Consider the following 225414-nt stretch of genomic DNA (forward strand, 5'->3'; position numbering starts at 1 on the left):
GCCCCTCCCCCGTCGACCCGAACCAGTGCGGCACCCGTGTGTCGAACTCGGCGGCTTCCCCCGCGTTCAGCACGATGTCGTGATCGCCCAGGACCATCCTCAGCCGCCCCGACATCACATACAGCCACTCGTAGCCCTCATGGGTCCGCGGCTCCACCGGCTCCACCTCCTCCTGCGGCACCAGCACCTTGAAGGCCTGCAGGCCGCCGGGCTGGCGCGTCAGCGGCCAGTACGTGCGTCCATGCCTCCTGATCGGCTCGGCCCGCACCCGGGGATCGCGCACCGCGGGCGCGCCCACCAGCTCGTCGAGCGCCACCTCGTGCGCCCGCGCGATCGGCAGCAGCAGCTCCAGGCTGGGCTTGCGCAGCCCGGACTCCAGCCGGGACAGCGTGCTCACCGAGATGCCGGTCGCCTCGGAGAGCCCGGCCAGCGTGGCGCCCCGCTCCTTGCGGATCCGCCGCAGCCGCGGACCGACCTCCGCGAGCACCTCGTCCATGTCGTCGTCACTCATGGAGTCCATTGCAGTTTCGGCAAACGCGTTTGTCAATGTGGCAGTGGTGGCGCGACCGTCTCCATGGAGGTGGTCACCATGACCGAGACATACGAAGTGGTCGTCATCGGCGGCGGTACGGCGGGCCTGTCCGCCGCTCTCGTCCTGGGCCGGGCCCGGCGCCGCACGCTGGTGGTCGACGCGGGCGAGCCACGCAACGCGCCCGCCGCGCACATGCAGGGCTATCTGTCCCGCGACGGCATGTCCCCCGCCGAGTTCCTGGCGACCGGCCGCGAGGAGATCGCGCGGTACGGAGTCGAACTGGTCCGGGACACGGCCGTGGACGTCACCAAGGGCGAGGACTTCGCGGTCGAACTCGCGAGCGGACGGACGGTGCGCGCCCGCCGTCTCGTCGTCACCACCGGCCTCAAGGACGAGCTGCCGGACGTCTCCGGCGTCGCCGAGCGGTTCGGACGCGATGTGCTGCACTGCCCGTACTGCCATGGCTGGGAGGTGCGCGACCAGGCCTTCGGGGTGCTGGCGACCAGCCCGATGAGCGTGCACCAGGCCCTGATGGTCTCCCAGTGGTCCAAGGACGTGACCTTCTTCCTGCACGAGGTCGCCGAGGACGACCTGTCGGACGACGACCTGCGCAGGCTGGCCGCGGCCGGCGTGCACGTCGTCCCGGGCGAGGTCGCGGCACTGGTCGTCGAGGAGGACCGGCTGACCGGTGTGCGGCTCGCGGACGGTTCGACCTACGACCGTCAGGCCCTGTTCGTCGCGCCGCGCGCGGTCCCGCAGACCGGGCTGCTGGAGAAGCTGGGCGCCGAGATGAACGAGACCCCCTTCGGCTCCTATCCCGTGGTCGACTGGACGGGGCTGACGACCGTGCCGGGCGTGTGGGCCGCGGGCAACGCGATGGGGTTCGGCGAGCAGGTCGTGAACGCGGCGAGCGGCGGCTACCGTGCGGGCGCCACGATCAACGGGGAGCTGCTCTTCGCGGACCTCGACGCAACGCCCTGAGGGGCGCGGGGAACTGCGCGACCAGCCACGACGCACCGGCAGACAATCGACAGCCGTTCGTCCGGGTGAAGACCGGCGGAGCCCGTTGCACCATGGCTGCATGCTGCTGACCCGGCTGGCCCAGGTGTCCCGGGAGGTCGCCGCCACCTCGGCGCGGTCCCGGAAGATCGCGCTGCTCGCGGAGCTGTTCCGGGACGCGGAGGCGGACGACGTGCCGATCGTGATCCCGTATCTGGCGGGAAGGCTGCCCCAGGGGCGGCTCGGCGTCGGCTGGAAGGTGCTGAGCCGGCCGGTCTCCCCGGCCGCCGAGCCGACCCTGAGTGTGCGCGAGGTGGACGCCCTGCTCAGCGAGCTGGGCAAGGTGTCCGGGCCCGGTTCGCAGGCGGAACGGACCCGGCTGGTGGGCGAGTTGATGGGCGCGGCCACCGAGGACGAGCAGCGGTTCCTGCTCGGGCTGCTCACCGGTGAGGTACGGCAGGGCGCGCTGGACGCGGTGGCGGTCGAGGGCCTCGCGGTGGCGACCGGGGCGCCGTCGGCGGACGTACGGCGGGCGGTGATGCTCGCCGGGTCCCTCCAGACCGTCGCCCAGGCGCTGCTCGCGGACGGCCCGGCGTCGCTGGACCGCTTCCGGCTCACCGTCGGCCGCCCGGTCCTGCCGATGCTGGCGCACAGCGCGTCCTCGGTGGCCGAGGCGGTCGACAAGCTCGGCGCGTGCGCGGTCGAGGAGAAGCTCGACGGCATCCGCGTCCAGGTGCACCGGGACGGCGACACCGTGCGCGTCTACACCCGCACCCTCGACGACATCACCGACCGGCTGCCCGAACTGACCTCGGCGGCCCTGGAGTTGAACGGCGAGCGCTTCATCCTGGACGGCGAGGTGATCTCCTTCGGCGCGGACGGACGACCCCGTTCGTTCCAGGAGACCGCCGGGCGCGTCGGCTCCCGCGTGGACGTGGCGACGGCGGCCAAGGAGGTCCCCGTCTCCCCCGTCTTCTTCGACGCGCTGTCCGTCGGCGACCGCGACCTGCTCGACCTGCCGTTCGCCGAGCGGCACGCGGAGCTGGCCCGGCTGGTGCCCGAGCCGATGCGGGTCCGCCGCACGCTCGTCGACGGACCCGACGACATCGACGCGGCGGACGCCTTCCTCGCCGAGACCCTGAAGCGCGGCCACGAGGGAATCGTCGCCAAGGCCCTCGACGCCTCCTACAGCGCGGGCCGACGTGGCGCGTCCTGGCTGAAGGTCAAGCCGGTGCACACGCTCGACCTCGTCGTGCTGGCCGCCGAGTGGGGCCACGGCCGCCGCACCGGCAAGCTCTCCAACCTCCACCTGGGCGCGCGCAATCCCGACGGCTCCCTCGCCATGCTCGGCAAGACCTTCAAGGGCCTCACGGACGCCATGCTCACCTGGCAGACCGAGCGCCTCCAGGAGCTGGCCGTAGAGGACAACGGCTGGGTCGTCACCGTACGCCCGGAACTCGTAGTCGAGATCGCCTACGACGGTCTGCAGAAGTCCACCCGCTACCCGGCCGGCGTCACCCTCCGTTTCGCCCGCGTGGTCCGCTACCGCGAGGACAAGCGGCCGGAGGACGCGGACACGGTGGAGACGCTGCTGGCCGCACATCCCGAGGTGACGCCGTGAGGACGAGCGCCGGCCTGCTGTTGTTCCGGCACACGGACCAGGGCGTGGAGGTGTTGCTCGGGCATATGGGCGGCCCGTTCTTCGCGCGCCGTGACGCCGGGGCGTGGACCGTGCCCAAGGGCGAGTACGAACCCGACGAGCCCGCCTGGGACGCCGCCCGCCGTGAGTTCCAGGAGGAGCTGGGGCTGCCGCCGCCGGACGGCGAGGCGATCGACCTCGGCGAGGTCCGGCAGACAGGCGGCAAGATCGTCACCGTATGGGCGGTGGAGGCCGACCTCGACCCGGCTGCCGTCGTCCCCGGCACCTTCCGGATGGAGTGGCCGCCGAGATCCGGGCAGACGCAGGAGTTCCCCGAACTGGACCGGGTGGAGTGGTTCGGGCTCGACCGCGCCCGGGCCGTGATCGTGAAGGCTCAGTCCGCGTTTCTCGACCGGCTGGCGGAGCACTCGGGCTGAACAGCGGCCTACGCGTTGCGGTCCCCAGCGCCGCGCGGGAAGGTCGAACCAAAGCCGCCCTCAGGAGGTCAGCCATGCCCATCGCGACGGTGAACCCGGCGAACGGCGAGACGCTCAAGACGTACGAGGCCATGGGCGCCGAAGAACTGGAACGCAGGCTCCAGCTCGCCGAGGCCACGTTCCGTACCTATCGGGCCACCGGCTTCGCCGAGCGCGCCCTGCTGCTGCGCCGGGCCGCCGATCTCCTCGAGGAGGACCAGCAGGACATCGGCCGCGTCATGACCACCGAGATGGGCAAGCCGGTCAAGCAGGCCCGCGCGGAGGCCGCGAAGTGCGCCAAGGCGATGCGCTGGTACGCCGACCACACGGCCGAGCTCCTCGCCGACGAGGAACCCGCCGACGCCGACGTGCGGGACTCCGGCGCCTCCCGCGTCCTCGTCCGCTACCGGCCGCTGGGCCCGGTGCTCGCGGTCATGCCGTGGAACTTCCCGCTCTGGCAGGTCATCCGCTTCGCCGCGCCCGCGCTGATGGCGGGCAACGTCGGCCTCCTCAAACACGCCTCGAACGTCCCGCAGACCGCCCTCTACCTGGAGGACCTGTTCCACCGCGCCGGCTTCCCCGAGGGCTGCTTCCAGACCCTGCTCATCGGCTCCGGCGCGGTCGAGGAGATCCTGCGCGACGAGCGTGTCCGGGCGGCCACCCTCACCGGCAGCGAGCCCGCCGGCCGCGCGGTCGCGTCCGTCGCGGGGGAGATGGTGAAGAAGACGGTGCTGGAGCTGGGCGGCAGCGACCCGTACATCGTCATGCCCTCCGCCGACGTCGACCGGGCCGCCCAAGTCGCCGTCACCGCACGGGTGCAGAACAACGGCCAGTCCTGCATCGCCGCCAAGCGGTTCATCGTGCACGCCGATGTGTACGACGCGTTCGCCGAGCGGTTCGTCGCCGGCATGCGGGCGCTCACGGTCGGTGACCCGCTGGAGGAGGAGACCGAGGTCGGGCCGCTGGCCAGCGAGCAGGGCCGGGCGGACCTGGAGGAACTGGTGGACGACGCGGTGCGCAGCGGGGCGGCCGTGCTGTGCGGCGGCGAACGTCCCGGACAGGCCGGCTGGTGGTACCCGCCGACCGTCCTCACCGGCATCACCCGCGAGATGCGGATCCACCGCGAGGAGGCGTTCGGGCCGGTGGCCACGGTGTATCGCGCGGGTGACCTGGACGAGGCGGTGCTCATCGCCAACGACTCGTCGTTCGGGCTGAGTTCCAACGTCTGGACGCGCGACGGGGCCGAGGTCGACCGGTTCGTACGGGACCTGGAGGCGGGCGGCGTGTACGTCAACGGGATGACGGCGTCCCACCCGGCGTTCCCGTTCGGCGGAGTGAAGCGGTCCGGGTACGGGCGTGAGCTGTCCGGGCACGGAATCCGCGAGTTCTGCAACATCACGACCGTATGGCACGGAGCGTGAGGGTTCCGCGGCTACGATCCCCTTTGTGAACCGCGAAGTGACTCTGCCTCTGATCGTCGACGACCGCGGGACCTTGCAGGTGGCTGCCGCCGATGTCAGCAAGTTGTTGCGGACGGTGGGTGCGCGATGGCTGCACCTTGTCGAGGCCGGGCAGGAGGAGCTGGACGAGGACACGGTGGCGGCGCTGACGATCGAGCTGGCCAAGCTGGCCGACCGTATCGATGTCGCCTGTATCGCGCACAGCAGCGGGGGCACGCCGTAGGCGTTGGGCAAATCCAGTGATCCCCGATTTGGAGTAGTCCGGCGCGAGATAGTCGCCCCGTCGGGTGATCGTGAATGCACAACCTTCTGACCGGGGGGCGCAGGCCTTCCGGAAGGCGAAAGCAGGCACGGTTCATGGCGACTTTGTGCAGACCCTCGGTGTCCGTTCCAGAGCACGTGATCACGATGGAGGAGACGCTGGAGCTGGCTCGCTCCCGCCACTCCGACCACCCTCAACTGCCGCTGGCCCTCCGGCTGATCGAGAACACCGGCGTACGCACCCGGCACATCGTGCAGCCGATCGAGGAGACCCTGAAGCACCCCGGCTTCGAGCACCGCAACAAGGTCTACGAGGCCGAGGCGAAGGCCCGGGTCCCCGCGGTCGTACAGCGGGCCCTCGACGACGCGGAGCTGCTCACCACCGACATCGACGTGATCATCTATGTGTCGTGCACGGGCTTCATGATGCCCTCGCTCACGGCCTGGCTGATCAACGAGATGGACTTCGACAGCACCACCCGCCAGATCCCCATAGCCCAGCTGGGCTGCGCGGCCGGCGGGGCGGCGATCAACCGGGCGCACGACTTCTGCACGGCCTACCCCGAGGCCAACGCGCTCATCGTGGCCTGCGAGTTCTGCTCGCTGTGCTACCAGCCCACCGACCTCGGCGTCGGCTCGCTGCTGTCCAACGGCCTGTTCGGCGACGGCATCGCCGCCGCGGCGGTCCGCGGGCGCGGGGGCGAGGGGATCACGCTGGAGCGCAACGGGTCGTACCTGATCCCCAAGACCGAAGAGTGGATCATGTACGACGTCCGGGCCACCGGATTCCACTTCCTGCTGGACAAGCGGGTGCCGGCCACCATGGAGCCGCTCGCCCCGGCCCTGCAGGACCTCGCGGGCATGCACGGCTGGGACGCCGCCGACCTGGACTTCTACATAGTCCATGCGGGCGGGCCCCGAATACTCGACGACCTCAGCAAGTTTCTGCAGGTCGACCCGCACGCGTTCCGGTTCAGCCGGTCGACGCTCACCGAGTACGGCAACATCGCCAGCGCCGTCGTCCTGGACGCGCTGCGCCGGCTGTTCGAGGAGGGCGGCGCCGAACACAAGGCGCGCGGGCTCCTCGCCGGGTTCGGTCCCGGCATCACCGCCGAGATGGCCCTGGGCCGCTGGCACCGCAACTGACGAGACGACGTGAGATGACCGAAGAGACGATCACCGAGACCCTTCCCCCGTCCGGCACTGGCCGGCGCTCGACCTGTCGGGCGTGGACTTCGACCCCGTCCTCGGCCAGCTGATGGAAGAGGGCCCGGTCACCCGGATCCAGCTGCCCAACGGCGAGGGCTGGGCCTGGCTGGTCACCCGCTACGACGACGTACGCATGGTGACCAACGACCCCCGGTTCAGCCGCGAGGCCGTCATGGACCGGCAGGTCACCCGGCTCGCCCCGCACTTCATCCCGGCCCGCGGCGCCGTCGGCTTCCTGGACCCGCCGGACCACACCCGGCTGCGCCGCTCGGTGGCCGCCGCGTTCACCGCGAAGGGCGTGGAGCGGGTACGGGAGAAGTCGCGCCGCATGCTGGACGAGCTGGTCGACGAACTCCTCCAGGACGGCCCGCCCGCCGACCTCACCGAGACGGTGCTCAGCCCCTTCCCCATCGCCGTGATCTGCGAGCTGATGGGCGTCCCGGCCGCCGACCGGCACGGCATGCACACCTGGACCCAGCTCATCCTGTCCTCCTCGCACGGCGCCGACGTCAGCGAGAAGGCCAAGAACGAGATGGGCGCCTACTTCGCCGACCTCATCGGCATGCGCGAGGGCAGCACCGGCGAGGACGTCACCTCCCTGCTCGGCGCGGCCGTCGGCAAGGGCGAGGTGACGCTGGAGGAGGCCGTCGGGCTCGCGGTGCTCCTCCAGATCGGCGGCGAGGCGGTCACCAACAACAGCGGGCAGATGTTCTACATCCTGCTGACCCGCCCCGACCTCGCCGCCCGGCTGCGCGCCGAGCCGGAGATCCGCCCCCAGGCCATCGACGAGCTGCTGCGCTACATCCCGCACCGCAACGCCGTCGGGCTGTCCCGGATCGCGATGGAGGACGTCGGCATCAAGGGCGTACGGATCCGGGCGGGCGACGCGATCTACGTGTCGTACCTCGCCGCCAACCGCGACCCGGACGTCTTCCCGCAGCCGGAGATGATCGACTTCTCCCGCGACCCCAACCCCCACGTCTCCTTCGGCTTCGGCCCGCACTACTGCCCCGGCGGCATGCTGGCCCGGCTGGAGTCCGAGCTCCTCGTCGACGCGCTCCTCGACCGGGTGCCGGGACTGAAACTCGCCGTGCCGCCCCGGGAAGTGCCCTTCAAGAAGGGCGCGTTGATCCGTGGGCCCGAGGCCCTGCCGGTCACGTGGTGAGACGCCGATGACGGCGACGGAGGGGCTCCTCGTACCACCGGGCCACGGCCGGGTCGTCCAGACACCGGCCCAGCACGTGACCTTCAAGGTGACCGGCACGCACTCCCGGACGGCCTCCACCTTCGAGGTGCTCGTCCCTCCGGGCTTCGACGTCGGCGCCCATGTGCACACGCGCAGCGAGGAGTTGTTCTACGTCCTGGAAGGCGAGCTGGACGTCCTCGCCTTCGAGCCGCGTATCCGCACCCCCGACAACTGGCAGAAGTGGGAGTCGAGTTCGGGCAGCAGGGTGGTTCGGGCGACCCCGGGCACGGTCATCGTCGTCCCGCCCGGCTGCCCGCACGCCTTCGCCAACCCGACGGACACCCAGGCCAAGATGTTCTTCCAGGCGTCCCCGCCACCGGATCACGAGCGGTATTTCGAGGAGTTGCTGGAGATCCTGGGGAGCGGGGGTCCGCCGGATCATGCGGCGATCGAGGAGTTGCGGAGACGGTACGACATTGAGCAACTGACTCCACTCCGGCACAGGTGACTGACCTCAGGGGCGCGGGGAACTGCGCGACCAGCCCCCACAACCCGCAGCCGCGCAACTACCGAATGGACATCCCCGAAAGCGTCCGGGCAATCACCAGCCGCTGAATCTCACTGGTCCCCTCGAAAATCGTGTAGATCGCCGAATCCCGGTGCATCCGCTCCACCGGATACTCCCGCGTGTACCCGTTCCCACCCAGGATCTGGATCGCCTGGGCGGTCACCTTCTTCGCCGTCTCGCTCGCGAACAGCTTGGACATCGAGCCCTCGGCCGCCGTGAACGGCTTCCCGTTGACCGCCATCCAGGACGCACGCCAGACCAGCAGACGGGCCGCGTCGATGGACGTCCGCATGTCCGCGATCTCGAACGCCACACCCTGGTTGTCGATGATCGGGCGCCCGAACTGCTCACGGGTCGTGGCGTAGTCGAGGGCCACCTCGTACGCGGCACGGGCGGTACCCACCGCCATGGCGCCCACCGCCGGGCGGCTCGCTTCGAACGTGGCCATCGCCGCGTTCCTGACCCGCTCACCGCCGGAGGCCTTGGCACGGGCGAGGCGCTCGTCCAGCTTCGCCTTGCCACCGAGCAGGCAGGAGCCGGGAATCCGCACGTTGTCCAGGACGACCTCGGCGGTGTGCGAGGCGCGGATGCCGTGCTTCTTGAACTTCTGGCCCTGGGACAGGCCAGGAGTGTTCGGCGGGACGATGAAGGAGGCGTGGCCCTTGGAGCCGAGGTCCGGGTCGACGACGGCGACGACGACATGGACGTTGGCAATGCCGCCGTTGGTCGCCCAGGTCTTCGTGCCGTTGAGCACCCACTCGTCCTTGGCCTCGTCGTACACGGCACGCGTCCGCATGGAGGCCACATCGGAGCCGGCGTCGGGCTCGGAGGAGCAGAACGCGGCGACCTTGACATCGTTGGCATCGCCGTACATCTGGGGAATCCAGGTGCCGATCTGTTCCTCGGTGCCGTTGGCGAGGACGCCGACTGCGGCGAGGCCCGTGCCGACGATGGACAGGGCGATGCCCGCGTCGCCCCAGAACAGCTCCTCCATGGCCATGGGGATGCCGAGGCCGGTGGGGTCGAAGTACTGCTGGGCGTAGAAGTCCAGGGAGTAGATGCCGACCTTGGCGGCCTCCTGGATGACAGGCCAGGGAGTCTCCTCACGCTCGTCCCATTCGGCGGCTGCGGGACGGATGACGTCGGCGGCGAAACCGTGCAGCCAGTCCCGGACCTCCTTCTGTTCGTCGTTGAGCTCCATGGTGAACTCGGCCATGTCCCCTCCAGCAGCACGCACTATCCTGTTACTTGCGGTAACAAACAGTCTGTTACCGACCGGTAGGAAAAGTCAACTCCTGACGACGGCTCGGCCGCCAGTTCGATGTCAGGAACGTAATGAGTGTTAGTTTGCGCAGGCGTCACCGATCGAGCAGGGGGAGATCACATGGACACCACACAGCGGACCGATCAGCAGCGCTCCGCCGACCGCCGGCGGCGTGAGCTGCTGGAGGCCGCGGACAGAGTGGTGCTGCGCGACGGCCCGCAGGCCTCGATGAACGCGATCGCGGCGGAAGCGGGCATCACGAAGCCGATCCTCTACCGGCACTTCGGTGACAAGGGCGGACTTTACGCAGCCCTTGCCAAGCGGCACACCGATGCGCTGCTGGATTCCCTGCGGGCCGCGTTGGACGCCCCCGCGGACCGGCGGGAGCGGGTCGAGGCCACGCTCGACACGTATCTCGCGGCGATCGAGGCACGTCCTCAGGTGTACCGGTTCCTGATGCATCCGTCCGAGGGGTCGGTGAGTGACCACGGGTTCGATGTCGGCGTTCAGTCGGGGCCGCTGCTGCGGCGGATGGGCGAGGAGTTGGCCCAGGTCATCGAGGACCGGCTGGATCTCGGGCCGGGGAGCCAGCAGTTGGCTCGGGTGTGGGGGCATGGGATCGTCGGGATGATGCATGCGGCCGGGGATTGGTGGCTGGGGGAACGGCCGTGTTCTCGGGCCGAGTTGGTGCGGAGTCTGGCCGACCTGTTGTGGGGACGACTGGCTGCCGCCGGCGACAAGGTGGGGGGTCCGGGGTTCTGACGGTTGTCTGCTGTCTGCGGGTCGTGGGGGCTGGTCGCGCAGTTCCCCGCGCCCCTCAGGTGGGAACAGTCCCCCTGACCCAAGAAGCTCGCGTTACCTGTCGCATCAGTCGCCTGTAGCGCCAGCCCGTCAAGTGGTCCGCGTACACCCTCCCCTCCAGGTGGTCGCACTCGTGCTGCAGGCACCGTGCGAAGAAGCCCGTGCCATGAACCGTGATCGGCTCTCCCGTCATCGTGAAGCCCTCGACCACCGCATGGTCGTACCGCTCCGTCCCCGCCTCCAGGCCCGGTAGGGAGAGGCAGCCCTCCGGGCCGCGGATCACGACTCCGTCGGCCTCGACAAGGCGGGGGTTCACCACGTGGCCGAGGTGGCGTACGTCCTCGTCGTCCGGGCAGTCGTAGACGAACACCCGCAAGGGCTCACCGATCTGATTCGCTGCCAGGCCGACTCCCTGGGCCGCGTACATCGTCGCGAACAGGTCTTCGACGAGGGCCGTGAGGGCCGGACCGAAGTCGGTCACCTCGCGGCACCGCTCATGCAGCAGCGGCGCACCGAGCAGGGTGAGGGGCCGGACGCGCCCGTGCGCGCCCGGAATGGAGCCGTTTCGCATGGCCGCAAGGGTACGGCGATTCGGGAGTGCGAATGGATCTCGATAGGCTGACCACCACCACGTTGCCGTCAGGCAGAGGCGCGGCGCGTACGCAAGGAGGATCGAGAACTGATGGCAGGCAACTCGGACCCGCTCACGCCGCGGGCCAAGCTGGCCGTGACCGCGGGCAAGGCGGTCGCGGCGGCGTCGCGTGCCGCGGGGCGCGGGAGCGGTTCGGTGATCGGTGGCCGCGTGGCACTCAAGCTCGACCCCGACCTCCTCGCCCGGCTCGCCCAGAACCTGGATGTGATCCTGGTGTCGGCGACCAACGGCAAGACCACGACGACCCGGCTGATCGCCGAGGCCCTGCGCGCCGCGGGCCCGGTCGTCTCGAACGCGCTCGGAGCCAACATGCCCGCCGGCATCACCTCCGCGCTGGCCGGTGGGTCCGACGCGCGGTACGGCGTGATCGAGGTCGACGAGAAGTACCTCGCCGGGGTGGCCCGGGACACCGACCCGAAGTGCATCGCCCTGCTCAACCTCTCCCGCGACCAGCTCGATCGCGCCGCCGAGACCCGGATGCTCGCCGAGAACTGGCGGGAGGGGCTCGCGGGCTCCAAGGCCGTGGTCGTCGCCAACGCCGACGACCCGCTCGTGGTGTGGGCCGCCTCCTCCTCCCCCAACGTGATCTGGGTCGCCGCCGGCCAGATGTGGAAGGACGACGCCTGGTCCTGCCCGTCCTGCGGTGGCGTGATGCAGCGGCCGGGCGACGACTGGTTCTGCGGTGAGTGCGGTTTCCGGCGGCCCACGCCGAGCTGGGCGCTGTCGGGCGACCACGTGCTCGACCCGCACGGCTCGGCCTGGCCCATTCACCTTCAGCTGCCCGGCCGGGCCAACAAGGCCAACGCCGCCTCGTCGGCCGCCGTCGCCGCCGTGTTCGGGGTGCCGCCGCAGGTCGCGCTGGAGCGGATGTACCAGGTGCAGGCCGTGGCCGGGCGCTATGACGTGGTGCAGTTCATGGAGCGCGATCTGCGGCTGCTCCTCGCGAAGAACCCGGCCGGCTGGCTGGAGACGTTCTCGCTCATCGACCCACCGCCCACCCCGGTGATCCTCTCCGTGAACGCGCGCGGCGCCGACGGCACCGACACCTCCTGGCTGTGGGACGTCGACTACACGCGGCTGACCGGGCACCCGATCTGCGTCATCGGCGACCGCAGGCTGGACCTCGCGGTACGTCTGGAGGTCGCGAACCAGCACTTCCAGGTCTGCGAGAACCTCGACGAGGCCGTGCAGCTGAGCCCGCCCGGCCGGATCGAGGTCATCGCCAACTACACCGCCTTCCAGGACCTGCGCCGCCGCGTCGGCAACTGACACACAGGGGACTTTTGTGAGCGACAACAGCCTGCGGGTCGTCTGGATCTATCCCGACCTGCTCAGCACATACGGTGACCAGGGCAACGTCCTGGTCGTGGAGCGCCGGGCCCGGCAGCGCGGCCTCGACGTGGCCCGCCTGGACGTCCGCAGCGACCAGCCGATCCCGACGTCCGGCGACATCTATCTGATCGGCGGCGGCGAGGACCGGCCGCAGCGGCTCGCGGCCGAGCGGCTGCGGCGGGACGGCGGACTGCAGCGCGCCGTCGGCAACGGCGCGATCGTGTTCTCGGTGTGCGCGGGCTACCAGATCCTCGGCCACGAGTTCATCAACGACCTCGGCCGGCGCGAGCCCGGTCTCGGGCTGCTGGATGTGGTGTCCGCGCGCGGTGAGGGCGAGCGGTGCGTCGGCGACGTGCTCGGGGACATCGACCCGCGCCTCGGGCTGCCGCAGCTGACCGGCTTCGAGAACCACCAGGGCATCACTCACCTCGGCCCCACCGCCCGCCCCCTCGCCCAGGTGAAGCTCGGCAAGGGCAACGGCACGGGAGACGGTACGGAAGGCGCGTACAACGACACGGTGTTCGGTACCTACATGCACGGTCCGGTGCTGGCCCGTAACCCGCTCATCGCCGACCTGCTGCTGAAGCTGGCGCTGGACGTGAACGCGCTGCCGCCGACCGACGACCGGTGGTACGAGGCGCTGCGGGGCGAGCGCATCTCGGCGGCACAGCAGCCTGCCTGAGCTGCCTGTACACCTGGGCTCCAGCCAGGCTTTACCAGCCCGTCTGACGCTGTGTCCGCACAGGTGAGCGGGGTCGTCCAGCAGGCGGACGCACGGTTCGGCCCCGCCCCTTCCTCCCGCTAGGGTGGCGGGGATCGAGCCGGACAACGTGGTCCGGTCCCCGGCCCACGTTGAGAAGGTATTTCGGGCTATGCGCATTGGTGTCCTCACGTCCGGCGGCGACTGCCCCGGCCTGAACGCCGTCATCCGGTCCGTCGTGCACCGTGCCGTCGCCGACCACGGCGACGAGGTCATCGGTTTCCGGGACGGCTGGAAGGGCCTCCTGGAGTGCGACTACCTCAAGCTCGACCTCGACGCGGTGGGCGGCATCCTCGCTCGCGGCGGCACGATCCTCGGTTCCTCCCGCGTCCAGCCGTCCCATCTGCGGGACGGTGTGGAGCGGGCGAAGGGCCATGTCGCGGAGCTCGGTCTCGACGCGATCATCCCGATCGGCGGCGAGGGCACGCTGAAGGCCGCCCGGCTGATGTCGGACAGCGGCCTGCCCATCGTCGGCGTGCCCAAGACCATCGACAACGACATCGCGGTCACCAACGTCACCTTCGGCTTCGACACGGCCGTGGGCGTGGCGACCGAGGCGCTGGACCGCCTCAAGACCACCGCCGAGTCCCACCAGCGTGTGCTCGTGGTCGAGGTCATGGGGCGCAATACCGGCTGGATCGCACTGCACTCCGGCATGGCGGCCGGCGCCCACGCCATCGTCGTACCGGAACGGCCTTTCGACATCGAGGAGTTGGCCGCGGTCGTCGGGGAGCGGTTCCAGGCCGGGAAGCGGTTCGCGATCGTCGTGGCGGCGGAAGGGGCCAAGCCGAAGCCGGGTTCCATGGCCTTCGACGAGGGCGGCAAGGACATCTACGGCCATGAGCGCTTCGCCGGGATCGCCCGTCAGCTGTCGATCGAGCTGGAGGAGCGGCTGGGGAAGGAAGCCCGGCCGGTGATTCTCGGGCATGTGCAGCGTGGGGGGACGCCGACCGCGTACGACCGTGTCCTTGCGACGCGGTTCGGGTGGCATGCGGTGGAGGCCGTGCACCGTGGGGAGTTCGGGAAGATGACGGCGCTTCGTGGGACCGACATTGTGATGGTGTCGCTGGCGGAGGCCGTCGAGAGGCTGAAGACGGTTCCCGCGGAACGATACGAAGAAGCAGAATGCGTGCTTTAGCTCAGATAGTGGCGAACTGAAGAGTCTGCCCCCGGCCGCAGCCGCGGCCGGGGGCAGTTCTAGTCTGTGTGCGGACAGACTTGCACAACCCCCACGAATCAGGAGCCGCCGGAATGGATCACAGCGGGCACGGCATGACCATGGATCTGCCGCCGTTCACGCTGGGGCGGGGTCTTCAGTGGTCGGCCAACCCGTTCTTCCTCGTCGCCTGTCTGGTGGGGCTCGCGCTGTACGCGTACGGCGTCGTGCGGCTGCGGCGGCGCGGTGACAGCTGGCCGGTGGGGCGGACGATCTCGTATGTCGTCGGTGTGCTGACCATCGCGCTCGTGATGTGCACGAAGCTGAACGACTACGGCATGGTGATGTTCAGTGTGCACATGGTGCAGCACATGGTGATCAGCATGCTGTCGCCGATCCTGATCCTGCTCGGCGCCCCGATCACGCTCGCGCTGCGGGTGCTGCCCGTCGCCGGCAAGGGGCGCAAGGGGCCGCGCGAGCTGCTGCTGGCGCTGCTGCACAGCCGGTACATGCAGCTCATCACGCATCCGGCCTTCACCATTCCGCTGTTCATCGCGAGCCTGTACGCGCTGTACTTCACGCCGCTCTTCGACTTCCTGATGGGGTCCAAGACGGGGCACATCACGATGATGGTGCACTTCCTCGCCGTGGGGGTCGTCTTCTTCTGGCCGATCATCGGCGTAGACCCGGGACCGCACCGGCCCGGCTATCTGATGCGGATGCTGGAGCTGTTCGCGGGCATGCCGTTCCACGCGTTCTTCGGTATCGCGTTGATGATGGCGTCCACGCCGATGGTCGAGACGTTCAAGAACCCGCCCGCCTCCCTCGCCATCGACGCACTCTCCGACCAGAACGCGGCCGGCGGGATCGCCTGGGCGTTCAGTGAGATCCCGTCGGTGCTGGTGCTGCTCGCGTTGTTGTTCCAGTGGCACAGCAGTGAGCAGCGGCAGGCGCGACGCAAGGACCGGGCGGCCGACCGGGACGGCGACAAGGAACTCGAGGCGTACAACGCCTATTTGGCCTCATTGGACGCACGGGGACACTGACCGGCTCACACCAGTTCTGCTGCGTCACGACACTCTCGTGAAGAACCACGACTACAAGAAGGGAAAGGCCGTCCCCGGCACCCGTTCGAACGCTGTTCGAGCCGTGGACGCTGCTTGGATTCACCCGACTGGCCGCCGACGTCACGCTGACCGGGGCGCGCACCGAGTCGGATGCGGCGTGCGCGCGGGATGTGCCGCCGCGGGACCACGCCTTCGATCCGTCGGTGTATCTGGCGGGGTCGTGGACGAGCGCGGGGGCATGGAAATCGGGAACGCATTTCGTCGTGTGCACCGTGCGGAGGCAGAACGGGGGCACCATGGAGGGGGACGAACCATGAGGAGGGTGTTGCGATGCCCGGTTCTTCGGACGGATCGACCAAGGCGATGGGGGTGCTCACGGTCGGCGGACTGGTCGTGGTGACCGCCTACACGGTGGCGCTCGGCAGCAGTGGCTGGCTGTGGTTCGGCTGGGTCGTGCTGGGGCTGATCACCCTCGGAATGATCGTCACCAAGAGCACGTGAGCGTCAGGGGCGGGTCAGCCGACTCGCGGAGTGCACGCCCGGCTGGTACTTCGGCAGCCGGGCGGTGACCTTCATGCCCGCTCCCACGGCGGTCTCGATGACGAGGCCGTAGTCGTCTCCGTACACCTGGCGGAGCCGGTCGTCGACGTTGGACAGGCCGATGCCGCCCGACGGGCTGGCCTCGCCGGCGAGGATGCGACGCAGGGCGACGGGGTCCATTCCGGCGCCGTCGTCCTCGATGACGACCAGTGCCTCGGCTCCGGCGTCCTGTGCGGTGATGCTGATGTGGCACTTGCCCGCGGACGCCGCCTTGCCTTCGAGCCCGTGCTTCACGGCGTTCTCGACGAGCGGCTGGAGGCACAGGAAGGGCAGGGCGACCGGCAGCACCTCCGGGGCGATCTGGAGGGTGACGGAGAGGCGGTCGCCGAAGCGTGCCCGGACGAGCGCCAAGTAGTGGTCGATGGCGTGGAGTTCGTCGGCGAGGGTGGTGAAGTCGCCGTGCCTGCGGAACGAGTAGCGGGTGAAGTCGGCGAATTCCAGGAGCAGTTCGCGGGCGCGCTCGGGGTCGGTGCGGACGAACGAGGCGATCACCGCGAGCGAGTTGAAGATGAAGTGGGGGGATATCTGGGCGCGCAGGGCCTTGATCTCGGCCTCGATGAGGCGGGTGCGGGACTGGTCCAGGTCGGCCAGCTCCAGCTGGACGGAGACCCAGCGGGCGACCTCACCGGCGGCGCGCACGAGCACCGCCGATTCGCGGGGCGCGCAGGCGACGAGCGCTCCGTGCACCCGGTCGTCGACGGTGAGCGGGGTGACGACGGCCCAGCGGACCGGGCAGTCGGGCGTCTCGCAGGTCAGCGGAAAGGCCTCGCCCCGACCCGACTCCAGGGGGCCGGCGAGACGGTCCATGATCTCTGTCCGGTGGTGGCCGCCCACCCCGTCCCAGACCAGGACCTCCTTCTGGTCCGTCAGGCACAGCGCATCCGTGCCGAGCAGCGTGCGCAGTCTGCGGGCCGACTTGCGGGCGGTCTCCTCGGTCAGGCCCGCGCGCAGCGGGGGCGCGGCGAGGGAGGCGGTGTGCAGGGTCTCGAACGTGGCGTGCTCGACCGGGGTGCCGAGGCCGACGAGGCTCTCGGGCCGTGCGGTGCGGCGGCCGAGCCAGAATCCGGCGGCCAGCAGCGGGAGGATCGCCACACACAGGCCGGCGATGAATCCGCTCATGCGCTCAGCTCCGCTGGAAGGGCCGCTATACACCGTCGACCGGCCGCGGCGCCGTCGTGGCTGGTCGCTCCCCCAAGTTCTCGGCTTCGCTCGAACCCGGGGGGACCCCCATCGCGGCGGTAGCCGCATATTTGATGCAGTCCCGCGCCCCTTCGGGGCACTGCCGAACCGCTCATGCCTTCACCTCCGTGCGCAGCTCCTCCGGCAGATGAAACCGGGCCAGGATCGCCGCCGTCCCCGCCGGTACGCGACTCGCCGTGGCCAGGGACACCAGCGCCATGGTGAGGAAGCCCAGCGGAACCGACCAGATGGCGGGCCAGGCGAGCAGGGCGTGGAAGGCGCCGCTGCCCGGGAAGCCCGCCATGGTCGCGGCGACGGCGACGAGTGCGGAGCCGCCGCCCACCAGCATCCCGGCGGCGGCACCGGGCGGGGTGAGCCGCCGCCACCAGATCCCGAGCACGAGCAGCGGGCAGAACGACGACGCGGACACGGCGAAGGCCAGCCCGACGGCGTCGGCGACCGGCAGGCCGCCCACCAGGACGCTGGCGGCCACGGGTACGGCCATCGCGAGGACCGTACCGAGCCTGAAGTGCCGTACGCCGCGCGACGGGAGCACGTCCTGGGTGAGCACGCCCGCCACGGCCATCGTCAGTCCCGACGCCGTCGACAGGAACGCGGCGAAGGCTCCCCCGGCGACCAGCGCGCCGAGCAGGTCGCCGCCGAGGCCGCCGATCATGCGGTCGGGCAGGAGCAGTACGGCGGCGTCCGCGTCGCCGGTGAGGGTGAGTTCGGGGGCGTACAGGCGGCCCAGGGCGCCGTAGACCGGAGGCAGCAGGTAGAACGCGCCGATCAGGCCCAGGACGGCGACGGTGGTGCGGCGGGCGGCGACGCCGTGCGGGCTGGTGTAGAAGCGGACGACGACGTGCGGCAGGCCCATGGTGCCGAGGAAAGTGGCGAGGATCAGTCCGTACGTCGCGTACAGCGGGCGTTCGCCGCGGCTCTCGGCCTGCGAGGGTGACAGGCTGCCGTCGCCGACGCGGTCGGCCTCGGGGACGGGGGCGCCCTTGTCGAAGGTCAGCCGGGTGCCGGCGTCGATGTGGTGGGTGCCGGCGGGGAGCCGCAGTGCGGTGTCCTCGTGGGCGCGGCCGTCGACGGTGCCGCTCACCGTGACCGTCAGCGGCGTGTCCAGCTTCATGTCGAGGCTGTCGTCGACGCGGACCACGCGCTGCTCGCGAAAGGTGGCCGGTTCCTCGAACGCGCGGGTCGGTGATCCGTCGCCCTGCCAGGCGAGGACCAGGAAGAGCGCGGGGACCAGCAGGGCGGTGAGCTTGAGCCAGTACTGGAAGGCCTGCACGAAGGTGATGCTGCGCATGCCGCCGGCGGCGACCGTGGCGACCACGACGACCGCGACGATCAGCCCGCCGAGGTAGTCCGGTGCGCCGGTGAGGACGGTCAACGTCAGCCCGGCCCCCTGGAGCTGCGGCAGCAGGTAGAGCCAGCCGACGCCGACGACGAAGGCGCCCGCGAGCCGCCGTACCGCCTGGGAGGCGAGGCGGGCCTCGGCGAAGTCGGGCAGCGTGTAGGCGCCGGAGCGGCGCAGCGGGGCGGCGACGAAGATCAGCAGCACCAGATAGCCCGCCGTGTAGCCGACGGGGTACCAGAGCATGTCGGGGCCCTGGACCAGGACCAGGCCCGCGATGCCCAGGAAGGAGGCGGCGGAGAGGTACTCGCCGCTGATGGCGGCCGCGTTGAGGCGGGGGCCGACGGTGCGGGAGGCGACGTAGAAGTCGGAGGTGGTGCGGGAGATGCGCAGGCCGAACGCGCCGACGAGGACCGTCGCGAGGACGACGAGGGCGACGGCGGGGACGGCGTAGCTGGAGTTCATCGGTCCGCGGTTTCAGCGGTCTTCGACGAGGCGTACGAAGTCCCGCTCGTTGCGTTCGGCACGCCGCACGTACCAGCGGGCGAGCAGGACGAGGGGGGCGTAGATGCCGAAGCCGAGGACGGCCCATTCCACGCCGTGGGCGTGCGGCATGGTCGCGAAGAGCAGGGGCAGCGGGCCGACGAGCAGGCCGAGGACGGCGAACACGGCGAGGGCGGCGCGCAGCTGGGTGCGCATCAGGGAGCGGACGTAGGTGTGGCCGAGGGTGGTCTGCTCGTCGATCTCGGTGCGGGGGCGGTAGTAGCCGGAGACGCGGCGGGCCCGGCGGGGCGGACCGGTGACGACGACGCGGCGGTCGGCGGGGTTCTGGGGCACCGTCAGGGCCTCCTCATCAGCAGGTCCCGCAGCTCGCGGGTGTGGCGCCGGCTGACCTGGAGTTCCTCGGAGCCGACCACGACGCTCACGGTGCCGGCGTCCAGCCGGAGTTCGCCGATGTGGCGCAGGGCGACGAGATGGCGGCGGTGGATGCGGACAAAGCCGCGGGAGCGCCAGCGCTCCTCCAGGGTGGACAGCGGGATGCGTACGAGGTGACTGCCCTTGTCGGTGTGCAGCCGGGCGTAGTCGCCCTGGGCCTCGACGTGGGTGATGTCCTCGACGGCGACGAATCGGGTCACGCCGCCGAGCTCGACGGGTATGTGGTCGGGGTCGGGTTCGTGCACGGGTATGTGCGGGGCGCTGTCCCGCAGCTCGGCGGCGCGGCGGACCGCCTCGGCCAGCCGTTCCTTGCGGACGGGCTTGAGCACGTAGTCGACGGCCTTGAGGTCGAAGGCCTGCACGGCGAAGTCCTCGTGGGCGGTGACGAACACGACGAGCGGCGGCTTGGCGAAGCCGGTGAGCAGCCGGGCCAGGTCGAGTCCGTCGAGGCCGGGCATGTTGATGTCGAGGAAGACGACGTCGATGGCCTCGGGGCCGTGCGGGCCCGATTCCAGGGCCCGGTTGATGCGGCGCAGCGCCTCGGTGGCGTCGCTCGCGCCCTCGGCGGTGCCGATCCGGGGATCCGCGTTCAGGAGGTAGAGCAACTCCTCCAGCGAGGGTCGTTCGTCGTCGACGGCGAGGGCGCGCAGCATGAACCCGGAGTCTAGGAGCAATTCGTACGCTTGCGCACGTGCTCGGGGGGACGTTTCCGCTGGATACAGTGCGGCCATGAACAGCAGGGCCGATTCCTTCGACGACCTCGACCGGAAGATCATCACCGCGCTGATGGCCAACGCGAGAACCAGTTTCGCCGAGATCGGGACGGCTGTCGGACTGTCCGCCACGGCCGTCAAGCGGCGGGTGGACCGGCTGCGGGAGACGGGGGTGATCACCGGGTTCACGGCGACGGTGCAGCCGGCGGCGCTGGGCTGGCGCACGGAGGCGTATGTGGAGGTGTACTGCGAGGGGGCGGCGCCGCCGCGGCGGCTTGCGGAGGTGGTGCGCAACCATCCGGAGATCACGGCGGCGATGACGGTGACCGGCGGCGCGGACGCGCTGCTGCATGTGCGGGCGCGGGACGTGGAGCACTTCGAGGAGGTGCTGGAGCGGATCCGTGCGGAGCCGTTCATCCGGAAGACGATCAGCGTGATGGTGCTGTCCCATCTGATCCCGGAGAGTCCGGAGGCGGGCGCAAGCCAGCCCGCACCCGAGGGCGCATGAGACGTGCGCTCAGCATCGCAAAAACGCAGCATTCCTGCGCAGACACGCAAGCCTTGTTGCTTGTCGGGCGTATCGGTCACTTCCTACCGTGGAGTCAACCCCAGTCGACACCCCAGGAAGCGGAGGAACCCCTCTGTGTCCGAAAGCCGTGTGCCGCGCCGGCGGCGCTTCCTCGTCTGTGAACCCAGACATTTCGCCGTGCAGTACGCGATCAACCCCTGGATGCATCCCGACGTCCGCGTCGACGTCGATCTGGCCCAGGAGCAGTGGCAGTCCCTGATCAGCACCTACCGGGCCCACGGGCACACCGTCGACACCGTGGAGCCGGTCCCCGGTCTCCCGGACATGGTGTTCGCCGCGAACTCGGCGGTCGTCGTGGACGGCCGCGTCTTCGGCTCGCTCTTCCACGCACCGCAGCGGCGCCCCGAGTCCACGCACTACGACATGTGGTTCAAGGCGGCGGGCTTCGCCGTCCACCGCCCGGAGTCGGTCTGCGAGGGCGAGGGGGACCTGGTCTGGACGGGCCGGTACGTCCTGGCCGGCACCGGGTTCCGGACGACGCGGGAGGCGCATCGCGAGGTGCAGGAGTTCTTCGGGCACCCGGTGATCAGCCTGACGCTGGTCGACCCGTACTTCTACCACCTGGACACGGCGCTGTTCGTCCTCGACGAGGACACCGTCGTGTACTACCCGGAGGCGTTCTCGCCGGGCAGCCGCGAGGTCCTCGCCCGGCTGTACCCGGACGCCGTGCTCGCGACCCGCGACGACGCGATGGCGTTCGGGCTGAACTCCGTGTCCGACGGACGCCATGTCTTCATCGCGCCCCAGGCCGAGTCCCTCGCCGCCCGGCTGGACGACCACGGCTATGTTCCCGTCCCCGTCGACCTCTCCGAGTTCCAGAAGGCCGGCGGTGGCATCAAGTGCTGCACCCAGGAGGTCCGCCCATGACAGCGCCTGCCCGCACCCGTTCCTCCGCCGACCTGATCCGCGCCGAAGAGCCGGTCCTCGCGCACAACTACCACCCCCTGCCCGTGGTGGTCGCCCGCGCCGAGGGCACCTGGGTGGAGGACGTCGAGGGCCGCCGCTACCTCGACATGCTGGCCGGCTACTCGGCCCTCAACTTCGGCCACCGCCACCCCGCCCTGATCGAGGCCGCCCACGCCCAGCTCGACCGGCTGACGCTGACCTCGCGCGCCTTCCACAACGACAAGCTCGCCGAGTTCGCCGAACGGCTCGCCGCACTCACCGGCCTGGACATGGTGCTGCCGATGAACACGGGCGCCGAGGCCGTGGAGAGCGGCATCAAGGTGGCCCGCAAATGGGCGTACGACGTGAAGGGCGTCCCCGCCGACCGGGCGACGATCGTGGTCGCGGCGGAGAACTTCCACGGCCGTACGACGACCATCGTCAGCTTCTCCACCGACGAGACCGCCCGCACCGGCTTCGGCCCCTTCACGCCGGGCTTCCGGATCGTGCCGTACAACGACCTGGCCGCGCTGGAGGCGGCGGTCGACGAGACGACGGCGGCGGTGCTGATCGAGCCGATCCAGGGGGAGGCCGGGGTGATCATCCCGGACGCCGGCTATCTGGCCGGCGTCCGCGAGCTGACCCGCCGCAAGGGCTGCCTGTTCATCGCGGACGAGATCCAGTCGGGACTGGGCCGCACGGGCCGGACGCTCGCCGTCGAGCACGAGTCGGTGCTCCCCGACGTACTGCTGCTCGGCAAGGCGCTCGGCGGCGGCATCGTGCCGGTGTCGGCGGTGGTCGCGCGCCGGGAGGTGCTGGGTGTGCTGCGGCCCGGCGAGCACGGGTCGACGTTCGGCGGCAACCCCCTGGCGGCGGCGGTGGGCACGGCGGTCGTCGAGCTGCTGGAGACGGGTGAGTTCCAGCAGCGGGCGGCCGAACTGGGCACGGTGCTGCGGGACGGGCTGTCCGCGCTGGTCGGCAAGGGCGTCGTCGGTTTCCGCTCGCGCGGGCTGTGGGCGGGCGTCGATGTCGACCCGGCCCTCGGCAGCGGGCGCGAGGTCAGCGAACGCCTCATGCGGGAGGGCATCCTGGTCAAGGACACCCATGGCTCGACGATCCGCCTCGCCCCGCCCCTCACCATCACCGCCGAGGAACTCACCCAGGCTCTGGTGGCGCTGGAGAAGGTACTGAGGGCCTGATCGGGGGTGGCAGGGCGCGCGGCACCGGTCCGTACGCGCCCTGCCACCCGGTCACCGCACCTCCCATGCCCCGGTCCGTCCCGAAGGGTGAAGATGGGGACAAGAGGTGGTAGACCACTCTCAGCGACAGAGAGGTCGGCCGTGGGCACATTTGAGGAGCACGACCTTGCCCGGCCACGGTTCGACGTGGCCGATGCCGCGCCCCTGCTGCTCGACGCACAGGGCGTGGTGACCGGCTGGACCGACGAGGCCAGGCGGCTGCTGGGCCACGCGGCCTCCGAGGTGATCGGGACGAGCGTGGCCGACCTGCTGTCCGCCGAGGACGCGGAGCGGATGCCGGGCATCGCCGAGCGGTGCCGCAGGGACGGCGGCTGGGCGGGGCTGCTGACGGTCCGGCGCGGCGGCGGACAGCAGGTCAGGCTCATGGTGCGGATCACCGGCGCGGAGGAGCCCGGGAGCCGCACGCGGTGGCTGGTGCTGCTCTCGGAGCTGGCCGGGGCGCCCGGCTGGGACATGAGCCGCTCGGTGCTGGAGCAGATCGCCGACCGGTCGCCGGTCGGCATCGCCATCGTCGACACCAACCTGCGCTTCGTGTGGTCCAACGCGGCCCTGGAGCAGTACGGCGGCGGACCGCCCGTACACCGGCTCGGACTGCGTCTCGCGGACATCCAGCCGGGCCTGGACGCCGACGGCATAGAGGCGCAGATGCGGCACGTGCTGGAGACCGGTGAGCCGGTGGTCGGATACGAGCACGTGGGCCAGGTGCAGTCCGCGCCGCACCGCGAGACGGCACACGTCCTGTCGTTCACCCGGCTGCACGACGACCGGGGCCGTCCGATGGGCGTGTACTACACCGTCGTCGACATCACCGAGCGGCACCGTGCCCGGCAGCGGCTGGCGCTGCTGGACCGGGCCGGCGAGCACATCGGCCGCAGCCTGGACATCATGCGGACCGCGCAGGAGCTGGCGGACGTGGCCGTCCCGGACTTCGCGGACTTCGTCACCGTGGACCTGCTGGAACCGGTGCTGCGGGGAGCGGAGCTGACGCCGGGGCCGATCGGCGACCTGGACCATGTGCCGCTGTGCCGGGCCGGTCAGCAGTCGGTGCACAAGAACGTCCCCGAGGCGGTCGTTCCTGTCGGCTCCGTGGCCGCCTACGTCGCCGGGTCGCCCCCGGTCCGTTCGCTCAGCACCGGCCTGTCCTGGCGCGAGGAGCGGCTCGACCCGCTCGCCCGGGAGTGGGCCACGGACATCCCGGGCGGCCGGGAGGCGACCTTTCTGGAGCTGGGGCTGCACAGCGTCGTGATCGTGCCGATCCGGGCGCGGGGCACCACCCTGGGCGTCACCACGTTCTTCCGGCGCCACCGCCAGGAGCCGTTCGACGAGGACGACCTCGCCCTGGCCGAGGATCTCGTCTCGCGGGCGGCCGTCTGTGTGGACAACGCCCGGCGCTACACCCGCGAGCGCGACGCGGCGCTGGTGCTGCAGCGCAGTCTGCTTCCGCACCGGCTGCCCGAGCAGGACGCGGTGGAGGTGGCCGCCTGCTACCGCCCGGCCGACGAGCTGACCGGCCTCGGCGGCGACTGGTACGACGTCGTCCCGCTCTCCGGTGCCCGTGTCGCCCTCGTGGTGGGCGAGGTGCCCGGGCACGGCATCGACGCGGCCGCCGCCATGGGACGGCTGCGGACCGCCGTACGGACGCTCGCCGCGCTGGATCTGCCGCCCGCGGAGGTGCTGGCCCACCTCGACGACCTGGCCGCCCGGTCGGCGCGCGAGGAAGGCGTCGCGCCGGACTCCGGAGAGGCGAGCACCGTGGGCTCCGGGTGCGTGTACGTGGTGTACGACCCCGTGGACGGGCAGTGCGCCATGGCCGCGGCCGGGCATCCCGCGCCCGCCGTGATCCTGCCCGACGGCTCCGTGACGTTCGTCGACCTTCCGCAGGGGCCGCCGCTCGGTGCGGGCGGACCGCCCTTCGAGGCGGTCGAGCTGGCGCTGGCCGAGGGCAGCACGCTCGCGCTGCACACCGACGGACTGCTGGCGCGCGGGGACGACTGGGCCGCGGACGCGAGCCGGGACCGGCTGCGCCGGGCGCTGGAGGAGCGCGCGTCCTCACTCGACCTGCGCTGCCGGACCGTGGTCGACGCGCTGTCCCCGGAACGCCCGCACGACGACGTGGCCCTGCTGATGGCCCGTACCCGGCTGCTGGGCGCCGACCAGGTCGCGGACTGGGACCTGCCCATGGATCCGGCGATCGTCGCCGAAGCCCGCAAGGCCGCGGCCCGGCAGCTGACGGACTGGGGCCTGGAGGAGCTGGCCTTCACCACGGAACTGGTCGTCAGCGAGCTGGTCACCAACGCCATCCGGCACTCCGCCGGACCCGTGCGGCTGCGGCTGATCAGGGAGCGCGCCCTGGTCTGCGAGGTCTTCGACGGCGGCGCCACCGCGCCCCATCTGCGTCATCCCCGCACGACGGACGAAGGCGGGCGCGGGCTGCTGCTGGTCTCCCAGTTCACCCAGCACTGGGGCACCCGGTTCGTGCCCGAGGGGAAGATCATCTGGGCCGAGCAGTCCCTGACGGATCCGCAATGAGCCACGAACCCTGGTTTATATCGTGCGAAACTGGGGTGAACCGGCGGTGAGGCGGCAGCCATGAAGGACGCGGCGATCGACTACGAGGCGGTCTTCAAGGGCCTGCCCGGAATGATCGCGCTGCTCACCCCCGAGCTGGTGTACGCGGACGTCAACGAGGACTTCCTGCGCATCTCCGGGCGCAAACGCGAGCAGGTGGTGGGGCGCTACATCTTCGACGTCTTCCCCGAGAACCCCGACAACCCGGCGTCGAAGGGCATGCACAATGTGCAGACCTCCATGCGTCGGGTGGTGGCCACGGGCGAGCGCGACGCCATGGCACTGCAGCGGTACGACGTCGAATCCCCCGAGCGCCCCGGGCAGTGGGAGGAGCGCTACTGGAGCCCGGTGAACGCGCCGGTGTTCGGACCGGACGGCAAAGTGGTGCTGGTGGTGCACCGGGTCGAGGAGGTCACCGAGCTCATCCGGGCTCGCGGCGGCCCCAGCGGGGGCCGCGCCCGGGTGCTGGAGGCCGAGCTGTACACGCGCGCCCGTGAACTGCAGGAACTCAACGACCGGCTGCGCCGGGCCCACGCCCGCGAGCGCGAGGTCGCGCTCGCCCTCCAGGAGGCGATGCTCCCGGCCCGCCGCCAGGTCGGCGACCAGCGCGCCGCGGTCCGCTACCGGCCGGCCGCCGGCGCCCTGAACGTGTGCGGGGACTGGTACGACCTGGTCGACCTGGTGGGCGGCAACCGCATCGGCGTCTCCGTGGGCGACGTGGTCGGCCACGGCCTGGGGGCCGCCGGTGTCATGGGCCAACTGCGCAGCGCACTCACCGCCACCTCGCGCGTCGCCGACGGACCCGCGCAGGCCCTGGACGTCCTGGGCCGCTACGCCCATGTGGTCGACGGCGCCGAATCGGCCACCGCGGTCACCACGTTCATCGACTTCGACGCCCACACCATCACCTACAGCAGCGCCGGGCACCTCCCGCCCGCGCTGCTGCACCCCGACGGCCGCGTGGAGTTCCTCGACCGGGCCACCGATCCCCCGCTGGACGCCCGCCCTAGCCCGATCCCCAGACCAGAGGCCTGCACCACCTTCACCGAGGGCGCGACGCTCGTGCTGTACACGGACGGCCTGATCGAACGCCGCCGCGAGGACATCGACACCGGCCTGACCCGCCTCGCCGAATCACTCGGCCGCCATCTGGGGGCCGACCCCGAGACCCTCGCCGACGCCGTCCTGCTGGAACTGCTGCCGCCGGGAGGTGCCACCGACGACACGGCGCTGATCGTCGTACGGCTGTGATGGCTCGGAGCCGTACGACGATCCGCTCCGGTTTCAGCAGGGCGGGATGACCTGGCTCCAGTCCGCGAACTTGCCCGTCGTCAGGTAGTGGTCGTTGACGTAACCGCCCGGCAGGGCTCCGCCGGTGTCGGCGAAGAACCAGTACCGGTTGCCGGTCCCGTCGGCGTCGACCGCGCCCGTGGTCCAGCAGTGCACGATCAACTCGTCGCCGTTGTGGCCCCGGTAGGACGAGCTGCGCCCGTGATCGTAGTTCGGTTCGTTGTACATGCCGAGGAACGATCCCGGGTCGATGCCGGTCACCCGGGCGCACCAGCTCTCGGGGTCACCGCCGATGTCGCAGTGGTAGAGCCCCTGCTCGGGCGGCGGGGTGGAACCCGCGCACTCCGGCACGCCCGGAATCCATGCGGGGCCACGCAGATAGACGTTGCTGATCCAGCCGTGCTGGACGGGCAGATACGACCAGACGTCGTTGGTGACACCGCCGTCCGTCACCGACTCGGCATGCTTCTGGCACTGGGCGTAGACGGTGGTGGGACCGGGGAACCGGTGGGTGATCCCGGCGTCGGTCGTCGGGGCCGTGCGCACGTTGACATCGGTCGCCCACATCTCGACCGGGGTGGTGCCGGGCGGCACTTCCGGCTCGGGCGGCGGGTGGACGATGTTCCGCTGGGCGACCGCGGCGGCCACGGCACGTTCGGCGATCTCGCCCGCGACGCGTTTCCCCTGCTCGTTCTGCCACACGATCCTGGGGTTCCCGTTGGGGCGGGCGTTGTCCCGGTAGGCGAGGTGCGGCGGGTTGGTCGTGCCGTCGTCGATGCTCAGGCCGAACTCGGCCAGCCAGTTGCCCGTGCCCGGACGTCCCGGCTTGTTGCACACGAGGTCGTCGACGCGGCAGACGTCGAAGTACCGCCCGTCGCCGAAGAGCCCGGCGAACACCGACGGCACCGACACCCGCTGCATCAGTCCGCCACGGTCGATGGTGGTCGTGACCGGCCGGTAGTTGGCGTCGAGGGTGAGCATGTTCCCGCTCTGCGCCATGGAGGTCTGGCCGTTGTGCCGGGCCGCGTCTCCGATGGTGATGGCCGCACCCACCGAGTCCGAGCGGCGCTGGTCCCCGGCGACGGCCGGGTTGGCGAGGGCGTTCTTGACCACCTGACCACCCTGCGAGTACCCGATCAGCACCAGCGTCGGGCGGCTCGGGCAGTCGGAGTAGAACTCGATCTCACGGACCAGTTCGTCGCGGCCCTTCCACATCGAGTCCCAGTAGTCGTCGGGCCCCGGGTTGTCGCCCAGGAAGGGCGGCCACGGCAGGTCCCAGTCGATCGCCGACGCGGGATAGGGCAGATTGCGCGCGGTGATGTCGCTGTCCGGCACTCCCTGCTCGTTGAGCGCCGCGTTCACCGCCCTGACGTAGGTGTCGTTCACTCCGATGGATCCGTAGGGCAGACCCGGCTTCACGGACTCGGCCGTGCCGTAGGCATTGATGATCACCCACGGCTTGTCGCAGTTCATTGCCGGTTGGGGCGGCGGCGGCAGCGCGGACGCGCGGTCGGCGCCGGCGAGTTGAGCCGTCGAGAACAGTCCGGCCAGCAGTGCGAGGACGGCCGTCCATATCGCCCGGCGGCGTGGCGCGTGATTTCTCCCTGGTCCTGCGGCGTATCTCATGCGTTGTTCCCCCTGGTTCGGCCCGGCGCAGCGCACAGGGCTCAAACAGTCAATCGCAAGGACAGCCGTCACATTCGCATCGGCGGACGCGAAGCTCAAACACTTCCATGTGGTTCGAAATGTCGCACCGCCGCGTCATCGCGCGTCGAGTAACCGTAAGCCCAATGCGGTTGCCGCGTGGAGGACGTATTTGCCGGCGCGTTGGCTGTCCACCAGCCCGCCGGCCCGCAGGACGCCGATCTGGTAACTCACGCTGGCCGGCGCGATACCGATCGCTTCGGCGACCTCGGAGCTGGTACGGCCGTCCCGCCGGGCGACATCGGCCAGGATGGCGGCCCGAGTGCGGCCGAGCAGGCGCACGACACCCTCCCCGGTGGCCCGGGCGACGTCCAACGGGGCCTTCGCAACGGGGTAGACGAGCACCGGAGGCAGAGCGGGATCGGCCAGGGCGGTGGGCCGGCGCCAGCAGAAGAAGGATGGGACGAGGAGCAGACCGCGGCCTTCGAGGCGGAGGTCGCGCCGTACGGGGTAGTCGACCTCCAGGACGGGGGCGTTCCAACGGGCCAGTGGATACAGGCCGTTGAGCAGTGCCTGGGTGCCCCCGTCCAGGAGGGTGCGGGTGCGCAGGTCGATGTCATTGCCGACGACCGCTCGGATGTGGAACCAGTGCGGCTGGAGCACGGCGCCGAAGTACGCATCCAGTGCGTGGGTCAGCGCGGCCAGCCCCTCGTCCCCCGGCCTGCCCAGCTCCACGGTCCAGTTCGGCAGGACCCGGCTCTCGCCGAGCCGGGTCAGCTCACGTACGATCCGCCGACGCGGGGTGCCACGCACCAGGTCGAGTGCGTCGGACAGCTCCCCTCCGGTGGCCGGGGGTGTGAGGAAATCGGGAATGTATCCGACGCTGGGGACCAGCGTCCGTAACGGCTGCAGCGCCGCCCCCAGAACCCGGTCCACCTCCATTCTGGCGTGCACCGAGCGACGCCAGTGGCCGAATTCCAGCGGCCCCTGACCTGTTTTCAGGCGACACACACTGCAGATCAGCTCCCACAGCGGATCCGGTCTGCGCAGAATTCGAATATTCTGCAGGTCATGGGGGGTGAAATGAATGCGGAGCATTACATCCTCTTCGGCTCGCGGGCATCGTCCGGATGCTGGTACGTCCCTAGTTGTTCCAGAGCCGCAGAAGGGGCCGGACGGTTCCGGCCGGTGCCGCCTGCCTCTACACTGACAGCCCACGACGTGCCGGTTGACCTGCTAGAACACGGCGGTTGAGCCGAACCACCGGAGTGAGGAGCCACCCCTTGTTCTACTACGTGCTCAAGTACGTGTTGCTGGGTCCGTTGCTGAGACTGGTCTTCCGCCCCCGGATCGAGGGACTCGAGCACATTCCCGCGACCGGCCCCGCCATCGTCGCCGGCAACCATCTGTCCTTCTCGGACCACTTCCTGATGCCCGCGATCCTCAAGCGGCGCATCACCTTCCTGGCGAAGGCCGAGTACTTCACCGGCCCCGGTCTCAAGGGCCGTCTGATCGCGACCTTCTTCCGCAGTGCCGGGCAGATCCCGGTCGACCGCTCCGGCAAGGAGGCGGGCCAGGCCGCGATCCGCGAGGGGCTCGGCGTGCTGAGCAAGGACGAACTGCTCGGCATCTACCCCGAGGGCACCCGCTCGCACGACGGCCGCCTCTACAAGGGCAAGGTCGGCGTGGCGGTGATGGCGCTCAAGGCCCAGGTACCCGTCATCCCCTGCGCGATGATCGGCACCTTCGAGGCCCAGCCGCCGGGCCGGAAGATCCCGAAGATCCACCCGGTCGTGATCCGCTTCGGCAAGCCCCTCGACTTCTCCCGCTACGCCGGCATGGAGAACGAGAAGGCGATCCTGCGCGCCATCACCGACGAGATCATGTACGCGATCCTCAAGCTCTCGGAGCAGGAGTACGTCGACCAGTACGCGGCCGTCGTCAAGGCCGAGCAGGCCGCGGCGGGCGCGGCGAAGGAGCGCCGGTTCCCGCGGCTGCCGCTGGGCTGAACTCTGCTGTCGGCATAAGCTTTTCCGAAGCGGATCTCGTCGCCCGTACGGTCGCCGTATGAGACGTGCTGTGGTGCTCGGAGCGACAGGACAGATCGGACGGCCCGCGGTGGGCGCGCTGGCCCGGGACGGCTGGGAGGTGACCGCCGTCTCGCGGAGCGGCGGGCGGGACGAGGGCTGGCCCGAGGGGGTGCGCGTCGCGCGGGCCGACCGGGCGGACGACGCGGCCCTGGCCGCCGTGGTCGGCGACGGCTGTGACGTGCTGGTGGACATGGTCGCCTACGGGACCGAGCACGCACGGCAGTTGACCTCGCTCGCCGGTCGCGTCGGCTCGGCCGTGGTGATCTCCAGCCTGTCGGTGTACGAGGACGACAAGGGCCGGAACTTCGACACACAGGACGAGCCCGACGGCTTCCCCGAATATCCGGTGCCGCTCACGGAGGAGCAGCGCACGATCCGGCCCGGCGACGCCTCGTACAGCACCCGCAAGGCCGCGCTGGAGCGTGAACTCCTTGCTGCCGGAGACCAGTTGCCGACGACTCTGCTGCGCGCGGGCGCGATCCACGGGCCGCGCAGCCCGCTGCCGCGCGAGCTGTACTTCGTGAAGCGGAACCTCGACGGCCGACGCAGGCGTGTGGTCGCGCACGGCGGCAAGAGCCTGTTTCATCCGTCGGCCGCGCGCAACATCGCGGAGCTGGTGCGGCTGGCGGCGGCCCGGCCTGGCTCCCGCGCCCTCAACGCCTGCGATCCCGAGCCGCCGACGGTGGCGGAGATCGGCGATGCGGTCGACGCGGTCATGGGGGTCGAAACCGAGACGGTCCTGCTGGACGGGCCGGAACCCTCACCGTCCGTGGGCCGCTCCCCCTGGTCGGTGCCGCTGCCGGTGGTGTGCGACATGTCGGCGGCGGAACGGGAGTTGGGCTACCGCCCGGTGGTGTCGTACGCCGGGAGCCTGCCGGAGACGGTCGACTGGCTCACCCGCCGGGTGTCCGAGGAGGACTGGCAGGAGGCGTTCCCGCTCCTCGCGCAGGTCTACCCCGAACTGTTCGACTACGCGGCGGAGGACGCCTGGCTGGGCGCGTGAACAAGGGACGGCCGGAGACTCCGGCCGCCCCTCATCTCGTACGACTTTTTACGGCTTGGGCGTGGCGTGCGGTGCGCAGGTCACGTCGGCGCCGTCCAGCTTGCCGGTGAGCAGGTAGGTGTCCACCCGCTCGTTGATGCACGGGTTGACCAGGCTGGTCACGCCGTGGGAGCCCGCGTCCTTCTCGGTGATCAGGCGGGAGCCCTTGAAGCGCTTGTGCAGTTCGACGGCTCCCCCGTACGGGGTGGCCGCGTCACGCGTGGACTGCACGATCAGCACGCCCGGCAGACCCTTGCCGGTCTTCACGTTCACCGGGGTCTGCTGCTTGACCGGCCAGGTGGCGCACGGCAGGTTCATCCACGCGTTGGACCAGGTCAGGAACGGGTGGTTCGCGTGCAGCCGAGCGTTGTCGCGGTCCCACTTCTTCCAGCTGGTGGGCCACTTGGCGTCGGTGCACTCGACGGCCGTGTAGACGGCGTTGCCGTTCTCCGAGGCGGCATTGCCCGCGGTGTCCGACAGGTCGGGTGCGGCCGCGTCGACGAGCGCCTGGGTGTCGCCCGCGAAGTACTTGCTGAACACCGTGGCGACCGGCACCCACGAGGAGTCGTAGTACGGAGCGCCCTGGAAGAAGCCGATCAGCTCGGCCGGTCCGACGACCCCGCCGATGGGGTTCTTCTTGGCCGTGGCACGCAGTTCGAGCCACTTCGCCTGGACGGCTTCGCGGGTGGTGCCGAGGTGGAAGGTGGCGTCGTTCGCGGCGACCCAGTCCTGCCAGTCCTGCCAGCGCGTCTCGAAGGCGACGTCCTGGTCGAGGTTGGACTCGTACCAGATCTTCTCCCGCGACGGGTTGACGACGCTGTCGACGACCATCCGGCGGACATGGCCCGGGAACATGGTGCCGTAGACCGCGCCGAGGTAGGTGCCGTAGGAGACGCCGAGGAAGTTGAGCTTCTTCTCGCCGAGCGCGGCCCGGATCACGTCCAGGTCGCGTGCGGTGTTCGGCGTGGTCATGTGCGGCAGCATCTCGCCGCTGCGCTCGTAGCAGCCCTCGGCGTACTCGCGGGCCAGCTTGCGCTGGGCGAGCTTGTCGGCCTCGGAGTCCGGCACCGGGTCCAGCTTGGGCGCCTTCACGAACTCCTGCGGGTCGGCGCAGGAGATGGGCGCCGACTTGCCGACGCCGCGCGGGTCGAAGCCCACGAAGTCGTACGCCTTGGAGGTGTTGACCCACAGCGGGCTCTTGGTGGTGACCCGGCGCGGGAAGCGCAGGCCGGAACCGCCGGGGCCGCCGGGGTTGTAGAGGAGCGCACCCTGGCGCTCCGCCTTGGTGCCCGTGTTGCCGATGCGGTCGACGGCGAGCTTGATCTGCTTGCCGAACGGCTTGGCGTAGTCGAGCGGGACGGTGACCCAGCCGCACTGGATGGGCTTCTCCAGTCCCCAGTCAGCCGGGCAGTCCTGCCAGTCGATCCCGGCCTTCGCGGCGCGTGCGGCGGCCACCGACACGCCATGGTCCTCGCGGTCCTGCCCGTACCGGCTGGTCGCGCCGGCGGTGGGCGCCGCTACAGCACCCGCTATCAGGGTCGCCGTGACCAGCACTCCGGCCGAACCGAGCGCCGCAACCCGGCTTTTTGGTCTCATATCCCTCAAGTGGGACCTCCCCGTACGTCGTGGTGATGAGTACGGGGATCCTCTCGGCTGTGTGATCCCTGAGAACAGGGTTGACGGGCGTTCTTTGCCAATCCGATAAGCGGATTACGCCGTTCGCTGGCCGGAACCCTCTCCGAGAACCACCAGCGCCTCGTCCAGCACCCGGCGCAGCCGCAGCGCGTCCGGCGCGACGGCCGTGACCAGCGCGGCGGGCCCGGCGAGCGGCGTCACGGCAGCCGTGTCCCCGACGACCCGAGCCACCGCGGGCTCGGCCGCGAACTCCGGTCGTACGACGACCAGTTGTCCCACGGCCCGATGCCCTCCGAGGACGGCGGGCCCGTCCCAGCCGCCCGGCGCCCCGGGCCCGCACGCCAGCTCCTGGTCGAGGACGGTCCGTCCCGCGATCCGCACAGTGAGACGGCTGGTGAGCCTTCCGGGTTCCTCACCGACGCGACCGAGTACCTGTTCTTCGCGCAGCACGAGCCGGGCGCTCGCACCGAGGTCGACCTGTGTGCCGACATACAGATCGCTGCCGCCCGCTGAGATCAACTGCTCGGGCAGCCAGCGCAGTTCACCTCCGTCGGCGACGGAGAGCCGCACGTCGTAGCGCGCCTCGCCCTTCGTCTGCCCGGGCAGCGCGATGGTCGCCGCGGCCGACCCGACCCTCAACCGGGCCCCTTCGGCCACGTCCGCGACCACCGTGAAGTGGTCCCCGCCGAGCGGCCCGCTCATCGCGCCGACGAGCATGACATGCGCCTGGGGGCCACTCCCCCGCGTACGCCGCAGGGCGATCGGCCCCTCGCCCTCCAGCACCGGCAGAGCCGTACCGCCGCGTCCGTCCTCCCGGGCGCCGATCCTCGCGGTGGCCCGCACACCGGTCACGGTCACGCCCTCCACGAAACCAGCTGCGCCCGCACCCACCCGGCGACGTCCGCCACGCCGGCCTCGCTCCTCAACGACTGGAACACGACGGGCAGTTCGGCCCGCTGCGCCTTGGCATCGGCCGCCATCCGCGCCAGGTCAGAGCCGACGTACGGTGCCAGGTCGGTCTTGTTCACGACCAGCAGATCGGCGGTGGTGACGCCGGGTCCCCCCTTCCTCGGAATGTCGTCCCCTCCGGCGACATCGATCACGAAGATCTGCGCGTCGACGAGCCCCTTGGAGAAGGTGGCGGTGAGGTTGTCCCCACCGGATTCGACGAGGATCAGATCGAGCGGCCCGACCTCGTCCTCCAGATCCTCGACGGCTTCCAGATTCGCGGAAATGTCGTCCCGGATCGCGGTGTGCGGACAGGCCCCCGTCTCCACAGCGGTGATCCGCTCCGGCGGCAACACTGCCTCCTTGAGCAGGAACTCAGCGTCCTCGCGCGTGTAGATGTCGTTGGTGACCACGGCAAGGGACAGTTCGTCACGCAGGGCACGACAGAGCGCGGCGACGGTGGCGGTCTTCCCGGATCCGACGGGTCCGCCGAGTCCGATACGGAGGGCACGACGGGAGCCGTCGGGGCGGTGGGCGTCGGCGCTCAGGGCGGAAACGCCCTCGTGAGAGTGGTCAAGATGCATAGAGGCGGCTCCAATGACTAACCAGCCCGTCCGGCGTTTGAGGACGAGGCCGTTCAGGCCGATACGGGGCCTGGGGGCGCAGCCCCCAGGGATGGGACGGGTAGGGGCGGCGGGGGCGAAAGAAACTCAGGACGCAAACAGCCGTACAGCCCAAGCCGCATGCACCTCCGCCCCGATCTCCAGCAACGGAGCCGAACCCGCGGGCAACACCCCGACCCCCTCGTCGACCACTCGCCGAGCCGCCTCCACCGCCCGATCCGCAACCAGGTCCATCTCAGGCGCCAACCGCGCCAGAACCCCCGTCGCATCGAACGGATCAAGACTCAACAACCGCACCGTCGCCGAAGCAGCCCCGCTCACACACTCGTACACCGAGCAGTACGCCGCATCCACAGCCCCCAACCCGGCAGCCCGCGCCGCAAGCCCCAGAACCACCGGCTGATGCGCCCCCTTGGGGAACTCCCGTGCCAGCGCGTCGAGTTCAGAAGACGGCCACGTCGCCCGAGCGGCCCGCATCAACTGCCGCCCCAGCTTCCGCGCGGCAACACGCAACGCCTCGGACGGTGTACGCGCATCCGCCGCCGCATCCAGCGACACCGGATCGACCCCCACCGCGGCAGCAGCCGCCAGCGCCCCCGACACCAGCCCCGCCGTATGCAACCGCCCCCGGCAGAAGGCCTCCAGACTCGCCGCCCCGGTGACCCGCCCGGCCTTGACCGCGGCCTCGGCCCCACCGGAGTGCGCATGCCCCCCGGCGGGAAAACGGCCGTCGGCCAGAACGAGTAGCGCTGCCCTGGACATCGGACCCGGCCTCAGAAGAGGAAGTAACGCTGGGCCATGGGCAGTTCGGCGGCGGCGGTCGCCTCGACCAGCTCCCCGTCGATGTGCACGGCGAAGCTGTCGGGGTCGACCTGCACCCGCGGCCGTGCGTCGTTCTCCCGCATGTCGGCCTTGGTCACGGCACGCGTCGACGCGATGGCGACGAACGTCTTCCCGAGCTGGAGCCGGTCCGGCAGCCCGTCCTCGATCGCCAACGGCGCGACGAAGTTGACCGAGTTGGACGCCGGCGCCCGCCCGATCGCACCGAACATCGGCCTCGGAAGGATCGGCTGCGGGGTCGGAATGGAGGCGTTCGCGTCACCCATCTGCGCGTACGCGATCTGCCCGCCCTTGATGACGAGCTGCGGCTTGACGCCGAAGAACGCGGGCTCCCACAGCACGAGGTCGGCGAGCTTGCCGGTCTCGACGGAACCGATCTCGCCCGCCAGGCCCTGCGCGAGCGCCGGGTTGATCGTGTACTTGGCGACATAGCGACGTACTCGACGATTGTCCGCGCGCCCGTCACCCGGCAGGACACCCCGTCGCCGCTTCATCACGTGCGCCGTCTGCCAGGTCCGCATGATGACCTCGCCGACCCGGCCCATGGCCTGGGAGTCCGAGGAGATGATCGAGATGGCGCCCAGGTCGTGCAGGATGTCCTCGGCGCCGATCGTGGACGGCCGGATCCGGGACTCGGCGAAGGCCAGGTCCTCCGGCACGGCCGCGTTCAGGTGGTGGCACACCATCAGCATGTCGAGGTGTTCCTCGGCGGTGTTCACCGTGAACGGCCGCGTCGGATTCGTCGAGCTCGGCAGCACATGCGGCTCGGAGACCACGGTCATGATGTCGGGCGCGTGCCCGCCGCCCGCGCCCTCGGTGTGGTACGCGTGGATGCCGCGTCCGGCGATCGCGGCGAGGGTGTCGCCCACGAACCCGGCCTCGTTCAAGGTGTCCGTGTGGATGGCGACCTGGATACCCGTCTGATCCGCCACCGTCAGCGAGGCGTCGATGACGGCCGGAGTGGACCCCCAGTCCTCATGCAGCTTCAGACCCAGCGCTCCACCACGGATCTGCGACAGCATCGCCTCGTGGGAGACGGTGTTGCCCTTGCCCAGCAGACCGAAGTTGACGGGGTAGGCCTCCATCGCCTCCAGCATCCGGGCCAGATGCCAGGGGCCGGGGGTGACCGTGGTCGCCTTGGAGCCCTCGGCCGGGCCCGTGCCGCCGCCGATCAGCGTGGTGATGCCGGAGGACAGCGCCTCGTCGGCGATCTGCGGGCAGATGAAGTGGACGTGCGCGTCGATGGCACCGGCCGTCACGATCCGCCCGTTGCCCGCGATGACCTCGGTCTCGGGGCCGATGACGAGGTCGGGGTGCACCCCGTCCATGGTGTCGGGGTTGCCTGCCTTGCCGATGCCGGTGATCCGGCCGTCGCGGATGCCGATGTCGGCCTTGACGATCCCCCAGTGGTCGACCACCACGGCACCCGTGATGACCGTGTCCGGGGTGCCGTCTGCGCGCGTAGCACGCGACTGGCCCATGGACTCGCGGATGACCTTGCCACCGCCGAACACCGCCTCGTCACCGGCGAGTCCGGGCCCGCCACTGCGGTCCTCCTCGATCTCGATCAGCAGATCGGTGTCGGCCAGCCGGATCCGGTCGCCGGTGGTCGGGCCGAACAGGTCGGCGTACGCGGCACGCGAGATCTCAGGCATCGAGGGCACCTCCGGTCTCCCCGCGCAGCCCGGGCACGACACGGGCGCCGGTGAGGGGGACGAGTTCGACGTCGACGGGGATGCCGGGCTCGAACCGTACGGCCGTACCGGCGGCAATGTTGAGCCGCTTGCCGCGGGCGGCGGCGCGGTCGAAGTCCAGACCGGGGTTGGCCTCGGCGAAGTGGTAGTGGGAGCCGACCTGGACGGGCCGGTCGGCGGCGTTGAGGACGGTCAGACTGGTGACCTCGCGGCCCTCGTTGTACACAACGGGCTCGTCCGCGAACAGGATCTCGCCAGGGATCATCGGCTCACTCCGGGATTCTTCGGCGCTCCGGGATTCATCGGCCGGCCCCTCAGACGATCGGGTCATGGACGGTGACGAGCTTGGTGCCGTCCGGGAAGGTCGCCTCGACCTGGACGTCGTGGATCATCTCGGGGATGCCTTCCATGACGTCGTCCCGGGTGAGCAGCTTGCGTCCGGAGGACATGAGCTCGGCGACCGTACGCCCGTCACGGGCGCCCTCGAGGATGTGCGCGGTGATGAGGGCGACCGCCTCGGGGTGGTTGAGCCTGAGGCCGCGGGCCCGGCGCTTCTCGGCCACGTCGGCCGCCACGTGGATGAGCAGCCTCTCCTGCTCGTGCGGGGTCAGTTGCACGTCCCACCTCTCATCCTCGCTCCGGACCGTGCGGGGTCCGGTTGCCGCGGCCACGGGGCAAAGTGCCTGGTGGCGTGGATGAGCAGGCTAGTTGGAAGGAGTTTCAGGCACGTTGTCACAAGTTTCGGGCACGTTAACCGGACTGTGATCCATCAGACCTCGGGCTGCGGATCCCGTGCGCCCATCAACGCCCGCAGGCCGCGCTGGAGGACTTCTACGGGGGCTGGACCGAACATCGTCTGCTGGGCGATGAACCCCTGCACGGCGGCGATCATGGTCCGCGCGACATCATCCGCGGGCACGTCCCTCGGCATCATCCCGGCGTCCTGGTATGCCTCGACAATCCGCCCCCAGGCCACGCGAATCGCCCCGAACCCCTTGAGCATGACGGCGGCCAGATCCTTGTTGCGCAGTGATTCCGCCCAGACCTGAATGATCAGCCGCGGGAACACCGGCTCGCCGTCGACGGTCAGGTGGGCCCGCGCACCATAGGTCCGGCCCAGCACCGAGCCGATCAGGACGTCCGGCGGCGGGGGCGGGGCCTGCTCGGCGGCGGCCTCGAAGGACATGCGCACCTCCCCGAGCACTTCGGTGAAGATCGCGGTGATCAGCTCGTCCTTCCCGCTGAAATAGCGGTACACCGCGCCGGCCGAGAGATCCGCCTCCTTCAGCACATCCTGCATGGACGTGGCGTGGAAGCCGTTGCGGGCGAAGCAGCGGGCGGCGCCGTCCAGGATCTGGCGGCGGCGGGCGTCGAGGTGTGCCTGGGATACGCGGGCCATGCACCAAAAGTAAAACGAACATTCCTTCTTGACAAGACGCGGCATCCGCAAGACGGTGGTGACAGAGCAAAAACGAACGATCCTTCTTTTTAAACTCACACCTCGCCGATCCGAGGGGAAACCCATGTCCACCGTCACCGCTGCACCCGCCGGCGACACCGCGTCAGCCCCGTCGCACACCCGCCGCCTGATCGCGATCCTCGTGCTCGTCCCGGTCGTCTCGGCCCTGGCGCTGTGGGCCTTCGCCTGGCCCGCCGCCCGCAGCGCGCCGCACGACCTGCCGCTCGGCGTGGCCGGGCCCGCCGCCGCGACGACGCAGGTGGAGGAGCGACTGGCACAGCGGGAGGGCGCGTTCGACGTCCATCGCTACGCCGACGAGGCCGCCGCCCGGGACGCCATCGAGGACCGGACCGTATACGGCGCGATCGTCGTCACCCCCGAAGGCCCCGCACTGCTGACCTCCACGGCCGCGAGCCCGGTCGTCTCGCAACTCCTGCAGCAGGCGTCCGCCGACATGAACCCGGTCAGGACGGTCGACGTCGTGGCCGCCCCCGAGAACGATCCACGCGGCGCGGCCCTCAACGCGAGCGTGCTGCCGCTCGCGCTGGCCGGTATCGCGGCCGGCGCGGTGGTGACCCTCCTCGGGCTGCGCGGACTGCGCGCCGTGGCCGCACTGATCGGCGCCGCCGCCCTGGTCGGCATCGCGGCGACCGCGATCGCGGACAGCTGGCTGAACGTCCTGACCGGTGACTGGTGGGCGGAGGCCGGCTCGCTCGGCCTGGCCACCCTGGCCGTGAGCGGCGCCGTCGCCGGACTCGCCGCGCTCATCGGTCTCGCCGGAACAGGGCTCGCCGCCGGTGTGGTGATGCTGTTCGGCAACCCGTGGTCCGGGGCGGCCTCGGCGCCGCAGATGCTGCCGGAGCCCGCAGGGACGATCGGCCAGTGGCTGCCGCCCGGCGCGGGGACGACCCTGCTGCGCTCGGTGTCGTTCTTCGACGGCGCGGCGGCGACCGGGCCCGCGCTGACGCTGACCTGGTGGGCGACGCTGGGCCTGGGCGCCGTACTGCTCGGGAATGCGCTCAACGGGCGGCCGCGGAAGGAGGCGCCGACGGCCACGCGGGAGCTTTCGCGGGTCGGCTGACCGGCGTCCGCACAAGCACAAGCCGGCCCCGTCGGCCGCACAACGAGCCTGCCGTGTACCCCCAGGTGCACGGCAGGCTCGTGCTATCCCTGATCGGCCCCGCGATGCTCCGCGGCGATGCCGAACCGCTGCCGTTCGCGGGGAGCCGAGGCGAGTTCGCGGACGGTGGAGACCGAGCTGATCACCTGCTCGTCCGCGGGCTCCTGGAGCTGCTCGAGTCGTTCGAGGTCGGCGGCGGAGACAAGGGCGACGAGGGGCTTGCCGTGCCGCGTCACGACGACGCGCTCACCGCCGTACACCACCTTGTTGATCAGGTCGGCGAGCTCAGCCCTGGCTTGCGTCACCGGAATCTCGTAGGCCATGCCACCCAGCTTACGGTGACCCCCTCACGCTCGTTCCGTACATCCTGTACATTTTTTACAGAGACAGCTCTGCCGAGGAGGGGTTCGTCATGACCCGACCGTCCGCCCGCCATGTCCTGCCCGAGTTCACGGAGCGCACCAGCTTCGGGAAGAAGACGATGGACCCGTACTCGAAGCTGCTGGAGGAGCGGATCGTCTTTCTCGGCACCCCGATCGACGACACCTCGGCGAACGACGTGATGGCGCAGTTCATGCACCTCGAGTACCAGGACCCCGACCGGGACATCTCGCTCTACATCAACTCCCCCGGCGGCTCCTTCAGCGCGATGTCGGCGATCTACGACACGCTGCAGTACGTCACCTGCGACGTGGAGACGATCTGCCTGGGCCAGGCGGGCGCGTCCGCCGCCGCGCTGCTGGCCGCGGGCACACCGGGCAAGCGGTTCGCGCTGCCGGGCGCGCGCATGGTGATCCATCAGCCAGGGCTGCCCGAGCCGATCGAGGGACAGGCCACCGACCTCGCCATCCACGCCGAGGAGTTGATGCGGATCAGGGCCCGCCTGGAGGAGATGCTCGTACGGCACACCGGGCGCACGCGCGAGCAGGTGAGCGCGGACATCGAGCGGGACAAGATCCTCACCGCGCAGCAGGCCCTGACCTACGGGCTGGTGGACCGGATCATCCCGAGCCGCAGGTCCACCATGGCTCCGCCCACGGGGAGGTGACCGCCGGTGCTCCCACCCGAACTCCCGCCGCTGCCCGCTCTCACGCGCGCGGAGGGTGAGTTGATCGACCGTTACCTCGATGTGGTCGACCTGCTGGGCCGGATCAACCCGGCACACCACGGGGACACCTACCGCGGACTGCGCGCCGCCCAGGCGTTGGTGTCCAAGGCGACCGAGCTGCGCGACGCACTGGCGCTGATGCACCAGCGGGGCGAGACCGAGCTGCACGCCCCGACGCTCACGCGGGCGCTGCGCGTGCTGGACGGTGAGCGCCGGACGGCGCGCGTCATCGTGCCGCCGCGCTCCGACAGTTGACGCACAGTTGACGCACCCCGCCTCCGGTCCGGGGGGTTCGCCACCGCGGCGAGACGTCCGGAGCGGAGCTCAAACGGACCAAATGACGTACCCCTGTTCGGAGTAGATGTTTGTCGTTTTTTGGGATCGCCGGGGTTGCGCAACCCGCTTGCCTCCGGGGCGGATGAGAGGTTTTCGCGCTGGTCCGGGGGTCCGCGGGGCCCTCGGCATCCACCCGAACACAGGGGTGTCCACCCGAACGGGTGAGTGGTGAGTAACACCACAAATCCCCGATTCCATTGGGTTTTTCGCTCACCCGTGAGTGAAGATCCCTGTCTGACGACAAGCCCCCGCCACAGCGGCGGGGCGGTCCGGGCGGACGCCGAGTCCTGCCGCCGCCCGGATGACCGGTCGACAGAAGTGGATCGGCAGGAGTGGAGGACCCAAGCACGACGGGTCGCCGGAACGGTCACGCCATGACCGGGCCGAGCAGCCCTTGGGGTGAAGCCGCGTCAGCGGCCGGGCAACTTCGCCAGCCCGAATCCGACAGGTCATCCTTCACAGGCGGCTGACGAAGGGTTGCGCATGACTGCGCTCAATCGTGTCCCGTCGCTGATGGCCCGAGCCGGTACGGCCTCGGCCCTCACCCTGGCCGCCGTGGGCGGCTCCGTCGTGGCGCCGGGTCTCTCCTCGGAGGCCGCGGCCGCGACTCCGGCGACGAAGGCGCTCCAGGTCGCGGCTTCCAAGAAGGGCTCGCCGTACAAGTACGGCGCCACGGGGCCGCGCCGGTTCGACTGCTCGGGGCTGACGCTGTACTCGTACAAGAAGGCGGGCAAGAGCCTGCCGCGGACGGCGGCTCAGCAGTACAACAAGACCCGCCACATCTCCGCCAAGAGCCGCAAGGCCGGAGACCTGGTGTTCTTCCACTCGGGCTCGAACGTGTACCACGTCGGCATCTACGCCGGGAAGGGAAAGATCTGGCACTCCCCGAAGACCGGGGACGTCGTGAGGCTGCAGAAGATCTGGACCAAGAGCGTCTGGTACGGCCGCGTCAAGTGACCTGAGCGACGCGGTGGCGGCGCCCTGACGCGCCGCCACCGCGTCATCCCAGCGGTTCGAGAACGAGCACCACACCAAGGCCGTCACCGCGGCCGGCGGCGCCGCGATGTCCCTCAGCTGCGGGCAGTCGTGCAGCTCTTGAGGCAGGACCTCGAGCTCACGCACACCTACGAGCCCGCCCAGCTGCCCCGCTGCGGTGCACGCCCCGGTCGTCCGCCGGAGCGACGAGACCGCACCCGCCGCGGACGTCTTCCGGGCCCTGCCGCGCCCCGTTCGGGCGGGCCCGACACACGTGATCTCTAAGGGTCCTGCTGTACCGCCGTCGTCGTCACGGGCCGCGCCGGTACCGTCCACGGCAGTTGGACGGAGATCGTCTTGCCGCCCTCCCGGGTGGGCCGGATTCTCAGCTTGCCGCCGAACTCTGCAGTCAGCCAGCGGATGATCACAAGCCCGCGGCCGTTGTCCTGCTGGACGGCCGCGGGCAGACGTTTGGGAAACCGCGGATGGCTGTCGGTGACGCCGATGCGCAGCTGTTCGTCACGGTCGAGTTCGATGTCCACCGTGAAGGTGGGTGACTGCCCGAACGTGTGCTGTACGGCGTTGGTGGCGAGCTCGGAGACGATGAGGCGGATGGTGTCGGCCAGTTCCGTGTCAGCCGGCAGTCCCCATTCCGCCAGGGTGCCGACCACGTAGGTGCGGGCGGCGGAGACCGAGGCGGGATCGCTCGGCAGAGTGACGGATGCTTCCAGATGGTCTGCCATGGCGACGTCGTCCCTTTCCCACGGGACCGCAGTCCGACACGGAGCGGAGGGTTCGAGTACGGTCCCGGACTGGTGCTTCGTCGCCAGACTGCCATCACCGGGCCGGTCACGGGTGCGATCCACCAAGATATGCATATATCTGTCGCTCGAAGCGGTGAACTCTGCGACGGCAGACCGTATTTGGGCGGCCCGGAAGGAGTAAGGAGGAGCCCATGCAGCACGGTCCCGCGGTACGCCGCCGAAAACTGGGCGCCGAATTGCGCACGCTGCGCACCGGCGCCGGGCTCACGAGCGGCGAGGCGGCCCGGCTCGTGGGCTGGCACCAGTCCAAGGTGAGCCGCATCGAGACCGGCGCGAGCGGGGTGAAACCGGCCGATGTGCGGTTACTCCTGGACGCCTACGGAGTGGCGGATCCTCAACTGCGGGAGTTACTCCTGGTGTTGGCGGGACAGGACGACAGTGCCGGGCGGCACCACTGGTGGCATGCGTATCGGGGCGTGCTGCCGCCGACGTACCGGGATTTCATCAGCCTGGAATCCCAGGCCAGCGCGATGCGCACGCTGGAGACCTCCGTCGTTCCGGGGCTGTTGCAGACGCCGGAGTACGCGCGGGCGGTGACCCGGGCCGCGGTGGGCGGACTGGACGAGGACGCCGGGGACCGGCTGGATGCGCTGGTGGAAGTGCGCCTGGCCAGGCAGGACGTGCTGCGCTCGCGGCCGCCCCTGGTGCTGAGCGCGGTGCTCGACGAGGCGGTGCTGCACCGGGAGATCGGCGGGCCGGACGTCATGGCACGGCAGCTGGAGCGGCTGATCGAGGCGGCGCGCTACCCCCAAGTGCGGCTTCAGGTCCTGCCGTTCGCGGCCGGTGCCCACATCGGCATCACCGGGCCTTTCGTTATCTTCTCATTTTCGAGCACTTCTGATCTGGATGTGGTTGTTCTGGACCACTTGACGAGTAGCCTCTACCTCGAGCGGAAAGAAGACCTCCGGGCCTACACCGAGGCCTTCAACACCCTTCAGTTCCACGCCCTTTCGCCCGAGGACTCGTTGGACTACATCGCCGGGATAGGTGCCGGCGTGTAAGGAGGCACCATGTCTGCACTGCCTCGGAACGTGACTTCCAGTACTCAACTGCACGGTGTGCAATGGCTGCGCAGCAGCTACAGCACCGGAGCGAACAACTGCGTCGAGACGGCCCGGCCGCTTTCCGGCCCCGGGGCCGGGCTGCTGGCCGTACGCGACTCCAAGGACCCGGCCGGACCCGCGCTGCTCTTCTCCCCCGAGAGCTGGGCGGGATTCACGGCCGCGTTACGGTGATCGCCCGCACCTCGCGACCCCTCTGCATCAGTTCGCGCGACGCACGGCCATGTCACGCCGACTCATGGTCGCGTCTCGCCGATCACTCCCACAGCACGCTCGATCTGCTCCTCGGAGAGGTCCGCGCGGGCGGTGAGCCTCAGCCGTGAGATGCCGTCGGGCACGGAAGGAGGACGGAAGCAGCCCACGGCGAGACCTGCCGTACGGCACTCGGCCGCCCACCGCACGGCACCCTCCGGGGACGGCGCGCGCACGGAGACGACCGCGGCGTCCGGACGTACCGCTTCCAGACCCGCGGCGGTCAGGCGTGTGTGGAGTTCGCGTGCCACCGCACGCGCCCGCGCCGCCCGCTCCGGCTCGCGGCGCAGCAGCCTGAGCGCCGCCAGGGCCGCTCCCGCCGCGGCGGGGGCCAGGCCCGTGTCGAAGATGAACGTGCGGGCCGCGTTGACCAAGTGCTCGATGACCCGGGCGGGTCCGAGGACGGCGCCGCCCTGGCTGCCGAGCGACTTGGACAGCGTGACCGTCACCACGACATCGTCGGCGCCCGCGAGTCCCGCGCCGTGCGGGGCGCCGCGCCCGCCGTCGCCGAGGACGCCGAGACCGTGGGCGTCGTCGACGACCAGACCGGTGCCGTGCTCCCGGCATGCCGTCGCCAGCTCGGTCAGCGGGGCGGCGTCGCCGTCGACCGAGAAGACCGTGTTGGACACGGCGACGGCGGGCCCCTCATGCGTCCGGAGTGCCTTGCGTACGGCGTCCGGGTCGGCGTGTGCGACGACCTGGGTGGTGCCGCGGGCCAGCCGGCAGCCGTCGATCAGCGAGGCGTGGTTGCCGGCGTCGGAGACGATCAGTGAGCCGTGCGGGGCCAGCGCGGTGACCGCGGCGAGGTTGGCCGCGTAGCCGGAGGAGAACACCAGGGCCGCCTCGAAGCCGCAGAAGTCCGCCAGCTCGCGTTCCAGTTCGGCGTGGAGCGCGGTCGTGCCGGTGACCAGCCGGGAGCCGGTGGCGCCGCCGCCCCAGGTGCGGGCCGCGGAGGTGGCCCCCTCGACGACCTCGGGGTGGCGGGCCAGGCCCAGGTAGTCGTTGCTCGCGAGGTCGAGCAGCGGCGAGTCGGCGGGGCGGGGGCGCAGGGTCCGTACCAGTCCGGCGCGGCGGCGCAGCTCCGCCTGTTCGTCGATCCAGCCGAACGCCATGACTCCTCCGGGGCTTTTGTAGGCAGTGCACAGACACTAGTCGCACGACCAGCCGCCCAGGATGTGGCAATACCCACACCTTGAACCGCCTCTGTTGTCCGATCTCTCCTTGGCCCGGGGCGGTTCCGTAGGACAGGATCGGACCTCATGGACCTGCTGAACACGCTGGTGGACAAGGGGCTTCGGCGCGAGCTGCCGACCCGCGAGGAAGCACTGGCCGTCCTCGCCACCTCCGACGACGACCTGCTCGATGTGGTGGCCGCGGCCGGCAAGGTACGCCGGCACTGGTTCGGCCGACGGGTGAAACTCAACTACCTCGTCAACCTCAAGTCCGGCCTGTGCCCGGAGGACTGCTCCTACTGCTCCCAGCGGCTGGGCTCCACGACCGGGATCCTGAAGTACAGCTGGCTGGGGCCCGACGAGGCCTCCCAGGCAGCGGCGGCCGGGCTGGCCGGGGGCGCCAAGCGGGTCTGTCTGGTGGCGTCCGGACGCGGTCCCACCGACCGTGACGTGGACCGGGTCGCGGGCACCATCAAGGCGATCAAGGAACAGAACGAGGGCGTCGAGGTGTGCGCCTGCCTCGGTCTGCTCTCCGACGGCCAGGCCGAGCGGCTGCGCGAGGCCGGCGCGGACGCCTACAACCACAACCTCAACACCTCCGAGGCGACGTACGGCGACATCACCACCACCCACACCTACGCCGACCGCGTCGACACCGTGCAGAAGGCGCACGCGGCCGGGCTGTCCGCCTGCTCGGGCCTGATCGCCGGCATGGGCGAGTCGGACGAGGACCTGGTGGACGTCGTCTACTCGCTGCGTGAGCTGGACCCGGACTCGGTTCCGGTCAACTTCCTGATCCCGGTCGAGGGCACCCCGCTCGCCAAGGAGTGGCACCTCACCCCGCAGCGCTGTCTGCGCATTCTCGCGATGGTGCGGTTCGTCTGCCCGGACGTCGAGGTGCGGATCGCGGGCGGCCGTGAGGTCCATCTGCGCACGATGCAGCCTCTTGCCCTGCACCTGGCCAACTCGATCTTCCTCGGCGACTATCTGACCACCGAGGGCCAGGCGGGCCAGGCGGACCTGGAGATGATCGCGGACGCCGGGTTCGAGGTGGAGGGCACGGATCAGGTGACGCTGCCGGAGCACCGGGCGGCCGGCGGGTGCCACGAGGGCGGCGGAGCATGCGGTTCCGCACCTCAGGCCTCCACACCTCAGGACTCCACACCTCAGGCCTCCACATCCCAGATCAACGAGGCCCGTACGGACCTCGTCGCCGTACGCCGCCGGGGCGCCGGAACGGACCTCGCGCCCAATGCCTGACCTGACCGTCCCCGAGCTGCTGGAACTCGACAGGCGGCACGTCTGGCATCCGTACGGGCCCATGCCGGGCTTGGTGGAGCCGCTCGTCGTGGAGTCGGCGAGCGGGGTCCGGCTGAAACTCGCGGACGACGCGGGCGAGTTGATCGACGGCATGTCGTCCTGGTGGTCGGCGATCCACGGCTACCACCACCCCGTGCTCGACGAGGCCGCGCGCGAGCAGCTCGGCAGGATGAGCCATGTGATGTTCGGCGGGCTCACCCACGAGCCCGCCGTACGGCTCGCGAAGCACCTTGTCGACATGTCACCCAACGGCCTGGAGCATGTCTTCCTCACCGACTCCGGTTCGGTGTCGGTCGAGGTGGCGGCCAAGATGTGCCTCCAGTACTGGCGTTCGCTGGGCCGCCCGGCGAAGCAGCGCCTGCTGACCTGGCGCGGCGGCTATCACGGCGACACCTGGCAGCCGATGTCGGTGTGCGATCCCGAGGGGGGGATGCATGACCTGTGGACAGGCGTGCTCCCACGCCAGGTGTTCGCCGACGCGCCGCCGACGGAGTACGACGAGGCGTACGCCGATCACCTGCGCGCGCTGATCGAGCGGCACGCCGACGACCTGGCCGCGGTGATCGTCGAGCCGGTCGTGCAGGGCGCGGGCGGAATGCGGTTCCACTCCCCCGCGTATCTGCGGGTGCTGCGTGAGGCGTGCGACGCGTACGGCGTGCTGCTGGTGTTCGACGAGATCGCGACCGGGTTCGGGCGGACGGGCGCGCTGTTCGCGGCGGAGCACGCGGCGGTGACGCCCGATGTGATGTGCGTCGGCAAGGCTCTGACCGGCGGCTATATGACGATGGCCGCCACCCTGTGCACATCCCGGGTGGCCGAGGGCATCTCGCGCGGCGAGGTGCCGGTGCTGGCGCACGGCCCGACGTTCATGGGCAATCCGCTGGCCGCGTCGGTGGCCTGCGCCTCGATCGAGCTGCTGCTCGGCCAGGACTGGCTCGCGGAGGTGAAGCGGATCGAGGCGGGACTGCGGGAGGGGCTGGCCGAGGCCGCGGCGCTCCCGGGTGTTCGCGATGTCCGCGTCCTCGGTGCCATCGGGGTCGTCCAGCTCGACCACGCGGTGGACATGAGGGCGGCCACGGCGGCGGCCGTGCGCGAGGGCGTGTGGCTGCGGCCGTTCCGCGACCTCGTCTACACGATGCCGCCGTATGTCACGGGCGACACGGACGTCGCACGGATCGCGCGCGCGGTGTGCGCGGCGGCGCGGGAGGGATGACATGCCGGTCCTGGTGATCACGGGCACGGGCACGGAGGTCGGCAAGACCGTCGCGACAGCCGCCGTCGCCGCCGCAGCGCTCGCGGCCGGGCGGTCGGTGGCCGTCCTGAAGGCCGCGCAGACGGGCGTACGACCGGACGAGCGCGGGGACGCCGACGAGGTCGCGCGGCTCGCGGGTGCCGTGACGGCGGTCGAACTCGCCCGGTATCCGGACCCGTTGGCGCCGGCGACGGCCGCGCAACGCGCCGGATGCGCTCCGGTCCACCCGCACGACATCGCCGAGGCCGCCGCCAAGCTGGCCGCCGAGCACGATCTGGTGCTGGTGGAGGGAGCGGGCGGGCTCCTCGTACGGTTCGACCCGGCGGGCGGCACACTGGCGGACGCGGCACGGCTGCTGGCGGCGCCGGTACTGGTCGTGGCCTCAGCCGGCCTGGGCACGCTCAACACGACGGAGCTGACAGCACGTGAAATCCGCTCCCGCCAGCTGGACTTGGCAGGAATCGTGATCGGCAGCTGGCCCAAGGCGCCCGATCTGGCGTCCCGTTGCAATCTCGCGGACCTGCCGATCGTCGCCGACGCCCCGCTGCTCGGCGCGCTCCCCGCCGGGGCCGCCGCGCTCGAACCCGCCGACTTCCGTGCGGCGGCGCCCACTTGGCTGGCACCGCGGCTGGAGGGCATGTGGGACGCGGAGGCGTTCCGGGTACGGGAAGCGCCCCGATAGGGGCGCGGGGGCTGTGTCAATTTGCGGCTCCGCCGCGATGGGGCCCCCGCTCGAGCAAATTCGAGAGTGGGGGAGCAACCAGCTCCCGCCACTACCTCAAGAACCTCGGCGGAACGGCGTACGTCGACGACTTCGTCTCGGTCGCCGGCAGCTCCTTCCTGACCTCGCTCAACTCCGGTGACGGGACGCCGGGCAGTGCGTCGTACCCAGTTACTGGTCCACACGACCCGCGAACGGCCGGGGGTGCGCGGGGCGCGTCCGGGGGACAATCGCGGTAGGCCACTCCATCCGCTCAGGAGGTCGCCATGCCGCAACGGCCCGCCACCGGCTCCGGCAAGGTGTCACGGGATCCCGTGCACCACCCGCTGTTCGCCCGGTACTACGCCCGTATCAGCGTCGCCGCCGAGTCACGCATGGGCATGGGCGCCGTGCGCGACCGCATGCTGTCCGGGCTGTCCGGGCGGGTGATCGAGATCGGGGCGGGCAACGGCCTGAACTTCGCGCACTATCCGAGCGCGGTCTCGGAGGTCGTCGCCATCGAACCGGAGCGCCTGCTGCGGCAGTTGGCGGTGGAGTCCGCGCTGCGGGCCGAGGTGCCGGTGGATGTGGTGCCGGGTGCGGCGGAGGCGTTGCCGGTCAAGAGCGAGGCCTTCGACGCGGTGGTGCTGTCGCTGGTGCTGTGCAGTGTGCGGGACGTCTCGCGGGCGCTCGGCGAGGTGCGGCGGGTGCTGCGGCCCGGCGGTGCCGTGCGGTTCTTCGAGCACGGCAGGGGCGGCGGCCGGGTGATGCGCTTCACCCAGCGCGCGCTGGACAGCACGGTGTGGCCGCGGCTGAACGGGGGCTGCCATGTGGCCCGGGACCCGATCGCCGGACTGCGGGCCGCCGGGTTCGAACTCGGCCCGTACCGGCGGGTGCTGATGCCGGAGAACGGGCCGACGTTGCCGACCTCGTACTGCGTCCTGGGCACGGCGTGGCGGCCTACGGTCGACTCATAGGCTCCACTGCCGCAGTTCCTGCGCGATGTCGTGCACCGTGGCCTGACCGCTCTTGACCAGCCGGGCCAGGTCGCGGACCTGCTCCGGGGAGGTGACGACCTTCAGGCCGCTGGCGACGAGGTAGGCGTACGCGACCGCGGAGGCGAACAGGGCGTTGGAACGCTCCAGCGCGGGCACGTGGATCAGCAGTTGCAGCAGCGAGGCGGCTCGGGCCTGAGGGGTGTCGTAGACAGGGACGTCGAATATCTCGGCCTCATGGCGTGCGACGGCGGCGACGAGCGCGCCCCAGTCGGTGACCTGGGGGTCTCCGGGAGTGTTCTGTTCGGCGAGCATGAGCAGCCAGGCGAGGTCGATTCTGAGATGGCTCAACGGATCAGCGGCGACCTTCGCGTGTGCCTTCACGGTCCGAGCCGAACTCTTCGGCGAACACGGACTCGTACTGCTTCATGAAGTCGGCGGCGGCCTCCACGAAGGTGTGGCCGACCTCCCCGGTGTCCTGTCTGACCAGCTCTTCGATGTAGCGGTTGACGCTCATGCCGCGGGCCAGGGCGCGTTCGCGAGCCGCGCGGGCGGTGCCTTCGTCCACGCGTACGTTCAGCTGGGTCTTCGCCATGCCTCAAAGCTAGCGCCGAAATGCTAGCGGCGGCAAGGGCTCATCCCCAAGGGCTCATCCCATGGGTGGAGACCGACCGGGACCCAACAGGACCCAAGGGGGATACCGAGTGTGCGCCGGATCACATTACGCTCGGCCCTGACAAGGACGTCGCGATGTCCCGAATCGAGGAGGCAGCCTTGTCCGCTTCTGCTGTGGAGCAGGCCTCGGCCGACGGGTTCGCGGCCCGCGCCCGCGGTCTGACCAAGGCGTACGGCTCGGGCGAGACGACGGTGCTCGCCCTCGACTCGGTGGACGTGGACATCACGCGCGGCCGGTTCACGGCGGTGATGGGGCCGTCGGGCTCCGGGAAGTCCACGCTGATGCACTGTCTGGCGGGGCTGGACACCGTCTCGGCGGGCCAGGTGTGGCTCGGCGACACCGAGATCACGGGGCTCAGGGAGCGGGAGCTGACCCGGCTGCGGCGGGACCGGATCGGGTTCATGTTCCAGTCGTTCAACCTCATCCCGACGCTGAACGCGGCCGAGAACATCACGCTGCCCATGGACATCGCCGGCAAGAAGCCCGACGAGAAGTGGCTGGACCAGGTCATCGACACACTCGGGCTGCGGGACCGGCTGAGCCACCGGCCGTCGCAGCTGTCCGGCGGCCAGCAGCAGCGCGTCGCCTGTGCCCGCGCGCTCGCCTCCCGCCCCGAGCTGATCTTCGCCGACGAACCGACCGGCAACCTCGACTCACGGTCCGGGCTTGAGGTGCTCGGCTTTCTGCGCGACGCGGTCGACAACCTCGGGCAGACGGTCGTCATGGTCACCCACGATCCGGGCGCCGCCGCCCACTCCGACCTGGTGCTGTTCCTCGGTGACGGACGGATCGTCGACGAGATGGAGCGGCCGACGGCGGAGGCGGTCCTGGAACGGATGAAGCGGTTCGACGTGATCCGCAGTCAGTACGACGACGCCACGCCCTCGCAGGAGGACTGACCCCGTGCTCAAGGCGACGCTCCGGAGCTTTCTCGCCCACAAGGGACGGCTGCTGCTGTCCGCGCTGGCCGTGATCCTGTCCGTGGCGTTCGTCGCGGGCAGCCTGATCTTCTCGGACACCGTCAGCCGTACCTTCGACCGGCTCTTCGCCTCGACCGCGGCCGACGTCACCGTCAGCCCGAAGGAGAACCTCGACGAAGCACTGCCCTCCGGCTTCACCCCCACCCTGCCCGCCTCGCTGGTGGACCGCGCGGCCCGGGTCGAGGGGGCCGAGTCGGCCCGTCTGGACGTGGACGTGGCGGGCATCACCGTCGCCGACGAGGACAACGAGTCGGTGGGCCCCACCACCGGCGCCCCGACGATCGGCACCATCTGGAACCCGACCGACCGCAGCCCCGTCGAGCTGACCTCCGGTCACGCCCCCGAGGGGCCGAGCCAGGTCCTGCTCGACGCGGACACCGCCGACAGCAAGGACGTGGCGATCGGGGACACGCTCACCGTGATCGCCGCGCCCGGCTCCTTCAAGGCCGAGGTCGTCGGCATCGCCACGTTCACCACCACCAACCCCGGTGCCGCGCTGGTCTTCTTCGACACCGAGACCGCGCAGACCAAGCTGCTGGGCGACCCGGACGCCGGCACCAGCATCTCCGTGGACGCCGCGGACGGCGTCAGCGACCCGCAGCTCAAGCAGCGCGTGGCCGCCGCGCTGGGCGCGGACACCTTCGACTTCCGGACCGCCGACGAGCAGGCCGAGTCGGACGTCGAGCAGCTGGGCGGCTTCCTCGACGTCATCAAGTACGTGATGCTCGGCTTCGCCGGGATCGCCGTCCTGGTCGGTGTGTTCCTGATCGTCAACACCTTCTCGATGCTGATCGCCCAGCGCACCCGCGAACTGGGGCTGCTGCGCGCGCTCGGCGCGGACCGCCGCCAGGTGCGCCGCTCGGTCCTCACCGAAGCGCTGCTGCTCGGCCTCGTCGGCTCCACGCTCGGCCTGGCCACCGGCATCGGGCTCGCCGTCGGGCTCATCGAGCTGATGAGCCTGCTCGGCATGAACATCAGGTCCGCCGACATGGTCATCGGCGTGGCGACACCCGTCTCGGCGTACGTCGTCGGCCTCGGCGTCACCTTCGTGGCGGCGTATCTCCCGGCCCGGCGAGCGGCGGGTGTGTCGCCGATGGCGGCGCTCGCGGACGCCGAGATCGCCGACGTGGGAAAGCCGCTGCGGGTGCGCGCTGTGGTGGGCGCGGTCGTCGGGGCGCTGGGCGCGGCGGCGCTGGTGGGCTGTGCCACGGCGACGCAGACGTCGTCGGCGGCCTCCCTGCTCGGCCTCGGCGTGGTCCTGACGCTCATCGCGACGGTCATCGCGGGCCCACTGCTGGTGCGCCCGGTGATCCGGGTCCTCGGCGGAGCCTTCCCCGCACTGTTCGGTTCGGTCGGCCGGATGAGCCAGCGCAACGCCCTGCGCAACCCCCGCCGTACCGGCGCGACCGCGGCGGCCCTGATGGTCGGGCTGGCGCTGGTCGGCGGGATGTCGGTGGCGAGCGCCTCGATGACCAAGTCGTTCGACGAGCAGATCGACAAGACGCTGGGCGCCGACTTCGTCGTACAGAACAGCAATTTCGTGCCCTTCCCCGAGGAGGTCACCAAGCGGGTGGAGGCGACGGACGGCGTCGGGCTCGTCGTGCGCTCACGGCTCACACCGGTGGCGGTGAGCCTCCCGGACGGGGACCGCGTCGAGACGACGGCCGGGGCGTACGATCCCCGGCTCGACGACGTCGCCAACATCACCTACGCGCAGGGCGACTCGGCGGCGGCGCTGGCCAAGGGGCGGATCGCCATGGACCGGGACTTCGCGCGGGACCACGGCGTGCGCGTCGGGAGCACGATCCCGGTCGAGTTCCAGGGCGGACGTACGGCCGATCTGACGGTGGGCGCGCTGACCGACCAGGACTCCGCCGACGGGTTCGGGACGCAGGGCGGGCTGTTCTTCGGCATGCGCACGATGGAGCGGTACGCGCCGGGCGGCCAGGACTCCGCGGTGTACGTGAACGCCTCCCCCGGCACGAGCACCGACGACCTGCGCACGAATCTGGAGGCGACCCTCGACCCGTATCCGCAGGTGGACGTCCGGGACATCGCCGACTACAAGGAGCTGGTCCACGACCAGATCGCGGTCCTGCTCTACCTCGTGTACGCGCTGCTCGGGCTCGCGATCATCATCGCGGTGCTCGGCGTGGTCAACACCCTTGCCCTGTCGGTCGTCGAGCGGACCCGGGAGATCGGCCTGCTGCGGGCCATCGGACTCGCCCGGCGCCAGCTGCGCCGCATGATCCGGCTGGAGTCGGTGGTGATCGCGGTGTTCGGCGCGGTCCTGGGACTCGCGCTGGGACTGGTGTGGGGCGTGTGCACCCAGCAGGTGCTGGCGCTGCAGGGCATGCAGGCGTTCGCGATCCCGTGGACCACGATCATCGCGGTGGTGATCGGCTCGGCGGTCGTGGGCGTGGTGGCGGCCCTGCTGCCCGCGTTGCGTGCATCCCGCATGAATGTGCTGGCGGCCATCGCGCACGAGTGATGGAATCGCGGCACGCACTCAAGTCGCTTTCAGCTGAGGAGAGTTCATGCCACGCCCGTTCCGCTTCGGTGTCAGTCTGATCACTCCTGCCCCCGCCGCCAAGTGGCGGGCCAAGTGCCGCCGGGCCGAGGAACTCGGCTACGACGTGATCCTGGTCCCGGACCACCTCGGAATGGTCGCGCCCTTCCCGGCGCTGGTCGCCGCCGCCGAAGCGACCGAGCGGCCGCGGCTCGGCACCTTCGTGCTCAACGCCGGGTTCTGGAACCCGACGCTGCTCGCACGCGAGGTGGCGACGACGAACGCGCTGACCGGCGGACGTCTCGAACTCGGGCTCGGCACCGGCTACGTACAGGCCGAGCACGAGGCTGCCGGGCTGCCGTACGGAACGCCACGCGCACGCGTGGACCATCTTCAGCACACGGTCGAGGAGTTGGACCGGCTGCTCGACGCGGACGAGCGGGTGCCGTTGATGATCGGCGGCAACGGCGACCGCATGATGCGCATGACCGCCGAGCACGCCGACATCGCGGCCTTCACGGCGGCGCGTGCGGTGCCCGGGAGCACGACGGGGCAGCTGCTGCCGATCTCTCCCGAGGAACTCGACGAGCGCATCGCCCTGTACCGGCGGCTGGCCGAGGGCCGCAAGGAGCCGGCCGAGCTGAATCTGCTGATCCAGATGGTGACCGTGACGGAGGACCGCGCGGAGGTCGTGCGGCCGTTGGCCGACCGGGTGCCGGACCTGACGCTGGAGCAGGCGCTCGACCTGCCGCTCGTCGTCGTCGGCACCCTGGAGGAGATCACCGCGCAGGTGCGGGCGCAGCGGGAGCGGTACGGGTTCTCGTACCTGACGGTCCTGGAGCCGTACATGGAGGCGTTCGCGCCGGTGATCGGGGCATTGCGGGGCGCGTAGCAGCCCGTCCGAACAGTGGAATGCCGCATGCCAACCGATGCGCCTGTGATGTGATCACGCCATGACTGAGCTGCGGATACGGGCCGCCGGGCCCGACGACCTCGACACCGTTCTGGCCTTCTGGAAGACGGCCGCCGAGGGCACGAGCATCAGCGACGACCGCAACGGCGTGGAGCGGCTGGTCGACCGTGATCCGGATGCGCTGATCATCGCCGAGCAGGGCGGCGATCTGGTGGGCACGGTGATCGCGGGATTCGACGGCTGGCGCTGCCATCTGTACCGGCTGGCCGTGCATCCGGACCGCCGCCGTCAGGGGATCGGTGCGGCGCTGCTGGCCGCCGCGGAGGAGCGGTTCGTGCGGCTCGGCGGGCGCCGTGGGGACGCGATGGTGCTGCAGCGCAACGAAACCGCCCACCATGCCTGGCGCGCGGCGGGGTACGCGCCTCAGGAGCAGTGGCGGCGCTGGATCAAGCCCTTCGGAGAGTAGGGGGCCGCCCGGCATCTTTGCTCGTCCTTTACCCTTGGAGACCACTTCGGTTCTCCTTCGGTTTCCACGGAAAGGTGTGAGCGTCCGCCCATGGGCGAGCCTCCCAGTAGACGACATCGCGCGATCCTCCCCGCTCTGCCCGATCATGGGACGGGGGTGACCCGATGACCGAAGTGCTCCTCCTCCTGGTGGCGATCCTGCTGTCGATGGCCTGCGGCGCCTTCGTCGCGGCGGAGTTCTCGCTCACCACGGTCGAACGCGGCGAACTCGAACGGGCCGTGGAGCGCGGCGAGCGGGGCGCCGCGGGGGCGTTGAAGGCCGTACGGAACCTGACCTTCCAGCTCTCCGGGGCGCAGCTCGGCATCACCGTCACCAATCTGGTCGTCGGCATGCTCGCCGAGCCGTCGATCGCCGCGCTGATCGCGGGCCCGCTGGAGTCGATGGGCATCTCGCGCTCCACCGCGTCCTCGATCGCCCTGGTGCTGGGTACGGCCCTGTCGACCGTAGTGCTGATGGTCGTCGGCGAGCTGGTGCCGAAGAACTGGGCGATCTCGTCGCCGCTGGCCGTGGCCAAGCGCGTCGGCAACGCGCAGCGCTGGTTCAGCGCCGCCTTCCGGCCCTTCATCGCGCACCTCAACAACACGGCGAACCGGATCGTGCGCCTCTTCGGCGTGGAGCCCGCCGAAGAACTGGCCTCCGCGCGCGGACCGCAGGAACTGGCGGCGCTCGCCCGGCACTCCGCCCGCGAAGGCGCACTGGAGGCCGACACCGCCGAGCTGTTCGTGCGGACCCTGAACCTCGCCGACCTGACCGCGGAGAACGTGATGACGCCCCGCGTGCAGGTCTTCGCCCTCGACGTCCAGGCGACCTGCGAGGACGTGGCGAACGCGACCCGGGCCACGGGCCTGTCCCGGTTCCCCGTCTTCCGCGGCAACCTCGACTCGGTCGTGGGCACCGCGCACATCAAGGACGTGCTGGCGGTGCCCGCGGAGCGCCGGGCGCGCGTGCGGGTCGCGGAACTCATGCGCGAGCCGCTGCTCGTGCCCGAGTCGCTGACCGTCGACCGGCTGCTGGACCGGCTGTCCGGCAAGCGCACGATGGCCGTCGTCATCGACGAGTACGGCGGTACGGCGGGCGTGGCCACGCTGGAGGACATCGTCGAGGAGGTCGTCGGCGAGGTGCGGGACGAGCACGACCCGCACGAGACGCCCGACCTGGCCGTCGCGGGCAGCGACGACGACGGACGCGCACAGTTCTCGGCGGACGGCGCCGCCCGCATGGACCAGCTCGCGCGCGTCGGACTGAGGGCGCCGGAGGGGCCGTACGAGACGCTGGCCGGTCTCGTGGCGCACGAGCTCGGCCGCATACCGGCCGTCGGTGACTGTGTCGAGGTCGTGGGCTGGCGACTCGACGTGGTCGACGCGTCGGGCCGCAGGGCGGCGCGCGTGCTGCTGCATGCGCCGCTGGACGACGTACGCGACGGGGAGGGCGAGCGATGACCGCCGTACAGCTTCTGATCGGTTTCGCGACCCTGGTCGTCAACGCCTTCTTCGTGGGCGCCGAGTTCGCGCTGATCTCGGTGCGCCGCAGCCAGATCGAGCCGCACGCCGAGCAGGGCGACCGGCGGGCCAAGAGCGTGCTGTGGGGTCTGGAGCATGTGTCCGCGCTGATGGCCGCGGCACAGCTCGGCATCACACTGTGCACGCTGGTCCTGGGTGTCGTCGCGGAGCCGGCGATCGAGCATCTGCTGGAGCCGGCGTTCCACGCGCTCGGTGTGCCGGAGGGTGCGGGGCATGTGGTGTCGTTCGCGATCGCGCTGGCCCTGGCGACATATCTGCACATGCTGCTCGGCGAGATGGTGCCGAAGAACATCGCGCTGGCCGAGCCGGTGCGCAGCGCGCTGGTCCTCGGACCGCCGCTGGTCGCCCTGTCGCGGACGCTGCGCCCGGTGATCTTCACGATCAACGCCTTCGCGAACGGCCTGCTGAAGCTGTTGCGCGTGGAGACCAAGGACGAGGTGACCGCGACCTTCTCGGACGCCGAGCTGGCCCGTCTGGTCCGGGACTCCGGCGAGGCCGGCCTCATCGACGAGCGGGCGCGGGAGCGGCTGCACGACGCCCTGGAACTGGGCCGACGGCCCGTGCACGACGTCGTGCTTCCGCTGGAACGCGTCGTCTACGCGCGCGTGGGCGTCACGCCCGAGCAGTTGGAGGGGCTGTCGGCCGAGTCCGGGTTCTCCCGCTTCCCGGTCGTGGACGAGGGGCGGCGCATCGTCGGGTATCTGCATGTGAAGGACGCACTGGACAAGATGCCGCGGGACCTGCCGTTCGAGGTCCGGGAGATGCGGTCCATCGCGCGCGTGCGGGCCGGCACACCGCTGGACGACGTGCTCACCGCGATGCGGCGCAGCCGTACGCATCTCGCCGCGGTGCTGGGCGACGACGGGCGGCTGGCAGGGCTGGTGACGATGGAGGACGTCCTGCGGGAGCTGTTCGGGCAGCGGACCTGACCCGTGTCCGGCGGAACAGGCCGACCGACCGACGGGTATGGAACCGGGATACCATCTCTGTCGCCATGCAGAAGAACCCCACTTTCACCAGCCTGGTCGCGGTCGGCGACTCGTTCACCGAGGGCATGTCGGACCTGCTGCCGGACGGCTCCTACCGGGGCTGGGCCGATCTCCTCGCCGGGCGGATGGCCGCCCGCGCGCCCGGTTTCCGGTACGCGAACCTCGCGGTGCGCGGCAAGCTGATCCGGCAGATCGTGAACGAGCAGGTGGACGTGGCGGTCGCCATGGAAGCCGACGTGATCACGCTGGTGGGCGGGCTCAACGACACACTCCGCCCCAAGTGCGACATGGGGCAGGTGCGCGGTCTCCTGGCGGAGGCCGTGGAACGGCTGGCGCCCGCCTGCAAGCAACTGGTGCTGATGCGCAGCCCCGGCCGTCAGGGCCCGGTCCTTGAACGGTTCCGGCCCCGCATGGAGGAGCTGTTCGTCTGCGTCGACGACCTCGCCGCACGGCACGGCGCGGTCGTCGTCGACCTGTACGGGGCCCCCTCGCTGGGCGACCCGCGCCTGTGGGACGTGGACCGGCTGCACCTGACGGCCGACGGGCACCGCCGGGTCGCGGAGGCGGTGTGGCAGGCGCTCGGCTACGAGTCCGAGGACACCGAGTGGCGCACCCCGCCGCCCGCCACCGCGCCGCCCGGGTGGGCTACGCGCCGGGTCGCCGACGCCCGATTCGCCAGGCAGCACCTGCTCCCGTGGATCGGCCGCCGGCTGACCGGCCGGTCCTCGGGCGACAATGTTTTTCCGTTGTCAGTCCCCAACTGGGATGATCCCGTATGTGCCGTGCACTGCCGTGAGATCGGCTGCTACTGGACCTGGGACGACCTCTGGCCGGACGGTCCACCCGCTGTGGCCCCGCATACGCATAGGGCGGTCGGCCCGTCGGAGCCGTGCGTCGTGTGCGCCACGCCAGCCCACTAGCCAACAGGCACCGCGCTGCGCACACGTCACTCCTCCTCGCGGGTCACGCGGGCGGCGGACACCCGTCAGCGCCGCCGTCTCTCAGGCGGCGAGCGCGGGTGGGACAAGGCGGTGAATTAGGGCCGTACGAGATTTCGCAGAAGATCGACGAACCGGCGGTCACCGATTTAGTCAAGCCGACCTAGCACGAGGAGCAGGACTGGTCTTGTCAACCTCCGGTTGACGCTTGTAGTGATAACGCCAGTTACCGCTACAAGCGTCAACCGTTGATTGACATCCAGGCGACCCTAAAAGCATCTAAATGAGGGCTTCCATGGCGTGAGCCCTGCGTCATCACCCTCCACCCGTTCCAGCGCCAGCGGCTGGCCAGGGCGCGGTCGCGCGTGCGATCGACCCTTGAGGGCACCACCCCCGTCAACCCGGGCTTGACGCTGGTAGCGGTAACTGGCGTTACCACTACTTCCGTCAACTGAAGGTTGACGCACGTTATCCCCGCACGGTCCCCGAATCACCCGTGTGGCTACTCCTCTGGTGGAGCGCTCACGGCCGCAAGCTCGATGCCGCGCACGCGGCGCAGCCAGCGGGCCAGGACGTACAGCCCCGCCCCGAGAATCCCGCACGGCTCCCAGACCTCCGTCACCAAAGCCGGGATCCCGCCGTCATCGACAATGTAGATCGCCTGCGCACCGACGATGGAGGCGATGAATCCGTTCGTACGTGAGTCCTGCGACAGCAGCCAGTCCACCGGGCGCCACAACGGGCGGACCAGATCACTCGCCCGCATCCGGATCGCCGCGATGAGAAATCCCAGGGCGAGCATCAACCGTTGCCACGAAGAGAGGAAGACGTCGCTATCAGGGTCACCGGCAAGGATGGCCGTCCATTCCTCACACAGATGGGAACGTTGCGGACCTGCGATCCACGTGGCCAGTGACACGGCCCGCCTTGCCCGGGGCCGCATCGTCTCCCATCCCCCAGCTCTGGCGTACTGGACGTCATGCAGCGCGAACTGGCCAGTCTTGTTATTCACCTTCGCCACGCCACGAAGGCGGGCGGTGAAGTTGAAGCACAAGACCGTCTGCGATGCGAGCGCACGGCTCCCTACTTCGATCGCCGTGTTCTGTACAAAGTGGAACTGCGATAGGTCGCCCCGCTGGTACCGGTGGGCGACCGAAAGCAGGCGGATCTGCTGGTCTCGGGGAAGATCCTCAAATGCGCGTTGCGCGTTGGGCATGATCGATACGTGGACGCGGTCGAAGTTCCGGGCGGGGACGTAACTGCTCTCTCGGCTCACGCGATACCGCCTGCGAGGCCAAACCGAGAACGCCGCGCGCGTCGCGCCTCCAGCGCAGCGCCTGCCTGCGCGCGACCTGTTCCGGTGAGTTCGTAATAGCGGCGGGCAGGACGGCCTGGATGCGGCTCGGTCTCGTCGTAGCTCGCCACCCAGCCGCGCTCCAACAGCCGATCCAGGATCGGGTACACGGTGCCGGAGCCGAGGTCTGCGTCGCGGCAGATGCTGAGCCCCCAAGCAGGGGCGTCGTCCGTCGCGGCCAGCAGCACCTCCAGCACGGCGATGGTCGGCTTTGTAAGCCTCGGAGCGGTCATGGCTCCATTAGAGCATGTGTCGAGTACGACAGACTGTCATTTCGGCGGAGACGATGGGAAGTTGGGCCGCAGCAGGGCCTACTCGACACGCTCGACCAGGGCGAACGACGTGCAGATGCGCCGGAAGCCGCCGTGGCCCGTCATGCCGGTGTGACGCATGCATTCGACGTCCACTGCCGCGTCGTCGGTCGAGGGGGTGGCCGTCCACTCGCACTTCAGGCACTCGGCCTCGAACGTCACGTCGGTGTCCGGGTGCTGGGTGATCCGGTGTCGCACGTAGCGCAGGATCGAGCGGGTCACCGTCGCCCCCTCGTACGGTGCGGGTGGTTCCGGATCTCCACGTCGGCGTCCGTCGCGGCTGACAGGTCGCCTCTGTCGCGTGCTTCCTGCCTCTGCTGGACCAATGCGGCGCACACGTCGCAGTTCGACGCCGGTTCCGGGGGCGCGATGGGTACGGCCAGGTGGACCGGCCCTGTCATGGTCGTCTGTTGCATGGACTACTCCCCGCCTGGATCTCGATTCGGACCCATCGTTGGGGCTACGTGCAACTCGGCCTAGCCGCTTTCCCGTTGCCGCAAAAGGTCGTTCCGGATGCCCTCCAAGTGGGTTCTCATGCCGTCGCCGTGAAGCGCCCCTTCGGCGAATCCGTCGAACTTGGCGACGTACAGAGCGACATCGCGAGGGTCGGTGACGATGACTTCCGCGTGCACAGTCTCCACGGTGACCGCGCGGTCGTCCCGGATGACGAAGGCGTGGTTGGGGATGTCATGCTTCGGCCCGGCCAGGGGCACCACGCGCACATCGATGTTGGGGTGGCGCGACAGAGAGATCAGCCGGTCCAACTGCCCGGCCATGACGAGTGGCGGCACGATCAGCCATCGCAGTACGGGCTCAGTGATCACGAACCTGAGTGTCTTGCTGATGTCGTAGAGAACCTCTTGCCGCTCCAGCCGTGCACTCACGGTCTCCCGAACCGTGGCCTCACTCAGGTCGTCGTGCCGGGACAGGATCGCCCGCATGTACTCCGGGGTCTGGAGCAAGCCGGGCACGAGAGCGGGCTGGAAGAGCCGCAGGAGGGTCATGCGGGTCTCTACGGCCTTGAGCTGCCTCTGCGCCTTATGGAGCCCCGCACGCTGGATGAGACGCCAAGCTGTGGTCTCCGTGGCGACGGCACGGGCCGCGTCCATGTACTCAGCTTTGACGTCGTCCGAGACGCCGATGGCTGTCAGGATGCGCTCGACGTCGTCCGCAGTGGGAGCGAGCTTGCCGGTCTCGATCTTGCTCAGCTTGCTGGCGGACATGACAGCGCTGCGGGCTACCGCCTTGGCTTCCTTGCCGGATGCCTGTCGCAGTACCCGCAGTGCTGCACCTAGCTCGGAACGGTTCACTCGGCGTGCTTGGCCCACCAGTCTCTGAACGGCTCGGCGTGCGCGAGGGCGGTATCCCGGTGGGCGACGAACTCTGGGCCTCGGTCGTCGGGCAGGACGTCGGCTCCGAGGAACTTGCCGTCGTCGCTGTAGTGCATTGGCGAGGCCGTCGTCGAGTCGAACAGCCAGAAGTCGCCGACCCCGTCCGGTAGGGGGTTGGGCCGGTCGGTCACGTCGAGGATGTAGAACTCCTCGCCGGCCGTTGCGTTGATGACGTACCCCCAGCCCAACTCGAAGCGCAGATACGGAGTTAGAGGCCGCGTCACAACGTGCACGCGGTACATGCGGCGCCCGGCCTCGGTGTGCGTGCGCACCTCTTCGAGCCAGTCGGCGTTGTAGTCGGCGGGCTTGTCCTGGCCGTCGAGGAAGGCCCGGTACGCGTCCACGCTCCCCGAGTTGCTGTAGTCGTCCAGGGTCTCCAGCCGGAACGCCTCGCGCTGGAACGTGTCGAAGAGGCCGCCGAGTGTCCTAGGCGTCGAGCTGGTCACCGAACGCCTTCCGGATCAGGTCCATCGGGATCTCGACGAGGGTCTCGTGCGCCGGGATGTTCAGCCCGTGGTCGGTCGGTGTCTCGCCCTGGACCAGGAGCGTGCCCCGGTCCGTCTGGTAGATGGTCGGGCAGTCCCTCTTGTCGCACGTCGTCGCCAGCATGGTCACCTTCACAAGCGTTCCCCTTCCCGTGGCAGTCGTCTGTCTCGACTGATCGTTCCGGCGCAGGTGCCAGTGGGGCAAGGGGTCCGAGTTTCCGGAACGGGAAAGCGGACAGTCCCCTCGACGCCTCTGCGGCGCCCCCGCAATCTGGTCGCACCTATACGGCCAATGCGGCTAACGTCCTGTCATGAACGATTCGCTCTCCATCGAGAGCTTCTTCCGGGGCGCCAAGAAGGCCGCCCACAAGGCCATGGACGACCATGGCCGCGCGGAGTATGACGAGTTCGCGCTGCACGCCGGAGTCGCCGTCGAGCGGCTCGCCAAGGCGGCGCTCACCTCGAAGAACCCGGTCTACATCGCCGAGCCCCGCAACGCCGACACGATGCTGTACCTCGGCGGACACCTCCAGATGGACCAGGACAAGGTCCGCACCGTCGGGGCCAAGGACGCCATCACCCTTCTCCGGAAGATCGGCGTTCTCGCGCCGAAGGACGACCAGCTCGAACTGCTGATCGCGATGCGGAACGGGGCGGCCCACGCCTCCACCGACAGCACCTTGGCCAAGGGAATGATCTCTCCGCTCGCGCGGACGATCGAGACGCTGCTCAACGATCTGGGCAAGACGCTGGACGCCTTCTGGGAGCGGTGGACGGATGCCGTGAAGGCCGCCGTGAACGAGCGGGAAGACCAGGTCTTCCGCGACGTCCGGCTCCGGATCACCCAGGCCCGGCACGCCTTCGAGGACCGTTTCGTGGGTCTCCCGGCGGAGGTGAAGGAGGGGGCCCTCAGGGCACCCCAGCCTCGCAATGAGGAGTGGTTCGTCCGGCCCACGGAGTACGTGAAGGACGGCATCATCGTCCTGAAGACCACCGGTGGCGAGTGCCCAGCCTGCGGCGGGCAGGGCCTCCTTACATGGGAGCCCGTCCAGCGAACGGCCACAGACACGCACTACTCCGCGAACGGTTTCGGCTGCTACCTGTGCACCTTCGAGGCGAGTGGTCCGGAGGAGATGTCCGTCCTCCGTAAGATCAACAGCAGCACGGGCGTGGTGACTGTATCCGTCACGCACGGACCGACCCTTCCATCTGAGGCGCTGAAGGCCCTGGACGAAAGCGAAGGCTGATTCACACCTCGAAGGCCCCGGCTCCCAGAGTCGGGCCCTATCGCATGGCCCAGAATCGCAGCACCCCCCGCTAAGAGGTCCCTTCGTTCAAACTCTCTTGTATGGATGCAGGGTTGGCGGCAGTGCTGGGTGCGTTGGCGGGGGCGGTTGCGACGACCGGGGCGGCGGTCGCCACCGGATGGGCGGCGCGCGAGCAGGCGAAGATCGCAGCGCGAGGCGAGCACCGTCGGCAGCGACGTGACGCACGGCAGGCCGTGTACGAGGAGTTCATCGAACTAACGGAGGTTCTGACAGACAGGGTCATCAAAATTTCCGATTTGTCTGCGCCAACGTTCGACCAGATTCATGCAGCAGAAGCGGATGTTTGGGCATCTTGGGAGGGTGTGAGAGGCGTATTCACAAAGGTCAGGCTAGCTGGACCCGATTACGTCTCTCAGGCGGCGGTCGAGGTGAGGAAGTCATGCACTTTGGTCGCAGTTAGAATGACTGCAGTCAAAAAGTGCTCCAGCCCTGACAGTCGCGACCCCGAGGAACTCGCGGGCGTAAAATGGGTTGCGCTTACTGAGTCTCTCACTCAGCTCATAGTGGAACACGGCGCCTTCATTGGGATCGCCCAGGTTGCTTTGGATGATGACGGAACCTCGAAGTAGTCTCGGTCGGCAGGAATTTTTGACGCGCAAAAAAACGCGGAAGAGGTCGGGTCGGGTCGGATTCAGAATGATCTTGGTGACCCCCTCCCCCTTCTACTCACTGACACACCCTCAGCCTTAAGGGGACGCCTTTGGCCTCAAGCAAATCCAAAACTCTTTACTCTTAATTGTTTTTCAATTTGATAAATGAATTTGATTGTTGATTTAACACTGAAGAACGCACGAAGAGGCAAACGTAACGAGTGGGTGATGGGGAGCAGGGGGAGAGGGGGGCGACGGACCCTCACCCCGAGGCCCACCCTCAGACCGAGGGGTAGCGCCCTTCGCCTGCTCCCGATGTCACACCGCCTCTGGCCAGCTCGCCCGGTCCCGGGCGATACGCCTCGCCTGTTCCGAGTGACGCACGGCCTGACCGGCTTTCACCCGGGCCTTCCTCAGCAACTGCTCCGCCTCGTCCAACTCCTCCCGTCGCTGGGTGAGTTCGCCTCGAAGCCGATCAAGGCGGGGGTGCGGTTTCGGTCGCCGCCCACTGTAAGCGGCCGCATACTGCGCCTCGGCGTCTTCATTGACAGCGGCCCGCACGGAGAGTTCGGCATCGGCCCACGCCTTCGACTTGGCCTCGTACTCCTCTTCCGCCTCGGCCTCCACCTTCTGAGCCTCGGCGATACGGGGCGCACACTCATCGATGACCTCTTGCTCGGCCTTGATAATGGGCTCTGGCGTCCGGGGCCTCGTTCGCATCCGCCACAGAGCGCCGCCGTTCACGCAGTACCAACCCGCGACCACTTCACGGCATCCGTATTCGCTGGTCGCGCCGTTGCAGTAGCTGCAGACAGCAGGAGTGCCGGCGTTGGCAACTGCCACCGTTTTCGAGGTAGTTCGACGTGCGGCCATGTCAGTGCTCCTCGGCCTCGGCCAGGTGGATGTTGATCGCACGGGTGATCGCGTCGATCAGATGCTGCGACTCCGGGATGCCCCTGTTCAAGATCACGTTCCGGAGGAGAGCTCTCGCATTCGAGTCGGCCAACTCCGGGAGGTCGGGGCCGACTCGGAGCAGTTCGCGCAACTCCTGTTGCTTCAACTCCGTATTGCTCGGGCTGCGACGCCTGTCATCGGTGTTGCTCATGGGCTGATCTCTTTCCGTATCTGGTCTTCGAATGCCGTGGCACCAGCTTCGTCCATCCCCGCGAGGTGAGCAGCCTCATGCCCGGTAATGAAGGCGGCCTCATCGGGACTGAGTTCGGCGTTGAGATGGATGACCGTCGGTTCCAGTGAAGGCCTGGTGAGGCCCTTTATCACGATCCCCGGCATCGAGAAGAAATCGGCGTGCTCTGGGCCGAACGCCTTGTCACCGAACCGGGTCCGGGTGCCGTAGTCCACCTCTTCGGTAAAAAAGCGGACCCGCACGGCGTCGGGATTCAAGCCCAGGCGCGGCGCATAGCGATGGACGGCTGCCCAGGCTGCGGCTTTGACCTCGATGTCGACCATGGACTCCGCGACAGTGCTGTAGCCGGAGCCGTGATCCCGCATGAAGCGATCTTTGGATTCGATCAGTTGGGCAAGGCACATCTCCGCGTCTAGGCGTCGCTTCATGTCTTCGAGTTCGAACTGCTGGAGCTGCGCCTTCGCGCTTTCGAGAATCGCCCGCTGCGTGTTCGCACTCTTTATGGCCAGCGTCCTCGTATTATCGTTCGCGCCGCGCAGAACGGGACTGACCTCAAACAGGCGCACCTTCTTAATGAACCTGACGCGCTGGCCATTGAACGTTCCGCGTTCGCTGTCGATCACGTCAAAACCCCAACTCCAACGCGCCAAAGGTCCAAGCTGCTTGAGCGTCTCGTAAGTGTCCCGACCCCCCGTAGTGTCGAAGAGCTTCGCCGTGAACGTCGCTCGCCCGGCGTCGGCGCTAACTACGCCCTTGCCAACGGGAAGTTGGTCTTCCCAACTCTTGTGGTTAAAAGCCGACATCGGCACTTCAACGCCGTGCGGGATAGCCCCGGGCAGTACCACGTCGCCGTCGCTGTCAACCTCGTTGAAGATGCTGAAGGCCGCCACTACATCTTTGCCGGTCGATTTAAGCTCGACGTCCGCTGGCGCGTATATCTTCCGCTGCATGTCAGTTAATCCTCCTCCCTCTTCCGGATTATGCGTTCCTTGTCGAAAAACCAGCGGCCGCCAACCTGGGTACCGCCCAGTTGAACCGCCTTCCGTGTCACCGAACGCGCTGTCACCCCAAGGATTTCGGCAACATCGGCCGCACCTATCAATTGTCGACCAGTGTCCGAGACCGGACGCATTCCTGACTTCCGCTGGACGAGTTCGTCGGCGATACGCCGTAGTTCCTGCCTCTGTGTCGGGTTCAGCTCTCGCGCAAATCGCGCCGGGTCATTGGACAGGGCGATCGTCACGGCGAAATGGACGAGGTTCGCCTCCGGTGATCCCGGAGGAAAGGCAGCGACCATCACCCCGACCACCGCCCGCTTTTGGTCTCAGGGCGTCCGGAACGGGCCCTGAAGCGCCAATAGCGGTCCTCTTGCACCTGAACGAAGCCGGGAAGCGACTGCGCCACGACCAGCTGGCCGGTGGCCTCGTCGACCACCAGAGGCTTCCCGTCTTCCGACCAGCGGATGACGGGGATGGATTTGATTTCGCCGTCGATGTTGTAGACGGCGTCATAGACAGGGGAGGTCATTGATCCTTTCCTTTCAGGTTAGGTGTAGGTGTTGTGATCGTTTTCAGTGCCCTGTGCGCTCCACCCCCCTTTCAGGGAGGGGTGGAAGCGTGCACCCTGGGTAAGCGTTCGGGCGTGCATGCCGTGCACCCAGGCATGGACCCTCTGACCTGGTCGTTCCTTGGCCGCCGTGCACATCCGTGCACCCCGGCGTGGACCTCGCAGAATGTAAGGAGCGTGCCGCCCCGGACCCCCTTACGTGCCGTTGGGGTAGTAGGTGTCTGGGCGCGAGGGTCCGTCGGTCTCGACCCGGCACAGCTGGCCGCCCTTGACGAGCCGGTCGAGTCGACGCCGGGCCTTCTCCTTTTCCGCCTTACTCGGGTTGTCCTTGTCGAAGACCCGCTGGGCGGCGATGCGCACGCTTAGCCCGGCCGTCCCCTGCAGGCGGGCGAGTGTCACCAGGTCCACCTCGTCGACGATCCGGGAGACCCCTCGGTCGTGATCGTGTTCGACGGTGAAGGGACCCACGGTGTCCTGAACTGGCTTCAGGTGCTTGAGGCGCACCACCGGGTCTCCGGGGTCACCGCACAGGAGGATCACCGAACCGGCGCCTCCGGTGAGGAATGCGCCGCCGTACACGTCCTCGATGCCCTCGGGCCTGCCGCCGCTGGCGCTTCGCTTCACCTGGTGGTGGTCTTCGACGACCTCGATGCCCTCAGCGATGGCGAGCTGGCGCGCACGGTTGTACCCGGCCGCGACCTCGTCCGAGGCGAGACCCACTGCCACGTCCTTGAGGGAGTCGACGAACACGGTGTCCGCTTCGGCCTCCCGGCACATCGCCACGAGGATCTCGGGCCGCTTCGCGAAGTCGTACGGTGGCGGCCCCTTGTGGACCGCCAGCCGCTCCCGGAGCACCGCCCGCTCGTCCGAGGAGAACTGCCGCGCGAGCGACCGGGCGATCTGCGAGGGACGGTCGCAGGCCAGGTACAGCACACGTTTCGCGCCCGCCTCTACCGGATAGCCGAGCACGGTATCTGTGAGCCCGAGCCTGCCGCGCAGCAGCTGACCCGACAGAGTCGTCTTCCCGACCCCATTGCCGCCGCAGATCATGCACGCCTGCCCTGCGGCCCAGAGGATGTCTGACCCCCGGCCCCAGATCGCCGGCTGAGTGTCGGGTAGGTCCAGGATGAACGCCGCCCCATCGATCGTCCGCGACGTCTGGCCGCAGGTGCCCTCCCGTGCCCGATCCGCTGCGATTAGCAGCGCCGTGTCGAAATCATCCAGGTACGCGGACTCGATCGAGGTGCGGACCTTGGCCTGGCCCTCCTCGGTGAGCGTCGCGGCATAGTCGGCCAGGAAGCTGACGACGCGGCTGTACGCCCGGGGATCGGTGAGGGCGTCGGTCAGCCTCGGCTTGCGGAACGGTGACGGCACCGTTTTTTGTACACTGGCTGTGTTCTGGTTGTTGTCGGGGCCGCTCTTGTCGGGGGCGGCCTCAGTGCTGTTATGCGGCATCGCGACCACCGCCGAGGAGCGCACGAAGCTGCGCGAGCTGGTCGGAGGTGGGAAGCGGTGCGGTGGAGACGAACTCCTGGATGTGCCGGGCGAGAACGGCGGCCTTCAACTCACGGCGGGTCTTCTCGGCGGCCTCGTTGTTGCCGCGACGGACGTAACCACCGAGCTGGCGCTTGAGCGTCTGGGGGCTGGGTGCAGACGTGGAAAAGGGCACCACGACATACCTCCGACGAACGGAGTTGCCGCAAGTGCCCCCTTGCGCTGATTGTGTCCGGGGAGGCGTACCACCCGGACGGGCTTGACCTCGAAGCTTAGGCCATAAGCTCACGATGTGTACAGCATGAGCGTCTGGGCCCTCCCCGACTGGCGTGCCGCGCGAAGCTTCGCCTTCAGCGCGGGCTCGTCGAGGGGCAGGTCGCCGTGTTCAGGGCAGCCCAGGGAACGGGGCACCACTCCGGGGAACCTACGGTCGCGAGCCGCCGAGTAGGTGACTATCTCGCCATTCGCGCCCACTTCGACCGTCGCGATGCGCTCGCCGCACTCCCCGCAGCGAATGCGGACCAGCGGCTTGCCCCGAGGGAGGCCACGTGCACCGACGATCCCGCGCAATTGGCGCTGACGCTCGACGGCTGCCCGGTATACAGCCCAGAGACGGGTCATGCCGCCACCTCCCACTCAATCCGCGCCCGACGACCACGGCGGCCAGGTCACCAGCTCAGCCAACAGGGAGATCATGCTCCCTGACCCAAACCAGCCGGTCCGCCACGTCCGGCGTGCGCCCCGCGCTGGGCGTACGCGTCACCCGCACCTCGCCCAGCAGCCCGGTCGACAGGACGATCCTCGCGACCTCACGGCGGGCCGATATGGGCGCATCCACCCACCAGTCCACGACGTTGTCGGCGGCCAGCGCATCGGCCAGGACGGGCGAGATCGTCAGCCTGCGCTCCTCGTCCTCCAGGCCGGAGATCTTCGCCTCCAGTGCCGAGACGCCCCGCGCCAGCACGCGCGCGTGCGCAGCGCTCTCGGGAGCCTGCGTCTCCATCTCCGCCAAGGCGGCACGGGTCTCGGCGAGATCGGCCCGCACCTTGGCAACCCGCTCGTCGCCGTCGGGAGCGGCCAGTTCGGCATAGATCTCCGGCCTGGCCAGGTATCCGAGAATCCTCGGGATCACCAGCGCGTCCACGTCTGCCTTGCAGACGAACACGTGGCTATTGCGGCAGATGTAGCTCTCCCGTCCCGACGTGAGATGGGCTCGGGTGACGGTCAGCGGGCCGGAGCACACGTTGCACTTGAGCGTCATCGACAGTTCGTACTTGGCGGCACCGTTGCGGGCGGTCCTGCGAGACGGGTCGCGCAGGATGCGCTGCACCGCCCAGAAACGCTCGGGCGGCACTATCGCCTCCCACGTGCCAGGCGTCGTGCTGGTCTGCCGAGTCTCCGGGTCGGTGTGGACACGGATACCGGCGTAGGCGGCCCTCATCGCCATGTTCCGCAGATGGTGACGGGTCAAGGGGCGGCCGGTGTTGAGATTGACCCAGCCGCGCCCAGCGAAGTCTCGCTCGATAGCGGCGAGGGCGTGCCCGGCCTCCAGCAGGCGGAACAGCTCCTTTGGCACGTACGACCGCTCCGCGTCTTCGACCCAGGTCTGCAAGGCGCGGATCTCCAGGTCGTACACCGGCTTCAGCCCGTAGGGGGCGAGACCGTGAGGACGACCCTTCGCGGCCTGGTTGGCGGTGGTGCGCCGGATGCGGGCCGATGACTTGTCGCTCTCGTACGCGGAGTCCACGGCGTCTTCGAGCAGACTGCGCCGGTCGCGGTGATTCTGGGGGTCGTACGTCCGGTGGTGCGAGGTGACGTGGATCACGACGCGCCGCTTCTCGCAGGTCTTGATCAGGGCATCCCACTCGCCCACGTCGCGGGAGCCACGGGAGGACTCCCACAAGACCAAGACCTGGGCTGCAAAGCGGCCGGTGCGAAGATCCGATACGAGGCGCGTGAAATCGTCACGTTCCCTCGTCTTGTAGCGGCTGGCGGAGCGGTCGGCATCCTCGTAGGGCTCGCACAGCTCCCAGCCGTTCGCGGAGGCGGCCTGGGCGTTGTCCTGGGCCTGCTCCTCGATACTGCTGCCACCCTGGTCCTTGCTGAGGCGACGGTACTCTCGCGCCCGCATGATGCTCATATGTCCAGTTAACACCATAGGTACGTCGTCCGGCGACGGCCTCCCGCCGAAGCGGCCCGAACTGCTGCCGTACGAGGGTCCGGCGACGTAGGCCTGGAGCGCCCGGGAGGCTGCCGGGCGCAGAGCCCTGTGAGGCGGCTGGGCGTGACACAGGTCTCGTAGGTTCCGCCGAACACAACCGCGGCGCTGGCCTGCAGGAACCGCCAGTAGAATCTGGACACGTGACTTCTGCTCCCGCCAAGCCCCGCATCCCGAACGTCCTCGCCGGACGCTACGCCTCCGCCGAGCTCGCCACGCTCTGGTCCCCCGAGCAGAAGGTGAAGCTGGAGCGTCAGCTCTGGCTCGCCGTGCTGCGGGCCCAGAAGGACCTCGGGATCGAGGTGCCGGACGCGGCGATCGCCGACTACGAGCGCGTCCTCGACACCGTCGACCTGGCCTCCATCGCCGAGCGTGAGAAGGTCACGCGGCACGATGTGAAGGCACGGATCGAGGAGTTCAACGACCTCGCCGGGCACGAGCACGTGCACAAGGGCATGACGTCCCGCGACCTCACCGAGAACGTCGAGCAGCTGCAGATCCGGCTCTCCCTGGAGCTGATGCGCGACCGTACGGTGGCCGTGCTGGCGCGCCTGGGCAAGCTGGCCGGCGAGTACGGCGAGCTGGTCATGGCCGGCCGCTCGCACAACGTCGCCGCGCAGGCCACGACGCTGGGCAAGCGGTTCGCCACGTCCACCGACGAGCTGCTCGTCGCGTACGGACGGGTCGAGGAGCTGCTCGGCCGTTATCCGCTGCGCGGCATCAAGGGCCCGGTCGGTACGGCGCAGGACATGCTGGACCTGCTGGGCGGGGACGGCGCCAAGCTGGCCGAGCTGGAGCAGCGGATCGCCGGGCACCTGGGCTTCTCGCAGGCCTTCACCTCGGTCGGCCAGGTGTACCCGCGCTCGCTGGACTACGAGGTCGTAACCGCGCTGGTGCAGCTGGCGGCGGCGCCGTCCTCGCTGGCGAAGACGATCCGGCTGATGGCCGGGCACGAGCTGGTGACCGAGGGCTTCAAGCCGGGCCAGGTCGGTTCGTCCGCGATGCCCCACAAGATGAACACGCGGTCGTGCGAGCGCGTCAACGGCCTGATGGTCATCCTGCGCGGCTACGCCTCGATGACCGGCGAGCTGGCGGGCGACCAGTGGAACGAGGGCGACGTGTCCTGCTCAGTGGTGCGCCGGGTCGCGCTGCCGGACGCGTTCTTCGCCTTGGACGGTCTGCTGGAGACGTTCCTGACCGTGCTGGACGAGTTCGGCGCGTTCCCGGCCGTGGTCGCCCGTGAGCTGGACCGCTACCTCCCCTTCCTCGCCACCACCAAGGTGCTGATGGGCGCGGTGCGGGCGGGCGTCGGCCGTGAGGTCGCGCACGAGGCGATCAAGGAGAACGCGGTGGCGTCGGCGCTGGCGATGCGCGAGCAGGGCGCCGAGCGCAACGAACTCCTCGACAAGCTCGCCGCGGACGATCGTATCCCGCTGAGCCGCGACCGGCTCGACGAGCTGATGGCCGACAAGCTGTCCTTCACCGGCGCCGCGGCCGACCAGGTCGCCGCTGTCGTAGGCCGTGTCGAAGAGATCGTGAAGCAGCGCCCGGAAGCCGCGGGCTACACCCCGGGAGCCATCCTCTGACGCGCTTCACCGCCGAAGAGCTGGAGGCCGCCCGCGACCGTCTCGTACCGGACGTGATCGCGGCCGGCCTGCGCGTCCTGTTCTGCGGCATCAACCCCGGTCTGATGACGGCGGCGACGGGCCATCACTTCGCCCGCCCCGGCAACCGTTTCTGGCCGGTGCTGCATCTGTCCGGGTTCACACCCCGGCTCATGAAACCGTCCGAGCAGGGCGAGTTGCTGTCCTACGGCCTCGGCATCACGAACGTCGTGGCGCGGGCCACGGCTCGGGCCGACGAGTTGAGCGCGGAGGAGTACCGCGCGGGCGGGCGGCTGCTGGCGACGAAGGTGGCTGAGGTACGGCCGCGCTGGCTGGCCGTGGTGGGCGTCACCGCCTACCGGGCGGCCTTCGACGACCGCAAGGCCCAAGTAGGTCCGCAGGAACGGCTGATCGGCGACACGCGGGTGTGGGTGCTGCCCAATCCGAGCGGGCTGAACGCGCACTGGACGGCCGGGACGATGGCGGAGGAGTTCGCGCGGTTGCGGGTGGTGGCGGAGGGTCAACAGATCACGGCCAGTCCAGGTCCGTGACGACGACGAACAGCTGAGGTTCATTCTCATCGTCCCGGTCGGCGACCGCCAACATGACCGTGCGCCCGGTGCCGGTCGCCTCCCACGTACGCACGTCCTGCGCGAGGGCGTTGAGCCATGTCCACGGCTCGGACAGGTCCTCACCTCGTGCGATGCGCTCGCCGAGCGTCACGGTCCCCGACCGCGACGGCTTTCCCCACCGCATGGTGAACTGGCCTGTCATCGCCGTCTCATAGGCGTAGCAGTCCTCCGGGCTTGGCCACTCTCCCGGCCCTAACCGGGCTATGAGGTAACCGGGCCCGCCCATGCCCTCCTCCGTCCTGCCGTGCTCCGCGGGAAACTCCCGGGTGCACAGCAGGTCGACGAGGGCCAGGTCCTTCACAATGTCCATGTGATCCAGTAAAGCGCCTCCCTCTGACAATTGGCGTGGCGTCAGACGACTCCTGGGTTCACGCGTCCCGACGTCGTACGCTCCACGCTCCCGCCACGACCACGGCGGCCGTCCACAGCGCGGTGACCACAAGGCCCGTCCACGGACCCGGCGTTCCGTCGTGCGTCTCGTACAGCACGATCTGCCCAGCCCTGTCGGGCAGGTAGTCGGTGAGCCCGCCGGCCGCGTCGCCGATCACGAAGGAGACGACGAGGACGAACGGGATCAGCAGCGACAGGGCGCCCACCCCGCTGCGCAGCAGGGCCGTGAGCCCGGCAGCGAGCAACGCCATGAGCGTGAGGTAGATTCCGGCGCCCACGACGCCCCGCACCTGCTCCCCCACCGTCAGCCCGCTCGCCGCCGGGCCCAGGCCCGCGCGCCCGGCGAGCAGGGCGGCGAACGCGGTCACCAGCCCCACGACCAGAGTCGATACGGCGACCACCATCAGCTTTCCCGCGAACCACCGCCCGCGCTGCGGCACCGCGGCGAGCGACAGCCGGAGTCCACCCCCGTGGAACTCCGACGACACCGCCATGGCCCCGAAAGAAATGGCGGCGATCTGACCGGGCGCTACACCGGACAGCGCCATGAACAGCGGGTCGAACTCCGGGTCGGACGTGTCGGAGACGCCGGCGATGGCGGAGAAGAGCGTGGTCGCCGCGAACAGAGCCAGGAGGGTCCCGAGGAGCGAGCGGAGTGTACGGATCTTCAGCCACTCGGAGTGGAGTACGGGTGCGAACGACATCTCAGGCCTCCTGCGGCTGTGCGGTGAACTCGGTCTCCGAAGCGGTGAGATCGAGATAGGCCTGCTCCAACGTGCCTTCCTCCGTGCTCAGTTCGAGGATCGGTACGCCCGCGGCCGAGGTGAGGCGGCCGATGTCGTCCACGCGCGCGTGGGGCACCGTCCAGTGCCCGTCCTCGTGCTCCACGGCGTCGTGGCCGTGCCGGGCGAGGACGTCCTTGAGCGTGGTGGCGTCCGTCGTGCGGATCCGCACGCTGGGCTGCACGCGCGCGTGGATGAACTCCCGCATCGGGGTGTCGGCCAGCAGGCGGCCCCGGCCGAGGACCACGAGATGGTCGGCGAAGGAAGCGGTCTCGTTCATCAGATGGCTGGAGACCAGGACCGTGCGCCCCTCCCCCGCGAGCCGGCGCAGCAACCGGCGGATCCAGATGATGCCTTCGGGATCGAGACCGTTCGAGGGCTCGTCGAGCATGACGACCTCGGGGTCCCCGAGCAGCGCGGCGGCGATGCCCAGCCGCTGGCGCATCCCGAGGGAGTACGTCCTCACCCGGCGGCGCGCCACCGAGGCGAGCCCCGTTTCCTCCAGCACCTCGTCGACGCGGCTGGACGGGATGCGGTTGCTCGCCGCCAGAGTGCGCAGATGGTCACGGCCGGTACGGGAGCCGTGCGCGGCCTGCGCGTCGAGCAGGGCGCCCACGTGGCGCAGGGGTTCGCGGAAGGTGGCGTAGGCACGGCCGCCGACGGTGGCCGTCCCGGAGGTCGGCCGGTCGAGGCCGAGCACCAGGCGCATCGTGGTGGACTTTCCGGCTCCGTTGGGGCCGAGGAAGCCGGTGACGCGGCCGGGGAGGACGCGGAAGGTGAGGCGGTCCACGGCTCGCCGGGTGCCGAACTCCTTGGTGAGGGCTTGGACTTCGATGCTGGTCATGACAGGAGCCTGGCCGGTGGGGCGGGTGCGGGGCCTCCCCCGCGCGTGGAGATCGTCTCCCCCGGGCGGGGGAGGCTCGTTGTCAGTGGTGGCTGGCACGATGACGGAATGGTCCGCATTCTGCGCCCGTTCACTCGGGCGGTGACGTATACACGGTGGCTGCATCTGTTCATCGCCGTCGTGTGGCCGGCCATGTGGCTGTTCATCGAGAACGCGTGGTGGACCTGGGTCGGCGCAGGCGTGGCGCTGGCCTTCAGCGGACTCGTGCCAGCCATGCGTACCGTGGAGGGACTGCAGGCGAGGCTGCTGCTGACCGGTCACCGGCTGGACGGCAGAAGCATGGAGATCGTCGTCGCGCCGTCCGCCACATGGGGCGACCGCGGGCGGACCGTGGTGTGGCTGGAGGCACGGCTCTTGCTGGGCATTCTGGTGTCGATGCTCACGTTCCAACTCCCCATCGCCACCGTCAACTTGGTGAACCTGGCGCAAGGCGGGCAGCTGGCCCAGGGCTCATGGTTTCGATTCCCGGGCCAGCACTGGTGGTACGCGCTCCTCTCTCCCGTGCCGCTGATCCTGCTCGGCGCCCTTGTGGTCGGCTCGGGCGAGCTGATCACCCGGCTGGCTCTCCGCCTGCTCGGCCCCTCCCCCGCCGAACGCCTCGCCGCCCTCGAGGAACGCACCGACCAGCTGCTCGAACGCACCCGTATCGCCCGCGAGTTGCACGACTCGATCGGCCATGCCCTGACCGTCGCCGTCGTGCAGGCGGGTGCCGCGCGTGCGGCGGGCGACCCGGCCTTCACCGACCGTGCTCTGGACGCCATCGAGGAGACCGGCCGGGCCGCCCTGGAGGACCTGGAGCGTGTCCTCGGCGTTCTGCGCGAGTCGGAGCGGCCGGTGAGCAGCAGGCCGACCCTCACCGACGCCGACCGGCTGCTGGAGTCCGCGCGTGCCTCCGGGGCGAAGGTCGACGCCGAACTGACCGGCGCCGTGGACACGCTGCCGGGTCCGGTCTCCCGCGAGGGCTACCGCATCCTCCAGGAGTCGCTGACCAATGTGCTGCGGCACGCGGGCGCCGTTCCCGTCCGGGTCCGCATCGCCGTCGCGGACGGCACCCTCGGCCTGGAGGTCCGCAATCCGCTGACCGCCGACATACCCGGCCCGGGCCGGGGCAGCGGTCTGCGCGGCATACGCGAGCGCGCGGCGCTGCTCGGCGGAAGCGCACGGACCGGCCCGGACCGAGGTGACTGGCAGGTCCACGTCGAGCTGCCCCTGCGCTGATCTACGCTGGCGGGATGCCGGTCACCGTTCTCCTCGTCGACGACGAACCCCTTGTCCGCGCGGGTATGCGGGCCGTGCTGGAGGCGCAGCCCGACATCGAGGTGGTCGGCGAGGCGGCCGACGGGGCGGCGGTGATCCCGCTGGTGCGGCAGCTGCGGCCGGACGTGGTCGCCATGGACGTACGGATGCCGCTGCTGGACGGCATCGAGGCCACGCGCGCGGTGCTGCGGACGGTGGACGAGCCGCCGAAGATCATCGTGGTGACGACCTTCGAGAACGACGAGTACGTGTACGAGGCACTGCGGGCCGGTGCCGACGGGTTCCTGTTGAAGCGGGCCCGGCCCGCCGAGATCGTGCACGCGGTGCGGCTGGTCGCCGAGGGCGAGTCACTGCTGTTCCCGGCCTCGGTGCGGCAGCTCGCCGCCGAGTACGGCGACGACGGCGGGAACCGTGCGGCCCGCGCCGTGATGGAGCGGGCACAGCTGACCGAGCGGGAGGCCGAGGTGCTGCGGCTGATGGCCAGAGGGCTGTCGAACGCGGAGATCGCCGCCCGGCTCGTTGTCGGCACGGAGACGGTCAAGTCTCATGTCAGCGCCGTGCTGGCCAAGTTGGGGGCCCGCGATCGCACGCAGGCGGTGATCGCCGCGTACGAGTCGGGGTTCGTCGCGCCGGGGTGATCCCGCTTCTGCAACCGATCGGCACGGGCCGGGCACTCGCCGGGGCCCGGTGCGCCGAGTACGATCCCGCCAACACGCGCACGAGCTGGGAGGACGGACGTTGGGGCGGCTGACCGGCGGGGATCCATCGCTGCTGCGAAGGATCAATTCCGCGGTGGTGCTGCATGCGCTGCGCGCCACAGACTGCGCCACGCTGACCGAGATCACCCGGGTGACCGGGCTGTCCCGGCCGACGGTCGAGGGTGTCGTCGAGGGGCTCATCGAGGCCGGACTCGTCGTCGAGAAGGCCGCAGACGAGAGTGTCGCCCGGCGACAGGGGCGGCCGGCGCGGCGCTTCCGGTTCCGGGCCGAGGCCGGTCATCTGCTGGGCCTGGAGATCGGGCCGCACAGGGTCGCCGCGCTCCTCTCCGACCTCGACGGACGAGTGCTGGGCGCCATCGCCAAGGACGTCGACGAGACGGCTGCCGCGGACGAACGTCTGGAGCGGCTGCGAACCGCGGTCGCCGAACTGTTGCGCCGGGCCGGTGTCGCTCGCAACTCCCTGCGGGCCGTCGGCGTCGCCACGCCCGGCATCATCGAGGCGGAGGGCACCGTACGCCTGGGCACCGCGCTGCCCGAGTGGACGGGGCTGCACCTGGGCGAGCGGCTGAGCCGTTCCTTCAAGTGCCCGGTCCTGGTCGAGAACGACGCCAACGCCGCCGCGGTCGCCGAGCACTGGAAGGGCGCCGCCACCGAATCGGACGACGTCGTCTTCGTACTGGCCGGACTCAGCCCGGGCGCCGGGTCGCTGATCGGAGGACGGCTGCACCGCGGGTACGGCGGGGCGGCCGGTGAGATCGGCGCACTGCATCTGCTCGGCCGTGAGGTGACTCCGGAGACACTGCTGTCGACGACGGACGAGCCGCTGCATCCGCTGGACGAGCAGGCGGTGGCCGAGGTGTTCGTGCAGGCCCGCGAGGGCGACCAGCGGGCCCGCGCGGCCGTCGACCGCTTCATCCAGCGTCTCGTCCACGACGTGGCGGCGCTCGTCCTGGCCCTCGACCCCGAACTGGTCGTCATCGGCGGCTGGGCGGCCGGACTGGACGGCGTACTGGAGCCACTGCGGCGCGAGCTGGAGCGCTACTGTCTGCGGCCCCCGAAGGTGACGCTGTCCCTCCTCGGCGAGGCGGCCGTGACGACGGGCGCGCTGCGGCTCGCCCTCGACCATGTGGAGGAGCAGCTCTTCGCGGTGGAGGGCACGGTGACGGCACGCCGCTGACCCGCGCCGGGCCGAAAACGCGTCGCGCCCCGGAGAAGCTCCGGGGCGCGCTCACGGTGTCGCACTGCGATGTCGTACGAAGTTCTTCCGTCATACGGCCGGCAGGAGAGTCATCCGGCTCTCAGGAGGTCCGGCGCTGTCAGGAGGCCTGGCGTTCCGGCCCCTGGTGGATCTCCACGCCGCCCGAGTCGCCGAAGGTCAGCCGGCAGGTGTCCGCGCGGTACGTGGCGACGGAGAGCGCGGCGGTGCGGCCCCCGGCGTTGAAGCGGGTGGTGACGACGAGGACGGGCGATCCGGGGAGCCGGTCCAGCTGCTTGGCGTCGTCCGCGCGGGCCGAGCCCAGCTCGACCGCGCTCTCCTGGCCCTCCAGCTCCAGGCGCTGCAGCTCGCGCAGCACGGCACGCGCGCGTGCCGACCCCGACGGGGCGTCGATGGCGGAGAGGTCGGGCACCGCCGACTCCGAGACGTAGAGCAGCTCGGCGGCGACGGGCTGGCCGTTCGTCCTACGGGAGCGGCGCACCGTGTGCACCGGCTCCTGCGCGCCCGTCTCCAGGGCGGTCGCGACCGCCGCGGGCGGGACCTCGGTCGCGCAGTCGACGGGCTGCCAGGCGTCGCCGGCGGCGCCCGGCCAGGTGTGCTGCTCCGTGCCGAGGGCGACGCCGACGCGCGGCGGGGCGACCGTCGTACCGACGCCTCGGCGGCGCTGCAGCCTGCCTTCGAGTTCGAGCTGTTCCAGGGCCTGGCGGAGCGTGGCCCTGGCGACGCCGAAGCGGGCGGCGAGGTCGCGCTCGTTGGGCAGGATCTCGCCCACGGAGAACTCGGAGTCCAATGCCTCACTGAGCACGGTCTTGAGATGCCAGTACTTCGGTTCCGGCACCGATTCCAGCTGCGTGGTCCCCACCCTGTCCTCCGCAATCGCCGTGGTCCGGCGGCGTTTTAGCGCCCTTGTTTATTAAAGGTTGTTGCACTTATCTGCGACCATAGGGCGGCCCCCACCCTTGGTCAAGACCAATCAGGGCGGCTATCCGGCGAGCGACCGGAGCTTGTCGGGGTTGCGGATGATGTAGACGGACTGGATGCGCCCGTCCAGGATCTCCAGTTGGAGGACGCTGTCCGGCTTGTCTCCGGACATCAGCAGCACCGCGGGACCGCCGTTGACTTCCAGGAACCGGAAGGACAGGTCCGGAACGCCGCCGCCCTTGCCTGCCACACCGGCGATGAAGCGGCCCACCTTGTCGGCGGTCTCCAGCACGCGCACCGGTGCCTTGGCCTTGCCGCCGCTGTCGCCCACGAGGCGGACGTCCGGGGCGAGCAGGGACATGAGCCCTTCGATGTCCCCCTCCATCGAGGCGGCGAGGAAACGCTCGGTGAGATCACGGCGCTGGGCCGGGTCGACGTCGTAGCGCGGCCGTCGCTCCTCGACATGCTTGCGGGCGCGTCCGCCGAGTTGCCGTACCGCCGGCTCGCCGCGGTCGAGCATCGCGGCGATGTCGGCGTACGGGTAGCCGAACGCCTCCCTCAGGACGAAGACCGCCCGCTCCAGCGGCGACAGCGACTCCAGGACGACGAGGACGGCGAGGGAGACGGAGTCGGCGAGCACGGCCCGGTCCGCGGCGTCCGGCACGGTGTCCCCGAAGTCGGTGACGTACGGCTCCGGCAACCACGGGCCGACGTAGGTCTCGCCCCGCGCCTTGACCTGGCGCAGCCGGTCGATGGCGAGGCGGGTGGTGATGCGCACCAGATAGCCGCGCGGTTCGCGCACCTCACTCCGGTCTGCGCCGGACCAGCGCAGCCAGGCCTCCTGGACCACGTCCTCCGCGTCGGCCAGCCGCCCGAGCATGCGGTAGGCGACTCCCAGGAGAACGGGACGGTGCTCTTCGAAGACGTCGGTCTCGATGTCGGTGGTCACGCATTCCATCCCAACCGACACATCCGGAGCTGTCCAGGCGACAACTGTGGACCGCGGGGACCTCCGGGGGCTACCCGTCAGTAGCAACTGCTGACAAGCTGTCTATGAGCAGCCCGCCAGCGAGCCTCAGACGAGGAGCAGTTCATGTCGGCCACCGTCTCCTTCAAGGTCCCCTCCACCCGCGGCCCAAGGACCGTGACCCTCTCCTACGCGCGCGTAGGCACGGGCGAACCGCTGCTCCTGCTGCACGGCATCGGGCACCACCGGCAGGCCTGGGACCCGGTGGTGGACATCCTCGCGACCGAGCGCGAAGTGATCGCCGTCGATCTGCCCGGGTTCGGCGCGTCCCCGGCCCTTCCGGACGGCCTCGCGCACGACCTGCCCACGATGAACGCCGCGCTCGGCGCGCTGTGCGAGGCGCTGGAGGTCGAACGGCCGCATGTCGCGGGCAATTCGCTCGGCGGCCTGCTGGCCCTGGAACTCGGCCGCGAAAGGCTCGTACGGTCCGTGACCGCCCTGTCTCCGGCCGGGTTCTGGACACCGGCCGAACGACGCTACGCCTTCGGTGTCCTGCTGGGGATGCGGCAGTTCGCCACGCGGATGCCCCCGCCACTGGTCGAGCGGCTGTCCCGTTCGGCGGCCGGCCGTACGGTCCTGACGAGCACCATCTACGCACGCCCGGCCCGCCGTTCACCCGAGGCCGTGGTCGCCGAGACCCTCGCGCTGGCGAACGCCTCGGCCTTCTCCGAGACTCTCCGGGCCGGCTCCGACGTCCAGTGGACCGACGACATCCAGGGCATCCCGGTCACCGTGGCCTGGGGCTCCAGGGACCGGCTCCTCGTGCGCCGGCAGGGGATCCGGGCCAAGCAGATCATTCCGCGGGCCCGGCTGGTGCGGCTGCCCGGCTGCGGTCACGTCCCCATGAACGACGACCCGGCGCTGGTCGCCCGCGTGATCCTCGACGGCAGTCGCTGACCGGCGCCGGGCCAACGCGCCCGATCCGAGGGCGACTCCGGCACCGACGAGGGCACTGCCGACGGCCTGCACGGGCCCGTAGGAGCCCGTTCCGACGAGGGGCGCGGTGCCGGCTGCCGCGACCGGGATCAGGCCGGAGAACAGCGTCGCGCGCTCCACGCCGATCCGCTGCATGCCCATGTACCAGCACACGAATCCGATGACGGTGACGATCGCCGCCTGCCACAGCAGCGCGGCGGCCTCCGTGCCGTCGGGTCGCCGCAGCCATGCGCCGCCGTCCAGTAGGAGGCCGGCCGCCAGGGACTCGAGTGCGGCGACGCCGCACACCGTGGCGGACAGCAGCCGTGGGCCCAGGGGCCGCAGTACGGGCACGGCGAGCACCGCGAAACCGACCTCACCAGCGAGTGCGCACACCGAGAACGCGATTCCGGCGCCGTCCGTGCGTCCCCAGCCCTGGACCGTGAAGGCGCCGACGGCGACGAGCAACGCGCCGTACATGACGACGCGTTGGGGTCGCCGTCCGTCCAGGAGGGGCACGAGGACCGCCACCATCACCGGCGCGCAGCCGACGAAGACACCCGGAACGGCCGGTTCGGCGGTGCGCTCCGCCGCGATGACCGCCAGGTTGAAGCCGACCATGCCCACGCCCGCGAGCAGCGCGAGGCGGGCCCAGTGGCGGGGCGTGAGCGTCCGCAGTCGGGCCGTGGCGTCCCGGCCGGCCAGCGGGACGAGCAGCAGAAAGGCCAGGCCGTAGCGGAGGAACTGGCCGCCTGCGTACGGGTATTCACCGAGGACGCTGTTGGCGGTGAAGGACCCTCCTACGAGGACACAGGCGAGCGCGGCGAGCAGGGCTCCCCGTGTGGTGGTGGCGTTCATGGACACGACGCTAGGAATCGCGGCGGCCCGGTTTAAGGTCCACTTTCATGAGGCCATCGCAGACCAATCGGGGCGGGGAGCCGGCCGAGGCCAAGGGCGAGGTGCCGCGCTCGGGTGCCGGTCCGGGATCCCCGGCCTGGGAGCTGCTCCTGCCGGCCGCTTCCGCGCCGGCACGCGCGCGTGGGCGTTCCTTGCAGGCGGCGCTGCGGGAGGCGGTGCGGGCGGGCAGGCTCGCGCCGGGGACCCGGCTGCCGTCGAGCCGTGATCTGGCCGCCGACCTCGGGGTGTCGCGCGGGCTGATCACGGAGGCGTACGAGCAGCTGACCGCGGAGGGCTATCTGCGCAGCGGGCGGGGTGCGGGGACCTGGGTGGGCGGTGCCGTACGGGCGGCGCGGCCACGCGCGCGTGACCTCGCCCCGCGCCCACCGGGCGCCCGGGCCGACTTCGTGCCCGGGACGCCGGACCTGTCGCTGTTCCCGCGTGCCGCGTGGGCGGCGGCGCAGCGCGGTGTGCTGGCCGAGCTGCCGCACCACGACCTCGGCTATCCCGATCCGCGCGGCCTGCCCCGGCTGCGTACCGCGCTGGCCGAACTGCTCGCCCGCCGCCGCGGTGTGGTCGCGGACCCGGAGCGGATCCTGGTCGTCTCCGGCGTGGCCCAGGCGACGACGCTGCTCGGATTCGCACTGCACGCGCGCGGGATGACAGCCGTCGGCGTCGAGAACCCGGGCAGCCCGCAGCACGACGCCCTGTACGCCGCGGCCGGCGTCACCACCGTGCCGGTGCCCCTGGACGACGAAGGGCTGGCCATCGGCCCGCTGCGGGACACACGGGTACGGTCGGTCGTGGTGACGCCGGCGCACCAGTTCCCCACCGGGATCGCCTACTCCGCGCGTCGCCGGGCCGAACTGCTCGACTGGGCACGGTCCGTGGACGGCTTCGTCCTGGAGGACGACTACGACGGCGACTTCCGCTACGACCGCGCTCCCGTCGGTGCGCTCCAAGGACTCGACCCGGAACGCGTCGCCTACGCGGGGTCGGTCAGCAAGTCCCTCGCACCGGGGCTCCGGCTCGGCTGGCTGCTCGTACCGGAGGCGCTCGCCGACGAGGTGATCGAGCGCAAGCGCACCATGGATCTCGGCCATCCCACCCTCGACCAGGCGCTGTTCGCCCGGTTCGTGGAGCGCGGCGACTACGACCGTCAGCTGCGCCGCTGCCAGCGCGCGTACCGCGAGCGACGCGACACGCTGGTGGCCGCCCTGGAGGAACACTTCCCGGGCTCGGCGGTGTCCGGGATCGCGGCGGGCCTGCACGTCATCGCCACCCTCCCCCGCCGGTACGGACCCGAGAAACACTTCCTCGCGCGCGTGGCCGACGCCGGTGCCACGGTGCGCCCGGTGGAGGACTACGCACACGGGACGGCCGACGTCGGCGGCGGCAAGGACGTACGGCTGGTGCTGGGCTACGCCCACCTGTCACCGGCGCGGATCCGGGCGGGTGTACGGCTGATGGCGGAGGCCGTCGGGGCCTGACAGGGCGCGCCCCGCATGAGCGACCAGTCTGTTCCCTTGTTCCCGCGGCCGGTTGTTCACTTGCGGTTTGCGTGTGCGCAGCGGCGCACCAGTAGTTGTGGCATCGCACACTGACCGGATCCCGTCCCGGAGGCGCATCCATGTCACACCGTCCTTTCCCCGGCCGCCGCAGCGTCCTGCGCGGCTCCCTCGCCGCGTCTGCGGCCCTGACCCTGCCGCCCGCGCTCGGCGCGGCACCGGCCCTCGCGCTGTCCGGGCGTCCCAAGGCCGGCTGGGGCGTGCAGACGGGAGACGTGACCTGCGACTCCGGTCTGGTGTGGGTGCGTTCCGACCGTCCCGCGCGGATGATCGTCGAGGCGTCCGCGACCGAGTCGTTCCGCAACCCGCACAGATGGCACGGCCCGCTGCTCGGCGCCGGCACCGACTTCACCGGCACGACCCGGCTGCGGGGACTCCCGTCCGGCGAGCAGATCCACTACCGCGTGCTGCTGGCCGACCCCGACGACCCGCGCCGCACCGGCGAGCCGGTCACCGGCACCTTCCGTACGGCGTCCAACAAGCGGCGCGACGGCGTGCGGTTCGTCTGGTCCGGCGACCTGGCCGGGCAGGGCTGGGGCATCAACCCGGAGTTCGGGGGCTACCGGATCTACGACGCGATGGCGAAGCTCGACCCCGACTTCTTCATCTGCAGCGGTGACAACATCTACGCCGACGGCCCGATCACCGAGACCGTGGCCCTGCCCGACGGCAGCACCTGGCGGAACATCACCACCGAGGAGAAGTCCAAGGTGGCCGAGACGCTGGCGGAGTTCCGCGGCAACTTCCGCTACAACCTGCTGGACGAGAACCTGCGTGCCTTCAACGCCCAGGTCCCGTCCATCATCCAGTGGGACGACCACGAGGTCACCAACAACTGGTACCCGGGCGAGATCCTCACCGACACCCGGTACACCGAGAAGAACGTCGACGTGCTCGCCGCGCGCGCCCGGCAGGCGTTCTCGGAGTACTACCCGATCTCCACGCTGCGCCGCCCCGACGGCCGGGTCCACCGGGTCCAGCACCACGGCCCGCTGCTCGACGTCTTCGTCCTGGACATGCGCACCTACCGCAACGCCAACTCGCCGGACAACCAGACCACCGATCCGGTGGGCATCCTGGGCAGCGAGCAGTTGGAGTGGCTCAAGCGCGAGCTGTCCCGCTCCCGGGCGGTATGGAAGGTGATCGCCTCCGACATGCCGCTCGGCCTGGTCGTACCGGACACCGGCGACGGCAAGCCCAACATCGAGGCGGTCGCACAGGGCGACCCCGGCGCACCGCTCGGGCGTGAGCTGCAGATCGCCGAGCTGCTGCGGTTCATCAAGCACCGCCGGATCACGGGCACGGTGTGGCTGACCGCCGATGTGCACTACACCTCGGCCCAGCACTACCTGCCGTCCCGGGCCGCGTTCACCGACTTCGAGCCGTTCTGGGAGTTCGTCTCGGGCCCGCTCAACGCCGGTGCCTTCCCCGCGAACACGCTCGACAACACCTTCGGCCCGGACCGGGTGTTCCTCAAGGCGCCGACCACCGCGAACGTCTCCCCCGCCGGCGGCTACCAGTTCTTCGGCGAGGTCGACATCGACGGCCACAGCGGGGAACTGACGGTGCGGCTGCGCGAGTCGGACGGCACGGTCCTCTTCACGCAGGTGCTGCAGCCGGGACGCGTCGGCCAGTAGGTCCCGTAACCTCGTATCAGTGCCGCGTACCGGCGTCATCCCCTGGTGCGCGGCACTGACGTTCACAAAAGCGACAGAAGGCTGCTTTACCCGTCAGTCACAGTGCGTTCGTGATCACGCAACACCCTTCCTTCACAGTGGCTGCATGAGTCGAGACATATCTGATGTGACGCGTGCTCAGCACGGTCGTACGGTGCACCACTGGCGGCGGGACATCACGGCGGCGTTCCACACATGGTGGACACGACGCCACGGTCATGCCCCGCCGACGGGTGATACCAGCGCCCGGCCGCTCCCCACGGAGCAGGCCGGGGTCCGGGAGCGTGCCCTGTGGCGGATGCGGACGACGGTGAAGGACGAACCGGGGTCCCTGGCCGCGCTGTGCATCGCCCTCGCCGGGCAACAGGTCGACATCCTCAGCCTCCAGACGCATCCACTGGCCGAGGGCACGGTGGACGAGTTCCTGCTGCGGGCTCCCGGTGAACTCGCGGCGGACGACATCGCCCGGGCGATCACCCAGGCCGGGGGTACCGGCACGTGGATCGAGCGGGCCGACGCCCATGACCTGGTCGACGCGCCGACCCGGGTGCTCGGCCTCGCCACCCGCACCGCCCTCGACGCGGCGGAACTCCCGCTCGCGCTGCGCCAGTTGCTGGGCCGCTGCACCATCCGCTCACTCCCCGCAGCCCCGACCGGCGGCGGCCGGGTGTCCGAAGGCGTACCGGTGGAGGGGGCGTTGGAGGACACCGTGATGCGGCTGCGGGCACCGGAAGGCGGAGTGATCACCGTGGAGCGGCCATATCTGCCGTTCACCCCGACCGAGTTCGCCCGGGCGCGGGCGCTGGTGGAGCTGGACGCCCGGCTCGGCCCGCGCGTTCCGCGTGGCCAGGACGTCCTCACACTCCCCGCGGGCAATGCGATCACCGTCCGCCGCGCCGGCACGGACGATCTGGAGGCCGCGACGGCGATGCACGAGCGGTGCTCGGCGCGGACCCTGTCCCTGCGGTACCACGGGCCTGTCGGTGACGCGCATCGTTACCTCCACCATCTGCTGAGCCCGCGCTTCGGCCGGACGCTTGCGGTGCAAACCGCGTCCGGGCGGATCGTGGGGCTCGGGCATCTGCTGTGGGACGGGGACGAGACGGAGGTCGCGCTGCTCGTCGAGGACGAGTGGCAAAGGCGTGGCATCGGCTCCGAACTGCTGGGGCGGCTGGTGACGATGGCCGTGGAGGCGGGCAGCGAGAGTGTGTATGCGGTGACGCAGTCGTCCAACACGGGCATGGTCGCGGCGATGCGGGGGTTGGGGGTGCCTCTCGACTATCAGATCGAGGAGGGGACCTTGGTGATCACGGCACGGCTGGATTCTCCGCTGGGAGCGGCAGAGGGCACGGTGGGGGGTGCTAGGGCCGAAGCGCCGTAGGGGTTACGGGGCGCTGGCGGCTGCGGGTTCGTCGTGGCTTGTCGCGCAGTTCCCCGCGCCCCTGAAGGGGCGCCTTAGCGCACCGTCCAGATCTACCCACAGGTCCTCTACGTCCTCCAAACCCACCGACAGGCGCAGCAACTTGTCGCTCACCCCGGCGTCCCGTCGGTCCGTCGTGTCCACGATGCGGTGGCTGATGGATGCCGGGTGCTGGATGAGGGTGTCTACGCTGCCGAGGCTCACGGCGGGGGTGATCAGGCGGACGTCGGCGATGACCTGGTGGGGGTCGCCGTGGACCTCGAAGGCGATCATGGCGCCGCCGATGCGTGGGTAGTGGACGCGGGCTACGCGCGGGTCGGCGGCGAGGCGGCGGGCGAGTTCGGCGGCGTTCGCGGATGCCGCACGGACGCGCACCGGCAGCGTCGCGAGGCCGCGCAGCAGCAGGTAGCCGGCCAGCGGGTGCAGCACGCCGCCCGTTGCGAAGCGGACCTGCCGCAGCCGTCCGGCGAACTCCTCGTCGCAGGCGACCACGCCTGCCATCACGTCGCCGTGCCCGCCGAGGTACTTGGTGGCGCTGTGCAGCACGAGCCGGGCGCCGTGTTCGGCGGGGCGTTGCAGCACCGGTGTGGCGAAGGTGCTGTCGGCGAGCAGCGGTACGGAGCCGCAGGCATGGGCGACGGCGCGCAGGTCGATTTCGGCCAGCGTGGGGTTCGCCGGGGACTCGACCATGACCAGTCCCGTGTCGGGTCGCAGCGCCGCCGCGATCCCGGCCGGGTCGGTCCAGGTCACCTCCGAGCCCAGCAGACCGGCGGTGAGCAGATGGTCGCTGCAGCCGTACAGGGGACGTACGGCCACGACATGGCGCAGGCCGAGCGAGCCCCGTACGAGAAGCACCGCGCTCAGTGCTGCCATCCCGCTGGCGAAGGCGACGGCGGACTCGGTGCCTTCGAGGCGGGCCAGGGCGGTCTCGAAGCGGGCGACGGTGGGGTTGCCCAGCCGTCCGTAGACCGGCGGGCCCTCCGGTATGGCGCCGGTGGTGGCGAAGGCGTCGATGCGGGCCGCCTCGCCTTGGCTGTCGTACGACGGATACGTGGTGGACAGGTCGATCGGCGGGGCGTGCAGGCCCTGGCGGGCGAGGTCGTCGCGGCCGGCGTGCACGGCCTCGGTGGCGAGGGCTCTCGATGCGGTGGGCGTGTCCATGAGGGAAGAGTGAACGCCGACCGGGTCACCACCGCCGAACCCCGTGCTACGTTCGGTCGATGGCTGAATCTGTCGTACTGGACCCGGTGGATCTCCAGCTGCTGCGGCTGCTGCAGAACGACGCCCGGACGACCTACCGTGACCTCGCCGCACAGATCGGCGTGGCACCGTCGACCTGCCTGGACCGGGTGACCAGGCTGCGCCGCGCGGGCGTCATACTCGGGCATCGGCTGCGGCTGGATCCGGCCAAGCTGGGGCGGGGGCTGGAGGCGTTGCTTTCGGTTCAGGTCAGGCCGCACCGGCGGGAGCTGGTGGGGCCGTTCGTGGAGCGCATCCGGGCGCTGCCCGAGTCGCTGACCGTCTTCCATCTCACCGGCCCGGACGACTACCTCGTGCATGTCGCGGTCGCGGACATGGCGGATCTGCAGCGACTGGTCCTGGACGAGTTCACCTCCCGCCGGGAAGTGGCCCGGGTGGAGACACGGTTGATCTTCCAGAAGTGGGACTGCGGACCGCTGCTGCCGCCTTCGTCACCGGTTCAATCCGGGTGACGCACGGCGGCTCCTCGTACGAGGATGTCCGCATGTCAGAGTCGAAGAGCCCGCTGCCCCGAGAGGTCGCCGACGCGTACGTCGACGAGCTCATCGCCCTCGATCCGATCACCGGTACGTATCTCGGCGCCAAGGAGAGTTCGAGCCGGCTGCCCGACACCTCACCCGCGGGTCAGGAGGCACTCGCGGAACTCCAGCGGGCCACGCTCGCGAAGCTCGACGAGGCCGAACGGCAGGTCGGCGCGGGCAGTGACATCGAGCGCCGGTGCGCGCGCCTGCTGCGTGAGCGGCTCAGCGCGGAACTCGCCATGCACGAGGCCGACGAGGGCCTGCGTGCGGTCGGCAATCTGCATACGATCGCCCATGCGGTGCGCGAGGTCTTCACCGTCACGCCGGCGCAGACGGAGGAGGACTGGGCGGCGATCGCCGAGCGGCTGCGCGCGGTGCCGGCCGCGCTGGCGGGCTACCGCGAGTCCCTGCAACTGGGCCTGGACCGCAAGCTGTACGCGGCCCCGCGGCCCACCACCACCTTCGTCGGACAGCTCACCGAGTGGGCGGACACCGGCGAGGGACGCGGCTGGTTCGAGGACTTCGCGTCGTCGGGCCCCGAGGCGCTGCGTGCGCGGTTGAACGAGGCGGCACGCGGGGCGACCGCGGCCGTCGTGCAGCTGCGGGACTGGATGCGCGACGTGTACGCGCCGACCGTCGAGGACGCGCCGAACACGGTGGGCCGGGAGCGGTACGCCCGCTGGTCGCGCTACTTCAACGGCACCGAGCTCGACCTGGACGAGGCGTACGCGTACGGCTGGTCCGAGTACCACCGGCTGCTCGGCGAGATGAAGCAGGAAGCGGAGAAGATCCTGCCCGGCTCCGCGACGCCGTGGGTGGCGCTCGCCCACCTCGACGAGCACGGCCGGCACATCGAGGGCGTCGAGGAGGTCCGTGACTGGCTGCAGGGCCTGATGGACCAGGCGATCGAGGCGCTCGACGGGACGCACTTCGAACTCGCCGAGCGGGTACGGAAGGTGGAGTCCTGCATCGCCCCGCCCGGCGGCGCGGCGGCCCCGTACTACACGGCCCCGTCGGAGGACTTCTCGCGTCCGGGCCGCACCTGGCTGCCGACGATGGGCCAGACCCGCTTCCCGGTGTACGACCTCGTCTCGACCTGGTACCACGAGGGCGTCCCCGGGCATCACCTCCAACTCGCCCAGTGGACGCACGTCGCCGGGAACCTCTCCCGCTACCAGGCCACCGTCGGCGGAGTCAGCGCCAACGCCGAGGGCTGGGCGCTGTACGCGGAGCGCCTGATGGACGAACTCGGCTTCCTCACCGACGCGGAGCAGCGGCTCGGCTATCTCGACGCGCAGATGATGCGGGCGGCACGGGTCATCGTCGACATCGGCATGCACCTGGAGCTGGAGATCCCGGCCAACTCCCCCTTCCACCCCGGCGAGCGCTGGACGCCGGAGCTGGCCCAGGAGTTCTTCGGCGCACACAGCAGCCGCCCGGCCGACTTCGTGGAGAGCGAGCTGACGCGCTATCTGACGATGCCGGGCCAGGCGATCGGCTACAAGCTCGGCGAACGGGCGTGGCTGCTGGGCCGCGAGAAGGCGCGCGAGCGGCACGGCGACGCCTTCGACCTCAAGGCCTGGCACATGGCGGCCCTGTCCCAGGGCTCGCTGGGTCTGGACGACCTGGTGGACGAGCTGTCCGCACTCTGACAGTCCACCTTGTGATCAGCGCCGGAACCCGCCCTCCGAGTCGATGACCTGACCCGTGACCCACTCCGCCTCGTCCGTCGCCAGCCAGGCGATGAGACGGGCGGGGTCGTCGGGCATGCCCCACCGGCCGGCGGGGAAGCGGGCGGCGACGGCCTCGTAGGCGCCGCCGGTCAGGTAATCCGTGTCCACGGGGCCGGGGTTGACGGTGTTCACCGTGATCGCCTGCTCGGCGAGCGTGGTCGCCAGGGAGCGGGTGATGGAGGCGAGGGCGCCCTTCTGGAGGGCGTAGGCGATCTCGCCGGGCATACCGCCCGCGATGTCCTGGCCGGAGGTCATCATCACCACGCGCCCGCCGCGGGGCTGCTCCGGCTGCCGGGCATAGGCCTGGATCAGCAGCAGCACCGAACGGGTGTCGACCGCCCAGTGCGCGTCGAGCATCGCCGCGTTTATCTCGTCGAGCGTTCCGTCGGAGCCGCTGAGGGCGTGGTTGGCGACGAGGATGTCGAGCCGTCCGCCGAGCGCCGAGGCGGCCGTGGCGATCAGGTGGGCGGGGGCCGCCGGGTCGGAGAGATCGCCGGGACCGGCGATGACCCGGGCGCCGGGATCGCCGAGTGCCGCACGCACGGACGCGGTCACGTCCTCGGGGCGGTCGGCGCCCCAGGGCATGGCGGCGTCGTGCGGCACATGGTGATGCAGATAGACGCTCGCGCCGTACGCGGCGAGCCGTCGGGCCACGGCATGTCCGATACCGCCGCGCCGGCTGGCACCGGTCACGAGGGCGGTGCGGCCACGCAGGGGCAGGGGGTCACGGCGCAGGGCTTCGGGGGCGGGGTGCGGGAGTCGGGGCATGGTCGACCATGATGGGGAACGGGTGGGCCGGGCGCATCCTATTTCCCAGGTGAGCCACCCGACTTTCCCAGGTGAGCCACCCGACCCGAAGGTCAGTCCCCCAGCCGCCGCAACTGCACCAGCCCCAGCCAGGTCTCCGGCCCGGGCTGCACCTGCGCCGCCCGGACCGCGTACGGCCCCGGTTCCAGGGCGATCCTCAGGTGGCCGGCCCGCTCGGAATCCCCTCCGGGCCAGGCCGAGTCGAACAGCAGCACCGGCCCGGGCACGTGCCAGCGCACCTCGTCCGCCCAGACCGCGGTGGCGAGGGCCTCGGGGACACGGGCCAGCAGTTCGTCCTCGGAGTCGGCCGCGCACCACCGTACGAAGGTGTCGTGGGCCGGCAGGAAGGTGGTCAAGGCCGGCTCGTCACCCAGGACCAGAGCCGCGGAGTCCCCGACCGGGAGCAGCCCGACGAAGCCGTCGACCTCGCAGGCCCGGTCGTAGTCCGAGGCGGTCTCGTCGCCGTCGGCGCCCGCCCAGAACGGCAGCACCGTCTCCGGCACCGCTATGAGCGGCCCGCCGCCCGACTCGACCCACTCCACGACGCCCGGTTCCGCGTATCGCACCATGGCGCAGAAACCTACACGCCCAGAGGCCCCACAAGTCACGGTGGTTTCAACAGCCGCAGTCCTCCGCGTCCACGGGCGCCGTCAGAGGGTCGGAGGCGCGGCGTTCGCTGCCCTGCCAGGTCTCGAACTCGAAGCCCTCGCGCACCCAGTACTCGAAGCCGCCGAGCATCTCCTTGACCTGGTAGCCGAGTTCGGCGAGGGCGAGGGCGGCCCGGGTCGCGCCGTTGCAGCCGGGGCCCCAGCAGTACGTCACGACGGGCACCGACTTGTCGAGGAGTTGACCGGCCTGCTCGGGGATGAGCGCGGTCGGGAGGTGGACGGCCCCCGGGATGTGGCCCTGGTCCCAGGACTCGGTGGAACGGGAGTCCAGCACGACGAAGCCCGGGTCGCCGCCGGCCGAGAGCGCGGCGGCCACGTCGGAGACGTCGGCGTGGAAGGCGAGGCCGGCGCGGAAGTGGGCGGCGGCCTCGGCCGGGGTGGCGGGGGCGACGCGGAGGACGGGGTTCACGGTGGTGGTCGTCATGGACAAAAAACTACGGAAGTCGAGCCGTGCTCTGAAGTGGCGATCCCCGGCACTCCCCTTGATCGGCCGGGGATTCCCCTGCTATTCATCGCTCATGGCCACGTATTCCCCGGACGCCACCGACTGGCGCATCCTCGACGTCCTCCAGCGGGAGGGCCGGGCCAGCTTCGCCGAGCTGGCCCGTGCCGTCTCCATGTCGCCGAGCGCGGTCACCGAACGGGTGCGGCGGCTGGAGGAGGCGGGCGTCATCCAGGGGTACGCGGCGGTCGTCGACCCGGAACGGCTCGGGCTGCCGATCCTGGCGTTCGTCCGGCTGCGCTACCCGACCGGCAACTACAAGCCCTTCCACGACCTCGTCGCCGCGACCCCCGAGATCCTGGAGGCCCACCACGTCACGGGCGACGACTGCTTCGTCATCAAGGTCACCGCCCGCTCGATGCGCCACCTGGAAGAGGTCTCCGGGAAGATCGGCGCCCTGGGCTCGGTCACCACGAGCGTCGTGTACTCATCACCCCTGCCCCGGCGCCCGCTCGGCCGCTGACCTCAGCCGACGCCCCGCTGCCGCAGCTCGGAGCCGGCTCTGCCCTTGACGACCTCCAACTGCGCGTGAATGCGTCTGCGCAGGTCGGCGACGTGGCTGACGATGCCGACGCTGCGGTCTCGTTCACGCAGTGAGTCGAGTACGTCGAGTACCTCGTCGAGGGTCTGCTCGTCGAGGCTGCCGAAGCCCTCGTCGATGAAGAGGGTGTCCAGCCGGACGCCTCCCGCCTCGTCCGTGACGACGTCCGCGAGGCCGAGGGCGAGGGCGAGCGAGGCGAAGAACGTCTCGCCGCCCGAGAGGGTCGCCGTGTCCCTCTCGCGCCCGGTCCAGGCGTCGACCACGTGCAGTCCGAGTCCGCTGCGCCCGCGACCGGCGCGGTCGTCGGAGTGGACGAGGGTGTAGCGACCGGAGGACATGCGCCGCAGCCGTACGGTCGCGGCGGCGGCCACCTGTTCCAGGCGGGCGGCCAGCACATACGACTCCAGGCGCATCTTGCGTTCGTTGTCCGCCGAGGTGCCCGCGCTGAGGCCGGCGAGGCGGGCCACCCGGTCGTACTCCTCGCGCAGCGGCGCCAGCCGTCGTACGCCCTGTGCCGATCGCGCGGAGAGCCGGTCGAGTTCGGCGCAGCGCCGGGCCGCCGCGTCGCGGGCGGACGCGGCGTCGCGCAGCCGCTGGGCCGCGGCCGACGCGGCCCGCTCGGCCGCTTCGAGGTCGGCGGGCGGCTGCTGGGCGGCGGCCGCGGTGTCGTCCTCGGCGAGGACCGCGCGGACGGCGGCCTCCTCGGACTGCCAGGCGTCCAGCCGCTGTTGCAGCTCGCGGTGGGCCGCGTCGTCGAGCAGGGCGGACGCCGCGGCCTGCGGGGTGTCGAACCCGGCGCGGAAGGCGGACTCGGCGAGCCGGCCGTCCGCGGCCTTGAGCCGCTCGGCGCTCTCCTCGGCGGCCCGCGCGGCGTCGGCGGCGTCCGAGAGCAGGGCGACCTGCTGCTCCAGCTGCGCCGCCCGCGCGGCCACGCTCGCCGAGGCGCCCCGGGCCTGTGCCAACTCCTCCTTCAGCGCGGCCTTCTCCAGCTCCAGGCGCTCCCGGTGTCCCACCCGCGACGCGGCTCGTACGTCCGCCTCCTGCCGTACGGCGGTGCGCCGCTCGTGCTCCTGCTCGGCCCGGCGCAGCTCCTCGTGCCCGGAGTGCAGCCCGGACGCGTCGCGGCGCGCCTGTTCGTACAGCCGCTCCAACTCCTCTGCCTCTTCGGCGAGTTGGTCCGTTGGCGCGTCTCCGGCCTCCGCGGTGGCAGCGGCCAGGGCTTCCCGTACGAGGCCGAGGCGCCGCTCGTCCTCCGCGCGCTGTTCGTCGGCGCGCTGGTAGGCGGCGAGTGCACGCTCCTCCGCCTCCCGGTCGACGTGCCCGGCGACCTTGCGTGCGGGAGCGGGGTGTTCGGTGGCTCCGCAGACGGCGCAGGGCTCGCCGTCGGTGAGGTTCGCGGCGAGTTCGGCGGCGATGCCGTTCAGGCGCTGCTCCTTGAGGTCCAGCCAGTGGGCGCGAGCCTCGACCGCACGCTCGGCCGAGGCGAGCGCCTGCTGCTGTGCGGCTTCGGTGTCGCCCGCGAACTGGTCCCGCTGCCGGGCCGCCCCGAGCCGCCGCTGGGCGGGTTCGCGCTGTACGGCGAGCTGCTCGGCCCGGGTCGCGGCCTGCTGGGCGTTGTCGATGCGGGCCTGGAGCGCGGCGCGGGTCGCCTCCCACTCGGCGAGCCAGGCCTCCGCCTCCTGGCGGACGTCGTCGTCGGCGCGCTCCTGACGGTCCAGGTGAGCCCGCTCGGCGACGAGTTCGGTCAGCCGGTGTTCGGCGCGACGGGCCGACTCCAGGCCGCCCAGCTCCTCGGCGGCCCGGCGTGCGGCGGCGGCGAGTCCGCCCACGCCGGAGCCGGCGAAGGCCTCCGGCAGCAGGGCACGCGCGCGTGCCTGTGCCGCCGCCGCGCGCCGGTGTTCGGCGTCGGCGGCCTCCCGCAGCTCCAGCGCGGGCGCCACCACCTCCGCCTTGCGGGCCCGCTCCATGCGCGCCTGCGCCTCCCGGTAGGCGTCGACGCGCTCCTCCATCAGCGCCGCGCGCTCGCGTGCCTGAGCGAACCGCTGTTGCAGCCGCGCCAGTTCGCGTACGTCGGCCAGGGCCCGGTCAGCCGCGGCCTGCCCGGACTCGGCGGCCGTGAGGCGGCAGTGGGCGATCGTCAACTGTTCGCGGGCGGTGCTGCGGGCGACGGCGGCGGCGCTCATGACGGCGTCGGCCAGTCCGGGGTCGCCGGGCGCCAGCTCCGCCAGGTCCATGGCGTCGCCCGCCGCCTGCTGCATGCGGTGCGCGTCGGCCAGCAGAGCGGCGTCTTGGTCGCGCACCCGGGCCTCGGTGGCGCGACGGCGCTCGGCCAGGCTCTTCTCGACCTCCGCGAAGCGGTGCGTCTCGAAGAGGCGGCCCAGCAGTCTGCCGCGTGCCTCGGCGTCCGCGCGCAGGAAGCGTGCGAAATCGCCCTGCGGCAACAGCACGACCTGGCAGAACTGCTCGCGGCTCATGCCGAGGAGTTGGGTGATCTCCTCGCCGATCTCCTGGTGGGAGCGGCTGAGGTCCTTCCAGGCGCCGGTGGCGGCGTCGTACTCGCGCAGCCAGCTCTGGGCCTTGTCGAGGGTCGTCCCCACACCTCGCTTCTTCGGCCGCTCCCAGGAGGGCTGCCGGGTCAGCTCCAACCGGCGTCCGGCGACGGTGAGTTCGAGGGTGACCTCGGTGCGGGTACCGGCCGCCGCATGGTCGCTGCGCAGCGAACCGCCCTGGCGGGCACCGGGCACCGAGCCGTACAGCGCGTAGCACACGGCGTCCAGGACCGAGGTCTTGCCGGCGCCGGTCGGTCCGTGCAGGAGGAAGAGGCCGGCCGCCGACAACTCGTCGAAGTCGACGCACTGGGACCCGCCGAAGGGCCCGAAGGCGGTCATGTCCAGGCGGTGCAGCCTCATCGCGCCACCTCCCTCACGGTTCCGTCCGCGCGCACCGCGTCGAACGCGTCCCGCAGCACGGTCCGCTCGTGCTCATCGGGCCCGGCGCCGCGCACATGGGCCACGAAGTCCTCGGCGATCTGCTGGTCGCTGCGGCCGGCGAGCCGCTTGGCGTACGACACGTCAGGATCCTCCGGCGCCCGCTCGGGGTCGAAGACGAGGCTCAGCGTGTGCGGGAAGCGCTCGGTGAGCCGGGCCATCGGGTCGGCCGGGCGGACCGGGTCGATGAGCGTGGCCTCGACCCACGCCTCCTCGTGCCGGGCCAGGCCGGGGTCGGCGAGCAGTTCCTCCAGGGTGCCGCGGATCCGGGCCAGCGCACGAGGCACCGGGCAGTCGACGCGCTCGGCGGTCACCGACCCGTCGGCGGCCAGGTCGACGAGCCACATGGTCTTGCGATGGGCGGCCTCCGAGAAGGAGTACGGCAGCGGGGAACCGGAGTAGCGCACGCGCTCGGTGATGGTCTGGCAGCCGTGCAGATGACCGAGCGCCACATAGTCGACGCCGTCGAACACCCCGGCGGGGACCGAGGCCACCCCGCCGACCGTGATGTCCCGTTCGCTGTCGCTGGCCTCGCCGCCGGTGACGAAGGCGTGCGCGAGGACGACGGAGCGGGTGCCGGGGGCGTGTGTGGCGAGGTCGGAGCGGACGCGGTCCATGGCGGCTGCGAGGACAGCCTCGTGTCCCGGCTTCTCCACCTTGAACTCGCCCTTGACCAGGGCAGGTTCGAGGTAGGGCAGGCCGTAGAACACCACGTCGCCGTGCTCGTCCGCCAGGATCACCGGCATCCCGGCCGACGAGGCATCGGTGCACAGGAAGATGCCCGCGTGTTCCATGAGCCCGGCGCCGACGCCGAGCCGGCGCGCCGAGTCATGGTTCCCGGAGATCATCACCGTCGGCACGCCGAGGTCGGCGAGCCGGTGCAGGGCGTCGTCGAACAGCTCGACCGCGGCGAGCGGCGGGACCGCCCGGTCGTACACGTCTCCCGACACGACCACCGCGTCCACCTCGCGCTCACGCACGGTCGTGACGAGGTGGGCGATGAACTCGGCCTGGGCGTCGAGCATGTTCACGCGGTGGAACGCCCGGCCCAGATGCCAGTCGGAAGTGTGCAGGAGCCTCATGATCCCCGAAGACTAACGGCCGGGTCTGACATCACGGGTGGTTACTCCCGTATCGGCCCGTCATGACGGCACATGCGCTTGCCCGTTATGCGCTCCTTGCCGTTTCTGTCAGGCGTCCCCGTACGCCTCTCCACCCAGTTCGAACCCGGCCGTCCCCGCGGTGGCGTCGGCCAGCCACGCCCGCAACGCCTCCACATCGGCGTCCGGCAGCCCGATCTCGATCGTGACGGCCTCGCCGTAGCGCACGTCCCGCACCTCGCGGCCGGTGGCGCGCAGGTCGTTGTGGACCTTGCCCGCACGCAGGTGGTCGACGGTCACCGTGGCGAGGCGGAAGCGCCTGCGGGTGATCGTGCCGAGGGTGTCCAGGGCCTCGCCCACCGCACCGCCGTACGCCCTGATGAGGCCGCCCGCGCCGAGCTTGACGCCGCCGTAGTAGCGGGTGACGACGGCGACGACGTACCGCATGTCGCGACGGAGCAGCATCTGGAGCATGGGGACGCCCGCGGTGCCGCCGGGTTCGCCGTCGTCGCTCGCCTTCTGGATCGCGGCGTCGGCACCGATGACGTACGCGTAGCAGTTGTGGGTGGCGTCCGCGTGCTCCTTGCGGACGGCCACGACGAAGTCCTGGGCCTCCTGCTCGGTGGCGGCCGGCGCCAGTGCACAGATGAAGCGGGAGCGGTTGACCTCGGTCTCGTGCACGCCCGCGCGGGCCACTGTGCGGTACTCGTCCTGCATCGGGCCAGCCTATGCGCAGGGCACGCGCGCGTGGACAGCTACTTCTTGCCGCTACTTCTTGCCGCTACTTCTTCCCGCGCGGCACCGTCATCGACGTCAGCAGGGCTCCGCCCGGGGCGAGACCCCGCCATGACGTGCCGTACCAGGCCAGGACGGCGATCGCCGACGTCGGGAACTTCACACGGACTCTCTCCAGCGCGTCGTCGAGACTGTCGCCGGCGAGCGCGAGGACCAGTTCTTCCAGGCCGGGGTTGTGCCCGATCAGCAGCAGGGTCTCGACCTCGGCGGACACGTCGTGCACGACGGAAAGCAGGTCGGGGACGTCGGCCGCGTACAGTCTCGGGTCGTGGCGCACCGGCGGCGGGGTGCCCCACTGGGCGGAGGCCAGTTCCCAGGTCTGCCGGGCGCGGACGGCGGTGGAGCACAGCGCCAGGTCCGGCAGACAGTCGGCCTCGGCGAGCGCGATGCCCGCGGCGGGCGCGTCCCGGCGGCCTCGCGGAGCGAGCGGGCGGGCGTGGTCGGCGACGCCGTCCGGCCAGGCGGACTTGGCGTGCCGCAGGACGACCAGGCGGCGCAGGGGGCCGGTTCCGAAGCGGGCGTTCATGACGGGGCCCCCAGGTCGCGGGTGAGGTCGAGACCCAGGAGCCGGTCGGCGTAGGCGTACGTCTCGAAGCGGGCGCCGTCGGGGAGGTCGGGCTCGGTCTCCGCCCACCTCAAGGTCGCCAGCACCTCGGGGACGTCGAGGTCGTCCTCCCAGGCGGTACGGAGCCGTCCGCGCACCTCGTCGGGGACCGGCCGCGAGGGCCGGTGCGCCCAGGCGGCGACGGCACTCCGCCAACGACGCAGCGTCTCGTCCGCCTCGCCGAGAGCGGCCTGGTCGAGCCGCACCGACGCGGCGCGCGGACGGGACAGCAGCGCCAGCCTCAGCGCGGCGGGGTCGGCGCCTTCGGGGGCCTCCGGCTGGACGGGGGCTACGGCGACGCGGACGCCGTCGGGTGCACTGTCGCCCTCGGTCACCACATGGATGACCTGTGCCTCGCCCAGGCCCGGGTCGGCGTCCCGGCTGTGTTCGAAGGGCCGGATGCCGAGTGCCGCCGCGCCCGCCACCAGTTCGGCGGGCTCCCGTTCGCAGCTCAGCAGCGCCCAGACCGGTGTGCCGCCGAGTTCCAGGGCGCGGACGAGCAGATCCGCGGCGAGCAGCACCCGCAGGCCGGTCATGCCGAAGCCCGGCGGATGGGCCTCGACTCGGGTCAGCCCCCGCCGGACGGGAGCGGCGGCGACAAAGTCGCCGGTACGGGCGTCGGTGATGCGCAGCACGGGGTGAGCGTAGGCGGACGGAGGGCCGTACGCAGGATCCGGCGCGAAATCCGGACACGTTGGCGGGAATCAAGAGGGCACGCGAGTCGGCTGGGAACGGGAATCACTGCGCCGCTTCACCCGTTGTGCGCTACGACAGCTCTTCCTCGATGCCCAGGAGGCCAGCGGTGTACGGAGACGCAGCGACGGTCCGCAAGATCCTCACCGAGCTCGGCGACACCTGGGCCGTGGTGGGCCTGTCGAACAACGAGCGGCGCGCGGCCCATGGCGTCGCCGATGTGCTGCAGCGCTTCGGCAAGCGGATCGTGCCCGTCCACCCGAAGGCCGAGACGGTCCACGGAGAGAAGGGATACCCGTCCCTGGAGGCGATCCCCTTCCCAGTCGACGTCGTCGATGTCTTCGTCAACAGCGATCTCGCCGGTGCTGTCGCCGACGAGGCGGTCGCGAAGGGGGCCAAGGCGGTCTGGTTCCAGCTCGACGTCATCGACGAGGCGGCGTACCACCGCACCCGGGCGGCAGGCCTGGAGATGGTGATGGACCGGTGCCCGGCGATCGAGATACCTCGGCTGAGTTAGGGTCCGGACGCGTACCAAGGCGCACTTCACCTTGAGGAACACAGATGCACGAGTCTCCCTGCTGCTCGCCGTCGGGACGCGGGCAGACGCAGCCTCTGGCGCTGTCCGCACCGCCGCCGACGGCGGCAAGAGGCGGCTCCACGGAAGGCATGGTGCTGCTGCCCGGTGGCGAGTTCCTGATGGGCGCGGAGGACAGCGAGGGATTTCCGGCCGACGGTGAGGGTCCGGTCCGGGCGGTGCGGCTCGACGCGTTCCGTATCGACGCGTGCGCGGTGACCAACGAGCAGTTCGCGGCCTTCGTCGACGACACCGGGCACATCACCGATGCCGAGCGCTTCGGCTGGTCGTACGTCTTCGCGGGCTTCCTGCCCGGCGCCCTGCGCCGTGGTGCCCCGCGTCCCGAGCAGACGCCCTGGTGGTGCGGGATCGAGGGTGCGACCTGGCAGCGTCCGGAGGGGCCCGGCAGCACGGTGGAGGACCGCGGCGACCACCCGGTGGTGCATGTGTCGTGGCAGGACGCGGCGGCGTACGCGGCCTGGGGGGGCAAGCGGCTGCCCACGGAGGCCGAGTGGGAGTACGCGGCCCGCGGCGGACTGGAGCAGCGGCGCTATCCCTGGGGCGACGAGCTCAACCCGGGCGGCGAGTTCCGCTGCAACATCTGGCGCGGCAGCTTCCCGACGAAGAACACCGCCGACGACGGCTACCGCGGCACCGCGCCCGTGGACGCCTTCGACCCCAACGGCTTCGGCCTGTACAACGTCTCCGGGAACGTCTGGGAGTGGTGCGCCGACTGGTGGGCCACCGACCACACCACCGTGAACCACATCAACCCCACCGGTCCCGGCTCCGGCACCGCCAAGGTCATCCGCGGCGGCTCGCACATGTGCCACAAGTCGTACTGCAACCGCTACCGCGTCGCGGCCCGCAGCGCCAACACCCCCGACAGCACCAGCGGCCACATGGGCTTCCGCTGCGCGCAGGACATACGTCCGTGAGGCCAGGGCATACGTCCGCGCATCGCATCGGCACTCCCGCGCGGCGCCCCGGCGCCCCATAATGCACGGGTGACCTTCGCCGCCCCCCACCCCAACTCCCCCGCCCCGCAACGCTTTCCGGTCGTCATCGTGGGCGCCGGGCCCGCCGGGCTGACCCTCGGCAACATCCTGCGGGCCGCCTCCGTCGACTGTGTGGTCCTGGAGACCGAGACACGGGAGTTCATCGAGCGCCGGCCGCGGGCCGGAGTCATCGAGGAGTGGGCCGTACGCGGTCTGGAACGGCGCGGCCTCGCCGCGAACCTGCTGGAGCGCGCCCAGCTGCACACCGAGTGCGAGTTCCGCTTCGCCGGCGAGCGGTTCCGGTTCTCGTACGGCGAGCTGACGGGGCAGCATCACTTCGTCTATCCGCAGCCGTTGCTGGTGACGGACCTGGTGCGCGAGTACGCGGACGTGTGGGGCGGCGCCATCCGCTTCGGCGTGCGGGACGTCGAGTTGCACGACCTGGACTCGGACCGGCCGTCGGTGTCGTACCTCTGCCCGGAGACCGGTCAACGGCAGGTCCTGCACTGCGACTTCGTCGCGGGCTGCGACGGGGCGCGCGGAGTGACCCGGACGGTACTGCCGCCCGACCGGACCCGGATCGCGCGCCACGACTACGGCATCGGGTGGCTGGCGCTTCTCGCCGAGGCACCGCAGTCGGCGGACTGCGTGCTGTTCGGCATGCATCCAGGCGGCTTCGCCGGACACATGGCCCGCAGCCCCGAGGTCACCCGCTACTACCTGGAGTGCCCGCCCGGCGACGACCCGGAGAACTGGTCGCACGACAGGGTCTGGTCCGAGCTGCAGGCGCGGCTCGGCGCGGCCGGCGCCCCGCCGCTCACCGAAGGGCGGCTGATCGAGAAGCGCGTCCTCGACATGCACAACTACGTCGTCGAGCCGATGGTGTTCGGGCGGCTGTTCCTGGCGGGCGACGCGGCCCACCTCACCGCACCGATCGCGGCGAAGGGCCTGAACCTCGCCCTGCACGACGCCTTCCTGCTCGGCGACGCGCTCGTCGCCCACCTCACGAAGGGCGACGGCAGCGGCCTTGACGGCTATTCGGCGACCTGCGTGAGCCGTGCCTGGGACTACGCGGAGTTCTCGCAGTGGCTCTCCGAGGTCTACCACGGCACCTCGTCCGGCGACCCGTACCGCGCGGGCACCACCCGCGCCCGGCTGCACCGCCTCTTCGACTCACGCCTGGCGGCTGCGGCGTTCGCGGAGGGCTACCTGGGGCTGAACACCGGCAGCTGACCGCAGTCGCCTCAGTCGTGCACGGGCCGGTCGCTGAGCCGGTGGTCGGCCACGTTCAGCGCCTCGTCCACGAGCCGGCGCAGATGGCCGTCACGCAGCGAGTAGATCACCCGGCGCCCCTCCTTCCGCGTGTTCACCAGCCCCGCCAGCCGCAGCCTGGCCAGGTGCTGGCTCACCGCCGGCCGCGCCGCCCCGCACGCCTCCGTCAGCGTCGTGACGTCGGCCTCCCCCGCCCTGAGGGCGTGCAGCAGCGTGAGCCGGGTGCGGTCGCCGAGCAGCGCCAGGATCTCGGCGGCGAGTGCGAACTGTTCCTCGCCGGGGGTGCGCGGATGCGCATGGTGCGCAGGTGACAGGTGCATGCGTGCGCTCATACGCACATAATGGCGTCGTGGACGGGAAGACGTCCACCAGCACGCAACGGAAGGGGACCCACGTGAGCGACGGGCACCACCACGAACACCACGGCACCCCCCACAGTCACAGTCACTCCCTCCGCCACCGCCTGACCCACCTCCTCACCCCCCACTCCCACGAGACCGCCGACAAGCTCGACTCCGCCCTGGAATCCTCCGCACGCGGCATGCGGGCGCTGTGGGTCTCGCTCGCGGTGCTGGGGGTGACGGCGCTGGCGCAGGCAGTCGTTGTGGCAGTGTCCGGCTCGGTCGCGCTGCTCGGCGACACGGTGCACAACACCGCGGACGCGCTGACCGCCGTACCGCTCGGGATCGCGTTCGTGCTGGGCCGGCGTGCGGCTACGCGGCGGTTCACCTACGGCTATGGACGCGCCGAGGATCTGGCGGGTATCGCGATCGTGCTGACGATCGCCGCGTCCGCGGCCTTCGCGGGGTGGACGGCGATCGAGCGGCTGATCGACCCACGCCCCGTCGAGCACATTCCGGCGGTCGCCGTGGCCGCCCTCGTCGGCTTCGCGGGCAACGAGTGGGTGGCCCGCTACCGGATCAGGGTCGGGCGGGAGATCGGCTCGGCCGCACTGGTCGCGGACGGGCTGCATGCCCGTACGGACGGATTCACGTCACTGGCAGTGCTGTTGGGTGCCGGGGGCGCCGCGTTGGGCTGGCAACTCGCCGACCCGATCGTGGGGTTGGCGATCACGGCCGCGATCACGCTGGTGCTGCGCGACGCGGCACGGGAGGTGTTCCGGCGCGTGATGGACGCCGTCGACCCGGCCCTGGTGGACCGGGCCGAGCAGGCGCTGCGGGAGGTGCCGGGGGTGCGTGAGGTGGGTGAGCTGCGGCTGCGCTGGATCGGGCATCGGCTGCGCGCCGAGGTGGCGGTCGTCGTGGACGGGGATTCGACGGTACGTCAAGCGCATGCCGTCGCCGTGAATGCCGAACACGCGCTGCTGCACGCGATTCCGCGGCTCACCGCGGCCCTGGTGCACGCCGATCCGGCGCCGGTCCCGGGCGAGGCGGATCCGCATCTGACACTGGCCCACCACACCTGAGCGTCACACCGGAACGCCCAGCCCCTCCAGGACCACGGCTCCCGGGAGCTCGGCGAACACCTTCCCCGGCACCAGCAGCTTGCCGCGTCGGCGCCCGCTGCCGACCAGGACGTACGGCAGGTCGACGACGGCGGAGTCCACCAACACCGGCCAGCCGGTGGGCAGTCCGATCGGGGTGATGCCGCCGTACTCCATGCCGGTCTCGCCGGTCGCGGTGTCCATCGACGCGAACGAGGCCTTGCGCGCGCCGAGTTGGCGGCGGACGACGCCGTTGACGTCGACCCGGGCGGTGGACAGGACCACACAGGCGGCGAGCGTGCTCTCGCCGCCGCGCTTGCCCGCGACCACCACGCAGTTCGCGGACTGCTCCAGCAACTCCCGGCCGTAGTGCTCCACGAAGACGGCGGTGTCGGCCCACTCCGGGTCGGTGTCGACGTAGACGATCTGGTCGGCGGGGACGCTGCCGCTCCAGTGGCGTACGGCGTCGGCGACCGGGCGGGTCAGCTCGTCGAGGGAGTCGGGGGCCGGGGCGGCGGTGTCGAAGTGTCCGATGGGTGCGTCCATGACCGCACGGTAACAGGGCCGCTTCAGTGCACGGGCGGGACCGAGACCGCCATGACCATACGCATCGGCGCGTCGCCCGTATTGCCGTACACGTGCGGGGTGTTGGCCTCGAAGGAGGCGCTCGAGCCGGCCGGGACCCGGTACTCCACGCCGTCGACCGTGAGAGTGAGTTCGCCTTCCGTGACGTGCAGAAGCTCGACCGTGCCGGTGGGGTGCGGATCCGAGGGGCTGCTCTCGCCCGGCATCAGGAGCCACTGCCACATCTCCAGCGGGCCGGGGGCCTCGGCGCCCGCGAGGAGGAGGTTGTAGCTGCCGGCGTCGGTGTGCCACAGCCGTACGGCCTGCTCGGCGGGGACGATACGGACCTTCGGGCCCTGCCCGTAGTCGAGGAGGGTGGTGATGCTGATCCCGAGGGCGTCGCCGATCTTGACGACCGTGCCGAGGCTGGGATTGGTGCGGGCCTGCTCGATCTGGATGAGCATGCCGCGGCTGACGCCGGACCGGCCGGCGAGCACGTCCAGCGTGTAGCCGCGCACCGATCGCCAGTGCTTGACGTTGCGCGCCAGGGATTGGGTCAGCAGGTCGAGGTCCGACACATTCCGTCCAACATCTAGGTCAATATTCTGGATGACAACGTTCAGTTCATTGAACTACGGTGGAGTGCAACCGACGCACCCATGTGTTCACCGAACTGTACTGCGAGGGTACCCGTGACAGCATTCTTCGCCCTGGCCAGCAGCCTGTTGTGGGGGCTGGCCGACTTCGGCGGCGGACTGCTGACCCGGCGCACCCCGGCGCTCACCGTGGTCGTCGTCTCGCAGACGATCGCGGCTGCGGTACTCGGCGTGATCGTGGTGGTCACGGGCGCCTGGAGCGAGGCCGGTCCACGGCTGTGGTTCGCGATCGCGGCCGGGCTCGTCGGGCCGGTCGCCCTCCTCTGCTTCTACAAGGCACTGGCGCTCGGGCCGATGGGCGTGGTCTCCCCGCTCGGCACGCTGGGCGTCGCCGTCCCGGTCGGTGTCGGGCTCTTCCTGGGTGAGCGGCCCGGCCTGGTGCAGGTCGCGGGGGTAGCGGTCGCCGTCCTCGGTGTCGTCCTCGCGGGCGGACCACAGCTCAGGGGCGCGCCGGTGCAGCGCCAGGCCATCCTGCTCACGCTGATCGCGGCGTTGGGCTTCGGCGCGGTGTTCGCGCTGATCGCGGAGGCGTCGACGACCGTCACGGGTCTCTTCCTCGCCCTCTTCGTGCAGCGCGTGACGAACGTGGCGGCGGGCGGCCTCGCGCTCTACGCCTCCGTGAAGAAGGGCGCCGCGGCCGTCCCGGAGGGCGGCTTCCTGTGGGCCTCGCTGCCCGCGCTGGCCTTCGTCGGACTGGCGGACGTCGCGGCGAACGGCACCTACTCGATCGCCGCCCAGCACGGCCCGGTCACCGTGGCCGCGGTACTCGCCTCGCTCTACCCGGTGGTGACCGCCCTGGCCGCACGCGGCTTCCTCAGCGAACGGCTGCGCACGATCCAGGCGGCCGGCGCGGGCCTCGCCCTGGTCGGCACGCTGCTGCTGGCGACGGGCTGACCGGGGCCGCTCAGGCCTCGGCGTCCAGCTGCGCGAGCCTGGCCGCGGCCTCCTCGTCCAACTCCCCCAGCGCCAGCAACTGCTCCGGCGTGACCCCGTCCGGAATCGGCACGGGCGCCGGGGTCCTCAGCGGCGGCTGCCAGCCCTCGCCGGGAGTCCAGCGTCGTACGACCCGGGCGGGCGCGCCCGCCACCACGGCATGGTCGGGCACCACGCCTCGTACGACCGCCCCCGCCGCCACCACGACGTTCCGGCCGATCCGGGCGCCGGGCAGGATCACCGCGCCGGTGCCGATCCAGCAGCCCGGACCGATCTCCACCGGCTCCATCCGCGGCCACTGCTTGCCGATGGGCTGGTGTGGATCGTCGTAGGAGTGGTTCGTGGACGTGACATAGACGTACGGCCCGAAGTAGCAGTCGCTGCCGATGGTGACCGTCGTGTCGGCGATGACATGGCTGCCACGGCCCAGGACCACTCCGTCGCCTATGCGCAGGATCGGCTCCGGGCCGAGGTCCAGGTCGGGCATCAGACCGGCGGTCAGGGTCACCTGCTCGCCGACGATGCAGTGGGAGCCGAGGTGGATCCAGGGTTCGCCGAAGACCGTGCCGAGCGGGAAGGCGAGGCGGGTGGCTTCGCCGATCGCGCCGAAGTGGAACCGGCCGGGGCTCTCGGCCGTCACCGAACCCGTGCGCTGCGCCCAGGCCCAGCCCGCGTGGACGGCGCGCTGCGTGAGGCTGCGCCGCCAGGACGAGAACGTGTTCTTGCGCTTGAGCACCCGCTTACCGTACTGAGCGTTCGGCCGCCTTATGAGGTCGAGGGGCTGTGATCTTCGCCCTACCAGGTGGCGGTAGCGTTCCGGTGTACCGCGGACGACAGGAGACGGTGATGACGCACAAAGCGCTGATCAAGGGCATCGGCGGCAGGGAGCCGAAGATCGACATGGAGGCTTTCGTGGCGCCCACGTCCACGGTGATCGGGGATGTGACGCTGGAGGCTGGGGCGAGCGTCTGGTACGGCGCGGTGGTGCGCGGTGACGTGGAGCGGATCTCTGTCGGGGTTCAGAGCAATATCCAGGACAACTGCACGTTGCATGCCGACCCCGGTTTCCCTGTGAGCATCGGTGCGCGGGTGTCCGTGGGGCACAACGCGGTGGTGCATGGGGCGAGCGTTGAGGACGACTGCCTGATCGGGATGGGGGCGACTGTGCTGAACGGTGCGGTGATCGGGGCGGGGTCTCTTGTTGCCGCGCAGGCGTTGGTGCCGCAGGGGATGCGGGTGCCGCCGGGTTCCTTGGTTGCGGGCGTTCCCGCGAAGGTGAAGCGGGAGTTGACTGAGGAAGAGCGTCAGGGGGTCACGCTCAACGGGACGATGTATGCGGAGTTGGCCACGGCACACCGGGAAGAGCACGGGGGCTAGAGGGTCGTACGCGGTCTGCGGGTTGGATGTGGCTTGTCGCGCAGTTCCCCGCGCCCCTGGCGGCGTTCTACTCCCCGGCGCCTACCGGCTCCGGCTCCTTCTGTGCGACCTGGGTCTTCTTTGCCTTGCGCTTGATGATCAGCATCGACGTCAGGCCGATCAGGACCGCTGCCACCAGGCCCAGCCAGGAGAAGCGCTTCAGCCAGGACTCGGCCACGATGCCGACGTAGTAGATGACTGCCGTCGTGCCGCCTGCCCAGAGGATGCCGCCGAAGACGTTGGCGATGAGGAACTTCCAGTACGGCATGTGCAGTACGCCGGCGAGGGGGCCGGCGAAGATGCGGAGGAGGGCGACGAAGCGGCCGAAGAAGACGGCCCACATGCCCCACTTCTGGAAGGAACGCTCGGCGGTGGCGACATGGCCCTCGCTGAAGTGCTTGGGGAACTTCTTGCCGAGCCAGGCCAGCAGGGGGCGTCCGCCCTTGCGGCCGATGGCGTAACCGATCGAGTCGCCGATGATGGCGCCGGCGCTGGCGCACGCTCCGAGGATGAAGGGGTCGATGTCGCCGTGCTGGGAGGCGAGCAGCGCGGAGGAGACCAGGATGATCTCGCCCGGCAGCGGGATGCCCAGGCTCTCCAGGCCGATCACCACACCCACCAGTGCGTAGATGGCGACCGCGGGTACCGTCTCGAGCCATTCCTGGACGTGCAACGCCGCTTCCTCCCGATTCGCGCCCTGCTTCATTTCCCGGCGTGCGCCCGGAGCCGGGCGCACGCCGGGAAGCCTACCGGGTCACACTGGCACCACGGCGTCCCACAGGTTGCAGGGCGTTCACCGGGTGCTCGCCCGGGTGTCGCGCAGGAACACGGCGCTGGTCAGGACGCCCAGGAGCACGATGGCCGCGTTCACGGCGATGGCTGCCTTCAGGCCGTCAAGGATCGCCGCCGTGCCGGTTCCGGTCATGGCCGCGGCGGCGACCGCGGCCATGACGGGCGTTCCCATGGTGATGCCGACCTGCTGGGTCATGGTGGCGAGGCCGGTGGCCAGTCCCTGCTCGTGGTCGGCGAGACCGGAGGTGGCTGTGACCATGAAACCGACGATGACGAGCATGTTGCCCACGCCGCCGGCGAAGGTGGCGACCAACACCAACCACATCCAGGACCGGTCGTCGCCGAGTCCGAGGAGTGCGGCCGTGAACACGGTCTGCAGGATGCCGCCCACGATCAGCGTCGGCCTGCTGCCGGCCCTCCCGATGACCTTCGGGGCGATGGTGCCGCCGACGACCGTGCCGACGCCGAGCACACCGAAGGACAGGCCGGCCGCCAGCGGGGAGAAGCCGAGCACTTCCTGGAGGTAGAGGGTCAGCAGGAAGACGAGGGAGGTCTCGGTGAGGAACGCGATCAGACCGGCGACATTGCCCCAGGCCACCGACCGCTTGCGGAGCACGCCGAGCGGCACCAGCGGCGCGGGCACCCTGGCCTCCACGGCGTAGAACACCAGCAGCAGCACCGCTCCGGCAGCCAGCGACAGCAGCGCCTGCGCCGAGCCCCAGCCGTGCTCACCGGCCTGGGTGAAGCCGAAGACGACGGCGAGGAGACCGAGCGTCACGCTGACGGCGCCGGGCACGTCCAGCTTCGGGCGCTCGTCGGGCCGGGACTCCTGGATGACCGTCGGGGCGACGAACAGGACGACCAGGGCCACGGGCACGTTGATGAAGAACGCCCAGCGCCACGACAGCAGGTCCGTGAGCAGACCGCCGAGGACGGCTCCGGTGGTGAACCCGGCGGACATCAGCGCCCCGTTGAGGCCGAGCGCCTTCTCACGCAGCGGCCCCTCCGGGAACGAGGTCGTCAGCAGTGACAGGCCGGCCGAGGTCACCGCTGCCGTGGCCAGGCCCTGGAAGACCCGCGCCGCGATCAGCATCTCCGGGCTCTGCGCCAGGCCGCCCACCAGCGAGGCAGCGGCGAGCACCACGAGACCGCCGAGGAACAGCCGCCGCCGGCCGAACAGGTCCGCGACCCGGCCGAAGAGCAGCGTGAAGCCGGCCGCGCAGAGGGCGAAGGCGGTGGCGATCCACTGGAGGTGCGTCAGCGAGAAGCCCAGGCCCGCACCGATCACCGGCAGTGCAACGTTCAGGATCGAGAAGTCCACGGCGAGCATGAACTGGGCGGCGAGCAGCAGCACCAGCACGAGCTTCAGCCGGGGGGTGAGTGCGGTGGCCGGAGCCACGGTGACGGACATCGTGTCGAGTCCCTTTCTCTCACGCGGCGTTGCGAGGCGTTGTGGAGAAAGAGGCTCGTCGGCCCTCGGCATCCCAGCCAGAACCCTCTGCCGGGCAGCAAGCGCGAGGGTAGTCATCACATGACCACCCTCGCGGCATCCGGACGCCGGGCACCGTTGGCATCATGGGGGTCGAAGCGGCCCACCACCCGGGAGGCATCGATGGACGCCCCGTCCGAGCTGGGGGACTTCCTCAAGTCCCGCCGTGCCGCCCTGCGTCCCGAGGACGTCGGCATCGCCCCGCAGCCGTCCCGCCGACGCGTCCCGGGGTTGCGCCGCGAGGAGCTGGCCATGCTGGCGGGCGTCAGCATCACGCACTACACCCGGCTGGAACAGGGCCGCGCCCTGGGTGCCTCGGACTCGGTGCTGAACGCCATCGCGCGCACCCTGCGTCTCACCGCGGACGAGACCGCCCACCTCAAGAACCTCGCCCGGCCCACGTCCGCACGACGCCCCGCCGCTCCTCGGGTGTCGCACGCCGGACACTCGGCACGGCAGCTGCTCGCGGCCATGACCGACGTGCCCGCGCTCGTCCTGGACCGGCGTAACGACGTCGTCGCCTGGAACCGTCTGGGCCACGCACTGCTCGCCGGACACCTGGCGCCCGACAGCCCCGACACTGCGGCGGCCCGCCCCAACCTGACCCGGATGCTCTTCCTGGACGAGCGGTACCGCGGGCTGTTCACCGATTGGCACGAGGAGGCGCAGCTGGGCGTCGCCTCGCTGCGGCTGGTCGCCGGACGGCATCCGGACGACCGCTCGCTGGCCGAGCTGATCGGTCAACTCTCCATGAACTGCCGCGAGTTCGCCGCCCTGTGGGCCCGGCATCCGGTGCGCACCTGCACCTCGGGCGTGAAGCACGTGCGCCATCCGCTGGTCGGCGCGATGGACCTCAGCTTCGAGAACCTCGTCATCCCCGGCAGCTCCGGCCGGCGACTGATCGCCTACACCGCGGAGCCCGGCACCCCCTCCGAGGCCGCGCTGCGCCTGCTGGCCGGTGCCACGGCCGCGGCGACCGAGGGCGCCGCCGCGACTGTGCGGTCTTGAGAGCCGTCGTACGAACGCCCCCGGCGCGTGTGCCCCGACGCCCTATCCGCGTACCTCTCCCAGTCCCCGCAGCCGCAGATCCCGCGCCGACGCCCCGACCCACACCACGCGCAGGCCCGTGCCGAGTGCCCAGTCATGGCGGTTCGGGTCCCACGAGGAGAGGGTGCGGGCGGCGACGTGCACGGTGACGCGGCGCTGTTCGCCCGGGAGCAGGGAGAGTCGCCGATAGGCGCCCAGCACCCGTACGGCCTGGTCGAGTGGGAGGTCGGGCGATTTCCCGACGTACACCTGCGGCACGGCGACACCGGCGCGCCGGCCCGTGTTGCGGACGGTGAAGGTGACGTCGAGCCCGCGGCCGGCGGGGCGCACGGACAGGTCCTCGTAGGAGAAGGAGGTGTACGACAGCCCGTGCCCGAAGGGGAACAGGGGCGGCACGCCCTCGGCCTCGTACCAGCGGTAGCCGAGGTGGATGCCCTCCGTGTACTCCTCACGGCCGCCGACACCGGGGTAGCGGGCGGCGTTGCCGGCGACGGGATGGTGGTCGTCGTCGACGGGGAAGGTCTGGGTGAGCCGGCCGCCGGGGTCGCAGTCTCCGAACAGGACGGCGGCGGTGGCGGCGGCGCCCTCCTGGCCCGGGTAGTACATCTGGAGCACGGCGCCGGTGCGCGTGAGCCATGGCATCGACGTGGCGCACGAGGTGTTGAGGACGACGGTGGTGCGCGGGTTCGCCGAGGTCACCGCGTCGATCAGCTCATCCTGGTGGCCGGGGAGCGCGATGGTGGTGCGGTCCTGGCCCTCGGTGGCGTCCTCGTAGGCGAACAGGACGACATGCCGGGCGGCGCGAGCGGCCCGTACCGCCTCGGCGACGTCCTGCGTGCGGATCGCGCCGGTGGTGTGCCGCAGCCGGAACAGCTGGCCGGTGTCCCCGCCCCGCGCGGTGATCTTCAGGGTGTGCTTGCCCTTGGTGAGGCGCAGGGTCGTGCGGCGCACGGACAGCTGGTCGGGCGCGGTGTAGATGAGGCCGCCGCTGAACCATTCGCCGTAGCCGGGCTTGACCGGGAAGAGTTCCTTGCCGTCGACGAGGACCTTGGGGCGGAGGTCGGCCGCGCCCGAGTAGTGGATGACGAAGGTCCATTCATCGGTTTCGGCGACGGTCAGTTCACCGTCGTATGTCCATGTCTTCCCGGCACCGACGCCCTGGCCCTCGCTCTTGAAGCCGGGGGAGAGCGCGGACGCCGGGAGCGGTCTGCCGTAGAGGTCCTCGCCGAGCGCGTACGTCACCTTCGCGGCCCGTCCGGCGCGCACCCGGATGGCGTCGAGGGGGCTGTCGGCGCGGTCGGGGACGACATGGGCGCTGCCGCCGCCGCTGACGAAGGGCAGTTCGCCGGTCGGGCCGATCACCGCGATGTCCCCGGCGGCCAGCGGGAGGGTGCCGCGCTCGTTGTGCAGCAGGGTCGCGCCCGCCTTGGCGACCTCCAGGGCGACGGCCGCACCCGCCTTGGCGTCCCGGTCGGGGCGGGTCGGGGCGCTGCCGTCGAGCAGCCCGAAGCGGTCCATCACGGTGAGGATGCGGCGTACCGCCTGGTCGATGTGCTGCTCGGGCACGCTGCGGTTCTGCGCGGCCTTCTTCAGGGCCTCGCCGAAATAGACGTCGCCCGGCATCTCCATGTCGAGCCCGGCGGTGAGGGCCTTGGCGGTGCTGTGCGCGGCCCGCCAGTCCGTCATCACCCAGCCGTCGAAGCCCCACCGGGTGCGCAGGATGTCGGTGAGGAGGGCCTTGTTCTCGCAGGCGTAGGTGCCGTTGACCTTGTTGTACGCGCCCATGACCGCGCCGGTACCGGCCTGCACGGCCGCTTCGAAGGGACGCAGTTCGGTCTCGTGCATGGTCTGCTCGTCGACCCGCACATCGACGGTCGTACGGTCCTTCTCCTGGTTGTTCATCGCGAAGTGCTTGACGGTCGCGATGAGCCCCTCGCCCTGGATGCCCTCGATCTCGGCGGCGACCAGGTCGGAGGAGAGCAGCGGGTCCTCGCCGAAGGTCTCGAAGTTGCGGCCCGCGTACGGGGTGCGGATGAGGTTGACCATCGGGGACAGCAGGACGTCCTGGCCGAGGGCGCGGCCCTCGCGTCCGATGACCTGTCCGTAGCGGCGGGCGAGGGCGGGGTCGAAGGCGGAGGCCAGCAGGACGGGGGCGGGCAGGGCGGTGGCGTGCCGGGTGACGCGGACTCCGGCCGGGCCGTCGGCGAGGCGCAGTGGCGGGATGCCGAGGCGTTTCACGCCGGGGACGTAGCCCGCCTGGCCCAGTGTGGCGGGGTCGGTGGCGCCGTGCAGCAGGGAGATCTTCTCGTCGAGGGTGAGCTTGGCGATGAGCGCCTCGACGCGGGGTGCGGCCCCCGCACCGGGCTTGCCCTGCGCGTGGGCGCGCGACGGCGGGGTGAGTCCGCCGGAGGCCGCCGCGGCGACGGCGATCGCGGCGCCCAGCAGACGCAGCGTGGATCGCCGGGAGACGGTGTCGGTCATGGGCCGTCACTCCTTCGGTGTGCGGGCACGACGGTGTGACCGCGGACGCGCCGGGCGCCCGTGGCTGCATTCGCCCTCTGAAACGCACTATGCGCCAGAACCGACTTGACACTCCGTTAGACACCACGGGCGGGACGGGAAAACTATGTGCGAGGGTGACTCGTGTCAGTGGCCTGACCGCACCCGATCGCATCAACGATCTGAGCAGGAACCGAGGACGGGGTCACCCCCCGGGCAGGGTGACCCCGTGATCAGTGGAGAGCGGCTTCAAGAGTCGCGACGACGGACGCGGTCGCCGCTGACGCCGCGTGCAGGACATGACCCTGGGCCGGAAGGCCGTCGGCACGCGCTCCCGGTGCCTCGGCATCGGGCTCGGACCCGGCCACGGCCTGGACGGAACGCGTCTGGTACTGCTCGGGCGGATCGTCCGGGCCCTGCTCCGAGGGCCGGTCCGGAGCCTTCCGCACCTCCGGCTCGGGGGCACTGGACTCCTCGGGCGCGTCGCTCCCCGGTTCGAGCACCCACCTCTGCTTCGGGGATCCGTCCCGGTCGGTGACGACCACGTCCTTGCCCGGACCGGGTGCGACGGCCTGCCCGTTGCGCCAGCGCAGCAGCAAGTCGCCGTGCACGGTCAAGTCGTACTGCACCTGCCCCGCGTGCACCACACAGCCGGACAGCGCGACCGCTCCCCGGTCGGCGTCGGAGCCGAGGCAGAGGGACGGATCGGCGAGGCTGCGCAACAGACCGTCGTTCTCGTACGACCACCGCTGCGACCCGGCGGACGAACAGGCCGCCAGTACGGCAGCCGTACCGGGCTCCACCCGGCCGTCGCGCACATCGAGGCACGCGTCGGCTGCCGGATTGCGGAACCTGCCGTGGCCGACCTCCGACGGCCGCTGCGCGGAGGCGGACGACGGCTGGGACGCCGCGCTCGGCCGACCGGAACTGCCGCTGGGCACCCCCCAGGTGGCCTGCGCGCCAGGGACACCGTTGTCTTCGGACCAGCCCTTGGCGGTGAGCACGGTGGCCAGCAGCGCGAGGGAGGTCAGGCCGATTCCGACGACGACGGCCTTGGTGTGCCGTCGGGCCGGGGCGAGGAGGCCGGCGGGTGCGGGACGGTGACGTCCGCCGCTTCTCGGACGGGCGAAGGCGCGTGCGGCGGGCAGCTCACGGCCCCCACCGCGGCCGGGCCGTGAGTCGAGATAGCGGACCGCGCCCCAGCCGAGCACCGTTTCGGCGAGCAGCACTTCCAGGCCGCCCTCGAAATGACTCAGCTGCTCGGCGGCGTGACGGCAGTACCGACACTCCATCAGATGACGTCGGACATCCGGCAGCAGCGCCCCGCCACGGCGAATCGGGACATCGAGGAGGCGGTTGTAGAAGCGGCATTCCGCAGAGGGCGCGAGTTCCCGGTGGGCGCGCACACAGCCCGCCCGGAATTGCTCCCGAGCCTGCTCGAGAGCGGCCGTCGCAGTGCCCGAATCCACCCCCAACAGACCAGCTGGTACGGATATGGGGTCGGCCTCGGCCTCGGTGTGCCAGAGCAGGCATTGCGAGGCCCCCGGAAGGGCTCGGAAAGCGCGCTCGGCGAGCCGCCGCCTTTCGGGCGTCACGGAGCGCGCCGCAAGCAGTCCGCGACCACCGGTCGGTTTGCGGAGTTCGGGCAGCACCGTGGAAATGCTCTCCTCGGCGGCCCACTCCTTGACGGTGTCCCGTACGGCCGCGAGGAGTCGGGGCCGCAGCGCGCCGCCGGTGGGCCGGCCGAGCACCTGATGGAACGCGGCGGTGGCCGCCATCGCCGCTGAACTCTCCGTGGAGGCCAGGCAGATGACTGCGTAGTCGTACGTCGCCCGCCAGTGCCGGGTCAGCAGCAGCGCGACGGCACGGCCACCGCCGTCGGGGCCGTTCAGCTGGGCGACGAGATTGCGGTCGGACTCCCCCTGGCTCACTCCGGGCCGCGGCGCGTACGGGGGCCGTGGGGGGTAGGGAGATTGCACTGAACCATTTCCTTCCAAGCCGCTGGACGGCAATGCGAATGACGTCCGTCGGAAAGCAGGCGCCTGATTGGTGCAGACCGGAGAAAGAACCCTGACCATTACCTCCTCACGGGAGGCTCACTTTCGCACAAGCGCCTCACAGGAAACAAGAAGTTCGAGTGACTGATGTTCAAAACGCGAGAAATTCAGACTGTTACCAGCGGTATCCGTACCCGCATTCGAAAAATGCCGGAGTACGGCCGTCAAGTTGTGTGCGTCCAAAGCCGGTTGGCACACGAAATCTCCAACTTTTAGCCCAGACAAGAACCGGACCCACAGCCCCTCCGGCGCTCGCACGAAGGCCCCGGGACGCGCCCGGGGCCTTCCTCTTCACTGCCGGCGTTCAGCCATTGGGCCGGAGCGTCCACACAACGGTCATCTCGCCGGTGACGGCGCCGTCCTCGCGCTGGATGGCGACGGTCACCGGGAACTCCGGGCGCTTGCCCTCGTCGAGTTCGGCGACGATGTCGGCGGCCGGGCGGCCGAGCGTCGCGGTGGCCCTGACCGGCCCGAGCGCGATCTTCTTGAAGGCGATCTCGGCGTTGACCGGGAGGGGTACGGCGCGCGAGAGCTGGTCCCCGAAGGCGGCCAGGACGATCGCGCCGCTGGCCGACTCGCCGAGGGTGAACATCGCTCCGGCGTGCGGACCGCCGACGTGATTGCGGTACTCGCTCTGGTCCGGGAGGGCCAGCACGGCCTTCTCCGGAGTGGTCTCCAGGTACTCCAGGTTCAGGGTCCGAACCATCGGCACCGTGGCGGCGAGCAGTTCGCCGATCGACATCTGGTCTGCGCTCATGTCCGGCATGTTACCCACGAGTAGCCCAAGCTGACCAGATCTCGGTGGCCGGAGTCACCACGTCCCTGACGACCGGAAACGGGTTTGGCAAGCCGGGGCCGGAACGGGGATAGTCGGCCGGTGACCTCCGCCGCCGAATCCCGCGCCCGCCGCCCTCGCAGGCCCGAGTGGGCGGGCCGCAACTACAGCCTGCTGACCGCCGCCGCGGTCGTCACGAACCTGGGCAGTCACGGCGCGCTGATCGCCGCCGCGTTCGCCGTGATCGAGACCGGCGGCGACGGCGGTGACGTGGGCCTGGTGGCCGCCGCCCGCACGCTGCCGCTGGTGCTCTTCCTGCTGATCGGCGGCGCCGTCGCGGACCGGCTGCCCCGGCATCGCGTGATGGTCGCGGCGAACGCCCTCAACGTTGTCTCGCAGGGCGCGTTCGCCGTGCTGGTCCTCGCCGGCGAGCCGCAGCTGTGGCAGATGATGCTGCTGACCGCGCTGGGCGGCACCGGTCAGGCGTTCTTCAGCCCGGCCGCGGAGGGCATGCTGCTGTCCACGGTCAGCGGGGAGCAGGCGAGCCGCGCGTTCGCGGTGTTCCGGATGGCGATGCAGGGCGCGGCGGTGGGCGGCGCTGCCCTCGGCGGCGCGATGGTCGCCGCGATCGGGCCCGGCTGGGTCCTCGCGGCCGACGCCGCCGCCTTCGCGGTCGCCGCATCGCTGCGGTCCTTCCTCGACGTCGGCCACATCCCGCCGCGCGAGCCGGGCGGCGGACTCCTCGCCGACCTCCGGGAAGGCTGGCGGGAGTTCACCGGCCGGCCGTGGCTGTGGGCCGTCGTGGTGCAGTTCTCCGTCGCGAACGCCGTGGTCGCCGCGGCCGAGGCGGTCTACGGCCCCCTCGTCGCCCGGGACCACCTCGGCGGAGCGGGCCCGTGGGGTCTGGCACTGGGCTGCTTCGGCGCGGGCACGGTGGCCGGCGCACTCCTGATGACCCGTTGGAAGCCACGCCGTCTCCTCCTCGCCGGCACCCTCTGCGTCTTCCCCCTCGCCCTGCCGTCCGCCGCCCTCGCCGTGCCGGTGCCGGTCGCCGCGCTGTGCGCGGTGATGTTCGTGACCGGGGTGACGCTGGAGGTCTTCGGGGTTTCCTGGATGACCGCGCTCCATCAGGAGATCCCCGAGGACAAGCTGTCGCGGGTCGCCGCCTACGACTGGTTCGGCTCGGTCGCGCTGGTGCCGCTGGCGACGGCGCTGGCGGGTCCGGCGGAGGAGGGGCTTGGGCGGACGAACGCGCTGTGGGGGTGCGCGGCGCTGGTCGTGGTGGTGACCGCGGCGGCGCTGTGCGTGCCGGACGTACGGAATCTGCGCCGCACCTCCACGCCCGTGGCCAAGGGGGCGCCGGGTGCGGACAACGGCTCAGCCGATGCCGAACGCCCCGTCGGGGGGCTCGGGTGACGGCACGGCCTCCTCGTCCCCGACCGGACGCGCGGCGCCGGTGAAGTGCCGCAGCACGAGCCCGTGTTCGACGCGGGCCGGGAAGGGATCGGCGGCGGTGAGCCGGGCCAGCGCGCCGGTGTCGACGGGATGGTGCGCTGCGACGAGCACCGCGTTGCCGAAGCGCCGGCCGCGCAGGACGGCCGGTTCGGCGATCAGCGCCAGCTCCTGGAACACCGTGGCGAAGGTGGCGAGTTGGGAGCGCAGGAAGGCGAAGGGCGTGGCATCGGCGAGGTTGGCGAGATAGACGCCGCCCGCTCGCAGCACCCGGTCGGCCTCCGCGGCGTAGGCGACCGACGTCAGATGCGCCGGCACACGTGAGCCGCCGAAGACGTCCGCGACGATGACGTCCGCCGACCCGGCCGGCGCGTCCGCCAGCCACGCACGCGCGTCCGCGGCATGCAGGGCGACACCGGCTCCGTCCGTGAGCGGAAGCTGCTCGCCGACCAGCTCCAGCAGCGCCCGATCAGCCTCCACGACGTCCTGCCGGGAGCCGGGCCGCGTGGCCGCCACATACCGGGGCAGGGTGAGCGCTCCCCCACCGAGGTGCAGGACGTCCAGCGGACTCCCCGGTTCGGCAACGGTGTCCAGGACATGCCCGAGCCGCCGCGCGTACTCGAACTCCAGATGCGTCGGTTCATCCAGATCGACGTACGACTGCGGCGCCCCGTCGACGGTGAGCAGCCAGGCCCGCTTCCGGTCGACATCGGGCATGAGCTTGGCGATGCCGTGGTCGACCGTCCTGGTCACGGGTATGGGTTCGTTCACCCCTCCATTGTGCGGTGAGTGTCCCTACCCAGGGGCGCGGGGCTCTATCGATGTGCGGCTCCGCCGCGTGGGCGCGACCAGCCACAACGGCCCCGCAGTCCCCCACGCACCCGTGCCACCCTCACACAAGGGCCGTGACGGTCCCCGCCCCAACGGTCCGTCCGCCCTCACGGATGGCGAACCCGAGCCCAGGCTCCAGCGGCACATCGCGCCCGAGCTCGACGGTCATCGTGACCGTCTCCCCGGGCCGCGCGACACCCACCTCACCGAGGTCGATGTCCCCCACCACATCCGCCGTACGGATATAGAACTGAGGCCTATATCCGGAGGAGACAGGCGTCGTACGCCCACCCTCACGCGCCGACAGGACGTACACCTGCGCCGAGAACCGACGACTGGGCACCACACTGCCGGGCGCGGCCACGACATGCCCGCGCCGGACCACGTCACGGGCGACTCCCCGCAGCAACAGCGCCACGCTGTCCCCGGCCTGCGCCTCCTCCATCGGCTTGCCGAAGGTCTCCAGGCCGGTGACCACGGTGTCGACGGAGGCGCCGAGCACTTCGACCCGGTCGCCCACACGGACCGTGCCCCGCTCGACGGCGCCCGTCACCACCGTGCCCCTGCCGGTGATGGTGAGCACGTTCTCCACGGACAGCAGGAACGGCGCATCCAAGTACCGCTCCGGCATGGGCACATACGTGTCCACGGCGTCCAGAAGCGCCTCCACGGACGCCGTCCAACGCGGGTCGCCCTCCAGCGCCTTCAGCCCGGAGACCCGTACGACAGGCGCCGCGTCACCGCCGTACCCGTGCTGGGAGAGCAGGTCACGGACCTCCAGCTCGACCAGGTCGGTCAGCTCCTCGTCGCCCGCGTCGGCCTTGTTCAGGGCGACGACGATGTGGTCGACGCCCACCTGCCGGGCGAGCAGCACGTGTTCGGCGGTCTGCGGCATGATCCCGTCGAGCGCGGAGACGACGAGGATCGCCCCGTCGAGCTGTGCGGCCCCGGTGACCATGTTCTTGACGTAGTCGGCGTGGCCCGGCATGTCCACGTGCGCGTAGTGGCGGGTGTCGGTCTCGTACTCGACGTGCGCGATGTTGATGGTGATGCCGCGCGCGGCCTCCTCCGGCGCCCGGTCGATCCGGTCGAACGGGACGAAGGACGCGGCGCCGCGCTCGGCGAGGACCTTGGTGATGGCGGCGGTCAGGGTGGTCTTGCCGTGGTCTACGTGGCCCATCGTGCCGATGTTCAGATGCGGTTTGGTGCGCACGTATGCCGTCTTGGACATGGCTGTACCTCGAAGTCTCTGTCGCGAAGCCTCTGTGTGGAGAGCGGGGACCCCAAGGACTTGCCGACCCTCCCCCTGCGGGGTCCGCCGGACGATCCGGAGAGGGTCAGCTTCGGGCGCCGTCGGCAGCGGCCGGGAAGATCGCGACGGCAGCCTTCGGAGCATCCGCGACCGCGGATGCTGCAACGACGAAGGCGTACCGGAACATGGCTCCGATCATTGCCGACGCTTTGCCCGACGTCGAATGATTTATCGGGGCAGCCGAGGTCGGGGCAGCGGAGTTCAGGCTCCGATGTTCTTCAGCGCCTCCCGCACCGACAGCGGCGCGAGCCTCCCCTGCTTCCGGGCCACGAAGGCCCGTACGGCCTCCGGGTCGGTCTTGGCGTACTCGCGCAGGCACCAGCCGATCGCCTTGCGGATGAAGAAATCAGGGTGGCCCGACTGATGCAGGCAGTAGGCGAAGAGGCGCTCGGAGTCGGTGCGCTCCTTGTAGCGCAGCTGGTGGAGCAGGGCGGTGCGGGCGATCCACAGGTCGTCGTCGGCGATCCAGGCGTCCATCTCGGTCTTCAGCTTCGGGTCGGCGGCGACCAGGCCTCCCACTACGTGGGAGGCGAGTGCGTCGACGGTGTCCCACCACGGGACGGTGCTCACCAAGTGCCGCGCCACCGGCAGGAAGTCCGAGGAACAGCGGCCGACGTGGCGGCGCAGATAGTCGACGGCGAAGTAGTGGTACTCCCGCTCGGGCAGCTGCCAGCAGCGCAGGGCGATCGCGGTGCAGTCGGTCTCGTCGGGGCGGGGCACGCCCTCCAGGACCGTGCGGGACAGGGCGCGCCGCTCCGGTGTGCCGAGGCCGAGAAAGGGAGCGACGTCCTTCATGTACGTCCGCATGGCCACGGCGCGTTCCGGGTCGGCCGCGGCGGCATAGGTGGTGGTGAGTCGCTTCAGGACGGTGTCGGCGACATCGCTGCGGGGTACATTCTTTGTTCCCCCTCCTGTGACGCCCATGAGACGAACCATACGGCGATCACACACCTGCGTCGGTTAGTGTCGCCGAATGCTCGATGCCACCACCCGCTCTGGGGGCACCGCACCCACGGCCGCTCCCTCGGCCGACGCCACGGAGCTCACCGCCGCCGTACCCACTCCGGGTGGCTTCGCCACGCGCTGCACGAGAGTGCTGCTGTCGCCGTGGTCGCGCCTGTCCCTGCTCGTCGCACTGCTTGCGGCGGCCGGGGCGTCGGTGCTGCTCTTCGAACCCCAGAAGCTCATGGCGCAGGGCTGGCCGCCACAGGTCGGCGGTCCCACGGCGGTGGTGATCTTCGCTGTGGCGTACGGCCTGGTCACCGTGGCGTTCGTGCCGCGGCCGCTGCTGAACCTCGCGGCCGGCGCGCTCTTCGGCTCGGCCCTGGGCATGGTCGCCGCCATGACCGGCACGGTGATCGGGGCCGCGATCTCCTTCGCGCTCGGCCGGATGCTCGGCCAGGACGCCCTGCGCCCGCTGCTGCGCGGCCGGTTGCTCAATACGGCGGACAGGCAGTTCAGCAAGCACGGTTTCCGGTCGATGCTGGCGGTGCGGCTGTTCCCCGGTGTGCCGTTCTGGGCCGCGAACTACGCCGCCTCCGTCTCCCGCATGGGCTACTTCCCGTTCCTGCTCGCCACGGCGCTCGGTTCGATCCCCAACGTCGCCGCGTACGTCGTCGCCGGCGCCCGGGCCGGGGCGCCGACGTCTCCGGTGTTCCTGATCGCGGTGGCCGCCATAGCTCTGCCGGTCCTCGGGGGCGCCGTGGTGGCCTGGCGCAAGCGCCACCACCTGCGCCGCCGCTGAACCGGTCGGGTCAGACCGACTCGATGACCATCGCGTTGGCGAGCCCGCCCGCCTCGCACATCGTCTGCAGGGCATACCGTGCGCCGCGCTCCCGCATCGCATGCACCAGCGTCGTCGTCAGGCGGGTGCCGCTCGCGCCGAGCGGGTGGCCGACGGCGATCGCGCCGCCGTGCACATTGACCTTGGCGAGGTCGGCGCCGGTCTCCTGCTGCCATGCCAGCACAACGCTGGAAAACGCCTCGTTGACCTCGAACAGGTCGATGTCGTCGAGGGAGAGCGACGCCTTGCGCAGCACCTTCTCCGTGGCCGGGATCACGCCGGTGAGCATGAGGATCGGGTCGGAGCCGGTGACGGCGAAGCTGTGCAGCCGGGCCAGCGGGCGCAGGCCGAGGCGGGCAGCGGTCTCGCTGGAGGTGATGAGCACGGCGGAGGCGCCGTCGTTGACGGGGCTGGCGTTGCCCGCGGTGACGTTCCACTCGATCTGCGGGAAGCGCTCGGCGAACGCCGGGTCGTGGTAGGCGGGCTTGAGGCCGGCCAGGATCTCGGGGGTGCTGGACGGACGTACGCACTCGTCACGGGTGACGTCGTCCAGGGGCGCGACCTCGGCGTCGAACAGGCCGGCGTCCCAGGCCGCGGCGGCCTTGTGGTGGGAGGAGACCGCGAAGGTGTCCATCCGCTCGCGGGTGATCGACCACTTGGCGGCGATCAGCTCGGCGCTGATGCCCTGCGGGACGAGTCCCTCGGAGTAGCGCTCGGCGATGCCGGGGCCGAAGGGGTCGGTGCCGGGCGGGACGTTCGACCACATCGGCACCCGGCTCATCGACTCGACTCCACAAGCGACGACGAGGTCGTATGCGCCCGCGATGACGCCCTGGGCCGCGAAGTGCACGGCCTGCTGGGAGGAACCGCACTGGCGGTCCACGGTGGTCGCCGGGACGGTCTCCGGGAAGCCGGCGGACAGAGCGGCGTACCGGGTGGTGTTCATGGCCTGCTCGCCGACCTGGTCGACGGTGCCGCCGATCACGTCGTCGATCAGCGCCGGGTCGATGCCGGAGCGGGCGACAAGGGTGCGCAGGGTGTGGGCGAGGAGCTCGACGGGGTGGACATGAGCGAGGGAGCCGTTCGGCTTGCCCTTGCCCATCGGGGTGCGTACGGCTTCGACGATGACTGCGTCACGCATGGTGCGGGCCTCCACGACTACCGGTCAGTAGGAAATCCAAACTCACCATAGCCCGAAGGGTTGGAAAATCAAACCCTCCTCTAGACTGGCGTCATGGCCGCCATGAAAGACGCCCGCCCCTGCTCCATCGCCGCCGCCCTGGCGCTCGTCGGTGAGAAGTACTCGCTGCTCGTCCTGCGGGAGGTGTGCCTCGGCAACGGCCGCTTCGACCAGCTCGTGCGCAACATCGGCGCCCCGCGCGACATCCTGGCCACCCGGCTGCGCCGCCTCGTGGACGCCGGGATCCTGACGAAGCGGGCCTACAGCGAGCGCCCGCAGCGTTTCGAGTACCGGCCGACACAGGCGGGGCTCGAACTGGAGCCGGTCCTGATCACGCTCATGGCGTGGGGCGACCGCCATCTACGCGAAGACGACGACCGCCCCATGGTGATCGAGCACATCTGCGGCAATGAACTGGTCCCGGTCGTCACCTGCTCCGCCTGCGCCGGCGCGGTGCACCACGAGGATCTGACGGCCCATCCGCAGGCGCCCGGCTGGACGGTCTCGGGACCGACGGCGGCGTAGACCGGCTGGTACACGGCTGCGTTCAGAACGCTAATACGCCGCTGCATTCACCACGCGTGCGCCTCCAGGTACTTGGCGACCTCGTCCCGCTCCCAGGCTCCGTCGGCCACGACGACCCGGTAGCGGCGGGTGAGGGTGTCGCCGGGTGCGAGTTCCAGTTCGTCGAAGAAGGCCCACGAGGGGGCGACGCCGGCGAAGGGCTCGTTGCGTACGAACCAGTGGGCGGGGTGGGCCCCTCCCTCGCCGAGGTGGTCGTTCTCGGGGGCGTGCTCGAAGACGAGGGTCGCGTGGCCGTCGGTGCCGTCGTGTTCGCCGGAGAGGGCGAGCCAGGGCGCCCGGGTGCCCATCAGCTCCGGGCCCTCGCCGTCCGGCCCGATGATCCGCCCGTCCCGGAAGGCGCGCGGGCCACGCCAGAACAAGCCCGTATAGCCGGCCAGTTCACGCCCCGCGGTGGTCGGGCTGCCGAACCGCAGCGGCTCGTCGCGCCGATTGGTGACCGCGGTCGTCCAGGTCAGCGCCCAGGACCCCGCGCCCGGATCGACGTCGTGCACCTCGATCCGGCGCTCCTCCTCGGCCCACAGCTCTCCGTCGTACGGGTGCCAGGTCAGCCGTTCGGCGATGACGAGCCGGTCGCCGTCCGAGGAGATCTCGTCGAAGCCGACGTGCGCCATCGACCCGACGCGCTCCGGGAGTTCGAGATACCCCTGTCCGTGCACATAGGTGTTGCCGCCCCACAGATTCGCGCCGGACAGATGCGAGGCCGTGAGCGACAGGCCCTTGTGCCAGCGGTGGTCGTTGGGCCGGTAGTCGGTGACGACGTCGCCCGCGAGGGTCCGCATCGGATGGACGTACGGCCTCGGCGCCTCCCAGGCCGCCTCCGGCCGGTAGACATAGGCGAGCAGTTCCACACCGGTGACCGGCTCGGTCACGGTGATGCGATCGCCGTAGTCGTGCGTGATGCGCAGCCCGGTCACGCCGAGACCCCCTCGCCTGCGACGGGCGCCCAGCCGGGAGCGCCGCCGTGCATCGCCGAGTAGTACGGGTCACCCGGGCCGATCTCGCCCGCCTTCACCGTCGCGTCCGTGAACGCCGACTTGTAGAGCGCGGCGATCAGCTCCAGACTCGTCCGCCCGTCAGCGCCGCTGCTGCGCGGTCGCTGTCCGGCCCGCATGCTGGCGACCAGCTCCCTCAGCTGCGCGAGATGCGAACTGGGCACGTCCTGACCGAAGTCCTGCCATTGCGCGGCCAGTTCGGCGGGCACATCGGACGCCGGGGTGATGCGCCAGTGGGCGTTGCTGTGGCCGTAGAGGTGGGTCAGCTCGACGGTGGCGCGGGCGCAGTCGATTCGGATGCGGCTGACCTCGTCGGGCGACAGGACGCTGTTGACGACGGTCGCCAGCGCGCCGTTCTCGAAGCGGACCAGGGCGGTGGAGACGTCCTCCGTCTCCACGTCGTGCACCAGCCGTCCGGCCATCGCCCGGACCTCGCTCCACGGGCCGAGCAGGTCGAGCAGCAGATCCATCTGATGGATGCCGTGCCCCATGGCCGGGCCGCCGCCCTCGGTCCGCCAGCGCCCGCGCCAGGGCACCGCGTAGTAAGCGGTGTCGCGATACCAGGTGGTCTGGCAGTGCGCGACCAGCGGCCGGCCCAGGGCCTGCTCGGCGAGCAGCCGCCGTACATGCCGGGAGCCCGACCCGAAGCGGTGCTGGAAGACGATGGCGGCATAAGGCCCGCCGCCCTCGCCCTCCGCGGCCTCGACGGCGTCGAAGTCGGCCAGCGTCGGCACGGGCGGCTTCTCGCACCACACCCAGGCGCCGGCGCGCAGGGCGGCGACGGTCTGGTCGCGGTGGAGCGTGGGCGGGGTGCAGATGGTGACCAGGTCGGGCCGCTGCTCCCGGAGCATCCGGTCCAGGTCGGTGTACGCGTGCGGAATGCCGCTCTCCGCACAGCAGGCCTCGACCGAGGCGGCGTCGATGTCGACGGCGGCGACGACCTCGACCTCTTCGGGGAGCCGGGCCAGCGCGGGCAGATGCGAGTCACGGGCGATCGCGCCGGTGCCGACGACAGCGACCCTGATACGGCGGCCGTCGAGCGGGGCGGAGTGCGGACGATACGTCCCGGGTTCGGACTCGGATGCGGGCATGGACGTGATCAGCACTCCTCAGGGGACGAGCAGGACTCCCCAGGGAGCCAGCAAGCGCTTTCTCTACCGCTGCAACGTAAGCGCCGCCCCCGCCGCAGGTCAACACCGTCGAACCCGGTGCCACCGCCCGGCTGCGACGCCCCTGTGCCAGGCCTGTGGGCCGGGGACGCTACGCTGCCCCTCGACACCTGTGATCACCGCACCCGGCGGCTGGGGGCTCCCGTCGTTCCGGCCCGATCAGTACTTGGACTCCGTAACTTCATGTCTTGGTTTGAATCCCTCATCCTCGGGCTCGTCCAGGGGCTGACCGAGTTTCTGCCCGTCTCCTCCAGCGCGCATCTGCGGCTGACGGCGGCCTTCTCAGGCTGGGAGGACCCGGGCGCGGCCTTCACCGCGATCACTCAGATCGGCACGGAGACCGCCGTGCTGATCTACTTCCGCAAGGACATCGGGCGGATCATCTCGGCCTGGACGAGATCGCTCACCAACAAGGCCATGCGCAAGGATCACGACGCGCAGATGGGCTGGCTGGTGATCGTCGGCTCGATCCCGATCGGTGTGCTCGGCGTCACGCTCAAGGACCAGATCGAGGGGCCGTTCCGCGATCTGCGGATCACGGCGACCATGCTGATCGTGATCGGCGTCGTCATCGGCGTCGCCGACCGGCTGGCGGCGCGCGACGAGAGCGGCGGCCGGCATCGCGCCGCCAAGGAGCGCAAGCAGCTCGCGGACCTGAACGTGAAGGACGGCCTGATATTCGGCGTCTGCCAGGCCATGGCCCTCATCCCCGGCGTCTCCCGCTCCGGCGCGACGATCAGCGGTGGCCTCTTCATGGGCTACCAGCGCGAGGCCGCGGCCCGCTACTCGTTCCTCCTCGCCATCCCCGCCGTGCTCGCCTCCGGCCTCTTCGAGCTGAAGGACGCGATGGAGACCGACCACGTCTCCTGGGGGCCGACTGCCTTCGCGACGGTAATTGCGTTCGTGACCGGATATGCCGTAATTGCCTGGTTCATGAAGTTCATCTCGACCAAGAGCTTCATGCCGTTCGTGTGGTACCGCATAGCGCTCGGTATCGTGATCGTCATACTCGTGACGGCGGGCGTCCTGAGCCCGCACGCGGCGGAGTCGGCGGGCTGACCCGGCCACCCGGCGAGGACGAGGAGCCCGGCACCCAACTCCGCGTAACACCGCGGGACTTCCCCAGCCTGCACCGCCCCGGTACCCGTGACCAACCCCATACGGAATGAGTAGCGGTCCGGTAGCGCAGTGTCAGTGCTTGCCCTTAGGCTTGCCCGCATGCCCCGCGAATCCGTGTCCTCTGGTTCCTTGCGGTCTGCCGCCGAGGTGAATGAGCAGATCCGCGCGCTGTGGATGCGCGCGGGCGGCTCGCTGTCGGCACAGGAGCGCGCGGAATACGAGCTGTTGGTGGTCGAGTGGGCGGCAGCGATCCGTGGCGATGTGATCGAGGCGGCCTGAGCGTTCGGCGAACCGGCAGGTCATCTTCCGCCCGAGACCCGCAGCACTGCCCCCGTCGCGTAGGACGCGTCCGGTGACATCAGCCACGCCACCGCCGCCGCGATCTCCTCGGCCTGTCCCGGACGGCGCAGCGGGATCGTGGCAGCCGCGCGCCGGGCGCGATCCGGGTCGCCCATGGCCGCGTGCATCTCCGTGTCGATCACGCCGGGGGCCACGGCGTTGACGCGGATGCCGTCCGGGCCGAGTTCCTTGGCCAGGCCCAGGGTCAGCGCGTCCACGGCCGCCTTGGTCGCCGCGTAGTGCACATACTCGCCGGGGCTGCCGAGGGTCGCCGCGGCCGACGAGACGTTCACGATCACGCCGCTCCCCCGCGCCGTCATCAGCTGTGCCGCCCGGCGCGAACACAGCAGCGCACCCAGCAGGTTGACGTCGACGACCCGCCGCAGGACCGCGGGGTCCGTGTCCGCGAGCCGCCCCAGCGGGCCGGTCACCGCAGCGTTGTTCACCAGCCCCGTCACCGGACCGAGTTGCTCCTCCGCCACCTCGAAGAGCCGCGCCACATCCGCCTCGACCGACGTGTCCACCCGCACCGGCACCGACCGGCCGCCGGCCTTCCGCACTCCGTCGGCCACCGCCTCGGCGGCCTCGGCGTCCCGGACGTACCCCACCACGACGTCGTGCCCCTCCGTCGCGAGCCGCAGACAGGTCGCGGCCCCGATGCCCCGGCTGCCGCCGGTGACCACGGTGACGGGACGGCTCATTCGGTACCTCCTGGCTCGCTCACGGCATGAAGATCGCCCCAGTTTCGCAGAAGGGGTACGACCGCTCGGTACGGTCCCCCTGGTGAACGGCCCCCGAATATCGCCGCGTACCCCTTGGCTCGGCCCGTCACATGCCCAAAACTGAGCCGATGACGCAGCGTGTGGAGCTTGCCACCGTGATGGACCGGCTGGCGGTCGACGGAGTGATCACCGACTATGCGGTGGCCGTGGACGACGGCGACTGGGAGGCGTACCGGGAGTTGTTCACGGCGGACGGGCGGGCGGACTACCGCTCGGCCGGCGGGATCGAGGCAGATGCCGGGAAGGTCGCGGAGTGGCTCGCCGAGAGTATGCGGCTGTTCCCCATGCGGCAGCATCTGATCGTCAACCGCCGGGTGCGGTTCGGGACCCTGGAGCAGGACACCGGCGACACCGCCCGGGTGCAGGCCGACTATGTGAATCCGATGCGGTTCGCCGGTGACGACGGCGGGTCGGCCGCTCCGGACTTCCTGTGCGGTGGCCGGTACGCCTTCTCCCTGACGCGCACCTACGACGGCTGGCGGCTGCGCGAGGTCGTGGTGCAGGAGAAGTGGCGCCGCATGCCCGACCGGCAGCCCACGCCCTGACCGGGCCGAGGCGACGGACAGCCGACGCCCCTGACCGCCCCGGGGTGATCAAGTCGGCCGATGCCGTCTGTCCCGCGATCATCCGGGCGCGCACACTGGAGGGACACCGGTCTGGGAGGCGCCGTATGAAGTCGTTCGGGCAGTGGCTCACCTCCCCATGGCGCCGGTCCGCGCTCGCCGCCCTGGCCGGCGCCCTGGCCGTGCTCGCGTTCCCCGCGCCGTCGCTGTGGTGGTTCGCCTACGTCGCCCTGGTCCCCTGGATCGCGCTGATCCGCTCCGCGCCGACCGGGAAACGGGCCCTGTACGACGGCTGGAGCGGCGGCTTCGGGTTCATGCTGGCGATGCACCACTGGCTGCTGCCGAACCTGCACGTCTTCACCTTCGTTCTCGCGGCGCTGCTCGGCGCCCTCTGGGCCCCCTGGGGGTGGCTGGTACGGCATTTCCTGGCCGGGGTGCCGTCCGCGGGCCGTATCGCCGCCGCGCTCGCCGTCCTGCCGGCCGGCTGGCTGATGGTGGAGCTGGTGCGGTCCTGGCAGGGACTGGGCGGGCCGTGGGGCATGATCGGCTCCAGCCAGTGGCAGGTGGAACCCGCGCTGCGGCTCGCCTCGGTCGGCGGGGTGTGGCTGCTGAGCTTCCTGGTGGTTGCCGTGAACGTCGCGGTCGCCGTGCTGGTGGCGATACGCGCGTCCCGCGTGCCCGCTGTCGCCGGGCTCGTCGCCACCGCGGCCGCCACCTCGGCGGTCTGGGTGTGGTCACCACGTCCCGACACGGACGACCGGATACGGATCGCCGTCGTACAGCCGGGCGTCGTCCTCGGCCCCGACAACCGCTTCACCCGCGAGGAGCAGCTCACCCGCGAACTGGCCGGGCAGAACCTCGACCTGATCGTCTGGGGCGAGAGCAGCGTCGGCTACGACCTGGGCAGGCGGCCCGACCTCGCGCGGCGGATCGCCGCGCTGTCCCGTGAGACGGGGACGGACATCCTCGTCAACGTGGACGCCCGGCGCTCCGACCGGCCCGGCATCTACAAGAGCTCGGTGCTCATCGGCCCGAACGGCTACACCGGCACCCGCTACGACAAGATGCGGCTCGTCCCCTTCGGCGAATACGTCCCGTTCCGCTCGGTCCTCGGCTGGGCGACCTCCGTCGGCGAGGCGGCGGGCGAGGACCGCAGGCGCGGCACCGAGCAGGTCGTCATGGACGTCGGCCAGGGGCTGCGGGTCGGGCCGATGGTGTGCTTCGAGTCCGCGTTCCCCGACATGAGCCGCCATCTCGCCGACGACGGCGCCGACGTACTGATCGCGCAGTCGGCGACCTCGACGTTCCAGCAGAGCTGGGCCCCCGAGCAGCATGCCTCGCTCGCCGCGCTGCGTGCCGCCGAGACCGGCCGCCCGATGGTGCACGCCACGCTGACCGGCGTCTCCGCGGTCCACGGGCCCGATGGAGAGCGGGTCGGCCCGTGGCTCGGCACGAGCGAGAGCGCCTCGCAGGTCTACGACGTGCCGCTGTCCCACGGTGTCACGCCGTACGTCCGCTTCGGCGACTGGGTGGTGCGGGCCGCGCTGCTGATCATGGCCGCGTGGGGTGCGGTCGAGGGCGTACGGGCGCTGCGGTTCAGGCGGCACGCTCCTCGACCGCCTGTACGACCCGCTCGCACAGTTCGTGGGTGGCCAGCGCGTCACGGGCACTGAGCACCTTGCCCGCCCGCACCGCGTCGAGGAAGGCACCCGCGGCCTGCTCGATGCCGCGCTGCCGGGCCACCGGCACCCAGTCACCGCGCCGTCGCACCGTCGGCTGCCCCTTGTGGTCGATCACCTCGGCGAGATTGACCACCTGACGCTTGGTGTCCTGCCCGGACACCTCCAGGATCTCCTCCGCCGAACCGCTGAGCCGGTTCATCACACCGAGCGCGGTGAAGCCGTCCCCGGCGAGTTGGAGCACCACGTGGTGCAGCAGACCGCCCTCGGTGCGGGCGCGCACGGTCACGTCGTCGACCGGGCCCGGCACCAGGAAGCGCAGCGTGTCCACGACATGGATGAAGTCGTCGAGGACCATCGTGCGCGGCTCCTCCGGCAGCCCGATCCGGTTCTTCTGCATCAGGATCAGCTCGCGCGGATGATCGGCGCACTGCACATACCCGGGCGCGTACCGCCGGTTGAACCCGACGGCCAGCGAAACGCCCCGCTGCTCCGCGAGCGCCACCAGCCGCTCGGAGCCGGCGAGTTCGTACGCCAGCGGCTTGTCGACGTACGTCGGTACGCCCGCCTCCAGCAGCCGGGCGACGATCTCGGGGTGCGCGACGGTGGGCGCGTGCACGAACGCGGCGTCGAGGTCCTGGGCGAGGAGCGCGTCGAGGTCCCGGTGACGCCGGGTGCCGGGGAGGTGGAGCGTGTCGGCGACGCGGTCGAGCGTCGCGGGTGTGCGGGTCTGGAGGTGCAGTTCGATGTCCGGCTGCGTTCCCAGCACCGGCAGGTACGCCTTCTCCGCGATGTCACCGAGTCCGATGCAGCCGACCTTCACGGGGTGTGCTCCTCTTACGGTTGCCTGCCAGCGTCCTCCCGGAAGCATACGGTTGCTGCGGTGGCCGCCAGTCGGCGATCCCGTCGAAGCCCCGCAGGAGCAGCGCCGGTCCCGCCTTCGACACCATGGCGATCAGGGTGTTGCGTACGGCCATGGCGGCCCGGTTGCTGGTCAGGTTCAGGCGCGCGACCCGCACGGCCTGCCGGGCGATGGCCGTGGTACGAGGCAGCCGCGCCGACGTATACGCCGCGAGGTCGTCGCAGTGGTGCGCCAGCACGATCGCGTCCTCGATCGCCTGGTTGCCGCCCTGGCCGAGTGTCGGGGGCATGGCATGCGCGGCGTCGCCGAGGAGGGCGGCCCGGCCGCGGTGGAAGGCGGGCAGCGGGTCGGCGATGTGGTGGACGTCGTGGCGCAGGACGTCCTCGGGGCGGGCCGCGGCGAGGATGGCGGGGATCGGGTCTCGTGCCAGTCGCCGAACAGGCGGACCAGCTCGGCCTTCTCGTCGGCGGGCGCCCGCTCCCCCGACGGGGCCGAGGCGGCGGCGTACGCATAGACCCGGCCGTCCTTCAGCGGCTGTGTGCCCCAGATACGGCCCCTGCCCCAGGTCTCGTGCGCGGCGAACTCGGCACCTGGCACCGGGATCACCACCCGCCACGCGGTGAAGCCGGAGTAGACGGGTCCGGGGTGCTCGGGGAACAGGGTCCGCCGTACGCCGGAGTGGATGCCGTCGGCGGCCACGACGAGGTCGGCCTCCCACTCGCGCTACGAGCTGGCCCTGGAAGCGACGCGCCGTCCCGAGCTGCGCGCCTACTTCGACGCCACCGGTGCCCGGTTCCGTGACCAGCTCACCGCCCTGGCCACGGCGATGGGCTCGACCGCCCCGGCGCGGCACGCGCTGTCGCTGATCGCCTGGGCGGACGGGCTGATGTTCTCGTGCGTGGCCGGGTCCTTCGGTGCGCAGGTGCCTAGCCTCGACGAAGTGCGGGCGGGGCTGCGGGAGTTGCTCGACGGGATGCTGCCCGGGGCTTCGTAATTGCCTGGTGGGGCCGGGCGAGTTGGGTCAGGATGCAGGCATGACCATCGAGCGCCGTGAACCCGCGAACACCGCCGACGAACGCACCATGCTGGAGGGCTGGCTGGACTACCACCGCGAGACCCTCGCCTGGAAGTGCGAGGGCCTGACCGACGCCCAGCTCAGGAACGCCTCCGTGGAGCCGTCCTCGCTCTCGCTGATGGGGCTGGTGCGGCACATGGCGGAGGTGGAGCGCGGCTGGTTCCGCAAGGTGCTCATGGACGAGGACGCGGGGCCCATCTACTACTCCGACGAGGATCCGGACGGCGACTTCCACGTCACCGAGGAGGAAACCTGGGAGGAGGCGCACGCCACCTGGCGGGCCGAGATCGACATTGCCCGGCGCAACGCGGCCGGCTTCGACCTGGACGACCTCTCCAAGGGCAGGGGCCGACGCACCGGCGAGCAGTTCAACCTCCGCTGGCTCTACACCCACATGATCGAGGAGTACGCCCGCCACAACGGCCACGCCGACCTGATCCGCGAGCGGATCGACGGCACCACGGGCGACTGACGTCGACGCGCCCACCGTACGGCGGCGTCGATCACCCATGTGGGGCATCCTGCGCTGTCCGCCGCCCCGGAGGGCAGCCGACGCAGCAGAGTTGCGCGCGTGCATCGAACGTCGACCACCGCAACGCTCCTGGTCACCGTGGCTGTCTCGGCCCTCTCCGGCTGTGTGACGGTGCAGCTGCCGCCCGCGTCGGGGCCCTCGGCGCCGCCGTCCCGGGCCGTTCCGGCCCTGCCGGACGACAGCGCGGAGCCGCAGATCGTGCAGGCGCCCGCGCGGGAGGCACTGGAGCGGATGGGACCGCCACGTGAGCCCGCGCCGACGGCATCGGTGCGGCGGCCTCCCCCACCGGCGCAGACGCCGGAGAAGGCGGCGCCTTCACGTCCGCGCCCACCGCGTCCGGCACCGCGGACTCCAGAGGCACCGCAGCGGCCGCGTGCCGAGGTGACCCAGACGGTTCCCTCGGACCTCGGCGATGTCTGTGACCTCGGCAGGCAGTACGGCGGCTGGCCGCAGGACAGCCCGCAGTCGAGGATCTGCGAGCAGACGTACGGGCGTTGAGGGATTCCCGCGTATGCATGGGGCGCGCGGCCCCGCGCTACGTCCCCAACCGCAGTTCCAGCCGGCTGATGGCCGCCCGCACTCCGTCCCCGTAGGGATCGTCCCCCAGGGCGTGCACCGCACCTCGTGCCCGCCGGACATGTGCACGCGCGGCATCGGCGCGGCCCAGCTTCACATAGTCGGCGGCCAGATTGAGATGCAGGGAGGGATACAGCGCCCGCGCGGCCAAAGCCCCCTCGTGCTCGGCGAGCCGCTCGTCCGTGAGTTCTTCCGCCGCGGTCAGCGCCCGCAGATCCCAGGCCAGTTCGTCCACGGGATCGTCCTGCGTGTCGGCCATGTAGTGCGCCAGGGTGCAGCGGTGCAGCGGATCCCCGGTCGCGCCGATCTCCGCCCAGAGGTCCAGGAAGCGGTGCCGGGCCTCCTCGCGGTCGCCCGCGTGGTGCAGCATGACGACCTGGCCGATCCGGGTCATGACCGCATCCGGCGCCGCCTGCTCCTGTCGCTCCGCCACCGCACCCTCCCAGCCCTTCACCGATGTCGCTGTCCGACGACGCTAACCGCAGCCACTGACAATCCCGGCGAGGCGGGGCCGACCCGGAGGGCCGGCCCGCTCCAGGTCAGCCGAGGTTCGGGATGCGCCAGTCGATCGGCTCGTGGCCCTGCCGGGCGACCGCCTCGTCGATCTGCGTGAAGGGACGGGAGCCGAAGAACTTCTTCGCCGACAGCGGGGAAGGGTGGGCGCCCTTCACCACCACGTGGCGCTGTTCGTCGATCAGCGGGAGCTTCTTCTGGGCGTAGTTCCCCCACAGGACGAAGACCGCCGGGTCCGGGCGGCCGGCCACGGCGCGGATCACCGCGTCGGTGAACTTCTCCCAGCCCTTGCCCTTGTGCGAGTTGGCCTCGCCTGCGCGGACCGTGAGCACCGCGTTGAGCAGGAGCACGCCCTGCTCGGCCCACGGCATGAGATAGCCGTTGTCCGGAACGGGCGTGCCCAGCTCGGCCTGCATCTCCTTGTAGATGTTGCGGAGGGAGGGCGGGGTCTTGACTCCCGGGCGGACCGAGAAGCACAGGCCGTGCCCCTGGCCCTCGCCGTGGTACGGGTCCTGGCCGAGGATCAGGACCTTCACCTTGTCGTACGGCGTCGCCGCCAGCGCGGCGAAGACCTCTTCACGCGGAGGGTAGACAGGACCCTTCGCCCGCTCCTCCTCGACGAACTCCGTCAGCTCCTTGAAGTAGGGCTGCTGCAGTTCGTCGCCCAGAACCCCGCGCCAGGACTCGGGCAGCATGGAGATGTCGGTCACGTCGACTTCCTTACGATGTGCGGTCGCTTCGATGTCCCAGAACCTACCGGCGACCACTGACAATCGGCGCTGCCAACCGCACTACCAGCTGGTCTTCCAGGACAGCTCCCACATGACCATCATCGTCGCGGGGTCGATGACGTTCTCCAGACCGGCGATCTCCTCGTTCGCGGCCGTGTACGCCTTGCCCTGCCACAGCGGGATCAGCCGCGCGTCGTCCACGAGGATCTGCTGGGCCTCCTCGAACTCGTCGGCCAGGGCCGCGCGGTCGCTCTCCGCGCGTGACGCCGGCAGCAGATCGTCGGTGATCTCGGGGGCGTCGTACGGGGTGCCGAGCGCGTTCTGCTCGCCCACGAAGGGGGCGATGAAGTTGTCGGGGTCGTTGAAGTCGGGGCTCCAGCCACGCCCGAAGACCGGGTACTCGCCCTTCTGGTAGCCCTCGAAGTAGGTCTTCCAGGGGCGGCTCTTCAGCGTGACCGTGAACAGTCCGGACTCCTCCAGCTGTCGCTTCAGCTCCTCGAAAGCCGGCTTGGTCTGGGAGCCGTAACGGTCGGTGGTGTACCAGAGCGTGAGAGGAACCGTTTCGGTGATGCCCGCCTCGGTGAGGATGGCCTTCGCCTTGGTCGCGCTGGGGTTGCCGTAGTCGTCGAAGAAGCCCGTCCCGTGGCCCACCAGACCCCTGGGGATCATGGAGTACAGCGGCTCGACGGTGTCCTTGTAGACGTTGTGGGCGAGCGCCTTGCGGTCGATGACCTGGGCGACCGCCTTGCGGACCGCGGGGTTCTTGGCCCAGGTGTCCTTGGGGTTGAACACCAGATAGCTGATCTCGGTGGTGGGGTTCTCCGCGATCTGGAGCCCCTGGTCGTCGTAGTGGGTCTGGATGTCCACGATGTCCGCGGCGCCGAGACCACGGTAGATGACCGAAATAGCCTTGCTCTTCAGGGCCTTGACCAGCTCGTCCGACTGCTGGAAGTACCGGATGGTGACGGCGGAGTTCTTGACGTCCGCCAGGCCCTTGTAGTTCTCGTTGCGGACCAGCTCGGCCTTCTCGCCGTCTTCGTAGGAGGAGAGTTCGTAGGGCCCCGAGCCGGTGATGTCCCCGTCCTCGCGGAGCTTGTTCGCGGGGTACTCCTCGGGGTCCACGATCGACATGGCGGGCGTGGTGAGCACCAGGGGGAAGGTCGCGTTCGGGCTGGCTGAGGTGGAAGACGACCTCGCGGTCGCCCTTCACCTGCACCCTGGAGAGGGTGGTCAGCAGACCCGCGGGGCCACCGTTGACGTTGATCTTCTTGATCCGGTCGAACGAATGCTTGACGGCCTTGGCGTCCAGCGCGCGCCCGCCGGAGAACTTCAGGCCCTCGCGCAGCGTGCACGTGTACACGGTGCTGGAGCTGTCCGTGAACTCGCAGCTCTCGGCGGCGTCGGGTTCGGGCTGGGTCGCACCGGGCGAGTAGCCCAGAAGGGGCTGGTACACGTTGCGCATCAGCTCCCAGGAGCTGTCCCAGGCCGCGGCCGGGTCCAGGGTGCTCGGCGCGCTGGTCGTCCCCACGATGATCGGGTCCGCGTCTTCGGAGGCGTCCGAGGAGAACACACCGCACCCGGTCACCATGGATATGGACGCGATCACCGCGAGTGGCGGCAAGAATCGGTTCCGACTGAACACGTGCATGCTCCTCGAAATGCCGTACACAAGTGGCCGAACGATACCGCAGGCCCCTGGAACCGCTCCCGCCCGTCTGACAGGGCTCTCGGTCAGTCCGTTTGCGACGGTTTTTCGAGTCCTCGTGAGGAGTGCGGGCGGGCGCCGGAGATGTTCGGTGAATTCCCGCACCGGCGCCCACCGCACTCAGTCAGCCGACCCCGGCGTTCAGGAAGATGCCGCCGTCGATGACGAGGGTCTGGCCGGTGATCCAGTCGGACTCTGTCGAGGTGAGGAACGCGGCGGCGCCGCCGATGTCGGAGGGCACGCCGAGCCTGGCCAGCGGGTAGGAGGCGGCGGCCTCCTCCTCGCGGCCCTCGTACAGCGCCTTCGCGAACTTGGTCTTCACGACGGCCGGGGCGATCGCGTTGACCCGCACCTTGGGCGCGAACTCGTGGGCGAGCTGCTGGGTCAGGTTGATCAGCGCGGCCTTGCTGACGCCGTAGGCGGCGATGAACGGCGAGGGCGCGATGCCCGCGACGGACGCGATGTTGACGATCGCGCCGCCGTTGTCCTTCTGCCAGGCGTGCCAGGTCTTCTGTGCGAAGCCGAGCGCCGAGATCACGTTGGTCTCGAAGACCTTGCGGGCCACATCCAGGTCGAGGTCGGCGATCGGCCCGAACACCGGGTTCGTACCGGCGTTGTTGACCAGGAAGTCGACCCGGCCGAAGGCCTCCATGGCGCGCTCGACGGCGACGGCCTGGTGGGCCACGTCGTGCGCCTTGCCGGCGACGCCGATGACGCGGTCGGCGCCGAGCGCCTCGACGGCCTCCTTGAGGGCGTCCTCGTTGCGGCCGGTGATGCACACGCGGTCACCGCGCGCGACGAGCGCCTCGGCGACGCCGTAGCCGATGCCGCGGCTGGCGCCCGTGACGAGCGCGGCCTTGCCCGAAAGCTCGGGGAGCTGTGAAGTCATGTCCCTGATCCCTAGTCGAGCGGTCCGCCGGCGATGTACAGCACCTGGCCGGAGACGAATCCGGCGTCCTCGCCGGTGAAGAAGGCGATCGCGTTCGCGATGTCGGCTGGCTCGCCGACGCGCTGCACGGGGATCTGGGTGGCGGCGGCGGCCTTGAAGTCGTCGAAGCCCATGCCGACCCGGTCGGCGGTGGCCTTGGTCATCTCGGTGGCGATGAAGCCGGGGGCGACCGCGTTGGCGGTGACGCCGAACTTGCCGAGCTCGATGGCGAGCGTCTTGGTGAAGCCCTGCATGCCGGCCTTGGCGGCGGAGTAGTTGACCTGGCCGCGGTTGCCGAGCGCGGACGACGAGGAGAGGTTGACGATCCGGCCGAACTTGGCGTCCACCATGTACTTCTGGCAGGCCTTCGACATCAGGAAGGCGCCCCGCAGATGCACGTTCATGACGGTGTCCCAGTCGGAGACGCTCATCTTGAACAGCAGGTTGTCGCGGAGCACGCCCGCGTTGTTCACGAGGATCGTCGGCGCGCCGAGCTCCTCGGCGATCCGCGCGACGGCCGCCTCGACCTGCGCCTCGTCCGAGACGTTGCAGCCGACCGCGATCGCCTTGCCGCCGGCCGCGGTGATCTGCTCCACGGTGTCCTTGCAGGCCGCCTCGTCGAGGTCGATCACGGCGACCGCGCGGCCCTCGGCGGCCAGTCGTACGGCGGTGGCGGCGCCGATGCCGCGTGCTCCGCCGGTGACTACGGCGACCCGCTGCTCAGTGGTGGACATGGGTGACTCTCCTCGAGTGAGCGACCGCTTAGTACCTTCGATGACGTGACGCTAGAAGCCCTGGCACGCGGTGTCAACGGCAACCGCGCGCATGTGATCCATTACCCGATCGGTCACTTCACCAACAGATCGAGCAGCCGCTGCGCCTCGGCCGCCGGATCGGACGTGAGTCCGGTGTGCACGGGCCCCGGCTGGACGACCGTGGAACGGGGAGCGATCAGCCAGCGAAAGCGCCGCCCGGCGTCGTCGCCCCCGGCCTGCCCCGCGGCCTCGCTGCCGGCGCTGACCCTCTCGACAGCCCCGAGGGCGGCCCGGACGCCGGCCACGTCCGCGTTCGGGTCGAGGGCGAGCAGCCGCGCCTCGTCGAGGTGGGTGCGGGCGCCGACGTAGCCCTGGGCCCGGCAGTACACCAGCACGCCCGCGTTGACGCACTCGCCGCGCTCGATGCGGGGTACGACCCGCAGGAGGGCGTACTCGAAGACGTCCCGGTCGTTCTGCTCGCTGCCCCGGATGATGTGGCGTTCGACCACATGGCCGGCCATGTGGATGTGGCGCTCGCTCACTTGCCCTCCTCGATTCCGGTGACACGCTCGTGAACGATGGCGGCGCGAGCGAGCAGAGGGCGCGCATAGGCACGCCGGAGATCGTCAGGGGTGTCGAAGCCGGGTTCACCGGCCAGCCAGGCGTCCGGAATCTCTGCGACGACCTCGGCGAGCAGGTCCTCGGTGACGCGCGGCGCGAGGTCGGCGGCGGCGCCGGCGACATCGGGCGCGAAGCGGGCCAGCGCGTGGTCCGAGGCGTCGTACGGGCGGGCCGCTGAGGTCTCGGCGCCGGGCCAGTTGTGGTGCCAGATCATCGTGGCGCCGTGGTCGATGAGCCACAGGTCGCTGTGCCACATCAGCAGGTTGGGGTTGCGCCAGGACCGGTCGACGTTGCCCACCAGCGCGTCGAACCAGACGATCCGCCCGGCCTCCTCGGGGGTCACTTCAAAGGCGAGCGGATCAAAACCGAGCGCGCCGGACAGGAAGTCCATGCCGAGATTGGTGCCGCCGCTGGACTTGAGCAACTCCTGCACCTGCTGGTCGGGTTCGCCGAGCCCGAGGACCGGGTCGAGGTCGAGCGTCACGAGCCGGGGGACGCGGAAGCCCAGCCGACGGGCGAGTTCGCCGCACACCACCTCGGCGACCAGCGTCTTGCGGCCCTGTCCGGCGCCGGTGAACTTCATGACGTAGGTCCCGAAGTCGTCGGCCTCGACGAGCCCCGGCAGCGAGCCGCCCTCACGCAGGGGTGTGATGTAGCGGGTCGCGACGACCTCTTTCAACATTCTCCCAGGCCATCCATCTCTTCAGCCTTGCAATCCACGACCGCCGCTGGAGGTGCGCCCCTTGCTTCCGGCCTCCGGCACGAAGTGAGCATAGTAACCGAGGGTGATCGCGGGCGAGGAATGCCCGAGCCACCGCGCCAAGGTCACGACGGACTCTCCGGCCTCCAGCGCGCGTTGATGACGTCGCGAACTCGCAGCGCCGTCTCCAACGGTCAAGCCTCGCCTCCCTCCTGCGGCGCTCCATCAGTGCGTGCGCTCGCAACTGGCTGAGCAGGAGCAGAAGGCCGTACGAATTGACGCATGGATGGGTACTCCTCGCAGAGCAATGCACCGAGGCCCTGGCAGCCGTGGAACATTGCTACCGATGTCGTCAGTGACGCGGGCGAGGGCGACGAGTGGCCACGGGTCCACGACAAGCTCTTGCGCTCGCACATCCTGGCCATCGCCTCACCGACCTGGCTGGGACGCCCTTCCTCAGTTGCCCAGCGTGTCCTCGAACGCATGAACGCGACCAAGCCCTCGCGGACATCGGATATACCGTTCCCGGCCAGGCGTGGACCTACTGGCGTCTCGGCCCCGGCCCGGGCCCCGAACTACCTGGACGACCAGCGCGGCCACGAGTGGGCCCACCGCACCGGCCGTGCCATGGCCGACCACCTCAACGGCGTCGCCCGGGCGCCGGCCGCGGAAGGGTGATCCCATGACAGCCGTCTCCTGGGCTTCGGCTCCGCCTTTGCATGACCAGCAGCGAGATCTCTGAACCGGTTCTCCAGCCGTTCAGGCCCTGCGTGGGGCGGTGCCTCCTGCCCGCCAAGCCACCACGGCCGGACGCCCTCATGGCTGAATACGGCGCAGCCGCAGGTACCGAGTCAGCCGGAAGTCGCCGCTGAGTCGCGAAGCTCGTTCACCGCCGCGGCCAAGTGCGTTTGCAGCGTGTCGGGCAGCGGTTCGCCATGGATGGCCGTCAAAAGCTCCTCGGCTATCTGATGGAGCTTGGTGTTCGTGTTCTGGGAGGTCGCGACCAGCACGGCCCACGCATCCTCGGCGCTCAGGGAGAACGTGGCCATCAGAATGCCTGTGGCCTGGTCTATGACCGGGCGCGTGCGCATGGCGCGGCGCAGTTGAGTGACCTCGTTCCGCAGGTCTTCCTGACCCTCGCTCAGAGCATCCTCCATCGGCTGGGTGCCCGCGAACAGCGGCCACGTGTCCGTCTTGACCAGGAGCCTGTGCACGGCGGGGCTGGACGCCCGCATGGTGAGGAGTTTTCCTTGTCGCTCGGCACGCCGCCGCGCGGCCAGCAGGAGGTTCAGCGCCGAGCAGTCGCAGAACGTGACACCGCTCAGGTCCAGCTCCACACAGCGTGCGCACCGACTGACGGAGTCCTCCAGCACACTCCGCAGCAGTTCCTCGCTGTCCATGTCCAACTCACCGCAGACCTTGACGGTCACGTCGCCGTCATGCGCCAGCGTCTGGATCGCCGGTTCGTACGGCATGGCCTCCCCCAGGTCCACCGGCGTGTCGGCTGCCGCCCCCTCCGCGGCGCCGGAGCGATGCGGGATCCGTAGCTGCTGCATGGCGGCCTCCAGCGAGGACAATGGCTCCAATTCAGGCTCCCCCGCCCACCATTGCACGTCAAGAGATACCGGAAATTCGTTTCAGGCTTTTGAATGCATGAAAACCATGTCCTAGCCTGGGGGCATGGCCCAAGCCCCTGAGCCGCACACCGGCTGGACGTTCCTCACCAATCACGCACGCGTCCTGGCCGCCATCGCCGGCAACCACGCCACCCGCATCCGCGACATCGCCGCACGCTGCCAGCTCACCGAAAGGGCTGTGCAGAAGATCATCGCCGACCTGGAGGGCGACGGTTATCTCACCCATACCCGTCAAGGCAGAACCAACGCCTACCGCATCCAGCCGGACACCGTCCTCCGTCACCCGGCGGACAGCGGACTCACCGTCGCCGACCTGCTCGTCTTCCTCCAGCAGCACGACCACAGCCGCAGCGGCCAGACGGCCACCTCCTGATCCTGCGACCGGCTGTCCACGCCTCGCATTGGCCTCCGAGGTCCAATGCGGCGCCGCGGGTGCTCTCCGGAGGCGGGTCCCCATCCGTGGTGGTGGTCTGGTCGGCTACGCGGCACGGCTCGCCGTCCGGCTGGGGGTCAGCAGCCGCAATGGAAGTGCGGGAACACCCCGCCGTCGCGCATGCGTCCGTGGGCCGCAGACGGGCAGGGCTCGGCACTGTTCCGCGGTGTGGCACCGCGCGTGCGACTGGCTTGCCCGTCAACGACGGCACCAGCCCGCACGCCGACAGCATGTGTCCGCGTGCGGGCCAACCGGGTACCGGTGAGCGCGGCGTCTCGTGATCAGAGGGGAGCGCCCGGATCTCCAGGCCGGATCCGTCCACGCCAGGCACCGCTTTCGCCGCCGCGGTCCTCGATGTAGTCCTTGAAGCGGCGCAGATCCCCCTTCACCCGGCGGTCGATGACGCCGAGCATGTCCCCGCCCTTCTCGACGGCACCGGTGGGTTCGACGTCCATCGTGAGTTCCACCCGGGTGTGCATGTCGTCCAGGCGCTGGAAGCGGACGGATCCCCGCTGCTGGGAGTCGCCGCCGATGGACCTCCAGGTGATCCTGTCGTCCGGCATCTGGTCGACGATCTCGGTATCGAACTCGCGCCGGACTCCGCCGATCTTGGTGGTCCAGTGGTTGTGCCGGTCGTCGAGCTGCGTGACCTCCTCGACGCCCTCCATGAAGTTCGGGAAGTCCTCGAACTGCGTCCACTGGTTGTAGGCCGTGTGCACGGGGACCTCGACATCCACCGTTTCCTTGACCGTGCTCATCTCTTCCTCCTTGCCGGTCGTCTGCCGCGCCGTGCCTCTCGGCGCCGTGTGCATCTGTGCGACACCGAGTACCCATGCCGACGGCGCGAAGACTCCCGACAGTGCGGGCAACACCTGGCGCCGGAGGCGTCCCGTCCGACAGGTCACGCTGATTGCCGAACCGGCCGGCCGGGCACCCGGGCGCCGTGGCACAGCGACCGCGGATTCTGCTGACCGGGTGGTTCGGCTTCCTGGACGGGGAGGCGACCGCCGGGGACGTGCCGGCGCTGCACCGGGTGCAGGAACTACTCGTGCGGGCGGGGCTGGACCACGACGTCGGCCGGAGTCCCGGCTTCCGGCCCGCCGGACCGCATCTGGCGCGGGCTCGCCCCGAGGACTCTCCCACCTGGTGTTCGTCTGCGGTCCCCTGCACGGGCCGCAGATCGAGGAGTTGCATCGGCGGTTCGCACACTGCGTGCGGATCGCCGTGGGCACCTCCGTTGTCGACGCCGGCAGCCCGGCCGTCACCGGGTTCCACCAGGTACTGGCGCGGGACGCCCCGGGCATCGAGTCCACGGTGGACCTGGCGGCCCGCGTCCCCTTCCCGACCCCCCGACCCGTCGTCGGGGTGATCCTCACCCACGGCCAGCACGAGTACGGCGCGCGCCGACGGCATGCACGGGTGGCGGAAGAGGTGACGGAGTGGTTGTCCGGCCGGGACTGCGCCCGCCTGGAACTGGAAACCCGGCTCGACGTGCACGACTGGCGGCTGAGTGCGACCCCTGCCCAGTTGGAGGCCGTGCTTTCGCGGCTCGGCATGGTCGTCACCGACCGACTGCACGGGCTGGTGCTCGCTCTGCGGGCGGGGGTTCCCGCGGTGGCCGTCGACCCGGTCGAGGGCGGCGCGAAGGTGACGGCGCAGGCGCGCGCCTGCGGCTGGCCCGCGCTGGTGCCCGCCGAGCGGCTCGACGCGTCGGCACTGAATCACTGGTGGGACTGGTGCGCGAACTCCGGCCGCGACCTCGCCCAGGAGATCGGTGCCAGGTTCCGGCAGGGTGCCATGTCGGACTGCGCGGACGGCCTCCTCCAAGCTCTTGCCGACGGTGCACTCCAAGCCCTCCCACCACGCCCGTCCTGTCAGTCGGACGGCCGCCGGGCACTGGGCCGGTGTCGGAGCCGGCCGCAGCAGCCGCCGCCCCACTGCGCGTTGGTCTTGACCAACGTTTCCCGGAGCTCCGAACGGACACTCGGTCAATAGGCAACAGATATGAGCCCTACGGGGCGAAGGAACGAACCGAACCGCGACGGGCCGGATACAGAAAGAAGATGAACCGCCGTGACTGTGGAAGCCAGGAAGACGACGCCCGCCGTCCGTCGACCCGAAACAGGCTGGGCGAGAGCACGCCGCGTACGTGGTCAGAGCATACGTACCTGCGTGCGCGCGACGATCGACGGCGACGCGGGTCGGCTTCGGCGCGGGGACGACTGGAACGTCGTGCGGGGCGAGGACTGAGTCACTGTCACATGGGAACGGACCAGTCTCACCCAGGTGGGGCAGCGCGGCGGCGATCGTCACCCCCTCTTCGTAGAGTTCGATCACCCGTGGGTTGATGCAGGAAGCCCGGCAGACCGCGGGCGTGTTGCCGAGATACAGGGCCACTTCGCGCGCCGCGCGTCCTTGGCGCAGATGTCCAGGCCGGACACCTCCTGGAGGTACGCGTTGACCTCGTCGCCGCTCACGTCGTGCCAGGCGCGCCGCTCCCAGTAGGCCAGCAGCCGGTCACCGCCGTTCCTGCGCCGCAGCATCGCCCTCAGACTGCGGCAGGCGGCGGGATCGGTGACGGTATGGACGAGTTCTTGACCGGCCTTGGGGCCGTAACCTTCGTTCAGTTCGGCGTACCGGTCGCTGCCGATACGGAAGAACCCGAGGTCGAGCAGGCACACAGCGGTGGCGAGGACTCGTCGGCGAGTCAGCCCCCGGTCGCTCAAGTGCCCCTCGACAACGGCCCGTACGGCGGGTTACCAGGTCCGCTCGGTGCGCACCGTCCCGTCCCGCCCGCGCAGTTCGGCCTCGACCCCGTCGGCGTCCTGCCGCAGCGAGACCAGCTCCGTTCCCGACCGGATCTCCACGCCCACCGCCTCGGCCAGCTCCCGGAGCACACGCTCGGTCTCGTACTGCGGAGTCACCAGGACGAAAGGAAACCGGGTGGGCAACCGCGCCAGGTCAAGTTCAGCTGCGCCGAACACCCGGACCCTGTCGATCGTGGCGGCCCCAGCGACCAGTTCGTCGGCCGTGCCCCAGCCCGGTGGGGCCGGCGCCCACCACCAGAACGTCCGTGTCCGGGGCCTTGTCGGTCATCTCCGGTCCTCCGCCCGGTCCGACGCGCTACGCGGGACGCTGCTGTCACAACGACCTCGTGGCCGCGTGCCCTCACGGCAGGTGCATAAACTCGCGGCGCGGTACGTGCAGCCGGGCGAAGTGTCGCGAACCGGGGGACGGGGACTCGGCCTACGGGCAGCCGGCCACGACCCTGAAGGAGGGACACCATGCGCGCACTGACCTGGCAGGGCAAACGAGACGTGCGGGTGGAAACCGTTCCCGACCCGCGGATCGAGAAGCCCGACGACATCATCGTGAAGGTCACGTCGTCCGGCATTTGCGGCTCCGACCTCCACCTGTACGAGCTCTTCGGCCCCTATCTGGACCCGGGTGACATCCTTGGCCATGAGCCGATGGGGGTGGTCGAGGAAGTGGGGCCGGATGTCCAGGCGGTCACAACCGGCGACCGCGTCGTCATTCCCTTCAACATTTCCTGTCGCGACTGCTTCATGTGTGACCAGGGACTGCACTCGCAGTGCGAGACGACCCAGGTCCGCGAGCGCCACAGCGGCGCCGCACTGTTCGGCTACACCAAGCTCTACGGGCAAGTGCCGGGCGGCCAGGCCGAGTTGCTGCGTGTGCCGTTCGGAAACAAGCTGCCCATCAAGGTGCCCGCGGGGCCGCCCGACGACCGTTACGTCTATCTCTCCGACGTCCTGCCGACTGCCTGGCAGGCGGTCGAGTACGCGGACATTCCCGAGGCGGGCACCGTCACCGTCCTTGGCCTCGGACCCATCGGAGACATGGCCGCACGGATCGCCCGGCACCGCGGCGCCCGCCTGGTCGTCGGTGTGGACCTCGTCACCGAGCGTCTTTCGCGGGCGAGCGCCCGCGGCGTCACTTGCTTCGACGCGCGACGCCACGGGAAGGACCTGCCGGAGGCGGTGCGAGACCTCACGGACGGGCGCGGGACCGACGCGGTCATTGACGCCGTGGGCATGGAGGCGCATGGCGCGCCGTTCGCCAAGGCGGCGCAGTGGGTCACCGGGCTCCTGCCCGACGTGGTGGCCCAGCCGCTCATGGAGCATGCCGGAGTGGACCGGCTGGGGGCCCTGCACACCGGCATCGACCTCGTACGCCGCGGCGGCACGCTCTCCGTCTCCGGGGTCTACGGCGGTGCTGCCAGCCCGATGCCGCTGCTGACGATGTTCGACAAGCAGATCCAGGTACGGATGGGCCAGGCCAATGTCTGGCGCTGGGTGGAGGACATCCTGCCGCTTCTCACGGACGACGATCCGCTCGGCGTTGACACATTCAAGACGCACGCGATGCCGCTGGAGGACGCCCCCAAGGCGTACGCCATGTTCCAGGCCAAGGAAGACGGCATGGTCAAGACCCTTCTCAAGCCCTGACGCAACCCTCAGGCTCCGCGCCGATAAAGGAGCTGACAGGCGGCCAGGTGTGGGCGAGGCCACGCCGCTCACGCGGCCGTAGGTATGTCGGCTGCCGGGTACGACGGATTACCGTCTGATGGATCCCCTGTTCATCGCCAGTACCTCGGACGGCCCGGCAGTGCTCACAGATCTCTCCCCGCTCATCGCGGCGACCACGCAATGGCTGACGCGTTCCTACCCGGCGTGTGGCGGCGCGCTGGCCGCGGCCCTGAGCGAGGTGCAGGCCCGGCAGGCCGTAACGGTGGCCGCGTGGCTGCGGTATCCGACGCCGACGGACGTGGCCCTGGTCCAGATGGCCGGCCCCGGCGGCTCGGCCGGCCTGGACTGGATCACCGGCGCGGACGCGACCGCGCACGACGACGCGGACGACTTCGCCTGGCGCACCTGGGTGGACGAGGTCGTGGCGAGCTGGGCGGCCTGCCTGCTCACCGACGCCGAACTGGCCCGGCTGGCGGTCGCCGCGATCGCCGACGGCGGCCATGCGACCGGGGTGCCCATCGAATTCCGGCGCCTGGTGTCGCCCGACGCCCGCGACCGCCAGGCGGCTGCCCTGCTGCGCCACCCCGACCTCCTCGCTCCCGTGGCCGTACTGCACCGCACCGCACTCCACGAGCACCTCGGCCCGGGCCAGGTGCTCATCGCCTGAGCCCCGAGGCACGGCCCTCGACGCGGACCGCACCAGGCCGGACGGCCGAGGCGTCGCCGTCCTCCGCGCGATCGCCCACGCGGGACTGCCGAACGGCGCCGCCGAGCGTCGCATGATCCCGCGCCGTGCCCCCGCCTCAGGCAGCCGTGCCCAGCACCTCTCGGCCCGTGAGGTCGCCGTTCTTCGTCGGGAAGGTCACCGGGGTCTGCGTGCGGCGGGTGCGCAGGACGAAGCCCGTTCCGATCGCGCCCGCGATGATCAGGCCGCCCGTCACCAGGGCTCCGCGTGCTCCGGCCGTCTCCATGAGGAGGCCCAGCGCCGGCGGGCCGCCGAGGCCCCAGACGGTGCCGATGCTGCTCCACACGCCGAGGACGCGTCCGCGCAGGTGAGCGGGCGGGTCGGTCTGCAGTACGGCCGTTCCGGCGGTGTCGGAGACGGACTCCACGACGGCCATCGGCAGGACCAGGACCAGCAACACCGCAAGCGACGGGGAGAGCCCCGCCGCCACCTGCAGCAGGCCACCCGCGGCCGCCAGCGTGCCCACGAGCCGGACCGAGGGCCGGCGCAGCCGGGCGCCGAGGACCGCGCCCACGATGCCGCCGACGGCGAGAACAGTGGAGACCGTGCCGAAGGAGCCCGCGCCGCCCGCGAGCGGCCCGGTCACGAGCACGGCCAGGGTGAGGCCGTAATTACGCCCGAAGACCGCGCTGATCCCGGTGACCGAGGCGAGCGCGACCAGGCGGGGCTGGCGCGCGAAGAAGAGCAGGCCCTGGCGCACGGTCATGTCGGGGTCCGACTTGCCGCGCTCGCGCCCTCGATCGGCACGCACCTGGGCGGCGTGGCGCACAGCGCCCGGCGCCGGGCGCCGGGCGCAGGAACGGGATGACCGAGGCCACGAAGACGAACGACAGACCGTTCGCGGCGTACGCGGCGGCCGTGCCGAGGAAGCCGACGGTCACGCCGGCCAGGGCGGTGCCCACGAGCCGGCCCGCGTTGTGCACGAGCGCGCCGACGCCGATGACGGAGGGAACGTCCTCCACCGGGACGAGGTCGTTGCCCAGCAGGGCGCACGCCGGTCCGTCGACGGTGGCGATCATGCCGGTCACGGCGGCCAGGATCATCAGGGACGTCACGGTCAGCTGGTCCGTCGCCACCAGTACGGCCGTGGTGAAGGCGACGGCTCCGAGCAGTGCCTGGCTGACGGAGGCCGTCAGCTTGAAGGGCCGGCGGTCCACCGCCGTGCCGCCCAGCAGGCTCATGAAGAGGGCGGGAGCGGCCTGGACGGACATCGAAAGGCCCGTCGCCGCCGCGGAGCCGGTGCTCTGCAGGACGAGCAGGTTCTGCACCGTGAGCTGCATCCACGTACCGGCGTTCGACAGGAAGTTGGCGGACCATCAGCGCATGCTGCGCTACCGCAGCGACCGCCAGGGCGAGCGGGAGCCGCCCTTGGACGGGACGGAGGCGGTTTTCGGCGCAGGTGGGGGCCGGGCAGGAGTGTGGGAAGACACGGTGCGGTACTCGACAACCAGGAGGAGTCAGGAGGGACCGGGGGAACCGATATCGCCGGCTGCGTCGCGCGGCGGTTCACCGAGTCGGTCACGGCGCGGACCATCGTCACAGACGGGACCCCCGAGTCGATGACGCCTGTCCCTGCCGCGCTATCGTCTCGGGGGCCAACTGCCCGGGAAACTCCCGTATTTGGATGATCGAGTGTGGATGCTCACAGCCCTCGTTCACAGCCCGCGGGCGGCTGGACCGCACGGCCGTCCACCCAGCGGGTTCAGCCCTTCTTGCCGCGGCCCGTCAGCGCGTCGCGCATGCGGTCGACCAGACCGGCTCCCGGGGCCAGCAGCTTGTTGGCCGGCGGTTTGTCCGGGGCGGACGGGTGCGGGCGGGTCGGTGCCATCTTCTTCGCCTGACGCACCTTGTCGCCCAGGCCGTCGAGCGTCTCCGCGGAACACGCCGCGCGCAGCCTGGGGAAGAGGTTGCCCTCCTCGTCGGCGATGTGCGAGCGGACCTCGCTCATCAGCATCCCGATGAGCCGGTCGAACTCGGGATCATCCGCGTCGCACCCCTCCAGGTCCTTCATGATCTGCTCGGCCTTGGAGTGATCCTCGATCTCCTTGTCGGCCAGCGCGTCCCCGCCCGCGATGTGCTCCCGCACGGCCGGGTAGAGGTACTCCTCTTCGGCCACCGAGTGCCGGATCAGCTCCATCGTGGCTTGGTCGGCGAACACCTTCCGGTCCTTGTCACCGGACGGAAGCCCCTCGATCCGACCGAAGATCTGCTCGACCTCGCGGTGATCGGTCACCAGCTCGTCGATGACGTTCCCACCATGACCCATGTCCTTCACCTCCAGCTCCTGCGGCGGTCCGGACGGACCCGCCGCCGGCTCCGAGTGCCCGCAGTCGGCGGCTCCACACGGGAGTCGCGAGTGTCTGTGAACCGGCGCACAGTGGGAATCAACGCGTGAAAACAACTGACCCGGGAACTCCGCGTCAGTGCGTCGCCGGAGATGGGCGATCCGCCAGGGCGGTTCTGCTCCTCAGCGCCACCCGCGGCCTGTTCTTTCACTCTCGCCCATAGCCCGGGAAAGCTCACCGAAGCTTTCCGTGGCTCTCAGAATCCCTCTGGTGCCGCGCCGAACGGCCTGTGCCGGGCGCCGGCCCCGGTGCCTTCGGGCGGCGGCGCCGGCTTCCTCGGCAGCCATCTGTGCGAGCGCCTGCTGAATTCAGACGTCGAAGTCGACTGCGCCGACAACCTGTCCTCCGGGGCCCGTAAAACACCGCGCATCTCGAAGGCGGCCCCGGATTCCGGTTCGTCGAATGCGACGTCTCGGCCCTCGACGCCCCACAGCGGCTGCCGGGACCGTACGACCTGGTCCTGCACTTCGCCTGCCCCGCGTCACCAGCCGACTACCTGCGGTTGCCGCTGGAGACGCTCGACGTCGGCAGCCTGGGCACGCGCAACATGCTGGCCGTCGCGGAGCGTGACGGAGCCCGCTTCCTGCTCGCCTCGACGTCCGAGGTGTACGGCGATCCGCTGAGCCATCCGCAGCGCGAGGACTACTGGGGCAACGTCAATCCGGTGGGGCCGTGCAGCGTGTACGACGAGTCCAAGCGGTTCGCCGAGGCGCTGGTGACCGCCCATGTCCGCGCGAGGGGCGCGAACGCGGGCATGGTCCGCCTTTTCACGTACGGGCCGCGCATGCGCGCGCACGACGGTCGTGCCGTCCCGACCTTCGTCAGTCAGGCACTGGCCGGCGAACCGCTCACGGTCGCGGGGGACGGACGGCAGACGCGGTCCCTGTGCTACGTGGACGACACGGTCGACGGCGTCCTGCTGGTCGCGGCGAGTCACTCCGTCCGGCCCGTCAACATCGGCGGCACCGACGAGGTCACCGTCGGCGAGATCGCCCACCGCGTCGTCGAACTGACCGGCTCCTCCTCCCGGATCAGGCACGTCGACCGCCCGACCGACGACCCGCAGCGACGCCGCCCGGACACGGGCCAGGCACGTGAACTGCTGGGCTGGACGCCCCGCGTGCCCTGGGAGGAGGGCATCAGGCAGACCATCGCCTACTTCGCCACGGCACAGTCCGCGAGCGATCCGGCCCCGTAGGCACGACAGCACTCCTCCCGTACCGCACGGAGGAATCGCATGCGAGTCCTGGGAATCAGCGCCCTCTTCCACGACCCCGCCGCCGCCCTGGTCATGGACGGCAGGATCGTGGCGGCGGAGGAGGAGGAACGCTTCAGCCGGCGCAAGCACGGCAAGCGGCCCATCCCCTTCTCCGCCTGGGAACTGCCCGAACTGTCCGCCCGATGGTGCCTGGACCGGGCCGGCCTGACCCCGTCCGACCTGGACGCGGTCGCCTACTCCTACCACCCTGAACTCGCCCGCCCCGCAGACCAGTTGGGCCTGCACGACCCCTGGGACCACCTGCGTCAGGAGTCCGCCGCGCCCCCGAGTTCCTCGCCGAGGCACTGCCCGGACTCGACCCGGACAAGGTCCGCTTCGTCCCCCACCACGTCGCGCACGCCGCCTCCGCCGGACAGGCCGCATCGTATCCCGACAGCGCCGTCCTGGTGCTGGACGGCCGCGGCGAATGCGGCTCCCACCTCGCCGGCCGCTACGCGAACCGCGAACTGACCGTGCTGGGCTCGCAGTCGCTGCCCGACTCGATGGGCCTGTTCTACGAGGACCTCACCCAGCACCTCGGATTCCTGCGCAGCAGCGACGAGTTCAAAGTGATGGCGCTGGCGTCCTACGGCACGCCCCGCTTCCTCGACCAACTGCGCGCGTACGTCCACCTGGACGGCCACGGCGGATTCCGGGCCCGCCCCGTGCCGTGGGCGTCGCTGGTCCCGCCGCGTCCGAAGGGCGGCGCCTGGACGCAGGACCACGCCGACATCGCCGCCGGCGCCCAGTTGTGCCTGGAGGAGGTCCTGCTGGGCCTCGCGCGGCGGCTGCACGACCGTAGCGACCAGAACGCGCCGTGCGCGGACACCAGGGCCCTCCCGGCGTCCGTGGCCGTGACGCTCGGCGGGCGCGGGGCACTGCTGTCGCACGGCGGAACACCGCTGCTGGTGCCCTCACCGGTCACGGCCGAGGGCGACGCCTGCGGGGCCGGGGACCGGTTCGCGGCGACCGCCGCCAGGGTTCTGGCGGACGGCGAACTCGTCGAGACGGCCGTACGCGAAGCCGTGCACGCCGCCACCCGGTACGTCGCCGAAGGAGGCGTCCGCTCCTCCCGTCAGCGGGGAGTCCCTGAGCTCCCGGACGACCGGATCCTCCTGTCCGAAGGGCTCCACGAGGATGCGGGCGGTGACCGCCGCGAGCCGTGGCCGCTCGTCGAGCAGGTCCGCCGCCCTTCGGAGGCTGCCGGGTTCCCACCAGGTGTCGTCGTCGCAGAAGGCGACGTAGGGCGTATGGATCCGGCTCATCGCGAGGTTGCGTCCAACCGCGCCCAGGTTGCGGCCGGGCCGCAGCAACACGACGGAGCCGCGTGCTCCACACGAGCCGGCAGCCGCCTGCGGCGCGAGACGGCAGCGGGAAGTCGCGCCAGCACTTCGCGCAGGGCCCGGCGGGCGCCGGGCGCACCGGCGACGGCGGCTGCCGTCAGGCGCGCGCTGCCCCGCAGGGCGACGGGCAGCGGCCGGCGCAGCCACAGGCTCAGCACTTCGTTGCGCCGCACAAGATGGCTTCGGCCGTCGCGGCCTCCCGGCTCGGGGAGGTGACGGGCCGTCAGTGAGGGCTCGTACGTCACTCCCAAGCCATCGGCCGCGAGGTCATAGGCGAGCAGGGCCTCCTCCCCGCCGAAGAAGAGCAGCGGGTGGTACCCGCCCGCTGTGAGGAACGCGTCCCGGCGCACCACGCAGGCGCAGCCCAGGAAGCCGAGCACCGGACGCCCCGGCAGGTCGGGCGCGCCGGGAAGCGGTGAGCTTCCGAGGACTGCGTTGAGCGGGTCCTCGGCTTGGTCGGGACCGACCAGCGTGCGGGCGGCCAGCAGCCGAGCCGGGGGTGCACGTCGAGCAGGTCGGCCGCCTGCCGCAGCGCGCCCGGTGTCCACCAGGAGTCGTCGTCGCTGAACGCGACGTAGGGCGTGTCCGCGTGCCGCACGGCGAGGTTGCGGCCGAGCGCGCCCGTGTTCTCGCCGGGCCTGAGGAGCCGGGGGGCGGCCGATGCCGGCGCAGCGCGGAGCAGGCCGAGTCGTCGGAACCGTTGTCGACGACGCGCACGGCGGCCCGCACCCGGGCTGCCGTGCGCAGGGCGTCGTCCCTCGGCTCGGCGTCGGACGACCCGACTGGTTGCCGGGGCCGGCCCTCGGGTCCTTCCTCGCCGCCGCCACCGTCATGCGCACCGACGCCTTCCGGGCCGCGGGCGGCTTCCATCCGGGGCTGTGGCTCGGCGGTGAGGAGGAACTACTGGCCACCGATCTGCAGCGGCAGGGCTGGTGGCTGAGCTACGCCGAGGAGCTGACCGTCCATCACAAGGCTTCCGTGCTGCGGGACAGCACGGCACGCAGGATCCTGGGGCTGCGCAATACGCTCTGGTTCACCTGGCTGCGCCGCCCGCTCCTGCCGGCCCTGCGGCGTACGGCCTACCTGATGGCCACGGTCCCCCACGACGTGGCCTCGGCCCGCGCCTTCGCCCGTGCGGCGGCCGGTCTGCCATGGGTACTACGGCAGCGCGACCCGGTGCCGCCGGAGATCGAGGACCGGCTGACGGCGCTCCAGCACGCCCGGCGCTCGTCGTCCGCACGCAGGTACGTCGGGTGAAAGCGGAGCCGGGAAACCCGGCAGCGTCGAGCGCAGGACCGCCGGTGCGGGAGCGCCCATACTGTCCCTACGGGCGGAGCTCTCCCCCGTGCCCGCCGCCGGACCGGCGGCCACTGGAAGTCTCGCGTGAGGTTTCCTCCGAACGTCCCGGGCAACTCGGGCCCGACGCGTCGCCGGCGTGTTGCCCCACCCAAGACCCGATCTGGCAGTTCCTGGCAGCGAAACAGCCGGACTGCACCGCGGGTCCCCCGCCTCCTTGGAACAGGAGCTCCGGATGACGATCAACCAGCGCCCGTCGCCTGTTTCGTCGGAGCTGCGGATCGGCCTGCTCGGCTCGTACGGCGGGCGCAACATCGGCGACGAAGCGATCCTGCTGTGTGTTCTGAGTTGCCTGCGCGCCCACCGGCCGGGCGCCCGACTCGTCGTCTTCAGCCGGAACGCCGAACACACCCGCACCCATCAACGGGAAGCGGACGAGGTGGTCGACTGGGAGGGCGTCCCGCAGAAACCCGTGCTCGACGCGGTCGCCGGGCTGAACCTGCTGGTGCTGGGCGGCGGCGGGATCCTCTACGACGGTGAGGCGCGGCGCTATCTGCGGCTGGTGCGGGCGGCACAGGAGCGCGGCATCCCCACCTTCGCCTACGCGATCGGCGCGGGCCCGCTGCGTGAGGCGGACGACCGGGAGGCCGTACGCATCGTGCTGCCGGAGATGACCGACGTCGTGGTCCGGGACGAGGAGTCCCGTCTCGTCCTGGAGGAGGTCGGCGTCGAGCGCGAGCTCACCGTCAGCGCCGACCCGGCGCTGCTGCTCACGCCGGAACCCTTCACCGAGCAGATGATGCGGCAGGAGGGCCTTCCCACCGATGCCCGGCTGGTCGGGATGTCCGTGCGCGAGCCCGGCCGGGCGGCGGAGAAGCTCGACGAGGACGACTACCACGCGCTGCTCGCCGATGTCGCGGACTTCCTCGCCCGCCGCCTGGAGGCGCACGTGGTCTTCGTGCCGATGGAACGCGAGGACGTGCGGCACGCACACGGCGTGCTGTCGCGGATGAGCGCTCCGGACCTGGGCCGCATCCTGCACAACTCCTACAGCCCCGGCGAGGTCCTCGGCTTCATGAGCCACCTGGACATGGTCGTCGGCATGCGCCTGCACGTCGTGATGTTCGCGGCGCTGTCCGGCCTGCCCGTGCTGCCGCTGCCCTACTCGGGCAAGGTCTTCGACTTCGCCCGCCGTACGGGGGCACCCGCGCTCGTCGGTGTGGCGCGGGAGCAGGCCGGACTCCTGCTCGCCGAGGTGGACCGGCTCTGGGACGAGTTCCCCCGGCGGCACGAGGACCTGAACAGCCGGGTTCAGGGGCTGCGGGCCCTGGCCCGGGAGACCTGCGCCCGCTGCGGAGCCCTGCTGGACTCCCTCGACGGCGGTGCGCGCGACACACTGCGGGCGCAGGACGCCGACCTGATTCTCACCCACGGTTCCCGGACCGACGACCACCTCAGGAACCACGGGATGTGACGTGCGATGCCGATCCTGGAACCACTCCGACCCGCCCGGACCGTCACCCTTCCCCCGCGTGCGGCCCGCCACGGGGGCCGCACCGACGTCCTGGTCGTCGGCGGCGGTCCGGCCGGCACCGCCGCGGCCTACGCGGCGGCCGATGCCGGCGCCGACGTCGTCCTCGTGGAGCGCTACGGCTTCCTCGGCGGCAACGCCACCGTGGCCCTGGTGATGCCGCTGATGTCGTTCCACAACGAGCAGAAACAGGCCGTGTTCAACGAGAGCGGACACGGCCGCCGGCTGCTGCCCACCGACCACGGCGAGGGCGAGCCGGTGGTGGCCGGATTCCTGTGGCTCCTGCTGGACCGGCTCACCGCACGCGGCGGCTGCATCCCACCGTCCCCCGACACCGGCTACACGGTGCCGTTCGATCCGGAGCTCTACAAACTCACCCTCCTCGACCTGCTCGACGAGGCGGGTGTGCGCATGCTGTTCCACTCCTTCGCCTCCGCCGCGCTGCCCCTCGACGACGGCTGGCGGGTGGTCTTCGAGACCAAGTCCGGGCCGGTCGTGATCGACGCAGGGGTCGTCGTCGACGGGACGGGGGACGGCGACATCGCCGCCGCGTGCGGAGCGCCGTACGAGATCGGCCGTCCGGAGGACGGGCTCGTGCAGCCGATGACGCTGATGTTCCGTGTCGTCGACTTCCTGCAGCCGCGTTTCGCCGAGTACGTCGGCGAGCACCCCGACCAGTGGCGGGGCGTGCACGGTCTGTGGGACCTCGTCCAGGAGGCCACCGAAGCGGGGGAACTGCGACTGCCCCGCGAGGACATCCTGTTCTTCGGCACCCCGCATCCCCGCGAGGTCAGCGTCAACAGCACCCGGGTCACCCGGGCGCTCGGCACCGACGTGTGGGACCTCAGCCGGGCCGAGTACGCCGCCCGCCGCCAGCTGGAACAGATCGACCGCTTCCTGCGCGGGCGCGTGCCGGGTTTCAAGAAGGCGTACGTGGCACAGAGCGGCGTCCAGATCGGAGTGCGGGAGACGCGCCGCATCCTCGGCGAATACCACCTGACCGGCCACGACATCCTCGCGGCGCGTTCCTTCCCCGACGCCGTGGCGCACGGCGCCTACCCCGTCGACATCCACAACCCCCGCGGCAGCGGCACCGTCCTCAAGCGCGTCCCCCGGGGGAGCTTCTACGACATCCCCCTGCGCTGTCTGCTGCCCCGCGACACCGACCGGCTGCTGGTCGCCGGACGCTGTATCTCCGGCTCGCACGTGGCGCACTCGTCCTACCGTGTCATGCCCATCTCGATGGCCACCGGTCAGGCGGCCGGTGTCTGCGCCGCGCTGTCCGTCCGTCTCGGCCGCAGTCCCCGCGAGGTGCCGTGCCACCTCGTCCAGCGCACCCTCAAGCGCCAGGGCGCCCATCTGCGCCTGGAGCCCCGGGAACCCGTACGGCGCTGACCGCGTCTCGGCGTCGCCGGTTCGTCGCGGGCTCCTCGGGTACCCGGACAACTGGCAATGAAGGCGACCAGAACGGACGAAAGGCCGTGAGGATGCCTCCCCTTACACAGACTCCCGCGATGGAACCCCGAGTGAGGCGCCGTGCCTCCACACGCACCGCACGTTCGCGCGGCCGGGTCCCCGAACCCGACGAGGAACCGGATCTACTCGGCCAGTACCTGGCCCGGATCGCGGCGACCCCACTGCTCACCGCGGAGGACGAGGTACGGCTGGCCCAGCGCATCGAGGCCGGAGTGCGGGCCGTCGAGGAACTGCGGGAGGCCGACGCCGGCGAGCGCGACCCGGCGCCGGAGCGGCGCCGGGAACTCGACGCGGTCGCCCGCGACGGCAAGGCCGCCAAGGACCACATGATCCGGGCCAACCTCCGGCTCGTGGTGGCGATGGCCAAGCGGCACGCCCACCGGGGTGTGCCCCTGCTCGACGTCATCCAGGAGGGCAACCTGGGGCTGATCCGGGCGGTGGAGAAGTTCGACCACACCAAGGGCTTCAAGTTCTCCACGTACGCGACCTGGTGGATCCGCCAGGCGATCGAGCGAGGCCTCGCCCAGCACGCCAGGGCCGTATGGCTGCCGATGCACGTGGTGGGGGAGCTGCGGATGCTCGGCAAGGTCGAACGGCGCCTGCAGCTCGACCTGGGTCGCGAGCCCACCGCCGAGGAGGTCGCCCGGGACAGCGGCTTCTCCGAGGCCCGGGTCGGCTGGCTGCGCCGCGTCGGGCGGCAGGCGGTCAGCCTGGACACGCCGGTCGACGAAACCGGTGAGACGGTGATCGGCGACCTCATCCCCGACACCGAGGTGCTGCAGGCCGCGGACATCGCCGAGTACCAGGCACTCGCGCAGGACCTGAGGAGGGCCATCGGCACCCTCGCGCCCCGCGAGGCCATGATCCTCAGTCTCCGCTACGGCCTGCACGACGGAGAGCAGCGCACCCTCGAACAGGTCGCCCGCCACGTGGGCCTCACACGCGAGCGCGTCCGCCAGCTGGAGAAGCAGTCGCTGGCAAGGCTGCGGGCCCCCGAGACGGGGCAGCGCCTGCTGACGTGGGCGAGCTGATCCCCGTACTCGTCTACGGTTTCTGCAGTCGCAGCAGCAACGGCAGGCGGTGCTCTTCCCGTACCCGCGAAAGGTCCTGCCGTTCTCGACCCTGGTCGGCCTCGGTTGCCGACCCGCCCGTATCCGTCCGCTGGAGCCACGCGTCCTGATGCGCTGCTGGCGCGCGTCCGCGACGGGCTTTCGGTGGGGGCGAGGCGGGAACCCGGTCAGCGTTCACGCCCGCCCAGCGGTCAGGAGGCCGTCGTGACCGATCCGCAGCACACCCAGCAGAACCCGGCCACCCAGCACCCGCGCCCCGACTTTCCCTCGCAGGACCAGCCGCACCCCGGATGGACCGGGCCGATGGACCCGCCACCCGACCACGGCGAGGAGAGCTACCAAGGCACCGGCCGGCTGGAAGGCCGCGAAACCGTCATCACCGGCGGCGACTCCGGCATCGGGCGGGCCGTGGCCCTGGCCTTCGCCCGGGAAGGTGCCGACGTGCTCTTCACCCACCTCGAGGAGGAGGCGGACGAGGCCCGCGAAACGTCCCGTCTCGTGGAGGAGGCCGGCCGCAAGGCGGTCGCCGTCTCCTGCGACATCCGCGAGGAGGACAACTGCCGGTCCCTGATCGAGCGTGCGGTCGGGGAGTTCGGGCGCATCGACGTCCTGGTGAACAACGCCGCCTACCAGATGTCCCAGCCCGACGGCATCGAGGCGATCCCGACCGAGCAGTTCGACCGGGTGATGCGCACCAACCTCTACGGCATGTTCTGGCTGACGAAGTTCGCCCTGCCGCACATTCCCGAGGGCGGCAGCGTCATCAACTCCACGTCGGTGCAGGCCTACAAGCCCAGCCCGCACCTGCTGGACTACGCGATGACGAAAGCCGCGATCGTGACCTTCACCCAGGGGCTGGCCCAGATGCTCGTCGACCGCGGTATCCGCGTCAACGCGGTCGCCCCGGGACCGGTGTGGACGCCTTTGATCCCCGCGACGATGCCCGACACGGTCGAGTTCGGCAAGCAGAGCCCCCTGGGACGCCCGGCCCAACCCGCCGAACTGGCTCCCGCGTACGTCTACCTCGCCTCTCAGGAGGCCAGCTTCGTCACCGCGGAGATCCTCAACGCGACAGGCGGGACACCACTTCCGTAGCCGAGTCCCGCGACGCGGTCGGCAGCATGCCGGACCGCGTCGGACCGGGAACGCGCGCGTTCAGGCAGACGACGGGCTCCTCCTACGCCTGACCGAGCACCACGGGATCACGGTGGGTTACGTCTTGCCCGGGCCTCCGCTGCCGAACGCGCCGCTGGAGCCCGGATTCCACCGTCGGCGTTTCTGACTCTCGCTGCGTGCTGCCGGACGGCTGAAGCGCGTGCGGGGTGAGCCGATCGGTCTTGTCCGGTCCGGCCGGCCTGATCGCCGTCCTCATCGGCGGCCTCCTCGTCGCCGGCGCCCTGGTGTGGGCCGTCCGGCTCGGCATCAAGGTACGGCGCCGCGAACCGGGCCCTCCGGGGCCTGATGAGCAGCCCTCGGTGCCGGGCACCGGACCGGTCCGCGAGACCCGGGAGCACCGGGGTCTGACTGACGCTCTTCTTCAAGCCGGACATGACCGAGGTGGTCTACGAGGGTCGGTTCGTACCCATGCACGGCATTCGTATGTCCGCGGCCTTCGACTCCACCCTGCACATCAGCTTCGGCGTACGCGGCGGGCTCCTCGTCCGGCAGACACACCACTGGGCGGCGCTCGTCTTCGTCGCCGCGATCGGCCTGCTCCGACACCCGTGGGCTGTTCCGCGCCGATTGGTTCAAGCGGTCCGCGATCCCTCGTCGTCGGACTCGGCCGGGTTGTCCACGACGTGCACCGCGGCCTCTTCGGAGGATGCCGCGCCGCCGGCGATACCAGCATCTTCGGCCACAGTGTCATCCTGCGTCTCGGCCCCTTCAGCCGCAGCCGTCAACCGTCCCGCACGCCTGTCACCGGCCTCCGCGTCGACAGGCTCGCCTTCCCCGTCAGGCACATCTCCGATCTCGTCGCCCGGCGGCGGCTCCGTGTCGGGACGCTCGGCCTGCAGGCGCTCGTCCAGCGAGTCCCGCTCACGCTGCTCCGCGGCCGTGGTACCGCGGCGCTGCACCGCCAGCGGCTTCTCGGGCGGCGAGTAGCCCTCGTCGATCGCCGGGTCGATACCGCGGTCGTCCAGGGTGTCCTCCGGGTCCATGACCCCGGCATCGTCCTGGACCTCCGAATCGTCGGGTTGGTACACCTCGTCGCCCATGGATTCGTCGTCGTACTCACGCTGTTCGTCGGGCATCCGGTGCTCCTCAGGCAGTCGTGCCGGCTCTCTCTCGCGAACTGCTCGCACCGGGTTTCCGCTGGCCGAACGCGTGAAACCCGTCAAAAGCGAAGGGGAGAGCTCATGAACGACAAACATGCACACCAAACCGAAGGCGCTGCGGCTGAGACCGATCCCCGACCCGTGGAAGGACTGGCCGTACCTGAGGACACCTCGATGGCTCCCGGTGCGGCACCTCCCGCCGAATCCGGAGTCTCCGGGCTCGGCGCCCCCGAGCGCGAAGCGCTGAAGAAGGGATGGGCCGTCGCGCCCCTCACACTGATCTGGATCGTCGTCGCACTCGTCGTCATCGGCCTGGTGGCGATGGTGGTCGCGCTGGCGACCACATGACCACGAATACGGAGCGGGACGGGGAAGCCCCGGCCCGTGAGTTCACTGGCCGGGGCTTCTTCGTGCGTCGTCAGGCGGGAGTGATGTTCTCCGCCTGCGGGCCCTTTTGGCCCTGCGCGATGTCGAAGCTCACCTTCTGGCCTTCCTGGAGCTCACGGAAGCCCGAGCTGGCGATGTTCGAGTAGTGGGCGAAGACGTCGGGGCCGCCGCCGTCCTGCTCGATGAAGCCGAAGCCCTTCTTGGAGTTGAACCACTTCACAGTGCCTGTAGCCATCTGCCTGTCTCCTTCGACGGGACTCGTATCGGACCCCGCACCGTGCGGGATCCGGAGGTGATCGCCCTGGTCCGGAGAGGCGTTGAACAGCAAAAACGCCCGTGACTGCGATCACGGGCGAACGGGACTTCGGAACCACGACTGCTGATCATGACGCTACACCGGCTGGCGGCGCTCGGCCACTGAAACGCAGAGTTGGTCTCATAAGCTGTGGGCGGCGGCAGTAGCTGTATCACCTTCGCTCCGCGCGGAGCAGCTCGCATAGGCGCTGAGCAACCGGGGCGCCTCACCGATCGTCGACCCCGCGTACTGCGCGACCATGCCCTTGGCGATCTCCAGCGTGCCCTTCGCCGCGATCACGCTCTGCACGCGGGTGATCACATCGTCGACCTGCGCCGGCTCCGTGGACCAGTGCATCAGGCCCAGCGCGGCGGAGTCCGCGAGGGCCTGTGCCAGATGTACGTCGTCCTCCACGAGATGCCCCGAGCGCTGACGCATCAGCGTGAGGGGCTCCCAGCGGTTGCTCGCGCAAACGCATCTGGATCGCCTGCAGGGACTCGTACCCGTTCTCGATCACCGCCGTGACCAGTTTCGGCCAAGCGGACACTTAGGCCGCGCAGTTCGACGACGAAAGCCTGCGCCAGTTGGCGCTCGCGGTTCATGTTCTCCTCCCCGGCGCTGTGGTCACGGTCATCGGCACATGTGCCGTCCGTTCAGTCATCGCGGAGGTCCATGCTGCGGTCGATGATCGCCGGGGCCACCCCACCCAACGGTTTCACGCGATCTTGGCACAGGCAAACAGCCATGGTCAGCGCCGCTCCGCGGACCCCTTCATGACGTAGGTCCCGAAGTCGTCGGCCCCGGCAGCGAGCCGCCCTCACGCAGGCGGGTCGCGGTGACTTCCTTGGGGCCGACAGCGGATCGACAGTCGTCGACAGGGAACCGACAGCTCCGCTTTACCCGCACCTCTCCGGAGACGGGCCAGGATTTCCCCATCGTCTGAACAGCCGGTCCTCATGGACCGTACCTCTCGGCAGATCACGAACACCCGGAAGGAACGTCAGCATGACCAGCGAATCAGTTCAGCCGGTGTCGGCACCGAGCCGCCGTACCGTCGTGGCGGCGGTCGGCGCGGCGGGGCTCGCCGTCGCGCTGACCGCGTGCGGGTCGGAGGACGACGCGTCCGGCTCGTCCACCGAGCAGGGCGCCGACGCCAGTTCCCCCGCAGCGGAGGGCGGCGCCGGCGGTGCCGCGCTCGCGAAGACCTCCGACATACCGGAGGGCAGTGGCAAGGTCTTCAGCGACGAGAAGGTCGTGGTCTCGCAGCCGACGGCGGGTGACTACAAGGCTTACTCGACGATCTGCACGCATCAGGGCTGTCCGATGACGGACCTCAAGGAGGACATCATCTCCTGCGCCTGCCACGGCAGTACCTTCTCCATCGCCGACGGCAGTGTGCAGAAGGGCCCCGCCACCAAGCCGCTGGAGGCCAAGGAGATCACCGTGTCCGGGGACTCGATCACGCTCGCGTGACCGGGCGCGGTCGTTTCCAGCAACCCAGCACCTCGTCCGTGGTCGCGACCGTGGCGACCAATGCGAGGGTGTTGCGGATCATCGCCGGGGTGTAGTCGGAGGGCACCCCGGCGATGGCGTCCGCCGGGACGACGGCGGTGTAGCCGCGGTTGACCGCGTCGAAGACGGCGTTGGGGACGGCCACGTTGGCCGAGACGCCGGTGACGATCAGGGTGCGGCAGCCGAGGTTGCGCAGCAGCGCGTCGACCTCGGTGCCCTGGACCGGCGACAGCCCGTGCAGCCGTCGTACGACGAAGTCCTCCTCGGCGACCTCGATCGGGGCCGCCACCCGGACCGCCGTGGAGCCGGCGAGCTGCTGGACGGGGAGCCGTTCGGCGGCGCGGAACAGCCGGGCATTACGGCTCGCGCCCCGGCCGTCCGGGCGGCGTTCGGCGATCGCGTGGATCACCTGCACCCCGCTCTCGTGCGCCCCCGCCACCAGCCGGGCGACGTTGGCGAGGGCGCCGGAGGAGCGGGCCTCCTTCGCGAGGTCCGGCAGCGCGCTGTCCGGGCCGACGACGCCCTGCTGGCACTCGACCGTGAGCAGCACGGTGGTCACGGGGTCGAGGAGTTCGCGAAGCTGTTCGTACGACGGCATGGTGCCCCCTTGTCGCCGACCTGATGGGGCGGGCGAGACTAGCCACCATTGCGCAGGGAAGGAAGACCGCTCATCCTTTTCTGACGTGATGTCAGAGGATCTCTCCTCTGACACGACGTGGGAGAAGAGAAGAGGGGGACACATGACCGCCACGCAGCGCCGGGGCCGGAAGATCATGATGACACCGGGTGAGCTGGACGAGTTCCTCACCAGCCAGCGCACCTGCAGGGTCGCCACCGTGTCCGCCGACGGCGCCCCGCACGTGAGCACCCTCTGGTTCGCCTGGGACGGCACCTCGATGTGGCTGTACTCGGTGGTGCGGAGCAAGCGGTGGACCGATCTGCGGCGGGATCCACGGGTCGCGATCGTGGTCGACACGGGTGAGGAGTACGACGAACTGCGCGGCGTCGAGCTGTCCGGGACCGTCGACTTCGTGGGCGAGAGCCCGCGCACCGGCGAGCTCCGCGCGGAACTCGACGTCCCGGAGACCTTGTTCGCACGGAAGAACTTCGGCCTCGAGGAAATGCCGCACGACGGACGGCACGCATGGGTGCGGCTGACGCCGGAGAGGATCGTCTCCTGGGACTTCCGCAAGTTGGGTTCCGCGTAGTTCAGCCGACCTTCAGGGCTGCCTCACGCAGCGCCTCCACCGCCGCCCGGATCGACGGGCGGCGGTCCGCGTCCGCGCGCCACACCGCGTAGATGTACCGCTGGGCGCCGTGCCGCACAGGCACGGCCCGCACTCCCGCGGGCATCGGGTCGCGGCCGAGCCGGGGGGCGACGCAGACGCCCAACCCGGCCGCGACCAGGGCGAGTTGGGTGTGGTGCTCCTCGGCGCGATGGGCGATGCGGGGCTCGATGCCCTTGGCGCGCAGGGTGTAGAGCAGCCACTCGTGGCAGAACTCGCCCTCGGGCCAGGCGACCCACTCGTCACCCGCGAAGTCCTCCAGGTCGACCTCGTCCCGCCCGGCGAGCGGATGCCCGTCGGCCATGGCGACACCGACGGGATCCTCGAGGATCGACGCCTTGGCGAGCCCCTGCGGCATGGGCAGCGGCTTGTTGTACCAGTCGAGGACGACGGCCAGGTCGGCGTCGCCCCGGAGCACCGCGTTGACCCCGTTCTCCGGCTCCAGTTCCCGCGAGCGCACGCGCAGCGCGGGATGGTGGGTGCGCAGGGCGGTGAGCGCTATGGGGAACAGCCCGCGCAGGGCGGTGGGGAACGCGGCCAGCCGCAGCTCGCCGACGACCTGCCCGCGCTGCGCCTCCAGATCCGACTGGGCGAGCTCCACCTGGGAGAGGATGCGCGCCGCGTGCTCGGCGAGGAGCCGGCCGGCGTCCGTGAGCCGCACACCCCGGCCGTTCTTGGCGAGGAGTTGCTGGCCGACCTCGCGCTCCAGCTTGGACATCTGCTGCGAGACGGCCGAGGTCGTGATGTGCAGGCCCTCGGCGGCACCACTGACCGAGCCGTGCCGGGCCAGGGCGTCCAGGGTGCGGAGGCGCTCCAGGTTCAACATGTAAGCAATGCTACGAGATACCGTGCGGAAAATCTAGGTTGTGCTACGAGGTGGTGGTCCACCACCCTGGTCGCCATGAGCACCTCCACCCCCGTCCGCGCCGCCCTCGACTGGCGGCTCCGCTTCGGCGCCCTCGCCCTGGTCTGGGGCTTCAGCTTCCTGCTCATCAAGGTGGGCACCGAGGGCTACGCCCCCTTCCAGGTCACGCTCGGCCGGCTGGTGTTCGGGACGGCGGTGCTCGCTGCCGCGATGGCGATGAAGCGGCAGCGGCTGCCGCGCGAGCCGCGGACCTGGGGGCACCTCGCAGTCGCCGCGTTCCTGCTCAACGCGCTGCCGTTCTCCCTCTTCGCCTACGCCGAGCTGACCATCCCGTCCACCCTGGCCGGCATCTGCAACGCCACCTCGCCGCTGTGGGGCATGGCCCTCTCCCTGGTCGCCCTCTCCGAGGACCGGCCCACCCGGGTCCGTGTCGCCGGTCTCGGCCTCGGCTTCCTCGGCGTCCTCACGGTGCTCGGCGCCTGGCAGGGCTTCCACGGCCTGGACGCCACGGGCACGGCGATGGCACTGGGAGCGTCCCTGAGCTATCCGATCGGCTGGATCTACGTCCGCCGCACCCTCGCCGGATCCGACCACTCGCATCTCTCGCTGACCGGCGCCCAGTTGCTGCTAGCCACCCTGCAACTGGCCGTCGTGACCCCACTGTTCACGTCCTGGCCGACACAGGTGGCCCTCGGCCCGCTGCTGGCCATAGCGGCCCTGGGCACACTCGGCACCGGCCTCGCCTTCCTGATCCAGTACGGCCTGGTCGCCGAGGTCGGCCCCACAACGGCCACGATGGTCACGTACTTCATCCCCGTCATCGCCACGGCCGCGGGTGTCGCGATCCTGGGCGAGTCGCTGAACTGGTGGACACCGGTGGGCGCGGCCGTGGTGCTGGCGGGCGCGGCGCTGACGCAGGTGCGGCCGAAGACGGAGCGCCGGCCGGGCCGAGTGGCCCAAGCGGGGTCGGCTGCGGTTCGGAAGCGCCCCGAAGGGGCGCGGGGCTGAATCGATGTGCGGCTCCGCCGCGTGGGCGCGACCAGCCACGACGGCGCCGCGGCGGACCGCCAACACCTCCCGCCACTGCCCCGAATCACTCAGACGTAGCTCCGGATCGGCGCGGGCCCCACCGCTGAGGAGATCGCGTCCGCCAGCGCCACCGTCTCGTCCACCGCCAGCGTCGAGACGGTGACCCGGATGCCGGGCGGTGCGCTCATCCGGAAACGAGCACCAGGCGCAACGGCCCAGCCGGCGTGCAGCAGGCGGGCCACGGCTCCGGTCTCGTCCGGCACGGGAATCCAGACGTTCAGACCGCTGCGCCCGTACGCGACGACCCCGCGCTCCGCGAGCGCGCCGATCAGCGCGTCCCGGCGCCCCCCGTACGCCGCCGCCACCGCACGCGCGTCCACCGCGCCGTCGGCCCACAGCCGGACGACGGCCCGCTGGGTGATCCGACTCACCCAGCCGGGCCCGAGCCGGTGCCGCCCGCACACCCGGTCGACGGTGACGGCGTCCCCGGTGAGCACGGCGAGCCGCAGATCGGGACCGTACGCCTTGGCGACCGAGCGCACGAAGGCCCAGCTGCCGGTGGCACCGGCGAGGGTGTGCAGAGGCAGGTCGACGATGCCGTGCCCGTGATCGTCGTCGATCAGCAGGATGTCCGGGCGCTCTCGCAACACAGCACGCAGGGCACGCGCGCGTGACGCGCTCACCGCGGCACCGGTCGGGTTCTGCGCCCGGTCGGTGACGATCAGGGCGCGCGCCCCGGCCGCGAGGACACGGCGTACGTCATCGGGGAGCGGGCCCTCGTCGTCGACGCCGACGGCGACGGTGCGCAGCCCGAGCGCGGGGACGAGGTCGAGCAGGCTGCCCCAGCCGGGGTCCTCGACGGCGACCGTGTCCCCGGGCTTGAGGTGAGCGGCGAGGACACGCTCGATGGCGTCGAGGGAGCCGGAGGTCACCGCGAGAGGCCCGTCCGGCACACCGCCCGCGTCCAGATCGGCCCGCGCGCGACGGGCCAACTCCGGTTCCACCGGATCGTCTCCGTACAGCACGGGCTCTCGGTCGGCCTGCTCGGCGGCGACCGCGAACGCCTTGGCCAGCGAGGGCAGCAGCGCGGGATCGGGGTTGCCGCTCGCCACGTCCCGCACGCCCTCGGGCACGTCCACCCGGAGGTACTCGCGCCCCGTGGTGGCCGGCTTGGACCGCACCCGGCTGCCACGGCGCCCGGCGGTCTCGATGACCCCGCGCTCACGCAGGATGCGGTACGCCGCCGCGACCGTGTTGGGATTCACGCCCAGCTCGACCGCCAACTCCCGCATCGGCGGGAGCAGTTGGCCCGGCTCCAGCCCGCCCGAGCCCACCGCGCTCTCGACGCTGGCCGCAATCTCGGCTGCACGTCGCCCACTGATCCGATATCCTTCTAGCACAAAATAGATTATGCACTAGTGCAATGGAGAGCGCAATGCAGGGGACCCAGCAGCAGCCGACGCAACACCAGGCCGCCTACACACCGAGCGACCGCACCGTTCCCACGCGCTCCGCCGACCGGGCGTCGTACGACAAGGACCTGGTGCACGCGATACTCGACGAGGCCTACGTCTGCCACCTCGGCTTCGTTCGCGACGGAGCGCCGGTGGTGCTGCCCACCCTGTACGCCCGGGTCGGCGAGCGGCTTTACGTGCACGGCTCGACGGGTTCACGCCCGCTGCGGATGACGGGCCAGACCGACCCCGGCCTCCCCGTGTGCCTGACGGTCACGCACGTGGACGCGCTCATCCTGGCCCGCTCGGCCTTCCACCACTCGATCAACTACCGCTCGGTCGTGGTCCACGGCGTTGCCCACGACGTCACCGACCCCGAGGAGAAGCGGGCCGCCCTCGACGCCCTCGTCGACCATGTCGTGCCCGGACGCGCCAACGACGTCCGGCCCGCCAACAAGAAGGAACTGGCCGCCACCGCCGTCATCCGCCTCGACCTCGACGAGGTCTCCGCCAAGGCCCGTACCGGCGGGGTGAACGACGAGCCCGAGGACCTCTCCCTCCCGCACTGGGCCGGAGTCGTCCCCCTGCGCATGGGCTACGAAACCCCGGTCGCGGACGCCCAACTGGCCCCCGGCACCGAACTCCCCGACTACCTGGCGGCCCTGTCATGCTGATCCACCCCTGGGACGCACCCCACGACGACACCGAGTGGCAGCAGTGGCTGGCCGTCCACGACTTCGGGCACCTCGCCGTCAACGGCCTGGACGGCGCGCCACCGCACGTCCAGCCCTTGCACTTCACCTACGACGCCGGCCGCGGCGAGGCCCTCACGCACCTGGCCCGCCCCAACCCCATATGGCCCGCACTCCTGGCCAACCCCGAGGTCGCCCTGAGCGTCGTCGACGACTACGTGTACGTACCCGGCCCCTGGCAGGCAGGACCGGAGGACCCACCCGAGCACGGCACACCGACCAGCTTCTACGCGGCGGTCCAACTCCGGTGCCGGGCCCACGTCGTGGACGACCCGACCGAGAAGTCCGAACTGCTCAACCGCCAGGTCGACCACTTCCAGCCGGAGGGCGGCTCGGCGAAGGTGGCGGTGGGTGAAGCACCGTACGGCAGGCTGCTGTCCGGCATCCGGGGGCTGCGGCTCGAAGTCACCGACGTACACGCCAAGTTCAAGTACGCGAGCCACCGGCCGGAGGAGGTCAAGGACCGAATCGCGAAGGAACTGGCGAACAGGGCCGGTCCAAGAGACGCAGCGGCGCACGAGCATCTGCAGCGCAGGCGCACCACATGAACAGCGGTACGGCAGTGCCCCGAAAGGGACGCGGGGCTGTATCGATTTGCGGCGCCGCCGCGTGGGCGCGACCAGCCCCAACGAACCCGCAGCTCAACACGCACCCAGCGCGGCACTCACCCGGCCGTCCCCCGCGCCGACACCCGCGTGTCGGCCCCGCCCTCAGCAACGGGCTCGGCGGAGCCCTTCGCCGGCGCCGAAGACTGCGCGATGAACGCCCCCACCAGCACCACCACCCCACCCACAATCTGCGGAGCCGAAAGGTGCTCACCGAGCAGCACCCACGCAAGGACCGTCGCAATGACCGCCTCAAGACAGGCCACCACACCCGCGACCTGCGGAGACAGCCGCCGCACGGACACCACGCCGGTCACATACGCGACGACCGTGGCCACAAGCACGATCCACACGAGCAACAGACCCGCAGCGACCGGCGTCCCGTTCATGTCCGCACTGTCCGCCAACAGCGACCACTCCATGCTCCACGGGCGCGCGACAACGGTCAGCACCACGGCGCCGACCAGCAAGCCGTAGGCGATGACGCCCAGCGGATCCGGCGCCTGCGCGCCGGAGTCCCCGCCATGGTCGGACAGCACGAAGTAGCCGACCTGGCAGCAAGCGGCGCCGAACGCGAGGAGCAGTCCGAGGGCGTCGAAACTCAGCCCGGACCACACCTCCACGACACAGGCGAGCCCACCGACCGCGAGGACCACGCCGAGCACGGCCGCACGCGTGACCGGCCGCCGCTGCACGAACCGCACCCAGCCGAGGACGAGGGCGGGCGCGAAGTACTCGATGAGCAGGGCGACCCCGACGGGGATCCGGGAGATCGAGGCGAAGTAGCAGGCCTGGACACCGGCGACGGCGAACAGCCCGAACCCGGCGAGCAGCGCGGGTCGGCGGCGCAGCAGCGAACGATGACGCACAGCCAGCGGCAGCATCACCAGGGCCGCCCCCGCCACCCTCAGCCACACCACATGGAGCGGGTCGAGCCCCGCCTCGATCAGCGGCTTGGCCGCGACACCGGATCCCCCGAAGGCGAGCGCGGAAGCGAGCGCGAGACCGAGCCCCATGCCCCTTCCACCGCTGCCGCTGCTGCTGTCTGACGTATGCACCGGCACATGATGACAGGCGATGACATGAGCGTCACCCCCGTTGACACCTGTCTCAGCGCGTGGACGGGACCCACGTCACCGGCCGGTCAGCCGGTCTTCTCCAAGTGCCTCTCGATCCGCACGTAGAGGGCGTGCGCGTCGACCCCGGCGCGGTCGAGCACCTCGACGGCGCGTGCCTGCGGGTCCACGACGATGGCGGCGAGGAGGTCGATCCCGAGCGCCGGTTCGCCACCGCGCCGGGCGGCGCGCTCGCGGGCGTACTCCATCGCGCCCGCGGCGAGTGGAGAGAAGCCCGCCTCGCCCCTCACGATGGGTACGGCACCGGAGTCCTCGACGGAGCCCTGCCAGCGCAGGCCGTAGCCGATGCTGCGCTGCACGAGGTAGCCGAGCAGCCGGGCCACCTGCGTGCCGTCCTCGAAGACGGCCCGCACCTCGGGGTCGGACTCCAGGAGCGAGTGCAGCAGATGGGCCGTGTCGATCTGCCGGTCCCCGTCCCGGACGGCCCGTCGGCGGGCACCGGAGAGCACCGCTGCCAGCTCGTCGCTGAGCCCGGCATCGTTCTCCGTTCGCCGGCCGCCCTGTTCTTGGGCCGCCTGCCGGGGGATTCGGGGTTGCACACCCCCTACCCCATCAGTCCCTCCAGATCGGGACATCCCCGGAGGGAAGCATTTTTGCGTCCCACGGAGAGTGGACCCGGGCGGCCCCCATCTCCTCCTTACGGATGAGATCACGCCCTTTCGCCCGCGGGGGCGCACATCTCCCGTCCCCCGTGCGCCGCACGCAACCGTAACGCTCCGTCGCACGTCCCCTACAGAGGGATGGAGAGCAGGTGCTGGCTGGTGACCCTTCCGGCCGTCGACGGCAGGCAGTACGTGTACCGGGTGTACGCCCCGGAGGACGCACTGCCGGCCGACCTGTTCTGGGATGCCTGGCACTGCCACGAGGAGAGCGCCTTCCCGCGCGCGTGGGACCTGTTCGACGCGGCGGAGATACGGCTGGTCGGCTGAGGCAGGTCCGGCAGGCCGCCTCCACATTTTCTGACGGTTCATCAGTATTGAATGTTCCAGGCCGTGCGGCTACGTTCCGCGACACCGTAGCCCGACACGAAGAGGTGGTCGCATGGCCGAAGTCAGCGCGGAGGCACGTATCGGGGCCCCCGCGGAGAAGGTGTGGGCGCAGCTCACGGACTGGTCCGCGTACGCCGAGTGGAACGCGACCCACACCGGCTTCCCCAAGGGCGGTCCCGAGACCCTCACAGTGGGCGGGACCTTCCAGGAGAACCTGAAGCTGATGGGCTTCCCGGCCGAGGTCGACTGGACCATCGAGGAACTGGAGCCGGCCCGGGTGCTGGCCATCCGCGGCAAGGGCCCGATGGCGGTCGACCTGGCCACGCGCTACACGCTGACGCCGGACGGCGACGCCACCACGGTCCGCATCGACGGCGAGTTCACGGGCGCCGCGGTGTCGTTGATGGCGGGCCGGCTGAAGGACTCGGCGACGGCCGCGCTGAACGAGTCGCTGCGCAAGCTGGCGGGGCTGGTCGCCTGACCCCGGACGCGCGAAGGCGCCCCCACGGATGTCTCCGCGAGGGCGCCCTGCGCCGGGCCCGAGCCTCGGCCCTCGTCAGTCCTCGTCGGCGAGGATCAGGTACAGCTTCTTGCGGGCTTCGTTGATGACGGCCAGCGCCTTCTCGCGCTGCTCCTTGCTGCCGGTCTTCCAGACCTGCCCGAAGGCCTCCATCAGACCGAAGCCTGCCTGCCGGATCTCACCGAGAGCCTCCCAGTCGACGCCGCGGGAGGCCTCCTCCCAGGGCGCCTCGGGGCCCTCCTCGGCCGCGGTACGGCCGGCCTCGGTGAGCGAGAACAGCTTCTTGCCGCCCTCGGACTCACTGGTGATCAGGCCCTCGTCCTCCAGCAGCTGGAGGGTGGGGTACACCGAGCCGGGGCTGGGCTTCCACGCCCCGCCGCTGCGCTCGGCGATCTCCTGGATCATCTCGTAACCGTGCATCGGCCGGTCCTTCAGCAGGGCGAGGATCGACGCGCGTACGTCGCCGCGCCGCGCCCTCCCCCGCGGTCCGCCGCGCCCTCGATGACCCCAGGGGCCCGGTCCGCCGAAGCCGGGGCCGCCCGGCCCGAAGGGTCCGAAGGCACCACGCAGGGCCTCGAATCCGCCTCGCTCGTGCGAGCCGTGTCCACCGTGTCCTCGTTCGAATCCATGGGAACGCATCGCCATCACTCCATTCAGTCGTTGATCAGTCGCGATGCCTCAACGATATATCGGAACAGTTCGCCTGGCAACACCCGCCCGGAAGACAGCCCTGAAGACGGCCCGGACCAAAATCGGTCCAGCACCCCCGAATTGGCCTTGGCCTGCCGCTTCGCGCCGCGCCTAGCGTCTGCGGCATGCGGATTCGAATCGTCGACGCCTTCACCAACCGCCCCTTCGCCGGCAACCCGGCTGGCGTCCTGCTCCTGGACGCCTTCCCGGACGAGACCTGGCTCCAGAACGTGGCCAGGGAGGTCAACCACGCCGAGACGGCCTTCGCCCACCGCCTGCCCGAGGGTGGCGAGGCCGACTGGGCGCTGCGCTGGTTCACGCCCGTCACCGGGGTCGCCATGTGCGGCCACGCCACGCTCGCCACGGCCCACGTCCTGCACACCATCGGCGCCCACCAGGGCCCGGTGCGCTTCGCCACCCGCAGCGGCGTGCTGGTCGCGACGCCGGGCGAGGACGGCTCGATCACCCTGGACTTCCCGACCGCACCGCTCACCCCGGTCGACGTGCCGGACGGGGTCACCGACGCGCTGGGCGCCGAGCCGCGCGCCGCCTTCGACACCGGACCGAACGTCGGCGACCTGCTCCTCGAACTCGCCGACGAGAAGACCGTCCACGCCCTGGCGCCGGACCACAAGGCGCTGGCCGCCTATTCCACCCGCGGCATCATCGCCACCGCCCGCGCCGAGGACCCCACGCGGGGCTACGACTACGTCTCCCGCTGCTTCTTCCCGAACGTCGGCATCGACGAGGACCCGGTCACCGGCAGTGCCCACACCGCCCTCGCCCCGTACTGGTCCGAGCGCCTCGGCCGCCCCGGCCTCACCGGCCTCCAGGCCTCACCCCGCTCCGGCCGCGTCCGCACCGAGCTGCGCGGCGACCGCACGCTGCTCACCGGACGCGCGGTCACCGTCATCGACGGGGAACTGCTCGCGTAACGGCGCTCCATCGAAAGGGGCCGTACCAAAGGGGCCACACCAAAGGGGGCGTACGAACCTGTCGTACGCCCCCTTCGAAAGCACTCAAGCGGTCGGCAGCCAGCCCACCTTCCCGGCCAGCAGCGCATAGCCGACGAACGCCCCTATGTCGAGCAGCGAATGCGCCACGACCAGGGGACCGACCCGGCCCCAGCGCCGGTACAGGTAGACGAACACCACGCCCATCGCCAGGTTGCCGAGGAAGCCACCGATGCCCTGGTAGAGGTGGTAGGAGCCGCGCAGTACGGAACTGGCCATCAGCGCGGTGCCCGGGGTCCAGCCCAACTGGCCGAGCCGGCGCAGCAGATAGCCGACGACGATGACCTCTTCGAGGATCGCGTTCTGCATCGCGGACATGATCAGGACCGGGTACTTCCACCACACGTCGGGCAGCGCCTCGGGCACCACCGTGAGGTTGAAGCCGAAGCCGCGGGCGGCCAGGTAGAAGGCGATTCCGGTGCTGCCGATCACGGCCGCGATCGCCGCACCGCGGCCGAGGTCGGGCCAGGGTTCGGTCCGGTCGAAGCCGAGGGTGCGCAGGCTCTCGCCCTCGCGCAGCAGGAAGTGCGCGACGAGCAGGACGGGCACGAGTGCGGTGGTGATCCCGAAGAGCTGCCAGGCGAGATCCAGCCAGGGACGGCCCGGCGCGGCCGAGGCGTTGAGAGTGGCCGCCTGGTCCTTGAGACCTCCCGGCTTGGTGACCGATCCGACAAAACTGATCAGGGCGGACACACCGCTCGCACCGAGTGAAAGGCCCAGAACGAGCAGCGTCTCGGAACGGAGAATGCGCCGTGAGGGCCGCTCCTGAGGAAAAGAATCGGCCACCGGACCCGCCTCCGACTGCACACCTGCCTCCAGTTGAGTAATCCCGCCGCATCCCCATCGCCGCGCCGCCAGGGTCTCGAAAGAAGTTACGAAGATCGTGCGCGACAGGCCGTTGAGGGGCGGACGCCGTACGGGGCGTACCTCCCCTTTGCATGCCATGTGGCCGTTTCCCGCCACTGGGTCGACAGGGAGGGGCACCACCGTCATGGGACGTCACAGCTTGCCCGATCAGTATGGGGCGGGCGGCAGCGACCCCCGTCCAGGCGCCCGCAGCCGCACGGTGGCCGTCGCCACGGCGCTGGTTCTCGCCATCGCCGGGGGCACCGCGGTCGCCGTCCAGAGCGGGCTGCTCTCCTTCGGCTCCTCCTGCCAGGACGACCCGGTCCGGCTGAAGCTCGCCGCCTCCCCGGGCATGGCCCCCGCGCTGCGGGAGGCGGCGAAGCAGGCGCGCGAGGACGACATCACCTCCGGCGGGCGGTGCGTCGCGGTCTCGGTGAGCGCACGCGACCCGTACAAGGCCGACGCGCTCGCCACGGGCGAGAAGGCCGACGTCCAGGTGTGGGTGCCGGACTCGGACGTGTGGGTGCAGCGGGTCACGGCGGACAGCGGTGCCACGCAGGTGACTCCGGCAGGCACGGTGGCGTCCACTCCGGTCGGGGTGGCGATGGTGCCGTCGGCCGCGAAGTCGCTGGGGTGGCCGAAGCGGACGTACAGCTGGATGGAGCTGGCCGGGACCAGCCTCCAGGACGACGCCCTCAGGCTCGGCGCGGCCGACCCGGCGCGCAGTGCGACCGGGGTGCTCGCACTCACCCAGGTCGGCACGGCCGCCGCGCGGATCAAGGGCGGGGACACCCAGGCCGCGGCCCTGATGAAGACGCTGTCGCAGCGCACCTCCGACAGCGACACCCAGGTCCTGGACACCCTGCCGCGTGACTCCTCGGGCACCGAGCAGGGCAACCCCAGGCGCAACCAGGCGCTGATCCTCAGCGAGCAGGCGGCGTTCGCGTACAACTCCTCGGCCGCGGGCGCGGGCAGCCTGGACATGTTCTATCCGAAGGACGGCTCGCCCCGCCTCGACCACCCCTACACCCTGGTCGACCAGACGCGGCTGTCGACGGACGAGAACCGGGCCGCGATCCGGTTCATGAGCCATCCGCGGCAGCCGGAGCAGCGCCGGGTGCTGGAGAGGTACGGCTTCCGGACCTCCGACGACGAGGTGTCGGAGGCGTTGGTGACCAAGGCAGGGGGCAGCCGCCCGCAGCCGTACGCGCAGCCCGCCGAGCGGCCCGCCGACGAGATCGCGCTCCAGGAAGCGCTCGGCATCTGGACGATCACGGTGCAGAGCGCCCGGATCACCACCGTCGTGGACGCCTCCTCGTCCATGTCCGAACCCGTCGGCAACACCGGACAGAGCCGTATGGACGTCACCAAGGCCTCGCTGTTGCAGGCCCACGCCACGTTCACGCCCGAGGACGAGATCGGGCTGTGGGACTTCTCCACCAAGCTGGACGGCGACAAGGACTACCGCGTCCGCGTCCGCGTGCCGACCGAGCGGCTCGGCGACCGGACCGTCGAGGGCACACAGCGGGATCTGCTGTCGGCGGCGTTCAGCGCGCTGGCGCCGGTGCCGAACGGAGCGACCGGGCTGTACGACACGACGCTCGCCGCGTATCAGGCGGCCACGTCCTCGTACGGCAAGGGCAAGTTCAACGCGCTGGTCATCCTCACCGACGGAGTGAACCAGGATCCGGGCAGCATCTCCCGCTCCGGCCTCGTCGAGCGGCTGGAGCAGCTCACCAACCCCGAGCGCCCGGTCCCGCTCATCATGATCGCCGTCGGCCCGGACGCCGACCGCGAAGAGGCCGAGCAGATCGCCAAGGCGGCCAGCGGCTCAGGACACGAGGTCAGCGCCCCGTCGCAGATCCACTCGGTGAATCCTGCAGGCGATCGTCGCGGCAGGGGCGCGGGGAAGTCAGGGGTGACCGTCGGCTCCTACCCCATCGGGACCGCCTCGGGCAGCCCCACCGGCCAGGTGTGCACCGGCTCCCCGTGGTGCATCAGTTCGCGGTAACGCTTGGTGGTGGCCGCCAGCGCGGCCTCCCGGGACAGCCCCGTCTCCAGGGCCCGGTGGAAGGTCGCCGACTGCCATGCCGCCCCGTTGACCCGGCGCCGGCAGCGCTCCTCGATCACGCCGAGATACAGGTCCCGGTCGGCCGGATCGACGCCCCACGCGTCCAGCCCGGCTTCGGCGAGCGGCAGCAGTTCGTCGCGTACGAGGCTCACCGCGTCGACCTCGGTGGTACCGCCGTAGCGCCCGCGCCGGGGCCAGATCAGGCGGGCGTCGATGCCGTGCCGGCACGCGGTGTCGAAGTTGGCGGCGGCCGCCTCGAACGGCAGCCGGGACCAGACCGGCCGGGACTCCTCGGCGAGGGCGCGGACGACGCCGTAGAAGAAGGCGGCGTTGGCGAGGACGTCCGTGACGGTCGGCCCGGCGGGCAGGACGCGGTTCTCGACGCGCAGGTGCGGGATGTCGTCGGCGATGCCGTAGACGGGCCGGTTCCAGCGGTACACGGTGCCGTTGTGCAGGACGAGTTCGGCGAGTTTCGGGGTGCCGCCCGCGTCGAGGACGGCGAGGGGGTCCTCGTCGTTGCAGATCGGCAGCAGGGCCGGGAAGAAGCGCAGGTTCTCCTCGAAGAGGTCGTACGCCGAGGAGATCCACCGTTCGCCGAACCAGGTGCGCGGCCGGACGCCCTGGGCCTGGAGCTCGGGCGGGCGGGTGTCGGTGGACTGCTGGAACAGCGGCGGCCGGGACTCGCACCACAGCTCGCGGCCGAACAGGAAGGGCGAGTTGGCGCCCACGGCGATCTGTGCGGCGGCGACGGCCTGCGCGGCGTTCCACACGGCGGCGAAGCGGCCCGGCGTGACCTGGAGGTGCAGTTGGACCGAAGTGCAGGCGGCTTCCGGCGCGATGGACCTGGAGGTGCAGCGCAGATGCTCCACGCCCGCTATGTCGAGCACGAAGTCCTCGCCGCGGGCGGCCACGATCTGGTCGTTGAGGAGGGTGTAGCGGTCGACGTCGGAGAGGTTCGTGGAGACCAGGTCGTCGCGGTCGAGTGTCGGCAGAATACCGATCATCACGATGCCCGCATCGACCTCGCGCGCTTTCCGGTCGGCATATGCCAGTGAGGTGCGCAGTTCCTCGGCGAGCCGGTCGAATACCCGCCCGGTCAAGCGATGTGGGGCTATGTTGACTTCCAGGTTGAACATGGCGAGTTCTGTTTGGAAATCTCGGCTTGCGATCCTCTCCAGTACTTGCGCATTCAGCATTTTCGGCATGCCGTCGGCACCGGTGAGATTCAATTCGATCTCCAGCCCCATGAGGTTCTTCGGGCGATCGAACCGCTGCTCCGCCAGAAGCCGCTCCAGTCCCGTCAGGCACTCCCGGAGCTTGCCGCGGTGCCGCTGCCGATCGGACAGGTCGAACCCGCCTGCCACGACCTTCTCCCCCATCGAAGCGTCCCTCCTCGAATGGGCAGGCCGATCAGGTCCGGCCGCCGGTGTCCCGGGTCAGGTGGGATGATGCCCAGCCGAAGCGATCGATAACGTCGCGGGCGGAGCGGGCGCGCGCTACCCTGGCGGACGTGACCGGCGGCACATTCACCGGGCATGGCACATAGTGCAGTTTCCGGCACCTTGCCAACTCGTGAAAAACACCGACGAGTATTGGCCGACCGCTTCATCCACATTTCCCGAGGTCATCGCCGGGCGACGGGTTCGGAACCGGGATGATTCCCGCTTGTCGCCGACCGAATGGACCCTTGCCGAAGTCCCCGGAAACAGCTAGACGAAACACAATCTGAACACGTGTCGTATAAACTCCGCGAACAAGGCAGAGGGTTGGCGCCCCGGTCCGGGTTCCTGCCGTCAGGTGACGTGCGGCAGGCTTCACTCACACCCACGCATCCCCAGACCCCGGCCCCCGCCTCTCTGACCCCGCGAGCTGACAGCGCCGTCCGCCCCCGCCACGCCCTCGCGCCACTGTGCCTGTCGAATGAGAGGCGACCCACCATGCCGCTGCATGTCCCCCCGGCTCCAGCGCCCGCCCTTCGCTCCGTCCTCACCGCCCTCGGTTCCCCCACCGCGGTCCGCGAGGCCCGGACTCCCGCCCTGCGCACCGCGCAGGGCACCGCCACTCCCGAACTCCCACTGCCCGTGCACGTACTCGACCGCATCACCTCCGAGGGCGTGTCCGCGACACGGCTGGCCGGGTGGCGCTTCCTGATCCGCTGCGGCGACCGTGCGGTGGCCGCGGCCGAGACCATGCTGACCCCTGACGGCTGGGCCTTCTCGCACTTCTTCGAGGGCCCGTACGTCGCCTCCACCGAGCGCGCGCTGCGCCAGGCCGAGTCGGTGACCGGGGCCTACCAGCCGCGCCTGCTGTCGCTGCCCGGCCTGTACATGCTCACGCTGTGGCTGCACGGCGACTGCTCCTCGGACGGCACCACCGGCCACCCCGCCGCGACCGACCTGCTCGTCCCGCTGGCGCCGGCCCCGCCCGGCATCGCGGCACACCGGCCGCACCAGGTCGCCGAGCTCCTTCCGATGCTCACCCACCGAGTGACACCCGCCCCGCTGCTCGGCCAGCCCGCCTGACCGACCCGTCCCGCGAAACACCCTCGTACCCCGCCGCCGGAATTCCGGGTAGCGGGGTACGACGCTGTTTCCGGTACCCGTACGCTCGTACGCGCTACAGGAATACTTGTACGCGCTTGGAACCCCCATCAAGCCTTATCACGCTCGCACGAGCATTACCGCGCTCGAACGAGCCGAAAAGGGTCCGTCTCCCCGTCCTGACTAGCCCCATCCGACCATCCCGAACCACCCGAAGTGGCAGTGCAGTTGGAATGAACCCTCCGCGCGGGTGATGCGTCCTGAACCTGTGAGAAGCGGTGCCGCTAAATCCCTGCGGATTGACGCCCGTGGGGCAACACTGGGTTCGACCGACTTATACAAACGGGGGCGGCCATGAACGAGGCTTCACGCCACAGGACAGACCCGACAACCCACTCACTCCACACGACAGAGCGAAAGATCCCACCCATGTGCCAGCACCAGCCACCCTGTCCGACAGCCGAATCAGCCGACCGGGAGTCCGCCCGACTCGTGGCGCACCACCCGGAGCAGGGATGGAGCCTGCTGTGCAACGGCGTTCTGCTGTTCGAGGACACCGGTGAGCTTCTGCCCGACGGCCAGATCATCGCCCCGCACCGTGCACAGGTGATGACCGCGGCCTGAGCGGCACCGGGCGGACGGACATCCCGCCCGGAGATATGAGGGGCCGGACGCAGACCCATCCTGCGAACCGGCCCCGACGCATGTCGAGCATCGGTCACTCCCCGTAGTCCCCCGTGTGTGATCCGGTCCCGTGATCCGGTCCGCCTCACCCCATTCCCTTCCCAACACCACCCGCTTTCCGGAAGACTCCTGGAAGTTTCGAGGCGTGTGTCCGGTACGGCGGTGGCGGATGCGCAACCGGTCGACGGAGGTGGGGAATTGGCAGCACGCGAGGCCGATGCCGAGCAGGCGCCGGAGGACGGGGGCAGGGTCACCATCACGGAGATCGCCCGGCAGGCCGGGGTCTCGGTGCCGACCGTGTCCCGGGTCGTCAACGGCCGCTCGGACGTGTCGCCCCAGACCCGCGCCCGCGTGGAGGACCTGCTGCGCCGGCACGGATACCGCAGGCGCCCCGCGACCTCCGCCACCCGTGCCGCCCTGCTCGACCTGGTCTTCAACAGCCTCGACAGCCCCTGGGCCGTGGAGATCATCCGGGGTGTGGAGGAGGCGGCCCACACGGCCGGCGTCGGCACTGTGGTGTCGGCGATCCACGGACGCTCGGGCGACGCCCGCGAGTGGATGCGCAACCTGCGGGCCCGCGCCTCCGACGGCGTCATCCTCGTCACCTCGGCCCTGGAGCCGGTGCTGTACGAGGAACTGCGCATCCTCGGTGTCCCGCTCGTGGTCGTCGACCCGGCCGGCTCGCCCGCCCTGGACGCGCCCACCATCGGCGCCGCCAACTGGTCCGGCGGCATGGCGGCCACCGAGCACCTGCTGGCCCTCGGCCACCGCAGGATCGGCCTGATCGCCGGGCCGCCCCGGCTGCTGTGCTCCCGGGCCCGGCTGGACGGCTACCGTACGGCCCTGGAAAGCGCAGGTCTCACACTCGACGACGCCCTCGTCGTGCCCGGCGACTTCCACCCCGAGTCCGGATTCGCCGGCTGCAACGCCCTCCTGGACCTGCCCGATCCGCCCACCGCCGTCTTCGCGGCCAGCGACCAGATGGCGCTCGGCGCGATCGAGGCGTTGCGGCGGCGGGGCCTCAGGGTGCCGGAGGACATGAGCCTGGTCGGTTTCGACGACCTTCCAGAAGTCCGCTGGTCGGCCCCACCGCTCACCACCGTCCGCCAGCCGCTCGCCGACATGGGCAAGCTCGCCGTCCGTACGGTGCTGCGCCTGGCCCGCGGCGAGCAGCCGGACTCGCCGCGGGTGGAGCTGGGCACGGATCTGGTGGTGCGGTCGAGCACGGCCCCCGCTAGCTGAGCGCCTCCCGGATCGCGAAGTACGCGGGCTTCGGCCGCAGTTCCTCGTCCCAGGGCAGCGCCGCGCCCTCACCCTCGAAGAACGCCGGGATCCAGGAGTATTTGTCGGTGTAGTCCCACAGTGTGATCCCCACGCACCGCCGCACGGCGAGGCACGCCTCGGTCATGCCCCGGTACCACTCCGCCTGTGTGGCGAGCTTGGCGTCGTCCGACGGCACATACATCCGCACGTCGACCTCGGTGAGCGCGGTGTCGAGTCCCAGGCGGGAGAAGCGGCGCAGGTTGTCCTCCAGGGTGCTCGGATAGCCGTACTGGAGGGCGAGGTGGGCCTGCAGGCCGAAGCCGTGGATCGGGACGCCCTGCGCCTTCAGCTCCTTGACCAGCCGGTAGTAGGCGTCGCTCTTCGGGCCGATCCCCTCGACGTTGTAGTCGTTGAGGTAGAGCTTGGTCTTCGGGTCGGCCTGGTGGGCCCAGCGCAGGGCGTCGGCGATGTAGCCCGGGCCGAGGGTCTTGTAGAAGATCGTCGCCCGGTAGGTGCCGTCCTCGTTGAAGGCCTCGTTGACGACGTCCCAGGCGTAGACCTTGCCCCTGTAGTGGCGTACTTCCGTCTGGATGTGCTTCTTCAGTACGGCCCTCAGCTCGTCGGCCGTCCAGTCGCGCGAGGTGAGCCAGTCGGGGAGCTGGCTGTGCCAGACCAGGGTGTGGCCGCGTACGCGCTGGTGGTTGGCGCGGGCGAGGTTCACGATCTCGTCGCCCTGGGAGAAGTCGAAGACGCCCTGCTGGGGCTCGGTGGCGTACCACTTCATGCCGTTGCCGGGGGTGATCATGTCGAACTCGGTGCCCAGGATCGCCTTGTACGGCTCGTCGGTGAGCTCGGGGTTGTCGGTGGCGCTGCCGAAGTAGCGGCCGTGGCGCTGGGCGAGTTCGGCGAGGGTCGGCTGGTCGGGGGTCGGCCGGTCCTCCCCCGCCTGGGCCGCCGGAACGCCGGCGGCCAGGAGCAGGGCGACGAGGGCGCCGGTGAGTCTGAGCCGTGTGCGGGTGGTGCGCATGGTGCGACTCCTCACGGTCGATGTGGTGTACGTCCGCCGGCGCGGGTCATCCCTTGGTGGCGCCGGCGGTGAGGCCGCCGACGAGCTGACGCTCGGCGACGGAGTAGAAGGCGAGTGCGGGGACCATGGCCAGGACGAGGTAGGCGAAGACCCTGGCGTACTCGGCGGAGTACTGGCCCTGGAACTGCTGGACGCCGATCGGGATGGTCCACCACGTGGAGTCGGTGAACACCAGCAGCGGAAGGAAGAAGTTGTTCCAGCTGGTGACGACGGCGAGCACGGAGACGGTGCCGAGCGCGGGCCGCGCCATCGGCAGCAGGACCCGCCAGAAGAACCCGAGCGGGGTGCACCCGTCGAGCGTGGCCGCCTCCTCCAGCTCTCCGGGGATCTCCCGGAAGAAGCCGCGCAGGATGATGATGGTCATCGGCAGCCCGAACGCGGCCTGCGGCAGGATCACGCCCAGCGGGTTGTCCAGCAGGCCCAGGTAGCGCAGCAGCAGGAACAGCGGCAGCGCCGCCACCGCGAAGGGGAACATCAGCCCCATCGTGAACAGAGTGAAGAGGAACTCCCGGCCACGGAAGGCGAACCGCGCGAAGGAGAAGGCGGCGAGCGCGGACACCGCGACGACGAGAACGGTCGTACCGATGGCGATGAACGTGCTGCTGCCGACCAGCCGCCAGAAGGAACCCGAGCCGAGGATGTCGGTGTAGTTGGAGGTCACCCACGACTCGGGCAGCCCGGTCGGGTTCCGGGAGAGCTCGTCGGTGGACTTGAAGCCGGAGATGACCGCGTAGAGCAGCGGTACGCCCATGATCGCGCCGACGAGGACGAGGATGACATGGACCGGGAGTTTCCGCGCCCGTGCCTTCACTTCTGGCCTCCCCGCATGGTCGTGGTCGCCCCTTCGAGGTCGCGGCGGAGCACGAACCGCTGGTAGGCGAGGGCGAAGACGAGACTGATGCCGAACATGACCACGCTGATCGCGCTGGCATAGCCGACCTGATAGCGCTTGAAGCCGTACTGGAACATGGTCACGGCCATGGTCTCGGAGTGATGGTCGGGGCCGCCCGCGGTGGTCACCCACACCAGGTCGAAGAGCTGGATGGCGCCGATGACGGACAGGAAGACGCTGATGCGCAGGGTGGGCGCGAGCAGCGGAAGGGTGACATTGCGGAAGCGCTGCCAAGGGCTCGCGCCGTCGATGAGCGCCGCCTCCGTCAACTCGGCCGGGATGGACTGGAGTCCGGCCAGATAGAGCATCATGTGGAAGCCGAAGTACTTCCAGGTCATGACGAGGAACAGGGTCGCCATGACGGTGGAGGGATCGGCGAACCAGGTCCCGCCGAGCCCGTCCAGGCCCACGCTGCCCAGGACATGGTCGGCGAGACCGTCGTCCGGGGCGAAGATCATGGCGAACAGGATGCCGGTGATGGCCTCGGACAGTACGTACGGCGCGAAGAACAGCATCCGGTACACGGCCCGGCCGCGGATCCGCTGGTTGAGCAGGACGGCCATGGCGAGCGCGAACGGCAGTTGCAGGGCGAGCGACAGCAGGACCAGAACGAGGCAGCGCCACAGGTCGCCCAGGAAAACCGGGTCGTCGAAGAGCCGGGTGAAGTTGTCGACGCCGATGTAGTCGGAGGGCATGCCGAAGCCGCCCCAGCGGAAGAAGGCGGCGTACAGGGCGAACAGGATCGGCAGCAGGACGAGCACCAGGAACAGCACCAGCGCGGGCAGTTGGAAGCCGACCGCGGTGAGCCAGTTCAGCGCCCGCCGCCGGGCCCGCCCCCGGCCTGCCCTGACTGCCGGGGGCGGAGTGCCGGCGTCGGGGCCGGTCCGCTTGTCCGGAAGGAACGTGGAGGTCATCGGGGCCTACTGCTCTTCCTTCGCGGTCTGTGTGATCGACTCGGTGACCTGCTCGGGCGACTTGGAACCGGCGATCAGCGCGCCCACACTGTCGTTGACCTCCTGACCGAGCGCGGGCGCGTACGCCTGGTCCAGGTAGAGCTGGAAGCCGGTGGAGCCCTTCAACTGAGCTTGTACGGCCTTGAGGTTGGGGTCGGTGAGGGCGCTCTCGGCGCCGGGCACCACCGGAATGGCGCCGGTCTTCTTGACCAGTTCCAGGTCCGTCGCCTCGGAGGCGAAGAACTCCAGGAAGTCGACGGCCGCCTGCGGAGCGCCCTGCCGCAGGGCATGTCCGCCGCCCCCGCCGAACACCTCGGTGATGGCGCCCTTGCCGCCCTCGACCTCCGGGAACGGGAAGAACCCGAGGTCGTCGCCGAGGCCCTTGCCCGCGTCCGCCTGGACCACCGGCGCCCACTGGCCCATGAGTTCCATCGCCGCCTTGCCGTTGCCGACGGCTGCGGCCTGGCCGGTGGGGCTGGAGTAGGCGGCGCCGAGGAACCCCTTCTGGAACGGCTGGAGGTCGACGAGTTCCTTGAGATGCTGTCCGGCCTGGACGAAGTCGGCCCCGCTGAAGTCCTTGTCGTCGTTGGCCTTCTCCAGCGCGCCGGCGCCCGCGGTGCGCATCGCCAGATACGCCCAGTAGTACATGCCGGTCCAGGTCTCCTTGCCCGCGAGGGCGAGGGGGGTGATACCGGCGGACTTCAGCTTGCCGACCGCGTCGAGGAAGCCGCTCCAGGTGGTGGGCGGCGTGGCGATGCCTGCCTGCTTGAACAGCGCCTTGTTGTACCAGAAACCGATCATGCCGATGTCGAACGGGACGCCGTACAGCCGGTCGTCGAGCAGATACGGCTCCTTCGCGACCGCCAGCAGACCGTCGGCCCACGGCTTCGTGCGGTCCGTGAGGTCCTCGACGAGCCCGGCGTCGACCTGCTGCTTCAGGACGCCGCCGCCCCAGGTGTGGAAGATGTCCGGCAGCTTTCCGGAGGCGGTCAGCGCCGTCATCTTCGATTTGTAGGCGTCGTTCTCCAACTGGACGATCTTTATCTTGACCTTGGGGTTCTGGGCCTCGAACTTCTTCGCGAGGCCGGCCCAGACATCCTTGGTCGGCTGAGTGGTGGAGATGTTCCACCACTCGACCGTGGTCGTCCCCGAGGATCCTCCGTCCGAGTCGCCGCCGCAGCCGCTCAGTGCCGTCATGCCCAGACCGGCCGCGGCGGAAGCCGCCAGGAAGCCGCGGCGGGACAGTGCCCGGTCGCCCATCATGCGCTCCTTGGATACGGGGACGGCGCGTCCACGCCCCGCCCGCTGGACCGAAAGTTTCGGAACAATTCCAGAAAGCTTCGTTGTTGCCGCACCCTAGAGACAGCGGCCAAAGCGTGGCAACCCCTTGTACACAGCGAATCTGCGGTCAGGGCCAGAGCGTGCGGCGCTGCTGACGCAGGGCGCGTGCCGTCCATGCCCTCGAGGAAGAAGGCGACCGTGTCGGGGCCGTCGGCGCGGACGCCGAGCGCCGTCGGCGGCCGGAAGGCGGTACGAGGTCGGAGGCACAGGTCGCGACGACGAGCGTGACCGGTCCCGACAGCAGGGCGCGCACCGCAACTCGCTGCCGCAGCGGGCCGATTCGGGCGATCATGCTCACCTCTCCCCCAAGGCGGGCCGCGACCCGGCCGCCGTGATGCTGTCGGCGTCGCCCGACGAAGGTGTGGCTGGCCGGTTCGAGGGGATGGCGGGACGACGGCGCCGCGTGGGACTCGCGCACCGGGCCTACGCGCGGCCACGATCGGCAGTCCGGTGCCGCTGTGGGGCAGGAGCGGGTTGGCGGGCGCCGACTCGAAGGGGCCAGCATGGAAGCCACCGATCACCGGGTCTCGTACGCCCGCATGCGCCAGCCTCTCCCCATACCCAACGAAACATTCGACTTCGCCGACGAACATTACGGTGTCGTCCGGGGACGGTCAGGAAAGCGGGGAGACGGCCGTCGCCGTGGGCACTGTTGGCGTTGAAGTAGCCGCCACCGTTGGTGCCGATCTCCTTGATGGCCTTCTGCGAGGCGACCGCGCCGCCCCTCCACTGCTGTTGGCCGCCCATGAACTGACCGACTTCATGGATCCCGGAGAAGTTCTGGATGACACCGCACGCGACCAGCACGACCGCGGCGACGGCCGCCAGCGGCAGCAGGATGCGTACGACACCACGCACCAAGTCGGCCCAGGAAGTTGCCGAGTTCACCGGTACGGGAACGCGCGAACCCTCGTACGAGCGCCACTGCTACGGCGATACCGACCGCGGCCGACACGAAGTTCTGCACGGCCAGACCGGCGGTGTTGAACGCCTGGTCCGGATCGATCGAGGCGAACCCGAGCGAGCCGGGCAGGACACCCTGGAGCCGCTGGAGGGCGTACAGGAAGAGAACGCCGATCACGGAGAAGGCCAGCACCCCGCGCAGGTACGCGGGCCAGCGCATCTCGGTGTCGGGGTTGGCTCCGATCCCCTCCTCGCCCTGATCTTTCCGGAGAGGTTCTGAGAGCAGATATGGGTCCCGTACTCGCCACCAGCGCGAAGACCGCGATCGTGGTGGATACCGCCGCCATTGACGGGTCCCTCACGGGCACTGCGCGGCTTTGACGGAACTCTTACGGCGCGTATGGCGCGGGTCTCAGCACAGCCGCAGTCGGCAGATCACGGCGTCCGTCTCCCGCCGTACGCGTGCGGCGCCCCAGCGAGCGACGCTCACAGTCCAGCCGGACCAGCGGCACCCCCGGATCCCAGGCCAGCTCCAAGGCATACAGCGCAGCCCGGTCCTCGGGACCGCGGTGCAGACGGTGCACGGTCTCGAAAGCCACCACAAGCAGGCGCAGGGCGATGACAATCAGCCAGGCGCCCTCCTCGAACTTGAGCGCCGCTTGAACTTCACAGCACGGCAAGGGAGTTGACGTACATGTCGAAGGCGTGGGCGGCGAGAAGCGGCGCGCTTCGCTCGCCCGCCCTTCCCGGACATGACGCTGAGTATCCGTACCGCCGCCACCGAGCCCCGCTTCGCCCATACAGCGCAAGGGCAGCGACAGGGCAGCGACAGGGCTCCTGTAGTCCACTTCTTGATGTGCCACCCACGCTGACACGGCCAGTCTTGACGCAAGCTTGACGCCTCCGGCCCCCTCATCCGTGGGCCCGGGCGTCACTCTCCGCTTACGCTGGTGCGGCCGTCCGCGTGATGGCCGGAATCGCACGCTGAGCAGCACATCAGGAGCACGCAGATGGCCACCACGGAACAGCCGCCCAGCCGACTGCGGGCCTGGATGCTGGAGGGCTTGTCCGACATGGGCAAGGGCGGCGCCCAACACACTCCGCACGCCGAGCCGAAGGCGGCCGAGGGGCAGCCCTGGTACCGCGTGATGTGCCTGACGGGCGTCGACTACTTCTCGACCCTCGGCTATCAGCCAGGCATCGCGGCCCTCGCGGCAGGCCTGCTCTCACCCATCGCGACCATCGTCCTCGTGATCGTCACCCTGGCGGGCGCGCTGCCGGTCTACCGACGCGTCGCCGAGGAGAGCCCGCACGGGCAGGGCTCGATCGCGATGCTGGAACGGCTGCTCACCTTCTGGAAGGGCAAGCTCTTCGTCCTGACCCTGCTCGGCTTCGCCGCCACCGACTTCCTCATCACCATCACGCTCTCCGCCGCGGACGCCTCCACCCACCTGGTGGAGAACCCTCATCTGCACAGCGCCCTGCACGACCAGCAGATGCTGATCACCCTCGTGCTCGTCGCCCTGCTCGGCGCGGTGTTCCTCAAGGGCTTCCTGGAGGCGATCGGCGTCGCCGTCGCCCTGGTCGCGCTCTATCTGGCGCTGAACGTCGTCGTCGTGATCGTCGGCCTGTGGCACGTCATCACCGAAGGACACGTCGTCACCGACTGGTCGAGCGCCCTGACCGCCGAGCACGGCAACGTCTTCGTCATGATCGGCATGGCCCTGATCGTCTTCCCGAAGCTCGCCCTCGGCCTGTCCGGCTTCGAGACCGGCGTCGCCGTGATGCCACACGTCAAGGGCGATGCGGGGGACACCGAGGAGAACCCGAAGGGCCGGATCCGGGGCACCAAGAAGCTGCTCACCGCGGCCGCCCTGATCATGAGCTGCTTCCTGATCTGCACCAGCTTCATCACCACGCTGCTGATCCCCGAGAAGGAGTTCGAGGACGGCGGCCAGGCCAACGGCCGCGCCCTCGCGTTCCTGGCGCACGACTACCTCGGCGGCGCCTTCGGCACTGTCTACGACGTCTCGACGATCGCCATCCTCTGGTTCGCCGGCGCCTCCGCCATGGCCGGCCTGCTCAACCTGATGCCCCGCTATCTGCCGCGCTACGGCATGGCCCCGCACTGGGCCCGCGCGGTGCGCCCGATGGTCATCGTCTTCACCCTGATCGCCTTCCTGGTGACCTGGATCTTCGACGCCGACGTCGACGCGCAGGGCGGCGCCTACGCCACCGGTGTGCTGGTGCTGATCAGCTCCGCCGCGATCGCCGTGACGATCGCGGCGCGGAAGGCCGGACAGCGAAACTGGACCATCGCCTTCGCCGTGATTTCGGCGGTGTTCCTCTACACGACGATCGTCAACGTCTTCGAGCGCCCGGACGGCGTGAAGATCGGTGCCTGCTTCATCGCGGGCATCATCATCCTGTCCCTGGCCTCCCGGCTGGCCCGCGCCTTCGAGCTCCGCGTCACCAGCGTGACGATGGACGACATGGCGGAACGATTCGTCCGGGACATCGCCAGCCGCAAGATCCGGCTCATCGCCAACGAGCCCGACGCTCGCGACATCGCCGAGTACCGGGACAAGATCGAGCAGATCCGGCAGGACAACGACGTCCCCGAGCAGGAGGACTTCGTCTTCGTCGAGGTGACGGTCACCGACCCGTCCGAGTTCGAGTCCGGCCTGACAGTGCGCGGCGAGGTCATGCACAACCGCTATCGCGTCCTGTCCCTGGAGTCCTCGTCCGTCTCCAACGCCCTGGCCGCGCTGCTCCTCCACGTCCGCGACACCACCGGCTGCATCCCGCACATCTACTTCGAATGGACCGAGGGCAACCCCTTCGCCAACTTCCTGCGCTTCTTCCTCTTCGGCCAGGGCGAGGTCGCCCCGGTCACCCGCGAGGTCCTGCGCGGGGCAGAACCGGACCGCGCCCGCCGGCCGCGCGTGCACACGGGCTGAGCGGGGAGGCCGGTTCGCGACGCGGACACCGGGAGGGAATCCCGTATCCGGCGATCGCGCTGCCGTGCGCTGGAATCGCGTCAAAATGCGGGCGTACGGCGCCAGAACCCCGTCAACGACACCGCCGCCGTACGACCGAGGACGTACCGTCGGCCCCATGCGACCGAGCGGACCGCCGAGCCCGGCCGACGACCGCCACTGGCGCGGCAGCGTCCGGTTCGCGGCGGCGTGTGCTCTCGCCTTCGGCGCGATGGCCCTGATGGTCGACTGGGACGCGCACACTCTCAACCCGCCCCGCACCCTGCTGTGGCTCACCCTCGCGGCCACGGTCTTCGCGGTCCTCCTCCCCCAGCGCATCACAGCGGGCCCCGGCTGGCTCACCACCCGCGGCCCGTTGACAAGCCACACGGTCCATACGGACGCGCTGGTCGCGGTACGCCAGTACGGCGACGTCTCCTCGCACCTGATCCTGCGCGACGCCCATGGTCACCGCCTGGAACTCGACCCCCGCGTCCTGATCGCCAACCCCCTCCTCTGGCACGAACTCGACACCGGCGTCCGGCGCTCCCTCGAATGCGGCACGCTGTGCCGGAACTCCAAGGACTCGGACGTCCTGCGCCGGCTCCGGCACCGCATCGACGACGAGACCGCGCAGGCGGTACTCAGGGCTTCGGGGATTTCCTGAGGGGTCGAGCGTCCCATCGCCCCAGGCCGAAAGGGCCTCGTTCCCCTGATGGAGAGGCCCTCAGCTCGGACTACGGCCAACCCCCACGTCCACCACCACCCGCTCCCCGCCCTATCGTGACCGGCATGCAGTCCTACACGATCGGCCAGGCGGCTCGGCTGCTCGGCGTGAGCCCGGACACCGCACGCCGTTGGGCGGACGCGGGCCGGATGGCGACCCATCGCGACGACAGCGGGCGACGGCTCATCGACGGACGAGACCTGGCCGCGTTCTCGGTCGAACTCGCGAAGACGGGAACCGGCGACGAGGAGGCCCCGTACACCTCGGCCCGTAACGCCTTCCCCGGCATCGTCACCGCGATCAAACTCGGCGACGTCGCCGCCCAGGTCGAGATCCAGGCCGGCCCGCACCGTCTCGTCTCCCTGCTCACCCGCGAGGCCGTCGAGGAACTGGGCCTGGAGGTCGGCATGGAGGCCACGGCCCGCGTGAAGTCGACGAACGTGCACATCGACCGCGCCTGAGCACAACCGGATCTCCGCACATAGGAACATCTACGCCCGCTCTCCCCTGCTCTTGCGATGCAACAGGAGACTTACGCCTCGCAGATGCGACAGTATGATCGACGCATCGGAAGAGCCCGGGGACCCTTGGGAACCCTCCCCGGGAGACAGAGGGAGTGGACCTGTGATATCCCGTTCCGCGCGCCGGACCCGCCGGACCCTGCAGGCGGCCGGCGCAGGGGCCGCACTGCTGCTGGCCCTGACGGCTTGCTCCTCTTCGTCCGACTCCGCAGCGGATTCCGACCCCTCGTCATCGGGGTCGCCGAAGCTGTCCGGCACCGTCACCGTCTTCGCCGCCGCCTCCCTCAAGGAGAGCTTCACGGCCCTGGGCAAGGAGTTCGAGAAGGAGCACCCGGGCACGAAGGTCACCTTCAGCTTCGGCGGCAGTGACAGCCTCGCCGCGAGCATCACGGGCGGCGCCCCGGCCGACGTCTTCGCCGCGGCCAGCGCCAGGACGATGGCGATCGTGACGGACGCGAAGGCCGCGGACGGCACCCCGTCCACCTTCGTCCGCAACGAGCTGGAGATCGCCACACTGCCGGGCAACCCCGACAAGATCGCCTCCCTCAAGGACCTCACCAAGTCCGGCCTGAAGGTGGTCCTGTGCGACAAGACGGTGCCGTGCGGCGCCGCCGCGGAGAAGGCCCTGCAGGCCGGCGACCTGAAGCTCACCCCGGTCTCCTACGAGCAGGACGTGAAGAGCGCCCTGACGAAGGTCGAGCTGAAGGAGGCGGACGCCGCCGTGGTCTACAAGACCGACGTGAAGTCGGCGGGTGGCAAGGTGGAGGGCGTGGACTTCCCCGAGTCGGCCGAGGCCATCAACGACTATCCGATCACCCTCCTCAAGGACGCCCCGAACCCCGAGGCGGCCAAGGCGTTCATGGAGCTGGTGAAGTCGGCCGCGGGCCAGCAGGTCCTGACCGAGGCGGGATTCCTCAAGCCGTGAGAGGGCCGGCCGAGACGATCGAGAGCGAGCGCGCCCGTACGCGCATCCGCACCCGCCCCCGCCTGGTGCCGCTTCCCCTGCTGATCCCGGCCCTCCTCGGCCTGGCGTTCCTGCTGCTCCCCCTCGTCGCCCTGCTCGTACGGGCGCCCTGGCGCACCCTGCCCGAGCAGCTGACCAGCGCCGAGGTGTGGGAGGCGCTGCGCCTGTCGCTGGTGTGCGCCACAGCGGCGACGGCACTGAGCCTGGTCATCGGCGTCCCACTGGCGTGGCTGCTGGCCCGCACGGACTTCCCCGGCCGGGGCCTGGTCCGCGCCCTGGTCACCCTGCCGCTCGTCCTGCCCCCGGTGGTGGGCGGCGTGGCCCTGCTGCTGGCGCTCGGCCGCAACGGCGTCGTCGGCCAATGGCTGGACGAGTGGTTCGGCATCACGCTCCCCTTCACCACCACCGGCGTGGTCCTGGCGGAGACGTTCGTGGCGATGCCGTTCCTCGTCATCAGCGTGGAGGGCACGCTACGGGCGGCCGACCCCCGCTACGAGGAAGCAGCCACAACACTCGGCGCCTCCCGCTTCACGGCATTCCGCAGGGTCACCCTGCCCCTCATCGCCCCGGGCATCGCAGCGGGCTCGGTCCTGGCCTGGGCACGCGCCCTCGGCGAGTTCGGCGCAACGATCACTTTCGCCGGCAACTTCCCCGGCCGCACCCAGACAATGCCGCTGGCCGTCTACCTGGCCCTCCAGAACGACCCAGCAGCAGCCATCGCCCTGAGCCTGGTCCTCCTGACCGTCTCCATCGCAGTCCTGGCAGGGCTTCGGGACCGATGGATGACACCATCATGAGCAACACCTGCGAATCCGGCCCCGCAACGGCGGACAATCGCGCCCCCATCCCCGCCCTTGGCGGCCCTGGCGAAACCGGCTGCGGTTCGGCAGCGCCCGAAGGGGCGCGGGGAACTGCGCGACCAGCCACAACGGAGCCCGCGGACGATCGACGGCCTATCGCTGCACTCGCCGCAGAGCGCTTGGCTGCGGGCAGTCGTGCCTCCCCCAGCGCCTCAAGGGCCTGGGGACCCCCAGGCGGCACGGGTGGGCGCAGCGGCACCCCGCCGGCGCGGGCTAGCGAAACCCACCCACCAGCACCAGCACCGGCCCACCACGTAACCTCCCGCCCCGCGCCCACCCCTCGGACGTGCACCCCATGACCGACCTCGACCCCACACCCCCCGACCAGCTCACCAGCCGCACGAACACAGACGGCCTGGACGCCCACCTGGTCGTCACCCGTGGCCCCTTCCACCTGGACATCACCCTCACCGCCGCCCCCGGCGAGGTAATCGCCCTACTCGGCCCCAACGGCGCAGGCAAGACCACCGCCCTCCGCGCCCTCGCCGGCCTCACCCCCCTCACCGCCGGCCACCTCCACCTGGACGGCACCGAGTTGCACCACACACCCCCGGAATCCCGCCCGGTCGGCGTCGTCTTCCAGGACTACCTCCTCTTCCCCCACCTCACCGCCCTGGACAACGTCGCCTTCGGCCCCCGCTGCCAGGGCGCCACCAAGACCGGGGCCCGCGCCCAGGCGGCCGAGTGGCTGGACCGCATGGGCCTCACCGCGCACACCACCGCCAAGCCCCGCAACCTCTCCGGCGGCCAGGCCCAACGCGTAGCCCTCGCCCGCGCCCTCGCCACCCGCCCTCGCCTACTCCTCCTCGACGAGCCACTCGCCGCCCTGGACGCCCGTACCCGCCTCGAAGTCCGTGCCCAACTCCGCCGCCACCTGGCCGACTTCGAGGCAGTCGCCGTCCTGGTCACCCATGACCCCCTGGACGCCATGGTGCTGGCCGACCGACTGGTCGTCATCGAGCACGGCGGAATCGTCCAGGAGGGCACCCCGTCCGACATCGCCCGCCATCCCCGTACGGACTACATCGCCCAACTGGTAGGCCTGAACCTCTACAAGGGACAAGCAGCGGGCCACACGGTCCACCTCGATGGCGGCCCTGACATCACCACCACTGAAGACCTCGCCGGACCGGTCTTCGTCGCCTTCCCTCCCAGCGCGGTCACCCTCCACCGCGACCGCCCCACCGGCTCCAGCGCCCGCAACCTGTGGCGCTGCGAAGTGGCCGGCCTGGAAACCCACGGCGACCAGATCCGCACGGACCTCACCGGCGAACTCCCGCTCGCCGCCGACCTCACCACGGTCGCCGCCGCCGAACTCGATCTGCACCCGGGCGCCCCGGTGTGGGCAACGGTCAAGGCGACGCAGACCCACGCATACCCGGCATGAGCCGCCCGGAGCCCTAGGTTGATGCCCATGACCCTGAGCATCCGCAACCAGCTCCCCGGCACCGTCGTCACTGTCACGCCCGGCGAGGTGATGGCAACCGTCGGCGTCCGCCTCACCGGCGGCCAGAGCCTCACCGCGGCGATCACCCTGGAAGCCGTGACCGACCTCGGCCTCACCCCGGGCTCCGCCGTCCGTGCCCTCGTGAAGTCGACGGAGGTGTCCCTGGCCACCGCCCCGGTCGAGGGCCTGTCCATCCGCAACCAGCTCCCCGGCATGGTCACCGACATCACCACCGGCAACGCGATGGCTTCCGTGAAGATCGGCGTCGAGGGCGGCGAACTGACCGCCGCGATCACCAAGGAGGCCGCCACGGACCTGGTCCTGTCGCCCGGCACGCCGGTGGTCGCGTTGATCAAGTCGACCGAGGTCTCACTGGCGACCACATGACGCATCGGGGGCTCCGCCATGACGGCGGAGCCCCCGATGACGTACAGCTCAGTCCTCGTACTCGTCCAACGGCGGGCAGGAGCACACCAGGTTCCGGTCACCGAAGGCCTGGTCGATCCGCCGCACCGGCGGCCAGTACTTCCCGGACACCGAGACGCCCTCCGGGAAGACGGCCTCCTCGCGTGTGTACGCGTGCGTCCACTCCCCGCCGAGCGCGGCCGCGGTGTGCGGCGCGTTCCGCAGCGGGTTGTCGTCCGCGGGCCACTCGCCCGAACCGACCTTCTCGATCTCCGCCCGTATGGCGATCATCGCCTCGCAGAACCGATCGAGTTCGATCAGATCCTCGGACTCGGTCGGCTCGATCATCAGCGTCCCGGCCACCGGGAACGACATCGTCGGCGCGTGGAACCCGTAGTCGATCAGCCGCTTGGCGACATCGTCGACGCTCACCCCGGTCGCCTTGGTCAGCGGCCGCAGATCGATGATGCACTCGTGCGCGACCAGCCCGCCGGGACCGGTGTAGAGCACCGGGTAATGCGGCTCGAGCCGCTTGGCGATGTAGTTGGCGCTGAGCACCGCCACCTGCGTGGCCCGCTTGAGCCCCTCGCCGCCCATGAGCCGGACGTACGCCCACGAGATCGGCAGGATCCCGGCGGAGCCCCAGGGCGCGGCCGAGATCGGTCCGACACCCGTCTCCGGGCCGGCGGCAGGCTGCAGCGGGTGGTTCGGCAGATACGGCGCCAAGTGCGCACGCACACCGACGGGCCCGACGCCCGGACCGCCACCACCGTGCGGAATGCAGAAGGTCTTGTGCAGATTCAGATGCGAGACGTCACCGCCGAAGTGCCCCGGCTTGGCAAGCCCCACAAGGGCGTTGAGGTTGGCGCCGTCGACGTACACCTGGCCACCCGCCTCATGCACCTGCGCGCAGATGTCGGCGACGTGCTCCTCGAACACACCGTGCGTCGACGGGTACGTGATCATCAGCACCGACAGCTCGTCGCGGTACTGCTCGATCTTCGCCCGCAGATCCGCCACGTCGATCTCGCCGTCCTCGGCGGTCTTCACGACGACGACCTTCATCCCCGCCATGACGGCACTGGCGGCGTTGGTCCCGTGCGCCGAGGACGGAATGAGGCACACGGTCCGCTGCTCGTCCCCGTTGGCCCGGTGATACCCGCGTACGGCGAGCAGCCCGGCGAACTCGCCCTGCGAACCGGCGTTGGGCTGCAGCGACACCTTGTCGTACCCGGTGACCTCGGCGAGCCGCTCCTCCAGCTCACGGATGAGCGTGACGTAGCCCTGCGCCTGCTCGGCGGGCGCGAAGGGATGCAGCTGCCCGAACTCGGGCCAGGTGACCGGCTCCATCTCGGTGGTGGCGTTGAGCTTCATGGTGCAGGAGCCCAGCGGGATCATGCCGCGGTCCAGCGCGTAGTCCCGGTCGGCGAGCCGGCGCAGATAGCGCAGCATCGCGGTCTCGGAACGGTGCTGGTGGAAGACGGGGTGGGTCAGGTACTCGTCGGCGCGCAGCAGCGCGTCCGGCAGCGAGTCCTCAGCGGCGGAGTCCAGCGCCTTGATGTCGGCCTCGACCCCGAACGCGGTCCATACGGCGCCCACTTGGGCCCGATTCGTGGTCTCGTCGCAGGCGATCGACACGAGGTCGGCGTCCACCAGCCGCAGGTTGACGCCGTTCTCACGCGCGGCGGCGACGACCTCGGCCGCCTGCCCCGGAACCCGGACGGTGACAGTGTCGAAGTAGGCGCCGTGGACGACCTCGGCACCACCGCTCCGCAGCCCCTCGGCGAGGATCGACGCATACCGGTGCGTCCGGCCGGCGATGCCCTTCAGCCCCTCGGGCCCGTGGTAGACGGCGTACATTCCGGCCATCACGGCGAGCAGCACCTGGGCGGTGCAGATGTTGCTGGTCGCCTTCTCGCGACGGATGTGCTGCTCACGCGTCTGCAGAGCGAGCCGGTACGCCTTGTGCCCGTCCGCGTCGACAGACACGCCCACCAGCCGTCCGGGCAGGCTGCGCGCGAACTTCTCGTGTACGGCCATGTAGCCGGCGTGCGGCCCGCCGAAGCCCATCGGCACACCGAACCGCTGCGTCGTACCGACGGCGATGTCGGCACCCAGCTCACCCGGCGACTTCAGCAGCGTCAGCGCGAGCAGATCGGCGGCGACGGTGACGAGCGCGCCCAGCTCGTGCGCCCGGTCGATGACCGGCTTGATGTCGCGTACGGCACCGGAGGCGCCCGGGTACTGGATCAGCACGCCGTTGATCTCACGCTCGGCGAGTTCGGCCGGGATGCCCTCGCAGAGGTCGGCGACGACGACCTCGACGCCGGTCGGCTCGGCCCGCGTCTCGATCACGGCGATGGTCTGCGGCAGCGCGTCCGCGTCGACCAGGAACAGGCCCTTCTTGTTCTTGCCCATCCGCCGGGACAGCGCCATCGCTTCGGCGGCGGCCGTGCCTTCGTCGAGCAGTGAGGCACCGGAGGTCGGCAGCCCGGTGAGGTCGGCGACCATGGTCTGGAAGTTCAGCAGCGCCTCGAGCCGCCCCTGGGAGATCTCCGGCTGGTACGGCGTGTAGGCCGTGTACCAGGCCGGGTTCTCCATGACGTTCCGCAGGATGACGGGCGGCGTGAAGGTCCCGTAGTACCCGAGCCCGATCATGGAGCCGAGCACCTGATTGCGGTCGGCCAGCGTGCGCAGCTCGGCCAGCACCTCGGCCTCGGTGCGCGCACCCGGCAGCTCCAGGTCGTCGGCGTTCTTGATCACATCCGGCACCGCGGCGGTGGTCAGCTCGTCGAGGGAGCCGTAGCCGACCTGCGCGAGCATCTTGGCCCGCGCCTCCTGGTCGGGCCCGATGTGGCGCTGCTCGAAGGGGATTCCCTGTTCGAGCTCGGAGAGCGGAATGCGGTGGGCGGTCATTGCGGAGGCCTCCTGGTCTGACACGACCTTCGAGGGACACCACGGCGCGGGTGCCCGGACGGCCTCCCCCTCTGTCATCTCAACCTGAGAGCTTCACCGGACGCACAAGGGCACCCGGCTTTCACCGTCGGTGAGAGCGGAAGCCGTCGACACCCGCCCTGCTTTCCAGAGTGACCTCGTCCGTGCGGTACGTGAGCCTGAGAGATTCCGGGGAGGATTTGCTCCTTCGGCGCCTCCGGTGGTGTCCGGAGGACTCTCCCGCACGGGGTCAGCAGCCGCTGCCAGAGTACCAGCGAGGTCAACGCCGCAACCTTCGAGTGGCCACCTTGGTGAATCTGCTCTTTTGTGGTGCTTACGGATGAGTTGCAACCAATTGGAGGGCCCGTGCAGACCGACATCGATCCGCGCAACCTGATCGGCCGCAAGGCGTTCGACCGCAGTGGCACCAAGATCGGCACCATCGACGAGGTCTACCTCGACGACGCCACCGGAGTGCCGGAGTGGGCCGCGATACGCACCGGCCTGTTCAGCAGGGACGCCTTCGTCCCCCTGGAGCCCAGCGAGCTGGTGGAGGGGGCCCTGCACGTGCCCTTCGACCGCGCCCTGATCAAGGACGCCCCCGACTTCGGCGTCGGCCGCCACCTCTCACCGGAACAGGAACTCCAGCTCTACCACCACTACGGCCTCGACGTCGCCCCACCGCCCTCGCTCCCGGACCGCGACTTCGGCAAGCTGGCCGGCACGGACGACACCTGAACCGGAGGCACCGCGGGCTCCTCCGGCACCGCGGGCTCCTCCGGCACCGCGGGCTCCTCCGGCACCTCAGGCTCTTTTGGCGCGTCGGGTCTTCGCGGCACGAGCGGCAGCGGATCCGCCGGCTCCAGCTCGGGATCGTCGACCCGGAAGGTCCGGACCCTCCCGGGCTCCGAGTCGGGCGTCTCGAACCGCACGGTGACCCGCCCGAGCCCACTGCCCTGCACCCATCCGTGCCCGTACTCGCCGTGCCGTACGTCATGCCCCGCCGGCCACCGCCGCTCCACGGGCGTCGGCTGCACCTCGGCCGGTTCGCCGGGCACAGGCTCCTCCACGTCACTCTCCGCCTGCTCCCCGGCCGCCTGTGCGAACAGGTCCTCCTGTGTGTAGTCGGCGAGCCCGCTGACGCCCACCCCCAGCAGCCGCACCCCGCCCGTGGTGTCCACGGACTCCAGCAGCCGGGCCGCGGCCTCGCGCACCACCCCGGGATCGTCCGTGGGCCCGCGCAGGGTCTCCGACCGGGTCAGCGTGGAGAAGTCGTACCGCCGCACCTTCAGCACGATGGTCCGCCCGGACAGCCCGGCTCCGCGCAGTCGCCGCACACACCGGCCGGCGAGCCGCTGCACCTCCAGACCGACCCGCACCCGGTCGTGGATGTCCACGTCGTAGGTGTCCTCGACCGACACCGACTTGGTCTCCCGCTCGGCCACCACGGGCCGGTCGTCGTGCGCCAGCGCCATGGCGTACAGCGCGTGTCCGTGAGCGTTGCCCAGCAGTCGTACGAGCTCGTCCTCGCCCGCCTCGGCGATCTCGTCGACCGTGGTGATCCCGGCCCGCCGCAGATGGTCGCCCGTCGCCGGTCCGACCCCCGGCAGCGTCCGCACCGGCATGGGCCCGAGCAGCGCCCGCTCGCTCCCCGGCTCGATCACCACCAGACCGTCGGGCTTGGCCTGCTCCGAGGCGATCTTCGCGAGCATCTTGGAGGCGGCGAGTCCGACCGACCCGGTGAGCCCGGTGACGGCCCGTATGTCGGCCCGCAGCTTCACCCCGGCCAGCCGCGCGGACGCCTCGTCCCACGCCGCCCCACCCGCCTCCAGATCGACGAACGCCTCGTCCAGGCTCAGTGGCTCCACCAGCGGCGAAAGATCCCGCAGCAGCCCCATCACCTGCTCGCTGATCGACCGGTAGAACCCGAACCGCGGCACGAGATACGCGGCGTTCGGCGCGAGCCGCCGGGCCTGCGCCATCGGCATGGCCGAGTGAACCCCGAAGACGCGCGCCTCGTACGAACACGTCGCCACCACGCCCCGAGGCCCGAGCCCGCCCACGATGACGGCCTTCCCGCGCAGGCTCGGCTTGGACGCCTGCTCCGCCGAGGCGAAGAAGGCATCCATGTCGAGATGCAGGATCGTGGGCGCGGTTCTCACATGTCCGATGCTGCCCTACGCCACTGACAATGCCCGTGAACACTGTGGAACGGGGCTCAGACCGCCCGGTTCCGCCGCCGCGCCAGTTCGTCGGCCGGATTGTTCCCGACGAGCGTCTCACCGGTGTCGATCCGCTCCCCGTGCAGCTGGGAAAGCGCGCTCTCGACGTCCCGCCACACGACGCCCACGGCGATCCCGAAGATGCCCTGGCCGCCCTGGAGCAGCGCGTGGACCTCGTCGGGCGAGGTGCACTCGTAGACCGTGGCGCCGTCGCTCATCAGAGTCATGCGCTCCAGGTCGCGGAAACCGCGTTCCCTCAGGTGCAGGACGGCGGTGCGGATGTTCTGCAGCGACACCCCGGTGTCCAGGAACCGCTTGACGATCTTCAGGACGACGACGTCCCGGAAGCTGTACAGACGCTGCGTTCCGGACCCGTGCGCGGGCCGTACGCTCGGCTCGACCAGCGCGGTGCGCGCCCAGTAGTCGAGTTGGCGGTAGGTGATGCCCGCGGCCGCGCAGGCCGTCGGACCGCGGTAGCCGATCTGCTCGGACGCCATGGACGTCGCCCCTCCGCTGCTCGGCACGGCCGCCATGTGCTGCGGAGCGTGATCGGCCGCGCTGCCGTGAAGCGGGTACGGACCGCTCCCCCCGGGCCATGTCCGGGAGCACCCCCAGCCGTACCGTCGCCGCTGCTTCTCACGCCGACCTCCGTCCTTGACCTGCCTTCTCGACGGTAGGCAGTCACCAGGGGTGCGTCAACGATCGCCACACTCGGCACGCCGAGTGATAATCACCCTAGGAGTGGTTTCCCGTACCCCACCGCGGGGAAAGGCTAGCCGAATGCGCTCGGAGGGGGCTTGACCGACGCTCTCACGCGCCAATGGCACATGCCGGCATTTCGCGCCACCGCGAGGCATCGACCGACCCGACAGGGGCTGCGTCCGCAGGGCCGCCGCGCTCACTGGCTGCTGGTGCCGAAGTCCTCGGGCGAGATCTGGTCGAGGAACTCGCGGAACTTCTCCACCTCGTCCTCCTGCTCGTCCGGGATCGCGATTCCCGCGTCGTCGAGCACGCCGTCGCTGCCGTAGATCGGCGTCCCGGTGCGCAGGGCCAGCGCTATGGCATCGGACGGGCGGGCGCTCACCTCGACGCCGCTGGCGAAGACCAGCTCGGCGTAGAAGACGCCTTCACGCAGATCCGTGATGCGCACTTCGGTGAGCTCCTGGCCGACGGCCTCCAGCACGTCCTTGAACAGGTCGTGGGTCAGCGGTCGTGCGGGGGCCATGCCCTGCTGGGCGAAAGCAATGGCCGTCGCCTCCCCCGGGCCGATCCAGATGGGGAGGTAACGGTCGCCTCCCACTTCGCGCAGGAGCACGATCGGTTGGTTGGAGGGCATTTCGACCCGGACACCTACGACATCGAGCTCGTTCACACAGCAACCCTAGGCCGTGCCCGGGACGTTTGGGTAGTCGGGCCGAAAACGGGTGCCGCATCCGGAGACCGACGGCCCGGCCGCCTCAGGGCAACCGCACTCCCAGCGCGGTCTTCACCAGCGCGGCGTGCAGCTTCACCGTGAGCACCGCCAGTTCCTTGGTACGCGCCTCCGCATGCGCCCTGGTCTGCGGATTGCGGTGCCGCTTCAGTGGGGCGACCACCTGGTCCACCAGCCCGGCCTCGCGGTCCGCGGCGGCCTTCATGACCCGCAGATGGCGCGGCTCGATCCCGAACCGCCCCAGCTCGGAGACGAGCGACGCAACAGTGACCGCCTCCGCGTCGTACGCCCCGTCCGGCAGTGGAGCGATAAGGCCGTACGCCTCCCACTCCTCCAGCTCCCGCTCGCAGATCTCGGCGGCGGCGAGCAGTTCGGCCCGGCCGATCCGGGCCGCCGTGGGAGCCTCGGAGGCCTCGACCGCGGCTTCACCGTCACGCTGGCGGGCCAGCGCGGGCAGTTGTACGGCCTCCCCGCGGGCTATCGCGTCCAGATGCTCGCGGATCACCTTGAGCGGCAGATAGTGGTCCCGCTGCATCCTCAGTACATGGCCGAGGCGCTCGACGTCGTCCGCGCTGAACTTGCGATACCCCGAGGGGGTCCGCTGCGGCTCGATCAGCCCCTCCGACTCCAGGAAACGGATCTTGGAGATGGTGACTTCCGGGAACTCGTCGCGCAGCACGTTCAGCACCGTGCCGATGCTCATCAGCCCACTGTCCGTGGCGGCGGTACCGGCTCCGGCACCGCCGCTCGGTGTTTGAAGCATGGACCTTCCCTGGGGGTCCCCCCGGACGGCGCCCGGGGGAGGGTCAGTAGCCCCGCTGGCTCGCGTAGAAGACCAGCCGGTACTTGCCGATCTGCACCTCGTCACCGTTCGACAGGGCGACCTGGTCGATGCGCTCGCGGTTGACATACGTGCCGTTCAGACTGCCCACGTCGGCCACCGTGAACGAGCCGTCGGGGCTGCGCCGGAACTCCACATGCCGCCGGGAGACCGTCACGTCGTCCAGGAAGATGTCGCTCTGCGGATGCCGCCCGGCGGTGGTCAGGTCGCTGTCCAGGAGGAAGCGGCTGCCGGAATTCGGCCCGCGGCGCACCACCAGCAGCGCCGAGCCCAGCGGCAGCGCGTCGACGGCCGCCTGCGCCTCCGGGGAGAGCATCGGCATCTGCGTCTGGCCGGTGACCTCGGCGTCGTACGCCTCAAGGCCGGAGATGGAGATCGTGGAAGTCGTCTCGGACGGACGCTCGGCTGCGGCCCCGGACCGCAGCGGGGCACCGCAATTGGAGCAGAAGCGGCTGTTCTCCGCGTTGCGGTTACCGCACCTCGTACATACCAGGGCCGACATGGACGGATCCTCCTGCCGCGGCTGCCCCGCCGGGGCGTTGGACGCGTACGGGTCGGCGGAAAATCCTCCACCCGCACCTGAGGTTGACGGTTGCCCGAAACCTATGCCGCCGGACTGCGCAGGGTCAACAGACGGCGCGCCCTGACCTCCCGAAATGTCACCTCCCGGACCACCGACCTGGTCCCGGAACAGCGGGCGCTGACCTTCCGCGTCGGGCTGCGCGCGATGACGAGCCGTGGCGTTTTCACGACCCTCTCGCGCGCTCTTGCCGAACAACTTCGCAAACAACTTCACGGGCGATTCCCCTTGACCGAAACAGACCCGCCCGTGGGGCAGGACGAACCCTGATTGCACTCACCGGTCGACCCGGACATCCTCACAACGTCCGTATCCACCAGACAGTTTCCACCACGCACCACCCATTCGGTGCGCCGACCCCCCGCAACGTCTTGCCCTCGCCGGACGTCCCCCATGCACCCCCGGTTCACTGGGAGGACGACCGAGCGTAGTCAGGCCGCTTCGCCGCTCGCAAGGCGTCCACAACGATCTTGCTGGACCGCTCGACGGTCACGGTGGCCTGCTCCTTCTCGAGAGTCTGCACCACGCCTCCTGGGATGTTGAGCGCCGGTTCGAGGTCCTGCGGCTTGCCGATGACCTTGAAACGATAGGGAGCGTTGATCTTGTTCCCGTCGACGCTCACGCTGTTGCCGGAGTCCGTCAGGTAAGAGCCGGCGACGACTCGTACGCCGTTCACCTGGATCGCCTCCGCGCCGGCCGCACGCAGCTCCTGGATCGCGTCGAGCAGCATGTCCGCCTTGACCGTCCCCTTCGTGTCGTCGATGGTCACCGTGATGCCCGGCCCCTGCGCGGCCACCGTGCCCGCCAGGATGCCGAGTTGCCGCTCCTTCTCGAGTGTCTGCTTCCGGGCCTCCTCGGCCTGGTCCGAACTGTTCTCCAGCTCGTCGCGCTGCTTCTCGAGCCCCTGCTTCTCGTCCTCAAGACGCTGGGTACGGTCATCCAGTTCATCGAGGATGCGCACGAGATCCTCCTGGCGCGCACCGCGCAGGGCGCTGTCGCCGTCACTATTGGAGGCCACCTGGACAGCCAGGCCGAAGCCGAGGCCGAACAGCAGCAGGGCGACGATGAGTTGGGCGCGGGTGACGCGCGGCGGCCAGATCCCCTGCACCAGCCGCTGCCGTCCGGTCAGCTCGGGCTCCGCCGCAGCGGGGGCGTCCTCAGCCGGCGTTTCCGCAGCGGCCTTTTCCTCTGCCTGGGCAGCCACCGCGGGAAGTTCGTCGGGGAGTTCCTTGCGCAGCCTGTTCTCCGCCGCCTCGTCTTTGTCGCTCATCGGCCTCACGCCCGGAACACATGCCGACGGATCGCGGCGGCGTTGGAGAAGATACGGATGCCGAGGACCACGACGACGCCGGTGGACAGCTGAGCCCCAACGCCCAGCTTGTCGCCCAGGAACACGATCAACGCGGCCACGACAACGTTGGACAGGAACGACACGACGAAGACCTTGTCGTCGAAGATGCCGTCGAGCATGGCCCGCAGACCCCCGAAGACAGCGTCGAGCGCCGCCACGACGGCGATCGGCAGATAAGGCTCGACGACCGCCGGAACCTCCGGCCGGACCAACAGGCCGGCCACGACTCCCACGACGAGGCCCAGTACGGCGATCACGATGTGCCCTTCTCGGTTTTCGGCTGTGCTGTTCGTACGGTCACACTCGGTGCGGCGGGCAGCCGGAGGTCCTCCTCCGCGGAGATGGAGGTCCGGATGCCGTAGTCCTCCTGCAGGGCATTCAGATACAGCCCGTCGGCGCTGTTCTGGAACCTGGTGCTCAGCCGCTTCCCGTCCCCCACCGCGAGCACCGTGTACGGCGGCACCAGCGGCTTGTTGTCGACCAGTATGGCGTCACCGGCGGCCCTGATCGCCGACAGCGCCGTCAGCCGCTGCCCGTTGATGGAGACGGCTTCGGCCCCCGACTCCCACAGCCCGTTCACCACGCGCTGCATGTCACGGTCGCGCACCCGTCCGGTGTCGGAGAACCCTGAGGTCTCACGTGGATCACCGTCGCCGCCGGTCGACGCTTCCTCGGCGTCGTCGACGACCAGCTTCACACCGGGGCCGTGCACCTCCGTAGCCCCCGACAGCAGACCCACCAATTCCGCCCGATCACTGCCGCCGCTCCGCTTCAGAGCCTCGCGCTGCCGCGTACTCACCTCGGCGCGCAGTTGGTCGACGGAGTCCTCGAGCTGGTCCGCGGCCGTGGTCTCACGGTCGATGCGGTCGATCAGTTCCTCGCGCTCCTTCGCCACGACAGGAGCGGCGACACGCGCTTGTGCGGCTCCGACGGTGACGACGAGCGCCGCCAGCACCAGACCGACGGCAAGGCCCAGTTTCGCCCTGAGGGTCTTGGGCATGCCGCCGGCGGCCTCTTTCCGGGCCGCCGCTTCGGCGTACCCGTCGTCGAGGCTGTGGTCCATCACGTTGGTGAGCAGCGACATGGAGGCATCCGGACGCGCAGGACGCGTGGGTGTGCTCCGAACGGGGGGCTGCTGCGGCATGCCGCACATCGTCGCATGTCGCGGCCACTACCTCCGAATGGCCCCACCGGCGTGCCGGACAGGCCCCCGTGAGGACACTTGTCCGGCACGCGCGCGTGCTGAGTTTTTCAGCGCCCGGCGCTGTCCACGACCGCCGACCACTCGTCGAGCAGAGCCTGCGCGGAGGCGTCATCGGGGCCCTCTGCCCACAGGTGCGTGACCGCCTCGGCCGGGTCGGGCAGCACCATCACCCAGCGCCCGTCGGTCTCCACCACCCGCACACCGTCCGTGGTGTCCACGAAGCGGTCTCCGGCAGCCTCCACGACCCGCCGCATGACAAGCCCCTTGACGGCCCAGGGAGTCGCCAGATCCCGCTTGATGACATGCGCCCGCGGAATCCGCGCATCGATCTGGCTGAGCGTGAGCTGCGTCCGCGCGACCAGCCCGATCAGGCGCACGAAGGCCGCCGTACCGTCGAAGACGCTGCTGAACTCCGGGACGATGAACCCACCCCGGCCGTCCCCGCCGAAGATCGTCGAGTCGTCGCGTCCGACCCGGGTGAGATCGTCGGGCGAGGTGGTCGTCCACTCGACCTGCGTCCCGTGGTACGCCGCCACCTGCTCGGCGATCCTCGTGGTCGTCACCGGCAGCGCCACACGCCCGCTGCGCCGCTCCGCGGCCACCAGGTCGAGCATGACGAGCAACGCCCGGTCGTCCTCGACGATCCGTCCCTTCTCGTCGACCAGCGAAAGCCGCTCGCCGACAGGATCGAACCGCACCCCGAACGCGGCCCGGGCGGACGCCACGATCTCTCCCAGCCGCACCAGCCCCGACCGCCGCGCATCCGCCGTCTCCGTGGGCCTGGACTCGTCCAGACCGGGATTGATGGTCAACGAGTCCACGCCCAACTTGCCGAGCAGGCTCGGCAGCACCAGCCCGGCGCTGCCGTTCGAGGCGTCCACGACGACCTTGAGCCCGGACTCGGTGATCCCGGTGGTGTCGACATTCCGCAGCAGTGACCCGGTGTACGAGTCAAAGACGCTGGCCGGGAAGTGCAGATCACCGATCTCACCCGGGAACGCCCGCCGGTACTCCTGCCGTGCGAACACCCGGTCCAACTTCCGCTGGCTGCCCTGCGAAAGATCGGCACCCTGCCCGTCGAAGAACATGATGTCCACGGAGTCCGGCACCCCCGGAGTGGTCCGGATCATGATTCCACCGGCACTGCCCCGCGCGGTCTGCTGCCGCGCCACGGGCAGCGGTACGTTCTCCAGATCTCGTACGTCGATGGCGCTGGCCTGCAGTGCGGAAATGACTGCCCGCTTCAGGGCCCGTGCACCACGCGAGTGGTCGCGGGCCGTAGTGACCGTGGAGCCCTTCTTGAGGGTCGTGGCGTAGGCGCCGGCGAGCCGCACAGCGAGTTCGGGTGTGATCTCCACGTTCAGGATTCCGGAGACCCCACGAGCCCCAAAGAGATGTGCCTGACCCCTGGACTCCCAGATCACCGAGGTGTTGACGAAGGCACCGGCCTCGATGGTCTTGAAGGGGTAGACGCGAACGTTGCCCTGAACGATCGATTCTTCACCGATCAGGCACTCGTCCCCGATCACGGCGCCGTCCTCGATCCGGGCGGCGCGCATGATGTCGGTGTTCTTGCCGACGACACAGCCACGCAAATTGCTGTGCTGCCCCACGTACACGTTGTCGTGCACCACGGCCTTGTGCAGAAACGCCCCGCTCTTGACGACCACGTTCGAGCCCACGACCGTGTGCTCTCGAATTTCGGCGCCGGCCTCGACTTTTGCGTAGTCCCCGATATAGAGAGGACCGCGGAGCACAGCGTCGGAATGCACCTCGGCGCCCTCCGCCACCCACACGCCCGGAGAGATCTCGAACCCGTCGAGCTCGACGTCGACCTTGCCCTCCAGGACGTCGGCCTGTGCCTTCACATAACTCTCATGGGTACCGACGTCCTCCCAGTAGCCCTCAGCGACATAGCCGAAGACAGGCTTGCCCTCCTTCATCAGCTGAGGGAAGACATCGCCGGACCAGTCGACGGGCACATCGGGCTCGACATAGTCGAAGACCTCGGGCTCCATGACGTAGATACCGGTGTTCACGGTGTCCGAGAAGACCTGCCCCCAGGTCGGTTTCTCGAGGAACCGCTCGACCCGGCCCTCTTCATCGACGATGGTGATACCGAATTCCAGCGGATTGGGCACACGCGTCAGACAGACAGTGACCAGTGCGCCCTTCTCCTTGTGGAAACGGATCAGTTCAGTGAGGTCGAAGTCGGTCAGTGCATCGCCGGAGATGACGAGGAAAGCATCGTCCTTCAACGCCTCTTCGGCGTTCTTGACGCTTCCGGCAGTACCGAGTGGCTTCTCCTCGTTGGCATAAGTGAGCTCCATTCCGAGCTCCTCACCGTCACCGAAATAGTTCTTGACCAGCGAGGCCAGGAACTGGACGGTGACGACGGTCTCGGTGAGCCCATGCCTTTTGAGCAGCCGCAGAACATGCTCCATGATCGGGCGGTTGGCCACAGGCAGGAGCGGCTTGGGCATGCTTGAGGTCATAGGGCGAAGGCGTGTGCCTTCGCCTCCGGCCATCACGACGGCCTTCATGTCGGAAGCGTCCTCCTCGAAGAGACGACGGTCTAGCCGACTTCACCCGTCCAGATTGTCCCGCATATTTCCGTCGCGGGCCATTCGCGGGACTACGCCCGTCTCAATCCGCGAGTTCAATCGGCCATGGATGCGTCCGCACGGACCAGGCGGCGGACTTGTACCACGTAGAGGACTCCTGCCCACCAGTACAGCGTTGTACCCCATCCGGCGAACGCCCAGCCGAAAATAGCAGCAAGTGACGAGATCCATCCACTTCCGTCACTGAGCAACAGCAGAGGGAAGGCATACATCAAGTTGAACGTGGCCGCCTTGCCCAGGAAGTTCACCTGCGGGGGCGGATAGCCGTGGCGCCTGAGGATGCCCACCATGACCAGCAGGACCAACTCTCGCGCCAGAAGTACAGCGGTCAACCAAATCGGCAGAATCTCCCGCCAGGTGAGTCCAACCAGCGTCGAGAGAATGTAGAGCCGGTCCGCAGCGGGATCAAGAAGCCGGCCAAGGCTGCTGATCTGGTTCCAACGTCGTGCGAGCTTGCCGTCCAGGTAGTCGCTCACTCCGCTGAGCATCAGCACGAGGAGCGCCCAGCCATCGCTCTTGGGCCCTCCGAACTCGGGCCTGAGGATCAGCCACAGGAAAACAGGCACGCCGACAAGGCGAGCCATGCTGAGGATGTTGGGGATGGTGAGGACCCGGTCTGTCTGGACGCGGGTCTCCTGGACCTCCACCCGGGAGCCTCCTGTGGGAACGAACCAACGATGCTCCCTGACCTTACCTCAACGCAAAAAAGCTCTGGCTCTTGGGCATGATGCCCAAGAGCCAGAGCTGTAAAAGGAGTTCGGCGGTGTCCTACTCTCCCACAGGGTCCCCCCTGCAGTACCATCGGCGCTGTAAGGCTTAGCTTCCGGGTTCGGAATGTAACCGGGCGTTTCCCTCACGCTATGACCACCGAAACACTATGAAGTTCCAACCGGAAACATGACACGGTCGTTGCCTCAGAACTAACACAGTGGACGCGAGCAACTGAGGACAAGCCCTCGGCCTATTAGTACCGGTCACCTCCACCCCTTACAGGGCTTCCAGATCCGGCCTATCAACCCAGTCGTCTACTGGGAGCCTTAACCCCTCAAAGGGGGTGGGAACACTCATCTCGAAGCAGGCTTCCCGCTTAGATGCTTTCAGCGGTTATCCCTCCCGAACGTAGCCAACCAGCCATGCCCTTGGCAGAACAACTGGCACACCAGAGGTTCGTCCGTCCCGGTCCTCTCGTACTAGGGACAGCCCTTCTCAATGTTCCTGCGCGCGCAGCGGATAGGGACCGAACTGTCTCACGACGTTCTAAACCCAGCTCGCGTACCGCTTTAATGGGCGAACAGCCCAACCCTTGGGACCGACTCCAGCCCCAGGATGCGACGAGCCGACATCGAGGTGCCAAACCATCCCGTCGATATGGACTCTTGGGGAAGATCAGCCTGTTATCCCCGGGGTACCTTTTATCCGTTGAGCGACGGCGCTTCCACAAGCCACCGCCGGATCACTAGTCCCGACTTTCGTCCCTGCTCGACCCGTCGGTCTCACAGTCAAGCTCCCTTGTGCACTTACACTCAACACCTGATTGCCAACCAGGCTGAGGGAACCTTTGGGCGCCTCCGTTACTCTTTAGGAGGCAACCGCCCCAGTTAAACTACCCATCAGACACTGTCCCTGATCCGGATCACGGACCCAGGTTAGACATCCAGCACGACCAGACTGGTATTTCAACGACGACTCCCCCTGAACTGGCGTCCAGAGTTCACAGTCTCCCAGCTATCCTACACAAGCCGAACCGAACACCAATATCAAACTGTAGTAAAGGTCCCGGGGTCTTTCCGTCCTGCTGCGCGAAACGAGCATCTTTACTCGTAGTGCAATTTCACCGGGCCTATGGTTGAGACAGTCGAGAAGTCGTTACGCCATTCGTGCAGGTCGGAACTTACCCGACAAGGAATTTCGCTACCTTAGGATGGTTATAGTTACCACCGCCGTTTACTGGCGCTTAAGTTCTCAGCTTCGCCCCGTCGAAACAGGACTAACCGGTCCCCTTAACGTTCCAGCACCGGGCAGGCGTCAGTCCGTATACATCGCCTTACGGCTTCGCACGGACCTGTGTTTTTAGTAAACAGTCGCTTCTCGCTGGTCTCTGCGGCCACCCCCAGCTCAAGCAGCAAGTGCTCTCACCGGTGATGGCCCCCCTTCTCCCGAAGTTACGGGGGCATTTTGCCGAGTTCCTTAACCATAGTTCACCCGAACGCCTCGGTATTCTCTACCTGACCACCTGAGTCGGTTTAGGGTACGGGCCGCCATAAAACTCGCTAGAGGCTTTTCTCGACAGCATAGGATCATCCACTTCACCACAATCGGCTCGGCATCAGGTCTCACCCCATGTGAGTGGCGGATTTACCTACCACTCGGGCTACACCCTTACCCCGGGACAACCACCGCCCGGGATGGACTACCTTCCTGCGTCACCCCATCACTCACCTACTACCAACTCGGGTCACCGGCTCCACCACTTTCCATTCCCCGAAGGGTCCGGAACGGCTTCACGGGCTTAGCATCACTGGATTCAATGTTTGACGCTTTACAGCGGGTACCGGAATATCAACCGGTTATCCATCGACTACGCCTGTCGGCCTCGCCTTAGGTCCCGACTTACCCTGGGCAGATCAGCTTGACCCAGGAACCCTTAGTCAATCGGCGCACACGTTTCCCACGTGTGAATCGCTACTCATGCCTGCATTCTCACTCGTCAACCGTCCACAACTCGCTTCCGCGGCTGCTTCACCCGGCAGACGACGCTCCCCTACCCAACCCAGCAGGCGTTAGCCCTTATGCTGGATTGACACGACTTCGGCGGTACGCTTGAGCCCCGCTACATTGTCGGCGCGGAATCACTAGACCAGTGAGCTATTACGCACTCTTTCAAGGGTGGCTGCTTCTAAGCCAACCTCCTGGTTGTCTGTGCGACTCCACATCCTTTCCCACTTAGCGTACGCTTAGGGGCCTTAGTCGATGCTCTGGGCTGTTTCCCTCTCGACCATGGAGCTTATCCCCCACAGTCTCACTGCCGCGCTCTCACTTACCGGCATTCGGAGTTTGGCTAAGGTCAGTAACCCGGTAGGGCCCATCGCCTATCCAGTGCTCTACCTCCGGCAAGAAACACACGACGCTGCACCTAAATGCATTTCGGGGAGAACCAGCTATCACGGAGTTTGATTGGCCTTTCACCCCTAACCACAGGTCATCCCCCAGGTTTTCAACCCTGGTGGGTTCGGTCCTCCACGACCTCTTACAGCCGCTTCAACCTGCCCATGGCTAGATCACTCCGCTTCGGGTCTTGAGCGCGCTACTATCCCGCCCTGTTCGGACTCGCTTTCGCTACGGCTTCCCCACACGGGTTAACCTCGCAACACACCGCAAACTCGCAGGCTCATTCTTCAAAAGGCACGCAGTCACGACATACAAGCAAGCTTGCATGCGACGCTCCCACGGCTTGTAGGCACACGGTTTCAGGTACTATTTCACTCCGCTCCCGCGGTACTTTTCACCATTCCCTCACGGTACTATCCGCTATCGGTCACCAGGGAATATTTAGGCTTAACGGGTGGTCCCGCCAGATTCACACGGGATTTCTCGGGCCCCGTGCTACTTGGGTGTCTCTCCAACGAGCCGTTGACGTTTCGACTACGGGGGTCTTACCCTCTACGCCGGACCTTTCGCATGTCCTTCGCCTACATCAACGGTTTCTCACTCGTCTCACGGCCGGCAGACCGTGAAAGAGAGATCCCACAACCCCGTATACGCAACCCCTGCCGGGTCTCACACGCATACGGTTTGGCCTCATCCGGTTTCGCTCGCCACTACTCCCGGAATCACGGTTGTTTTCTCTTCCTGCGGGTACTGAGATGTTTCACTTCCCCGCGTTCCCTCCACATACCCTATGTGTTCAGGTATGGGTGACAGCCCATGACGACTGCCGGGTTTCCCCATTCGGACACCCCCGGATCAAAGCCTGGTTGACGACTCCCCCGGGGCCTATCGTGGCCTCCCACGTCCTTCATCGGTTCCTGGTGCCAAGGCATCCACCGTGCGCCCTTAAAAACTTGGCCACAGATGCTCGCGTCCACTGTGCAGTTCTCAAACAACGACCAGCCACCCACCACCCCGGACCTACGATCCGAGTTCACTGGGGCCGGCACCTGAAGGAAATCATTCCCTCAGACACCCAACAGCGTGCCCGGCACACTCCCCGCTCCCCTCAACGTTCCACACTCCGAAGAGCAGTACTAGAAGAAGACGACGATCAAGTGTGCCGAATAATCAACGTTCCACCCATGAGCAACCGTGCGAGACATTTGCTCGCAGTCGGCTATGTGCTCCTTAGAAAGGAGGTGATCCAGCCGCACCTTCCGGTACGGCTACCTTGTTACGACTTCGTCCCAATCGCCAGTCCCACCTTCGACAGCTCCCTCCCGTAAACGGGTTGGGCCACCGGCTTCGGGTGTTACCGACTTTCGTGACGTGACGGGCGGTGTGTACAAGGCCCGGGAACGTATTCACCGCAGCACTGCTGATCTGCGATTACTAGCAACTCCGACTTCATGGGGTCGAGTTGCAGACCCCAATCCGAACTGAGACCGGCTTTTTGAGATTCGCTCCACCTCACGGCATCGCAGCTCATTGTACCGGCCATTGTAGCACGTGTGCAGCCCAAGACATAAGGGGCATGATGACTTGACGTCGTCCCCACCTTCCTCCGAGTTGACCCCGGCGGTCTCCTGTGAGTCCCCATCACCCCGAAGGGCATGCTGGCAACACAGGACAAGGGTTGCGCTCGTTGCGGGACTTAACCCAACATCTCACGACACGAGCTGACGACAGCCATGCACCACCTGTACACCGACCACAAGGGGGCGCCTGTCTCCAGACGTTTCCGGCGTATGTCAAGCCTTGGTAAGGTTCTTCGCGTTGCGTCGAATTAAGCCACATGCTCCGCTGCTTGTGCGGGCCCCCGTCAATTCCTTTGAGTTTTAGCCTTGCGGCCGTACTCCCCAGGCGGGGAACTTAATGCGTTAGCTGCGGCACCGACGACGTGGAATGTCGCCAACACCTAGTTCCCACCGTTTACGGCGTGGACTACCAGGGTATCTAATCCTGTTCGCTCCCCACGCTTTCGCTCCTCAGCGTCAGTAATGGCCCAGAGATCCGCCTTCGCCACCGGTGTTCCTCCTGATATCTGCGCATTTCACCGCTACACCAGGAATTCCGATCTCCCCTACCACACTCTAGCTAGCCCGTATCGAATGCAGACCCGGGGTTAAGCCCCGGGCTTTCACACCCGACGTGACAAGCCGCCTACGAGCTCTTTACGCCCAATAATTCCGGACAACGCTTGCGCCCTACGTATTACCGCGGCTGCTGGCACGTAGTTAGCCGGCGCTTCTTCTGCAGGTACCGTCACTTGCGCTTCTTCCCTGCTGAAAGAGGTTTACAACCCGAAGGCCGTCATCCCTCACGCGGCGTCGCTGCATCAGGCTTGCGCCCATTGTGCAATATTCCCCACTGCTGCCTCCCGTAGGAGTCTGGGCCGTGTCTCAGTCCCAGTGTGGCCGGTCGCCCTCTCAGGCCGGCTACCCGTCGTCGCCTTGGTGAGCCATTACCTCACCAACAAGCTGATAGGCCGCGGGCCCATCCTTCACCGCCGGAGCTTTCAACCCCCACAGATGCCCGTGAGAGTGCTATCCGGTATTAGACCCCGTTTCCAGGGCTTGTCCCAGAGTGAAGGGCAGATTGCCCACGTGTTACTCACCCGTTCGCCACTAATCCCCACCGAAGTGGTTCATCGTTCGACTTGCATGTGTTAAGCACGCCGCCAGCGTTCGTCCTGAGCCAGGATCAAACTCTCCGTGAATGTGTACCGGTTATCCGGTCAACACACACGAGAGCGGAACCGTCGGGCGGAATAAGCCCGACCGTTCACAACGTCCTCGCTGTGTATTTCTTCAAAGGAACCACGACCATCGAAAAAGATTTCCGACGGACGGGGTATCAACATATCTGGCGTTGATTTTTGGCACGCTGTTGAGTTCTCAAGGAACGGACGCTTCCTTCGTACTCACCCGAGAGACACTCTCGCGGCTTTCCTCCGGGCGCTTCCCTTCGGTCTTGCGTTTCCGACTCTATCAGTGTTTTTCCGGCCCTCTGACCATCGTCCTGCAGACATGCAGAAGATGATCCCGAGATAGGATCTGACAAGTTGGATGCCGCCGGAGCCAGGACGCTTGGCCGCGTCGCTCGGCCTCCAGCAGGGGTACGACTGTACACGGGGCCCCGAAGAGGGTGCAAATCGATTGGACTGGTGGTCTAGACCACCAAGCGCTATCTTTCATGCGGAACGCGCACTTCATCTGACATACGCTGCTGCACAGTGCGCCGTCCGGGACAGACAGTGACGGTGACGGCCGTGTGCATCTCCACCCCTGGGAGGCTTCCCATGACCACCGTGACGTCCCCTCTTGCAGGACGCGCCATCGGACTGTCCGCCGTGCCGGATCCGGTCTTCTCCGGGGCCATGGTCGGCCCCGGTACGGCGATCGACCCCGTACGTGAGCCTTCCGAGGCGGTCTCGCCCGTGGATGGAGTGATCGTTTCCCTCCACCCCCACGCCTTTGTCGTCGTCGACGAGCAGGGGCACGGTGTGCTCATCCACCTCGGTATCGACACGGTTCAGCTGAACGGCGAGGGCTTCGAACTGCTCGTGAACAAGGGCGACACCGTGCAGCGCGGTCAGAGCATCGTCCGCTGGAACCCGGCGGCCGTCGAAACCGCCGGTAAGTCCGCGGTGTGTCCGATCGTGGCACTCGAGGCCACGGCAGAGGCGCTTTCCGACCTCCGTGACGACGGTGATGTGAAGGCCGGCGACAGTCTCTTCGTCTGGAAGTGATGTCGGTGCCGTCGTATGACGGCAAGTAGGGACAACCATCGCGGCGGCGGGACCCGCCGCACTATCGGAGACGGGTGAGATGGAGACAACGCTGCGAGGCGTCGGCGTGAGCCACGGTGTGGCGATCGGCGAGGTTCGGCACATGGGAACGGCGGTCCTCGAACCGCCTGCCAAGCAGATTCCGGCGGAGGACGCGGAGCGTGAACAGGGGCGCGCCCGCAAGGCCGTGGAAGCTGTGGCGGCCGATCTGATTGCGCGCGGCAATCTGGCGGGGGGCGAAGCCCAGGCGGTGCTCGAGGCGCAGGCCATGATGGCTCAGGATCCCGAGCTGATGGCGGATGTGGACCGTCGAGTCGCGGTCGGCAGCACGGCCGAGCGTGCGGTGTACGACGCGTTCGCCGCGTATCGCGAGCTGCTGGCGGGTGCCGGCGAGTACCTCGCCGGTCGTGTGGCCGACCTCGACGACGTGCGGAATCGTATCGTCGCCCGGCTGCTCGGGGTGCCGATGCCCGGCGTTCCGGACAGCGACCACCCGTACGTTCTGGTTGCTCGTGATTTGGCGCCTGCCGACACGGCGCTGCTGGACCCGACCCTCGTCCTCGGTTTTGTCACCGAGGAGGGCGGGCCGACCAGTCACAGCGCGATCCTGGCTCGGGCGCTCGGCGTTCCGGCCGTCGTGGCGCTGCCGGGCGCCGGTGAGCTCGCCGAGGGCACGGTGATCGCCGTGGACGGCAGCACCGGCGACATTTTCGTGAACCCGAGCGAAGAGAAGAAGGCCCAGCTCGAGACTGCGGCCGCCGAGCGTAAGGCCGCGCTGGCCGCCTCGACCGGACCGGGGGCCACGGCCGATGGTCACAAGGTGCCGTTGCTGGCCAATGTCGGCGGTCCGGCGGATGTGCCGGCCGCTGTCGAGGCCGGAGCCGAGGGCGTCGGACTCTTCCGTACCGAGTTCCTCTTCCTCGACGACAGCAAGAGTGCGCCGTCGGAGGAGAAGCAGGTCGAGGCTTACCGGCAGGTGCTCGAGGCCTTTCCCGAGGGGCGCGTCGTCGTACGGGTGCTGGACGCGGGCGCGGACAAGCCTCTGGACTTCCTGACGCCCGCCGACGAGCCGAACCCGGCGTTGGGCGTACGCGGTCTGCGGACGCTGCTCGACCACCCTGAGGTGCTGCGCACCCAGCTGACGGCGCTGGCGAAGGCGTCGGAGGGGCTGCCGGTCTACCTCGAGGTCATGGCCCCGATGGTGGCGGACCGTGCCGACGCCAAGGCGTTCGCCGATGCGTGCCGTGCGGCTGGGCTGCAGGCGAAGTTCGGTGCGATGGTCGAGATCCCGTCGGCCGCGCTGCGGGCCCGCTCGGTTCTGCAGGAGGTCGAGTTCCTCTCCCTGGGAACCAATGACCTCGCGCAGTACACCTTCGCCGCAGACCGGCAGGTGGGGGCCGTCTCCCGGCTGCAGGACCCGTGGCAGCCTGCGCTGCTCGACCTGGTGGCGCTGTCCGCCGAAGCGGCGAAGGCCGAGGGCAAGAGCTGTGGTGTCTGCGGTGAGGCGGCGTCGGACCCGCTGCTCGCGTGCGTGCTGACCGGTCTGGGCGTCACCTCCCTTTCCATGGGTGCGGCGTCGATTCCTTATGTCCGGGCGACTCTCGCGAAGTACACGCTGGCCCAGTGTGAGCGTGCTGCCGCGGCGGCGCGGGCTGCGGACAGTGCCGAGGAGGCGCGCACCGCGGCACAGGCTGTGCTGTCCGGCGAGTAGGCCGAAGCAGCAGGCCGTCTTGGGCTGTTGACGAGGGGCGCCCCGCCTTCGGGTGGGGCGCCCCTCGCGTGTTCAGTGGTCGTGCCCCGTCGTCGGTCGCTCCCCGTCGAGTCCGAGGTCAGGTGGCGTGCAATAGTCCACGCCGGATTCCGGGGGGATGAGGTCTCCGGATTCGACGTCGGTGCAGTAGGCGTCGAAGACCTCGCCGGCGGTGAGGGGTTCGAGACCGTCTCCGCGTAGGCGCCAGCCGTAGATCCGGTCGGGCGTGCCTGGCGCGCTGGTCCGCATCACTAGTCCGCCCGAGCTTTCGGTGGCGAGGCCGAGGGCCAGGACTGTGGTGAATTCGAGGGCCTCGGCCTCGTCGAGCCGGGTCGTGCCGTCCGCGCCGCCGTCGGCGTGGAGGACGGAGACGAGTGTTTCCGGTGTTCCCGAGACGCTGCAGACGAGGTGGCGGGCGCCTGCCTGGGCCGTGTCGAGAATGCGGACGAGGAATTGTGATGCGCGGACGAAGGCCGCACGGCCGATGTCTTCCCCACAGGACGCGCAGGCGCCGAGTCGAGCGAGCAGCGTGGACGCGTACTCCCACGTGGCCTGGCGTACGGCCTCGTCGATCAGCGTCGGGACGAGGTCGGCGAGGGGCTGGCCCTCGTAGGGAACGGTTGGGCCAGTGGTCGCGAGTTCTGCTGTGAACCGGGTCCGGCTCGTCGGGATGTCGGGGTCCAGGCCTGTGTCCGCGCAGAAGTCGGCGTACTCCTGCGGGTCGAAGAGGGCGACTGTCGTGTGGCTGCCTTGAGAGGCGCGCGTCTTGAGCAGCGCCTCCACTTGTTGGAGGTATGTCCTGTGGTCGTCGAAGGTGAAGGTCCGATAGCGCCGCATGGCGCGGAAGTCGTGCTCGTCCGTCAGCAGGCCGATGGTGCCCGCGATTTCACGGCGCAGAACGCGCCGCATGGTTTGGTGGTCGGTGTGCGCCATTCTTCCCCCTGCGTGCAGTCGATCAATCCTCACTCACAGTAACTGGCGGCACTGACAATGGCTTCCGGGCAAGGCGTTCGCGGACCAGGCGGTGCTGGATCAGGCAGGTCAGAGCGATGCCGGCGCCGAAAGCGGTCCAACCTGCCGGGCCGGTGGCGATGGCGGCGGTGACGGCGAGCGGTCCGACGCTGCGCTGGGCGGACTGGGCGAGGCCGTGGACGCCGAGGTAAGCGCCTTGCGCGGTGTCGGGGGCGAGGGCGAGCGACAACTCCCAGGAGACGGTGGCGTGGAGCATCTCCGCCACGGTGAACGCGACGGCCGAGGCGGTGAGGAGCAGCGTGGCGGTGAGGGTTGCGCCGGTGGCTGCGACCGCCAGGGTGACACCACCTAGCGCGAATGCGGCGGAGAGCGGTTTCAGCAGGGCGCGTGCCGCCGCGGTCGTTGTACCGAAGCGGGCCAGCGGTACCTGGAAGGCCACCACCATCACGTTGTTGAGGACCAGCAGCAGGGGGACGAGGCCGTGCGGGGCGTTGCTCGCGTGGGCGATCCACAGGGGCAGACCGACTTTGAAGACCGAGTCGTGGAGGGAGAGAAGGGTCTCGGTGGCGACGTAGGCGAGATAGGTGCGGTCACGCCAGGGGTTTGCCCGTTCTGTTGTGGGTGCCGGGTCCTTCGACGTGATCACGGTCCGGCTTGGGGAGGGTGGCTCGCCGCACCGCAGGGTCAGCAGCGCGGAGGCGACGAAGGACAGGGCGTCGCCGATGAGGAGCCACTGGTACGCGGTGGTGGTGCCGACGACAAGTGCCGCTGCCGCGGCGAGGCCGCCCAGGGCCCAGCCGGCGTTGGCGACGGTTCGGTGGACGGCCTGGTAACGGACTCGGTCGGCTCCGGCGACGCGGGCGGCGTACAGCCTGGTGAGGACGCTCGAGGCGCGGTCGCCGAGGCTGCCGACGGCCGAGAAGGCGAGGAGCAGGGCGTAGTCATGGGCGGTGAGGAGGGCGAAGGAGGCCAGTGCGCGCAGGAGTTGGACGGCGATGAGGACTCGGGTGAGGGGGAACCGGTCGGCGATGCGTCCGCCCAGGGGTGCCCCGGCGATTCCGATGGCCCCGGCGACGGCGACGAGGGTACCGACCTCGGCGACGGAGAGGCCGGAGACGTAGGTGAAGTACAGGACGGACACGGAGGCCCACAGTCCGCTGCCGACTCGGTCGATGAGGGCGACCGTGAGCATTCTGCGTCCGTCGCGGCCTCCGGGAATGCGTGATGACCATGCTGTCGTGAGACCTCTCGACCGCACTGCTCCCCCTTGCTTCGCATTATGTATTGATACATAATCATCAACGTGGCAACACAATATGGGATCAGTGGTACGACGGCCAAGGGGATTGCCGCGTCCGTCGAACGGGGCGTGGCGGAGGGCTCATTGGGCCCGGGGGCCGTGCTGCCTCCGGTACGACGACTCGCGGACCAGCTGGGGGTGAGTCCGGGGACGGTCGCCACCGCCTACAAAGAACTTCGGGGACGCGGCATCGTGGTCACGCGAGGGCGGGGCGGCACCGTGGTGGCACCGGAGCCGGCTGTGGCGTCGCGACGGCCGCCGAAAGTGCCCGAGGGGCTGCGGGACTTGTCGGGTGGGCATCCTGACCCCGCACTGCTGCCTGCGCTCGTCCCACCGTCGCGTCTGTCACCCGGTGCCCGGTCACACCGGTCGACGCCCAGGCTGGAGCGGTTGGAGGAGGCCGTGCGCGACTGGCTGCTGCCCGATGGTGTGCCCGTGGAACATGTGACGTTCGCTCACGGAGCGCTCGATCTGATCGGGCGGCTGCTGTCGGTGGAGCTGCGGCCGGGCGATGCCGTCGCGATGGAGGATCCCGGGTATCACCATCTGCTGGATCTTGTAACGGCTTTGGGGTTGCGGATCGTTCCCGTGGCCGTGGATGACGAGGGTGTGCGCCCCGATGCCTTGCGCGCGGCTCTACGGGCGGGTGTCCGCGCCGTGGTGTGCAGTCCTCGGGCCCAGAACCCTTACGGCGGCTGCTTTTCCGCGGTACGCAGGGACGCGCTGGTCGACCTTCTCCGGGACGAGCCGGAAGTGCTCGTCGTCGAGAACGACCATGCCTCCGAAGTCGCCGGAGCGCCCCTGCACACGCTGACGGCCCGTGGGCCGGCGCGCTGGGTGCACGTACGTACGGTGAGCAAGTTCCTCGGGACCGACCTGCGGTGGGCGACGGCGGCGTGTGACGCGACCACGCTGGCGCGGCACGACGGGCGGCTGCTGCTGACGTCGGGCTGGGTCAGCCATCTGCTCCAGGAAACGGTGTACGGGCTGCTGACCGACGACGGCACGCGCGCGTTGGTGACACGTGCCGGGGAGGCCTATGCCCTGCGCCGGCGCGCTCTTCTTCAAGAGTTCGGAGAACGGGGCATCGAGGCACACGGGACGAGCGGGATGAATGTGTGGGTGCCTGTGCGCGACGAGTCGGCCGTGGTGAACGGGCTGCGGTCGTACGGGTGGTGGGTCGCGTCCGGTGCTCGCTTCCGGCTGTCGGCCGGCCCGGGAGTACGGATCTCGGTGGCCGATCTCGAGCCGGCCGACGCGGTGCGGCTGGCCTCGGACTTCGCCGTTGTGCTCGGTGAGTCCGAGGCCACGTACGGGGGGTGATCCTCAGGCGCGCTTGTGGGCGAGGTCCTCGTAGAAGTGCAGCAGATCGAGGTTGTCGATGGAGCCGGGGTTGACCGCCTTCTCCAAGGGTGTGCCCTGGAGGAGGCGTTTGACCGGGACCTCGATGCGCTTGCCGGTCAGAGTGTGCGGGATTCCGGGTACTTCGATGATCTCGTCGGGGATGTGACGCGGTGAGAGCTGTTCGCGGATGGTCTGCTTGATGCGGTTCAGGAGGGCCTCGTCGAGAGCGGCCCCTGGGACCAGGTGCACGAAGAGAGGCATCCAGTAGCCGCCGTCGGGCTGTTCGATGCCGATGACGAGGGACTCCTTGATCTCGGGGAGGCGCTCGACGGCTTCGTAGATGTCGGCGGAGCCCATGCGCACGCCCTGGCGGTTGAGCGTGGAGTCGGAGCGGCCGTGGATGACGACGGAGCCGCGAGGGGTGACGGTGATCCAGTCGCCGTGGCGCCACACGCCGGGGTACGTGTCGAAGTAGCTGTCGTGGTAGCGGCCGCCGTCGGGGTCGTTCCAGAAGTGGATGGGCATGGACGGCATGGGATTGGTGACCACGAGTTCGCCGACCTCGTCGATCAGGGGTTTGCCGCTGGGGTCCCAGGACTGCAGATCGGTGCCCAGGCCGGGTGCCTGGAGCTCGCCGATGTACACGGGGAGGGTCGGTACCGCTCCTGCGAAGCAGGAGCACACGTCCGTGCCACCGCTGACGGACGCGATCCACAGGTCGTCGCGGACCTCGTCGTGCAGCCAGCGGAACCCGTCGGGCGGAAGGGGGGATCCGGTGGTCGCGACGCACCGCACCGTGGAGAGGTCGAAGTCGCGGGCCGGGTGCACCTCGGCCTTGCGACAGGCCATGACGTAGGCGGCCGAGGTGCCGTACAAAGTGGCCCGTGTGCGTTCGGCGACCCGCCACTGGGCGCCCGTGTCCGGGTAGCCGGGGCTTCCGTCGTAGAGCACGATCGTCGTGCCGGTGAGGAGGCCGGACACGAGGAAGTTCCACATCATCCAGCCGGTCGACGTGTACCAGAAGAAACGGTCCTCGGGGCCGAGGTCGCAGTGCAGGCCGAGCTGCTTGAGGTGCTCGACGAGGATGCCGCCCTGGGACTGGACGATGGCCTTCGGCAGGCCCGTGGTGCCGGAGGAGTAGAGCACCCACAGAGGGTGGTCGAAGGGCACCCGCTCGAAGACGGGCTCGGTGTCCGCGGCCGTCAGGGCCGACCACTCCAGGGCGCCTTCGGGGGCCGGGGTGCCCAGGACGGGGATGTGGACGACCGCGCGCAGGGTGGGCAGTTCGCGGCGGAGTTCGGCGACGATGTCGCGGCGGTCGTGTTCCTTGCCGCCGTAGCGGTAGCCGTCGACGGTGAACAGGACGACCGGTTCGACCTGCTGGAAGCGGTCGAGGACGCTGCGGGCGCCGAAGTCGGGGGCGCAGGACGTCCACACGCCGCCCACGGCGGCCGTGGCCAGGAGGGCGACGACCGCCTGCGGGATGTTCGGGAGGTAGCCGCTGACGCGGTCTCCGGGGTGTACGCCGAGGGCCCGCAGCTCGGCGGCGAGGGAGCCGACCTGGCGGCTCAGCTCGGACCAGGTGACGGGGCGCGGCTGGTTGGTCTCGTCGACGTGCAGAAGGGCTGGTTCGTCCGCGCGGGACGCGGCCGCACGGAGGGCGTGCTCGGCGTAGTTCAGGGTGGCTCCGGGGAACCACTGGGCACCGGGCATCGAGCGGTCGCCCAGCACGCGCGCGTACGGCGTGGAGAACCGTACGTCGAACCACTCCGTGACGGCCTTCCAGAAGGTGTCCAGTTCGTCGACGGACCAGCGGTGCAGTGCCGCGTAGCCGCCCTCGGACGGGGCTCCGTGGTGTTCGGCCGCCCAAGCCTGGAACTTGGTCACCTGTGCCTGGGCGATGCGTTCCGGATCTGGTTGCCACAGCGGCTGGGGGTTCACGGTCGACATGGGGCGGCTCCCGGACTGTGCGCGTCGTGTGCGTCTCCCGCGCACGGGCTGGGGTGTGCGCGTGACGCGGCTGACACGGACGATGCCATGTGATCGACTTCTGCACCAGGGTGCGCCCCACATGGTCCGCGTCGTGAAGATGTGCTCCCGCCACGGGTGAACGGCAGCTGAACGACACTCGTGTGTGACGCAGTCAATGGCAGGGTGAGCAGCATGAACGGTCGTGACCTGGTGCGTTCGGTGAAGGCAGTCGGCTCTGCGGGAGCCGCTCAGAGGTTGCGTACCGTGCAGGCGGCATGGCGCCGCAGGCGAGCCGATGCGGCCGGGCTCCCGGCACGGGGTGCCGAGCGCGCCCGGGTACCGGGTGTCGTGCAACAGGTGGAGCCCGGCCCCGGGGGCGGTCTGGTCCGCTTCAGCAGGTCGGAGCTGCGGATCACCGTCGCCGTGAACGGCGCCGTCTTCTGGGGCTGGGACGGGGCCGCTCCCGAGCCCTCGTACGCCCTCGCGGGCCGCTGTCCGGAGCCTGACCCCCGGGCGGTGCTGGAGCCGGACAAGGACGGCGGCTGGCGGGTCGTGGCCGAGCGCGTGACGGTCGTCGTCTCCCGGCACGGCGCCGTGGAGGTGCGTACGCCCGGTGGGGTGACCCTGCGTCGCGATCTGCCGCCCCGCTGGTGGGAGCCGGTGGGCGGAGGCGCGGCACGCTGGATGCAGCGGTCGGAGGTGACCGCCGACGCGCGCTTTTTTGGGCTCGGTGGGAGGGCGTCGGGGCCTCGGCTGCGGGACGGCACGTACCGGCTGTGGAACACCGACCCCGGACGCGCGTTCGGTCCCGGTGACGACCCGCTGTACATCACGATGCCGGTCCAACTGGTCGTGGCCGACGCTGCCACCCATCTGGTGTTCCACGACACCTCCTGGGACGGCACGCTCACGCTGCGGGAGGGCGAGGAGGGTGCCGGCTCCGGTCACGACCGGTCGGGGGCGTGCGAACTGCGCATGGACGGGGGTCCGTTGCGCTGCTGGGTCATGGTGGGCACTCCCGCGCGCGTGCTGCTCGCCTGGGCGTCGCTCACCGGGGCGCCCGCGCTGCCGCCCGCCTGGGCGCTGGGCCATCATCACGCGCGGTGGGGCTTCGGCAGCGAGCAGGAGGTCCGACGGATCGTCGCGGGGTACCAGGAGCGCGGCCTGCCGCTCGACGCGGTCCATCTGGACATCGACCACTACGACTCCCACCAGGTGTTCACCGTCGACCACGAGCACTTCCCCAAGCTGCCTCAGCTCGCCGAGGACCTGCGGCGGGACGGAGTCCGGCTGGTGTCGATCGTCGACCCGGCGGTGAAGGCCGCACCGGGCAACGCGGTGTACGACAGCGGTACGGACGAGGGCGCCTTCGTGCGGGACGCCTCGAGCGGGCTGGTGCGCGGAGTCGCCTGGCCCGGGGAGGCTGTCTACCCGGACTTCACGCACGCGCGCGTGCGCGCCTGGTGGGGTCGGCTCTACGAGGAGCGGCTGGCGCAGGGGTTCACCGGGTTCTGGCACGACATGAACGAACCCGTATCGTTCACCGCCTTCGGGGAGTCGACGCTGCCGCGCTCGGCCAGGCACGACCTCGACGGACGCGGCGGCGACCATCGCGAGGCGCACAACGTCTACGCGCTGTGCATGGCCCAGGCAGCGTACGAGGGCCTGCGCGCACTGGCACCCAAGGAGCGGCCCTTCCTGTTCTCCCGTTCGGGATGGGCCGGCATGCAGCGCTACGGGGGGACGTGGTCCGGTGATGTGGCGACGGGCTGGCCGGGGTTGCGGGCGTCACTGGCGTTGGTCATGGGGCTGGGACTGTGCGGGGTGCCGTACTCGGGGCCGGACGTGGGCGGCTTCGACGGGAGTCCGTCACCGGAGCTGTATCTGCGGTGGTTCCAGCTGGGCTCGTACCTGCCGCTGTTCCGGACGCACGCGAGCCTGCGGGCCGGCCGCAGGGAGCCATGGGAATTCGGACCGGAGGTGCTGGAGCACGCGCGCGTGGCGCTCGTCGAACGCCGTCGGCTTCTCCCGTACCTCGTCACGCTGGCGCATCTGGCCCGCCGCACGGGAGCGCCCTATGTAAGGCCCCTGTGGTGGGGCGCGCCGGAGGACCGCGCGTTGCGGAACTGTGAGGATGCGTTTCTGCTGGGCGACAGTCTGCTGGTGGCCCCGGTGCTCGGTCCGGGCGTGGACCGGCGCGCGGTGCAACTGCCGCGGGGGCGCTGGTACGACACGGCGACGGAGCAGGCGTACGACGGCCCGGCGCAGGTGCTGGTCGACGCGCCCCTGTCGCGGATTCCCGTTCTCGCGCGCGCGGGTGCCGTCATCCCCGTGCGTGGGGACGACGGCGGGCTGGAACTGGAGGTATCGGCGCCGGCCCGCGGCCGGACCGGAGGCGGGCTGGTCGTGCAGGACCCGGGTGACGGATGGGACGAGCCGGGGATCGAGCGGTACGTCACCCGGTGGGAGGGCGGGGAGCTGATCGTCGAGCGGGACCGTGAGGGCGGCGGGGACGCGCCGCCCCACCCGGTGCGCGTACGGGGGCTCATAGAGGGCCGATCTCAGATGTAGCGGCCCTCGAACCACGCCCGTACGGCCACGGTGTGCAGCGGGAAGGCCAGCTCCTCCGGCCTGCGCAGGAGGTGCCAGCCCTCCGTCTCGTCCGTGGCGGCGGACGCCGGAAGGACGCCGGCCGGGCGTTCCGGCAGCAGACCGAAGAGCAGCAGGTGCCCGTCGGGGGAACTCATCGCGTCGACGAGCCGCACGTCGCGGCCGGCCGCGTCGATGCCGGTCTCCTCTTTGAGCTCGCGCACGACGGCCTGCCGCCAGTCCTCCCGGTCGTCGATGTACCCGCCGGGCAACGCGATGCCCCCTCGCGCGGGTGCCACGGTCCGGGTGATGACGACCAGGGCTGTGCCCCTCGTGTCGTACACGGGTTGCAGAGCAACGGCGACCGGCAGCGGATTGCGGTAGGCCATGGTCCCGCAGGCCGGACATGTGCGGGGCCAGCCGGAGACGCCCCCTCCGTAGGACGTGCCGCAGCTCGAACAGTGCGAGTCGGGCGCGGAGTTGGGGACGGAGGTTTGAATTTCGGACACGCGGCGGACTGTATCCGATCACAGTCAGGACGTCTCCGGGGGCGGCTCAGGGCTTACCGGCGAGGGATTTCCGAGACACCGGGAGGTCGAATTGGGTGTCCGGGTACGGCTCGGACTTCTAGGTGAAGTGCCACCTCTCTTCGGCGAGATTCACGAAACCGAGGCTCTCCAGAGTGCCCCTGAGAAGCAACCGGTTGGCGCGCTGTTCGCCCTGCGTAGCAGGGCACCAGGGGCTCTCCGGTTCGGTAGGGCCGGGTCGGCTTCGCCGGGAGCCGCACGATGGTGAGGTCGACGTTCGGGTCAGAACTCGCCCTTCATCGCCTGGTCGTCGAGGTCCTCGGCTCAGCGGACGAAGTGGTCCACGGCGCGCGCATCTCCGTGTGACGCCGCGCGAAGAGGCGGCCGGAGCCACCCCCGTGGGCCCCGGTCGCCTCTCCCGATACGACGACGCCGCAAGGACCCGTTTGGTTCTCTGAATACGCCCTGCTCATTTCAGGTTGCCCATGGCACACTTCTGACGTTCCGTCAGATCACCTGCCGGGGAGGATTCTTGTCACGTACACACACACCTGTGGTCGAGCGATGGTTCACCGGCGACGGGGACGACTTCACACTTCTCGGCACGCGCTGTACGGCCTGCACCTCGGTCTTCTTCCCCCGCGAGGACTCGCACTGCCGCAACCCCGGCTGCCCGGGCGGCGATCTGGAGGAGGTCCCGCTGTCGCGGCGCGGGCGCGTCTGGTCGTACACGGACAGCCGATACCGGCCTCCGTCACCCTATGTGACCGATCCGGAACTTCCGTGGGAGCCGTACGCGTTGATCGCTGTGGAGCTGGAGAGCGAGCGGATGGTGGTGCTGGGACAGGCGGTTCCCGGGGTCACCGTCGCCGATCTGGCGGTGGGCATGGAGGTGGAGGTGGTCCGGGGCGTGCTCCATGAGGACGCGGAGACGGTCTGGACGACCTGGCAGTGGCGGCCGACGGGGGAGGCGGTATGACGGGAGAGGTGGCGGTGCTCGGTGCGGGCATGCACCCCTGGGGCAAGTGGGGGCGCAGCTTCGTCGAGTACGGGACGGCGGCCGCCCGGGCGGCGCTCGCCGACGCGGGGCTGGAGTGGCGGCGGGTCGATTCGGTCGTCGGCGCGGACACGGTGCGTGGCGGCTATCCGGGGTATGTGGCGGGGGCGACGTTCGCCAAGGCGCTGGGCTGGCAGGGGGCCCGGGTCGCGAGCGTGTACGCGGCGTGCGCCTCCGGGGCCCAGGCCGTCAACACCGCGCGGGCGCAGATACTTTCCGGGCTCGCGGACGTGGTGCTCGTCGTGGGTGCCGATGCCGCCCCCAAGGGGTTCTTCCGACCCGCCGGCGGCGACCGGCCGGACGACCCCGACTGGCTGCGCTTCCGGGTCCTCGGCGCGACGAATCCGACGTACTTCGGGATGTACGCACGCCGCCGGATGGCTGTGCACGGGGACACACCGGAGGACTTCGCACAGGTCAAGGTGAAGAACGCGGCACAGGGGGCGCTCAATCCGTACGCGCGCTACCGCAAGCGGGTCACCGCGGAGGAGGTCGCCGCTTCGGCGGTCGTCGCCGATCCGCTGCGGCTGCTGGACATCTGCGCCACCTCGGACGGCGGGGCGGCGCTGGTGCTGTGCAGCATGGAGTTCGCGCGTTGCCACGGGGTGACGGATCCGGTGCGGATCCGGGCGGTGTCCACGGTCACGCCGCGCTATCCGAACACCGTGCTGGACCTGCCGGACATCGCGACCGACTCGGCGGCCACGGTGGAGCCCGCAGCGGAGACGTTCCGCGCGTCGATCGCGCGGGCTGCCTACGAGGAGGCCGGCATCGGGCCCGAGGATCTCTCCCTCGCCGAGGTCTACGACCTGTCCACCGCCCTGGAGTTGCAGTGGTACGAGGATCTCGGACTGTGCGGCGAGGGCGAGGCCGTGAAGCTGCTGCGGGAGGGCGCGACGGCGCTCGGCGGACGCATACCCGTGAACGCCAGTGGTGGTCTGGCCTCCTTCGGCGAGGCGGTCCCGGCTCAGGCGATCGCCCAAGTATGCGAGCTGACCTGGCAGTTGCGAGGGGACGCCGGTGCCCGGCAGGTCGCCGGGGCACAGGTGGGGATCACTGCGAACCAGGGCCTTTTCGGCCATGGTTCGGCAGTGATCGCGGCACGGTGAGGGACCCAACCCGACCGTGCGGCGCACGCGACGGTACGGCCGTACGAACGCGCTCCCGCCGTCGTACGCCCACGGGCCGTCCGCCGGACGACGACGGCACGTCTGTCATATGTCCGAAAGCGGCAGACGTTGCACACGCTGCGTCATCGGTCCGGAATGCTGCGTGAATGTCTCATGAACTGCGCTCGGGGGTGCGCTGGGGGCGCCATCATGCTCCCGTGCACTCCTGGACGGATACTCTCCGCTTCGCCTTCCAACCCGTGGTCAATCTGACCACCGGCGGAGTCGCGGGCCTGGAGATACTCGCCCGCCCGGAGGCCGGCGACATCCTGGCCGAGGCCCGCCGCGATCCCGAACTCGACGGCAGACTGGCCGTGTTGGCGGTCCGCGCGGCGGCGCGCAAGGAGACGATGCTGCCGCTGCACGTCAACGTGTTCGCGGGCACCCTCGCCGATCTCGGCGGCCTCACCCCGCTGCATGCCGCCGTGCGTGAGGCCGGGAGGCTGCCGTGGGAGGTGACCATCGATGTGGTCCCGCCGTACACACATGTGCCGCAGCGGGCGCTGCTGGAGGCGGTGGGCTCGCTGCGGAGCCAGGGTTTCCGGATCAGTGCGGACGGCGTCGGGGACGGGGACGTACCGCTGCGGCTGCTCACCGATCTCGCGCCTGACCTGGTGAAGCTCGATGCGTCACTGCTGTCCCGGCCGGCGGCGGTGCGGGCGATGCGGACCTTGTGCGAGCAGTTGGGCGCGCTGCTGTCGGTGGAAGGCGTCGAGACCGAACTGCAGTGTGCGGCGGCGCTGTCGGCGGGTGCGCAGCTGGCGCAGGGCGTGCTGTTCGCGCCGCCGGCCCGGCTGCCGGCCGCGGACGTATACGTTCCGCCCCGCTCCCCCGGCGTCATGGTGACACCGCCTTCGGGCCCGTCGGTCCGGGAGTTCGTACGGCCCGCCGCGCTGTTGCCCGCCACCGCGTCCGCCGGCCAGGTGCGGGCGCTGCTGACCGGGTCGCCGGACGTGTCCGGGGTGCTGCTCGTGGACCGCGACGGAGTGCCGGTCCGCTCGCTGCACCGGTCCCGCTTCCTGCTGTCCATGTCGGGGCGCTATGGGCATGCCCTGTACGCCGACCGGCCCGCGGCCAAGCTGGGCGACCCGCCACGGACGGTGGGCGTCGACGCGACCGCCTGGGAGGTCCTGGACGTGGTCGCGGTCGGCGGCAGCGACCGGACGTCGGACGATGTCGCCGTCGTCGACCGCTACGGCCGGTGCGTGGGCGTCGTACGCCTGGCGGACCTGGTGCGGGCGCTGGCCGAGACCCGGGTCGAGGAAGCGGCGTCGCTCAATCCGCTGACGCGACTGCCCGGTTCGGATGCGATCACCGGTGAGGTGGACCGGCGGATCGCGGACGGGCGGACCTTCGCGCTGAGTTGGCTGGATGTCGACCACTTCAAACAGGTGAACGACGGGGCGGGATTCGCGGCGGGCGACGAATTGATCCGGTCGGTGGGCCGGGCTCTGCAGCATGCCGCGTCCGAGAGCATCCGGGTGGGCCAT

211 protein-coding genes, 3 rRNA genes, 23 pseudogenes and 2 riboswitches (2 of these 239 only partly in view) are annotated in these 225414 nt (G+C 70.0%); of the genes and pseudogenes, 115 read left to right on the forward strand and 122 right to left on the reverse strand.

Features of this window, described 5'->3' with window-relative positions; translation table 11 throughout:
• A protein-coding gene (locus QQY66_RS05990) for a helix-turn-helix domain-containing protein (RefSeq protein ID WP_301978028.1) crosses the window boundary here: on the reverse strand, positions 1 to 511 show its 5' portion. 74 nt of this gene lie to the left of the window's left edge; the window shows 511 of its 585 coding nt (coding positions 1-511); the start codon lies at positions 509 to 511; the stop codon falls past the left edge of the window.
• A 78-nt stretch (positions 512 to 589) separates the two neighbouring features.
• Between QQY66_RS05990 and QQY66_RS05995 the strand changes: the two genes are divergently transcribed.
• The 8 genes and pseudogenes from QQY66_RS05995 (at position 590) to QQY66_RS06030 (ending at position 8270) form a co-directional block, all read left to right on the forward strand.
• Entirely contained in the window at positions 590 to 1513 is a 924-nt protein-coding gene (locus QQY66_RS05995; protein ID WP_301978029.1) for an NAD(P)/FAD-dependent oxidoreductase, read from the forward strand.
• A gap of 100 nt (positions 1514 to 1613) precedes the next feature.
• On the forward strand, positions 1614 to 3152 hold the full coding sequence (locus tag QQY66_RS06000; RefSeq protein ID WP_301978030.1) for an ATP-dependent DNA ligase: 1539 nt from the start codon (positions 1614 to 1616) through the stop codon (positions 3150 to 3152).
• Entirely contained in the window at positions 3149 to 3607 is a 459-nt protein-coding gene (locus QQY66_RS06005) for an NUDIX domain-containing protein (RefSeq protein ID WP_301978031.1), read from the forward strand. Before QQY66_RS06000 ends, QQY66_RS06005 begins: the two co-directional genes overlap by 4 nt.
• Positions 3608 to 3681: 74 nt before the next feature.
• Positions 3682 to 5067, forward strand: coding sequence for an NADP-dependent succinic semialdehyde dehydrogenase (locus QQY66_RS06010; protein ID WP_301978032.1), 1386 nt, complete (start codon positions 3682 to 3684; stop codon positions 5065 to 5067).
• Between the two features lie 25 nt (positions 5068 to 5092).
• A complete protein-coding gene (locus QQY66_RS06015; RefSeq protein ID WP_210571140.1) occupies positions 5093 to 5329 on the forward strand; it encodes a DUF6213 family protein in 237 nt (78 codons plus the stop codon).
• 74 nt (positions 5330 to 5403) lie between these two features.
• A complete protein-coding gene (locus QQY66_RS06020; RefSeq protein WP_301978033.1) occupies positions 5404 to 6513 on the forward strand; it encodes a type III polyketide synthase in 1110 nt (369 codons plus the stop codon).
• A 14-nt stretch (positions 6514 to 6527) separates the two neighbouring features.
• A pseudogene (locus QQY66_RS06025) lies at positions 6528 to 7741 on the forward strand (cytochrome P450).
• Between the two features lie 7 nt (positions 7742 to 7748).
• Positions 7749 to 8270, forward strand: coding sequence for a cupin domain-containing protein (locus tag QQY66_RS06030; RefSeq protein WP_301978035.1), 522 nt, complete (start codon positions 7749 to 7751; stop codon positions 8268 to 8270).
• Positions 8271 to 8328: 58 nt separating this feature from the next.
• Here QQY66_RS06030 and QQY66_RS06035 read toward each other — a convergent pair whose 3' ends face one another.
• Positions 8329 to 9546, reverse strand: a complete 1218-nt coding sequence (locus QQY66_RS06035) for an acyl-CoA dehydrogenase family protein (RefSeq protein WP_301978036.1) — start codon at positions 9544 to 9546, stop codon at positions 8329 to 8331.
• A 168-nt stretch (positions 9547 to 9714) separates the two neighbouring features.
• On the opposite strand from QQY66_RS06035, the gene QQY66_RS06040 reads away from it, so the two are divergent.
• Positions 9715 to 10356, forward strand: a complete 642-nt coding sequence (locus QQY66_RS06040; protein ID WP_301978037.1) for a TetR family transcriptional regulator — start codon at positions 9715 to 9717, stop codon at positions 10354 to 10356.
• A gap of 55 nt (positions 10357 to 10411) precedes the next feature.
• On the opposite strand, the gene def is transcribed toward QQY66_RS06040, so the two are convergent.
• Complete coding sequence (gene def, locus QQY66_RS06045) at positions 10412 to 10966, reverse strand: peptide deformylase (protein WP_301978038.1); 555 nt, start codon at positions 10964 to 10966, stop codon at positions 10412 to 10414.
• A 111-nt stretch (positions 10967 to 11077) separates the two neighbouring features.
• On the opposite strand from def, the gene QQY66_RS06050 reads away from it, so the two are divergent.
• From QQY66_RS06050 to QQY66_RS06075, 6 genes and pseudogenes are all read left to right on the forward strand, one after another.
• The gene (locus QQY66_RS06050; RefSeq protein ID WP_301978039.1) at positions 11078 to 12316 is read left to right on the forward strand and encodes a MurT ligase domain-containing protein; all 1239 of its coding nucleotides are present in this window, start codon (positions 11078 to 11080) and stop codon (positions 12314 to 12316) included.
• A gap of 16 nt (positions 12317 to 12332) precedes the next feature.
• Positions 12333 to 13061 carry a type 1 glutamine amidotransferase gene (locus QQY66_RS06055; RefSeq protein WP_301978040.1) on the forward strand — a complete coding sequence of 243 codons (729 nt, stop codon included), beginning with the start codon at positions 12333 to 12335 and terminating at the stop codon, positions 13059 to 13061.
• Positions 13062 to 13251: 190 nt separating this feature from the next.
• Positions 13252 to 14277 (forward strand): 6-phosphofructokinase, encoded by a 1026-nt coding sequence (locus tag QQY66_RS06060; protein WP_301978041.1) that lies wholly within the window; start codon positions 13252 to 13254, stop codon positions 14275 to 14277.
• Between the two features lie 113 nt (positions 14278 to 14390).
• Positions 14391 to 15341 (forward strand): cytochrome c oxidase assembly protein, encoded by a 951-nt coding sequence (locus tag QQY66_RS06065; protein WP_301978042.1) that lies wholly within the window; start codon positions 14391 to 14393, stop codon positions 15339 to 15341.
• Between the two features lie 110 nt (positions 15342 to 15451).
• Positions 15452 to 15679, forward strand: a pseudogene (locus tag QQY66_RS06070) (serine/threonine protein phosphatase); the annotation flags it as partial.
• 13 nt (positions 15680 to 15692) lie between these two features.
• Complete coding sequence (locus tag QQY66_RS06075; protein WP_301978043.1) at positions 15693 to 15863, forward strand: hypothetical protein; 171 nt, start codon at positions 15693 to 15695, stop codon at positions 15861 to 15863.
• A gap of 3 nt (positions 15864 to 15866) precedes the next feature.
• Here QQY66_RS06075 and QQY66_RS06080 read toward each other — a convergent pair whose 3' ends face one another.
• From QQY66_RS06080 to QQY66_RS06095, 4 genes are all read right to left on the reverse strand, one after another.
• Positions 15867 to 17081, reverse strand: a complete 1215-nt coding sequence (locus QQY66_RS06080; protein WP_301978044.1) for a sensor histidine kinase — start codon at positions 17079 to 17081, stop codon at positions 15867 to 15869.
• Between the two features lie 172 nt (positions 17082 to 17253).
• On the reverse strand, positions 17254 to 18966 hold the full coding sequence (locus QQY66_RS06085) for a cation acetate symporter (RefSeq protein WP_301978045.1): 1713 nt from the start codon (positions 18964 to 18966) through the stop codon (positions 17254 to 17256).
• Between the two features lie 12 nt (positions 18967 to 18978).
• Positions 18979 to 19338, reverse strand: coding sequence for a hypothetical protein (locus tag QQY66_RS06090; protein ID WP_301978046.1), 360 nt, complete (start codon positions 19336 to 19338; stop codon positions 18979 to 18981).
• A 2-nt stretch (positions 19339 to 19340) separates the two neighbouring features.
• Positions 19341 to 20090 carry a LytTR family DNA-binding domain-containing protein gene (locus tag QQY66_RS06095; protein WP_301978047.1) on the reverse strand — a complete coding sequence of 250 codons (750 nt, stop codon included), beginning with the start codon at positions 20088 to 20090 and terminating at the stop codon, positions 19341 to 19343.
• Between the two features lie 76 nt (positions 20091 to 20166).
• On the opposite strand from QQY66_RS06095, the gene QQY66_RS06100 reads away from it, so the two are divergent.
• The 5 genes from QQY66_RS06100 to QQY66_RS06120 all read left to right on the forward strand — a co-directional run bounded on the left by QQY66_RS06100 (position 20167) and on the right by QQY66_RS06120 (position 26702).
• Entirely contained in the window at positions 20167 to 20658 is a 492-nt protein-coding gene (locus tag QQY66_RS06100; RefSeq protein ID WP_301978048.1) for an Lrp/AsnC family transcriptional regulator, read from the forward strand.
• A 135-nt stretch (positions 20659 to 20793) separates the two neighbouring features.
• Positions 20794 to 21606 carry a dimethylargininase gene (gene ddaH / locus QQY66_RS06105; RefSeq protein WP_301978049.1) on the forward strand — a complete coding sequence of 271 codons (813 nt, stop codon included), beginning with the start codon at positions 20794 to 20796 and terminating at the stop codon, positions 21604 to 21606.
• Positions 21603 to 22823, forward strand: coding sequence for an ornithine--oxo-acid transaminase (gene rocD / locus QQY66_RS06110; RefSeq protein ID WP_301978050.1), 1221 nt, complete (start codon positions 21603 to 21605; stop codon positions 22821 to 22823). Before ddaH ends, rocD begins: the two co-directional genes overlap by 4 nt.
• 141 nt (positions 22824 to 22964) lie before the next feature.
• Complete coding sequence (locus QQY66_RS06115) at positions 22965 to 25412, forward strand: SpoIIE family protein phosphatase (protein WP_301978051.1); 2448 nt, start codon at positions 22965 to 22967, stop codon at positions 25410 to 25412.
• A 60-nt stretch (positions 25413 to 25472) separates the two neighbouring features.
• Positions 25473 to 26702, forward strand: a complete 1230-nt coding sequence (locus QQY66_RS06120; RefSeq protein ID WP_301978052.1) for a SpoIIE family protein phosphatase — start codon at positions 25473 to 25475, stop codon at positions 26700 to 26702.
• A 33-nt stretch (positions 26703 to 26735) separates the two neighbouring features.
• Here the strand turns inward: QQY66_RS06120 and QQY66_RS06125 are convergent, their stop codons facing one another.
• Together QQY66_RS06125 and QQY66_RS06130 are read right to left on the reverse strand one after the other, a co-directional pair.
• On the reverse strand, positions 26736 to 28367 hold the full coding sequence (locus tag QQY66_RS06125) for a cutinase family protein (RefSeq protein WP_301978053.1): 1632 nt from the start codon (positions 28365 to 28367) through the stop codon (positions 26736 to 26738).
• 135 nt (positions 28368 to 28502) lie between these two features.
• Positions 28503 to 29339 carry a helix-turn-helix domain-containing protein gene (locus QQY66_RS06130; RefSeq protein WP_301978054.1) on the reverse strand — a complete coding sequence of 279 codons (837 nt, stop codon included), beginning with the start codon at positions 29337 to 29339 and terminating at the stop codon, positions 28503 to 28505.
• A 329-nt stretch (positions 29340 to 29668) separates the two neighbouring features.
• Here QQY66_RS06130 and QQY66_RS06135 point away from each other — a divergent pair, with 329 nt between their 5' ends.
• Together QQY66_RS06135 and QQY66_RS06140 are read left to right on the forward strand one after the other, a co-directional pair.
• Positions 29669 to 30394, forward strand: coding sequence for a 1-acyl-sn-glycerol-3-phosphate acyltransferase (locus tag QQY66_RS06135; RefSeq protein WP_301978055.1), 726 nt, complete (start codon positions 29669 to 29671; stop codon positions 30392 to 30394).
• A gap of 58 nt (positions 30395 to 30452) precedes the next feature.
• A complete protein-coding gene (locus tag QQY66_RS06140) occupies positions 30453 to 31478 on the forward strand; it encodes an NAD(P)-dependent oxidoreductase (RefSeq protein ID WP_301978056.1) in 1026 nt (341 codons plus the stop codon).
• A gap of 48 nt (positions 31479 to 31526) precedes the next feature.
• On the opposite strand, the gene QQY66_RS06145 is transcribed toward QQY66_RS06140, so the two are convergent.
• The 8 genes from QQY66_RS06145 to QQY66_RS06180 form a co-directional block, all read right to left on the reverse strand.
• Positions 31527 to 33122, reverse strand: a complete 1596-nt coding sequence (locus tag QQY66_RS06145) for an alpha/beta hydrolase (RefSeq protein ID WP_301978057.1) — start codon at positions 33120 to 33122, stop codon at positions 31527 to 31529.
• 105 nt (positions 33123 to 33227) lie between these two features.
• Positions 33228 to 34019, reverse strand: coding sequence for an urease accessory protein UreD (locus tag QQY66_RS06150; RefSeq protein WP_301978058.1), 792 nt, complete (start codon positions 34017 to 34019; stop codon positions 33228 to 33230).
• Complete coding sequence (ureG, locus tag QQY66_RS06155) at positions 34007 to 34684, reverse strand: urease accessory protein UreG (RefSeq protein ID WP_301978059.1); 678 nt, start codon at positions 34682 to 34684, stop codon at positions 34007 to 34009. Before ureG ends, QQY66_RS06150 begins: the two co-directional genes overlap by 13 nt.
• 126 nt (positions 34685 to 34810) lie before the next feature.
• Positions 34811 to 35485 carry an urease accessory protein UreF gene (locus QQY66_RS06160; RefSeq protein ID WP_301978060.1) on the reverse strand — a complete coding sequence of 225 codons (675 nt, stop codon included), beginning with the start codon at positions 35483 to 35485 and terminating at the stop codon, positions 34811 to 34813.
• Between the two features lie 11 nt (positions 35486 to 35496).
• The gene (locus QQY66_RS06165) at positions 35497 to 37218 is read right to left on the reverse strand and encodes an urease subunit alpha (protein WP_301978061.1); all 1722 of its coding nucleotides are present in this window, start codon (positions 37216 to 37218) and stop codon (positions 35497 to 35499) included.
• Positions 37211 to 37522 (reverse strand): urease subunit beta, encoded by a 312-nt coding sequence (locus tag QQY66_RS06170; protein WP_210571111.1) that lies wholly within the window; start codon positions 37520 to 37522, stop codon positions 37211 to 37213. The genes QQY66_RS06165 and QQY66_RS06170 overlap by 8 nt, the downstream gene beginning before the upstream one ends.
• Before the next feature lie 49 nt (positions 37523 to 37571).
• Positions 37572 to 37874, reverse strand: a complete 303-nt coding sequence (locus tag QQY66_RS06175; RefSeq protein ID WP_028807144.1) for an urease subunit gamma — start codon at positions 37872 to 37874, stop codon at positions 37572 to 37574.
• A gap of 152 nt (positions 37875 to 38026) precedes the next feature.
• Complete coding sequence (locus QQY66_RS06180; protein ID WP_301978062.1) at positions 38027 to 38656, reverse strand: TetR/AcrR family transcriptional regulator; 630 nt, start codon at positions 38654 to 38656, stop codon at positions 38027 to 38029.
• A 124-nt stretch (positions 38657 to 38780) separates the two neighbouring features.
• On the opposite strand from QQY66_RS06180, the gene QQY66_RS06185 reads away from it, so the two are divergent.
• Positions 38781 to 39797, forward strand: a complete 1017-nt coding sequence (locus QQY66_RS06185; protein ID WP_301978063.1) for an ABC transporter permease — start codon at positions 38781 to 38783, stop codon at positions 39795 to 39797.
• A gap of 83 nt (positions 39798 to 39880) precedes the next feature.
• Here QQY66_RS06185 and QQY66_RS06190 read toward each other — a convergent pair whose 3' ends face one another.
• Positions 39881 to 40159, reverse strand: a complete 279-nt coding sequence (locus QQY66_RS06190; protein ID WP_301978065.1) for a type II toxin-antitoxin system Phd/YefM family antitoxin — start codon at positions 40157 to 40159, stop codon at positions 39881 to 39883.
• Between the two features lie 89 nt (positions 40160 to 40248).
• Here QQY66_RS06190 and QQY66_RS06195 point away from each other — a divergent pair, with 89 nt between their 5' ends.
• The 3 genes from QQY66_RS06195 (at position 40249) to QQY66_RS06205 (ending at position 42237) form a co-directional block, all read left to right on the forward strand.
• Entirely contained in the window at positions 40249 to 40884 is a 636-nt protein-coding gene (locus tag QQY66_RS06195; RefSeq protein ID WP_301978066.1) for an ATP-dependent Clp protease proteolytic subunit, read from the forward strand.
• A 6-nt stretch (positions 40885 to 40890) separates the two neighbouring features.
• On the forward strand, positions 40891 to 41199 hold the full coding sequence (locus QQY66_RS06200; protein WP_301978068.1) for a hypothetical protein: 309 nt from the start codon (positions 40891 to 40893) through the stop codon (positions 41197 to 41199).
• A 359-nt stretch (positions 41200 to 41558) separates the two neighbouring features.
• Positions 41559 to 41760: riboswitch (cyclic di-AMP (ydaO/yuaA leader) on the forward strand.
• Positions 41761 to 41763: 3 nt separating this feature from the next.
• Positions 41764 to 42237, forward strand: a complete 474-nt coding sequence (locus QQY66_RS06205) for a C40 family peptidase (RefSeq protein WP_301978069.1) — start codon at positions 41764 to 41766, stop codon at positions 42235 to 42237.
• A gap of 299 nt (positions 42238 to 42536) precedes the next feature.
• Here QQY66_RS06205 and QQY66_RS06210 read toward each other — a convergent pair whose 3' ends face one another.
• On the reverse strand, positions 42537 to 42998 hold the full coding sequence (locus tag QQY66_RS06210) for an ATP-binding protein (protein ID WP_301978070.1): 462 nt from the start codon (positions 42996 to 42998) through the stop codon (positions 42537 to 42539).
• 212 nt (positions 42999 to 43210) lie between these two features.
• Here QQY66_RS06210 and QQY66_RS06215 point away from each other — a divergent pair, with 212 nt between their 5' ends.
• Both QQY66_RS06215 and QQY66_RS06220 read left to right on the forward strand, forming a co-directional pair.
• Positions 43211 to 44080: a helix-turn-helix transcriptional regulator gene (locus QQY66_RS06215; protein ID WP_301978071.1), complete on the forward strand. Its 870-nt coding sequence runs from the start codon at positions 43211 to 43213 to the stop codon at positions 44078 to 44080.
• A gap of 9 nt (positions 44081 to 44089) precedes the next feature.
• The gene (locus tag QQY66_RS06220) at positions 44090 to 44314 is read left to right on the forward strand and encodes a DUF397 domain-containing protein (protein WP_301978072.1); all 225 of its coding nucleotides are present in this window, start codon (positions 44090 to 44092) and stop codon (positions 44312 to 44314) included.
• 62 nt (positions 44315 to 44376) lie between these two features.
• Here QQY66_RS06220 and QQY66_RS06225 read toward each other — a convergent pair whose 3' ends face one another.
• Positions 44377 to 45504, reverse strand: coding sequence for an 8-amino-7-oxononanoate synthase (locus QQY66_RS06225; protein ID WP_301978073.1), 1128 nt, complete (start codon positions 45502 to 45504; stop codon positions 44377 to 44379).
• 147 nt (positions 45505 to 45651) lie between these two features.
• Here QQY66_RS06225 and bioB point away from each other — a divergent pair, with 147 nt between their 5' ends.
• The 5 genes and pseudogenes from bioB to QQY66_RS06250 all read left to right on the forward strand — a co-directional run bounded on the left by bioB (position 45652) and on the right by QQY66_RS06250 (position 49813).
• The gene (gene bioB, locus QQY66_RS06230; protein ID WP_301978074.1) at positions 45652 to 46824 is read left to right on the forward strand and encodes a biotin synthase BioB; all 1173 of its coding nucleotides are present in this window, start codon (positions 45652 to 45654) and stop codon (positions 46822 to 46824) included.
• On the forward strand, positions 46817 to 48097 hold the full coding sequence (locus tag QQY66_RS06235) for an adenosylmethionine--8-amino-7-oxononanoate transaminase (protein WP_301978075.1): 1281 nt from the start codon (positions 46817 to 46819) through the stop codon (positions 48095 to 48097). Before bioB ends, QQY66_RS06235 begins: the two co-directional genes overlap by 8 nt.
• A gap of 1 nt (position 48098) precedes the next feature.
• Entirely contained in the window at positions 48099 to 48818 is a 720-nt protein-coding gene (bioD, locus tag QQY66_RS06240) for a dethiobiotin synthase (RefSeq protein WP_301978076.1), read from the forward strand.
• A gap of 65 nt (positions 48819 to 48883) precedes the next feature.
• Positions 48884 to 49024: pseudogene (locus QQY66_RS06245) on the forward strand (lipase); the annotation flags it as partial.
• Positions 49025 to 49123: 99 nt separating this feature from the next.
• Positions 49124 to 49813, forward strand: a complete 690-nt coding sequence (locus QQY66_RS06250; protein WP_301978077.1) for a class I SAM-dependent methyltransferase — start codon at positions 49124 to 49126, stop codon at positions 49811 to 49813.
• On the opposite strand, the gene QQY66_RS06255 is transcribed toward QQY66_RS06250, so the two are convergent.
• The gene (locus tag QQY66_RS06255) at positions 49808 to 50182 is read right to left on the reverse strand and encodes a fic family toxin-antitoxin system, toxin component (RefSeq protein ID WP_301978078.1); all 375 of its coding nucleotides are present in this window, start codon (positions 50180 to 50182) and stop codon (positions 49808 to 49810) included. The two genes, QQY66_RS06250 and QQY66_RS06255, sit on opposite strands and share 6 nt — an antisense overlap.
• 4 nt (positions 50183 to 50186) lie before the next feature.
• Positions 50187 to 50426 carry a toxin-antitoxin system HicB family antitoxin gene (locus QQY66_RS06260; RefSeq protein WP_155060173.1) on the reverse strand — a complete coding sequence of 80 codons (240 nt, stop codon included), beginning with the start codon at positions 50424 to 50426 and terminating at the stop codon, positions 50187 to 50189.
• A gap of 155 nt (positions 50427 to 50581) precedes the next feature.
• Between QQY66_RS06260 and QQY66_RS06265 the strand changes: the two genes are divergently transcribed.
• The 7 genes and pseudogenes from QQY66_RS06265 to QQY66_RS06295 all read left to right on the forward strand — a co-directional run.
• Entirely contained in the window at positions 50582 to 51406 is an 825-nt protein-coding gene (locus tag QQY66_RS06265; protein WP_301978079.1) for an ABC transporter ATP-binding protein, read from the forward strand.
• Between the two features lie 4 nt (positions 51407 to 51410).
• Positions 51411 to 53978, forward strand: a complete 2568-nt coding sequence (locus QQY66_RS06270; RefSeq protein WP_301978080.1) for an ABC transporter permease — start codon at positions 51411 to 51413, stop codon at positions 53976 to 53978.
• Between the two features lie 46 nt (positions 53979 to 54024).
• Positions 54025 to 54888 (forward strand): LLM class F420-dependent oxidoreductase, encoded by an 864-nt coding sequence (locus tag QQY66_RS06275; RefSeq protein ID WP_301978081.1) that lies wholly within the window; start codon positions 54025 to 54027, stop codon positions 54886 to 54888.
• A 61-nt stretch (positions 54889 to 54949) separates the two neighbouring features.
• Positions 54950 to 55375 (forward strand): GNAT family N-acetyltransferase, encoded by a 426-nt coding sequence (locus QQY66_RS06280; protein WP_301978082.1) that lies wholly within the window; start codon positions 54950 to 54952, stop codon positions 55373 to 55375.
• A 164-nt stretch (positions 55376 to 55539) separates the two neighbouring features.
• Positions 55540 to 56874, forward strand: coding sequence for a hemolysin family protein (locus QQY66_RS06285; RefSeq protein ID WP_301978083.1), 1335 nt, complete (start codon positions 55540 to 55542; stop codon positions 56872 to 56874).
• Complete coding sequence (locus QQY66_RS06290) at positions 56871 to 57884, forward strand: hemolysin family protein (RefSeq protein ID WP_301978084.1); 1014 nt, start codon at positions 56871 to 56873, stop codon at positions 57882 to 57884. The genes QQY66_RS06285 and QQY66_RS06290 overlap by 4 nt, the downstream gene beginning before the upstream one ends.
• Before the next feature lie 65 nt (positions 57885 to 57949).
• Positions 57950 to 58684: pseudogene (locus tag QQY66_RS06295) on the forward strand (SGNH/GDSL hydrolase family protein); the annotation flags it as partial.
• Positions 58685 to 59384: 700 nt separating this feature from the next.
• Here QQY66_RS06295 and QQY66_RS06300 read toward each other — a convergent pair.
• The 6 genes from QQY66_RS06300 to QQY66_RS06330 all read right to left on the reverse strand — a co-directional run bounded on the left by QQY66_RS06300 (position 59385) and on the right by QQY66_RS06330 (position 62559).
• Positions 59385 to 60098: a hypothetical protein gene (locus QQY66_RS06300; RefSeq protein ID WP_301978086.1), complete on the reverse strand. Its 714-nt coding sequence runs from the start codon at positions 60096 to 60098 to the stop codon at positions 59385 to 59387.
• A gap of 56 nt (positions 60099 to 60154) precedes the next feature.
• On the reverse strand, positions 60155 to 60469 hold the full coding sequence (locus QQY66_RS06305) for a PadR family transcriptional regulator (RefSeq protein ID WP_301978087.1): 315 nt from the start codon (positions 60467 to 60469) through the stop codon (positions 60155 to 60157).
• A 78-nt stretch (positions 60470 to 60547) separates the two neighbouring features.
• The gene (locus QQY66_RS06310) at positions 60548 to 60769 is read right to left on the reverse strand and encodes a hypothetical protein (RefSeq protein WP_301978088.1); all 222 of its coding nucleotides are present in this window, start codon (positions 60767 to 60769) and stop codon (positions 60548 to 60550) included.
• Between the two features lie 254 nt (positions 60770 to 61023).
• Entirely contained in the window at positions 61024 to 61857 is an 834-nt protein-coding gene (locus QQY66_RS06320) for a helix-turn-helix transcriptional regulator (protein WP_301978091.1), read from the reverse strand.
• The gene (locus tag QQY66_RS06325) at positions 61854 to 62384 is read right to left on the reverse strand and encodes a DUF6879 family protein (RefSeq protein WP_301978092.1); all 531 of its coding nucleotides are present in this window, start codon (positions 62382 to 62384) and stop codon (positions 61854 to 61856) included. Before QQY66_RS06325 ends, QQY66_RS06320 begins: the two co-directional genes overlap by 4 nt.
• On the reverse strand, positions 62365 to 62559 hold the full coding sequence (locus QQY66_RS06330; protein WP_301978093.1) for a hypothetical protein: 195 nt from the start codon (positions 62557 to 62559) through the stop codon (positions 62365 to 62367). The genes QQY66_RS06325 and QQY66_RS06330 overlap by 20 nt, the downstream gene beginning before the upstream one ends.
• 175 nt (positions 62560 to 62734) lie before the next feature.
• On the opposite strand from QQY66_RS06330, the gene QQY66_RS06335 reads away from it, so the two are divergent.
• Both QQY66_RS06335 and QQY66_RS06340 read left to right on the forward strand, forming a co-directional pair.
• On the forward strand, positions 62735 to 63670 hold the full coding sequence (locus tag QQY66_RS06335) for a hypothetical protein (RefSeq protein ID WP_301978094.1): 936 nt from the start codon (positions 62735 to 62737) through the stop codon (positions 63668 to 63670).
• Positions 63671 to 63771: 101 nt separating this feature from the next.
• Positions 63772 to 64320, forward strand: a complete 549-nt coding sequence (locus tag QQY66_RS06340; protein WP_301978095.1) for a hypothetical protein — start codon at positions 63772 to 63774, stop codon at positions 64318 to 64320.
• 339 nt (positions 64321 to 64659) lie between these two features.
• Here the strand turns inward: QQY66_RS06340 and QQY66_RS06345 are convergent, their stop codons facing one another.
• From QQY66_RS06345 to QQY66_RS06380, 8 genes are all read right to left on the reverse strand, one after another.
• Positions 64660 to 65214, reverse strand: a complete 555-nt coding sequence (locus tag QQY66_RS06345) for a hypothetical protein (protein ID WP_301978096.1) — start codon at positions 65212 to 65214, stop codon at positions 64660 to 64662.
• A gap of 1 nt (position 65215) precedes the next feature.
• The gene (locus tag QQY66_RS06350; RefSeq protein WP_301978097.1) at positions 65216 to 65446 is read right to left on the reverse strand and encodes a hypothetical protein; all 231 of its coding nucleotides are present in this window, start codon (positions 65444 to 65446) and stop codon (positions 65216 to 65218) included.
• Positions 65443 to 66435: an HK97 family phage prohead protease gene (locus tag QQY66_RS06355; protein WP_301978099.1), complete on the reverse strand. Its 993-nt coding sequence runs from the start codon at positions 66433 to 66435 to the stop codon at positions 65443 to 65445. Before QQY66_RS06355 ends, QQY66_RS06350 begins: the two co-directional genes overlap by 4 nt.
• A gap of 346 nt (positions 66436 to 66781) precedes the next feature.
• Positions 66782 to 67012 (reverse strand): hypothetical protein, encoded by a 231-nt coding sequence (locus QQY66_RS06360; protein ID WP_301978100.1) that lies wholly within the window; start codon positions 67010 to 67012, stop codon positions 66782 to 66784.
• 234 nt (positions 67013 to 67246) lie between these two features.
• Complete coding sequence (locus tag QQY66_RS06365; protein WP_301978101.1) at positions 67247 to 68506, reverse strand: AAA family ATPase; 1260 nt, start codon at positions 68504 to 68506, stop codon at positions 67247 to 67249.
• Positions 68496 to 68723 (reverse strand): hypothetical protein, encoded by a 228-nt coding sequence (locus tag QQY66_RS06370; protein WP_301978102.1) that lies wholly within the window; start codon positions 68721 to 68723, stop codon positions 68496 to 68498. The genes QQY66_RS06365 and QQY66_RS06370 overlap by 11 nt, the downstream gene beginning before the upstream one ends.
• A gap of 107 nt (positions 68724 to 68830) precedes the next feature.
• Positions 68831 to 69166, reverse strand: a complete 336-nt coding sequence (locus tag QQY66_RS06375) for a hypothetical protein (protein WP_301978103.1) — start codon at positions 69164 to 69166, stop codon at positions 68831 to 68833.
• A gap of 55 nt (positions 69167 to 69221) precedes the next feature.
• Positions 69222 to 70676 carry a recombinase family protein gene (locus tag QQY66_RS06380; RefSeq protein WP_301978104.1) on the reverse strand — a complete coding sequence of 485 codons (1455 nt, stop codon included), beginning with the start codon at positions 70674 to 70676 and terminating at the stop codon, positions 69222 to 69224.
• A 230-nt stretch (positions 70677 to 70906) separates the two neighbouring features.
• Between QQY66_RS06380 and purB the strand changes: the two genes are divergently transcribed.
• Positions 70907 to 72349 (forward strand): adenylosuccinate lyase, encoded by a 1443-nt coding sequence (gene purB / locus QQY66_RS06385; protein WP_301978105.1) that lies wholly within the window; start codon positions 70907 to 70909, stop codon positions 72347 to 72349.
• Positions 72346 to 72918 carry a G/U mismatch-specific DNA glycosylase gene (mug, locus tag QQY66_RS06390; protein ID WP_301987190.1) on the forward strand — a complete coding sequence of 191 codons (573 nt, stop codon included), beginning with the start codon at positions 72346 to 72348 and terminating at the stop codon, positions 72916 to 72918. The genes purB and mug overlap by 4 nt, the downstream gene beginning before the upstream one ends.
• Here mug and QQY66_RS06395 read toward each other — a convergent pair.
• From QQY66_RS06395 to QQY66_RS06405, 3 genes are read right to left on the reverse strand one after another with little or no spacing between them, the layout of a single operon-like run.
• Complete coding sequence (locus QQY66_RS06395; protein WP_301978106.1) at positions 72896 to 73309, reverse strand: hypothetical protein; 414 nt, start codon at positions 73307 to 73309, stop codon at positions 72896 to 72898. The two genes, mug and QQY66_RS06395, sit on opposite strands and share 23 nt — an antisense overlap.
• 58 nt (positions 73310 to 73367) lie before the next feature.
• Entirely contained in the window at positions 73368 to 74093 is a 726-nt protein-coding gene (locus QQY66_RS06400; protein WP_301978107.1) for an ABC transporter permease, read from the reverse strand.
• A 1-nt stretch (position 74094) separates the two neighbouring features.
• Positions 74095 to 75015, reverse strand: coding sequence for an ABC transporter ATP-binding protein (locus tag QQY66_RS06405; RefSeq protein WP_301978108.1), 921 nt, complete (start codon positions 75013 to 75015; stop codon positions 74095 to 74097).
• Positions 75016 to 75123: 108 nt separating this feature from the next.
• On the opposite strand from QQY66_RS06405, the gene QQY66_RS06410 reads away from it, so the two are divergent.
• The 3 genes from QQY66_RS06410 (at position 75124) to QQY66_RS06420 (ending at position 78228) form a co-directional block, all read left to right on the forward strand.
• Entirely contained in the window at positions 75124 to 76293 is a 1170-nt protein-coding gene (locus QQY66_RS06410; RefSeq protein WP_301978109.1) for a sensor histidine kinase, read from the forward strand.
• A 14-nt stretch (positions 76294 to 76307) separates the two neighbouring features.
• Entirely contained in the window at positions 76308 to 76970 is a 663-nt protein-coding gene (locus QQY66_RS06415; RefSeq protein ID WP_301978110.1) for a response regulator transcription factor, read from the forward strand.
• 100 nt (positions 76971 to 77070) lie between these two features.
• On the forward strand, positions 77071 to 78228 hold the full coding sequence (locus QQY66_RS06420; RefSeq protein ID WP_301978111.1) for an ROK family transcriptional regulator: 1158 nt from the start codon (positions 77071 to 77073) through the stop codon (positions 78226 to 78228).
• 139 nt (positions 78229 to 78367) lie between these two features.
• On the opposite strand, the gene QQY66_RS06425 is transcribed toward QQY66_RS06420, so the two are convergent.
• Together QQY66_RS06425 and sigJ are read right to left on the reverse strand one after the other, a co-directional pair.
• Positions 78368 to 79129, reverse strand: coding sequence for a GntR family transcriptional regulator (locus QQY66_RS06425; RefSeq protein WP_301978112.1), 762 nt, complete (start codon positions 79127 to 79129; stop codon positions 78368 to 78370).
• Positions 79130 to 79249: 120 nt separating this feature from the next.
• Entirely contained in the window at positions 79250 to 80137 is an 888-nt protein-coding gene (gene sigJ, locus QQY66_RS06430; RefSeq protein WP_301978113.1) for an RNA polymerase sigma factor SigJ, read from the reverse strand.
• 144 nt (positions 80138 to 80281) lie between these two features.
• Here sigJ and QQY66_RS06435 point away from each other — a divergent pair, with 144 nt between their 5' ends.
• Positions 80282 to 81112, forward strand: coding sequence for an alpha/beta fold hydrolase (locus tag QQY66_RS06435; protein WP_301978114.1), 831 nt, complete (start codon positions 80282 to 80284; stop codon positions 81110 to 81112).
• Positions 81113 to 81151: 39 nt separating this feature from the next.
• On the opposite strand, the pseudogene QQY66_RS06440 reads toward QQY66_RS06435, so the two are convergent.
• A pseudogene (locus QQY66_RS06440) lies at positions 81152 to 81988 on the reverse strand (DMT family transporter); the annotation flags it as partial.
• Between the two features lie 47 nt (positions 81989 to 82035).
• On the opposite strand from QQY66_RS06440, the gene QQY66_RS06445 reads away from it, so the two are divergent.
• From QQY66_RS06445 to QQY66_RS06455, 3 genes are all read left to right on the forward strand, one after another.
• Entirely contained in the window at positions 82036 to 83517 is a 1482-nt protein-coding gene (locus QQY66_RS06445) for a PLP-dependent aminotransferase family protein (protein ID WP_301978115.1), read from the forward strand.
• A 140-nt stretch (positions 83518 to 83657) separates the two neighbouring features.
• Positions 83658 to 85232, forward strand: a complete 1575-nt coding sequence (locus tag QQY66_RS06450; RefSeq protein WP_301978116.1) for an alkaline phosphatase — start codon at positions 83658 to 83660, stop codon at positions 85230 to 85232.
• A gap of 145 nt (positions 85233 to 85377) precedes the next feature.
• Positions 85378 to 86652 (forward strand): GNAT family N-acetyltransferase, encoded by a 1275-nt coding sequence (locus QQY66_RS06455; RefSeq protein WP_301978117.1) that lies wholly within the window; start codon positions 85378 to 85380, stop codon positions 86650 to 86652.
• A 3-nt stretch (positions 86653 to 86655) separates the two neighbouring features.
• Here QQY66_RS06455 and QQY66_RS06460 read toward each other — a convergent pair whose 3' ends face one another.
• Complete coding sequence (locus QQY66_RS06460) at positions 86656 to 87852, reverse strand: PLP-dependent aspartate aminotransferase family protein (RefSeq protein WP_301978118.1); 1197 nt, start codon at positions 87850 to 87852, stop codon at positions 86656 to 86658.
• Between the two features lie 59 nt (positions 87853 to 87911).
• Between QQY66_RS06460 and QQY66_RS06465 the strand changes: the two genes are divergently transcribed.
• Together QQY66_RS06465 and QQY66_RS06470 are read left to right on the forward strand one after the other, a co-directional pair.
• Positions 87912 to 88403, forward strand: a complete 492-nt coding sequence (locus QQY66_RS06465; RefSeq protein WP_301978119.1) for an Lrp/AsnC family transcriptional regulator — start codon at positions 87912 to 87914, stop codon at positions 88401 to 88403.
• Positions 88404 to 88435: 32 nt separating this feature from the next.
• Positions 88436 to 90124: a DUF885 domain-containing protein gene (locus QQY66_RS06470; protein ID WP_301978120.1), complete on the forward strand. Its 1689-nt coding sequence runs from the start codon at positions 88436 to 88438 to the stop codon at positions 90122 to 90124.
• A gap of 15 nt (positions 90125 to 90139) precedes the next feature.
• Here QQY66_RS06470 and QQY66_RS06475 read toward each other — a convergent pair whose 3' ends face one another.
• The 3 genes from QQY66_RS06475 to QQY66_RS06485 all read right to left on the reverse strand — a co-directional run bounded on the left by QQY66_RS06475 (position 90140) and on the right by QQY66_RS06485 (position 92104).
• Positions 90140 to 90973 carry an SDR family oxidoreductase gene (locus tag QQY66_RS06475; RefSeq protein ID WP_301978121.1) on the reverse strand — a complete coding sequence of 278 codons (834 nt, stop codon included), beginning with the start codon at positions 90971 to 90973 and terminating at the stop codon, positions 90140 to 90142.
• 92 nt (positions 90974 to 91065) lie between these two features.
• Positions 91066 to 91581: an immunity 21 family protein gene (locus QQY66_RS06480; protein ID WP_301978122.1), complete on the reverse strand. Its 516-nt coding sequence runs from the start codon at positions 91579 to 91581 to the stop codon at positions 91066 to 91068.
• Between the two features lie 46 nt (positions 91582 to 91627).
• Entirely contained in the window at positions 91628 to 92104 is a 477-nt protein-coding gene (locus tag QQY66_RS06485; protein WP_301978123.1) for a rhodanese-like domain-containing protein, read from the reverse strand.
• Positions 92105 to 92198: 94 nt separating this feature from the next.
• On the opposite strand from QQY66_RS06485, the gene QQY66_RS06490 reads away from it, so the two are divergent.
• A complete protein-coding gene (locus tag QQY66_RS06490; RefSeq protein ID WP_301978124.1) occupies positions 92199 to 92645 on the forward strand; it encodes an Lrp/AsnC family transcriptional regulator in 447 nt (148 codons plus the stop codon).
• 2 nt (positions 92646 to 92647) lie between these two features.
• On the opposite strand, the gene QQY66_RS06495 is transcribed toward QQY66_RS06490, so the two are convergent.
• The 5 genes from QQY66_RS06495 to QQY66_RS06515 form a co-directional block, all read right to left on the reverse strand.
• Positions 92648 to 95632, reverse strand: coding sequence for an SMC family ATPase (locus QQY66_RS06495; RefSeq protein WP_301978125.1), 2985 nt, complete (start codon positions 95630 to 95632; stop codon positions 92648 to 92650).
• Complete coding sequence (locus tag QQY66_RS06500; protein ID WP_301978126.1) at positions 95629 to 96792, reverse strand: exonuclease SbcCD subunit D; 1164 nt, start codon at positions 96790 to 96792, stop codon at positions 95629 to 95631. Before QQY66_RS06500 ends, QQY66_RS06495 begins: the two co-directional genes overlap by 4 nt.
• Positions 96793 to 96900: 108 nt before the next feature.
• On the reverse strand, positions 96901 to 97527 hold the full coding sequence (locus QQY66_RS06505) for a YigZ family protein (protein WP_301978127.1): 627 nt from the start codon (positions 97525 to 97527) through the stop codon (positions 96901 to 96903).
• A 64-nt stretch (positions 97528 to 97591) separates the two neighbouring features.
• On the reverse strand, positions 97592 to 98131 hold the full coding sequence (locus tag QQY66_RS06510) for a histidine phosphatase family protein (RefSeq protein WP_301978128.1): 540 nt from the start codon (positions 98129 to 98131) through the stop codon (positions 97592 to 97594).
• The gene (locus tag QQY66_RS06515; RefSeq protein WP_301978129.1) at positions 98128 to 98844 is read right to left on the reverse strand and encodes a hypothetical protein; all 717 of its coding nucleotides are present in this window, start codon (positions 98842 to 98844) and stop codon (positions 98128 to 98130) included. Before QQY66_RS06515 ends, QQY66_RS06510 begins: the two co-directional genes overlap by 4 nt.
• A gap of 167 nt (positions 98845 to 99011) precedes the next feature.
• On the opposite strand from QQY66_RS06515, the gene QQY66_RS06520 reads away from it, so the two are divergent.
• The 3 genes from QQY66_RS06520 to QQY66_RS06530 all read left to right on the forward strand — a co-directional run bounded on the left by QQY66_RS06520 (position 99012) and on the right by QQY66_RS06530 (position 101707).
• Entirely contained in the window at positions 99012 to 99419 is a 408-nt protein-coding gene (locus QQY66_RS06520) for a CoA-binding protein (RefSeq protein ID WP_301978130.1), read from the forward strand.
• Between the two features lie 149 nt (positions 99420 to 99568).
• The gene (locus QQY66_RS06525; protein WP_301987192.1) at positions 99569 to 100414 is read left to right on the forward strand and encodes a formylglycine-generating enzyme family protein; all 846 of its coding nucleotides are present in this window, start codon (positions 99569 to 99571) and stop codon (positions 100412 to 100414) included.
• 69 nt (positions 100415 to 100483) lie between these two features.
• A complete protein-coding gene (locus tag QQY66_RS06530; RefSeq protein ID WP_301978131.1) occupies positions 100484 to 101707 on the forward strand; it encodes a 4-hydroxybenzoate 3-monooxygenase in 1224 nt (407 codons plus the stop codon).
• Between the two features lie 11 nt (positions 101708 to 101718).
• Here QQY66_RS06530 and QQY66_RS06535 read toward each other — a convergent pair whose 3' ends face one another.
• Positions 101719 to 102078, reverse strand: coding sequence for a metalloregulator ArsR/SmtB family transcription factor (locus QQY66_RS06535; protein ID WP_301978132.1), 360 nt, complete (start codon positions 102076 to 102078; stop codon positions 101719 to 101721).
• A 62-nt stretch (positions 102079 to 102140) separates the two neighbouring features.
• Here QQY66_RS06535 and QQY66_RS06540 point away from each other — a divergent pair, with 62 nt between their 5' ends.
• Complete coding sequence (locus QQY66_RS06540; protein WP_301978133.1) at positions 102141 to 103172, forward strand: cation diffusion facilitator family transporter; 1032 nt, start codon at positions 102141 to 102143, stop codon at positions 103170 to 103172.
• A 3-nt stretch (positions 103173 to 103175) separates the two neighbouring features.
• Here QQY66_RS06540 and QQY66_RS06545 read toward each other — a convergent pair whose 3' ends face one another.
• Both QQY66_RS06545 and QQY66_RS06550 read right to left on the reverse strand, forming a co-directional pair.
• Positions 103176 to 103736 carry a YbaK/EbsC family protein gene (locus QQY66_RS06545; protein WP_301978134.1) on the reverse strand — a complete coding sequence of 187 codons (561 nt, stop codon included), beginning with the start codon at positions 103734 to 103736 and terminating at the stop codon, positions 103176 to 103178.
• Between the two features lie 23 nt (positions 103737 to 103759).
• On the reverse strand, positions 103760 to 104332 hold the full coding sequence (locus QQY66_RS06550; protein ID WP_301978135.1) for an XRE family transcriptional regulator: 573 nt from the start codon (positions 104330 to 104332) through the stop codon (positions 103760 to 103762).
• Between the two features lie 114 nt (positions 104333 to 104446).
• On the opposite strand from QQY66_RS06550, the gene QQY66_RS06555 reads away from it, so the two are divergent.
• Positions 104447 to 105304, forward strand: a complete 858-nt coding sequence (locus QQY66_RS06555; RefSeq protein WP_301978136.1) for an EamA family transporter — start codon at positions 104447 to 104449, stop codon at positions 105302 to 105304.
• A 10-nt stretch (positions 105305 to 105314) separates the two neighbouring features.
• On the opposite strand, the gene QQY66_RS06560 is transcribed toward QQY66_RS06555, so the two are convergent.
• Complete coding sequence (locus QQY66_RS06560; RefSeq protein WP_301978137.1) at positions 105315 to 106079, reverse strand: acyltransferase; 765 nt, start codon at positions 106077 to 106079, stop codon at positions 105315 to 105317.
• Between the two features lie 110 nt (positions 106080 to 106189).
• On the opposite strand from QQY66_RS06560, the gene QQY66_RS06565 reads away from it, so the two are divergent.
• Positions 106190 to 106720: a gamma carbonic anhydrase family protein gene (locus tag QQY66_RS06565; RefSeq protein ID WP_301987193.1), complete on the forward strand. Its 531-nt coding sequence runs from the start codon at positions 106190 to 106192 to the stop codon at positions 106718 to 106720.
• Positions 106721 to 106787: 67 nt separating this feature from the next.
• Here the strand turns inward: QQY66_RS06565 and QQY66_RS06570 are convergent, their stop codons facing one another.
• Both QQY66_RS06570 and QQY66_RS06575 read right to left on the reverse strand, forming a co-directional pair.
• Positions 106788 to 107432 carry a DedA family protein gene (locus QQY66_RS06570; RefSeq protein WP_301987195.1) on the reverse strand — a complete coding sequence of 215 codons (645 nt, stop codon included), beginning with the start codon at positions 107430 to 107432 and terminating at the stop codon, positions 106788 to 106790.
• Positions 107433 to 107552: 120 nt separating this feature from the next.
• Positions 107553 to 108962 (reverse strand): MFS transporter, encoded by a 1410-nt coding sequence (locus tag QQY66_RS06575; protein ID WP_301978139.1) that lies wholly within the window; start codon positions 108960 to 108962, stop codon positions 107553 to 107555.
• Positions 108963 to 109163: 201 nt separating this feature from the next.
• Here QQY66_RS06575 and QQY66_RS06580 point away from each other — a divergent pair, with 201 nt between their 5' ends.
• Positions 109164 to 110048 carry a helix-turn-helix domain-containing protein gene (locus QQY66_RS06580; protein ID WP_301978140.1) on the forward strand — a complete coding sequence of 295 codons (885 nt, stop codon included), beginning with the start codon at positions 109164 to 109166 and terminating at the stop codon, positions 110046 to 110048.
• 42 nt (positions 110049 to 110090) lie between these two features.
• On the opposite strand, the gene QQY66_RS06585 is transcribed toward QQY66_RS06580, so the two are convergent.
• From QQY66_RS06585 to QQY66_RS06595, 3 genes are all read right to left on the reverse strand, one after another.
• Positions 110091 to 112568, reverse strand: a complete 2478-nt coding sequence (locus QQY66_RS06585) for a beta-glucosidase (RefSeq protein ID WP_301978141.1) — start codon at positions 112566 to 112568, stop codon at positions 110091 to 110093.
• 251 nt (positions 112569 to 112819) lie between these two features.
• On the reverse strand, positions 112820 to 114565 hold the full coding sequence (locus QQY66_RS06590; RefSeq protein ID WP_301978142.1) for an RICIN domain-containing protein: 1746 nt from the start codon (positions 114563 to 114565) through the stop codon (positions 112820 to 112822).
• A 382-nt stretch (positions 114566 to 114947) separates the two neighbouring features.
• Entirely contained in the window at positions 114948 to 115385 is a 438-nt protein-coding gene (locus QQY66_RS06595) for a DUF4442 domain-containing protein (protein WP_210571476.1), read from the reverse strand.
• 135 nt (positions 115386 to 115520) lie between these two features.
• On the opposite strand from QQY66_RS06595, the gene QQY66_RS06600 reads away from it, so the two are divergent.
• The gene (locus QQY66_RS06600) at positions 115521 to 116834 is read left to right on the forward strand and encodes an MFS transporter (protein WP_301978143.1); all 1314 of its coding nucleotides are present in this window, start codon (positions 115521 to 115523) and stop codon (positions 116832 to 116834) included.
• Here the strand turns inward: QQY66_RS06600 and QQY66_RS06605 are convergent.
• The 3 genes from QQY66_RS06605 to QQY66_RS06615 all read right to left on the reverse strand — a co-directional run bounded on the left by QQY66_RS06605 (position 116796) and on the right by QQY66_RS06615 (position 119937).
• Positions 116796 to 117641 (reverse strand): spermidine synthase, encoded by an 846-nt coding sequence (locus QQY66_RS06605; RefSeq protein ID WP_301978144.1) that lies wholly within the window; start codon positions 117639 to 117641, stop codon positions 116796 to 116798. The genes QQY66_RS06600 and QQY66_RS06605 overlap by 39 nt on opposite strands.
• Positions 117642 to 117762: 121 nt before the next feature.
• Complete coding sequence (gene tuf / locus QQY66_RS06610; RefSeq protein WP_301978145.1) at positions 117763 to 118932, reverse strand: elongation factor Tu; 1170 nt, start codon at positions 118930 to 118932, stop codon at positions 117763 to 117765.
• 282 nt (positions 118933 to 119214) lie between these two features.
• Positions 119215 to 119937 carry a DNA alkylation repair protein gene (locus tag QQY66_RS06615; RefSeq protein WP_301978147.1) on the reverse strand — a complete coding sequence of 241 codons (723 nt, stop codon included), beginning with the start codon at positions 119935 to 119937 and terminating at the stop codon, positions 119215 to 119217.
• A 49-nt stretch (positions 119938 to 119986) separates the two neighbouring features.
• On the opposite strand from QQY66_RS06615, the gene QQY66_RS06620 reads away from it, so the two are divergent.
• Positions 119987 to 120757 (forward strand): TVP38/TMEM64 family protein, encoded by a 771-nt coding sequence (locus QQY66_RS06620; protein ID WP_301978148.1) that lies wholly within the window; start codon positions 119987 to 119989, stop codon positions 120755 to 120757.
• A 10-nt stretch (positions 120758 to 120767) separates the two neighbouring features.
• On the opposite strand, the gene QQY66_RS06625 is transcribed toward QQY66_RS06620, so the two are convergent.
• Positions 120768 to 121937: a thiolase family protein gene (locus QQY66_RS06625; RefSeq protein ID WP_301978149.1), complete on the reverse strand. Its 1170-nt coding sequence runs from the start codon at positions 121935 to 121937 to the stop codon at positions 120768 to 120770.
• Positions 121938 to 122030: 93 nt separating this feature from the next.
• Between QQY66_RS06625 and QQY66_RS06630 the strand changes: the two genes are divergently transcribed.
• On the forward strand, positions 122031 to 122501 hold the full coding sequence (locus QQY66_RS06630) for a helix-turn-helix domain-containing protein (RefSeq protein ID WP_301978150.1): 471 nt from the start codon (positions 122031 to 122033) through the stop codon (positions 122499 to 122501).
• A gap of 47 nt (positions 122502 to 122548) precedes the next feature.
• Here the strand turns inward: QQY66_RS06630 and QQY66_RS06635 are convergent, their stop codons facing one another.
• Together QQY66_RS06635 and QQY66_RS06640 are read right to left on the reverse strand one after the other, a co-directional pair.
• Positions 122549 to 123475: a PmoA family protein gene (locus tag QQY66_RS06635; protein ID WP_301978151.1), complete on the reverse strand. Its 927-nt coding sequence runs from the start codon at positions 123473 to 123475 to the stop codon at positions 122549 to 122551.
• Positions 123472 to 124644: a Gfo/Idh/MocA family protein gene (locus tag QQY66_RS06640; protein WP_301978152.1), complete on the reverse strand. Its 1173-nt coding sequence runs from the start codon at positions 124642 to 124644 to the stop codon at positions 123472 to 123474. Before QQY66_RS06640 ends, QQY66_RS06635 begins: the two co-directional genes overlap by 4 nt.
• 261 nt (positions 124645 to 124905) lie before the next feature.
• Here QQY66_RS06640 and QQY66_RS06645 point away from each other — a divergent pair, with 261 nt between their 5' ends.
• On the forward strand, positions 124906 to 125781 hold the full coding sequence (locus tag QQY66_RS06645) for an undecaprenyl-diphosphate phosphatase (protein ID WP_301978153.1): 876 nt from the start codon (positions 124906 to 124908) through the stop codon (positions 125779 to 125781).
• A 159-nt stretch (positions 125782 to 125940) separates the two neighbouring features.
• A complete protein-coding gene (locus tag QQY66_RS06650; RefSeq protein ID WP_301978154.1) occupies positions 125941 to 126120 on the forward strand; it encodes a hypothetical protein in 180 nt (59 codons plus the stop codon).
• 20 nt (positions 126121 to 126140) lie between these two features.
• Here the strand turns inward: QQY66_RS06650 and QQY66_RS06655 are convergent, their stop codons facing one another.
• Positions 126141 to 126881, reverse strand: coding sequence for an SDR family NAD(P)-dependent oxidoreductase (locus tag QQY66_RS06655; protein ID WP_301978155.1), 741 nt, complete (start codon positions 126879 to 126881; stop codon positions 126141 to 126143).
• 149 nt (positions 126882 to 127030) lie between these two features.
• On the opposite strand from QQY66_RS06655, the gene QQY66_RS06660 reads away from it, so the two are divergent.
• A complete protein-coding gene (locus QQY66_RS06660) occupies positions 127031 to 127507 on the forward strand; it encodes a nuclear transport factor 2 family protein (protein ID WP_301978156.1) in 477 nt (158 codons plus the stop codon).
• Between the two features lie 125 nt (positions 127508 to 127632).
• On the forward strand, positions 127633 to 129198 hold the full coding sequence (gene lnt, locus QQY66_RS06665; protein ID WP_301978157.1) for an apolipoprotein N-acyltransferase: 1566 nt from the start codon (positions 127633 to 127635) through the stop codon (positions 129196 to 129198).
• On the opposite strand, the gene QQY66_RS06670 is transcribed toward lnt, so the two are convergent.
• Both QQY66_RS06670 and QQY66_RS06675 read right to left on the reverse strand, forming a co-directional pair.
• Complete coding sequence (locus QQY66_RS06670; protein ID WP_301978158.1) at positions 129122 to 130027, reverse strand: Gfo/Idh/MocA family protein; 906 nt, start codon at positions 130025 to 130027, stop codon at positions 129122 to 129124. The genes lnt and QQY66_RS06670 overlap by 77 nt on opposite strands.
• Positions 129999 to 130786, reverse strand: a pseudogene (locus QQY66_RS06675) (FAD-dependent monooxygenase); the annotation flags it as partial. The pseudogene QQY66_RS06675 and the gene QQY66_RS06670, both read right to left, overlap by 29 nt.
• On the opposite strand from QQY66_RS06675, the pseudogene QQY66_RS06680 reads away from it, so the two are divergent.
• The 3 genes and pseudogenes from QQY66_RS06680 to QQY66_RS06690 all read left to right on the forward strand — a co-directional run.
• Positions 130779 to 131060, forward strand: a pseudogene (locus QQY66_RS06680) (TetR/AcrR family transcriptional regulator); the annotation flags it as partial. The pseudogenes QQY66_RS06675 and QQY66_RS06680 overlap by 8 nt on opposite strands.
• 40 nt (positions 131061 to 131100) lie before the next feature.
• Positions 131101 to 131613 (forward strand): DinB family protein, encoded by a 513-nt coding sequence (locus QQY66_RS06685; RefSeq protein ID WP_301978159.1) that lies wholly within the window; start codon positions 131101 to 131103, stop codon positions 131611 to 131613.
• 99 nt (positions 131614 to 131712) lie between these two features.
• Positions 131713 to 132171 (forward strand): hypothetical protein, encoded by a 459-nt coding sequence (locus QQY66_RS06690; protein ID WP_301978160.1) that lies wholly within the window; start codon positions 131713 to 131715, stop codon positions 132169 to 132171.
• 37 nt (positions 132172 to 132208) lie between these two features.
• Here QQY66_RS06690 and QQY66_RS06695 read toward each other — a convergent pair whose 3' ends face one another.
• From QQY66_RS06695 to QQY66_RS06730, 8 genes and pseudogenes are all read right to left on the reverse strand, one after another.
• A complete protein-coding gene (locus QQY66_RS06695; protein ID WP_301978161.1) occupies positions 132209 to 132682 on the reverse strand; it encodes a hypothetical protein in 474 nt (157 codons plus the stop codon).
• A 106-nt stretch (positions 132683 to 132788) separates the two neighbouring features.
• A complete protein-coding gene (ung, locus tag QQY66_RS06700; protein WP_301978163.1) occupies positions 132789 to 133472 on the reverse strand; it encodes a uracil-DNA glycosylase in 684 nt (227 codons plus the stop codon).
• Positions 133473 to 133553: 81 nt separating this feature from the next.
• Positions 133554 to 135135: pseudogene (locus tag QQY66_RS06705) on the reverse strand (ABC transporter substrate-binding protein).
• A gap of 187 nt (positions 135136 to 135322) precedes the next feature.
• Entirely contained in the window at positions 135323 to 136087 is a 765-nt protein-coding gene (locus QQY66_RS06710) for an SDR family oxidoreductase (RefSeq protein ID WP_301978164.1), read from the reverse strand.
• An 11-nt stretch (positions 136088 to 136098) separates the two neighbouring features.
• Positions 136099 to 136860 carry a 3-oxoacyl-ACP reductase FabG gene (gene fabG / locus QQY66_RS06715; protein WP_301978166.1) on the reverse strand — a complete coding sequence of 254 codons (762 nt, stop codon included), beginning with the start codon at positions 136858 to 136860 and terminating at the stop codon, positions 136099 to 136101.
• 113 nt (positions 136861 to 136973) lie between these two features.
• A complete protein-coding gene (locus QQY66_RS06720) occupies positions 136974 to 137423 on the reverse strand; it encodes a DUF3037 domain-containing protein (protein WP_301978167.1) in 450 nt (149 codons plus the stop codon).
• Complete coding sequence (locus QQY66_RS06725) at positions 137420 to 138184, reverse strand: HipA family kinase (RefSeq protein WP_301978168.1); 765 nt, start codon at positions 138182 to 138184, stop codon at positions 137420 to 137422. The genes QQY66_RS06720 and QQY66_RS06725 overlap by 4 nt, the downstream gene beginning before the upstream one ends.
• Before the next feature lie 21 nt (positions 138185 to 138205).
• A pseudogene (locus QQY66_RS06730) lies at positions 138206 to 138352 on the reverse strand (site-specific integrase); the annotation flags it as partial.
• A 198-nt stretch (positions 138353 to 138550) separates the two neighbouring features.
• Here QQY66_RS06730 and QQY66_RS06735 point away from each other — a divergent pair.
• A pseudogene (locus QQY66_RS06735) lies at positions 138551 to 138880 on the forward strand (flavodoxin family protein); the annotation flags it as partial.
• A gap of 173 nt (positions 138881 to 139053) precedes the next feature.
• On the opposite strand, the gene QQY66_RS06740 reads toward QQY66_RS06735, so the two are convergent.
• Positions 139054 to 139758, reverse strand: coding sequence for an ANTAR domain-containing protein (locus QQY66_RS06740; protein WP_301978169.1), 705 nt, complete (start codon positions 139756 to 139758; stop codon positions 139054 to 139056).
• Positions 139759 to 139882: 124 nt separating this feature from the next.
• On the opposite strand from QQY66_RS06740, the gene QQY66_RS06745 reads away from it, so the two are divergent.
• A complete protein-coding gene (locus QQY66_RS06745) occupies positions 139883 to 140212 on the forward strand; it encodes a helix-turn-helix domain-containing protein (protein WP_301978170.1) in 330 nt (109 codons plus the stop codon).
• A 341-nt stretch (positions 140213 to 140553) separates the two neighbouring features.
• Here QQY66_RS06745 and QQY66_RS06750 read toward each other — a convergent pair whose 3' ends face one another.
• Positions 140554 to 141030 carry an SRPBCC family protein gene (locus tag QQY66_RS06750; RefSeq protein ID WP_301978171.1) on the reverse strand — a complete coding sequence of 159 codons (477 nt, stop codon included), beginning with the start codon at positions 141028 to 141030 and terminating at the stop codon, positions 140554 to 140556.
• A 209-nt stretch (positions 141031 to 141239) separates the two neighbouring features.
• Here QQY66_RS06750 and QQY66_RS06755 point away from each other — a divergent pair.
• Positions 141240 to 142108, forward strand: a pseudogene (locus QQY66_RS06755) (polysaccharide pyruvyl transferase family protein); the annotation flags it as partial.
• A 497-nt stretch (positions 142109 to 142605) separates the two neighbouring features.
• Here QQY66_RS06755 and QQY66_RS06760 read toward each other — a convergent pair.
• Positions 142606 to 142998: a hypothetical protein gene (locus QQY66_RS06760; protein ID WP_301978172.1), complete on the reverse strand. Its 393-nt coding sequence runs from the start codon at positions 142996 to 142998 to the stop codon at positions 142606 to 142608.
• 30 nt (positions 142999 to 143028) lie between these two features.
• Positions 143029 to 143256 (reverse strand): FAD-dependent monooxygenase, encoded by a 228-nt coding sequence (locus QQY66_RS06765; protein ID WP_367666961.1) that lies wholly within the window; start codon positions 143254 to 143256, stop codon positions 143029 to 143031.
• Between the two features lie 300 nt (positions 143257 to 143556).
• On the opposite strand from QQY66_RS06765, the gene QQY66_RS06770 reads away from it, so the two are divergent.
• Positions 143557 to 144741, forward strand: coding sequence for an alcohol dehydrogenase catalytic domain-containing protein (locus QQY66_RS06770; RefSeq protein WP_301978174.1), 1185 nt, complete (start codon positions 143557 to 143559; stop codon positions 144739 to 144741).
• Positions 144742 to 144901: 160 nt separating this feature from the next.
• Positions 144902 to 145429: a hypothetical protein gene (locus QQY66_RS06775; RefSeq protein WP_301987198.1), complete on the forward strand. Its 528-nt coding sequence runs from the start codon at positions 144902 to 144904 to the stop codon at positions 145427 to 145429.
• A gap of 689 nt (positions 145430 to 146118) precedes the next feature.
• Here QQY66_RS06775 and QQY66_RS06780 read toward each other — a convergent pair.
• Both QQY66_RS06780 and QQY66_RS06785 read right to left on the reverse strand, forming a co-directional pair.
• Positions 146119 to 146787, reverse strand: a complete 669-nt coding sequence (locus QQY66_RS06780) for an MFS transporter (RefSeq protein ID WP_301978175.1) — start codon at positions 146785 to 146787, stop codon at positions 146119 to 146121.
• Positions 146788 to 147209: 422 nt separating this feature from the next.
• Entirely contained in the window at positions 147210 to 147773 is a 564-nt protein-coding gene (locus QQY66_RS06785) for a hemerythrin domain-containing protein (RefSeq protein WP_301978176.1), read from the reverse strand.
• Between the two features lie 306 nt (positions 147774 to 148079).
• On the opposite strand from QQY66_RS06785, the pseudogene QQY66_RS06790 reads away from it, so the two are divergent.
• The 3 pseudogenes from QQY66_RS06790 to QQY66_RS50255 all read left to right on the forward strand — a co-directional run.
• Positions 148080 to 149050, forward strand: a pseudogene (locus QQY66_RS06790) (NAD-dependent epimerase/dehydratase family protein).
• 39 nt (positions 149051 to 149089) lie between these two features.
• Positions 149090 to 149913 (forward strand): annotated as a pseudogene (locus tag QQY66_RS50250) (carbamoyltransferase N-terminal domain-containing protein); the annotation flags it as partial.
• A 51-nt stretch (positions 149914 to 149964) separates the two neighbouring features.
• Positions 149965 to 150123, forward strand: a pseudogene (locus QQY66_RS50255) (PfkB family carbohydrate kinase); the annotation flags it as partial.
• A 60-nt stretch (positions 150124 to 150183) separates the two neighbouring features.
• Here the strand turns inward: QQY66_RS50255 and QQY66_RS50260 are convergent.
• Positions 150184 to 150429: pseudogene (locus tag QQY66_RS50260) on the reverse strand (glycosyltransferase family A protein); the annotation flags it as partial.
• A gap of 265 nt (positions 150430 to 150694) precedes the next feature.
• Complete coding sequence (locus QQY66_RS06815) at positions 150695 to 151051, reverse strand: glycosyltransferase (protein WP_301978178.1); 357 nt, start codon at positions 151049 to 151051, stop codon at positions 150695 to 150697.
• Between the two features lie 179 nt (positions 151052 to 151230).
• On the opposite strand from QQY66_RS06815, the pseudogene QQY66_RS06820 reads away from it, so the two are divergent.
• From QQY66_RS06820 to QQY66_RS06850, 7 genes and pseudogenes are all read left to right on the forward strand, one after another.
• Positions 151231 to 151710, forward strand: a pseudogene (locus tag QQY66_RS06820) (glycosyltransferase family 2 protein); the annotation flags it as partial.
• Between the two features lie 274 nt (positions 151711 to 151984).
• Positions 151985 to 153223, forward strand: a complete 1239-nt coding sequence (locus QQY66_RS06825) for a polysaccharide pyruvyl transferase family protein (RefSeq protein WP_301978179.1) — start codon at positions 151985 to 151987, stop codon at positions 153221 to 153223.
• Between the two features lie 6 nt (positions 153224 to 153229).
• Positions 153230 to 154675 carry an FAD-dependent oxidoreductase gene (locus QQY66_RS06830; RefSeq protein ID WP_301978180.1) on the forward strand — a complete coding sequence of 482 codons (1446 nt, stop codon included), beginning with the start codon at positions 153230 to 153232 and terminating at the stop codon, positions 154673 to 154675.
• A gap of 119 nt (positions 154676 to 154794) precedes the next feature.
• Positions 154795 to 155787 carry an RNA polymerase sigma factor RpoD/SigA gene (locus tag QQY66_RS06835; RefSeq protein ID WP_301978181.1) on the forward strand — a complete coding sequence of 331 codons (993 nt, stop codon included), beginning with the start codon at positions 154795 to 154797 and terminating at the stop codon, positions 155785 to 155787.
• A 243-nt stretch (positions 155788 to 156030) separates the two neighbouring features.
• Positions 156031 to 156921, forward strand: coding sequence for an SDR family oxidoreductase (locus tag QQY66_RS06840; protein ID WP_301978182.1), 891 nt, complete (start codon positions 156031 to 156033; stop codon positions 156919 to 156921).
• A gap of 305 nt (positions 156922 to 157226) precedes the next feature.
• A pseudogene (locus QQY66_RS06845) lies at positions 157227 to 157283 on the forward strand (hypothetical protein); the annotation flags it as partial.
• Between the two features lie 55 nt (positions 157284 to 157338).
• Positions 157339 to 157530: pseudogene (locus tag QQY66_RS06850) on the forward strand (ubiquinol-cytochrome c reductase cytochrome b subunit); the annotation flags it as partial.
• Positions 157531 to 157574: 44 nt separating this feature from the next.
• On the opposite strand, the gene QQY66_RS06855 reads toward QQY66_RS06850, so the two are convergent.
• Entirely contained in the window at positions 157575 to 158078 is a 504-nt protein-coding gene (locus QQY66_RS06855; RefSeq protein WP_301978183.1) for a DUF5709 domain-containing protein, read from the reverse strand.
• Positions 158079 to 158183: 105 nt separating this feature from the next.
• Between QQY66_RS06855 and QQY66_RS06860 the strand changes: the two genes are divergently transcribed.
• The gene (locus QQY66_RS06860) at positions 158184 to 158450 is read left to right on the forward strand and encodes a DUF6480 family protein (protein WP_301987202.1); all 267 of its coding nucleotides are present in this window, start codon (positions 158184 to 158186) and stop codon (positions 158448 to 158450) included.
• A 70-nt stretch (positions 158451 to 158520) separates the two neighbouring features.
• Here the strand turns inward: QQY66_RS06860 and QQY66_RS06865 are convergent, their stop codons facing one another.
• Both QQY66_RS06865 and QQY66_RS06870 read right to left on the reverse strand, forming a co-directional pair.
• A complete protein-coding gene (locus tag QQY66_RS06865) occupies positions 158521 to 158724 on the reverse strand; it encodes a cold-shock protein (RefSeq protein WP_301978184.1) in 204 nt (67 codons plus the stop codon).
• A gap of 201 nt (positions 158725 to 158925) precedes the next feature.
• Entirely contained in the window at positions 158926 to 159198 is a 273-nt protein-coding gene (locus QQY66_RS06870) for a hypothetical protein (protein WP_301978185.1), read from the reverse strand.
• 591 nt (positions 159199 to 159789) lie between these two features.
• Here QQY66_RS06870 and QQY66_RS06875 point away from each other — a divergent pair.
• Positions 159790 to 160257: a Rieske (2Fe-2S) protein gene (locus tag QQY66_RS06875; RefSeq protein WP_301978186.1), complete on the forward strand. Its 468-nt coding sequence runs from the start codon at positions 159790 to 159792 to the stop codon at positions 160255 to 160257.
• Here QQY66_RS06875 and QQY66_RS06880 read toward each other — a convergent pair.
• Positions 160244 to 160894: a cysteine hydrolase gene (locus QQY66_RS06880; protein WP_301978187.1), complete on the reverse strand. Its 651-nt coding sequence runs from the start codon at positions 160892 to 160894 to the stop codon at positions 160244 to 160246. The genes QQY66_RS06875 and QQY66_RS06880 overlap by 14 nt on opposite strands.
• Positions 160895 to 161036: 142 nt before the next feature.
• On the opposite strand from QQY66_RS06880, the gene QQY66_RS06885 reads away from it, so the two are divergent.
• Positions 161037 to 161504 (forward strand): pyridoxamine 5'-phosphate oxidase family protein, encoded by a 468-nt coding sequence (locus tag QQY66_RS06885; RefSeq protein WP_301978188.1) that lies wholly within the window; start codon positions 161037 to 161039, stop codon positions 161502 to 161504.
• 1 nt (position 161505) lies between these two features.
• Here QQY66_RS06885 and QQY66_RS06890 read toward each other — a convergent pair whose 3' ends face one another.
• Complete coding sequence (locus tag QQY66_RS06890; RefSeq protein ID WP_301978189.1) at positions 161506 to 162408, reverse strand: LysR family transcriptional regulator; 903 nt, start codon at positions 162406 to 162408, stop codon at positions 161506 to 161508.
• A gap of 75 nt (positions 162409 to 162483) precedes the next feature.
• On the opposite strand from QQY66_RS06890, the gene QQY66_RS06895 reads away from it, so the two are divergent.
• Positions 162484 to 163455 (forward strand): DMT family transporter, encoded by a 972-nt coding sequence (locus tag QQY66_RS06895; RefSeq protein WP_301978190.1) that lies wholly within the window; start codon positions 162484 to 162486, stop codon positions 163453 to 163455.
• 89 nt (positions 163456 to 163544) lie between these two features.
• On the opposite strand, the gene QQY66_RS06900 is transcribed toward QQY66_RS06895, so the two are convergent.
• On the reverse strand, positions 163545 to 164876 hold the full coding sequence (locus tag QQY66_RS06900) for an aminotransferase class I/II-fold pyridoxal phosphate-dependent enzyme (protein ID WP_301978191.1): 1332 nt from the start codon (positions 164874 to 164876) through the stop codon (positions 163545 to 163547).
• Between the two features lie 35 nt (positions 164877 to 164911).
• Here QQY66_RS06900 and QQY66_RS06905 point away from each other — a divergent pair, with 35 nt between their 5' ends.
• Entirely contained in the window at positions 164912 to 165604 is a 693-nt protein-coding gene (locus QQY66_RS06905; RefSeq protein WP_301978192.1) for a pyridoxamine 5'-phosphate oxidase family protein, read from the forward strand.
• Positions 165598 to 166230 (forward strand): FMN-binding negative transcriptional regulator, encoded by a 633-nt coding sequence (locus QQY66_RS06910; RefSeq protein WP_301978193.1) that lies wholly within the window; start codon positions 165598 to 165600, stop codon positions 166228 to 166230. Before QQY66_RS06905 ends, QQY66_RS06910 begins: the two co-directional genes overlap by 7 nt.
• 116 nt (positions 166231 to 166346) lie before the next feature.
• On the opposite strand, the gene QQY66_RS06915 is transcribed toward QQY66_RS06910, so the two are convergent.
• Entirely contained in the window at positions 166347 to 167351 is a 1005-nt protein-coding gene (locus tag QQY66_RS06915) for a DMT family transporter (RefSeq protein WP_301978194.1), read from the reverse strand.
• An 80-nt stretch (positions 167352 to 167431) separates the two neighbouring features.
• Positions 167432 to 167962, reverse strand: a complete 531-nt coding sequence (locus QQY66_RS06920) for a Clp protease N-terminal domain-containing protein (RefSeq protein WP_301978195.1) — start codon at positions 167960 to 167962, stop codon at positions 167432 to 167434.
• A 222-nt stretch (positions 167963 to 168184) separates the two neighbouring features.
• Between QQY66_RS06920 and QQY66_RS06925 the strand changes: the two genes are divergently transcribed.
• Positions 168185 to 168352: a hypothetical protein gene (locus QQY66_RS06925; protein ID WP_301978196.1), complete on the forward strand. Its 168-nt coding sequence runs from the start codon at positions 168185 to 168187 to the stop codon at positions 168350 to 168352.
• A 112-nt stretch (positions 168353 to 168464) separates the two neighbouring features.
• Positions 168465 to 168893: an SRPBCC family protein gene (locus tag QQY66_RS06930; protein ID WP_301978197.1), complete on the forward strand. Its 429-nt coding sequence runs from the start codon at positions 168465 to 168467 to the stop codon at positions 168891 to 168893.
• Positions 168894 to 168968: 75 nt separating this feature from the next.
• On the opposite strand, the gene QQY66_RS06935 is transcribed toward QQY66_RS06930, so the two are convergent.
• Positions 168969 to 169571 carry a helix-turn-helix transcriptional regulator gene (locus tag QQY66_RS06935; RefSeq protein WP_301978198.1) on the reverse strand — a complete coding sequence of 201 codons (603 nt, stop codon included), beginning with the start codon at positions 169569 to 169571 and terminating at the stop codon, positions 168969 to 168971.
• A 176-nt stretch (positions 169572 to 169747) separates the two neighbouring features.
• On the opposite strand from QQY66_RS06935, the gene QQY66_RS06940 reads away from it, so the two are divergent.
• Positions 169748 to 170557: a PhzF family phenazine biosynthesis protein gene (locus QQY66_RS06940; RefSeq protein WP_301978199.1), complete on the forward strand. Its 810-nt coding sequence runs from the start codon at positions 169748 to 169750 to the stop codon at positions 170555 to 170557.
• 84 nt (positions 170558 to 170641) lie between these two features.
• Here the strand turns inward: QQY66_RS06940 and QQY66_RS06945 are convergent, their stop codons facing one another.
• Complete coding sequence (locus tag QQY66_RS06945; protein ID WP_301978200.1) at positions 170642 to 171442, reverse strand: CPBP family intramembrane glutamic endopeptidase; 801 nt, start codon at positions 171440 to 171442, stop codon at positions 170642 to 170644.
• 184 nt (positions 171443 to 171626) lie between these two features.
• Here QQY66_RS06945 and QQY66_RS06950 point away from each other — a divergent pair.
• Positions 171627 to 173403, forward strand: a pseudogene (locus tag QQY66_RS06950) (substrate-binding and VWA domain-containing protein).
• A gap of 10 nt (positions 173404 to 173413) precedes the next feature.
• Here the strand turns inward: QQY66_RS06950 and QQY66_RS06955 are convergent.
• Positions 173414 to 174931 (reverse strand): glutamate-cysteine ligase family protein, encoded by a 1518-nt coding sequence (locus QQY66_RS06955; protein ID WP_301978201.1) that lies wholly within the window; start codon positions 174929 to 174931, stop codon positions 173414 to 173416.
• Between the two features lie 558 nt (positions 174932 to 175489).
• Here QQY66_RS06955 and QQY66_RS06960 point away from each other — a divergent pair.
• The 3 genes from QQY66_RS06960 to QQY66_RS06970 all read left to right on the forward strand — a co-directional run bounded on the left by QQY66_RS06960 (position 175490) and on the right by QQY66_RS06970 (position 178018).
• Positions 175490 to 176074, forward strand: coding sequence for a hypothetical protein (locus QQY66_RS06960; RefSeq protein WP_301978202.1), 585 nt, complete (start codon positions 175490 to 175492; stop codon positions 176072 to 176074).
• A gap of 447 nt (positions 176075 to 176521) precedes the next feature.
• Positions 176522 to 176716: a DUF5999 family protein gene (locus QQY66_RS06965; RefSeq protein ID WP_301978203.1), complete on the forward strand. Its 195-nt coding sequence runs from the start codon at positions 176522 to 176524 to the stop codon at positions 176714 to 176716.
• Positions 176717 to 176974: 258 nt separating this feature from the next.
• Positions 176975 to 178018: a LacI family DNA-binding transcriptional regulator gene (locus QQY66_RS06970; protein ID WP_301978204.1), complete on the forward strand. Its 1044-nt coding sequence runs from the start codon at positions 176975 to 176977 to the stop codon at positions 178016 to 178018.
• On the opposite strand, the gene QQY66_RS06975 is transcribed toward QQY66_RS06970, so the two are convergent.
• From QQY66_RS06975 to QQY66_RS07005, 7 genes and pseudogenes are all read right to left on the reverse strand, one after another.
• A complete protein-coding gene (locus QQY66_RS06975; RefSeq protein WP_301978205.1) occupies positions 178011 to 179066 on the reverse strand; it encodes an endo-1,4-beta-xylanase in 1056 nt (351 codons plus the stop codon). The genes QQY66_RS06970 and QQY66_RS06975 overlap by 8 nt on opposite strands.
• A 46-nt stretch (positions 179067 to 179112) precedes the next feature.
• Positions 179113 to 179877 carry a carbohydrate ABC transporter permease gene (locus QQY66_RS06980; protein WP_301987204.1) on the reverse strand — a complete coding sequence of 255 codons (765 nt, stop codon included), beginning with the start codon at positions 179875 to 179877 and terminating at the stop codon, positions 179113 to 179115.
• A 56-nt stretch (positions 179878 to 179933) separates the two neighbouring features.
• On the reverse strand, positions 179934 to 180932 hold the full coding sequence (locus QQY66_RS06985) for a carbohydrate ABC transporter permease (RefSeq protein WP_301978206.1): 999 nt from the start codon (positions 180930 to 180932) through the stop codon (positions 179934 to 179936).
• Between the two features lie 6 nt (positions 180933 to 180938).
• Entirely contained in the window at positions 180939 to 182231 is a 1293-nt protein-coding gene (locus QQY66_RS06990) for an extracellular solute-binding protein (RefSeq protein ID WP_301987206.1), read from the reverse strand.
• A 148-nt stretch (positions 182232 to 182379) separates the two neighbouring features.
• Positions 182380 to 182604: a hypothetical protein gene (locus QQY66_RS06995; RefSeq protein WP_301978207.1), complete on the reverse strand. Its 225-nt coding sequence runs from the start codon at positions 182602 to 182604 to the stop codon at positions 182380 to 182382.
• Between the two features lie 350 nt (positions 182605 to 182954).
• A pseudogene (locus tag QQY66_RS07000) lies at positions 182955 to 183459 on the reverse strand (potassium-transporting ATPase subunit KdpA); the annotation flags it as partial.
• A gap of 223 nt (positions 183460 to 183682) precedes the next feature.
• Positions 183683 to 183871 (reverse strand): annotated as a pseudogene (locus tag QQY66_RS07005) (amino acid permease); the annotation flags it as partial.
• A 354-nt stretch (positions 183872 to 184225) separates the two neighbouring features.
• Here QQY66_RS07005 and QQY66_RS07010 point away from each other — a divergent pair.
• From QQY66_RS07010 to QQY66_RS07040, 7 genes are all read left to right on the forward strand, one after another.
• Positions 184226 to 186175 (forward strand): APC family permease, encoded by a 1950-nt coding sequence (locus tag QQY66_RS07010; RefSeq protein WP_301978208.1) that lies wholly within the window; start codon positions 184226 to 184228, stop codon positions 186173 to 186175.
• Positions 186176 to 186332: 157 nt separating this feature from the next.
• On the forward strand, positions 186333 to 186860 hold the full coding sequence (locus QQY66_RS07015) for a hypothetical protein (protein WP_301978209.1): 528 nt from the start codon (positions 186333 to 186335) through the stop codon (positions 186858 to 186860).
• Positions 186861 to 186985: 125 nt separating this feature from the next.
• Entirely contained in the window at positions 186986 to 187381 is a 396-nt protein-coding gene (locus QQY66_RS07020) for a molybdopterin-binding protein (protein WP_301978210.1), read from the forward strand.
• A gap of 163 nt (positions 187382 to 187544) precedes the next feature.
• Positions 187545 to 188366 carry a molybdate ABC transporter substrate-binding protein gene (gene modA / locus QQY66_RS07025; protein ID WP_301978211.1) on the forward strand — a complete coding sequence of 274 codons (822 nt, stop codon included), beginning with the start codon at positions 187545 to 187547 and terminating at the stop codon, positions 188364 to 188366.
• Positions 188367 to 188383: 17 nt separating this feature from the next.
• A complete protein-coding gene (locus QQY66_RS07030) occupies positions 188384 to 189202 on the forward strand; it encodes an ABC transporter permease (RefSeq protein ID WP_301987208.1) in 819 nt (272 codons plus the stop codon).
• Between the two features lie 358 nt (positions 189203 to 189560).
• On the forward strand, positions 189561 to 190652 hold the full coding sequence (locus tag QQY66_RS07035) for an ABC transporter ATP-binding protein (RefSeq protein WP_301987209.1): 1092 nt from the start codon (positions 189561 to 189563) through the stop codon (positions 190650 to 190652).
• Between the two features lie 27 nt (positions 190653 to 190679).
• Entirely contained in the window at positions 190680 to 191099 is a 420-nt protein-coding gene (locus QQY66_RS07040) for a molybdopterin-binding protein (RefSeq protein ID WP_301978212.1), read from the forward strand.
• Between the two features lie 48 nt (positions 191100 to 191147).
• Here the strand turns inward: QQY66_RS07040 and gcvP are convergent, their stop codons facing one another.
• On the reverse strand, positions 191148 to 194033 hold the full coding sequence (gene gcvP / locus QQY66_RS07045) for an aminomethyl-transferring glycine dehydrogenase (RefSeq protein WP_301978213.1): 2886 nt from the start codon (positions 194031 to 194033) through the stop codon (positions 191148 to 191150).
• A gap of 175 nt (positions 194034 to 194208) precedes the next feature.
• A riboswitch (glycine riboswitch) is annotated at positions 194209 to 194304 on the reverse strand.
• Positions 194305 to 194417: 113 nt separating this feature from the next.
• Between gcvP and QQY66_RS07050 the strand changes: the two genes are divergently transcribed.
• The gene (locus QQY66_RS07050) at positions 194418 to 194789 is read left to right on the forward strand and encodes a PRC-barrel domain-containing protein (RefSeq protein WP_301978214.1); all 372 of its coding nucleotides are present in this window, start codon (positions 194418 to 194420) and stop codon (positions 194787 to 194789) included.
• Here the strand turns inward: QQY66_RS07050 and QQY66_RS07055 are convergent.
• The 5 genes and pseudogenes from QQY66_RS07055 to QQY66_RS07075 form a co-directional block, all read right to left on the reverse strand.
• Positions 194711 to 196213, reverse strand: a complete 1503-nt coding sequence (locus QQY66_RS07055) for a DNA polymerase IV (protein WP_301978215.1) — start codon at positions 196211 to 196213, stop codon at positions 194711 to 194713. The genes QQY66_RS07050 and QQY66_RS07055 overlap by 79 nt on opposite strands.
• A 56-nt stretch (positions 196214 to 196269) precedes the next feature.
• A pseudogene (locus tag QQY66_RS07060) lies at positions 196270 to 196913 on the reverse strand (MerR family transcriptional regulator).
• Positions 196914 to 197171: 258 nt separating this feature from the next.
• Entirely contained in the window at positions 197172 to 197645 is a 474-nt protein-coding gene (locus QQY66_RS07065; protein WP_004002801.1) for a bifunctional nuclease family protein, read from the reverse strand.
• An 85-nt stretch (positions 197646 to 197730) separates the two neighbouring features.
• The gene (locus QQY66_RS07070; protein ID WP_301978216.1) at positions 197731 to 198468 is read right to left on the reverse strand and encodes a MerR family transcriptional regulator; all 738 of its coding nucleotides are present in this window, start codon (positions 198466 to 198468) and stop codon (positions 197731 to 197733) included.
• 43 nt (positions 198469 to 198511) lie between these two features.
• Positions 198512 to 199048, reverse strand: a complete 537-nt coding sequence (locus QQY66_RS07075) for an FHA domain-containing protein (RefSeq protein WP_282615115.1) — start codon at positions 199046 to 199048, stop codon at positions 198512 to 198514.
• A gap of 90 nt (positions 199049 to 199138) precedes the next feature.
• Here QQY66_RS07075 and QQY66_RS07080 point away from each other — a divergent pair, with 90 nt between their 5' ends.
• Positions 199139 to 199396, forward strand: a complete 258-nt coding sequence (locus QQY66_RS07080) for a hypothetical protein (RefSeq protein ID WP_301978217.1) — start codon at positions 199139 to 199141, stop codon at positions 199394 to 199396.
• Positions 199397 to 199532: 136 nt separating this feature from the next.
• Here the strand turns inward: QQY66_RS07080 and QQY66_RS07085 are convergent, their stop codons facing one another.
• The 8 genes from QQY66_RS07085 to QQY66_RS07120 all read right to left on the reverse strand — a co-directional run bounded on the left by QQY66_RS07085 (position 199533) and on the right by QQY66_RS07120 (position 210174).
• Entirely contained in the window at positions 199533 to 200396 is an 864-nt protein-coding gene (locus QQY66_RS07085) for a DUF881 domain-containing protein (RefSeq protein ID WP_301978218.1), read from the reverse strand.
• Positions 200397 to 200401: 5 nt separating this feature from the next.
• The gene (locus QQY66_RS07090; protein WP_003988855.1) at positions 200402 to 200734 is read right to left on the reverse strand and encodes a small basic family protein; all 333 of its coding nucleotides are present in this window, start codon (positions 200732 to 200734) and stop codon (positions 200402 to 200404) included.
• On the reverse strand, positions 200731 to 201561 hold the full coding sequence (locus QQY66_RS07095; RefSeq protein WP_301978219.1) for a DUF881 domain-containing protein: 831 nt from the start codon (positions 201559 to 201561) through the stop codon (positions 200731 to 200733). Before QQY66_RS07095 ends, QQY66_RS07090 begins: the two co-directional genes overlap by 4 nt.
• Before the next feature lie 167 nt (positions 201562 to 201728).
• Positions 201729 to 204224 carry a mannose-1-phosphate guanyltransferase gene (locus tag QQY66_RS07100; protein WP_301978220.1) on the reverse strand — a complete coding sequence of 832 codons (2496 nt, stop codon included), beginning with the start codon at positions 204222 to 204224 and terminating at the stop codon, positions 201729 to 201731.
• A 116-nt stretch (positions 204225 to 204340) separates the two neighbouring features.
• A complete protein-coding gene (locus tag QQY66_RS07105) occupies positions 204341 to 204952 on the reverse strand; it encodes a CDP-alcohol phosphatidyltransferase family protein (RefSeq protein ID WP_301978221.1) in 612 nt (203 codons plus the stop codon).
• Positions 204953 to 205060: 108 nt separating this feature from the next.
• Positions 205061 to 205177 (reverse strand): 5S ribosomal RNA (gene rrf, locus QQY66_RS07110).
• Between the two features lie 72 nt (positions 205178 to 205249).
• Positions 205250 to 208372, reverse strand: a 23S ribosomal RNA gene (locus tag QQY66_RS07115).
• A gap of 275 nt (positions 208373 to 208647) precedes the next feature.
• Positions 208648 to 210174 (reverse strand): 16S ribosomal RNA (locus QQY66_RS07120).
• The 16S, 23S and 5S rRNA genes sit together here, the layout of an rRNA operon.
• 582 nt (positions 210175 to 210756) lie before the next feature.
• On the opposite strand from QQY66_RS07120, the gene QQY66_RS07125 reads away from it, so the two are divergent.
• Together QQY66_RS07125 and ptsP are read left to right on the forward strand one after the other, a co-directional pair.
• On the forward strand, positions 210757 to 211206 hold the full coding sequence (locus QQY66_RS07125) for a PTS glucose transporter subunit IIA (RefSeq protein ID WP_301978222.1): 450 nt from the start codon (positions 210757 to 210759) through the stop codon (positions 211204 to 211206).
• Positions 211207 to 211285: 79 nt separating this feature from the next.
• Positions 211286 to 212956, forward strand: a complete 1671-nt coding sequence (ptsP, locus tag QQY66_RS07130; protein ID WP_301978223.1) for a phosphoenolpyruvate--protein phosphotransferase — start codon at positions 211286 to 211288, stop codon at positions 212954 to 212956.
• Between the two features lie 72 nt (positions 212957 to 213028).
• On the opposite strand, the gene QQY66_RS07135 is transcribed toward ptsP, so the two are convergent.
• A complete protein-coding gene (locus QQY66_RS07135) occupies positions 213029 to 213928 on the reverse strand; it encodes a hypothetical protein (RefSeq protein ID WP_301978224.1) in 900 nt (299 codons plus the stop codon).
• Between the two features lie 22 nt (positions 213929 to 213950).
• Positions 213951 to 215159 (reverse strand): MFS transporter, encoded by a 1209-nt coding sequence (locus QQY66_RS07140; protein ID WP_301978225.1) that lies wholly within the window; start codon positions 215157 to 215159, stop codon positions 213951 to 213953.
• A 111-nt stretch (positions 215160 to 215270) separates the two neighbouring features.
• Between QQY66_RS07140 and QQY66_RS07145 the strand changes: the two genes are divergently transcribed.
• On the forward strand, positions 215271 to 216590 hold the full coding sequence (locus QQY66_RS07145) for an aminotransferase class I/II-fold pyridoxal phosphate-dependent enzyme (protein WP_301978226.1): 1320 nt from the start codon (positions 215271 to 215273) through the stop codon (positions 216588 to 216590).
• Between the two features lie 3 nt (positions 216591 to 216593).
• Here the strand turns inward: QQY66_RS07145 and QQY66_RS07150 are convergent, their stop codons facing one another.
• Entirely contained in the window at positions 216594 to 218561 is a 1968-nt protein-coding gene (locus QQY66_RS07150; RefSeq protein ID WP_301978227.1) for an acetoacetate--CoA ligase, read from the reverse strand.
• 213 nt (positions 218562 to 218774) lie between these two features.
• Here QQY66_RS07150 and QQY66_RS07155 point away from each other — a divergent pair, with 213 nt between their 5' ends.
• Positions 218775 to 221153: a glycoside hydrolase family 31 protein gene (locus tag QQY66_RS07155; RefSeq protein ID WP_301978228.1), complete on the forward strand. Its 2379-nt coding sequence runs from the start codon at positions 218775 to 218777 to the stop codon at positions 221151 to 221153.
• Here QQY66_RS07155 and QQY66_RS07160 read toward each other — a convergent pair.
• Both QQY66_RS07160 and QQY66_RS07165 read right to left on the reverse strand, forming a co-directional pair.
• A complete protein-coding gene (locus QQY66_RS07160) occupies positions 221144 to 221680 on the reverse strand; it encodes an NUDIX domain-containing protein (RefSeq protein WP_301978229.1) in 537 nt (178 codons plus the stop codon). The genes QQY66_RS07155 and QQY66_RS07160 overlap by 10 nt on opposite strands.
• Positions 221681 to 221726: 46 nt before the next feature.
• Positions 221727 to 222049: pseudogene (locus tag QQY66_RS07165) on the reverse strand (M15 family metallopeptidase); the annotation flags it as partial.
• 202 nt (positions 222050 to 222251) lie between these two features.
• On the opposite strand from QQY66_RS07165, the gene QQY66_RS07170 reads away from it, so the two are divergent.
• From QQY66_RS07170 to QQY66_RS07180, 3 genes are all read left to right on the forward strand, one after another.
• Positions 222252 to 222677, forward strand: a complete 426-nt coding sequence (locus QQY66_RS07170) for a Zn-ribbon domain-containing OB-fold protein (RefSeq protein WP_301987210.1) — start codon at positions 222252 to 222254, stop codon at positions 222675 to 222677.
• Positions 222674 to 223864, forward strand: coding sequence for a lipid-transfer protein (locus QQY66_RS07175; protein WP_301978230.1), 1191 nt, complete (start codon positions 222674 to 222676; stop codon positions 223862 to 223864). Before QQY66_RS07170 ends, QQY66_RS07175 begins: the two co-directional genes overlap by 4 nt.
• A 218-nt stretch (positions 223865 to 224082) precedes the next feature.
• A protein-coding gene (locus QQY66_RS07180; RefSeq protein WP_301978231.1) for a GGDEF domain-containing protein crosses the window boundary here: on the forward strand, positions 224083 to 225414 show its 5' portion. It continues 321 nt past the right edge of the window; only the first 1332 of its 1653 coding nucleotides appear in the window; it begins with the start codon at positions 224083 to 224085; its stop codon lies beyond the right edge, outside the window.

Source organism: Streptomyces sp. DG2A-72, from assembly GCF_030499575.1.
Lineage (GTDB): Bacteria > Actinomycetota > Actinomycetes > Streptomycetales > Streptomycetaceae > Streptomyces.

Bases quoted from the DNA above. Each gene is read 5' to 3' on its own strand.
- QQY66_RS07020 (WP_301978210.1), top strand. From the start codon at position 186,986: ATGCAGTCCTACACGATCGGCCAGGCGGCTCGGCTGCTCGGCGTGAGC.
- QQY66_RS06395 (WP_301978106.1), bottom strand. From the start codon at position 73,309: ATGGACATTGTGAAGGACCTGGCCCTCGTCGACCTGCTGTGCACCCGG.
- rocD (WP_301978050.1), top strand. From the start codon at position 21,603: ATGACAGCGCCTGCCCGCACCCGTTCCTCCGCCGACCTGATCCGCGCC.
- QQY66_RS06405 (WP_301978108.1), bottom strand. From the start codon at position 75,015: ATGACCAGCATCGAAGTCCAAGCCCTCACCAAGGAGTTCGGCACCCGG.
- QQY66_RS06095 (WP_301978047.1), bottom strand. From the start codon at position 20,090: ATGCTGCGCGCCCTCGCCGTCGACGACGAACGACCCTCGCTGGAGGAG.
- QQY66_RS06060 (WP_301978041.1), top strand. From the start codon at position 13,252: ATGCGCATTGGTGTCCTCACGTCCGGCGGCGACTGCCCCGGCCTGAAC.
- QQY66_RS06100 (WP_301978048.1), top strand. From the start codon at position 20,167: ATGAACAGCAGGGCCGATTCCTTCGACGACCTCGACCGGAAGATCATC.
- QQY66_RS06355 (WP_301978099.1), bottom strand. From the start codon at position 66,435: ATGCAGCGGAAGATATACGCGCCAGCGGACGTCGAGCTTAAATCGACC.
- QQY66_RS06595 (WP_210571476.1), bottom strand. From the start codon at position 115,385: ATGTCGATCGGCGAACTGCTCGCCGCCACGGTGCCGATGGTTCGGACC.
- QQY66_RS06615 (WP_301978147.1), bottom strand. From the start codon at position 119,937: ATGGGCGTCACAGGAGGGGGAACAAAGAATGTACCCCGCAGCGATGTC.
- QQY66_RS06750 (WP_301978171.1), bottom strand. From the start codon at position 141,030: ATGAGCACGGTCAAGGAAACGGTGGATGTCGAGGTCCCCGTGCACACG.
- QQY66_RS06880 (WP_301978187.1), bottom strand. From the start codon at position 160,894: ATGCCGTCGTACGAACAGCTTCGCGAACTCCTCGACCCCGTGACCACC.
- bioB (WP_301978074.1), top strand. From the start codon at position 45,652: ATGGACCTGCTGAACACGCTGGTGGACAAGGGGCTTCGGCGCGAGCTG.
- QQY66_RS06535 (WP_301978132.1), bottom strand. From the start codon at position 102,078: ATGAGCGCACGCATGCACCTGTCACCTGCGCACCATGCGCATCCGCGC.
- QQY66_RS06435 (WP_301978114.1), top strand. From the start codon at position 80,282: ATGTCGGCCACCGTCTCCTTCAAGGTCCCCTCCACCCGCGGCCCAAGG.
- QQY66_RS06620 (WP_301978148.1), top strand. From the start codon at position 119,987: ATGCTCGATGCCACCACCCGCTCTGGGGGCACCGCACCCACGGCCGCT.
- QQY66_RS07040 (WP_301978212.1), top strand. From the start codon at position 190,680: ATGACCCTGAGCATCCGCAACCAGCTCCCCGGCACCGTCGTCACTGTC.
- QQY66_RS06035 (WP_301978036.1), bottom strand. From the start codon at position 9,546: ATGGCCGAGTTCACCATGGAGCTCAACGACGAACAGAAGGAGGTCCGG.
- QQY66_RS06525 (WP_301987192.1), top strand. From the start codon at position 99,569: ATGGTGCTGCTGCCCGGTGGCGAGTTCCTGATGGGCGCGGAGGACAGC.
- def (WP_301978038.1), bottom strand. From the start codon at position 10,966: ATGCGAAACGGCTCCATTCCGGGCGCGCACGGGCGCGTCCGGCCCCTC.
- QQY66_RS06335 (WP_301978094.1), top strand. From the start codon at position 62,735: ATGAACGATTCGCTCTCCATCGAGAGCTTCTTCCGGGGCGCCAAGAAG.
- QQY66_RS06940 (WP_301978199.1), top strand. From the start codon at position 169,748: ATGCGGATTCGAATCGTCGACGCCTTCACCAACCGCCCCTTCGCCGGC.
- QQY66_RS06650 (WP_301978154.1), top strand. From the start codon at position 125,941: ATGCCCCGCGAATCCGTGTCCTCTGGTTCCTTGCGGTCTGCCGCCGAG.
- QQY66_RS07075 (WP_282615115.1), bottom strand. From the start codon at position 199,048: ATGTCGGCCCTGGTATGTACGAGGTGCGGTAACCGCAACGCGGAGAAC.
- QQY66_RS06830 (WP_301978180.1), top strand. From the start codon at position 153,230: ATGCCGATCCTGGAACCACTCCGACCCGCCCGGACCGTCACCCTTCCC.
- QQY66_RS06400 (WP_301978107.1), bottom strand. From the start codon at position 74,093: ATGTCGTTCGCACCCGTACTCCACTCCGAGTGGCTGAAGATCCGTACA.
- QQY66_RS06340 (WP_301978095.1), top strand. From the start codon at position 63,772: ATGGATGCAGGGTTGGCGGCAGTGCTGGGTGCGTTGGCGGGGGCGGTT.
- QQY66_RS06455 (WP_301978117.1), top strand. From the start codon at position 85,378: ATGAGTCGAGACATATCTGATGTGACGCGTGCTCAGCACGGTCGTACG.
- QQY66_RS06905 (WP_301978192.1), top strand. From the start codon at position 164,912: ATGCAGGGGACCCAGCAGCAGCCGACGCAACACCAGGCCGCCTACACA.
- fabG (WP_301978166.1), bottom strand. From the start codon at position 136,860: ATGTCCACCACTGAGCAGCGGGTCGCCGTAGTCACCGGCGGAGCACGC.
- QQY66_RS06490 (WP_301978124.1), top strand. From the start codon at position 92,199: ATGGCCACGTATTCCCCGGACGCCACCGACTGGCGCATCCTCGACGTC.
- ureG (WP_301978059.1), bottom strand. From the start codon at position 34,684: ATGCATCTTGACCACTCTCACGAGGGCGTTTCCGCCCTGAGCGCCGAC.
- QQY66_RS06205 (WP_301978069.1), top strand. From the start codon at position 41,764: ATGACTGCGCTCAATCGTGTCCCGTCGCTGATGGCCCGAGCCGGTACG.
- QQY66_RS06380 (WP_301978104.1), bottom strand. From the start codon at position 70,676: ATGCGGGCGCGAGAGTACCGTCGCCTCAGCAAGGACCAGGGTGGCAGC.
- QQY66_RS06165 (WP_301978061.1), bottom strand. From the start codon at position 37,218: ATGCCTGAGATCTCGCGTGCCGCGTACGCCGACCTGTTCGGCCCGACC.
- QQY66_RS06965 (WP_301978203.1), top strand. From the start codon at position 176,522: ATGTGCCAGCACCAGCCACCCTGTCCGACAGCCGAATCAGCCGACCGG.
- QQY66_RS06910 (WP_301978193.1), top strand. From the start codon at position 165,598: ATGCTGATCCACCCCTGGGACGCACCCCACGACGACACCGAGTGGCAG.
- QQY66_RS06235 (WP_301978075.1), top strand. From the start codon at position 46,817: ATGCCTGACCTGACCGTCCCCGAGCTGCTGGAACTCGACAGGCGGCAC.
- QQY66_RS06470 (WP_301978120.1), top strand. From the start codon at position 88,436: ATGTCAGAGTCGAAGAGCCCGCTGCCCCGAGAGGTCGCCGACGCGTAC.
- lnt (WP_301978157.1), top strand. From the start codon at position 127,633: ATGAAGTCGTTCGGGCAGTGGCTCACCTCCCCATGGCGCCGGTCCGCG.
- QQY66_RS06415 (WP_301978110.1), top strand. From the start codon at position 76,308: ATGCCGGTCACCGTTCTCCTCGTCGACGACGAACCCCTTGTCCGCGCG.
- QQY66_RS06075 (WP_301978043.1), top strand. From the start codon at position 15,693: ATGCCCGGTTCTTCGGACGGATCGACCAAGGCGATGGGGGTGCTCACG.
- QQY66_RS07095 (WP_301978219.1), bottom strand. From the start codon at position 201,561: ATGTCGCTGCTCACCAACGTGATGGACCACAGCCTCGACGACGGGTAC.
- QQY66_RS06000 (WP_301978030.1), top strand. From the start codon at position 1,614: ATGCTGCTGACCCGGCTGGCCCAGGTGTCCCGGGAGGTCGCCGCCACC.
- QQY66_RS07155 (WP_301978228.1), top strand. From the start codon at position 218,775: ATGAACGGTCGTGACCTGGTGCGTTCGGTGAAGGCAGTCGGCTCTGCG.
- QQY66_RS06410 (WP_301978109.1), top strand. From the start codon at position 75,124: ATGGTCCGCATTCTGCGCCCGTTCACTCGGGCGGTGACGTATACACGG.
- QQY66_RS06885 (WP_301978188.1), top strand. From the start codon at position 161,037: ATGACCGCCACGCAGCGCCGGGGCCGGAAGATCATGATGACACCGGGT.
- QQY66_RS06745 (WP_301978170.1), top strand. From the start codon at position 139,883: ATGGCCCAAGCCCCTGAGCCGCACACCGGCTGGACGTTCCTCACCAAT.
- QQY66_RS06860 (WP_301987202.1), top strand. From the start codon at position 158,184: ATGAACGACAAACATGCACACCAAACCGAAGGCGCTGCGGCTGAGACC.
- QQY66_RS06640 (WP_301978152.1), bottom strand. From the start codon at position 124,644: ATGCCCGCATCCGAGTCCGAACCCGGGACGTATCGTCCGCACTCCGCC.
- QQY66_RS07140 (WP_301978225.1), bottom strand. From the start codon at position 215,159: ATGCTCACGGTCGCCCTCATCGACCGAGTCGGCAGCGGACTGTGGGCC.
- QQY66_RS06275 (WP_301978081.1), top strand. From the start codon at position 54,025: ATGCCACGCCCGTTCCGCTTCGGTGTCAGTCTGATCACTCCTGCCCCC.
- QQY66_RS06305 (WP_301978087.1), bottom strand. From the start codon at position 60,469: ATGACCGCTCCGAGGCTTACAAAGCCGACCATCGCCGTGCTGGAGGTG.
- QQY66_RS06685 (WP_301978159.1), top strand. From the start codon at position 131,101: ATGACCATCGAGCGCCGTGAACCCGCGAACACCGCCGACGAACGCACC.
- QQY66_RS06125 (WP_301978053.1), bottom strand. From the start codon at position 28,367: ATGAGATACGCCGCAGGACCAGGGAGAAATCACGCGCCACGCCGCCGG.
- QQY66_RS06995 (WP_301978207.1), bottom strand. From the start codon at position 182,604: ATGATCGCCCGAATCGGCCCGCTGCGGCAGCGAGTTGCGGTGCGCGCC.
- QQY66_RS06780 (WP_301978175.1), bottom strand. From the start codon at position 146,787: ATGCAGCTCACGGTGCAGAACCTGCTCGTCCTGCAGAGCACCGGCTCC.
- QQY66_RS06725 (WP_301978168.1), bottom strand. From the start codon at position 138,184: ATGTTGAAAGAGGTCGTCGCGACCCGCTACATCACACCCCTGCGTGAG.
- QQY66_RS06875 (WP_301978186.1), top strand. From the start codon at position 159,790: ATGACCAGCGAATCAGTTCAGCCGGTGTCGGCACCGAGCCGCCGTACC.
- QQY66_RS06225 (WP_301978073.1), bottom strand. From the start codon at position 45,504: ATGGCGTTCGGCTGGATCGACGAACAGGCGGAGCTGCGCCGCCGCGCC.
- QQY66_RS06480 (WP_301978122.1), bottom strand. From the start codon at position 91,581: ATGGTGCGATACGCGGAACCGGGCGTCGTGGAGTGGGTCGAGTCGGGC.
- QQY66_RS07015 (WP_301978209.1), top strand. From the start codon at position 186,333: ATGCGACCGAGCGGACCGCCGAGCCCGGCCGACGACCGCCACTGGCGC.
- QQY66_RS06170 (WP_210571111.1), bottom strand. From the start codon at position 37,522: ATGATCCCTGGCGAGATCCTGTTCGCGGACGAGCCCGTTGTGTACAAC.
- QQY66_RS06300 (WP_301978086.1), bottom strand. From the start codon at position 60,098: ATGCCCAACGCGCAACGCGCATTTGAGGATCTTCCCCGAGACCAGCAG.
- QQY66_RS07150 (WP_301978227.1), bottom strand. From the start codon at position 218,561: ATGTCGACCGTGAACCCCCAGCCGCTGTGGCAACCAGATCCGGAACGC.
- QQY66_RS07035 (WP_301987209.1), top strand. From the start codon at position 189,561: ATGACCGACCTCGACCCCACACCCCCCGACCAGCTCACCAGCCGCACG.
- QQY66_RS06545 (WP_301978134.1), bottom strand. From the start codon at position 103,736: ATGGACGCACCCATCGGACACTTCGACACCGCCGCCCCGGCCCCCGAC.
- QQY66_RS06185 (WP_301978063.1), top strand. From the start codon at position 38,781: ATGTCCACCGTCACCGCTGCACCCGCCGGCGACACCGCGTCAGCCCCG.
- bioD (WP_301978076.1), top strand. From the start codon at position 48,099: ATGCCGGTCCTGGTGATCACGGGCACGGGCACGGAGGTCGGCAAGACC.
- QQY66_RS06445 (WP_301978115.1), top strand. From the start codon at position 82,036: ATGAGGCCATCGCAGACCAATCGGGGCGGGGAGCCGGCCGAGGCCAAG.
- QQY66_RS06825 (WP_301978179.1), top strand. From the start codon at position 151,985: ATGACGATCAACCAGCGCCCGTCGCCTGTTTCGTCGGAGCTGCGGATC.
- QQY66_RS06575 (WP_301978139.1), bottom strand. From the start codon at position 108,962: ATGTCCGTCACCGTGGCTCCGGCCACCGCACTCACCCCCCGGCTGAAG.
- QQY66_RS06710 (WP_301978164.1), bottom strand. From the start codon at position 136,087: ATGACTTCACAGCTCCCCGAGCTTTCGGGCAAGGCCGCGCTCGTCACG.
- QQY66_RS05995 (WP_301978029.1), top strand. From the start codon at position 590: ATGACCGAGACATACGAAGTGGTCGTCATCGGCGGCGGTACGGCGGGC.
- QQY66_RS06895 (WP_301978190.1), top strand. From the start codon at position 162,484: ATGAGCACCTCCACCCCCGTCCGCGCCGCCCTCGACTGGCGGCTCCGC.
- QQY66_RS06465 (WP_301978119.1), top strand. From the start codon at position 87,912: ATGGCTGAATCTGTCGTACTGGACCCGGTGGATCTCCAGCTGCTGCGG.
- QQY66_RS06990 (WP_301987206.1), bottom strand. From the start codon at position 182,231: ATGGGCGACCGGGCACTGTCCCGCCGCGGCTTCCTGGCGGCTTCCGCC.
- QQY66_RS06220 (WP_301978072.1), top strand. From the start codon at position 44,090: ATGTCTGCACTGCCTCGGAACGTGACTTCCAGTACTCAACTGCACGGT.
- QQY66_RS06345 (WP_301978096.1), bottom strand. From the start codon at position 65,214: ATGGCCGCACGTCGAACTACCTCGAAAACGGTGGCAGTTGCCAACGCC.
- QQY66_RS06460 (WP_301978118.1), bottom strand. From the start codon at position 87,852: ATGGACACGCCCACCGCATCGAGAGCCCTCGCCACCGAGGCCGTGCAC.
- QQY66_RS06855 (WP_301978183.1), bottom strand. From the start codon at position 158,078: ATGCCCGACGAACAGCGTGAGTACGACGACGAATCCATGGGCGACGAG.
- QQY66_RS06960 (WP_301978202.1), top strand. From the start codon at position 175,490: ATGCCGCTGCATGTCCCCCCGGCTCCAGCGCCCGCCCTTCGCTCCGTC.
- QQY66_RS06890 (WP_301978189.1), bottom strand. From the start codon at position 162,408: ATGTTGAACCTGGAGCGCCTCCGCACCCTGGACGCCCTGGCCCGGCAC.
- QQY66_RS06285 (WP_301978083.1), top strand. From the start codon at position 55,540: ATGACCGAAGTGCTCCTCCTCCTGGTGGCGATCCTGCTGTCGATGGCC.
- QQY66_RS06160 (WP_301978060.1), bottom strand. From the start codon at position 35,485: ATGTCCAGGGCAGCGCTACTCGTTCTGGCCGACGGCCGTTTTCCCGCC.
- QQY66_RS06080 (WP_301978044.1), bottom strand. From the start codon at position 17,081: ATGAGCGGATTCATCGCCGGCCTGTGTGTGGCGATCCTCCCGCTGCTG.
- QQY66_RS06655 (WP_301978155.1), bottom strand. From the start codon at position 126,881: ATGAGCCGTCCCGTCACCGTGGTCACCGGCGGCAGCCGGGGCATCGGG.
- QQY66_RS06215 (WP_301978071.1), top strand. From the start codon at position 43,211: ATGCAGCACGGTCCCGCGGTACGCCGCCGAAAACTGGGCGCCGAATTG.
- QQY66_RS06580 (WP_301978140.1), top strand. From the start codon at position 109,164: ATGGACGCCCCGTCCGAGCTGGGGGACTTCCTCAAGTCCCGCCGTGCC.
- tuf (WP_301978145.1), bottom strand. From the start codon at position 118,932: ATGTCCAAGACGGCATACGTGCGCACCAAACCGCATCTGAACATCGGC.
- QQY66_RS06365 (WP_301978101.1), bottom strand. From the start codon at position 68,506: ATGCCGCATAACAGCACTGAGGCCGCCCCCGACAAGAGCGGCCCCGAC.
- QQY66_RS07175 (WP_301978230.1), top strand. From the start codon at position 222,674: ATGACGGGAGAGGTGGCGGTGCTCGGTGCGGGCATGCACCCCTGGGGC.
- QQY66_RS06010 (WP_301978032.1), top strand. From the start codon at position 3,682: ATGCCCATCGCGACGGTGAACCCGGCGAACGGCGAGACGCTCAAGACG.
- QQY66_RS06505 (WP_301978127.1), bottom strand. From the start codon at position 97,527: ATGCAGGACGAGTACCGCACAGTGGCCCGCGCGGGCGTGCACGAGACC.
- QQY66_RS07135 (WP_301978224.1), bottom strand. From the start codon at position 213,928: ATGGCGCACACCGACCACCAAACCATGCGGCGCGTTCTGCGCCGTGAA.
- QQY66_RS06475 (WP_301978121.1), bottom strand. From the start codon at position 90,973: ATGCCCCGACTCCCGCACCCCGCCCCCGAAGCCCTGCGCCGTGACCCC.
- QQY66_RS06770 (WP_301978174.1), top strand. From the start codon at position 143,557: ATGCGCGCACTGACCTGGCAGGGCAAACGAGACGTGCGGGTGGAAACC.
- QQY66_RS06585 (WP_301978141.1), bottom strand. From the start codon at position 112,568: ATGACCGACACCGTCTCCCGGCGATCCACGCTGCGTCTGCTGGGCGCC.
- QQY66_RS06210 (WP_301978070.1), bottom strand. From the start codon at position 42,998: ATGGCAGACCATCTGGAAGCATCCGTCACTCTGCCGAGCGATCCCGCC.
- QQY66_RS06955 (WP_301978201.1), bottom strand. From the start codon at position 174,931: ATGGGGGAGAAGGTCGTGGCAGGCGGGTTCGACCTGTCCGATCGGCAG.
- QQY66_RS06030 (WP_301978035.1), top strand. From the start codon at position 7,749: ATGACGGCGACGGAGGGGCTCCTCGTACCACCGGGCCACGGCCGGGTC.
- QQY66_RS07085 (WP_301978218.1), bottom strand. From the start codon at position 200,396: ATGAGCGACAAAGACGAGGCGGCGGAGAACAGGCTGCGCAAGGAACTC.
- QQY66_RS06350 (WP_301978097.1), bottom strand. From the start codon at position 65,446: ATGAGCAACACCGATGACAGGCGTCGCAGCCCGAGCAATACGGAGTTG.
- QQY66_RS06975 (WP_301978205.1), bottom strand. From the start codon at position 179,066: ATGCGCACCACCCGCACACGGCTCAGACTCACCGGCGCCCTCGTCGCC.
- QQY66_RS06565 (WP_301987193.1), top strand. From the start codon at position 106,190: ATGACGCACAAAGCGCTGATCAAGGGCATCGGCGGCAGGGAGCCGAAG.
- QQY66_RS06250 (WP_301978077.1), top strand. From the start codon at position 49,124: ATGCCGCAACGGCCCGCCACCGGCTCCGGCAAGGTGTCACGGGATCCC.
- QQY66_RS07125 (WP_301978222.1), top strand. From the start codon at position 210,757: ATGACCACCGTGACGTCCCCTCTTGCAGGACGCGCCATCGGACTGTCC.
- QQY66_RS06500 (WP_301978126.1), bottom strand. From the start codon at position 96,792: ATGAGGCTCCTGCACACTTCCGACTGGCATCTGGGCCGGGCGTTCCAC.
- gcvP (WP_301978213.1), bottom strand. From the start codon at position 194,033: ATGACCGCCCACCGCATTCCGCTCTCCGAGCTCGAACAGGGAATCCCC.
- QQY66_RS06485 (WP_301978123.1), bottom strand. From the start codon at position 92,104: ATGACGACCACCACCGTGAACCCCGTCCTCCGCGTCGCCCCCGCCACC.
- QQY66_RS06020 (WP_301978033.1), top strand. From the start codon at position 5,404: ATGCACAACCTTCTGACCGGGGGGCGCAGGCCTTCCGGAAGGCGAAAG.
- QQY66_RS06625 (WP_301978149.1), bottom strand. From the start codon at position 121,937: ATGCGTGACGCAGTCATCGTCGAAGCCGTACGCACCCCGATGGGCAAG.
- QQY66_RS06980 (WP_301987204.1), bottom strand. From the start codon at position 179,877: ATGGGCGTACCGCTGCTCTACGCGGTCATCTCCGGCTTCAAGTCCACC.
- QQY66_RS06050 (WP_301978039.1), top strand. From the start codon at position 11,078: ATGGCAGGCAACTCGGACCCGCTCACGCCGCGGGCCAAGCTGGCCGTG.
- QQY66_RS06290 (WP_301978084.1), top strand. From the start codon at position 56,871: ATGACCGCCGTACAGCTTCTGATCGGTTTCGCGACCCTGGTCGTCAAC.
- QQY66_RS06865 (WP_301978184.1), bottom strand. From the start codon at position 158,724: ATGGCTACAGGCACTGTGAAGTGGTTCAACTCCAAGAAGGGCTTCGGC.
- QQY66_RS06375 (WP_301978103.1), bottom strand. From the start codon at position 69,166: ATGACCCGTCTCTGGGCTGTATACCGGGCAGCCGTCGAGCGTCAGCGC.
- QQY66_RS07010 (WP_301978208.1), top strand. From the start codon at position 184,226: ATGGCCACCACGGAACAGCCGCCCAGCCGACTGCGGGCCTGGATGCTG.
- QQY66_RS06930 (WP_301978197.1), top strand. From the start codon at position 168,465: ATGGCCGAAGTCAGCGCGGAGGCACGTATCGGGGCCCCCGCGGAGAAG.
- QQY66_RS06495 (WP_301978125.1), bottom strand. From the start codon at position 95,632: ATGAGGCTGCACCGCCTGGACATGACCGCCTTCGGGCCCTTCGGCGGG.
- QQY66_RS06280 (WP_301978082.1), top strand. From the start codon at position 54,950: ATGACTGAGCTGCGGATACGGGCCGCCGGGCCCGACGACCTCGACACC.
- QQY66_RS06935 (WP_301978198.1), bottom strand. From the start codon at position 169,571: ATGCGTTCCCATGGATTCGAACGAGGACACGGTGGACACGGCTCGCAC.
- QQY66_RS06040 (WP_301978037.1), top strand. From the start codon at position 9,715: ATGGACACCACACAGCGGACCGATCAGCAGCGCTCCGCCGACCGCCGG.
- QQY66_RS06195 (WP_301978066.1), top strand. From the start codon at position 40,249: ATGACCCGACCGTCCGCCCGCCATGTCCTGCCCGAGTTCACGGAGCGC.
- QQY66_RS06065 (WP_301978042.1), top strand. From the start codon at position 14,391: ATGGATCACAGCGGGCACGGCATGACCATGGATCTGCCGCCGTTCACG.
- QQY66_RS06140 (WP_301978056.1), top strand. From the start codon at position 30,453: ATGAGACGTGCTGTGGTGCTCGGAGCGACAGGACAGATCGGACGGCCC.
- QQY66_RS06740 (WP_301978169.1), bottom strand. From the start codon at position 139,758: ATGCAGCAGCTACGGATCCCGCATCGCTCCGGCGCCGCGGAGGGGGCG.
- QQY66_RS06660 (WP_301978156.1), top strand. From the start codon at position 127,031: ATGACGCAGCGTGTGGAGCTTGCCACCGTGATGGACCGGCTGGCGGTC.
- QQY66_RS06180 (WP_301978062.1), bottom strand. From the start codon at position 38,656: ATGGCCCGCGTATCCCAGGCACACCTCGACGCCCGCCGCCGCCAGATC.
- QQY66_RS07070 (WP_301978216.1), bottom strand. From the start codon at position 198,468: ATGCTTCAAACACCGAGCGGCGGTGCCGGAGCCGGTACCGCCGCCACG.
- QQY66_RS06630 (WP_301978150.1), top strand. From the start codon at position 122,031: ATGGCCGCCATGAAAGACGCCCGCCCCTGCTCCATCGCCGCCGCCCTG.
- QQY66_RS06985 (WP_301978206.1), bottom strand. From the start codon at position 180,932: ATGACCTCCACGTTCCTTCCGGACAAGCGGACCGGCCCCGACGCCGGC.
- QQY66_RS07100 (WP_301978220.1), bottom strand. From the start codon at position 204,224: ATGAAGGCCGTCGTGATGGCCGGAGGCGAAGGCACACGCCTTCGCCCT.
- ptsP (WP_301978223.1), top strand. From the start codon at position 211,286: ATGGAGACAACGCTGCGAGGCGTCGGCGTGAGCCACGGTGTGGCGATC.
- QQY66_RS06260 (WP_155060173.1), bottom strand. From the start codon at position 50,426: ATGGCGAAGACCCAGCTGAACGTACGCGTGGACGAAGGCACCGCCCGC.
- QQY66_RS06085 (WP_301978045.1), bottom strand. From the start codon at position 18,966: ATGAACTCCAGCTACGCCGTCCCCGCCGTCGCCCTCGTCGTCCTCGCG.
- QQY66_RS06120 (WP_301978052.1), top strand. From the start codon at position 25,473: ATGAAGGACGCGGCGATCGACTACGAGGCGGTCTTCAAGGGCCTGCCC.
- QQY66_RS06450 (WP_301978116.1), top strand. From the start codon at position 83,658: ATGTCACACCGTCCTTTCCCCGGCCGCCGCAGCGTCCTGCGCGGCTCC.
- QQY66_RS06190 (WP_301978065.1), bottom strand. From the start codon at position 40,159: ATGGCCTACGAGATTCCGGTGACGCAAGCCAGGGCTGAGCTCGCCGAC.
- QQY66_RS06510 (WP_301978128.1), bottom strand. From the start codon at position 98,131: ATGAACGCCCGCTTCGGAACCGGCCCCCTGCGCCGCCTGGTCGTCCTG.
- QQY66_RS06835 (WP_301978181.1), top strand. From the start codon at position 154,795: ATGGAACCCCGAGTGAGGCGCCGTGCCTCCACACGCACCGCACGTTCG.
- QQY66_RS06785 (WP_301978176.1), bottom strand. From the start codon at position 147,773: ATGGGTCATGGTGGGAACGTCATCGACGAGCTGGTGACCGATCACCGC.
- QQY66_RS06360 (WP_301978100.1), bottom strand. From the start codon at position 67,012: ATGACCTCCCCTGTCTATGACGCCGTCTACAACATCGACGGCGAAATC.
- QQY66_RS06265 (WP_301978079.1), top strand. From the start codon at position 50,582: ATGTCCCGAATCGAGGAGGCAGCCTTGTCCGCTTCTGCTGTGGAGCAG.
- QQY66_RS06645 (WP_301978153.1), top strand. From the start codon at position 124,906: ATGTCTTGGTTTGAATCCCTCATCCTCGGGCTCGTCCAGGGGCTGACC.